This is a genomic window from Clostridium omnivorum (genome assembly GCF_026012015.1).
GTDB classification, from domain to species: Bacteria; Bacillota; Clostridia; order Clostridiales; family Clostridiaceae; genus Clostridium_AX; species Clostridium_AX omnivorum.
The window spans coordinates 4,210,762-4,441,447 of record NZ_BRXR01000001.1; the positions used below are offsets into that span (position 1 = coordinate 4,210,762).

The 230,686-nt window shown below is 31.5% G+C and carries 231 protein-coding genes, 2 pseudogenes, 3 riboswitches and 1 other annotated feature (2 of these 237 running past the window's edge); of the genes and pseudogenes, 165 read left to right on the forward strand and 68 right to left on the reverse strand.

The window, feature by feature from the left end:
* From bsdE14_RS19955 to bsdE14_RS19980, 6 genes are all read left to right on the forward strand, one after another.
* Positions 1–1,033, forward strand: partial view of an FAD-dependent oxidoreductase gene (locus bsdE14_RS19955; RefSeq protein WP_264851761.1) — the 3' portion only. Its footprint begins 245 nt before the window's first position; the window shows 1,033 of its 1,278 coding nt (coding positions 246–1,278); its start codon lies beyond the left edge, outside the window; the stop codon is at positions 1,031–1,033.
* Between the two features lie 918 nt (positions 1,034–1,951).
* Positions 1,952–3,895, forward strand: a complete 1,944-nt coding sequence (locus tag bsdE14_RS19960; protein ID WP_264851762.1) for a BglG family transcription antiterminator — start codon at positions 1,952–1,954, stop codon at positions 3,893–3,895.
* A 1-nt stretch (position 3,896) separates the two neighbouring features.
* A complete protein-coding gene (locus bsdE14_RS19965; protein WP_264851763.1) occupies positions 3,897–4,331 on the forward strand; it encodes a PTS sugar transporter subunit IIA in 435 nt (144 codons plus the stop codon).
* Between the two features lie 52 nt (positions 4,332–4,383).
* Entirely contained in the window at positions 4,384–4,674 is a 291-nt protein-coding gene (locus tag bsdE14_RS19970) for a PTS sugar transporter subunit IIB (protein ID WP_264851764.1), read from the forward strand.
* Positions 4,675–4,688: 14 nt separating this feature from the next.
* A complete protein-coding gene (gene ulaA, locus bsdE14_RS19975) occupies positions 4,689–5,963 on the forward strand; it encodes a PTS ascorbate transporter subunit IIC (RefSeq protein WP_264851765.1) in 1,275 nt (424 codons plus the stop codon).
* Between the two features lie 65 nt (positions 5,964–6,028).
* Positions 6,029–6,772, forward strand: a complete 744-nt coding sequence (locus bsdE14_RS19980; protein WP_264851766.1) for an SIS domain-containing protein — start codon at positions 6,029–6,031, stop codon at positions 6,770–6,772.
* A 156-nt stretch (positions 6,773–6,928) separates the two neighbouring features.
* Here bsdE14_RS19980 and bsdE14_RS19985 read toward each other — a convergent pair whose 3' ends face one another.
* From bsdE14_RS19985 to bsdE14_RS19995, 3 genes are all read right to left on the reverse strand, one after another.
* On the reverse strand, positions 6,929–7,549 hold the full coding sequence (locus bsdE14_RS19985) for a DUF2238 domain-containing protein (RefSeq protein ID WP_264851767.1): 621 nt from the start codon (positions 7,547–7,549) through the stop codon (positions 6,929–6,931).
* Positions 7,550–7,669: 120 nt separating this feature from the next.
* Entirely contained in the window at positions 7,670–8,563 is an 894-nt protein-coding gene (locus bsdE14_RS19990; protein WP_264851768.1) for a YidC/Oxa1 family membrane protein insertase, read from the reverse strand.
* A gap of 271 nt (positions 8,564–8,834) precedes the next feature.
* On the reverse strand, positions 8,835–9,371 hold the full coding sequence (locus bsdE14_RS19995; RefSeq protein ID WP_264851769.1) for a TetR/AcrR family transcriptional regulator: 537 nt from the start codon (positions 9,369–9,371) through the stop codon (positions 8,835–8,837).
* Between the two features lie 306 nt (positions 9,372–9,677).
* Between bsdE14_RS19995 and cls the strand changes: the two genes are divergently transcribed.
* From cls to bsdE14_RS20100, 21 genes are all read left to right on the forward strand, one after another.
* Positions 9,678–11,207, forward strand: coding sequence for a cardiolipin synthase (gene cls, locus bsdE14_RS20000; RefSeq protein ID WP_264851771.1), 1,530 nt, complete (start codon positions 9,678–9,680; stop codon positions 11,205–11,207).
* Positions 11,208–11,362: 155 nt separating this feature from the next.
* Positions 11,363–11,533: riboswitch (cobalamin riboswitch) on the forward strand.
* 218 nt (positions 11,534–11,751) lie between these two features.
* Positions 11,752–12,948: a glutamyl-tRNA reductase gene (gene hemA, locus bsdE14_RS20005; protein ID WP_264851772.1), complete on the forward strand. Its 1,197-nt coding sequence runs from the start codon at positions 11,752–11,754 to the stop codon at positions 12,946–12,948.
* The gene (locus bsdE14_RS20010) at positions 12,906–13,550 is read left to right on the forward strand and encodes an NAD(P)-dependent oxidoreductase (RefSeq protein ID WP_264851773.1); all 645 of its coding nucleotides are present in this window, start codon (positions 12,906–12,908) and stop codon (positions 13,548–13,550) included. Before hemA ends, bsdE14_RS20010 begins: the two co-directional genes overlap by 43 nt.
* A 20-nt stretch (positions 13,551–13,570) precedes the next feature.
* The gene (gene hemC / locus bsdE14_RS20015; protein WP_264851774.1) at positions 13,571–14,446 is read left to right on the forward strand and encodes a hydroxymethylbilane synthase; all 876 of its coding nucleotides are present in this window, start codon (positions 13,571–13,573) and stop codon (positions 14,444–14,446) included.
* A 17-nt stretch (positions 14,447–14,463) separates the two neighbouring features.
* Positions 14,464–15,939: a uroporphyrinogen-III C-methyltransferase gene (gene cobA, locus bsdE14_RS20020; protein WP_264851775.1), complete on the forward strand. Its 1,476-nt coding sequence runs from the start codon at positions 14,464–14,466 to the stop codon at positions 15,937–15,939.
* A gap of 23 nt (positions 15,940–15,962) precedes the next feature.
* Positions 15,963–16,934 (forward strand): porphobilinogen synthase, encoded by a 972-nt coding sequence (hemB, locus tag bsdE14_RS20025; protein WP_264851776.1) that lies wholly within the window; start codon positions 15,963–15,965, stop codon positions 16,932–16,934.
* Positions 16,931–18,205 carry a glutamate-1-semialdehyde 2,1-aminomutase gene (gene hemL / locus bsdE14_RS20030; RefSeq protein ID WP_264852309.1) on the forward strand — a complete coding sequence of 425 codons (1,275 nt, stop codon included), beginning with the start codon at positions 16,931–16,933 and terminating at the stop codon, positions 18,203–18,205. The genes hemB and hemL overlap by 4 nt, the downstream gene beginning before the upstream one ends.
* Before the next feature lie 98 nt (positions 18,206–18,303).
* The gene (locus tag bsdE14_RS20035; RefSeq protein WP_264851777.1) at positions 18,304–19,143 is read left to right on the forward strand and encodes a sirohydrochlorin cobaltochelatase; all 840 of its coding nucleotides are present in this window, start codon (positions 18,304–18,306) and stop codon (positions 19,141–19,143) included.
* 11 nt (positions 19,144–19,154) lie between these two features.
* Entirely contained in the window at positions 19,155–19,781 is a 627-nt protein-coding gene (locus bsdE14_RS20040) for a precorrin-8X methylmutase (protein ID WP_264851778.1), read from the forward strand.
* Positions 19,782–19,888: 107 nt separating this feature from the next.
* Positions 19,889–20,968, forward strand: coding sequence for a cobalt-precorrin-5B (C(1))-methyltransferase CbiD (cbiD, locus tag bsdE14_RS20045; RefSeq protein WP_264851779.1), 1,080 nt, complete (start codon positions 19,889–19,891; stop codon positions 20,966–20,968).
* A gap of 31 nt (positions 20,969–20,999) precedes the next feature.
* Positions 21,000–21,614 (forward strand): precorrin-6y C5,15-methyltransferase (decarboxylating) subunit CbiE, encoded by a 615-nt coding sequence (gene cbiE, locus bsdE14_RS20050; RefSeq protein WP_264851780.1) that lies wholly within the window; start codon positions 21,000–21,002, stop codon positions 21,612–21,614.
* Between the two features lie 11 nt (positions 21,615–21,625).
* Positions 21,626–22,189, forward strand: coding sequence for a precorrin-6Y C5,15-methyltransferase (decarboxylating) subunit CbiT (cbiT, locus tag bsdE14_RS20055; protein ID WP_264851781.1), 564 nt, complete (start codon positions 21,626–21,628; stop codon positions 22,187–22,189).
* 16 nt (positions 22,190–22,205) lie between these two features.
* Entirely contained in the window at positions 22,206–22,868 is a 663-nt protein-coding gene (locus bsdE14_RS20060; protein WP_264851782.1) for a cobalt-factor II C(20)-methyltransferase, read from the forward strand.
* Between the two features lie 43 nt (positions 22,869–22,911).
* A complete protein-coding gene (gene cobM, locus bsdE14_RS20065; protein ID WP_264851783.1) occupies positions 22,912–23,661 on the forward strand; it encodes a precorrin-4 C(11)-methyltransferase in 750 nt (249 codons plus the stop codon).
* Positions 23,662–23,686: 25 nt separating this feature from the next.
* Positions 23,687–24,688, forward strand: coding sequence for a cobalt-precorrin 5A hydrolase (cbiG, locus tag bsdE14_RS20070; RefSeq protein WP_264851785.1), 1,002 nt, complete (start codon positions 23,687–23,689; stop codon positions 24,686–24,688).
* Positions 24,688–25,410, forward strand: coding sequence for a precorrin-3B C(17)-methyltransferase (gene cobJ, locus bsdE14_RS20075; protein WP_264851786.1), 723 nt, complete (start codon positions 24,688–24,690; stop codon positions 25,408–25,410). The genes cbiG and cobJ overlap by 1 nt, the downstream gene beginning before the upstream one ends.
* Positions 25,411–25,432: 22 nt before the next feature.
* Positions 25,433–26,200 carry a cobalt-precorrin-6A reductase gene (locus bsdE14_RS20080; RefSeq protein ID WP_264851787.1) on the forward strand — a complete coding sequence of 256 codons (768 nt, stop codon included), beginning with the start codon at positions 25,433–25,435 and terminating at the stop codon, positions 26,198–26,200.
* A 197-nt stretch (positions 26,201–26,397) separates the two neighbouring features.
* Positions 26,398–27,186: a cobalt ECF transporter T component CbiQ gene (gene cbiQ, locus bsdE14_RS20085; RefSeq protein ID WP_264851788.1), complete on the forward strand. Its 789-nt coding sequence runs from the start codon at positions 26,398–26,400 to the stop codon at positions 27,184–27,186.
* Positions 27,187–27,198: 12 nt separating this feature from the next.
* Positions 27,199–28,053: an energy-coupling factor ABC transporter ATP-binding protein gene (locus bsdE14_RS20090; protein WP_264851789.1), complete on the forward strand. Its 855-nt coding sequence runs from the start codon at positions 27,199–27,201 to the stop codon at positions 28,051–28,053.
* Positions 28,054–28,088: 35 nt separating this feature from the next.
* A complete protein-coding gene (locus bsdE14_RS20095; protein WP_264851790.1) occupies positions 28,089–28,841 on the forward strand; it encodes an energy-coupling factor ABC transporter permease in 753 nt (250 codons plus the stop codon).
* Positions 28,841–29,179 (forward strand): energy-coupling factor ABC transporter substrate-binding protein, encoded by a 339-nt coding sequence (locus bsdE14_RS20100; protein ID WP_264851791.1) that lies wholly within the window; start codon positions 28,841–28,843, stop codon positions 29,177–29,179. The genes bsdE14_RS20095 and bsdE14_RS20100 overlap by 1 nt, the downstream gene beginning before the upstream one ends.
* Positions 29,180–29,482: 303 nt before the next feature.
* On the opposite strand, the gene bsdE14_RS20105 is transcribed toward bsdE14_RS20100, so the two are convergent.
* A complete protein-coding gene (locus bsdE14_RS20105) occupies positions 29,483–30,358 on the reverse strand; it encodes a polysaccharide deacetylase family protein (protein ID WP_264851792.1) in 876 nt (291 codons plus the stop codon).
* A gap of 285 nt (positions 30,359–30,643) precedes the next feature.
* On the opposite strand from bsdE14_RS20105, the gene bsdE14_RS20110 reads away from it, so the two are divergent.
* Positions 30,644–31,108, forward strand: a complete 465-nt coding sequence (locus bsdE14_RS20110) for a low molecular weight protein-tyrosine-phosphatase (RefSeq protein WP_264851793.1) — start codon at positions 30,644–30,646, stop codon at positions 31,106–31,108.
* 164 nt (positions 31,109–31,272) lie between these two features.
* The gene (locus bsdE14_RS20115) at positions 31,273–32,232 is read left to right on the forward strand and encodes a DUF5667 domain-containing protein (RefSeq protein WP_264851794.1); all 960 of its coding nucleotides are present in this window, start codon (positions 31,273–31,275) and stop codon (positions 32,230–32,232) included.
* Positions 32,233–32,331: 99 nt separating this feature from the next.
* On the opposite strand, the gene bsdE14_RS20120 is transcribed toward bsdE14_RS20115, so the two are convergent.
* The gene (locus bsdE14_RS20120; RefSeq protein ID WP_264851795.1) at positions 32,332–33,453 is read right to left on the reverse strand and encodes a 4Fe-4S binding protein; all 1,122 of its coding nucleotides are present in this window, start codon (positions 33,451–33,453) and stop codon (positions 32,332–32,334) included.
* A gap of 80 nt (positions 33,454–33,533) precedes the next feature.
* Positions 33,534–34,037: a YckD family protein gene (locus bsdE14_RS20125; RefSeq protein ID WP_264851796.1), complete on the reverse strand. Its 504-nt coding sequence runs from the start codon at positions 34,035–34,037 to the stop codon at positions 33,534–33,536.
* Between the two features lie 257 nt (positions 34,038–34,294).
* Between bsdE14_RS20125 and bsdE14_RS20130 the strand changes: the two genes are divergently transcribed.
* The 9 genes from bsdE14_RS20130 (at position 34,295) to bsdE14_RS20170 (ending at position 42,832) form a co-directional block, all read left to right on the forward strand.
* The gene (locus bsdE14_RS20130; protein ID WP_264851797.1) at positions 34,295–34,957 is read left to right on the forward strand and encodes a response regulator transcription factor; all 663 of its coding nucleotides are present in this window, start codon (positions 34,295–34,297) and stop codon (positions 34,955–34,957) included.
* 33 nt (positions 34,958–34,990) lie between these two features.
* Entirely contained in the window at positions 34,991–36,313 is a 1,323-nt protein-coding gene (locus tag bsdE14_RS20135; protein WP_264851799.1) for a sensor histidine kinase, read from the forward strand.
* 13 nt (positions 36,314–36,326) lie between these two features.
* A complete protein-coding gene (gene mltG, locus bsdE14_RS20140) occupies positions 36,327–37,352 on the forward strand; it encodes an endolytic transglycosylase MltG (RefSeq protein ID WP_264851800.1) in 1,026 nt (341 codons plus the stop codon).
* Positions 37,353–37,425: 73 nt separating this feature from the next.
* Entirely contained in the window at positions 37,426–38,127 is a 702-nt protein-coding gene (locus tag bsdE14_RS20145; protein ID WP_264851801.1) for an FTR1 family iron permease, read from the forward strand.
* A gap of 434 nt (positions 38,128–38,561) precedes the next feature.
* On the forward strand, positions 38,562–38,996 hold the full coding sequence (locus bsdE14_RS20150; RefSeq protein WP_264851802.1) for a MarR family winged helix-turn-helix transcriptional regulator: 435 nt from the start codon (positions 38,562–38,564) through the stop codon (positions 38,994–38,996).
* 63 nt (positions 38,997–39,059) lie between these two features.
* Positions 39,060–39,620, forward strand: a complete 561-nt coding sequence (locus bsdE14_RS20155) for a nitroreductase family protein (RefSeq protein ID WP_264851803.1) — start codon at positions 39,060–39,062, stop codon at positions 39,618–39,620.
* A 166-nt stretch (positions 39,621–39,786) separates the two neighbouring features.
* Positions 39,787–40,245, forward strand: a complete 459-nt coding sequence (locus bsdE14_RS20160; RefSeq protein ID WP_264851804.1) for a YbaK/EbsC family protein — start codon at positions 39,787–39,789, stop codon at positions 40,243–40,245.
* Positions 40,246–40,599: 354 nt separating this feature from the next.
* On the forward strand, positions 40,600–41,808 hold the full coding sequence (locus bsdE14_RS20165; protein WP_264851805.1) for an AI-2E family transporter: 1,209 nt from the start codon (positions 40,600–40,602) through the stop codon (positions 41,806–41,808).
* Positions 41,809–41,989: 181 nt separating this feature from the next.
* On the forward strand, positions 41,990–42,832 hold the full coding sequence (locus bsdE14_RS20170; protein ID WP_264851806.1) for a hypothetical protein: 843 nt from the start codon (positions 41,990–41,992) through the stop codon (positions 42,830–42,832).
* Between the two features lie 151 nt (positions 42,833–42,983).
* Here bsdE14_RS20170 and bsdE14_RS20175 read toward each other — a convergent pair whose 3' ends face one another.
* Both bsdE14_RS20175 and bsdE14_RS20180 read right to left on the reverse strand, forming a co-directional pair.
* Positions 42,984–43,877, reverse strand: a complete 894-nt coding sequence (locus tag bsdE14_RS20175) for a PHP domain-containing protein (RefSeq protein WP_264851807.1) — start codon at positions 43,875–43,877, stop codon at positions 42,984–42,986.
* Positions 43,858–45,027: an MFS transporter gene (locus bsdE14_RS20180; RefSeq protein WP_264851808.1), complete on the reverse strand. Its 1,170-nt coding sequence runs from the start codon at positions 45,025–45,027 to the stop codon at positions 43,858–43,860. The genes bsdE14_RS20175 and bsdE14_RS20180 overlap by 20 nt, the downstream gene beginning before the upstream one ends.
* Positions 45,028–45,168: 141 nt before the next feature.
* Between bsdE14_RS20180 and bsdE14_RS20185 the strand changes: the two genes are divergently transcribed.
* Together bsdE14_RS20185 and bsdE14_RS20190 are read left to right on the forward strand one after the other, a co-directional pair.
* Complete coding sequence (locus bsdE14_RS20185) at positions 45,169–46,071, forward strand: AraC family transcriptional regulator (RefSeq protein ID WP_264851809.1); 903 nt, start codon at positions 45,169–45,171, stop codon at positions 46,069–46,071.
* A gap of 39 nt (positions 46,072–46,110) precedes the next feature.
* Entirely contained in the window at positions 46,111–46,752 is a 642-nt protein-coding gene (locus bsdE14_RS20190; protein ID WP_264851810.1) for a lactate utilization protein, read from the forward strand.
* 19 nt (positions 46,753–46,771) lie between these two features.
* Here the strand turns inward: bsdE14_RS20190 and bsdE14_RS20195 are convergent, their stop codons facing one another.
* A complete protein-coding gene (locus bsdE14_RS20195) occupies positions 46,772–47,695 on the reverse strand; it encodes an AEC family transporter (protein ID WP_264851811.1) in 924 nt (307 codons plus the stop codon).
* 270 nt (positions 47,696–47,965) lie between these two features.
* Here bsdE14_RS20195 and bsdE14_RS20200 point away from each other — a divergent pair, with 270 nt between their 5' ends.
* From bsdE14_RS20200 to bsdE14_RS20215, 4 genes are all read left to right on the forward strand, one after another.
* The gene (locus bsdE14_RS20200; RefSeq protein ID WP_264851812.1) at positions 47,966–48,088 is read left to right on the forward strand and encodes a hypothetical protein; all 123 of its coding nucleotides are present in this window, start codon (positions 47,966–47,968) and stop codon (positions 48,086–48,088) included.
* 96 nt (positions 48,089–48,184) lie between these two features.
* The gene (locus bsdE14_RS20205) at positions 48,185–49,069 is read left to right on the forward strand and encodes a class I SAM-dependent methyltransferase (protein WP_264851813.1); all 885 of its coding nucleotides are present in this window, start codon (positions 48,185–48,187) and stop codon (positions 49,067–49,069) included.
* 77 nt (positions 49,070–49,146) lie between these two features.
* Positions 49,147–49,764 carry an HAD family hydrolase gene (locus bsdE14_RS20210; protein ID WP_264851814.1) on the forward strand — a complete coding sequence of 206 codons (618 nt, stop codon included), beginning with the start codon at positions 49,147–49,149 and terminating at the stop codon, positions 49,762–49,764.
* 158 nt (positions 49,765–49,922) lie between these two features.
* Complete coding sequence (locus bsdE14_RS20215) at positions 49,923–50,867, forward strand: amidohydrolase family protein (RefSeq protein ID WP_264851815.1); 945 nt, start codon at positions 49,923–49,925, stop codon at positions 50,865–50,867.
* Positions 50,868–51,000: 133 nt separating this feature from the next.
* Here bsdE14_RS20215 and bsdE14_RS20220 read toward each other — a convergent pair whose 3' ends face one another.
* Positions 51,001–51,549, reverse strand: coding sequence for a biotin transporter BioY (locus tag bsdE14_RS20220; RefSeq protein WP_264851816.1), 549 nt, complete (start codon positions 51,547–51,549; stop codon positions 51,001–51,003).
* Positions 51,550–51,586: 37 nt separating this feature from the next.
* Complete coding sequence (gene bioB, locus bsdE14_RS20225; RefSeq protein WP_264851817.1) at positions 51,587–52,543, reverse strand: biotin synthase BioB; 957 nt, start codon at positions 52,541–52,543, stop codon at positions 51,587–51,589.
* Between the two features lie 357 nt (positions 52,544–52,900).
* Here bioB and bsdE14_RS20230 point away from each other — a divergent pair, with 357 nt between their 5' ends.
* Positions 52,901–53,137: a hypothetical protein gene (locus bsdE14_RS20230; protein ID WP_264851818.1), complete on the forward strand. Its 237-nt coding sequence runs from the start codon at positions 52,901–52,903 to the stop codon at positions 53,135–53,137.
* 84 nt (positions 53,138–53,221) lie between these two features.
* On the opposite strand, the gene bsdE14_RS20235 is transcribed toward bsdE14_RS20230, so the two are convergent.
* Entirely contained in the window at positions 53,222–53,998 is a 777-nt protein-coding gene (locus bsdE14_RS20235) for a hypothetical protein (protein WP_264851819.1), read from the reverse strand.
* Between the two features lie 70 nt (positions 53,999–54,068).
* Between bsdE14_RS20235 and bsdE14_RS20240 the strand changes: the two genes are divergently transcribed.
* Complete coding sequence (locus bsdE14_RS20240; RefSeq protein WP_264851820.1) at positions 54,069–55,247, forward strand: hypothetical protein; 1,179 nt, start codon at positions 54,069–54,071, stop codon at positions 55,245–55,247.
* 108 nt (positions 55,248–55,355) lie between these two features.
* Here bsdE14_RS20240 and bsdE14_RS20245 read toward each other — a convergent pair whose 3' ends face one another.
* The 3 genes from bsdE14_RS20245 to bsdE14_RS20255 form a co-directional block, all read right to left on the reverse strand.
* Positions 55,356–56,015: an HAD family hydrolase gene (locus bsdE14_RS20245; RefSeq protein WP_264851821.1), complete on the reverse strand. Its 660-nt coding sequence runs from the start codon at positions 56,013–56,015 to the stop codon at positions 55,356–55,358.
* Positions 56,016–56,134: 119 nt separating this feature from the next.
* Entirely contained in the window at positions 56,135–56,410 is a 276-nt protein-coding gene (locus bsdE14_RS20250; protein WP_264851822.1) for a hypothetical protein, read from the reverse strand.
* 123 nt (positions 56,411–56,533) lie between these two features.
* The gene (locus bsdE14_RS20255) at positions 56,534–57,649 is read right to left on the reverse strand and encodes an Ldh family oxidoreductase (RefSeq protein WP_264851823.1); all 1,116 of its coding nucleotides are present in this window, start codon (positions 57,647–57,649) and stop codon (positions 56,534–56,536) included.
* Positions 57,650–57,835: 186 nt separating this feature from the next.
* Between bsdE14_RS20255 and bsdE14_RS20260 the strand changes: the two genes are divergently transcribed.
* Positions 57,836–58,354: a GNAT family N-acetyltransferase gene (locus bsdE14_RS20260; protein ID WP_264851825.1), complete on the forward strand. Its 519-nt coding sequence runs from the start codon at positions 57,836–57,838 to the stop codon at positions 58,352–58,354.
* 180 nt (positions 58,355–58,534) lie between these two features.
* On the opposite strand, the gene bsdE14_RS20265 is transcribed toward bsdE14_RS20260, so the two are convergent.
* Entirely contained in the window at positions 58,535–59,650 is a 1,116-nt protein-coding gene (locus bsdE14_RS20265) for an NAD(P)/FAD-dependent oxidoreductase (RefSeq protein WP_264851826.1), read from the reverse strand.
* Positions 59,651–59,746: 96 nt separating this feature from the next.
* Positions 59,747–61,180 (reverse strand): MFS transporter, encoded by a 1,434-nt coding sequence (locus bsdE14_RS20270; RefSeq protein WP_264852310.1) that lies wholly within the window; start codon positions 61,178–61,180, stop codon positions 59,747–59,749.
* A 295-nt stretch (positions 61,181–61,475) separates the two neighbouring features.
* On the opposite strand from bsdE14_RS20270, the gene bsdE14_RS20275 reads away from it, so the two are divergent.
* A complete protein-coding gene (locus bsdE14_RS20275; RefSeq protein ID WP_264851827.1) occupies positions 61,476–62,288 on the forward strand; it encodes an alpha/beta fold hydrolase in 813 nt (270 codons plus the stop codon).
* A gap of 446 nt (positions 62,289–62,734) precedes the next feature.
* On the opposite strand, the gene bsdE14_RS20280 is transcribed toward bsdE14_RS20275, so the two are convergent.
* From bsdE14_RS20280 to yeiL, 4 genes are all read right to left on the reverse strand, one after another.
* A complete protein-coding gene (locus bsdE14_RS20280) occupies positions 62,735–63,268 on the reverse strand; it encodes a PadR family transcriptional regulator (RefSeq protein ID WP_264851828.1) in 534 nt (177 codons plus the stop codon).
* 10 nt (positions 63,269–63,278) lie between these two features.
* Positions 63,279–63,560 (reverse strand): 4Fe-4S binding protein, encoded by a 282-nt coding sequence (locus tag bsdE14_RS20285; RefSeq protein WP_264851829.1) that lies wholly within the window; start codon positions 63,558–63,560, stop codon positions 63,279–63,281.
* A gap of 41 nt (positions 63,561–63,601) precedes the next feature.
* The gene (locus tag bsdE14_RS20290) at positions 63,602–63,991 is read right to left on the reverse strand and encodes a 4Fe-4S binding protein (protein ID WP_264851830.1); all 390 of its coding nucleotides are present in this window, start codon (positions 63,989–63,991) and stop codon (positions 63,602–63,604) included.
* A 124-nt stretch (positions 63,992–64,115) separates the two neighbouring features.
* The gene (gene yeiL, locus bsdE14_RS20295; protein ID WP_264851831.1) at positions 64,116–64,781 is read right to left on the reverse strand and encodes a transcriptional regulator YeiL; all 666 of its coding nucleotides are present in this window, start codon (positions 64,779–64,781) and stop codon (positions 64,116–64,118) included.
* An 89-nt stretch (positions 64,782–64,870) separates the two neighbouring features.
* Here yeiL and bsdE14_RS20300 point away from each other — a divergent pair, with 89 nt between their 5' ends.
* Entirely contained in the window at positions 64,871–66,058 is a 1,188-nt protein-coding gene (locus bsdE14_RS20300) for an MFS transporter (RefSeq protein WP_264851832.1), read from the forward strand.
* 37 nt (positions 66,059–66,095) lie between these two features.
* Here bsdE14_RS20300 and bsdE14_RS20305 read toward each other — a convergent pair whose 3' ends face one another.
* Together bsdE14_RS20305 and bsdE14_RS20310 are read right to left on the reverse strand one after the other, a co-directional pair.
* Positions 66,096–67,349 (reverse strand): serine hydrolase domain-containing protein, encoded by a 1,254-nt coding sequence (locus bsdE14_RS20305; RefSeq protein ID WP_264851834.1) that lies wholly within the window; start codon positions 67,347–67,349, stop codon positions 66,096–66,098.
* 299 nt (positions 67,350–67,648) lie between these two features.
* Positions 67,649–68,764 (reverse strand): M20 metallopeptidase family protein, encoded by a 1,116-nt coding sequence (locus bsdE14_RS20310; RefSeq protein ID WP_264851835.1) that lies wholly within the window; start codon positions 68,762–68,764, stop codon positions 67,649–67,651.
* Between the two features lie 452 nt (positions 68,765–69,216).
* On the opposite strand from bsdE14_RS20310, the gene bsdE14_RS20315 reads away from it, so the two are divergent.
* From bsdE14_RS20315 to helD, 8 genes are all read left to right on the forward strand, one after another.
* A complete protein-coding gene (locus bsdE14_RS20315; protein WP_264851837.1) occupies positions 69,217–69,474 on the forward strand; it encodes a TM1266 family iron-only hydrogenase system putative regulator in 258 nt (85 codons plus the stop codon).
* Between the two features lie 22 nt (positions 69,475–69,496).
* Positions 69,497–70,915: a [FeFe] hydrogenase H-cluster radical SAM maturase HydG gene (gene hydG, locus bsdE14_RS20320; protein WP_264851838.1), complete on the forward strand. Its 1,419-nt coding sequence runs from the start codon at positions 69,497–69,499 to the stop codon at positions 70,913–70,915.
* Positions 70,916–71,149: 234 nt separating this feature from the next.
* The gene (locus bsdE14_RS20325; protein WP_264851839.1) at positions 71,150–71,737 is read left to right on the forward strand and encodes a hypothetical protein; all 588 of its coding nucleotides are present in this window, start codon (positions 71,150–71,152) and stop codon (positions 71,735–71,737) included.
* Positions 71,738–71,798: 61 nt separating this feature from the next.
* Positions 71,799–72,278 (forward strand): NUDIX domain-containing protein, encoded by a 480-nt coding sequence (locus bsdE14_RS20330; protein WP_264851840.1) that lies wholly within the window; start codon positions 71,799–71,801, stop codon positions 72,276–72,278.
* Between the two features lie 12 nt (positions 72,279–72,290).
* A complete protein-coding gene (locus bsdE14_RS20335; protein ID WP_264851841.1) occupies positions 72,291–72,854 on the forward strand; it encodes a DUF6652 family protein in 564 nt (187 codons plus the stop codon).
* Between the two features lie 160 nt (positions 72,855–73,014).
* On the forward strand, positions 73,015–73,662 hold the full coding sequence (locus bsdE14_RS20340; RefSeq protein ID WP_264852311.1) for a chloramphenicol acetyltransferase: 648 nt from the start codon (positions 73,015–73,017) through the stop codon (positions 73,660–73,662).
* 117 nt (positions 73,663–73,779) lie between these two features.
* Complete coding sequence (locus bsdE14_RS22360) at positions 73,780–74,556, forward strand: GNAT family N-acetyltransferase (protein WP_309298129.1); 777 nt, start codon at positions 73,780–73,782, stop codon at positions 74,554–74,556.
* Positions 74,557–74,788: 232 nt separating this feature from the next.
* Positions 74,789–77,053 (forward strand): RNA polymerase recycling motor HelD, encoded by a 2,265-nt coding sequence (gene helD / locus bsdE14_RS20355; RefSeq protein ID WP_264851842.1) that lies wholly within the window; start codon positions 74,789–74,791, stop codon positions 77,051–77,053.
* A gap of 103 nt (positions 77,054–77,156) precedes the next feature.
* Here helD and bsdE14_RS20360 read toward each other — a convergent pair whose 3' ends face one another.
* Positions 77,157–77,666, reverse strand: coding sequence for a GNAT family N-acetyltransferase (locus bsdE14_RS20360; RefSeq protein ID WP_264851843.1), 510 nt, complete (start codon positions 77,664–77,666; stop codon positions 77,157–77,159).
* Positions 77,667–77,693: 27 nt separating this feature from the next.
* Positions 77,694–78,050, reverse strand: a complete 357-nt coding sequence (locus bsdE14_RS20365) for a DUF1801 domain-containing protein (protein ID WP_264851844.1) — start codon at positions 78,048–78,050, stop codon at positions 77,694–77,696.
* 442 nt (positions 78,051–78,492) lie between these two features.
* Between bsdE14_RS20365 and bsdE14_RS20370 the strand changes: the two genes are divergently transcribed.
* From bsdE14_RS20370 to bsdE14_RS20390, 5 genes are all read left to right on the forward strand, one after another.
* On the forward strand, positions 78,493–79,281 hold the full coding sequence (locus bsdE14_RS20370) for an electron transfer flavoprotein subunit beta/FixA family protein (RefSeq protein WP_264851845.1): 789 nt from the start codon (positions 78,493–78,495) through the stop codon (positions 79,279–79,281).
* A gap of 16 nt (positions 79,282–79,297) precedes the next feature.
* Positions 79,298–80,497, forward strand: coding sequence for an electron transfer flavoprotein subunit alpha (locus bsdE14_RS20375; RefSeq protein ID WP_264851846.1), 1,200 nt, complete (start codon positions 79,298–79,300; stop codon positions 80,495–80,497).
* A 31-nt stretch (positions 80,498–80,528) separates the two neighbouring features.
* Entirely contained in the window at positions 80,529–81,926 is a 1,398-nt protein-coding gene (locus bsdE14_RS20380) for an FAD-binding oxidoreductase (RefSeq protein WP_264851847.1), read from the forward strand.
* A 223-nt stretch (positions 81,927–82,149) separates the two neighbouring features.
* A complete protein-coding gene (locus tag bsdE14_RS20385) occupies positions 82,150–82,842 on the forward strand; it encodes a FadR/GntR family transcriptional regulator (protein ID WP_264851848.1) in 693 nt (230 codons plus the stop codon).
* Positions 82,843–82,965: 123 nt separating this feature from the next.
* Positions 82,966–83,907, forward strand: coding sequence for a tRNA dihydrouridine synthase (locus bsdE14_RS20390; protein ID WP_264851849.1), 942 nt, complete (start codon positions 82,966–82,968; stop codon positions 83,905–83,907).
* Positions 83,908–83,958: 51 nt separating this feature from the next.
* On the opposite strand, the gene bsdE14_RS20395 is transcribed toward bsdE14_RS20390, so the two are convergent.
* The 7 genes from bsdE14_RS20395 to bsdE14_RS20425 all read right to left on the reverse strand — a co-directional run bounded on the left by bsdE14_RS20395 (position 83,959) and on the right by bsdE14_RS20425 (position 91,099).
* Positions 83,959–85,365: an MATE family efflux transporter gene (locus tag bsdE14_RS20395; protein WP_264851850.1), complete on the reverse strand. Its 1,407-nt coding sequence runs from the start codon at positions 85,363–85,365 to the stop codon at positions 83,959–83,961.
* Positions 85,366–85,716: 351 nt separating this feature from the next.
* Entirely contained in the window at positions 85,717–86,469 is a 753-nt protein-coding gene (locus tag bsdE14_RS20400) for an ABC transporter permease (protein WP_264851851.1), read from the reverse strand.
* Complete coding sequence (locus tag bsdE14_RS20405) at positions 86,457–87,212, reverse strand: ABC transporter ATP-binding protein (protein ID WP_264851852.1); 756 nt, start codon at positions 87,210–87,212, stop codon at positions 86,457–86,459. The genes bsdE14_RS20400 and bsdE14_RS20405 overlap by 13 nt, the downstream gene beginning before the upstream one ends.
* A gap of 15 nt (positions 87,213–87,227) precedes the next feature.
* Positions 87,228–88,184, reverse strand: a complete 957-nt coding sequence (locus tag bsdE14_RS20410) for an ABC transporter substrate-binding protein (RefSeq protein WP_264851853.1) — start codon at positions 88,182–88,184, stop codon at positions 87,228–87,230.
* Positions 88,177–88,761 (reverse strand): UbiX family flavin prenyltransferase, encoded by a 585-nt coding sequence (locus bsdE14_RS20415; protein WP_264851854.1) that lies wholly within the window; start codon positions 88,759–88,761, stop codon positions 88,177–88,179. Before bsdE14_RS20415 ends, bsdE14_RS20410 begins: the two co-directional genes overlap by 8 nt.
* Before the next feature lie 33 nt (positions 88,762–88,794).
* Positions 88,795–89,664, reverse strand: a complete 870-nt coding sequence (locus bsdE14_RS20420; protein ID WP_264851855.1) for a UbiA-like polyprenyltransferase — start codon at positions 89,662–89,664, stop codon at positions 88,795–88,797.
* The gene (locus tag bsdE14_RS20425) at positions 89,651–91,099 is read right to left on the reverse strand and encodes a menaquinone biosynthesis decarboxylase (RefSeq protein ID WP_264851856.1); all 1,449 of its coding nucleotides are present in this window, start codon (positions 91,097–91,099) and stop codon (positions 89,651–89,653) included. The genes bsdE14_RS20420 and bsdE14_RS20425 overlap by 14 nt, the downstream gene beginning before the upstream one ends.
* Positions 91,100–91,334: 235 nt before the next feature.
* On the opposite strand from bsdE14_RS20425, the gene bsdE14_RS20430 reads away from it, so the two are divergent.
* Both bsdE14_RS20430 and bsdE14_RS20435 read left to right on the forward strand, forming a co-directional pair.
* A complete protein-coding gene (locus bsdE14_RS20430; protein WP_264851857.1) occupies positions 91,335–91,865 on the forward strand; it encodes a membrane lipoprotein lipid attachment site-containing protein in 531 nt (176 codons plus the stop codon).
* A gap of 108 nt (positions 91,866–91,973) precedes the next feature.
* Entirely contained in the window at positions 91,974–92,237 is a 264-nt protein-coding gene (locus tag bsdE14_RS20435) for a hypothetical protein (protein ID WP_264851858.1), read from the forward strand.
* A 134-nt stretch (positions 92,238–92,371) separates the two neighbouring features.
* Here the strand turns inward: bsdE14_RS20435 and bsdE14_RS20440 are convergent, their stop codons facing one another.
* From bsdE14_RS20440 to bsdE14_RS20450, 3 genes are read right to left on the reverse strand one after another with little or no spacing between them, the layout of a single operon-like run.
* Positions 92,372–93,088 (reverse strand): ABC transporter permease, encoded by a 717-nt coding sequence (locus tag bsdE14_RS20440; protein ID WP_264851859.1) that lies wholly within the window; start codon positions 93,086–93,088, stop codon positions 92,372–92,374.
* Positions 93,088–93,951 carry an ABC transporter ATP-binding protein gene (locus bsdE14_RS20445; protein WP_264851860.1) on the reverse strand — a complete coding sequence of 288 codons (864 nt, stop codon included), beginning with the start codon at positions 93,949–93,951 and terminating at the stop codon, positions 93,088–93,090. The genes bsdE14_RS20440 and bsdE14_RS20445 overlap by 1 nt, the downstream gene beginning before the upstream one ends.
* Positions 93,929–94,747, reverse strand: a complete 819-nt coding sequence (locus tag bsdE14_RS20450) for a MerR family transcriptional regulator (protein ID WP_264851861.1) — start codon at positions 94,745–94,747, stop codon at positions 93,929–93,931. The genes bsdE14_RS20445 and bsdE14_RS20450 overlap by 23 nt, the downstream gene beginning before the upstream one ends.
* A 370-nt stretch (positions 94,748–95,117) precedes the next feature.
* On the opposite strand from bsdE14_RS20450, the gene bsdE14_RS20455 reads away from it, so the two are divergent.
* The 14 genes and pseudogenes from bsdE14_RS20455 (at position 95,118) to bsdE14_RS20520 (ending at position 105,927) form a co-directional block, all read left to right on the forward strand.
* Positions 95,118–95,702, forward strand: coding sequence for a DJ-1/PfpI family protein (locus bsdE14_RS20455; RefSeq protein ID WP_264851862.1), 585 nt, complete (start codon positions 95,118–95,120; stop codon positions 95,700–95,702).
* Between the two features lie 95 nt (positions 95,703–95,797).
* Positions 95,798–96,688, forward strand: a complete 891-nt coding sequence (locus bsdE14_RS20460; RefSeq protein WP_264851863.1) for an AraC family transcriptional regulator — start codon at positions 95,798–95,800, stop codon at positions 96,686–96,688.
* 451 nt (positions 96,689–97,139) lie between these two features.
* Positions 97,140–97,565, forward strand: coding sequence for a DUF3806 domain-containing protein (locus tag bsdE14_RS20465; RefSeq protein WP_264851864.1), 426 nt, complete (start codon positions 97,140–97,142; stop codon positions 97,563–97,565).
* Between the two features lie 75 nt (positions 97,566–97,640).
* Positions 97,641–98,150: a GNAT family N-acetyltransferase gene (locus bsdE14_RS20470; RefSeq protein WP_264851865.1), complete on the forward strand. Its 510-nt coding sequence runs from the start codon at positions 97,641–97,643 to the stop codon at positions 98,148–98,150.
* Between the two features lie 72 nt (positions 98,151–98,222).
* Positions 98,223–98,513, forward strand: a pseudogene (locus tag bsdE14_RS20475) (SAM-dependent methyltransferase); the annotation flags it as partial.
* A 162-nt stretch (positions 98,514–98,675) separates the two neighbouring features.
* The gene (locus bsdE14_RS20480) at positions 98,676–99,404 is read left to right on the forward strand and encodes a peptidase MA family metallohydrolase (RefSeq protein ID WP_264851868.1); all 729 of its coding nucleotides are present in this window, start codon (positions 98,676–98,678) and stop codon (positions 99,402–99,404) included.
* 89 nt (positions 99,405–99,493) lie between these two features.
* The gene (locus bsdE14_RS20485; RefSeq protein ID WP_264851869.1) at positions 99,494–100,264 is read left to right on the forward strand and encodes a class I SAM-dependent methyltransferase; all 771 of its coding nucleotides are present in this window, start codon (positions 99,494–99,496) and stop codon (positions 100,262–100,264) included.
* A gap of 337 nt (positions 100,265–100,601) precedes the next feature.
* Positions 100,602–101,108 (forward strand): YfbM family protein, encoded by a 507-nt coding sequence (locus tag bsdE14_RS20490; RefSeq protein WP_264851870.1) that lies wholly within the window; start codon positions 100,602–100,604, stop codon positions 101,106–101,108.
* 53 nt (positions 101,109–101,161) lie between these two features.
* A complete protein-coding gene (locus tag bsdE14_RS20495; protein ID WP_264851871.1) occupies positions 101,162–101,383 on the forward strand; it encodes a hypothetical protein in 222 nt (73 codons plus the stop codon).
* Between the two features lie 196 nt (positions 101,384–101,579).
* Positions 101,580–101,828: a serine hydrolase gene (locus bsdE14_RS20500; RefSeq protein ID WP_264852313.1), complete on the forward strand. Its 249-nt coding sequence runs from the start codon at positions 101,580–101,582 to the stop codon at positions 101,826–101,828.
* 523 nt (positions 101,829–102,351) lie between these two features.
* Positions 102,352–102,531, forward strand: a complete 180-nt coding sequence (locus tag bsdE14_RS20505; RefSeq protein ID WP_264851872.1) for a hypothetical protein — start codon at positions 102,352–102,354, stop codon at positions 102,529–102,531.
* A gap of 227 nt (positions 102,532–102,758) precedes the next feature.
* Positions 102,759–103,106 carry a hypothetical protein gene (locus bsdE14_RS20510; RefSeq protein ID WP_264851873.1) on the forward strand — a complete coding sequence of 116 codons (348 nt, stop codon included), beginning with the start codon at positions 102,759–102,761 and terminating at the stop codon, positions 103,104–103,106.
* A gap of 700 nt (positions 103,107–103,806) precedes the next feature.
* Positions 103,807–105,114, forward strand: a complete 1,308-nt coding sequence (locus tag bsdE14_RS20515; protein ID WP_264851874.1) for a helix-turn-helix domain-containing protein — start codon at positions 103,807–103,809, stop codon at positions 105,112–105,114.
* A 39-nt stretch (positions 105,115–105,153) separates the two neighbouring features.
* Positions 105,154–105,927: an alpha/beta fold hydrolase gene (locus tag bsdE14_RS20520; RefSeq protein WP_264851875.1), complete on the forward strand. Its 774-nt coding sequence runs from the start codon at positions 105,154–105,156 to the stop codon at positions 105,925–105,927.
* Between the two features lie 413 nt (positions 105,928–106,340).
* On the opposite strand, the gene rsmH is transcribed toward bsdE14_RS20520, so the two are convergent.
* Complete coding sequence (gene rsmH / locus bsdE14_RS20525) at positions 106,341–107,405, reverse strand: 16S rRNA (cytosine(1402)-N(4))-methyltransferase RsmH (protein ID WP_264851876.1); 1,065 nt, start codon at positions 107,403–107,405, stop codon at positions 106,341–106,343.
* A 306-nt stretch (positions 107,406–107,711) separates the two neighbouring features.
* Between rsmH and bsdE14_RS20530 the strand changes: the two genes are divergently transcribed.
* Both bsdE14_RS20530 and bsdE14_RS20535 read left to right on the forward strand, forming a co-directional pair.
* A complete protein-coding gene (locus bsdE14_RS20530; protein ID WP_264851877.1) occupies positions 107,712–108,059 on the forward strand; it encodes a hypothetical protein in 348 nt (115 codons plus the stop codon).
* Positions 108,060–108,165: 106 nt separating this feature from the next.
* On the forward strand, positions 108,166–108,918 hold the full coding sequence (locus tag bsdE14_RS20535) for an NYN domain-containing protein (RefSeq protein ID WP_264851878.1): 753 nt from the start codon (positions 108,166–108,168) through the stop codon (positions 108,916–108,918).
* A gap of 77 nt (positions 108,919–108,995) precedes the next feature.
* Here the strand turns inward: bsdE14_RS20535 and bsdE14_RS20540 are convergent, their stop codons facing one another.
* On the reverse strand, positions 108,996–109,178 hold the full coding sequence (locus bsdE14_RS20540) for an H-type small acid-soluble spore protein (protein ID WP_264851879.1): 183 nt from the start codon (positions 109,176–109,178) through the stop codon (positions 108,996–108,998).
* A gap of 319 nt (positions 109,179–109,497) precedes the next feature.
* Here bsdE14_RS20540 and bsdE14_RS20545 point away from each other — a divergent pair, with 319 nt between their 5' ends.
* The gene (locus tag bsdE14_RS20545; RefSeq protein ID WP_264851880.1) at positions 109,498–110,394 is read left to right on the forward strand and encodes a hypothetical protein; all 897 of its coding nucleotides are present in this window, start codon (positions 109,498–109,500) and stop codon (positions 110,392–110,394) included.
* Positions 110,395–110,482: 88 nt separating this feature from the next.
* Here the strand turns inward: bsdE14_RS20545 and bsdE14_RS20550 are convergent, their stop codons facing one another.
* The 3 genes from bsdE14_RS20550 to bsdE14_RS20560 all read right to left on the reverse strand — a co-directional run bounded on the left by bsdE14_RS20550 (position 110,483) and on the right by bsdE14_RS20560 (position 113,201).
* Positions 110,483–111,277 carry an ABC transporter permease gene (locus bsdE14_RS20550; protein ID WP_264851881.1) on the reverse strand — a complete coding sequence of 265 codons (795 nt, stop codon included), beginning with the start codon at positions 111,275–111,277 and terminating at the stop codon, positions 110,483–110,485.
* Positions 111,261–112,043, reverse strand: coding sequence for an ABC transporter ATP-binding protein (locus bsdE14_RS20555; protein WP_264851882.1), 783 nt, complete (start codon positions 112,041–112,043; stop codon positions 111,261–111,263). The genes bsdE14_RS20550 and bsdE14_RS20555 overlap by 17 nt, the downstream gene beginning before the upstream one ends.
* Before the next feature lie 117 nt (positions 112,044–112,160).
* Positions 112,161–113,201 (reverse strand): ABC transporter substrate-binding protein, encoded by a 1,041-nt coding sequence (locus tag bsdE14_RS20560; protein ID WP_264851884.1) that lies wholly within the window; start codon positions 113,199–113,201, stop codon positions 112,161–112,163.
* 341 nt (positions 113,202–113,542) lie between these two features.
* On the opposite strand from bsdE14_RS20560, the gene bsdE14_RS20565 reads away from it, so the two are divergent.
* A complete protein-coding gene (locus tag bsdE14_RS20565) occupies positions 113,543–114,961 on the forward strand; it encodes a sensor histidine kinase (RefSeq protein ID WP_264851885.1) in 1,419 nt (472 codons plus the stop codon).
* 42 nt (positions 114,962–115,003) lie between these two features.
* A complete protein-coding gene (locus bsdE14_RS20570; RefSeq protein WP_264851887.1) occupies positions 115,004–115,585 on the forward strand; it encodes a flavodoxin family protein in 582 nt (193 codons plus the stop codon).
* Between the two features lie 70 nt (positions 115,586–115,655).
* On the opposite strand, the gene bsdE14_RS20575 is transcribed toward bsdE14_RS20570, so the two are convergent.
* The gene (locus bsdE14_RS20575; RefSeq protein WP_264851888.1) at positions 115,656–116,531 is read right to left on the reverse strand and encodes a PHP domain-containing protein; all 876 of its coding nucleotides are present in this window, start codon (positions 116,529–116,531) and stop codon (positions 115,656–115,658) included.
* 148 nt (positions 116,532–116,679) lie between these two features.
* Here bsdE14_RS20575 and amrA point away from each other — a divergent pair, with 148 nt between their 5' ends.
* The 3 genes from amrA to bsdE14_RS20590 all read left to right on the forward strand — a co-directional run bounded on the left by amrA (position 116,680) and on the right by bsdE14_RS20590 (position 119,890).
* Positions 116,680–118,089 (forward strand): AmmeMemoRadiSam system protein A, encoded by a 1,410-nt coding sequence (gene amrA / locus bsdE14_RS20580; protein ID WP_264851889.1) that lies wholly within the window; start codon positions 116,680–116,682, stop codon positions 118,087–118,089.
* A 3-nt stretch (positions 118,090–118,092) separates the two neighbouring features.
* Positions 118,093–119,079: an AmmeMemoRadiSam system radical SAM enzyme gene (gene amrS, locus bsdE14_RS20585; protein ID WP_264851890.1), complete on the forward strand. Its 987-nt coding sequence runs from the start codon at positions 118,093–118,095 to the stop codon at positions 119,077–119,079.
* Between the two features lie 84 nt (positions 119,080–119,163).
* Positions 119,164–119,263, forward strand: a riboswitch (NiCo riboswitch).
* A 75-nt stretch (positions 119,264–119,338) separates the two neighbouring features.
* Positions 119,339–119,890, forward strand: coding sequence for a TetR/AcrR family transcriptional regulator C-terminal domain-containing protein (locus bsdE14_RS20590; RefSeq protein ID WP_264851891.1), 552 nt, complete (start codon positions 119,339–119,341; stop codon positions 119,888–119,890).
* A 14-nt stretch (positions 119,891–119,904) separates the two neighbouring features.
* Here the strand turns inward: bsdE14_RS20590 and bsdE14_RS20595 are convergent, their stop codons facing one another.
* Positions 119,905–120,945, reverse strand: a complete 1,041-nt coding sequence (locus bsdE14_RS20595) for a hypothetical protein (RefSeq protein ID WP_264851892.1) — start codon at positions 120,943–120,945, stop codon at positions 119,905–119,907.
* A 206-nt stretch (positions 120,946–121,151) separates the two neighbouring features.
* On the opposite strand from bsdE14_RS20595, the gene bsdE14_RS20600 reads away from it, so the two are divergent.
* The 5 genes from bsdE14_RS20600 (at position 121,152) to bsdE14_RS20620 (ending at position 130,217) form a co-directional block, all read left to right on the forward strand.
* The gene (locus bsdE14_RS20600; protein WP_264851893.1) at positions 121,152–122,522 is read left to right on the forward strand and encodes a radical SAM/SPASM domain-containing protein; all 1,371 of its coding nucleotides are present in this window, start codon (positions 121,152–121,154) and stop codon (positions 122,520–122,522) included.
* A gap of 250 nt (positions 122,523–122,772) precedes the next feature.
* Positions 122,773–123,240, forward strand: coding sequence for a MarR family winged helix-turn-helix transcriptional regulator (locus tag bsdE14_RS20605; RefSeq protein WP_264851894.1), 468 nt, complete (start codon positions 122,773–122,775; stop codon positions 123,238–123,240).
* Positions 123,241–123,284: 44 nt separating this feature from the next.
* The gene (locus bsdE14_RS20610) at positions 123,285–125,012 is read left to right on the forward strand and encodes an ABC transporter ATP-binding protein (protein WP_264851895.1); all 1,728 of its coding nucleotides are present in this window, start codon (positions 123,285–123,287) and stop codon (positions 125,010–125,012) included.
* Between the two features lie 1,442 nt (positions 125,013–126,454).
* Positions 126,455–128,317 (forward strand): ABC transporter ATP-binding protein, encoded by a 1,863-nt coding sequence (locus bsdE14_RS22365; protein ID WP_309298141.1) that lies wholly within the window; start codon positions 126,455–126,457, stop codon positions 128,315–128,317.
* Positions 128,318–128,531: 214 nt separating this feature from the next.
* Complete coding sequence (locus tag bsdE14_RS20620; RefSeq protein WP_264851897.1) at positions 128,532–130,217, forward strand: flavin monoamine oxidase family protein; 1,686 nt, start codon at positions 128,532–128,534, stop codon at positions 130,215–130,217.
* A 186-nt stretch (positions 130,218–130,403) separates the two neighbouring features.
* Here the strand turns inward: bsdE14_RS20620 and bsdE14_RS20625 are convergent, their stop codons facing one another.
* Genes bsdE14_RS20625 through bsdE14_RS20635 form a run of 3 tightly spaced genes read right to left on the reverse strand, consistent with a single transcriptional unit; the run spans position 130,404 to position 134,305 of the window.
* Entirely contained in the window at positions 130,404–131,666 is a 1,263-nt protein-coding gene (locus bsdE14_RS20625; RefSeq protein WP_264851898.1) for a Ger(x)C family spore germination protein, read from the reverse strand.
* Positions 131,656–132,771, reverse strand: coding sequence for a GerAB/ArcD/ProY family transporter (locus tag bsdE14_RS20630; protein WP_264851899.1), 1,116 nt, complete (start codon positions 132,769–132,771; stop codon positions 131,656–131,658). Before bsdE14_RS20630 ends, bsdE14_RS20625 begins: the two co-directional genes overlap by 11 nt.
* On the reverse strand, positions 132,761–134,305 hold the full coding sequence (locus tag bsdE14_RS20635) for a spore germination protein (RefSeq protein WP_264851900.1): 1,545 nt from the start codon (positions 134,303–134,305) through the stop codon (positions 132,761–132,763). The genes bsdE14_RS20630 and bsdE14_RS20635 overlap by 11 nt, the downstream gene beginning before the upstream one ends.
* A gap of 190 nt (positions 134,306–134,495) precedes the next feature.
* On the opposite strand from bsdE14_RS20635, the gene bsdE14_RS20640 reads away from it, so the two are divergent.
* The 3 genes and pseudogenes from bsdE14_RS20640 to bsdE14_RS20650 all read left to right on the forward strand — a co-directional run.
* The gene (locus tag bsdE14_RS20640; protein ID WP_264851901.1) at positions 134,496–134,939 is read left to right on the forward strand and encodes a TerB family tellurite resistance protein; all 444 of its coding nucleotides are present in this window, start codon (positions 134,496–134,498) and stop codon (positions 134,937–134,939) included.
* A 329-nt stretch (positions 134,940–135,268) separates the two neighbouring features.
* Complete coding sequence (locus bsdE14_RS20645; RefSeq protein WP_264851902.1) at positions 135,269–136,771, forward strand: WD40/YVTN/BNR-like repeat-containing protein; 1,503 nt, start codon at positions 135,269–135,271, stop codon at positions 136,769–136,771.
* A 66-nt stretch (positions 136,772–136,837) separates the two neighbouring features.
* Positions 136,838–136,989 (forward strand): annotated as a pseudogene (locus bsdE14_RS20650) (family 1 glycosylhydrolase); the annotation flags it as partial.
* A gap of 9 nt (positions 136,990–136,998) precedes the next feature.
* Here bsdE14_RS20650 and bsdE14_RS20655 read toward each other — a convergent pair.
* Positions 136,999–137,355: a winged helix-turn-helix transcriptional regulator gene (locus bsdE14_RS20655; protein ID WP_264851903.1), complete on the reverse strand. Its 357-nt coding sequence runs from the start codon at positions 137,353–137,355 to the stop codon at positions 136,999–137,001.
* A gap of 164 nt (positions 137,356–137,519) precedes the next feature.
* Here bsdE14_RS20655 and bsdE14_RS20660 point away from each other — a divergent pair, with 164 nt between their 5' ends.
* The gene (locus bsdE14_RS20660) at positions 137,520–138,425 is read left to right on the forward strand and encodes a PhzF family isomerase (protein ID WP_264851904.1); all 906 of its coding nucleotides are present in this window, start codon (positions 137,520–137,522) and stop codon (positions 138,423–138,425) included.
* Between the two features lie 155 nt (positions 138,426–138,580).
* Here the strand turns inward: bsdE14_RS20660 and bsdE14_RS20665 are convergent, their stop codons facing one another.
* The 3 genes from bsdE14_RS20665 to bsdE14_RS20675 all read right to left on the reverse strand — a co-directional run bounded on the left by bsdE14_RS20665 (position 138,581) and on the right by bsdE14_RS20675 (position 141,053).
* Positions 138,581–139,318: an alpha-ribazole kinase gene (locus tag bsdE14_RS20665; RefSeq protein ID WP_264851905.1), complete on the reverse strand. Its 738-nt coding sequence runs from the start codon at positions 139,316–139,318 to the stop codon at positions 138,581–138,583.
* Positions 139,308–139,829, reverse strand: coding sequence for an ECF transporter S component (locus tag bsdE14_RS20670; RefSeq protein WP_264851906.1), 522 nt, complete (start codon positions 139,827–139,829; stop codon positions 139,308–139,310). Before bsdE14_RS20670 ends, bsdE14_RS20665 begins: the two co-directional genes overlap by 11 nt.
* 107 nt (positions 139,830–139,936) lie before the next feature.
* Positions 139,937–140,112, reverse strand: a riboswitch (cobalamin riboswitch).
* Between the two features lie 71 nt (positions 140,113–140,183).
* A complete protein-coding gene (locus bsdE14_RS20675) occupies positions 140,184–141,053 on the reverse strand; it encodes a PhzF family phenazine biosynthesis protein (RefSeq protein WP_264852314.1) in 870 nt (289 codons plus the stop codon).
* 165 nt (positions 141,054–141,218) lie between these two features.
* On the opposite strand from bsdE14_RS20675, the gene bsdE14_RS20680 reads away from it, so the two are divergent.
* Positions 141,219–142,145, forward strand: coding sequence for a helix-turn-helix transcriptional regulator (locus bsdE14_RS20680; RefSeq protein ID WP_264852315.1), 927 nt, complete (start codon positions 141,219–141,221; stop codon positions 142,143–142,145).
* Between the two features lie 53 nt (positions 142,146–142,198).
* Here bsdE14_RS20680 and modB read toward each other — a convergent pair whose 3' ends face one another.
* Both modB and modA read right to left on the reverse strand, forming a co-directional pair.
* The gene (gene modB, locus bsdE14_RS20685) at positions 142,199–142,885 is read right to left on the reverse strand and encodes a molybdate ABC transporter permease subunit (protein WP_264851907.1); all 687 of its coding nucleotides are present in this window, start codon (positions 142,883–142,885) and stop codon (positions 142,199–142,201) included.
* Positions 142,886–142,904: 19 nt separating this feature from the next.
* The gene (modA, locus tag bsdE14_RS20690) at positions 142,905–143,687 is read right to left on the reverse strand and encodes a molybdate ABC transporter substrate-binding protein (protein ID WP_264851908.1); all 783 of its coding nucleotides are present in this window, start codon (positions 143,685–143,687) and stop codon (positions 142,905–142,907) included.
* 334 nt (positions 143,688–144,021) lie between these two features.
* Between modA and bsdE14_RS20695 the strand changes: the two genes are divergently transcribed.
* Positions 144,022–144,957 (forward strand): DUF5692 family protein, encoded by a 936-nt coding sequence (locus tag bsdE14_RS20695; protein ID WP_264851910.1) that lies wholly within the window; start codon positions 144,022–144,024, stop codon positions 144,955–144,957.
* 42 nt (positions 144,958–144,999) lie between these two features.
* Here bsdE14_RS20695 and bsdE14_RS20700 read toward each other — a convergent pair whose 3' ends face one another.
* Positions 145,000–146,121, reverse strand: coding sequence for an AI-2E family transporter (locus bsdE14_RS20700; protein WP_264851911.1), 1,122 nt, complete (start codon positions 146,119–146,121; stop codon positions 145,000–145,002).
* A gap of 351 nt (positions 146,122–146,472) precedes the next feature.
* Here bsdE14_RS20700 and bsdE14_RS20705 point away from each other — a divergent pair, with 351 nt between their 5' ends.
* The 11 genes from bsdE14_RS20705 (at position 146,473) to bsdE14_RS20755 (ending at position 156,105) form a co-directional block, all read left to right on the forward strand.
* Positions 146,473–146,967, forward strand: a complete 495-nt coding sequence (locus bsdE14_RS20705) for a GNAT family N-acetyltransferase (RefSeq protein ID WP_264851912.1) — start codon at positions 146,473–146,475, stop codon at positions 146,965–146,967.
* Between the two features lie 151 nt (positions 146,968–147,118).
* Positions 147,119–148,168 carry an ArsR/SmtB family transcription factor gene (locus bsdE14_RS20710; protein WP_264851913.1) on the forward strand — a complete coding sequence of 350 codons (1,050 nt, stop codon included), beginning with the start codon at positions 147,119–147,121 and terminating at the stop codon, positions 148,166–148,168.
* A 72-nt stretch (positions 148,169–148,240) separates the two neighbouring features.
* The gene (locus tag bsdE14_RS20715) at positions 148,241–149,452 is read left to right on the forward strand and encodes an MFS transporter (RefSeq protein ID WP_264851914.1); all 1,212 of its coding nucleotides are present in this window, start codon (positions 148,241–148,243) and stop codon (positions 149,450–149,452) included.
* A gap of 104 nt (positions 149,453–149,556) precedes the next feature.
* Positions 149,557–150,699, forward strand: coding sequence for a beta strand repeat-containing protein (locus bsdE14_RS20720; protein WP_264851915.1), 1,143 nt, complete (start codon positions 149,557–149,559; stop codon positions 150,697–150,699).
* A gap of 259 nt (positions 150,700–150,958) precedes the next feature.
* Positions 150,959–151,312 carry a VOC family protein gene (locus bsdE14_RS20725; protein WP_264851916.1) on the forward strand — a complete coding sequence of 118 codons (354 nt, stop codon included), beginning with the start codon at positions 150,959–150,961 and terminating at the stop codon, positions 151,310–151,312.
* 321 nt (positions 151,313–151,633) lie between these two features.
* Positions 151,634–152,524: a methyltransferase domain-containing protein gene (locus bsdE14_RS20730; RefSeq protein WP_264851917.1), complete on the forward strand. Its 891-nt coding sequence runs from the start codon at positions 151,634–151,636 to the stop codon at positions 152,522–152,524.
* Positions 152,525–152,753: 229 nt separating this feature from the next.
* Complete coding sequence (locus tag bsdE14_RS20735) at positions 152,754–152,987, forward strand: hypothetical protein (RefSeq protein ID WP_264851918.1); 234 nt, start codon at positions 152,754–152,756, stop codon at positions 152,985–152,987.
* Positions 152,988–153,062: 75 nt separating this feature from the next.
* Positions 153,063–153,317 (forward strand): TfoX/Sxy family protein, encoded by a 255-nt coding sequence (locus tag bsdE14_RS20740; RefSeq protein WP_264851919.1) that lies wholly within the window; start codon positions 153,063–153,065, stop codon positions 153,315–153,317.
* Between the two features lie 94 nt (positions 153,318–153,411).
* Positions 153,412–154,293, forward strand: coding sequence for an aminoglycoside 6-adenylyltransferase (locus bsdE14_RS20745; protein WP_264851921.1), 882 nt, complete (start codon positions 153,412–153,414; stop codon positions 154,291–154,293).
* A gap of 173 nt (positions 154,294–154,466) precedes the next feature.
* Complete coding sequence (locus tag bsdE14_RS20750; protein WP_264851922.1) at positions 154,467–155,132, forward strand: class I SAM-dependent methyltransferase; 666 nt, start codon at positions 154,467–154,469, stop codon at positions 155,130–155,132.
* Between the two features lie 103 nt (positions 155,133–155,235).
* Entirely contained in the window at positions 155,236–156,105 is an 870-nt protein-coding gene (locus bsdE14_RS20755; RefSeq protein ID WP_264851923.1) for an NAD-dependent epimerase/dehydratase family protein, read from the forward strand.
* Positions 156,106–156,444: 339 nt separating this feature from the next.
* Here bsdE14_RS20755 and bsdE14_RS20760 read toward each other — a convergent pair whose 3' ends face one another.
* Positions 156,445–157,617 (reverse strand): alpha/beta hydrolase family protein, encoded by a 1,173-nt coding sequence (locus bsdE14_RS20760; protein WP_264851924.1) that lies wholly within the window; start codon positions 157,615–157,617, stop codon positions 156,445–156,447.
* 241 nt (positions 157,618–157,858) lie between these two features.
* On the opposite strand from bsdE14_RS20760, the gene bsdE14_RS20765 reads away from it, so the two are divergent.
* The 28 genes from bsdE14_RS20765 (at position 157,859) to citF (ending at position 183,398) form a co-directional block, all read left to right on the forward strand.
* The gene (locus tag bsdE14_RS20765) at positions 157,859–158,185 is read left to right on the forward strand and encodes a YjcN family protein (protein WP_264851925.1); all 327 of its coding nucleotides are present in this window, start codon (positions 157,859–157,861) and stop codon (positions 158,183–158,185) included.
* Positions 158,186–158,378: 193 nt separating this feature from the next.
* The gene (locus bsdE14_RS20770; RefSeq protein WP_264851926.1) at positions 158,379–159,032 is read left to right on the forward strand and encodes a (Fe-S)-binding protein; all 654 of its coding nucleotides are present in this window, start codon (positions 158,379–158,381) and stop codon (positions 159,030–159,032) included.
* Between the two features lie 323 nt (positions 159,033–159,355).
* Positions 159,356–160,351, forward strand: a complete 996-nt coding sequence (locus bsdE14_RS20775; RefSeq protein ID WP_264851927.1) for a S66 family peptidase — start codon at positions 159,356–159,358, stop codon at positions 160,349–160,351.
* Positions 160,352–160,438: 87 nt separating this feature from the next.
* The gene (locus tag bsdE14_RS20780; protein WP_264851928.1) at positions 160,439–161,227 is read left to right on the forward strand and encodes a sugar phosphate isomerase/epimerase family protein; all 789 of its coding nucleotides are present in this window, start codon (positions 160,439–160,441) and stop codon (positions 161,225–161,227) included.
* A 63-nt stretch (positions 161,228–161,290) separates the two neighbouring features.
* Entirely contained in the window at positions 161,291–161,917 is a 627-nt protein-coding gene (locus bsdE14_RS20785) for a histidine phosphatase family protein (RefSeq protein WP_264851930.1), read from the forward strand.
* Positions 161,889–162,731 (forward strand): DUF2268 domain-containing protein, encoded by an 843-nt coding sequence (locus bsdE14_RS20790; protein ID WP_264851931.1) that lies wholly within the window; start codon positions 161,889–161,891, stop codon positions 162,729–162,731. The genes bsdE14_RS20785 and bsdE14_RS20790 overlap by 29 nt, the downstream gene beginning before the upstream one ends.
* A gap of 12 nt (positions 162,732–162,743) precedes the next feature.
* The gene (locus bsdE14_RS20795; protein WP_264851932.1) at positions 162,744–163,271 is read left to right on the forward strand and encodes a GNAT family N-acetyltransferase; all 528 of its coding nucleotides are present in this window, start codon (positions 162,744–162,746) and stop codon (positions 163,269–163,271) included.
* A 119-nt stretch (positions 163,272–163,390) separates the two neighbouring features.
* The gene (locus tag bsdE14_RS20800) at positions 163,391–164,356 is read left to right on the forward strand and encodes an alpha/beta fold hydrolase (RefSeq protein ID WP_264851933.1); all 966 of its coding nucleotides are present in this window, start codon (positions 163,391–163,393) and stop codon (positions 164,354–164,356) included.
* 130 nt (positions 164,357–164,486) lie between these two features.
* The gene (locus bsdE14_RS20805; RefSeq protein ID WP_264851934.1) at positions 164,487–165,044 is read left to right on the forward strand and encodes a hypothetical protein; all 558 of its coding nucleotides are present in this window, start codon (positions 164,487–164,489) and stop codon (positions 165,042–165,044) included.
* 155 nt (positions 165,045–165,199) lie between these two features.
* On the forward strand, positions 165,200–165,691 hold the full coding sequence (locus bsdE14_RS20810) for a GNAT family N-acetyltransferase (protein WP_264851935.1): 492 nt from the start codon (positions 165,200–165,202) through the stop codon (positions 165,689–165,691).
* On the forward strand, positions 165,682–166,176 hold the full coding sequence (locus bsdE14_RS20815; protein ID WP_264851936.1) for a GNAT family N-acetyltransferase: 495 nt from the start codon (positions 165,682–165,684) through the stop codon (positions 166,174–166,176). Before bsdE14_RS20810 ends, bsdE14_RS20815 begins: the two co-directional genes overlap by 10 nt.
* A gap of 39 nt (positions 166,177–166,215) precedes the next feature.
* Positions 166,216–167,040, forward strand: a complete 825-nt coding sequence (locus bsdE14_RS20820) for a DUF4037 domain-containing protein (RefSeq protein ID WP_264851937.1) — start codon at positions 166,216–166,218, stop codon at positions 167,038–167,040.
* Positions 167,041–167,315: 275 nt separating this feature from the next.
* The gene (gene dcd, locus bsdE14_RS20825; protein ID WP_264851938.1) at positions 167,316–167,837 is read left to right on the forward strand and encodes a dCTP deaminase; all 522 of its coding nucleotides are present in this window, start codon (positions 167,316–167,318) and stop codon (positions 167,835–167,837) included.
* A gap of 266 nt (positions 167,838–168,103) precedes the next feature.
* Positions 168,104–168,715, forward strand: a complete 612-nt coding sequence (locus bsdE14_RS20830; protein WP_264851939.1) for a cadmium resistance transporter — start codon at positions 168,104–168,106, stop codon at positions 168,713–168,715.
* Between the two features lie 352 nt (positions 168,716–169,067).
* Positions 169,068–169,748, forward strand: a complete 681-nt coding sequence (locus bsdE14_RS20835) for a response regulator transcription factor (RefSeq protein ID WP_264851940.1) — start codon at positions 169,068–169,070, stop codon at positions 169,746–169,748.
* Positions 169,729–171,132 (forward strand): sensor histidine kinase, encoded by a 1,404-nt coding sequence (locus bsdE14_RS20840; RefSeq protein ID WP_264851941.1) that lies wholly within the window; start codon positions 169,729–169,731, stop codon positions 171,130–171,132. The genes bsdE14_RS20835 and bsdE14_RS20840 overlap by 20 nt, the downstream gene beginning before the upstream one ends.
* 149 nt (positions 171,133–171,281) lie before the next feature.
* Positions 171,282–171,869, forward strand: coding sequence for an undecaprenyl-diphosphatase (locus tag bsdE14_RS20845; RefSeq protein WP_264851942.1), 588 nt, complete (start codon positions 171,282–171,284; stop codon positions 171,867–171,869).
* Positions 171,870–171,929: 60 nt separating this feature from the next.
* A complete protein-coding gene (locus bsdE14_RS20850; protein WP_264851943.1) occupies positions 171,930–173,222 on the forward strand; it encodes a bifunctional DedA family/phosphatase PAP2 family protein in 1,293 nt (430 codons plus the stop codon).
* A gap of 560 nt (positions 173,223–173,782) precedes the next feature.
* Positions 173,783–174,187 carry a GNAT family N-acetyltransferase gene (locus bsdE14_RS20855; RefSeq protein ID WP_264851944.1) on the forward strand — a complete coding sequence of 135 codons (405 nt, stop codon included), beginning with the start codon at positions 173,783–173,785 and terminating at the stop codon, positions 174,185–174,187.
* Between the two features lie 100 nt (positions 174,188–174,287).
* Positions 174,288–174,473, forward strand: a complete 186-nt coding sequence (locus tag bsdE14_RS20860) for a hypothetical protein (protein WP_264851945.1) — start codon at positions 174,288–174,290, stop codon at positions 174,471–174,473.
* A 43-nt stretch (positions 174,474–174,516) separates the two neighbouring features.
* Entirely contained in the window at positions 174,517–175,008 is a 492-nt protein-coding gene (locus tag bsdE14_RS20865) for a flavodoxin family protein (protein ID WP_264851946.1), read from the forward strand.
* A 103-nt stretch (positions 175,009–175,111) separates the two neighbouring features.
* Complete coding sequence (locus tag bsdE14_RS20870; RefSeq protein ID WP_264851948.1) at positions 175,112–175,975, forward strand: pentapeptide repeat-containing protein; 864 nt, start codon at positions 175,112–175,114, stop codon at positions 175,973–175,975.
* A 382-nt stretch (positions 175,976–176,357) separates the two neighbouring features.
* On the forward strand, positions 176,358–178,283 hold the full coding sequence (locus tag bsdE14_RS20875) for an aconitate hydratase (protein WP_264851949.1): 1,926 nt from the start codon (positions 176,358–176,360) through the stop codon (positions 178,281–178,283).
* A 26-nt stretch (positions 178,284–178,309) separates the two neighbouring features.
* Positions 178,310–179,542, forward strand: a complete 1,233-nt coding sequence (locus bsdE14_RS20880; RefSeq protein ID WP_264851950.1) for an NADP-dependent isocitrate dehydrogenase — start codon at positions 178,310–178,312, stop codon at positions 179,540–179,542.
* A 29-nt stretch (positions 179,543–179,571) separates the two neighbouring features.
* Positions 179,572–180,600 (forward strand): homoserine dehydrogenase, encoded by a 1,029-nt coding sequence (locus bsdE14_RS20885; RefSeq protein WP_264851951.1) that lies wholly within the window; start codon positions 179,572–179,574, stop codon positions 180,598–180,600.
* 77 nt (positions 180,601–180,677) lie between these two features.
* Complete coding sequence (citD, locus tag bsdE14_RS20890; RefSeq protein WP_264851952.1) at positions 180,678–180,977, forward strand: citrate lyase acyl carrier protein; 300 nt, start codon at positions 180,678–180,680, stop codon at positions 180,975–180,977.
* The gene (gene citE / locus bsdE14_RS20895; RefSeq protein WP_264851954.1) at positions 180,977–181,876 is read left to right on the forward strand and encodes a citrate (pro-3S)-lyase subunit beta; all 900 of its coding nucleotides are present in this window, start codon (positions 180,977–180,979) and stop codon (positions 181,874–181,876) included. The genes citD and citE overlap by 1 nt, the downstream gene beginning before the upstream one ends.
* Positions 181,866–183,398 (forward strand): citrate lyase subunit alpha, encoded by a 1,533-nt coding sequence (gene citF / locus bsdE14_RS20900; RefSeq protein ID WP_264851955.1) that lies wholly within the window; start codon positions 181,866–181,868, stop codon positions 183,396–183,398. The genes citE and citF overlap by 11 nt, the downstream gene beginning before the upstream one ends.
* Positions 183,399–183,521: 123 nt before the next feature.
* Here the strand turns inward: citF and bsdE14_RS20905 are convergent, their stop codons facing one another.
* On the reverse strand, positions 183,522–183,824 hold the full coding sequence (locus bsdE14_RS20905; RefSeq protein WP_264851956.1) for a hypothetical protein: 303 nt from the start codon (positions 183,822–183,824) through the stop codon (positions 183,522–183,524).
* 234 nt (positions 183,825–184,058) lie between these two features.
* Here bsdE14_RS20905 and bsdE14_RS20910 point away from each other — a divergent pair, with 234 nt between their 5' ends.
* From bsdE14_RS20910 to gltX, 10 genes are all read left to right on the forward strand, one after another.
* Complete coding sequence (locus tag bsdE14_RS20910) at positions 184,059–184,412, forward strand: hypothetical protein (protein WP_264851957.1); 354 nt, start codon at positions 184,059–184,061, stop codon at positions 184,410–184,412.
* A 208-nt stretch (positions 184,413–184,620) separates the two neighbouring features.
* Entirely contained in the window at positions 184,621–185,148 is a 528-nt protein-coding gene (locus bsdE14_RS20915) for a flavodoxin domain-containing protein (protein WP_264851959.1), read from the forward strand.
* Positions 185,149–185,237: 89 nt separating this feature from the next.
* Entirely contained in the window at positions 185,238–185,987 is a 750-nt protein-coding gene (locus bsdE14_RS20920; protein WP_264851960.1) for a DUF5694 domain-containing protein, read from the forward strand.
* A gap of 37 nt (positions 185,988–186,024) precedes the next feature.
* Positions 186,025–186,885 (forward strand): phosphotransferase family protein, encoded by an 861-nt coding sequence (locus tag bsdE14_RS20925; protein WP_264851961.1) that lies wholly within the window; start codon positions 186,025–186,027, stop codon positions 186,883–186,885.
* A 171-nt stretch (positions 186,886–187,056) separates the two neighbouring features.
* Positions 187,057–188,022, forward strand: coding sequence for an FAD:protein FMN transferase (locus bsdE14_RS20930; RefSeq protein ID WP_264851962.1), 966 nt, complete (start codon positions 187,057–187,059; stop codon positions 188,020–188,022).
* A complete protein-coding gene (locus bsdE14_RS20935) occupies positions 188,022–189,686 on the forward strand; it encodes an FMN-binding protein (protein ID WP_264851963.1) in 1,665 nt (554 codons plus the stop codon). The genes bsdE14_RS20930 and bsdE14_RS20935 overlap by 1 nt, the downstream gene beginning before the upstream one ends.
* A gap of 202 nt (positions 189,687–189,888) precedes the next feature.
* Positions 189,889–190,686, forward strand: coding sequence for an HAD-IIA family hydrolase (locus bsdE14_RS20940; protein WP_264851964.1), 798 nt, complete (start codon positions 189,889–189,891; stop codon positions 190,684–190,686).
* 182 nt (positions 190,687–190,868) lie between these two features.
* Positions 190,869–191,609 (forward strand): S41 family peptidase, encoded by a 741-nt coding sequence (locus bsdE14_RS20945; RefSeq protein ID WP_264851965.1) that lies wholly within the window; start codon positions 190,869–190,871, stop codon positions 191,607–191,609.
* A 34-nt stretch (positions 191,610–191,643) separates the two neighbouring features.
* Positions 191,644–192,357, forward strand: coding sequence for a GNAT family N-acetyltransferase (locus bsdE14_RS20950; RefSeq protein WP_264851966.1), 714 nt, complete (start codon positions 191,644–191,646; stop codon positions 192,355–192,357).
* 115 nt (positions 192,358–192,472) lie between these two features.
* Positions 192,473–192,697, forward strand: a binding site (T-box leader).
* A 47-nt stretch (positions 192,698–192,744) separates the two neighbouring features.
* On the forward strand, positions 192,745–194,403 hold the full coding sequence (gltX, locus tag bsdE14_RS20955; RefSeq protein WP_264851967.1) for a glutamate--tRNA ligase: 1,659 nt from the start codon (positions 192,745–192,747) through the stop codon (positions 194,401–194,403).
* Between the two features lie 99 nt (positions 194,404–194,502).
* Here the strand turns inward: gltX and bsdE14_RS20960 are convergent, their stop codons facing one another.
* Positions 194,503–195,126, reverse strand: coding sequence for a flavodoxin family protein (locus tag bsdE14_RS20960; RefSeq protein ID WP_264851968.1), 624 nt, complete (start codon positions 195,124–195,126; stop codon positions 194,503–194,505).
* A 255-nt stretch (positions 195,127–195,381) separates the two neighbouring features.
* Between bsdE14_RS20960 and bsdE14_RS20965 the strand changes: the two genes are divergently transcribed.
* The 11 genes from bsdE14_RS20965 to bsdE14_RS21015 all read left to right on the forward strand — a co-directional run bounded on the left by bsdE14_RS20965 (position 195,382) and on the right by bsdE14_RS21015 (position 207,940).
* Complete coding sequence (locus bsdE14_RS20965; protein ID WP_264851969.1) at positions 195,382–196,380, forward strand: tyrosine-type recombinase/integrase; 999 nt, start codon at positions 195,382–195,384, stop codon at positions 196,378–196,380.
* A 594-nt stretch (positions 196,381–196,974) separates the two neighbouring features.
* Positions 196,975–197,247 carry a hypothetical protein gene (locus tag bsdE14_RS20970; RefSeq protein WP_264851970.1) on the forward strand — a complete coding sequence of 91 codons (273 nt, stop codon included), beginning with the start codon at positions 196,975–196,977 and terminating at the stop codon, positions 197,245–197,247.
* A gap of 542 nt (positions 197,248–197,789) precedes the next feature.
* Complete coding sequence (locus bsdE14_RS20975) at positions 197,790–198,500, forward strand: pseudouridine synthase (protein WP_264851971.1); 711 nt, start codon at positions 197,790–197,792, stop codon at positions 198,498–198,500.
* 37 nt (positions 198,501–198,537) lie between these two features.
* Entirely contained in the window at positions 198,538–199,095 is a 558-nt protein-coding gene (mnmM, locus tag bsdE14_RS20980) for a tRNA 5-(aminomethyl)-2-thiouridylate-methyltransferase MnmM (protein ID WP_264851972.1), read from the forward strand.
* 99 nt (positions 199,096–199,194) lie between these two features.
* On the forward strand, positions 199,195–200,076 hold the full coding sequence (locus bsdE14_RS20985; protein ID WP_264851973.1) for a MurR/RpiR family transcriptional regulator: 882 nt from the start codon (positions 199,195–199,197) through the stop codon (positions 200,074–200,076).
* Positions 200,077–200,291: 215 nt separating this feature from the next.
* On the forward strand, positions 200,292–201,656 hold the full coding sequence (gene gdhA / locus bsdE14_RS20990) for an NADP-specific glutamate dehydrogenase (protein WP_264851974.1): 1,365 nt from the start codon (positions 200,292–200,294) through the stop codon (positions 201,654–201,656).
* Positions 201,657–201,811: 155 nt separating this feature from the next.
* Complete coding sequence (locus bsdE14_RS20995; RefSeq protein WP_264851975.1) at positions 201,812–203,041, forward strand: BaiN/RdsA family NAD(P)/FAD-dependent oxidoreductase; 1,230 nt, start codon at positions 201,812–201,814, stop codon at positions 203,039–203,041.
* Positions 203,042–203,160: 119 nt separating this feature from the next.
* A complete protein-coding gene (gene cmk / locus bsdE14_RS21000; protein ID WP_264852316.1) occupies positions 203,161–203,838 on the forward strand; it encodes a (d)CMP kinase in 678 nt (225 codons plus the stop codon).
* Between the two features lie 29 nt (positions 203,839–203,867).
* Positions 203,868–205,778 carry a bifunctional 4-hydroxy-3-methylbut-2-enyl diphosphate reductase/30S ribosomal protein S1 gene (locus bsdE14_RS21005; protein WP_264851976.1) on the forward strand — a complete coding sequence of 637 codons (1,911 nt, stop codon included), beginning with the start codon at positions 203,868–203,870 and terminating at the stop codon, positions 205,776–205,778.
* Positions 205,779–205,937: 159 nt separating this feature from the next.
* Entirely contained in the window at positions 205,938–207,002 is a 1,065-nt protein-coding gene (locus tag bsdE14_RS21010; protein ID WP_264851978.1) for a CotS family spore coat protein, read from the forward strand.
* A gap of 53 nt (positions 207,003–207,055) precedes the next feature.
* On the forward strand, positions 207,056–207,940 hold the full coding sequence (locus bsdE14_RS21015; protein ID WP_264851979.1) for a GNAT family N-acetyltransferase: 885 nt from the start codon (positions 207,056–207,058) through the stop codon (positions 207,938–207,940).
* A 26-nt stretch (positions 207,941–207,966) separates the two neighbouring features.
* Here the strand turns inward: bsdE14_RS21015 and bsdE14_RS21020 are convergent, their stop codons facing one another.
* On the reverse strand, positions 207,967–209,166 hold the full coding sequence (locus bsdE14_RS21020) for a pyridoxal phosphate-dependent aminotransferase (protein ID WP_264851980.1): 1,200 nt from the start codon (positions 209,164–209,166) through the stop codon (positions 207,967–207,969).
* A 398-nt stretch (positions 209,167–209,564) separates the two neighbouring features.
* On the opposite strand from bsdE14_RS21020, the gene miaB reads away from it, so the two are divergent.
* The 6 genes from miaB to bsdE14_RS21050 all read left to right on the forward strand — a co-directional run bounded on the left by miaB (position 209,565) and on the right by bsdE14_RS21050 (position 218,219).
* On the forward strand, positions 209,565–210,896 hold the full coding sequence (gene miaB / locus bsdE14_RS21025; RefSeq protein WP_264851981.1) for a tRNA (N6-isopentenyl adenosine(37)-C2)-methylthiotransferase MiaB: 1,332 nt from the start codon (positions 209,565–209,567) through the stop codon (positions 210,894–210,896).
* Between the two features lie 47 nt (positions 210,897–210,943).
* Positions 210,944–213,625 carry a DNA mismatch repair protein MutS gene (mutS, locus tag bsdE14_RS21030; protein ID WP_264851982.1) on the forward strand — a complete coding sequence of 894 codons (2,682 nt, stop codon included), beginning with the start codon at positions 210,944–210,946 and terminating at the stop codon, positions 213,623–213,625.
* A gap of 15 nt (positions 213,626–213,640) precedes the next feature.
* Positions 213,641–215,539, forward strand: a complete 1,899-nt coding sequence (gene mutL, locus bsdE14_RS21035) for a DNA mismatch repair endonuclease MutL (RefSeq protein WP_264851983.1) — start codon at positions 213,641–213,643, stop codon at positions 215,537–215,539.
* 18 nt (positions 215,540–215,557) lie between these two features.
* The gene (miaA, locus tag bsdE14_RS21040; protein WP_264851984.1) at positions 215,558–216,508 is read left to right on the forward strand and encodes a tRNA (adenosine(37)-N6)-dimethylallyltransferase MiaA; all 951 of its coding nucleotides are present in this window, start codon (positions 215,558–215,560) and stop codon (positions 216,506–216,508) included.
* A 65-nt stretch (positions 216,509–216,573) separates the two neighbouring features.
* Positions 216,574–216,822: an RNA chaperone Hfq gene (hfq, locus tag bsdE14_RS21045; protein ID WP_264851985.1), complete on the forward strand. Its 249-nt coding sequence runs from the start codon at positions 216,574–216,576 to the stop codon at positions 216,820–216,822.
* Between the two features lie 113 nt (positions 216,823–216,935).
* Positions 216,936–218,219, forward strand: a complete 1,284-nt coding sequence (locus bsdE14_RS21050) for a methionine gamma-lyase family protein (RefSeq protein ID WP_264851986.1) — start codon at positions 216,936–216,938, stop codon at positions 218,217–218,219.
* Between the two features lie 71 nt (positions 218,220–218,290).
* Here the strand turns inward: bsdE14_RS21050 and lexA are convergent, their stop codons facing one another.
* On the reverse strand, positions 218,291–218,902 hold the full coding sequence (lexA, locus tag bsdE14_RS21055; protein WP_264851987.1) for a transcriptional repressor LexA: 612 nt from the start codon (positions 218,900–218,902) through the stop codon (positions 218,291–218,293).
* A 145-nt stretch (positions 218,903–219,047) separates the two neighbouring features.
* Between lexA and bsdE14_RS21060 the strand changes: the two genes are divergently transcribed.
* On the forward strand, positions 219,048–219,452 hold the full coding sequence (locus tag bsdE14_RS21060; RefSeq protein WP_264851988.1) for a hypothetical protein: 405 nt from the start codon (positions 219,048–219,050) through the stop codon (positions 219,450–219,452).
* A 30-nt stretch (positions 219,453–219,482) separates the two neighbouring features.
* Here the strand turns inward: bsdE14_RS21060 and bsdE14_RS21065 are convergent, their stop codons facing one another.
* A complete protein-coding gene (locus bsdE14_RS21065) occupies positions 219,483–220,469 on the reverse strand; it encodes a tyrosine recombinase XerC (protein ID WP_264851989.1) in 987 nt (328 codons plus the stop codon).
* A gap of 359 nt (positions 220,470–220,828) precedes the next feature.
* Positions 220,829–222,259: an adenylosuccinate lyase gene (gene purB, locus bsdE14_RS21070; RefSeq protein WP_264851990.1), complete on the reverse strand. Its 1,431-nt coding sequence runs from the start codon at positions 222,257–222,259 to the stop codon at positions 220,829–220,831.
* A 117-nt stretch (positions 222,260–222,376) separates the two neighbouring features.
* Between purB and bsdE14_RS21075 the strand changes: the two genes are divergently transcribed.
* A complete protein-coding gene (locus tag bsdE14_RS21075; protein WP_264851991.1) occupies positions 222,377–222,589 on the forward strand; it encodes a DUF378 domain-containing protein in 213 nt (70 codons plus the stop codon).
* 31 nt (positions 222,590–222,620) lie between these two features.
* Here bsdE14_RS21075 and bsdE14_RS21080 read toward each other — a convergent pair whose 3' ends face one another.
* The 9 genes from bsdE14_RS21080 to recA all read right to left on the reverse strand — a co-directional run.
* Positions 222,621–222,881, reverse strand: a complete 261-nt coding sequence (locus bsdE14_RS21080) for an HPr family phosphocarrier protein (protein WP_264851992.1) — start codon at positions 222,879–222,881, stop codon at positions 222,621–222,623.
* 111 nt (positions 222,882–222,992) lie between these two features.
* Positions 222,993–223,451: a PTS sugar transporter subunit IIA gene (locus tag bsdE14_RS21085; RefSeq protein ID WP_264851993.1), complete on the reverse strand. Its 459-nt coding sequence runs from the start codon at positions 223,449–223,451 to the stop codon at positions 222,993–222,995.
* Positions 223,452–223,574: 123 nt separating this feature from the next.
* Complete coding sequence (locus tag bsdE14_RS21090) at positions 223,575–224,765, reverse strand: pyridoxal phosphate-dependent aminotransferase (protein WP_264851994.1); 1,191 nt, start codon at positions 224,763–224,765, stop codon at positions 223,575–223,577.
* A gap of 16 nt (positions 224,766–224,781) precedes the next feature.
* On the reverse strand, positions 224,782–225,606 hold the full coding sequence (locus bsdE14_RS21095; RefSeq protein ID WP_264851995.1) for a PHP domain-containing protein: 825 nt from the start codon (positions 225,604–225,606) through the stop codon (positions 224,782–224,784).
* A 117-nt stretch (positions 225,607–225,723) separates the two neighbouring features.
* Complete coding sequence (locus bsdE14_RS21100; RefSeq protein ID WP_264851996.1) at positions 225,724–226,992, reverse strand: hypothetical protein; 1,269 nt, start codon at positions 226,990–226,992, stop codon at positions 225,724–225,726.
* A 16-nt stretch (positions 226,993–227,008) separates the two neighbouring features.
* Positions 227,009–227,872, reverse strand: a complete 864-nt coding sequence (locus bsdE14_RS21105) for a decaprenyl-phosphate phosphoribosyltransferase (RefSeq protein ID WP_264852317.1) — start codon at positions 227,870–227,872, stop codon at positions 227,009–227,011.
* 128 nt (positions 227,873–228,000) lie between these two features.
* On the reverse strand, positions 228,001–228,261 hold the full coding sequence (locus bsdE14_RS21110; RefSeq protein WP_264851997.1) for a stage V sporulation protein S: 261 nt from the start codon (positions 228,259–228,261) through the stop codon (positions 228,001–228,003).
* 219 nt (positions 228,262–228,480) lie between these two features.
* A complete protein-coding gene (gene rny / locus bsdE14_RS21115; RefSeq protein ID WP_264851998.1) occupies positions 228,481–230,028 on the reverse strand; it encodes a ribonuclease Y in 1,548 nt (515 codons plus the stop codon).
* 269 nt (positions 230,029–230,297) lie between these two features.
* Positions 230,298–230,686, reverse strand: partial view of a recombinase RecA gene (gene recA, locus bsdE14_RS21120; protein ID WP_264851999.1) — the end only. The gene runs 679 nt beyond the window's last position; 389 of the gene's 1,068 nt are visible here — the last part of the coding sequence; its start codon lies beyond the right edge, outside the window; the stop codon is at positions 230,298–230,300.

Consider the following 230,686-nt stretch of genomic DNA (forward strand, 5'->3'; position numbering starts at 1 on the left):
GCATAAGCATGCATGGTTATATGACGTAAACCTAGTTGAGCCGGAAGTAAAGAGCTACCTAAAGAACATAGGAGTAGAAATTAACACTTTAAGTAGAGTTATAGATGTTGAAAAAGAAGGAAATAAAATAAAAGGAATATTCCTTTCAGATGGTTCTTATACTGATGGAGATGTGTTTATTGAAACTACAGGTTCTACAGGACCTATGGGAAACTGCTTGAGGTATGGTAATGGCTGCTCAATGTGTATACTGCGCTGTCCAGCTTTTGGACCTAGAGTAAGTATAAGCAGCAGAGCAGGAGTAGAAGACCTGCAGGGAGAAAGAGAAGATGACGTTTTTGGTGCCTTCAGCGGCTCCTGTAAGCTGTGTAAGGAAAGCCTTTCAGAAGAAATAGTAAAGGAACTGGATGAAAAAGGAGTAGTAGTATTAAAGGTACCGCCTGAAGATGTAAATATTGATAAATTAAAATTAAAAGTATGTCAGCAATATGCTCTTAAAGAATTTGCAGAGAATATCGTCCTTCTTGATACAGGTCATGCAAAATTAATGACTTCTTATTATCCGCTGGATAAACTTAGAAAGATACACGGTCTTGAGAATGTAAGGTATTTAGACCCTTATGCAGGTGGAAAAGGAAACTCCATAAGATATCTATCTGTAGCTCCTAGAACAGATGACATGAAGGTTAAAGGCATTGATAATCTGTTCTGTGCAGGAGAAAAAGGAGGATTATTCGTAGGTCATACTGAAGCTATCTGTACTGGTTCCCTTGCAGGACATAATGCAGTTAAATATGCACTTGGAATACCTCTTCTTATACTGCCAAAGAACACAGCAATTGGAGATCTTATAGCTTATGCAAACTACAAGATGATGACCAAGGAAGGAAGGCGTAACAGATATACCTTCGCAGGTGCTGAATACTTTGAACACATGAAAGAAGTTGGATTATATACCACAGACACTATTGAAATAAGGAGTAGAATAGCAAAGCTAAATCTCTCAGATATAATGAACGCAAAGTTGATTTGATGTATAATACAGGTTTGAAACGAAATAGTAGAGTTTCAAACCTGTATTTTTTAACTGCCTGTTAAAAATACGATTATGTATAAACTATAAGTAAAAGGAGAAAGGAAAGCTTGTTTGCAATATTTTAAAATAAATGAGCAAAAGAAGTAAAAAGATAAGTTCTTAAATTCTTAAGTTCAAACCTTCTAAAATTCTTAAGAAGGTTTGATTGGCAGCTTATTATCCAGTGCTAAAGGAAAAATTTACACATCATTTATAAAATTAAAGCTGTCGCCTACGAGATGGATTTTTGGCTTGATTTAGTCTTACTTTATTTAATTTCAAATTTTAGAAGTGGTTTATCTTCAGGAGAGAATTGAAGTTGTAATCCATAATCTCCTTTTGGCTGTTAATAAAACATAGTTCCTTTAACCTCTCCAACTGATGAAAAGTCTCCTGAGCTAAATGCTGTGTCCTTATCAAAAGAGCTACTTACAATACTGTATTATAGGTTCCCATATACTAATTTAGCAACTTTTTCTTGTTCTACGTTGCCAAATTTTACAGTACTGCTCCCACTTTGTAAATAAGTTTGCGCTGTTGCATAATCAACCTTAAATTAAATATCCATTTACAATTGTACCGTGATGTTCAACAAGTGTAAAATTAAGGCATAGTACATGTTTCTAATACGTATTTCCTATGACACTGAGGTCATTGCAAAAACAACTAACGATAGTAAGAAGATTTCTAGTTGCTAAATGCTATGCATAAAGTGACTATTTGGTTAATAAAGAATGATTAGAGGACAAAGCTCAAAAAAAACTTTTGCTATAAAAATATATTTTTAATAATATAATTGTTGCTATAATGGTTGCAAGCTATTAGTATTGAGCGAATGTTTTGAACTGTGTATTATTTAATTGAGGGGATAAAAATATGGTGTTAACAAAAAGGCAAAATGATATTCTAATTTATTTATGTTGTCAAAGGCAATATGTAACAATCAAGCAGTTAGCAGTGAAGTTTTGTGTAAGCCCAAGAACTATACAAAATGACCTTACCTTTATTGATTCATTTTTATCAGATTCAAAAATTATTATTGATAGAAAAACAAGCAAAGGTATAAAGATTAGTGCTCACGAATCAGAAATTTCTAATTTGCGAAGAGAACTTAACTCACTTAGCTTTAGAACATTGGATAATAGTGAACGTTCATCGATTATTTCACTGCTGCTACTATGCAACCCTATTAATACCTTTGATAAGCTGGCTAATGCCTGCTGCGTCAGTAGACAAACAGTAGTTTCTGCCTTCCAGCAGGTTGAGGAAGAGTTTGCCGGAGAAGGTATTGAAATTTATAAGATTCAAGGTAAAGGTATTACAGTATCAGGAGATGAAAATAGGATTCGTAAATACTTTGAAAATAAATTGTTCTCATTGATTTCAGATGAATTAATAATGAATGTTGTTATGGAAAATTCAGAGTTAATGAAATTTGATAAAACTGCAAATGAGATAATGATGCTTGTTGAAAATAAACTTAATGTAAGGTTTGCAGAAGCAGAGAAGATAAGGCTGTTGCTTGATTATACACTACTTAGAATAGATAGCTGCAAAGTTGTATCTCCATGTGGAGTAGATTCTAGGTATGAAAATTTAATCGATGCCTTAAGTTCATATACATATTCAATTGGTGATAAAGCCTACATCTGTAGCTTGCTTATGAATGCGAAAATAACAGAACAAAATTCTAATAACTTAAAAGTCTATCAAGACGACATGGATGAAGCAAATATAATATCGATGTATCTGTTTGATGAGCTGCAGGAAATTCAACCGTTGGACAATAACAGTAAGGAATACTTTATTCATGGTCTGACACTTCACTTAAGAGTTGCTATGTATCGCATAAGAAATAAAATAGTAATTCAAAACGAACTCCTGTCTCAAATAAAAGTAAGTATTCCTCTCATATATGAATTTACTAAGAAGCAATTATTAAAATGCGAAAAGAGATTTAACTTAGAGTTTGACGAAAACGAGATTGCTTTTATAGCAATGTATATAGCCTCAGCTTATGAAGGCAGCTTTAAAATAAAGTCAAAGCTCACTGTGCTCTTGGTTTGCTCTTTCGGCATAGCTACATCTTCAATATTAAAGACAAGGATACTACAGGCTATTCCGGAGTGTACTATTGTTGGACCGCTTCCGGAAAGGGATGCAAAGGATTATCTTAACAAAAATGAAGTCAATTTAATTATTTCTACTAATGACTATCAGGTAAGTGATATTCCAGCTATTGTAGTTAATCCACTATTATATCAAGAAGATGTTGATTTCATTAAAAATCGTCTATTTCAGCTTTCCTATGCAATGATGTGCAATCATTTTATCAAGTCCTATGTTAATTGTGAAAAGGAAGAAATAAAGCAGACATATATGAGGAATTACGTAGCAAGAGAAGACATTCAGATTGTTGAGTCCTGCAGGAAATGGGAGGATGCAATTAGACTGGCAGCAAGGCCTTTGATTGATAAAGGCAAATTGGAGCAGAGATATGTAAATAGAATGATTGAGGCAGTAGAGCAGTTTGGTACTTATATGGTCTTAGTACCTGAAACAGCATTTATCCATGCAGGTACTGAAGATGGTATAAATGAAAACTGTACAGCAATCTTAGTACTTAAAAATCCTATAGTATTTGGAAATAAAAATAGCAAGACGGTGAGGAACCTAGTTGTTCTTGGAGTTAAGAACAAAAATGAAGATTCGCTGTTAAAGCTTATATATATTTTTGAAAATGAGTTGAATTTATTGAGTCTGAAATCCAAAACAATAACTAAAGATATTATTCTCAATATGCACGGTTTGGAGGGATAGCATGAAGGAACTAATTAAATTTGAGAATATAAAAGTTAAGGTAGAAGCAAAAGATTGGAAGGAAGCTATAGAAATAGTAGGAAATCTGTTGTTAGTAAGTGGAAAGATAAAAGAAGGATATATAGAAAGCATGATTAAGGCCGTTATTGATATGGGACCATATATAGTTATAACTCCAGGGCTTGCACTGGCACATGCACAGCCATCATCAGATGTAATTGAAAATGGGGTGTCCATTATAAACTTAAAAAGCCCAGTAAACTTTGGAAGCGCAAATGATCCGGTAAATGTAGTATTATGTTTGGCATGTACTGATACTGACTCACATATAAATGTACTGCAGTCAGTGGCTGAGAAGCTTATGATAGAAGGAATGATTGAAAGGCTTGCTTCCTGTGATAATGAACAACAAATTTACTCGCTGATAAATGAATAGGACTTGGAAGTTTATTCATTTAATATAAAGTAATTTAAAAAGGAGGGATAATGTGGATAGGGTAGTTATTCAAACAGTTTGCGGATTTGGATGCGGGTCTTCACTAATGCTCAGAATGAAGATAGAGAGTATTCTAAAAAAGCATAAGCTGGAGGCAGAGGTATTTTGCGGCGATGTTGGCACTTGCTTGTCTAATAACTGCGATGTAATATTTATTTCAACTGAACTTGCCGAAAGAATTATGGAAAGAGCAAAAGTAACCGTTTTTAGTATTGACAACTTCATGAATCAAGCTGAAGTTGAGGGTAAGGTTTTAGCTTATTTTGAAACACTGAAAAAATAAGAGGGGGTTAATTTATGGCAGTGTTAAATTTCATAATTAACGAGATTTTTGGTCAAGGCGCAATTTTCTTAGCTCTTATAGCATTAATAGGTTTAATTTTACAAAAAAAATCATTTACTGAAGTTGTTCGTGGAACAATGATGACTGCTATTGGATTCTTTGTTCTATCTGCTGGTACTGGCATAGTTACCGGAAATTCTATTGATGGTTTGGCAAAAGCATTTAATACAATGCTTCCACAGGCTAATGCAGCTACATCAGTAGATATCGGTGCACAATACGGCACCCAAATAGGAATTGTAATGGTAGTTGCATTCCTTATTAATATTTTATTTGCACGTTTTTCAAGATGGAAATCCGTATTCTTAACAGGACATATGTTATATTGGTTCCCATTCGTATTTATTGCAGCAGGAGTTGATGCAGGACTTACTGGAGCTAAATTGATTATACTGGCTACAATATTCACAGCAACATACATGATAGTTTCTCCAAACTTAATGCGTCCATTTGTAAGAGAAGTTACCGGTGATGATTCCTTTACTATAGGACATCCAACAACAATATTATCTGTAATATCCGGAACTCTAGGGAAGCTCATAGGCGATAAGTCAAAATCAACAGAAAGCCTGAAATTCCCTAAATCATTAGGCTTTTTAAGAGAAGTTTCAATTACTGGTTCAATTACTATATGCATAACTTATATTGTTATGGCAATTATACTAACAGCTAACGGCTTTAGTCCAGCTAAGGTTTGGGGTTATGCCGGCGGAAAAACTGGAATGTTCACTTATATTTTTACACATGCAATTTATTTTGGTGTAGGTGTTACCGTATTGCTTCAAGGTGTTCGTATGTTGATTTCTGAAATAGTCCCCGCATTTAAAGGTATAGCTGACAAGGTTGTTCCCGGTGCTATTCCTGCACTTGACTGCCCAATCGTATTCCCGTATGCACCAAATGCTTTAATTCTTGGATTCATAGTAGCTATGATTACCTCAGTTGTTACAATTGTTTTGACAGCAGGAGTATTCCCAACAGTTATAATTCCTTTAACATTTACTTGTTTCTTTGAAATAGGAACTGCTTCCATCATAGGTAATGCAACAGGTGGAGTAAGAGGCAGCATTGTGGGTGCAGCAGTTTCTGGTGTTATAATGGTATTCCTGGTTGGCTTTGGTTCATATTTCTTCAGCCACACTATTAACTCATGGATGCTTGTATACGGTGGTCAGGACTTCTCATTATGGGGTATAATAGAAGGCTTAATTGCTAGACTAATATCTTAAATTAAAATAATAATTTTAAATAAGGCATTTCAGTTTGAAGTGCCTTCGTTCTTCGGAGGGTAAATATGAATTTCGATTATATTGATAGAGTTTTTCAGCTTATTAAAGTTATACAAATTAAAGAAAAAGAAAATATGGAAAAGTGTGTTGAGCTGCTAACAAAGGCAATACTGGATAAAAAGTCTATATATACCTTTGGGGCAAGCCATGCAGGCATATTAAGCGAAGAAATGTATTACAGGGCAGGCGGCCTTATGATGATGAATCCTATATTCGGAAGAGAAATCATGCTTGATACCTCTCCAATTACAATAACAAGCAAGATGGAAAGATGTGTTGGCTACGGAACAATACTTGCTAGCAAGGTCCATTTTAAAAAGGATGATGTGCTTATAATTCACTCTGTTTCAGGCAGGAATCCCGTTTCCATTGAAATGGCCATTGCTGCAAAGGAAAAGGGCGTAAAAATAATTGGACTTACGAACTTGGCATACTCCAAGTCTGTTTCCTCAAGGCATCCGTCAGGTAAGAATCTTTATGAATTTTGTGATATAGTTCTTGACAATCATGGTGATATTGGTGATGCCTGTGTTTCTGTAGAAGGCTTAGATCAGAAGGTAGCCCCGACTTCTACTGTCATTGGTGCAACAATTTTGAACTCAATAGTGGCAGCTACAGCTCAAAACCTGGTTAAGAAGGGCATGAGAAGACCGCCTATATTCTATAGTGCAAATATTGATGGCGGCGATGAGCTAAATGAAAAATTGTATGAGGAATACAAGGATTCAATCCACTATGATTTTATATAAATTTTAAAGGTCTCTCCGGAGACTTTTTTCTATAGCTCTGATTGTAATAATTGATATCATGAATGCAAAGTTGATTTGATGTATAAGAAAAATAAAAGGATTCTAATTTTCAGTTAGAATCCTTTTATTTTAAGAAGAAACCTGCTGAAATTGATATTACAATGAATCAGTCTTATGAGTGGCTTTAAAAATTGAAATGCATGAATTTGCTGTAGCATTTTTTACTATCGGTACACAGGCAACTACAGCACCTATAGTTCCACATATGATATCACCCATTGTGTCATCTAAGCTAGCGTTTTGACTTCTTAATCCGAAAAGTTTATCTGTTGTAAATTCATGAATTTCCCAAATACCAGCCATAGCAATAGAAAAGAACAGACTGAAAAGTACCATAGTTTTTAAATTTAAATTATCTATTTTATTATTATTTAAATGATTATATATTGATAACCCTAAAAAGCATAGGATAAAACCTGAGAAAAAATGTTCAATTTTATCAAGATGCGGAATTATTGTATAGCCTCCGAACTCATTAGCTAGGAACATGGTAACAAAAATGAATGCTAAAATTGAAAATCTTAGAGCAGGAAAAATATCTATTTTAGTTATTTTAATTATTTCCTTCATAACACACAATACTGCTGAAATTAACAATGGCTGTATAGTTTTAGCTTTATTTCCTCTAACAAAAAAATAGATAAAACAAATTAAAGCAAGAATGTATAAAAATATTTCAAAGTAATCATTAAATACATATTTTCTTTTGCTTTTCATTTATTATTCCCCCATAAAAATTTATTTATAGCAATTAATATTTACTAGATCCATTTAGTTAAGGGATTTTAAAGACTTTACAATAATAGACCTAAGTTAATAGCTTGGATACATTTTTTATTAATTTGACTTTTGTACTAAAGCCTCTCTTGGTTGTTTATTAATTATAAATTTATTCATAAAGATCTGCTGAGCGATTTGAAGGATATTTGAAATAATCCAATAAAGTCCTAGTCCAGTTGGAACACTAAAAGATATAAAACCAGTCATAATTGGTGAAACTAGTGACATACTTTTTTGCATAGAATTTTGAGCAAGGTTGTTATCTTGTTGAGGAGTTTGATTCATGGAGTATTTCATTGAAATATAAGTAGTAGCCACAGCAAGTATAGGTACTATAAGTAGAATCCAAGCTTGTATGTCCGGCGAACTTCCAAAAAGTTTACCAGAATCAAGAGAAGGTATTGCTCCAAGGTTGATACCAAAAAAATTCATATTTAATAATTGGTCTTTTGATATAAGGCCGTTTATACTATATAGCTTGTCAGTATTTTGCGAAAAATAATTAATTATGCTTAAGTCATGTATAGAAGAAGCTTTTACAGCACCAGTAGGGATCAGGCTAAATAACTTGCTAATTGTTTCTGCAGGTACTCTGAACATGTACTTTAGCGGTTGTGAAATTACATAGTATAAGGAAAAAAGAATTGGCATCTGTATTAAAAGAGGCAAACATCCACTTGCAGGATTTATATTATTTTCTTGATATAGCTTCATTGTTTCTTGGTTAAGTCTTTCGGGATCATTTTTATATTTTTCTTGAATTTTCTGTAATTGCGGTTGAACTTCGCCTATCTTTGCTGTGGAACGGTACTGCTTAATTGTTAAGGGAAGTACTAAGGTCTTTATGAGAACAGTAAGAAGAATTATGGATATTCCATAGTTTTTAAAGGCTAAAGTATTATATATTATTCTTAATAGTGTACCTATAGGGTAGGAAATAAAGTCTAGCATTTTAACAGCACTCCTTTGTCATATAGAATTTTAATTTGAAGTTTGAGACTTTTGCCGAATATTTATATATATATTAAATACAATGTTACTGTACCGGTTGGACGGTATATTAATATTATCAAATTAAAAATAGGCTGTCAATTAAATAGTTTATAATAAATAATATAGATACAAATGAGGCAATAATACTTCTTATAAGATGTTTTTTTGCCATAAATAAAAGGAACTCATATTGAGTTCCTAAAAAACTTAATTATAGTAATAAAATTATTTAACACTCTTTTGCTAAGTTCATAAGCCTCTCCATAATCGCTTTTTTTGTATCTTCAGGATATACATCTATGCCAAGAAGAAAAGAAGATGCTATTCCATCGCAGGCTAGGCTTATTATAATACCTAAAATAGGATCATTTAATCCATTCATTTTCTCAAACCATTGTTTACGATTTTCTAAAACTGGCTGAAGGAGCTCTTGATTTAAGGCAAATGCGGCTATAATTCCACTCATTGTATTGTAATCAATCTTAGCAGTATTAAATTGTTCTCGTATATAGCTTATAAACCAGCTATTAGGAAAATCAGAAATTGTAGTATTCTCTCCTGCCGCAACTTTTGACTCAAATAATGCTAGATTATTCTCAATAAGCCCTTTCATTAGCGCATCCTTGCTGGGAAAATGGTATAGAAGTCCTCCCTTACTAATCCCGGCTTCTTTTGCTACTTCCTCTAAGGTGAAAGAATTTAGGCCTTCTTCCATAATCAATCTATTGGATACCTCAAGAATCTTTTGTTTTACTGGATTAGTCATAATATCAACCTTTCTATATAAAAATTAAATTTACAAATTAATATCTATCATTAAATTAATGGTTATGTTATATTAAATACAATATTACTATACTGGTTGAACGGTACAATAATGTTAACAAATTATATAAAAGCTGTCAATTAAGTTGATTGAAATAAGTAAAAGGCTATATGTAAAATATTATTGCTATATTTAACACTACTTATATAGTATCACTTAGGACCATATTAAATCACTAGTTATTTATAATGGCAATGAAAAATTTAACGCTATGGATGAGGCAAATTAGTTTGGAGGGGTACTAAAATGAAATTTTTTAGGATAATGAACAGTAGAATATTTATTACTTCAACTTTGCTCCTAATACAGCTTATTTGGTTTATTCTTTTTCTAATTAGACTAACAAACTATTATGCTTGGATAAATGCTGCATTTTCAATATTAAGTATTTTGATTGTCTTATATATTATTGGAAATGATGAAAATGCTTCCTATAAGATTGCTTGGATTATTCTAATAATGGTACTGCCTTTGTTCGGAGGCCTTTTTTATCTATTCTTTGGTAACAAAAGGCCCTCTAAAGTAATGCAGCTGCGCCTAAGTAGAGAACATAAAAAATCAATTGATTTGATGAAGAAAGAAAGTAGTATTCTTAAAGAAATAGGTGATTTAGATCAGCGTGTTCAAGGAACTTGCAGATATCTGCAAGAAAAAAGCTTTTATCCGGCTTATAAGAATTTAGAAACTACCTACTATCCTTTAGGAGACATCATGTACAAAGATATGCTTTTAGAATTAGAAAAGGCTAAATATTTTATATTCCTTGAGTATTTTATCATTGAAGAAGGAATCATGTGGAATAGTATACTTGAAATACTCACTAGAAAAGCAACCGAAGGTGTAGATGTGCGAATGATATATGATGATGTAGGGTCTCTTTTCTTGCTTCCAGGTGATTTTGAAAGAAAGATGGAAAAAAGGGGAATTAAATGCATGGCATTTAATAAGTTTAGACCAATTCTTTCTATGGTAATGAATAATCGAGATCATAGAAAGATTTTAGTTATTGATGGAAACATAGCTTTCAATGGAGGTATCAATCTAGCAGATGAATATATTAACGAAAAGAAAAAATATGGTCATTGGAAGGATACAGGTGTAAAAATAAAGGGAGATGCAGTTTGGAGTTTTACATTGATGTTTTTAGAAATGTGGAATACGTTTAGGAAAAGTACGGATATTCTAGAAAACTATAAATCTGATCATAGTTATGAGGAAAGTCTAGAATATGATGGCTATGTGCAGCCATTTTCAGATTCACCTTTTGATGATGAAACAATTGGACAAAACATTTATATAGAATTATTATCACAAGCAAAAAGGTATATTTATATTTTTACTCCTTATCTCATTATTGATAATGAAATGAAATCTGCTCTTTGTATGGCAGCTAAAAGGGGAGTAGATGTTAGAATTGTTACACCAGGTATTCCAGATAAAAAAATTGTTTATAGGCTTACCCGATCCAATTATGCACCTCTTCTAAAGGCTGGAGTTAAAATATATGAGTATTCTCCAGGATTTCTTCATGCTAAAAGTTATGTTTGCGATGATGAATTTGCAGTAGTAGGGACTATCAACATGGATTTTAGAAGTTTATATTTGCACTTTGAATGTGGAACCTTTATGTATAGAACTAAAGCTATAATGGATTTAAAGAAGGACTTTGTAGAAACAATTATAAAAAGTAAGGGGATAAATATAAATGACTGCAGGCATGGATTTTTTGGCACACTATTTGATGCCGTGCTTAGGATGTTTGCTCCACTTTGTTAATTAATTTATAAATACTACAATGCAAAAAAGTAACCAACTAGAAATGACTATAATTTTGAGATAGGTCCGCTTTCATTCTGTATTAAGTAGCAATATTTGTAATCAGAATTTATGTCTATTGAATAATATATAAACATAGTATATAATCAAAGTAGAATTTAATATTTGTTTTAGGTACATTAAGTTTAATAGGGAAAGTGGTGAAAATCCACTACAGCCCCCGCTACTGTATACGGAGACGAATTTCGACCACTGGCTTTTATGCTGGGAAGGTGAAAGGAGGGAGACCCGTGAGTCAGGAGACCTGCCTAAAATCAAAAGCTAATCCTTCGGTGGGAAGGGAAATGGCATAGCATTTTAGACACATGATTAAGCTGATTTTAGCATTTTCAGTATGTGGGAAATTTGTGATTGTTAGACCTCTACCTCAAAAGGGTAGGGGTTTTTTATTTTGTAAAAAATTGTAGAATTTTTCTGCAAGCATGGCAAAAGACCATTATATTAATATCAGAAAAAGGATAAATTAAGTTTTGGAGTTGATAGAATGTTACAGCTTATCGGTATTAAAAGTAATTGCACCGTTGAAATCAGAGAAAAGCTTTCAATAATACCTAAGCATAGTGAAAGAACAATTAATGAGCTTCTAGGATTATGTAAAGAAGTAGTGGTACTAAGTACATGTAATAGAACGGAGATATATTTTGATTGTGAAATAAGCGATGAAGGTGTAGTAGAAGAGATTTTCATTAGATTAGGATGGAATAAAAAATTTATTAACTATATATTTCGAAAAAAAGAGGAAGAAGTAACTAAGCATTTAATGGAGCTTTCCTGTGGCTTTTATTCAAAAATTTTAGGTGAGGATCAAATACTAGGTCAGGTAAAAATAGCTTATGAAGAGTCCTTGAAGCTTAAGGCAGTAAGCAGAGATCTTCAACGTCTTTTTCAACTAGCCATAACTTGTGGAAAGGAATTTAGAGATAAGGCAGAACTTTATAAAATTCCAGTATCTTCCTCATCCATAGTTGTAAAGGAAGCATTAGCTAAAGGTGCAAAGAAGTTTATGGTTTTAGGTTATGGAGAAGTTGGGCAATTAACTTGTAAATATATTTTAGGCATCAATTTTGAAAGTTTGTATATAGTTGTTAGAAATGGAAGCTGCATTGATATTAATGATCATAGGATTAGAGTCATACCTTTTGAACAAAGAAAGTATCATTATAAGGATGTGGACTGTATTATAAGCTGCACATCGGCACCTCATACTGTAGTGTCAAAAAATGATATTCCTGATAAAAAATTAATTATATATGATTTAGCAGTGCCGAGAGACGTTGATAATGAGGTAGCCTCACTAGAACAGGTTGAAGTATATGATATTGATAAAATAAGCCTTATAGATGATGAAAATAAAAAAATAAGAGAACTAAAAATGAGCGAGTTTAAATACATAGTTGATAAATATATTAAGGAGTATAAAGATTGGCAGTGTATAAAGGAAATAACGCCTCAAATTACAAAGATAAAGATTACTGGAGAAAAAATATATAGCAAAAGATACAATACTTTTGTTAATAAAAAACATACTAAGGATAATGAAGTTTTGGCAAGAACTTTATTGAAGAGCACCTCTGATGCATATGTAAATAAAGCTATAGAGGTTTTAAAAGAAGAGTATTTGAAGGGTAGGGGTGAGGAATGCTTGAAAATAATACAGAGGATTTTTTGTCAACCGAGTTAGAGTATACTCATATTTCCTTGCTATCGTGTAAAACTAAAGTTCTCATTATAGGTGGAGGAAGAGCAGGGTATATAAAAGCTATGAGTCTTGCTAGTAAAGGCTGCAAAGTTTTTGTGCTTTCTGAAGAGTTTATATGTGATTTTGATAATTTATTAAATATGTCAAATGTGAGCATAATCAAAGGAAAATATGAATCAAGATTTATTCATGACAAACATTTGGTTGTAATAGCTGTAAATGATAAAAAGGTTAGAGAAAAGATTAAAGAAGATTGTGAAAAACTTTATAAGCTTTATTTAGACTGTACAGATTTTAAAGAAGGACAATTTGTTATGCCAGTACAAAGAAAAACAGAAAATGTTATCTTTAGTTTGAATACTAAGGGTGGAAACCCTAAAGCAGCTATATTTTTAGCGAATGTAATAGATAAAACTCTGAGTGAATATGATGAGTTTATTGAGTACATCTGCACTGTTCGTGAAGAGGCAAAGACTTTAAAATATAAGGATGAAATACTAAATTTTATTGTATCAGAGGATTTTAGATTCTTTTACGATAAGAATAAGCATAAAGAGGTATTAAGAATGTTTTTTAACAATTAATATTATGGAGGTAAATTATTTTGAGTTTAAAAATTGCTACAAGAAAAAGCAAGCTAGCTTTGGTACAAACTGAATCAGTTATTGATATGGTTAAAAATAAGTACGGCTTAGAGTGTGAAAAGCTTCTTGTTCAAACTGATGGGGATATAAGATTAGATATATCACTAGATAAGATAGGTGGTAAAGGTCTCTTTGTTAAGGAAATAGAACTAGCTCTTATGGAAGGAAAGGCAGATGCAGCAGTACACAGTATGAAGGACGTACCTTATGAGTTAAGCAGCATTTTTGAAATTGCTGCTATACCAGTTAGAGAGGACGTAAGAGATGTATTTGTGTCAATTAATGGAATTAGCTTTTTAGATCTTCCTAAGGCAGCTAGAATTGGAACCAGCAGTGTAAGAAGAGAGGCCCAGCTTAAGGCAATGAGGCCAGATATAGAAGTTGTACCTATAAGGGGTAATGTGCCCACTAGAATAGATAAGATGCAGAAAGAGAACCTAGACGGAATAATACTAGCAGCAGCAGGTCTTAAAAGACTTGATATGGAGTGTAAAATAACTAATTACTTTGATCCATATGAGTTTTTGCCTGCAGTAGGGCAGGGAGCTTTAGGAATTGAAATTGTAAGCAGCAGTGAACAAGGTGATATTTTTAGGGGACTAAATTGTCAAGAGATAGAAATGTGTGTAGCTGCTGAAAGAAGCTTTATGAGAAGACTAAACGGAGGCTGCCATATATCAATAGGTGCGTATGCAGTAATAGAAGGTAATCTAATGCGTATAGCAGGCATGTTCCAAGTGGGAGATAGGTTAATAAAGAAGGATATTGAAGGCAATCCAGAAGATTATATTGAGCTGGGTGAAGCCTTGGCAGAAAAAATAATAAGCAGCAGCTAGAGGAAAAGGAGTTACATATGAGTAAGGTTTATCTTATTGGTACAGGGCCAGGAGACGAAGAATTGATGACACTTAAAGCAGTGAGAGTGCTTAAAAAGTGTACAGCAGTAATGTATGACAGGCTGGCTGGAGGAAATGTTTTAAAGTATTTAAAGGATGACTGTAAAGTGTTCTATTGCGGCAAGGAACCAGGCTGTCATTATAAAACTCAGGATGAAATAAATGAGATGCTTGTTTTTCTTGCTAAGAGTGGACATGTTGTTGGAAGGGTAAAGGGTGGAGATCCTTATGTTTTTGGAAGAGGTGGGGAAGAAGCCTTAAGACTACGAGAAGAAAATATAGATTTTGAGGTTATACCTGGTGTTACCTCTGCAATATCTGTATTAAGCTATGCTGGCATTCCAGCTACCCATAGAGGATTATCTCAAAGCTTTCATGTTATAACTGGTATGAGTGCCTCAAAGCTTAAAATAGATTGGAGCAGTATTGCAACAGTAGAAGGAACATTAATGTTTTTAATGGGACTTGAAAATATAGAATTTATAACTAAAAGGCTAATAGAATGTGGTAAAACTGAAAGTACTCCCTGTGGAGTAATTATGAGGGGAACAACTTCTAAGCAGAGAAAAGTAATAGGCACTTTAAAAGATATTGCTGTAAAGAGCAGAGAAGTTGGACTAAAATCTCCCTGCATAATTGTAGTTGGAGAAGTAGTAAACTTAAGTGAGAGCTTAAACTGGTATGAGAAAATGCCTCTATTTGGAATAAATGTATGTGTTACTAGACCAAAGGAGCAAGCTGGTGGAATGGCGGAAAGCTTAAAGGACCTTGGTGCACAGGTTACTGAGATAAATTCAATTAAAATAGAGAACAGTTCTGAAAATCTAAATGATTATATAGAAAAGCTTAGTACCTATGAATATGTAGTGTTTACCAGCGTTAATGCTGTAAATGTATTCTTTGATTATTTAATGGATATTAGTTTTGATATAAGAAAAATTAAGGCATCCTTTGCAGTTATAGGCCATGCTACAGAAAAAGCCTTGAAGGACAGAGGCTTAATAGCAGATATAGAGGCTAAAGAATTTGTTGGAGAAGGACTTCTAGAAAAGCTAAAGACAGTAGTTAAAGCGGGGGACAATATTCTTATTCCATGTTCTAATGGTGCAAGAAGTTATTTGTCAGATGAATTAAGAAATTTAAATTGCATCGTAGATGTGGCACATATTTATAAACCAGTTAAGGGAGAGATAAAAAGCGAAAAAGCCTTTGAGGACGTAGATGTAGTTATATTTACTAGTCCATCTACAGTGAGAAATATGATTGAAATAGTTGGGCTTGAAGGTATAAAAGAAAAACTTTCTTTAGCTATAGGACCTATAACCTATAAGGAATTAAAAAATCATGGAATTGAAGCTTATATAAGTGAAGAACACTGTGAGCAGGGAATAATAAATAAGTTAATTGAGTTAAAGAAAAAAGAAATCTTATAGAATATAAATATGGAGGATTAATTATGTTTGCAAGACACAGAAGATTAAGAGAGAGCAATAATATTAGGGCATTAGTAAGAGAAACTGTATTAAGACCAGAGGATTTTATTTTTCCTATATTTGTAGTAGAAGGTGAAAATATAAAAGAAGAAATATCTTCTCTTCCAGGGAATTATCATTGGTCATTGGATAGACTAAATGAGATTATTAAAGAAGTTGAAGAGCGTGGGATAAAAGGAGTTATACTCTTTGGATTACCTGAGCATAAAGATGAAATAGCTACTTCAGCTTTTGAGGAAAATGGAATTGTTCAAAAAGCTGTGAGAAAAATAAAGGAATTAGTGCCAGAACTATGGGTAATTACAGATGTATGTATGTGTCAATACACCAGTCACGGTCACTGTGGAATTATATGTGATAACAAAGTAGACAATGACAGTACTTTAGAATATATAGCTAAAATAGCATTATCTCACGCTAAAGCTGGAGCAGATATGGTTGCGCCTTCAGATATGATGGACGGAAGGGTAATGGCTATTAGAAATGTATTAGATGAAAATGGATATGCTCATGTATCAATAATGGCTTACAGTGCAAAATATTCATCTGCTTTCTACGGACCATTTAGAGAGGCAGCTCATTCAGCGCCACAGTTTGGAGACAGAAAGACCTATCAAATGGACCCAGCAAATATTAGAGAAGCAATGAGAGAAATTGAGGAAGACATAGCAGAAGGTGCAGATATAGTAATGGTTAAGCCTGCTCTATCCTACTTAGATGTTATTAGATGGGCAAGGGACAGATTTGATGTACCAATTGCTGCTTACAGCGTAAGCGGTGAGTTCGCCATGATTAAAGCAGGAGCAAAAATGGGATTGATCAATGAGAAAGCTATAGCTATGGAAATGCTACTTTCAATAAAGAGAGCAGGCGCAGATATGATAATCACTTATCATGCACTAGATGCAGCAAGATGGATTAGGAAGGATGAATAGAAATGTTATCAATATTTGAAGAATCAAAAAAGTATATGCCTGGTGGAGTAAACAGTCCAGTAAGAGCATTTAAGGATGTAAATGTAGAGCCTCCAGTAATTAAAAGAGGTGAAGGTGCTTACATATTTGATGAAGATGGGAATAAATATATAGACTTTGTTGGTGCTTGGGGACCAATGATATTAGGTCATTGTGATGAAGATGTGGTGAAGGCTATAAAGGAAAACTGCGAATCAGCCATAGCTTTTGGTGCACCTACAGAGCTAGAACTAAAGTTAGCAAAGCATATGTGCAGCACTTTAGATAATATCGAGATGATAAGGATGGTAAACTCTGGAACAGAAGCCACTATGAGTGCAGTAAGGCTGGCAAGAGGATATACAGGAAAGAGCAAGATAATTAAGTTTGCTGGTTGTTATCATGGTCACTTTGATGGCTTTTTAGTAAGTGCAGGGTCAGGAGTTATGACAGAGGGGATTCCAGGATCAGCAGGAGTTCCAAAGGAGAGCATTCAAAATACACTAATTGCTAACTACAATGACATAGAAAATATTAGAGAAGTATTTAAAAAGTATGGCAGTGATGTTGCAGGGGTAATAATTGAGCCAGTAGCAGGTAACATGGGTGTAATTCCAGCAGAAGAAGAATTTTTAGAAGTGTTAAGTAGGCTTTGCAAGCAATATGGAAGTCTTTTAATATTTGACGAGGTTATGAGCGGATTTAGAGTGGCATATAAAGGTGCTCAATCATTATACAAGGTTAAACCAGACTTAGTAACCTATGCAAAGATTATGGGTGGTGGACTTCCTTGTGGGGCTTATGGCGGAAGAAGAGAAATAATGGAGATGCTTTCACCTTTAGGACCAGTATATCAAGCTGGAACTATGTCGGGAAATCCAGTGGTTATGGCAGCAGGGCTGGCTACATTAACAAAGCTTTACAACAATCCTAAATATTATGAACATCTAGAAGTTCTTGGTGAAAAGCTTGAAAAGGGAGTGCTCCATATATCTAAGGAAAAAGGAATTCCTATAACTGTTAATAGAAGAGGAGCAATGCTTACTATTTTCTTTACTGAACTTGAAAAGGTAAGAAATTATGAGGATGCGAAGACTTGCAATACTAAGCTGTTTGCAAGGTTCTTTGAACATATGCTTAAGGGCGGAATTAACATTGCACCATCACAATTTGAAGCATTGTTTATAAATGTGAAGCACAGTGAAGAGGATATTGAAAGCTTTCTTCAGGTTATGAGAGAATTCCAAATTTAACGTAGTAAAAGGTTTAAGTGACCTTTTACGGGTAATCTGACGATGGAAATTGGAGCCAATAGATTACCCAGTGTTTTCTACTGAGAGGAGAAAATTATATGAAGAAAGCTATATTAGTAGTTAGCTTTGGTACAACGCACAAGGATACTTTAAAGCTTACAATTGAAAAAATTGAAGACAGAATTAAAAGAACTTTTCCTGAATATGAAATGAGAAGAGCATTTACTGCACATATGATTATTAAAATTTTAAAGGATAGAGATGGAATAGTTACAGACACTCCTGAGGAGGCTTTAGAGAAGTTAAAGCTTGAGGGCTTTGAAGAAGTTATAGTTCAGCCACTTCATATAATACCTGGAGCTGAGTTTGATTATATAAAGCTTGTTGTAGATGAATATAAAAGGAAAGGTGTTTTTAAGAAAATAAGCCTTGGCAGACCGGCACTGTACTTCCAAGCGGTGGAAGAAGAACTTCCAGATGATTATAAAATATTTGTAGAAGCTATTGATGAAGTAATACCAAAGGATAAAGCAGCTGTTTTCATGGGACATGGAAGTTCCCACCCTGCTAATGCTTGCTATGGATGTCTTCAAAGTGTGCTTTCAGATTTAGATAAAGAAAAGATATATATAGGTACAGTAGAGGGATATCCTACCATAGAAACCATAATTAGAAGACTTAAAAAAGATAATGTGAAAGAAGTGGTGTTAGTGCCTCTTATGCTAGTAGCAGGAGATCATGCTAAAAACGATATGGCTTCTGATGAAGAAGATTCCTGGAAGAGCATATTAGAAGTTGAAGGTATTAATAGTGAAGTATATCTTCATGGCTTAGGGGAAATTGAAAAGTTCCAAGATATATACTTAAAGCATATAAAGGATGTTATTGAGGGTAAATATATAAATTTTGGTGAGACAAGAAAAGGTCGTAGATATTAAGGAGAAGAGTTATGAAGGATTATATTAAAATACCCATGGACATAGAAAAAAGAAGCTTTCAGATCATAGGCGATGAAATGGGAACTCATAAATTTAATGAGGAAGAACTTAAGATAATTAAAAGAGTAATACATACAACAGCAGACTTCGAATATAAGGACTTAGTTTATATTAGAGAGGGTGCAATAGCAGAGGCTCAAAATATATTAAAAAAGGGTACAAGCATATATACGGATACTAATATGGCACTGTCCGGCATTAATAAAAAAGCCCTAAATGATTTAGGCTGCAGGGTTATTTGCTACGTTTCAGAGCCAGAAGTAGCTAAGATAGCTGTGGAAAGAGGAATAACTCGTTCTATGGCCGCAGTAGAAAAAGCAGTAGAGGATGGGGTGGAGTTTTTTGTGTTTGGAAATGCACCTACTGCATTGTTTAAACTTAAGGAACTTATTTTAGAAGGAAAATCTAAAGCTAAATTTATAGTTGGTACGCCTATAGGCTTTGTCGGAGCGGCAGAATCAAAGGAAGAAATAGAAAAACTTGATATGCCTATGATAACTGTAAGAGGGAGAAAGGGCGGAAGTACAGTTGCAGCAGCTATAGTTAATGCATTAATGTATATGCTGGTAGAAAGATAATGTTATTGTAATTTCAAAGAAGAAAAAATCCTAAATGGATTTTTTCGGGTAACTTGCGAATTGTAGTGAGCAAGGGCAAGTTACCCTGTTTTCCGAGGAGGAATACAATGCTGAATTTATATATAAATAGTGATGGAAAAAGATTACGCTGCGGCTACACAACAGGCTCCTGTGCTGCTGCGGCAGCTAAGGCAGCAACTTATATGCTTTTTTCCGAGGTAGACTTAACAGAAGTTAAAATAGATACACCAAAGGGTATTCAGTTAAAGCTTAATGTTGAAAAAATAAATAGAGGCAGTGATTATGTTGAATGCTGCATCATAAAGGATGGCGGAGATGATCCTGATATTACCAATGGACTAGAAATATGGGCCAGAGCAGATAAAATGGAAAGCGGCTACAGATTAAAAGGCGGAAAAGGTGTTGGCAGAGTAATGGGAGAAGGCTTATATGTTAGTAAAGGAGAAGCCGCCATAAACCCAGTACCTAGAAGGATGATTGAAAAGGAAGTAAGAGAGGTACTTCCAAAAGGTAGAGGAGTAGAAATTACAATCTTTGTTCCTAGAGGTGAGGAAATAGCTAAAAAAACCTTCAATCCTAGACTTAACATACTAGGAGGCATATCAATCCTTGGAACAACAGGAATAGTAACACCCATGTCAGAGGAAGCTTTAAAAGAATCTATTCATCTTGAAATATGCCAAAAGGCTGTTAAGGGCCAAAAGGAACTTGTTTTAGTTTTTGGTAATATGGGAGAAAAGGCAGCAATTGAGCAGGGGTATCACAGTGATAAGATGGTTATAATGTCTAACTATGTTGGCTTTGCTTTAAATAGCTGCGTTGAAAATGGCATAGAAAAAGTAACTATTGTAGGTCATATTGGAAAACTATGCAAGATAGCTGCAGGGTGCTTCAATACTCACAGCAGAGTTTGCGATGTAAGGCTGGAAGTAATTGCTTTAGAGCTGGCACTGATAGGAGTTCAAAGTGAATTAGTTAATGAAATATACAGAGAAAAAACCACAGAGGGAGCTGTAAAACTTTTAGGAAATAGATATAACCAAATTTATGACAGCATAGTAAGAAAGGTAAAATCTAGAGTTGAGCAGTATACGTATGGTGCTATTAATGCGGAAATAATAATGTATTCTGGTGCTGTTGAAACAAATATATTAAGCAGATGTTAATTGTAATATTTAAAATAGATTGGAGATTTATATGGTTTATATTGTGGGGCTTGGGCCTGGAAGCAAGGAGTATATACTACCTAAAGCACTGTCCACTTTAGAAAAATCAAAGGTTATTATAGGTTTTGTAAGGGCTATAGAGAGCTTGAATTTTATAGAAGGGAGAAAACTTTCAGTAAGCACTTTAAAGGATATATTAAATTACATAAATAGTTATGAAAATGAAGACATCGCTATAGTTGCTTCTGGAGACCCTTGCTTTTATGGGGTTACAGAGTATATTAAAAGAAACTATAACAGGGATATTGAAGTGATACCAGGTATAAGCTCCTTTCAATATTTAGCTGCAAGGCTTAATAAATGCTGGCAGGGGAGTTATCTAGGAAGTCTTCACGGAAGAGAAGAAGAATTTGTGGAAAAGGTAAAGGAAAATACACTTTCTATATGGCTTACCGATAAAAAAAATTCTCCTTCTTTAATGTGCAGAAAACTATTAGTAGAAAAAATAGAAGCAAAGGTGTATGTAGGTGAAAATCTTTCCTATGGGGATGAAAAGATAACAGAGGGAACAGCAGAAGAAATAGTAAACATGAATTTTAGTGAACTATCAGTGGTTATAATTGAGAATTTGTGGAAGAGTAAGTGAGGTATAGAAGTATGATTTTCATAAGAGATGAAGAATTTATTAGAGGAAATTGTCCCATGACAAAAGAAGAGGTTAGAATTTTAAGTATAGCTAAATTAGAGCTTCAGCAAGATTTTAATGTTATGGAAATTGGGGCAGGCAGCGGTTCTGTAACAGTACAGATGAGCAAAATCTGTACAATGGGAAAAGTAACCGCAGTGGAAATGGATAGTGAAGCCTTAGATGTTTTATATAAAAATATAGAAAAATTTAATTGTAAAAATGTGACTGTTGTAGAAGGTGAAGCCTTACAAGTAGAGCCTGAAATTAACGGCAGCTTTCATGCAATATTTGTTGGAGGTAGTGGAGGAAATATTGAAGATATAATTAGAAAGTACAGTTTAAAGCTGAAGGATAAGGGGAAAATGGTTTTAAACTTTATAACTATAGATAATCTTTACAAGGCAATGAAGGTACTAAAGGAATTGAATTTTCAGGTTCAGTGCACCCAGATAGCTGTAAGTAAGACTAAGGGAAAGAGCTCCATGCTCTTTGCTAATAACCCTATCTTTATTGTTGCAGCTGAAAAAGTTTAGAGAAGGTGGAAAATAAATGGCTAAGTTATATGGAATAGGTGTTGGTCCAGGAGATAGTGAATTATTAACTTTAAAGGCAGTGAGGATAATAGATTCTTGTGAGGTGGTTGTGGCTCCAAGTGCTATGGAAGGGGGAAAGAGTATAGCTTTAGAAACTGCAGGCGAATTTATAAATAAGGATGCAGAGGTTTTAATAAAGCATTTTCCTATGGGTGGTGAAGAGCAGCAAAAGAAAATCTATGAAGCTTTTGAGAGTATTAAAGAAAAACTTTTACTGGGAAAAGATGTTGCTTTTTTAACTATAGGAGACCCTTTTGTATATAGCACATATGTTTATCTTTTAAAGTACATTGAAGAGCAAGGCTTTGAAACGGAGACAGTACCAGGGATAACTTCTTTCTGTGCTTGCGCAAGTCTTGCTAAAAGACCTTTAGTTATTGGTGATGAGCCTCTGCTTATTTTACCAGCCTCGAGAGTTACTGAAATAAAAGACGAAAAGTTTGTAGTGATCATGAAGGTGTATAAGCTAGAGGAAAAGGTTATAAGCTATTTAGAGAATAAAGGTTTTGAATATGTTTATGTTAAAAAGGCTGGAAGAGATGGACAAGACATATTAAAAGATAAAAGTGAAATAAATAAAAATAGAGAATACATGTCGTTAATTATTGCCAGCAGGTAAGTGCTAGATATTTGACAAGTGACAAATTGTAGGAGGAAGTAGTATGGTTTATTTTATAGGTGCAGGTCCGGGAAATGTAGACTTAATAACTGTTAAAGGTAGGGATATTTTAACTAAGGCAGATGTAGTTATATTTGCAGGTTCATTAGTCAGTAAGGAACATTTAAGCTTCTGTAAGGAAGGAGCTGAAGTACATAATTCAGCGTCCATGACACTGGAACAGGTTATTGCTGAAATAAAAATGGCAGAAAAGGAAAATAAAATAACAGTAAGACTTCATACTGGAGATCCAGCTATATATGGTGCTATTAAAGAGCAGATGGATGAGCTAGATAAGCTGAATATAAGCTATGAGGTTGTCCCAGGGGTAAGTTCTTTTACTGCAGCAGCCTCTGTTATTAAAAAAGAGTTTACCCTTCCAGATGTATCGCAAACTGTAATTTTAACGAGAATTGAAGGTAGAACTCCAGTACCAGAGACAGAAAATTTAGAAAGACTAGCATCCATAGGTGCATCTATGGCTATTTTCCTATCTATAAGCATGATAGATAAGGTTGTTGAAAATCTTAAAAAAGGCTATAGAAGAAATGTGCCCATAGCAGTGATAGAAAGAGCTACTTGGGAGGATGAAAGAGCAATAATAGGCACTCTTGATGACATAGGGGAAAAGGTTAAAAAAGCTAACATAACTAAATGTGCACAAATATTAGTTGGAGACTTTATAAATTGTGAATATAAAAAGAGTCTTTTATATGATAAAAGCTTTACCCATATGTTTAGACAGGGAGAATAGGCTGTAGTGGAGGATATTCATCATTATGAATATTGGAGTTATAAGTGTTACAAAACAAGGAGATAAAATTGCAGATAAAGTTATAGACTTTATGGCTGCAACTCTTTACTCAAAATCAACTATATCTAACTTTAATTTAATGAATATAACAAAAGAGCTAATGGAAAAGTGTGATGCCATAATATTTATAGCATCCACAGGAATTGCTGTAAGGGCAGTGGCGCCTTATTTAAAAAATAAAGCTGTGGATCCTGCGGTTTTAGTAGTTGATTGCAGCGGAAACTTTGTTATAAGTCTTTTGAGTGGACACCTTGGAGGAGCTAATGAGTTGGCATTAAGGGTGGCTGACTTAATAAAAGCTCAGCCAGTAATAACCACAGCTACAGATAACCTTGGATTAACTGCACCAGATATGATTGCTAAGGATAATAATTTGATTATTGAGGATTTAAAAAAGGCAAAGATTATTGCAGCTAAGATGGTAGAAGGACAAACTGTTGCATTTATAGATGAGAAAAAATTGTTAGCCGTTCCTAAAGGCTATGTGGATGGTGAAAAGTTGTTAACCGTCCCCAATATTGTTTATGTAACTAACAAGCTTAATTTGCCAGAGAAATTTATAGACAGCAGCATTGAAGCACTTAAGCTTATCAGAAGGGATATAATTCTCGGCATAGGATGCAGAAAAGATTACAATTCTGATAAGATGAGAAAAACAATAATTGAAGCTTTGGTAAAAGAAAATATCGACAGAAGATCAGTAAAGGCTATTGCCACTGTTGAGATTAAAAAAGAAGAAAGGGCAATTATTGAATTAGCAGAGTTTTTAAATTGTCCTATAAGTATATTTACTGTTGATGAGATAAAAAAAGTACAGCATAAGTATGAGGGCAGTGATTTCGTGGAGAAAACCATAGGAGTGAGAGCAGTTTGTGAGCCAGCTGTAGAACTAAGCAAAGGCAGGCTTTTAACTGGCAAGCTGTCTCTAGGTGGAATGACCTTATGCATAGGAGAGGAGATACTATAATGGGAAAGCTATATGTAATTGGAATTGGCCCAGGCGGATTAGAACATATGACCGTAAAAGCTTTAAAGGCTATAGAAGAAAGTGAAGTAATTGTTGGGTACAGCAAGTATATAGAATTCATAAAACCACTAGTTGTGGATAAGGAGCTCTATTCTACAGGAATGAAGGGTGAAGAGAAAAGATGCAGAGAGGCATTAGCCATTAGCAGGGATAAGATAGTTTCAATAATAAGTACTGGTGATTCTGGAATATATGGAATGGCTGGTCTTATTTTAGAGATGAGAAAAGACGAAGAAGTTGAAGTCATACCAGGAGTTACCGCTTCTTCTGCTGCAGCTTCGGTAGTAGGAGCACCTCTTATGCATGATAATTGCAATATTAGCTTAAGTGATTTAATGACACCTTACGAGGATATAAAAAATAGGGTGGAACTTGCGGCAAAAGGAGATTTTATAATTTCTCTTTACAACCCTAAGAGCATGGGAAGACCTCATTATTTAAGTGAGTGTATGGATATAATAGGAAAGCATAGAAGGGGTAATACGCCTGTGGCAGTTGTGAAAAATGCACTAAGGGAAGGCCAAAAGAAAACCTTATTTACCATAGATGACTTTGATGACAGTATAGTGGATATGTTCAGCATCGTAATTGTAGGCAATAGCAAAAGCTATATAAAGGATGGAAAATTTATAACTCCAAGAGGATATAAACTGGAAAAATAAAAATTATGGAGTGTGTTAAACAATGATAGCACTAATACTTGGAACCTCAGAAGGAAAAAATATTCTTTCCATGTTAAATAAATTTACTGAAGATATATTTGTTTCTACTGCTACTGCTTATGGTGGAGAAATTCTAAAGAATTATAAGTATAAGATTTTAAATACAAAACCCTTAGATAAAGCTCAATTATTTGAAAGTTTTAAAGAAAACAAAGTGCACACCGTAGTAGATGCATCCCATCCCTATGCCTTTGAAATAACTAAGAACGCAATGGAAATCTGTGAAGAGTTAGGAATTGATTATTTAAGATATGAAAGACCTTCTGTTTTAGAAAAATATAAAGATGAAAAGCTTATAATTGAAGTTGAAAGCTATGAGGCACTTAGGGAAAGCCTAAAGCATATTGAAGGAAATATATTAAATACAACAGGCAGTAGAAATATTGAGAAGCTTATAGATTTAAAGCTCAATAATAGAATAATTCATAGGGTACTACCTTCTGTTAAGGTAATGGAAGAATGTTTAAATTTAGGATTAGCAGTGGAAGATATAATAGCTATTAAGGGACCGGTTAGTTATGAGCTAAATTATGCCTTTATAAAAGAATATAAAGTTAAGGCTGTCCTTATGAAGGATAGTGGGGTTCAAGGTGGTACGGAAGAAAAACTGAAAGCTGCCGTAGATTTAGGAATACCAGCTTTTGTAATTGGCAGGAAAGCCGTGAACTATAAGAAAGTATTTTATAGTGAGAAGGATATTGTTGATTATATTTATATAAATTGCTCTTAATACCTTTGAGGGAGTTCTTTCATTTAAATTGCTTTTTAATGTAAGCAATATTATACTGAAATCCTTTTAACACTTGAGTTAAAAGGATTTTTTTATGGACAAACTATATTTAGAATTAAAATGGAACTAACACATCATTAAACAATTATTCCAAAATGATGGTATGTGATAATAACTGAAGGGGGAATCATCATAGAATGGGACACAAACACGGCGAGGGAGCTTCAATTGATTATTATGCTTATATATCAAAAATAAAGCACTGGAATCCAACTTTTAAAGTCTTTCTTTCAATAATGACACTAGTTCTTTGTATTGTGCTTAATAATCCATATGTATCTGTGGTAGTTATTATTGCCATGTCCTATCTGACAATTATAAAGGGTGAGCTGCCAATACGTAAATATATGCCAATACTTCTGATTCAAATTGGATTTATCCTTATTGGAACATTTACCATTTCCGTTGATTTCTCAAAGCAGCCTATTGGACAGTATAAATTATATCTTGGCTTTTGTTATGTTTTTACTTCTCAGGCAAAGCTTAAAGAAGCGTTTTTTTTAATATTGAAGGTATTTGCAGCTATCAGTGCTACACAGATGATGTCATTATCAACTCCATACTCGGAGATTATTTATGTGCTTAGAAAGGTTCATGTACCAAAGCTTATTATAGAATTGATGAATATGATTTATCGCTATATTTTCATCTTAATGGATGTATATACTAAAATGAAAAATTCTGCAGAATCCCGTCAAGGATATTGTGATATTAAAACTTCCTATTTAAGCTTCGGAAATATTGCAAGCAATATGCTGGTAATTTCATTGAAAAAGGCAAATGCATATTATGATGCAATGGAGGCTAGATGTTTTGATGGAGAGCTTATGTTTTTGGAAGAAGATAAAGAAGTTGAAACAATACAGATTGTCTCAGCAGTAGTATTTATATTATTTTTGATTTTGCTCTGGGGCTTTACAAGGTAGAAAGGAGCTATTATGCGAGAACCAATATTAAAAATCGATGACCTCTATTATGTGTATGAAAATGGAAACTCTGCATTGAACGGTGTAGGTGTTAAAATATATGAAGGTGAGAAAATAGCTGTACTCGGTTCCAATGGTTCAGGAAAATCAACATTTTTCTTGAATATAAACGGTGTCTATACACCGGAGGCAGGAAAAGTTTTTTACCGCGGTATATTAATCAATAAAAAGAATTTGAACGAGCTTAGAAAAAATATAGGAATTGTATTTCAAGATGCGGATAATCAAATAATCGCATCCACTGTTAGGGCAGAAGTTGCATTCGGCCCCATGAATTTAAAGCTTCCTAAAGAAGAAGTAGTTAGGCGTGTTGAGGAAGCTCTGGAATATATGAATATAATTGATTTCAAGGACCGTCCACCTCACTATTTGAGTGGTGGTGAAAAAAAGCGTGTTACTATTGCAGACATTATTGCTATGAAACCAGAAATTATTATATTTGATGAACCGATGGCAGCACTGGATCCTTTAAATGCACAGTTGCTAGAAGAAGTTTTAGAAAAGCTTGGCTCAGAGGGTAAGACAATGATGATTTCAACCCATGATGTGGATTTCGCATATAGATGGGCTGATAGAGTCCTTGTATTTAGTCAGGGAAAAATTATCGCAGATGGAGCACCTCTTGAAATTTTTCAGAATACAAAAGTCTTAAAACAGGCAAATCTAAAGCAACCAACCATATTTGAGATATACAACATACTTATACAAAAAAATCTTCTTGAGGATACAAAATACTATCCCAAAAGTGTAAAAGAATTCAAGGAAATGCTTGAAAAACAAGTACTTTTTCTAGGTGATTTAGCTTAGATAAATATAAATTAAAAGAAAAGGAGAGAAATAAAATGGATCAAAAAGAAAAGAAAATTATCTCTTTTTTATCAGCTTTTGCATTAATTTTTGCAGTTGCTCCTACAGCAAATGCAATGCACATTATGGAAGGATATCTTCCACCTAAATTCTGTATTTTTTGGGGAGTAATCTGCATACCATTTCTAGCTGCAGGATACCAATCAATTAAGAGAACTTTGGCAATGAGTCGTAAATCTATTACTATTCTTGCTATAGCAGGTGCATTTGTTTTTGTAATATCATCCTTGAAGATTCCATCAATAACAGGAAGCTGTTCACATATGACTGGTACTGGACTTGGGGCAATTTTATTTGGACCTAGTGCTGTGAGCATTTTGGGTATTATTGTACTAGTTTTTCAAGCAATACTGCTTGCTCACGGTGGAATAACTACACTAGGTGCTAATACATTTTCCATGGCTATTGCTGGTCCATTATTTTCCTATGGTATCTACAAATTATGCCAGAAGCTTAAAGTAAATAAGAATGTTGGAATTTTTCTTGCAGCATCAATAGGTGACTTATTTACCTATTGCATAACAAGTGTTCAGCTCGCACTTGCGTATCCATCTGCGAATGGGGGTGTATTAGCTTCTGCAGTAAAGTTCCTTGGGGTGTTTGCGCCTACACAGCTTCCACTGGCAATTATTGAAGGTATTCTGACGGTTGTTATTCTTATTGGACTTGAAACCTATGCAAAATCTGAAATGAAAGATATTGGATTTCTATATGGAGGTGAAAATTAATGTCAAAGAATAAGAAAAAAGTTATTATTTTATTAGTTATTGCAGCATTAATTGCCATTATACCACTATTTGCATTAAGGGGCGCTGAATTTGGAGGATCCGACGATGCAGGGAGCAAAGTAGTTTCTCAGGTAGCAGGTACCGAGTATAAACCTTGGTTTAAACCTGTTATGGAAACATGGATAGGTGGTAAAGTGTCAGGGGAAATGGAGATTTTGCTTTTTTGTATGCAAACTGGTATAGGAGCTGGTATTCTTGGCTTCTTCTTTGGAAGATTCGTAGAAAGAGCTAAGCAAAAAAATAAAAATATTAAAACTGAATTGCCATATCATAAATAAGATTGTAGAAGAGAATAAAAAGATAAGAAAAATTGAATAGAGGTTTCAGATAAAAAAGTTACTATAAATATACTGAATAAAAGGGATTCTAATTTTGAGTTAGAATCCTTTTTTACTAATGAGTATTTTCGCCAAGAGTTGTTAAACAATATAAAGCAAAATATATTAGCATCAGAAACAATCCAAATGAAATTTTAATTCAAATGAGTTATGCTTTGAATTTTCTAAAATACTATTAATTATTACCTTAGGTTTGAAGACTATATCCCAACTATTCTAGTAATGAATCTTACTGATTTTTAATTAACTTAAAGTTTTAAAAATATATCCTTCAGATTTTAAAAAATCTATTATTTGGGGTAGAGCTTGTACAGTAGTTTGCTTTGCTGGAGCGTCATGCATAAGTATAACTAAAGTTTTTTTGCCTTTACTTGTTCGCTTTAAGTTCTCTACAAGCTTGCCAGGGGCAATGTTATTTCCTTCTGCATCTCCATTTAGACTGTTCCAATCGATAAAGCTGTATCCTGCTTTTAATACAGCTTCCCTAAAAGGTTTCCTATCTGAACCGAATGATCCACCAGGAAATCTTACATACTTTACCTTATAGTTTGGACCTAATATAGAATCCAAAGTATTTTCACATTTTCTAAAGTCATCTACTAAATTTTTAGGATTCTCATATACGTATTTATAATCATGTGTAAAAGTATGATCACCAATTGTATTACCTTCTGTTTGCTCTCTAATCAGAATTCCTTTATTGGCATTAGCCTGCTTACCAATAACAAAAAATGTTGCTTTAATATTATATTTATCTAATATATCGAGTATCCTAGGAGTTACATTAGATGATGGTCCATCATCAAAAGTTAGATATGCAGTTTTCTGGTTGTTGCTTCCCAGATGATTTATATTATTATCCATATTAATACCAATATGTGAGTCGTTTTCTCGAATATCCATATTATTATCAGATAGGTTAGAATCCGATTTCTGATTCTGGGCATTTTTATCTATAGTTTTATTTCGAGCATGAAAATTACCATTTAATTTATTAGGACTAAAAAATATACTTTTAATAGCAAAAACCATACTACAAGCTACAATTGTAGCAGTTATTACAAAAAATATTCTTTTTCTAAATATTTTACTTTTTTTAATGCGCTTTCCATATTTCATGTTAATACCTCTAATCTACAATTATCATTTTTTGTCGAATTTACATGATATAATATTACATCTTACATAGATTAATTACAATATCTACTTTTGTATTCTTATTTAATTTAAGTGAAGTAGCTGAACATGCATTTTTACTTTTATGTTTATTTAAAAATTGGTACTAAACTTATTTAAAACTTGCGAGAGCTTAAAAAAACAATTATAATTTAAATTATTTTGGTACGAGCACTACAGATAAAATTATATGGTTTCAAATATTTATAATAAGGAGTTATAGAAAAAATGATAAAGATAATGTTTGTATGTCATGGCAATATCTGCCGAAGCCCAATGGCCGAATTTGTATTTCTCCATATGGTGAAAGAGAAACATCTTTCACATAGGTTTTGTATAGCTTCATCTGCAACCAGCAGAGAAGAAATAGGTAATTCTGTACACTTTGGTACAAAGACTAAGCTCAGAGAAGTTGGAATTTCCTGCGATGGAAAGAGAGCAATTCAGCTTACAAAGCAAGATTATGAGATGTATGATTATATTATTTGCATGGATAGCTACAATATAAAAAATGTTATGCGAATTGTTGGACAGGACAAAGATGGTAAAATCTTTAGATTGCTTGATTTTACTCCTTGTCCTAGAGATATTGCTGATCCTTGGTATACGGGAAATTTTGATGAAACCTACAATGATATTATAGAGGGGTGTACAGCATTGCTTGATAGTATTTTAAAAGTCAGATGTTCTTAATATGAAGAAGCTGATACTGGCATTTAATTTATATTAGTTTCGAACTTTCTGGATATAATTATAGATTAATTAGATATTAAAGAATTTTATTGCTACCCTTTCAAATTTTATTTTTGCCTTCGTATATATAGACGTAAAAAATAAAAAATTATGGAGGCAGTAAAATGAAAATAAAAAAGTTAGCGGTTATAATTGCATTAGCAGTTTCAATAAGTGGTGGTGGAATTAAGGCTTTCGCTGAGGACACAGTATCTTTATCTGGGGAGGCAGGAATAACTCCAGACAGCATATTTTATCCAATTGACAAAGCTATAGATAATTTGAAAGTTATTTTCACAAAAGGTGATGCAGATAAAGCTGAGGCATTAGAAAAGATAGCTGAGGAAAGACTTGGTGAAAGTGAAGTAATGACTCAAAAAGGAAAGACAAAAGATGCTAAAGAGGCTTTAGATAGTTATGTAGAAACTATTGGAGAGGTTCAAGACAAATTAGAGGCAGCAGAGAAAAATGGACAACAGGAAACAGATAAAGGCTATTTAGAAGAACTTCAAAAGGTTGAGGAATCAGTAGCAGAAAAGCAACAAAAATCTATAGAGGTTCTTACAGCATTACTAGATAAGGCTCCAGAAAATGCAAAGGAAAACCTTACAAAGGTTATTGAAATGCAAACAGCAAAGAAAGAGGCTGTTGATAATATGGTAAAAGAAAGACAAGAGTATAACGCTGCTAAAAAGCAATACAATACGTTGAAGGAACAGCTTGAAGCTGCAAAGAAGTCTGGAGATGCAGAGACTACAGCAAAATTAGAGGAAGAATTAAAGACTCAAGGACAAGTCCTTGCTGCAAGTAAAGATGATTTACAAAAGGCAATAGAAGTTAAAAAGGCTGTAAATAAAGATGTTAAGGTTGGAGAGTCAAAGAAAGAGGAAAAAAAGAGTATTGATAAAAAAGAAGAGACCGAATCTACTAATGTAGGACAAATCGATGAGAAGGATAACAATAAAGCTGTAGAAACTAAGAAATCCGAAGAGACTAACAAAAATGTACAAGTTCAAAAAACTCAGAACCCGGGTCAAGGTAACAGTAACGGAAATGGTAATAACAATGGCAAAGGTAAAAAATAAATAAAGAGTTACTAGGAGCGTAACTAGATTTTGAAATTTAAATCTAGTTACTCTCTCTTAAATTAGACTAATTCTATAATCACAAACAGGTGGTAATATTTATTTTCCCTCAAGCTTTTCCTTTGCAGTTTCAACTTCAAAACCTGTTACATAGTTTTTAACATCTTTTAATTTTGTATCTGCTGGAACTGAATCAGGAATCTCTAGTTTTTTATATAATTCTTTTATTTCTATACCTGTGCCTGTTGAAACATCTTTTAGAGACATATAACCTTTTATTTCTTCAACATTAAGCTTTGTATCAGCAGTTACTGGTTTAGGCAGTACATCAAATAGTCCTGTAGACTTGCTTATAAATAAACCTCCAAAGAAAATCACAACAACAAGTATTATAACTGTAATAGGTTTAAGGGCTTTTCCTAGAGTTTTATATTCAAGAGCATCTTTTTTAGGACAGGATAGTACACAGATTTGACATCCCAGACATTCTGAAGAGGTTACTTTATCTAAGTGGGCTACATCAATATTAACTGGACAGCTCTTACTGCAGAGGTTGCAATTAATACACTTATCCTTGTTTCTTGTAATCTTTGAAGGACTGAAGTTAGATATTATTCCATATACTGCTCCCATAGGACAAAGATATTTACAGAAGAATCTATCATAAAGCATAGAGCCTATAAGCACAACAATTAATAGTATAAGTGATACTAAATATTCACTAGTTAATGAGGAAAATCCTGCTGATATGTGTCCATATGCTGCCCAGGGGTCATATGGGTCTACCCATAGGCCTGCGGTTTTCCAAGCAAAAATTATAGTTAATAATAGTACTATATATTTTAAATATCTTAAAGGCTTGTCTATTTTGTTTGGTATAGTAAATCTTTTTCTAAATATTTTCTTTCCAAGTAAACCAAAGAATTCTTGAAGTGCTCCAAATGGACATATTGTTCCACAGAAGCTTCGTCTGAAGATAAATGATAATAGCAGTGTTAATATAAGCAAAGTCATTGTTCCAATAAATATCTTTTGAATGAAGGTGCCGCTGAAAATTACAGTGTATAAAGACTCAAGTCCGCCATAAGGGCATAGAGCATGGATTGATGGGGAAGTTCCACCTCCAAGCACTTGATGTAAATATGTCTGTATTGTTATTAGGATAAGGAAGGTAGCTAGAATTATCCACCGTATATACTTAATAAAACTATTATTATTCAATATAATCATCTCCTTTAATTGTGGATTTAAGAAAATACGAAATATGATGTATACTCCGTATTTTCTATAATATTACGAAGCTATTTGGTTACACTAGAATTATATAAGCATCCATTTCCATTCATGCCTCTGCCACCGCCGTTGCCTCTGCTGGCGCCACCATTTCTACCGTTCATTTGTCCAGGTGTAGTACAGTTTGCAATATTTTCAGTTATTCTAGCCTTTGAAGCATCTCCTTGTTCTTTAGTTATAGTACCTTTAGCTACAGCATCATCAATAATTTTAATTCTTTCATCCAATAAGGATTTCTTTAACTCATCATTAGTTATACCTTTTTCTTCTGCTAAGCTGTTTAAGGTTTTGCCAGAGTTTAGTGCGTTAGTTACATCAGTATCAGTTACACCCTTATCTTTAAGTAAATTTGTTATAATTTCATAGCCTCTGAACCCTGAAATTCGTCCTAAACCCATACCGTCACCTTGGTGGTAAGAAAGTGATGTGGAATTGGTAGCTGCATATGCTGTAACTCCAAAACCAACAACTAAAGTAATAGCAAGTGTTGTTATTAAACTCTTGTTTTTCATAATTTACATCTCCTCTATTTTATTAATTGATTAAAAGTTGTTTTATTGTTTTTAATCAATCTATGGTTTTATAATAACTTTGATTTTTGATAAAACTTTGTGGTATTTGTGATAGATTTGTGAAAACTTTATATAATACTTTTTTTAAATATTTCACAAATTTATCACAATTGCGTCAAGATTAAATTGCAAATATGTAGTATTATGAAATGGAACATATTATACAGATGTATTTTAAATAGATTAGGTGGTGTCTTATGAAAGGAAAAATATTAATAGTAGAAGATGAAAAAAAGCTTTCTGAAGTTATGTGCTTATACTTGAAAAAGGAAGGGTATGAGGTGCAGTGTGCCTTTGATGGAGAAGCTGCTGAGCAATTAATTGAAAATAATGAATTTGATTTGATAATACTTGATATAATGATGCCTAAAAAGGATGGATGGTCACTTCTTAGAAAAATCAAAAGCAAGGGCAATACTCCTGTAATTCTGACTACCGCTAGAGGTGAGGAGGAGGATAGAGTTTTTGGACTTGAGCTTGGGGCTGATGATTATATGGTTAAGCCTATAAGTATGAGAGAATTAATTCTCAGGGTTGGTTTAAGAATTAATAGTAGAAGTGAAAAGTCAAAGGAGCTCCGCTTTGAAAATATGCTTATATTAGAAGAAAAAAGAACAGTAATTGAAAATGAACGGATCATTAGCTTAACGCCTAAAGAGTTTGATTTGCTAGTATTTTTGTGTAAAAGCCCGAATCAAGTTTTTAAAAGAGAACAGCTACTAGATAAAGTCTGGTCTTATGATTTTATAGGTGATACAAGAACAGTAGATACCCACATAAAGAATCTTAGAGAAAAAATAGATTTCTGTAATAAAAATTTAAAAACTGTGTGGGGCGTAGGATACAAAATTGAAAGTTAAAGACCAAGTTCTACAAGAGAAGGGAGGATACTTATGGGGAAACTTACGAGAAGATTGATAAAATACTATATTTCCATAATTACAGCGGTAATTCTAATTTGCTTTATAGCCAGCAGTTTATTTTTATCTTTAGTTTATACAAAAATGGAGTATACTTCTTTAAACAATGCTGCTCATGAATTTTATAATTATGTAAAAGCTGGGAGCAATAATATTGATATTACTAATAATTATCAGATTTCCAGTGCATTTTTAGTAAAGGATGGATCTGTACAGCCATTAACCTCTTCAAGAATGGGAATTATGCAGTTTGTAAAAAATATGGATTTTAGCAGTTTGCAGGAAAAAGGAAAGTATAAAAATCCTATGAATGAGGAATTTCTCTACTATAGATATTCTACAGAGGTAGGAGATATAGTAGTTCTTCAAAACAATAAATTTTCAGCCTCTTTTTTGAGAACAACCTATTTAATTCTGCTGCTAATATTTATCTTAGCTATTCTTATTTCTATACCTGTAGTTGCATTTGTTGGCAAAAGGCTTACTAAACCAATACTTAAGCTCCAGAAGGTAGCTTCTGATATAACAAATGGTGATTATAAAATTGATATTGATGTAAACACTGATGATGAGATTGAGGAACTTTCCACTAGTATTAAATATATGGCTGATACCTTGGAAAGAAAGAATACTCTTCAAAGGGAATTTATTGCTAATGTATCCCATGATTTTAAGACTCCTCTAAGTGTTATAAGAAATTATAGTGAAGCAATATATGATGATATACTTGATGAGGTTCAACAGAAAGATTATGCAAAAGAAATTATAAGTGAAGTTGATAGACTCAACCTTCTAGTTATGGATATTCTCCAGCTATCTAAGCTGCAGGGAGGACTGAACATGCTAGAAAAAGGTTATTTCAATTTATGCGAATTCTTATCAAGCTTTGAGAATGCATTTAAGATTTTTGCTGAAAGTAAAGGAATAGAGTTATCTATTTCGGTTCCAAATGTTTATATTTATGGTGATGCAAAATATTTATATAGAGTAGTCTATAATTTTATTGATAACGCAATAAAATTCAGCAATGAAAATTCTACTATAAGGGTGGCAGCTTCATTAGGTGAGGATGGCATCAAAGTATCAATAAAAAATTTTGGTGAAGGAATAGACGAAAAAAGTGTTAAAGACATATGGAATAGGTATTATAAAAGCAGTGAAAGCGGAGGAATGGGACTTGGACTTGCAATAAGCAGTGAAATTTTAAAATTGCATGATTTTAAATATGGTGTAGTTAGTACACCTGGAGCAGAAACTGAATTTTATTTTATTGTTCCTAAGAGTATGATTAGATAGAAGGATAAGGATTATGAAAATATTTAAAAATTTACTATGCAATAAAAAACGAATTACAATTCTTGCTATTTTAATAGCTTCAATCCTAATTGTAATATCAGTTTTCTACTTTCAGAGATTATATACCACAAATACAGAGAGTTCATATATAATTATAAAAAGTGGATCTTCTTCAGAAGATATTTCAAAACTTCTTCTGGATAAAGCTATTATTAAATCTAAAGAAAAGTTTAAAATATATGCAAAACTAAATGGACTTACTAAAAATACAAAGGACATAAATTTAATAATAAAACCTAATACAAGTTATAAAGAATTGATTCTGAAATTAAAAAATCAGCAATCAGATTTTTACGTTGTTACTATCCCTGAAGGCTTTACACTTTATCAAATAGCTGAAAGGTTAGAAAAATATACCCCATTAAAAAAGGAAAAATTTTTACAAGTTAGTACTATGGATTTAAGTTCAAATGGTATATTTTCAAAAGGAGCTGCAGCCAATTATGACTTAGAAGGCGTAATGTATCCAGATACTTATTATATCCAAGTAGGATCCACTGAAAAAGATGTTGCTAATTTAATGTTTAAGAGATTTAGAAGTATTTTTTCTGATGAAGATATAAAGCGTGCAAAAGAATTAAATTTAAGTGTCAATCAGGTTATTACAGTTGCATCTTTAGTTGAAAAAGAAGCTGCAAATGATAGTGATCGAAGTAAAATAGCGGGAGTAATTTATAATAGATTAAAAAAAGGTATGCCTCTTCAAATTGATGCTTCTGTTATATATGCAATTACTAAAGGGCAATATGTTATAAATAGGCTCTCATATGAGGACTTAAAGGTGAAGGATGCGTATAATACTTATTTATATAAAGGACTTCCTCCTGGTCCAATTGCTTCTCCGGGTAGACCGTCAATTGAAGCTGCCCTTTATCCTGAAAAAAGCGACTATTTGTATTATGTTGCAAACGGAAAAGGACATGTGTTTAGTAAAACCTATGAAGAGCATTTAAGCAACGTTAAAAAATATATAAAGTAAATCTTCAATTGACGGATATTGAAATCAGTGCTATACTTTAGCTGAAAATAACTATCAGTTGGGAGTGATATTCATGATATCTAGTTTAGTGCTTTCATTTAGAGAAGGCCTTGAGGCGGTTTTAGTAATAGGTATTATTTTAACATATCTTACACAAAACAATAAGCAAAAGTTGGTAAAGTATGTATACTGGGGAACAATACTTGGAGTATTGACAGGTGTTATTGGAGGATATATCGGATTTAAGGAAGCTAAGGAGCTTGAAGAAAAGGGAGCAGACCTTTTCGAAGCAATTATGATGCTAGTGTCAGCGGGGCTTATTGGATATTTTGTAGTATGGATGTCTAAACAGAACAAAAACATCTCTCAAAGTGTTAGAAATAGCGTGGATAAGGCTTCTACTGGTTTTGGATTACTTGTTTTAGCATTTCTTTCTGTTGTTAGGGAAGGTATTGAACTAATAGCCTTTATATTAACAAAGGTAAGTGCAAATGCATCAAATGTAGCTTTAGGAGCAGCTTTAGGGATTATCCTAGCCGTTATTATAGGGTATTTAATTTTTAAAACTTCTTTGGAGTTAAATCTTAAAATTATATTTAAGATTCTGGGCATTATACTAATCTTTATTGGTGCTGAATTATTTGGAGAGGGCATGGCAAAGCTTATTCCTTCTGCAGGAGAACTTCTTGAAGAAGGCGGTTCAATATTATTCGGTGCAATTGCTATGATTTACTTTTTAAAAGATGATATAAAGAAATTGTTAAAAAGGGATTAATCATTCTTTAAATCATATAACTAGATGGAAGAATGCTATAGCATACTATGCTAAATAAATAGAGAGTTAGGAAAAGGATTCTAATTTTAAATTAGAGTCCTTTTTTATTGCTTCAGTAAGTTAAAATCGGCCGATGTGCTATAGAATGCATGACGATTAGTATAAAAAAGTGCATTATTAGAAAGAGGAAGATGTGCTGGATTAACACTTTATACTTGTCAGGGGTAATGAGAAAAAAATATATTACTGAAATTAAGGTATTTCAAAGGAAGATAATCTAATAGATATAGCTGTAAACGAGAGCTTGATTAGAGAAAAGCACAAGTTACCTTTAATAAAAGCAGACATAAAAGAAGAGTTATAATAAAAAAGTATTGACAAATAAATGTATTAGGATTATTATTTATTCGTATCCGAACGAATGAGGTGAGGAAATGAAACATAAATGTATAATTGGTAAGATAAATCAAATTAGTACTTATTCCAATAAATTTATTGCTAAAAGATTAAAGGAAGAGGGCTTGCCAATATTACAGAATCATATTCCATTATTTTATATTCTTCCTGAAGATGGAAGTGCACTGCTTTTTAATGAAGTAGCTAATATATGGGGAATATCTAAGTCTTCTCTATCTGATATTATAAATAAGTACGAAAGTCAATTGCTAATAAAAAAATGCATGTGCTCTGAAGATAAGAGAAGTGTATATATCAGTTTGACTCCAGAGGCATTTTATATAAAGCAAAGGCTTGAAAGCATCGAAGCTGAGTTCTTAGATATATTATTATATGGCTTTGATAAAGCTCAAAGAAAAATCTTTGATGATAATATTGATAAAGCCATAAAAAATGTTGAAAAAATGCTGTAAAAGCATTTTTTTATAAATATATCATCCGTTCGCGTACGAAATAAATTTGAAGGAGTCATTTATATGAACGAAACTTTAAAGGTAATAAAAGAAAGAAGAACTACAAGAAAGTTCAAAGCAGAACAAATAAAAGAAGAAGAATTACAAGCAATTATTGAAGCTGGCTTATATGCTCCTAGTGCTAACAATCAACAGTCTTGGAATTTTACAGTTATACAAAATGCTGAATTATTGGAAGAATTAAACATAGAAGCTAAAGCTGCTGCAAAGAATATTCCCAATGAATTTATGCAAAAGATGGCTAACAATGATAAATTTAATGCTTTTTACGGAGCTCCAACAATTATAATAGTTTCAGGAAATGAAGAGGGAATGATGTCTCATGTGGATTGTGCAGCGGCATCAGAAAATATGCTAATTGCGGCTGAGTCTTTAGATATAGGAGCGTGCTGGAACGGATTTATAGGAATTTTGTTCAGTAGTGAGAAGGGAAAAGAATATAAGAAAAAGCTAAATATCCCAGAAGATTTTGTGCCATATTATGCAATAGTGCTTGGTTATAAAGGTGTTAGAGTGACAAGTGCACCAGAAAGAAAGGCTAATTCAGTACAGTATATTAGATAGGTATAATTCTAAATGGACTTTTACGGGCAATTTGTAGATGGAAACAAGTGGTAAAATTATTGGAGTGTAGAACATAAATTATTATATATTATATTGGCTTATTTTGATAAAATGGTAGATATAGATTTTATAAATTATATGATTATCATAAAAGGAGGCCAATATAGTGAGTGTAGAAAGTGTAAAACAAGAATTTATAGAGAAGAATTTAGCATTAGAGATAATTGAGCTTAAGGAAAGCACAGCTACTGTAGAATTAGCTGCTAAGGCTATAGGAGTAGAACCTGGACAAATAGCTAAAACTATGGCCTTTGCAATTAAGGATGAAAACATACTAGTAGTGTCTAAAGGTGATGCAAAAGTAGACAATAAAAAATTTAAGGAGTTCTTTAATGCAAAAGCTAAAATGTTGTCTTTAGAAGATGTTCCAAATATAACTGGACATCCAGTTGGAGGCGTATGCCCTTTTGGATTAAAAAGTTATATGAAAATATATTTAGATAATTCTCTTAAACAATATGATTATGTATATCCTGCTGCAGGCTCAGCTAATACTGCCGTAAAAATAGATTTAGAAAGCTTACAGCAGGTAACTGAAGGCAAATGGGTTGATGTATGCAAGTAATTATAAGAAGGATTCTAATTTAATTAGAGTCCTTTTTATTTGCTAAGATTGTTCCAGCTGTATGGATAAGTTTATTATTAATGGTAATTTCACAGGCAATTATATAGAATATATTTTAAAAAGCATGCAAATTAATTGTCTATTATGTAATTCCTACTAGAATTCTAGTAATGATACAAGATAATAAATAAAAAGTAAGGATGAGTAAAACATAGGTAAGGCCTTTCAAATTAATAAATTTTATTTCTGAAAAGAACTTAAGCTTAGTTTCAAATTGGCATCTTTATTTATTAACAAATATGTGTCATTATTAGAGTAATAATATTATCATACTTGAAGCATTGGAGGGGTACGATGATTGATAAAATTAAGTCTAAAGTAAATAAAAAGTATACTACTATATGCGCTTATATAATAATTACTTCATTAATAATTTTTATATTGGCAAGAGCAACCTTTGAAATTGGTAGTATTTTAAAAGCGGTAACTTCAGCTTTGAAATACATAGGGAGGCTGCTAACACCTGTATTTGTAGGAATTATAATAGCATACATTATTAATCCTCTAGTTGTTCTTATTGAAAGATTGCTTAGAAAAGTCAAGTTTTTAAAGTTTAAAAATGATAAGAAATATAGAAATATTGCCGTTTTTGTTTGCATGGTTCTTATAATTTTAGTGGTATTTTTGCTAATTGGTACTTTTATATTTAGTATTACAAAGCAATTTTCAAATATGAAATTTGATAAAGTAATAAGTGTTATAACTAGTTATATTAATGGCTTTTCAGACTCTTTAATCAATATTGAAGCAAAACTAAAGAGCATGAATATTGAATCAAGGGCAGCGGAGCAGTATGTTGCACAAATTTCTAAAACACTTATTAATTGGTTAAATAATTTTGCGGATAATCTAGCGGCAAATACAATGAATATTTCTGGTTATATTTCTAATTTTGTTTTTGGATTAATCATAGCAATTTATTTATTACTAGACAAAGATGAATTTATTCAATATGGAAATAAATTCTCAAAGGCTATGTTTTCAGAAAGAACAGAGAAGAAGGTAAAGAAGTGGCTGGAGGATTTAGATCAAATTTTTTCAGGTTATATTAGGGGCACACTATTAGATGCGTTATTCATTTGTGTGACATTAAGTATAACCTTGGGCATTATTGGTATTAAGTTTGGAGTGCTAATAGGTATCATTGCTGGTTTTTGTCATCTAGTACCTTACTTTGGACCAATTGTGGCTTTTATTGGTACAGTAATTTTTGGATTGCTAAATGGTCAATACACTCAAGTTATAGTAGCAATTATTGTTTTATTCATTATTATACAAATTGATGCTAATATAATAGCACCAAAGCTTCTTGGAAGCAGTGTTTCACTAAAACCAGTATTTATTTTGATATCAATAATTATTGGAGCAGAATTAGCTGGTGTTTTAGGAATGGTACTGGCAGTACCTGTTACAGCTTTAATTAGGTTAATTTTAAAGAAAGTTTTGGAAGAGCGAATAAAGAAAAAAGAATTTCGGGAGGATGAAAACAAAATTAAGATATAGAAAAATTACAAGCATAGTTACAAAAGATGATAAGCAATTAATTCTCTACTTTTTACATCTAATGTAGAATTATTACAAGTTTTTTACCCCTTAATATGTGTTATTTTATTATAGAAAGATGAGAGAGTCGAAGTTAAATAGTCAGTGAATAAATCTATACCATGAGGGGGAAGGATGTATTATGATTCCATTAGACCAATATGATAAATGGTCAGTATTACTTGAAGAGAATGCTGGGCTCTTTTTAAGCAAAAAAGAATTAGAAGAGTTTGCTACAATATCAGAAATTGAGAGAAACAACCAATTGAAAGAAATACTTGAGAAGCCTATTGCCAATTTTACCATGGTTAATGAAGTTTATTTCAGAGCAAGATGGGCAGAAGTATTAAAAATGCTATATTCTCAAAGCAACTTAAATCTTTTGGAAATTGCAACTGGTGATGCCGATATGATTCCGCAGGTTTTGGACCGCACACATCCTAATAGTCACTACATTACGGTTAATATGAATAAAATTTTAAATGTAAGTTTACTGAATAAAACAAAGAATCTACATATTATAATGGATTTAGTCAATGATGATGCGGCAAATATAGTTAAGCACTTAGGCGAAGAAAAAGTTGATATAATTGCCTTTCAACATGCTGTTAATGACGTTATACAAGCAATATTATGCAGTAGAGAGGGGATAGATACAACTGATTCTGATTGGATGGAAGTCTTACCTAAGATGATAAAAATTCTTCAAAAAGAAACTTCGGAAAATACTTTAGAACAACATGCTAAAATTCCATTTTTATCACTCCTAACGGAGTTGTTAAAAGTTTTGAAAAAAGACGGTATGATAGTAATGAATCACTATATGTTCCAGCTTGATCTTGATTGGGGCTATCCACCAGAGCTATTTGAAAAAATGGTACCAATTATACGAGAATGGATTAAGGAGTTAAAAGGCTGTACAGAGGTGTTTTTTCAAGGATTTGATACAAATTGGTGGATATACTTAAAAAAAACCGAAAGCTAGCAATTAAATGGTTTTCTGTTTTTTTCCATATCGTTAATAGTTAATTCAAGTGTTTCACCTCATAGTATGCTATACTTATCTAAAAACCTAAACTTAGTTGCTCTTTTATCTTATGCAAAAGTTAACAAAGAGGTTTAGGTTTTTTAATATATCATATCAATCCTCTTTTTACTAAGTCATTTTGAATTTCGCACTCATCTATCATGCACATGGTCTCTCCAAGTTTTATAGCTGGTTTTGTTTTTCCGTGGAAATCGCTGCCGCAGGTCACAAGCAAGTTATTTTCTCTGCTTTTCTGAAGGAAGTATTCCACAGTATTTTCATCATGATAATTACTGAAAGCTTCCACACCCTGTAAACCAGAAGCTATCATTTCATCTAATAATTCAAATTTGCCTTTAAGATTATTTCCAGGATGTGCAAGTACAGAAACACCACCATTTTCAGTTATCAGATTAACCGCTTTTTCTAGTGAAGGATAAATGATTTCTGTATAGTTCGGCTTTCCTTGAGCATAAAAGTCCCAGTAAAAGTTCACATATGGATTATCACTACGATTACCGCCAGACCTGTATGGCCTTAACAACTCATGTTTTTTATATCGAGAATCATTTAATAGAATTTCTGCAAACATTTCTCCTGTATAGATACCACTTCTGCTTAATCCATCCAGTTGCTCCTTTTGAATATCAAATCCAAGATTGTTTGTTAACTCTAATTTCTTAGTTGAACATGATCTTTCTTGACGAAGAATGTTTTCTTCCAAATCATAGAACACATTCTTTCTATAATCTATTCCATATCCGAGAACATGCAGATTTATGCCTCTATATGTGCAGTCTACTTCAATTGCATTAATGTATTGAATATGATATTTATAAGCTTCTTTTCTTGCTTCATCCACTGCTTTTATACTGTTGTGATCTGCAATTGCCATGGTGGTAATTCCTCTGTCATGGCACATTCTCACCAGGTCAGCTGGGGAGAATTCTCCATCATCACTGTAATAACTATGAATATGTAAATCAATGAACTTTGCTATCATGAATTTTATTCGTCCTTTCTATCATTAAAAACATAAGAATAACAAAAAACATTAAATAAACTGGATACAAACGAATAGCAACATGTTCAGCTAAAACACCAAATATCGAAGGCATAAATGTACTTCCAACATAAGCACATGCCATTTGCATTCCCATAATGGATTGTGATTTATCAGCACCAAAATTATTAGGTGTTTCGTGAAGCATACTAGGATAAATTGGTGCACATCCAAGTCCTACAAGAATCAGACCCGTTAGTGTTATTACATCTTTCATAGGAAGCAACAATAACAGTGTCCCAAGTGCTGCGATGCACTGTCCTATGCGCACCATTTTTTTGTCTCCTAATTTATCAGTAATAAATCCGCAAATAAATCGCCCGGACGTAATTCCAAGATAAAACAAAGAGGCCCATTTAGCTGCCGTTTTTGCATCGATACCTTTATAAAGCACCAAATAACTGCTTGACCACAGTCCTGCAGTAGCTTCCAAAGCACAATAACAGAAAAATGCTGTCAATATTGCCTTTGCACCGGGAAGTCTTATGGTTTCCTTTAAACTGATACTTTTTACTTCATGTGTGGTCCCTCCGCTTGTTTCCTGTTTAGCTTTCCATAAAGGCAATGATATAATCAGACTAACAACAAGGATAATTTGTATAATACTAATTGTTTGATATCCAGAATTCCATTTCAGACCATTTGTCAAGCACAATCCCATAATATAAGGGCCTGCTGATGCACCAACTCCCCAAAAGCAATGCAGCCAACTCATGTGTCGTGATTTGTAGTGCAGCGCCACAAAGTTATTAAGAGCAGCATCCACACTACCAGCTCCAAGACCATATGGGATTCCCCACAAGCATAACTGCCAAAATGAATGTGAAAATGAAAATCCTAATAAAGCTACAGCTGTCATTGCTACACTAATAGTTGTTACCGCACCAGTGCCTAATTTCCGGATTAATTTGTCGCTAAATAAACTAGATATAATTGTTCCTCCTGCAATGATCATACTAACGATTCCTGCATAAGATATAGGCACATTTAATCCTCCATACATAGATGGCCATGCAGAACCAAGAATCGAATCCGGTAAACCCAGGCTTATAAATGCAATATAAATAATTACTAATAGTATTGATGTCATGTTTACTTCTCCTTTCTAGTAATATGCTATAATAATATTACAAATCGGTTGAAGTATATATCAAAATACGAGCTTTTTATTATAACAATCGTATATTTTTAACATGGGAAATAATAATGACACAATACGAAAGGAACTGATATGGTCGAAATGAAACTCTTAAAGGACAACTCAGAAATCGTGCCTTATACCTTTCCGAATTTTCGGGTTCATGCTAGAAAATACTTGCTTTCTTATTATCCAAACATGGCAGCTGTCAGCCATTGGCATGCTGATTTAGAATTTATCGTAATGCTGCGGGGAAAGATGTTATATTCAGTAAATGGAAAAGACTATTTGCTTAAAGAAGGACAAAGCATATTTGTCAATACAAAACAGCTGCACTATGGTCATTCTTTTGGAAAATCAGACTGTGAATTTCTATGTTTGCTTTTCCATCCTTCACTTTTATGTTCTACAGAAAATATAAAAGAAACTTTTGTAGAAGCCATTTGCCAGAATGATGCACTTCCTTTTCTTATATTTACGTCATCTGATGAATGGCAGAACAACACAATTGCCGAATTAAAGCAGATATTTAACATATGTCATGAAGAATCCCTTGGATTTGAATTAGAAGTTTTAAGCCACTTTTATTCGCTGTGGCTTAATATTTATCAAAATGTAATGAATATAGAAAATAAAGAAGAACCTATTTCTGATAAAAGACTGGAAACTCTTCACTCTATGATTGGATATATCCAGAAGCATTATTGTGAAAAGCTTGTATTAAGTGATATTGCTGCATCAGGTAGTGTGTGTAGAAGCAGTTGCTGCGACATTTTTTCTAGTTTACTGCACATGACACCAATTCAATACCTTACCAATTATAGGCTGGAAAAGAGCATTGAATATTTGCATCATACCTCGCAGTCTATAACTGACATTGCATTACTCTGTGGGTTTAACAGTTCTAGTTATTTTACTGAGGTTTTTCACAGAGAATTAGGTTGTACACCGTCTCAATATAAAGACAAAATTAAGAATTCAATAATTAATGGATAGATAGTTTCAATTTTATTTAAAGAAAGGATACACATATATATGGATAATAATGCTTTATGCAATTTAGAAAAACAAATTGAAAGAACCATTGACAATTTAAGAAAACGCAATATGGGCGGTTTTTTTGTTAAGGATGAAATTGAATTAAAAGAAATATTGAAAGAACTTATAGAAAAAAATTCAGTAGTTGGTGTTGGTGATTCAATGACACTATTTGAAGCAGGTGTTATAGATTTTCTACGTATGGGAAACTACACTTTTTTAGATAAGTTCAGAGAAGGCATTAAGAGTGAAGAGAAAAAGCAAATTTATATACAAAACTTTTCTGCGGATACTTTTATATGCAGTACAAATGCCTTAACAGAAGAGGGTGAACTTTACAATATTGATGGTAATGGAAGCAGAGTTGCGCCAATGATCTATGGACCTAAACAGGTTATTTTAGTAACAGGTATAAATAAGCTAGTAAAGAATATAGAGGAAGCAGAAAAAAGAGTTAGAAATCATTCTGCCCCACTTGATGCAAAAAGATTAGGTAAAAAAACTCCTTGTACTACTCTAGGTTATTGCGTAGATTGTAAAAGTTCTGATAGAATATGTAATGATTTTACAATCATTAGAGGTCAATTTATCAGAGATAGGATTAAAGTAATTATTGTTGGAAAGAGGTTAGGGTATTAATGGAGTACTTTTGAATACCTTATAACTGATACAACCAAACCATTATTGGCATTGTTACAATACAAACAATGGTTGTAATTACATTTATTATACTTGCATATTCTGCATTTTTTCCATAGATTTGAGTCATTTGCGTAACTGTCGATGCAGATGGTGTAATTGTTGCAAGCAAACTAATAAGCAGAATAGTCTTCCCATTGGATAATACATTGGTCATTCCAGAGTATTTAAGTAGAAGCAGAACAACAGTTGGGCATACTATCATCTTAAGAAAAGTAACTAAGTAAATTCTTTTATAAGCAAATATCTGTTTGAAATTCATATTCCCTATAAGCATTCCAGTAACAATCATGCTAGCAGGACCTACCATTACACTCACTGATTCCATAGTTTCTGTCAGTATACCCGGCAGTTGGACTCTAGTAACAAATAATAAAATTCCAAAGAAGATTGTAATCATATTGATATTTAAAATAATCTTTTTCAGGTCTATTTTTCTTTCCTCACAGAGCAGCATTCTGCAATGAGTCCAGAGGAGAATTATCTGTACAGATAAGAAAGCACTAGAATAAATAACCCATTCCTTTCCCAAGATAGAAGTTACAATGGGAATAATCAGATTTCCTGCATTTGAATACATTATAGATGCTTTTTCAATTGCATCCAAATGAAATATATTTTCTAGAACCTTTGCTAAAATTATAAGTACAATATGAATCAGCACTGCTGCTACAAAAGCTAGGATCAATCCATTCCGTATACTTTCTGTGTATTTTACTTGAAAAGCATTTATAATTACACAAGGCATTATTATGTAAATAACAATCATTGAAAGACTTTTGCTTTCTTCAACTTTCATTAATCGGGTTTTCACCAATATGAATCCCATAGCCATAATTAAAAAAAGCTTGGCTATTTGCTCTATTAATAATAAACTAATCAAAATTTCACCTCCGTGATTTAGAGAAACAATAACTGCTATGGTGCAATTTAGACTGCTTCCTTTGTGTGAGAATCAAAATAAACTTTAATCTTACCAAGATTTGATTAATTCTTTACCTTTATATTGATTATACCATATATTAAAATCCGTACTAATTATGTATAAATCACGACAAGGTAATAGTATCTAAATAATTTGCTATTTTTTTACACATCGTTAATAGTTATTTCAATTATGCCACCTTATAATATGATATTTTATAATAGAGAGGTGAGAATATTGAAGTGTGGTAAAAAATTTGCAAGAGTAGTTTGGGGGATAGTTATAGTATCAATGTTAGGTCCATTTGTATTAACCTTTATAATAAATGGAATAAGGTGGTTTATAAAATAAATATGTATATATTTATTTGAAGTTTCCATATATAGTTATTATAATCAAATAAAGGGCAAGATTAATGCAGTTGCATAAATTGAAAAGGGGAACGGTATGGAATCAAATATTTGGAACACAGCAGTAGATTATTTGGAGAAATCAAGAAAAACGTGGTGGAATGATGATTATATGGAATTCTTAGTAGAAAAGGTTTGGAAGATTACTAAGCCAGTATCAATCATTGATTTTGGCTGCGGAATTGGATTTTTAGGAGAACTGTTACTTCCCATTTTACCAAAGGGAAGTACATATACGGGCGTAGATATAGGTGATAAATTATTGGATTATGCAAAAAAGAGGTTTCAGACCGCAGAATACGAAACATCTTTTGAAGTTTGTGACTTAAAGGAGTATGCACCAGAGAAAAAATATGATATTGCAATTTGTCAAACAGTGCTGCAGCATATTCAAGATCCAATTAGTATACTAGAGAAAATGAAGGCGTCTGTAAAACCACAGGGTATGGTTATCTGTATAGAACTTAGCAGGGATGTGTCAAGTGCTTCATTATATATAGATGGTTTGGACTACAGTAGGATGAATTTACTTGGAATTGAGCAAAAGCTTCGCAGGAATGATTTAGATAGAATAGGAAAAGACTTTGAGGTTGCACTAAAACTGCCAATCTACATGGAAAAAGTAGGGCTTCAAAATATTGACACTAGAGTGAATGATTTTATGCAGTATATAAATCCCTCAAATCCAGAATATGAAACTCAGTTGGAAGCATTTATGGCTGGATCTTATGATGAAAGAATGACACTAGAACAAAAGGATAATTTTGTAGCTAATTTAGTTAATAGAGGACTTACACAAGCTGAAGCAAATAATGAATTTGAAAGCAGGAAAAGAATTATAGATTATTTACATGATAATAAGGATAATTTAAGTATAGTATGGAGTAATTGTATGTTTATTTCTTATGGCTATAATTCATAATGCACTGAGAAAAAAGAAACTTATACAACTTTGAAGGTAAAGTTGTGTAAATGTTAATTTTACATGGGAGGGCAACAATGTATAAAAATATTATATTTGATATAGATGGCACAATTTTAGATACAGAAAGTGCAGTACTTAAATCACTTCAAAGAGTAGTAGATGAAGAACTTAATAAAAATATGAGTTTTGAGGAATTAAGATTTGCCTTAGGTATTCCTGGGGAGGTAACTATAACTAAGCTTGGAATTAAAAATACTTCTTCTTGCCTTGACAAATGGGATAAATATTTAAAAGAGTATTTTCATAGTGTGAAGGTTTTTGATGGTATTAAGAATACTTTAATTAGATTAAAAGAGATGGAAATTTCAATGGGTATTGTTACTTCAAAAACTAATGAAGAGTTTCAAAGTGATTTTGTACCTTTTGGGTTAATGAGCTATTTTAAAATTGTAGTTTGTGCGGATGATACAGAAAAGCATAAGCCATGTCCTGAGCCAATTTTAAAGTTTATTGAGCTGTCTGGTGCAGATAAATCAAAGACTATATACGTAGGAGATACTAAGTATGATATGGAATGTGCACATGGTGCAGGTATAGATTTTGCATTAGCATTATGGGGGGCTAAATCCTCAGAAGGAATTAAAGCAAATTATATTTTAGAAAACCCGGAACAAATTGTGGATTTGATATAAGATTAATTCCTGGAGCATAAGTATGCAGCAAGAATAGATGGAAAGGTAACTTTTTATTTCCCAATTTGAGGTTAAGTGTAAGTAATGGGCTTGAAATTCATAAAGAGATACAGAAAATACTCTCAGATTATAAGGTTTTAATTTCAAGGGGGATTTAAATGGATGATTCACTTAAATTTATTGAAGGACTTAAAACAAGGAATATTAATCTATTAAAGAGCGTTCCTAAAGCAGATTTACATAATCACTTTACAATGGGAGGAAATAAAGATTTCATATATAAAAAAACCGGAAAGCTGATAAGAACCTTAAGTTATAAATTGAAAAGCATGGGTGAAATGGGTAGATGGGTAAATGAAAATGTAGGAGACATATTTAAAGATAAGGAAGGAAGAAAAATTGCGATAGATAGCTGTTTTCAGCAGGCTAATGAGGATAACATTACTGTTTTGGATATAGGAGAAAATGTTTGGGCTTTAGATGGGATTTATGGTGGAGATATTAATGAATTAGTAAATGCTTTTTACAGCAGCAGAGAGAAATATGCTCCATATACAAGGTTGAGTTTTCAAATTGGTTTATCTAGGTATTGTAGTGTTGAATCACTTCTAGAGTGGTCTGAAGCATTTTTTGAGCAAGATTGCTTTGATTCTATAGATTTATACGCAGATGAATTTGCTCAGCCAATAGAAAATTTCAAGCCTTTGTATAGAAAGGCTAGAGAAAAGAAACTTATATTAAGAGCTCATGTTGGAGAATTTGGTTCTGCAGACGATGTTATGAGAGCAGTTGAGGAGCTTGAACTTGACGAGGTACAGCATGGGATAGCGGCAGCTAAATCTCAAAAGGTAATGAATTTTCTATCAGATAACAAGATAAGACTCAATATTTGTCCTACTAGCAACATTAAATTATCAAGAGTTTATTCTTATAAGGATCACTGTATAAGAAAACTATTTGATAATGGAGTTATAGTAACCATAAATTCAGACGATGTTTTAGTGTTTGGAAATAGTGTGTCCCAAGAGTTTTTAAATGTATACATTAGTGGCTTGTTTACAGCTGAAGAGCTTAATGAGATAAGACTTAATGGATTAAAATAGTTTAGTTATAAGGAGTGGAATAATTAATCGAGGAATACACAAATAAGTATAGTGTTAAAATGAACGAAAAATGAATTTATTAGAAATATTATAATGCCTAGGAGAATTAATTCTCCTAGGCATTATATGCTAATTATACAAAAAATAAATTAGCTTTAATCAGTCTCTTTCGAATTTGAGGACCTATAATAGAAGCAATTAAAATTTTTGCAAGGTCTCCAGGTACAAAAGGAATCACTCCTATTGCAAAGGCTTTGCTTGCGGTCAAATGAGCCTGATAGGATAGCCAGAAAGATCCAAAAACATAGCATACTATAGTTCCCAATATCATGCCTATCATACATAAATACCATTTATCAATGTAATTATCAATAAAGAAACCAGCAATTAGTGACATAAAGAAAAAGCCTATTATATATCCGCCTGTGGGTCCAAATAACTTAGAGGGGCCACCGCTAAAATTTGAAAACACAGGAAGTCCAACAAATCCAATTAACATATATATTATGTAGCTTGCAGAGCCTTTTTTCATACCAAGAGCATAAAGTACAATATATATTGCTAGGTTTGTAAAGGAAATTGGTACAACACCAATAGGAATTGATAAAGGTCCTAAAATACAGATTACAGCTGCCATGAGGCCGATATTTGCCATTTGATAGATATTAGATTTCTTTTCCATGATTATTTCTCCATTTCAATTTTATTAATACTTAAACTTATTTTGATATATCAAAACCTAATTTAGTCAGCATTTTTTTATCCTGTGAAATATTATTACCTACAGTGGTTAACATGTTACCAGTGATTGTAGCATTGGCACCTGAAAGAAATATTCTTGTACCTCCATCTTTAAAGTAGTTTCTACCAGCTGCCATGCGAATATAGGCAGTAGGATTAATAAAACGGAAGATAGCCACTGTTCTTAAAATATCATCTTCTGAAAGAGGATCTAAATGTCCATAGCAGGTTCCTTTAATAGGCATAAGTGCATTGATAGGAATAGATTCTATTTCTAATTCAGATAAGCTCAATGCCATATCAATACGATCCTCCCATGTCTCTCCCATACCGATGATGCCGCCAGAGCAGACTCTAAGCCCTACTTTTTTAGCTAGCATAATTTCATTAACCTTATCCTCATAGGAATGAGTAGTACAAACATTAGGAAAGTTGCGCTTAGAGGTTTCTAAGTTTGCATGATACATTGAAACGCCGGCTTTCTTTAGCCTAACTAATTGTTTTTCAGTTAAAAGCCCATGAGAGGCACAAAGCTTAATAGAACACTGCTTGTACATTTCTGAGTAAGCCTCAACAGCTTTATCAAAATCCATGCCTTCTAATGACCTGCCAGCTGTAACTATTGAATATCTATGTACTCCGCTATCTTCATTTTTCTTACAATCTTCCAAAATAAATTCAGAATCTAAAAACTCATATTCTTTAATTCCAGTGCTATGATGAGCAGATTGAGCACAGAATTTACAGTTTTCACTACAGCGTCCGCTACGGGCATTTATAATGGTGCAGAGATCAACCTTATTTCCGCATATAGCTTTTCGTATCATATTTGCACCTTCAAGCAGTTCTTCTGTATTTGCATTTAAAAAGAAGCTTAAGTCCTCTGATCTTTTTAAACGCCTACCTTCAATAATTTCTTTTGCTAAAGCTTTCATATAAATTCCTCCATATAAATACTTAAACCAAGTAAAGCATTCTAAGATTATTAAAAAATATGTATAACATATTAGGAATTATATATGAAAAAAACAGCATTGTCAACTCAATATTAAAATGTGGTTAACAATAAAAATTGAGTGAAGCAGAAGTGAAGCTATTGCCCAAGATATAACAATTGTTCCTGTTCTTACAAGTGTAATTAGAGTTACTGAGGTATCCGTGTTAGCGGACTGAAAGATAGCCTATGATGTAAAAATAGAACATGGATATAGATTAAATAGGCTGGCATTTGATATAGACAAGGATGACAATTTTTACATAACTTCTAAACAACCAGTTATCAAGACAAAGAAGTGAGTACTATACCAGGCTTTAGAGATATGTATTATGCCATTGGAGATTTTTTAAAGAAAGTATATTATGATAAATACGGTAGTAACGCAGAGATTAAAGCACTGTATTTTGTGACTCCAAATGATAAAATATTAATATGGAAAAAAGCAAGCTTTAATCTAGCTGATGCCAAGGTTGTAGAGCTCGCTTTAATAAAAGAAAAAAAGGATTGTGAGGGGATATTTCCTTGGAAATAATTGGATATAATGTTTAATTTTCTCCCATTACAATCTTCCATTAACTATTAGAAAATGTTCTATTTACATTTTTATTAATCAAAGTTAAGCATTTTTCTCAGCTGCATATACTTCTAATACTGCTTTATTTGTACAAGCTCCAACAAAGGCACAAATTATGATATCTATAATTATACCTATACTGCCTAAGTTGGCTAATGGGAATACTATTAGACTAATGAAGGAAAATATGATGCCAAAATAAAGTGCCATTTTTATTGAAATTCCTAAATTGTTAAACAAAAATGCCATTCCGAGTCCAAAGTTTTTCAAAATACTAACTTCGTCCGTAACGAAAGAATACTTAACATATACAAATATTATATTTACAAAAGAAAGAAATATAAAATTTTTATCATAAATGGTCAGTATAATCGGAAGCCCAGTTATTAAGTTCAGTATTAAAAACTTTGCCCACCTTTTATTACCTTTAATAAAAAAGTCTTTTATAGAAGCCTCTTTCTCAAAGCTAGTACCAACAATGCTTAAATATCCGCTGCTAAGGAAACTTGTAATAAGCAGTACAGTTATAAATAGCGCAGCATTAAATATGCTAATCTTATTTATTATACCTGTAAAGCTACCGCTATCATATTTAAATAAAGTCATTGGGAAATCTTCCAATAAGAAATTCACACTTGGAGGAGCACCTATAAAGCCTAATTTTAGCATAAACATCTTTTGAGTAGGATTATAAGTAGTATGATAAACTTTTTCCCAGCTAAGTAGATTAGCCAGATCAAGTATAATAGGAATAAAAATAATCCATAATCTTTTAGTTATAAACTTAAAGCTCTCGCTAAATCTTTCCGAAATACTCATAATTTATCTCCTTTAAAACTATATGAATATGTAATATAATTAATATTATACCATATATTGGAGGTGTGTTATGAGGAAATATTTCATGACTATAGTGACATTATTTATGATTATGCTTACCATCATAGCTTATAAAATTGAAAACAGTGTTCAAGTTCCACAATTTAAACAGCCTTCAATTTCAATTGATTCTCGAAGATTTGGAATAATAAAAAAAATACTATGGACGAACAAATACATGAATGATTCAAAATCCTTAGTAATTCTATCTACGAAAAAAACTGAATATGGGGATATATCCTACTTATATAATCTAAATGTTGATACTGGTAAATCAGGGTTATTGGCCGAATTTGCTGCACATAAAAATCTGAATAATATAGTGATATTTGATTCTCCAATGGGGCTGAATAACATTATAGTAGCCTATGACAAAGGTATAATAATAGTTAATTATCGTACTGGAGAACCGGGGTCTGCAACTCAGCAAAGGGTTGAAATAGCAGGGTTTGATACTGCAACCAGCATGGATTATAAAGGTAAACTTATTTATACTAGGGAAAATGATAATCTTCTCTACGTTAAAGAGATTCAAAATGGTAATTTTAATGCTTTTTTTACTAATAATAGAATAAAAGATGTAACTACCTATTATACAAAGCCACTTTATATAGCTAATCTAGACTCTTTAGATAATATTATTACGTATACCTCTGTAAGTAGAAATAGGATAGATCTCTTTGCTATGAAGGGTGGAGCCCCAATAAATTCTTTAAATACGCCTATTATAAAGGATGTAGTAAGTGCTAGAGGTATAGAAAATAGTTTTGGCTTTACTGGAATGAACATTTTAAATGAACATGGAAATAACAAGAAACTAAATCTGTTTATGATAAGGCAGACAATAGATAAATATAATAATGATGACTATTATAGTTTGGACATGATTCCCTATAATACTGATCCCTTTGGGGCAGTTCCTTCATTGGATTCAATCACTTATAATAAAGAATTTTATTTAGTCTACATAAGCTATGACGAAAATCATAAAGGGAACTTGAAGATATGTGGGCTTGAACAAAATCCAAAAGTTATAGTTAGTGGTGAGAATATATTTGGCCCAATAAGCATGAATGAATCTTATATTCTTTACTTCACCTTAGAAAACAACAATGTAAAAATAAAAATTTGTGATCACAAGGGTAACTTGACTAAGGATATCACAGATATGATCGTTAAAAGTGAATAACAGCACAGTCTTTAGAGCGATTTTTTTAGATTGTATTTCATGGATGTAAGTGACATAGTATAAAAAAGAGCATACAATGCTCTTTTATACATTCTAAAAGAAAAGGTTTTAGGTAGACAATATAAACTCCTTAAATGCATCCACAGTTGAAAAATAAAAGTCGGAGTTTTTTCTCATATAATTTTCAATTTCAGGAACTATATGCGACCAACCTGCTGCAGCAAAAGACACATTGCAGCTTCTTGCCATATCTAGTCCTGGTTTTAAATCATCTAATACTAAGATTTCATTATTACTTAAATTAAAGTTTTTCATAATTTCAATAATTGGATAAGGATTGGGCTTTCTCTGATGTTCTTCTAGCTCCCAGCCAAATATTAAATCAGGAGTCAAATTACAGTGTATTATATAATCTCGCATAATCTGCACACTTTCTGAATGAGAGACAACACATATTATTCCACCTAATTTTTTATATTCTGCTACTAATTCAGAAAAACCTGGATAAAAGTCAGGATGTTTTTTTTCAGTGAAGTTTTTCCATACTTTATACTGATACTCTTGCTCATCTTTATTGAATTTTAATACATCTTTGCACAGTTCTGAAAATCCAGGATTAAAACAATATGAAACAAATTCCTCAAGGCTTAAGGACTGAATTTCCGGTCGTAGTGTTTTTAAAGCTTCTAAAAAAGAAGGGTAATGGATCTCTGGTGTACTTTTAACAACAGTATCATCATGATCTAAAATTAAGCATCTATATCTCAAATCAAAACCCCCATTTGATTGAATTAATTATTGCTTTTGATTTTTTATAACAATTATCTGAATATAAGCTTATTAACGGAAGATAGTGGTATTGGTTGAATATAATCGTATTTTAAGTCTTATAGTGAAGACAAAAACATTTCATAGGCATCATCAAAAAAGTCGTAAGGGTAGGGATTGCCTCCGTTTGTGCTTTTGCATTGATTATCGCTATACTCTTGTCCAACGGAAAAAAGTTCCCCAACAGTCATAGGATGCCCAACTTCACAAGCTATTTTACAAAAGGAATCCATTGGATCATTAGAAATACGTGTTTCCAGCAACCTCTTTTTTAATAAAGGATCCTTTTTTGCAGATTTATAAAGTAGTGCTAATTCGGTAGTTATGTTGCTCATATTTTCAGCTCCTTCTTTTAAACTAATATTATTATAACATGTTAGGTAAGAGTTTGCTCCAAAGCTGTAAAATTAGAAGGATTTTATAAACTAAAAGAGGCACCCGAGGGTACCTCTTTAAAGCTATTTTTCAAAAGGGAATGTAAATTGTGTTAAACTAAGTTCTTTTTTTAGCTGAAGCATTTGCTTTTGCAGCACTTCATTTACCGGAACTCCTTTATCTTTTCTGAATAACCAAGCCTCGTATTCCTTTTCACCAGCAGTATATATTCTATTTTGGCCAGGAGCCTTCTTAGAATTCCTAAGGTCTCTTAAGATCTCTCCAGTAGTCTTTTTAAAGCTTTCTAAATCAGTAAAGCTTTCAATATTGATAGCAATAAAGAAATGTCCAAGATGATAAGGAACCTTCTTACCATTTTCAAAGCCTAGAAGCCCCTTTAAGAAGGTACCACCTTGAAGGGCAGCTGATAATATTTCAACGACGGCTGCATAACCATAGCCTTTGTACCCAGCAGTTTCCTCTCCAATTCCTCCAAGAGGAGTTAAGGCAGCGGTTCCTTTAACTAAATCTTCAAGTATTTTATGAGTATCTGTTCGTGTATTACCCTTTTCATCGATTACCCATCCAGGAGGAAGCTCTTTATTTTCTCTATCGTAAACTTCAATTTTCCCTCTTTGACTAATAGAAGTAGCACAATCTAAAACAAATGGAAAATCTTCATCTGTAGGCATACCAAATGTTAGAGGATTTGTTCCAAGCATATTTTCAACACCAAAAGTAGGTGCTATAGATGGACGAGCATTTGTACCAGTAATTCCTATCATACCATTTTCTATTGCCATCAATGGATAGTAGCCTGCAATTCCATAGTGAGTCGAGTTTCTTACTACTGTCATTCCAAGACCATAGACTTTAGCTTTATCAATAGCTATTTGCATAGCTTTTTTAGCTATAACATGTCCCATTCCATCGTGACCATCTATTACGGCAGTGGTAGGGGTTTCTTTAATTATCTCAAAATTTGTAATAACATTTTGTATGCCTTCTTTGATTCTATCGTAATATATAGGCTTCAATCTTCCTACTCCATGAGAGTCTATTCCTCTTTTGTCAGCTGTAATTAATACATCTGCGCATATCTTAGCATCTTCTTCAGGAACTCCTACTCCCTTAAAAACTTCCACCATAAAGCTTTCCATAACATCAAATGGAATCCAGCAAACATTTTCAGCATGCATAAACATCGCCCCTTTGTATTTGAATATTCTAAATATTAGTTTAATTATATGCCTGTTATAATAAGCAGTCAACTTTGAAAAATAGTGGAAGGGGTATTTCCTGACATCAAGAATTAAGTATCGGTGATAGGGAAATTGTGGTATAATTTGCTTATCGTTTTATTAATTTTGATAAGGAGGTAGTTTATGTCAGATTTATTTTTAGCTGAGCCTAGCAGTGAATATAAAAGGAGCTTTGAAAATTACGTTTTAGCATACAAAAGAATAAATGATAACTATTATTTTAATAAATATAAAAGCGCATTAGAAAATTATGAGGGCTATTTAAACAATGTTTACTATTATTCCAAGGAAAATAACTTACCTGAAGGGGAGGTAGCTACTTCAACTTTTTGGTTAATCGATGAAAAAGAAGTTGTAGGAGTAGTAAGAGTTAGACACCAAGAGGTAGAATGTGCAGGTCATATTGGTTATGATATATCACCAGACTATAGGAATAGAGGTTATGGAGCTCAAATTTTAAAACTGGCATTAATAAAGGCTAGAGAGTTAGGAATAGAAGAGGCTATTGTAACCTGCAATATAGACAATATAGCCTCAAAGAAGATTATTGAAAAGAGCAATGGAAAACTATTAGGAACTATCTTTGATGAAGAAGAAAATGAATGGCTATACAAGTATAGTATTGCAGTAACATACTATTAACAAGGATATATTATTTTTTATTATATTTTAGTTTGTAAATTATATAAGGTGAAGCCCTAACAGGAAAGTTATTTTGAGAGTTATATATTGAAAGAATAACTTTAATTTAATTCTCATAGCAATATTTTTAAAACAACAAAGGGAACTGTGGAGAGCTCCCTTTAGGTTTGACTCTTAATATTAAGCTTTTGAATTTTTATAATTATTCCAGATAGTCATTGAAGGGGTCAAGACTTTAAGTACTTCAAGCTGGCTTTCATTACTGCATACTTTATCAATTATCCCATTAAACAATTTATTATCTAAGTTTTTTATTATTAAATCTATATTGTTATCATTCAGATTTTCCAAAAATCTTCTTAGTATAATTGATTTATTATAGTTTTCAAATAATGGTTTTACTAGTTCCTCATATTTACCCAAATTGCACAAATCATAAGCTGAATAAATACCTGTTAGCATTGAAGCAAACTGCCCAAAGCCAAGCCCTGGTGATATTGTCCCAAAACAATTTCCTACGAAATATGTATTATCAATTATTGGCTTATCACATATACCCATCATATATCTTGTAATCTCGAATCTATCAGTAATCCTGAAATTTTGATCTAAATCTTTACAAGCCGTGCTATAAAAGGATTCCCATATAGTGCTTATATCAAGTTTTATATTGTTTGGATAATCTGGATAAGCTATAACCAAATTAGCTTCACTTTCAGAAAAAGGTATCAGCCATGCATATCCCTTTGGAATTATATCATAGTTAAACCATACATGAGCAATACTTGTAAGAAATTCACCCTCAACTGTTGCACCTTTTATGGTGCAGGTTAGGTCACATCTGTAATTTCCAAGTTTAGCAGCATATTCACCATCTCCAGGTGCTAATATTATATATTCAAATTCCTTGCATAATTGTTCATATTCATAAGTGGAATTAAAGTTAATTTTAGTTTTAACCTGCTTTTCTAATTGACATTCATAAGAATTTTGATGCCTGCCTCTAATATTCACATAACCTATAGTACCATCAATGCTTCCCACTTCATTTTTAGAATGTACCACTAATTTTTTAACCGTATCTGTAGGCACTAAATTTATATGGAAATTTTCTTTAAGATGCAGCAAATCATCTTTAATTGGCCTATTTAGAATGCTAAAGGTAGCTTCTCCATTCACAAATCTATCTCCAACACGATTTCTTTTTTCAAAAATAGCTGGTTTAATACCATGTCTTTCTAAGGTTATAGCACAAGATAATCCAGACATTCCTGCTCCCATAATAGCAACTTCCATAGTAAACACCTCCATGCATGAATAGTTTTTATCATAATAAACTTTGTATACATTAAAATGAAATTTTGTTATTGTATTGTGCAAAATGAAATGTCCCTATGGCATGTGGTTCACTATTTTTTTCTTTTTTAACCTTATAGCTGTAAGCACAACTCCTAGAAGGCATATGAGAGCATCCATAATATACACATATCTCATTCCAAAAATGAATACGCCATTTCTACCTTCTACGTAACCAAATACTTTAGTGCCCATTTTTATACTCATTAAGGAATAGAGAAGTAAGGTTGACAGTGCAACACCAGACGATTGTCCTAAATTTCTAATAAAAGCATTTACACTTCCAGCAATGCCAAGCTTATCCCTTGGAGCTGAGGACATTACTAAGGAGTTATTAGGAGGTAAAAACAAACCGTTTCCTATAGCCATTATTGATATATATATGCACATGAGCCAAATTGGAGTATCTTGGCTTAAAGTTGCCATTAGCAGCATTGATGTACCTATAAGTAATAGTCCTATGAAAGTTAAAAACTCTGATCCAATTTTATCAGACAGATAGCCGCTGAAAGGGGAAATCATGGTTAGGATTACAGGGTAGGTCATCATAATAATACCCGTAGTGCTTGGAGCAATTTTCAAAACATTTTCAAGATAAAAAGGTTGGACTATGTTATTGCTGTTGATAGACATATAGGAGATAAAGGTACATAATATTCCAACAGAAAAAAGAGAATTTTTAAATATAGAAAGATCTAAAAGTGGATACTTTGATTTCTCTTCTATAAATATAAATATAATAAATAGAAAGATAGCAACAGCAAAGGAAGCAAGGATTACAGTATTTCCATAACCAATAGTTTGACCTCTTACTAGAGAATAAAACATTAGGATAACGCTTATACCAAAAAGTACAGCTCCAAGAAAATCAATATTCTCAGTTTTATTTTTTATGCTGCAAGGCAAAATTTTAAAGCCAACTGCAGTAGCTATGATGCCTATAGGTATATTTATAAGAAAAATATAATTCCAACTGAAGTAGGAGACAATAAAACCTCCTAAAGGCGGTCCAATCATTGTGCCCAATGCTAAAAAGGTTCCAGATATACCAAGGGCTCTTCCTCTTTCGTTTGAAGGGAACACTTGAGTAATTATTCCTTGATTATTTGCCATAGCAGCGGAGGCACCTAAAGCTTGAACAATCCTTGCAAGCACTAGAAAGGTAAGATTTTCTGATAATCCACAAAGCAATGATCCAGCAGTAAATACAAGTAATCCAATATTAAAAACTATAGATTTTCCCTTTATATCACCTAATCTGCCAAAGAATAATATTGTGCTAACTATTGAAATGAGATAACAAATTACTATTAGCTGTATAGAGGACATAGTAACTGAAAATATATTAACCATCACTGGCAGTGCTACGTTTACAATGGTGCTGTCCAGGGTTGCCATAAATGGAAGTAGAACTACAACCGATAATATCATCCATCGATTTTTATAGACACTCTTATTGTATGCTTCCATTGCAAAAAAACACATCCTTTCTTTCACTCTATTTAACTAATTCAGTATTATTATATTAGAATCATTGAGAAATGGTACTATAGAAACAAGAATAATCACAAATCCGCTGAACTCAAATGCTTGTTCTATTCAGATTTGAGCAGATGATAACTGATGACTATTGCAGTTTTAAATTCGAGCCCAATACACTATAAAAAATTTAATAAAAACATGGAGTATAGGTGTTAAACAATGCGCAACATTATACTTAAATGAATAACCTAAATATGTAATAACTATTTTTTGGAGGTTGTGAATGGGCTACTATATTAAGGCAGAAGCTGATGTGAAAATTTACGTGGAGGATCTTAACCCAAAAGGCAATAAGACAATCTTATTTTTACACGGGTGGCCTGGAAGTCATAAACTGTTTGAATATCAGTTTGACAGTCTTCCTAAGATGGGGTTTAGATGCATAGGTATTGATACCAGGGGATTTGGATATTCGGATAAGCCTTGGAACGGCTATAATTACGACAGGTTGTCAGATGATGTTAGAGTTGTAATAGATTCATTAAAGCTAAAGGATATTACTCTGGCAGGACATTCAACTGGAGGAGCAATTGCCATAAGATATATGGCTCGCCATAAAGGCTATGGAGTATCAAAACTGGCTCTTTTTGCGGCAGCGGCACCTAGTCTTATTAAGCGTCCTAATTTTCCTTATGGTCTGAACAAAGAAACTGTCTTGCAAATAATTGATGGAACATACAGTGACCGTCCTAAAATGCTTCAGGGCTTTGGTGATAACTTTTTCTATAAGCATATATCTGAAGCTTTTTCAGAATGGTTCTTCCAATTAGGATTACAAGCATCAGGTTGGGCCACAGCAGCTATAGCAAAAACTTGGATAAATGAAGTGCTTTTTTCGGATCTGAAAGCAATAAATGTTCCTACTTTAATCATCCATGGGATTCATGATGAAGTAGTACCTTTTGAATTAGGGGAAATACAAAAGCAAACTATTAGAAATTCAAAACTTATACCTTTTAATTACAGCGGACATGGGGCATTTTATGATGAACGCGATAAATTTAATAAAGAATTAGTGAAGTTTATAGAAGAATAGTTAATAACGAGTTGAATACGATATTGTTACTAAAGAATTTACTGTATTCAACTCGTCTATTTTTATCTATAACTTTAAATTACAGTTCGAATATAGAAAAGCAATATTAATGAAAGAACTGCTAAAATTATCTTTAGTATTCGATATTCCTTATTTCTAACTGATTCTATAAATAATATTAAAGCTAGCAAAAGCCAGACCTTCTCAATTAGAAAAAGCCCTAAAAGTGTTAATAGTGAGAAACCCAATAAGGGTGATACTAAAATTAATGATATTAAAAAAACTACAGCTAATGTGATAAGTCTTGCTTTGAGAGAATATTGCTTATAGTAGGAAAATGCTAAAAAGCATACAATAAATAATAAAACTATCCAATGAATAATCATTTCTTTATAACCCCCATACCTATTTGTAAAATTGGTATTCACATAAAGATTTCCCTTATATCACTTCAAAATTTTCTTTGCTTCATCACACCAATCCAAATATGCTTCATAGGCTTTTACTCCAAATAGGGCAGTGAGAAAGTAATATTTATGGGCATCATCTTGAAGAATGCCTTCTAAAGACATTACTGCTCCCTTCAAAACGATAAGTTCGTTTTTTATCTTTTCCTCAAAATTCTCAATATGCTCTAGTGAAATCTTTGTACCAGCAACACTGCCGAAAAATAGTTTTAAAAGAGTCTCATAGCGAAGTTCGTCCTTTGTTACAGGAATAGCAAGCCATTCCTGTAAATGATATCGTCCAGTATTTGTAATAGTATAAATGATTTTATCTCTGCCATTTTCCACAGTCTCATTTTTCGTAACAAAGCCATCCGCCACTAATGAACTGAGGGTTGGATAAATACTTCCATAGCTGCCGCTCCAGAAGTATTTTAACATTGTGTCAATACGTTTTTTTATTTCATATCCTGTCAAGGATTCATGGCTTAACAGCCCCAAAATCACTTGATCCATTTTCTTGTCATTTGCCATTATAATTTCCTCATTTCTTCATACTATATCTTAGTACTTTTTTTGGACATATATCTATACATTCACCACATAATATACATTCCGTATTACTTAATTGTCCTTTAGACACCATTCCTACCACATCTAAGCTCATAGGACATTTTTTATTGCACTGCTTGCATGAGATACATTTTTCATGATTTACTTTGATATGCAGCTGCGGAACATGCATCAGTTTGCCTAGTTTTACTCCAATAACCATGAATGGTGCCATCCAGCAAAAGTAATGGCAGAAAGTTCTTTTGCCAAACAAAATTGCGGGAATGAAAATCAATAATATAACGCCATAATAGATTATAAAGCAATAAATATTCCATGATCAGTCATATAAAAAGGATCTATAGTCACATTGTTTTTACCTAAAATAAAGCTTGCTATAACTGCAGCTATCCAAACACACCAGATAACATATTTAATATTATTTCTCCAGCTTTGTTTTGGTGATTTATCATTTATGGAGAAAGCACATTCTTGCAGACCGCCTGCAGGGCATAAATATCCGCAAAAGAATCTCCCTAAAAATATTGAACCAAACAACATAATGGAAAATACAATAAAACTTCCATTAATAATTCTTTCCATAGCACCTTGAATAATAATGTATGGTGAAAGATACCACATAGTAATAGGAAATAATAAAAATGCTGTAACCAGAAGAAGTTTTCTAACCTTTTGTCTTTTCAAAGTCCATCCCTCCATATATCAATCTGATATATAAATAATATATCAAGTTGATATATTAGTCAACACTATAGAGTATAACTACTTTTTTATTTATGATAATTATAGCGTTGCTTGCAATGAACTATTAGTCTATATTAGCAAGATGATTTAAGGCATCATGATCAAGGATTTTGTATCCATTTGTGATCTTCTTAAGGATTCCTTTTTTTATAAAGTTAGCTATCACAAATAATAGGTGTCTATAAGTTACAGCAAGATATTCTGCAGTCTCGGTATGTTTTTCTGAGTAAATACTTCCGTGGGCAGTGAGTTGAATACACCTGGCAAGTCGATTTTCAAGCGGGTAGGACATGTTGTGTGTATAGGTGCGTGAATTATTAGTAGCCTTTTTTCCTAGATATATGCAGAGTTCTCTAAGAAATACTGAATCGCTTAATAAAGTATTACGGAATTGCTGCATGGGTATGGCAATACAAGTAACTGTAGTCATAGCTTGTACTCCAATGGCATCCCTTTGAGCGTTAAGAAGCTCCATTTCACCTATAAAGCAGGGTGCATACAGAAAATTAACCAGCGAAGTTTTACCATTGCTGTGGGTAATATAAACCTTTGCCTTACCATCTACTACAAAGTAAAGATATTCTGGTGTCTGACCTTCACATAATATAAATTCATCAGCTTCAAAGCGATGTATTTGAGTAAAAGTAAGTATGTGATCAGAAAAATAATGGAAAAATTCCGAGCTCTCTGCAGCTATTTTAATTTGTTCAGGTGATGTGACACGTTCCATGGTTACCTCCTATAATGTGAGATTTCTCATATAATTGTACAGCCCACTTTGTTATAATGCAACTAACAGATACAATTGGGGGGATAGACATGGGAAAAAAGAAGGCAGCTAAAAATGCAACACTTCCTTACGCCATTCTGCAGTCAATGGTATGGGGGAATTTTGGCGTGTTAATCTGCTATGCAGGCAAATTCAGCCTTGCTCAGGGACTTTCCAATACTCAATATGGTATTATTTTTGGAATAGTGTCGGGAAGTGCATTTATACTTCAGTTGATGCTGGCACAAATCGTTGGGAAAAGCACCAAAAGAGAAGCACTTAGCTTCGCAATACTTGTTCAATCTGGGGTTACAGTAATCTGTGGTGCTGTGTTGTATTTCGCTGGGCTTCAGAGATATCCAGCTGTAGTTCTTCTCGCAGTTATGTGTATATTGCTGCAGACTTTTCCGGCTACGGTCGATTCTTATGGCATGTTGAAGATACAGGTAGGTATGCATATAAATCTTGGAATTTCTCGAGGCTTCGGTTCATTAGCTTATAGTGTCATTACTTATTTATGCGGATGGAGTATTGCAGAATTTGGCATAAAGGTAGTTCCTTTTATGGGAACTCTTCTGGCTCTTGCACTATTTGGTGGTGTATTGGCATTCCCAAAGGAAATAGCTACAACAAAGCAAGAACACAGCGATAATTTAGTTAAGCAAAAGTTATGGGATAAAAGCTTTACCATGGCTCTTGCAGGCTTCTTTTTTCTTTATGCAAGTCATAATTTTCTATGCAATTATATGTATCAGATAGTGGTAGCACGTGGCGGAAGCGAGTCTACAATGGGTCTAGCCACTTCCATTGGAGCAATGCTTGAACTCCCAGCTATGTTTCTAGTAGTTAAGCTTATGAAAATTAAACGTTGTGATTTTTGGCTGAAAGCTTCAGGCGTTTTTATGACAATGAAAGCACTGCTTTATTTTATGTCGGGATCTATGATGGGTATATTTGCAGCACAGTTAATGCAACTAGGCGGGTTTTCACTGTTTTCAATCACCTCTGTTTATTATATAGGTTCAACGGTATCAATTGAAAATTCTGTACGTGGACAGACTTATCGTGCCGCAACTTGTACGTTCAGCAATTTGCTAGCTTATTTTCTTGGAGGCGTGGTTTGCGATTATACTAGCCCTCAGGGGGTTATAGCATTATCAATTGCATGTGGACTGATTGGAACTATAATACTACTTTTTTCCTGCCATAAAGTTGAAAAAGCAGTAGGGGTAAGTTAAAGTTTTATAAAAAAGCATGTTTCTCAACATGCTTTTTTTATTTATTTACATACCCAAAAAATTCAAAGTTGCCATCTTCACATTCTGTAAGCATATAAGGGGTGGTTTGTGCATACCACTTTTTTGCAAATACATTTTTTCCTACTGGATATAGAAGATGATGCACATCACCGTTGAAACGCACAAATTCTAATCCTTCTTCACCTAATTCTAAAACTATCTTATCCTTAAAATATACTCCTTCATATTTCGAAAGGTTAGATTTGTCCAATTTTAATTCGGGTATTTTTTTAGGTTCCTCAGTTTGTCCAGTAAAAAGAAGTTCAGTAATAGCATTACCAATGTGGTAATTGTTGCCGCATTCAAGATTAGATAGTACTACAATACATATATCCTCATTATAAAAATCCTGCCTGTAGGTCATCACTCCTAAATGATCTCCTCCGTGATAGAATCTTGTTCGCCCATATACATTGTCCTTGTTTAATCCATAGCAATAACCATTTTTATTTTCATTGAAAAAACGAGTATAGGTATTTTCTGATAAGTATACTCTATTTTTGAGGCTGTAATACCATTTGCACAAATCAGCGAAATTTGAAAATACGGCTCCAGCGCCAACGCTGAATTTTTCATTATAGTATTGGCACCTTACTATTTCATTTCTATCCATCTGATATGGAAAAGCCTTGTTTCTTATAATATTATGTCCATCGTCCAAAACAGTATTTTCCATGCCAAGAGGCTGAAAAATATACTTTTTTAAAGCATCGCAAAAATCCATTCCAACTATATTTTCAATTGCCCATGCAAGAATATTGTAATTAGCATTATTGTATTCAAACTGGCTCCCAGGTTCAAAACTTAGCGGTCTTTTTATAAATTTATCGAAGAATTCCTGACGATTAAAAGTGTTTCTGTCATAGATTTGAAAAAAATCATCCTCCCAGTTATAAAACTGATGAAGTCCTGAAGTATGGGATAATAAATGATGAGCTGTAATTCTATTATCAATGTATAATTCCTTTGGCAGATACATGTTTATGGGATTATCAATATCTAGCTTTTTCTGTTCATATAATAGCATTATTAAAAATGCAGTAAACTGTTTAGACATTGATCCAAGAGAATAACATGTATCTATATTATTTGGAATAGAATATTCATGGCAGGCCATACCAAAGGATTTGCTAAATACAATTTTACCTTTGCTTAAAACACCTATAGTGCCTGAAAATGGCCAGATTTTTATATATTTATTCATATAACTTTCTATCGTTTTCAATTTCATAAGATCAACACCTTTTATAATTTATTCATATAAATTAATACTTAACTGCAAACTATATAACTTGACCAAATTGATAATGCTGATTAACATAAAGAATTTCCAGCAACATCACTTAATATTATACCATATTTTATAATATTATTATAAGGATGTGTAATTATGGTATAGTTTGAATAATTGTATTAGCATGCAATATAATTGAGTTAACAGTTAAGTATTGTAAAGTAGGAGTCATCATATGAAGCCTTTTTAAAGAACAAAATTAAGCCTATAATTCAAAGATATAATAAAATAGATAATTATAAGTCTATCAGTCCTTTGAAAAGTTCAACTGTTGTTTTAATAAGTTCATCTCTATAATCAAAATCTGATGTGTGAATATGAGGGTAGTCATATCCGTTTCCAATAAAACACATTGAGCCTTTTGTCAATTTAGTATAATGTCCAAAGTCTTCCGAAGGTCTAATGGCTTCTTTTAACTCATTTATTTGTATGCCCTTATTGCGGCAAACCATACGAATTTTATTATTGCTTTCTATATGGTTTTTAGTTTCTGGAAAGTAATCCTGATATGAGAAGGTTACTTTCAAGCCATACTTATCTGCCTCTGATTTAGCAAGTTCTTCAATACTTTTCTGAAGAGCCTCCATTTCATCTTCATAAAGAGCACGTATAGTCAGCAGCAGGTTACCTCTGCTAGCTGACATGCCAAAAGCTCTTTCACCCACATCAATTTGAACAACAGTACATAGAACCATACCTTTGTTTTTAGCACAGGAAATTACATTTGGAATAGAGACAACTATTTGAGCAATAGCAAATGCGGGATTTTTTCCTAGCTCAGGTTGACTAGCATGGGTTGGTGAACCTTCAAAGTGAATTATCATTCCTTTAGATGCACATTGAATTGTGCCATCAATAACGTTAATTGAATTGTACTCAAGGCCGCTCATACTATGTATTGCAAAAATTTCTTCAATATTATTTAAAGAAATAAAGGATTTACATTGAGCAGCGCCATCACCAGTTTCTTCTGCATGCTGAAATAAGAAAAACACGTTTTTATCTGCACCATTTTGATCAACTTCCATTGCTAGTGCACATAGTCCAGCTGCATGTCCGTCATGACCGCATTTATGAGCTATGCCGGGCACCTTAGAAGCATATGGAATAGAATCATTTTCTTGAAAAGGTAGAGCATCGATATCGGCACGAAAGGCAATGTTTGGTTTATCTTTACCAGCTCTATATATGGCATAGAACCAATTCTCATTATCAACAATTTCAAGTTTTGTGTACCTTTTAAGAAATTCTAGCAAGTGTTTTTTTGTCCAAACCTCATGATTTGAAAGTTCGGGGTGTTTATGTAATTCGTGACGTAATTTTTTTGCTAGTTCAAAATTCATTTCATTCATTTTTTTACTCCTTCACACCTAAAGTATTTAAAACAATTATATACCAAAAGCACTGCTGTTCCAATATTTACAATTTTAGAACAAGTATATGTAGATAAACTTTATTAGAAATAGTATTTGACAGTTTAGTTATAAGGTCTAAATAATTAGCTAATGGTTTATGTAATAAAAAATGTGTTTATTTTCACAAAGTATTGTAGTATAATAAAAAACAGTGAGAAGACACCTGAGATTTAGCATTCACTGCTGTTTCAAAGGGCTTTCCATATAATAAATATATCGTAAAAAAGTATCGTTCTGAATGAATGAGGGTCAGTCCCAAATTAGAAGGCGAGAGAATAGTTATTTAAAATTCGGGGAATCCGTTTATTTGTGATTGCTTACGATTTTTGCTATCCTTGTTCCTTATTTGGTTCAGGGATTTTATTATTTGTAAAGAAGGGGATTTAGGTATGCAAACAAGGATTGCTATTATTGGGATTATTGTTGAAAACAAAAACTCTGTAGAAAAGTTAAATAGTATCTTACATGAATACAGCGAATATATAATAGGCAGAATGGGAATCCCCTACCCAAAACACCACATTAGCATTATTAGCGTGGCTATAGATGCACCAAGTGATGTTATTAGTGCTCTCTCCGGAAAATTAGGTATGCTGCCAGACGTGAACATCAAAACAGTTTATTCAAAGATGTCTATCGGTGAGTAAATTAATATTTGGAGGGTTTTAAATGTATAATGTTAAATCTAAAATTGCAACAGAATTTATTGATGATCAAGAAATAAGGGAAACACTTGCTTATGCTAAGGAAAATAAAAACAATCGTGAGTTAATAAGTAGTCTTATTGAAAGAGCAAAGGACTGCAAAGGACTAACACATAGAGAAGCAGCAGTATTATTAGAATGTGACTTAGAAGATGAAAATGAAAAGATGTATAAGCTTGCAAAGGAAATCAAACAGAAGTTTTATGGAAATCGTATCGTAATGTTTGCTCCGCTTTATCTTTCAAATTACTGCGTAAACGGGTGCGTTTATTGTCCATACCATTATAAAAATAAACATATAGCTAGAAAGAAGTTAACACAGGAAGAGATCAGAAAAGAAACAATTGCTCTACAAGATATGGGACACAAGCGTTTAGCCTTGGAAGCAGGGGAGGATCCTGTTAACAATCCTATTGAATACATTCTTGAAAGCATCAAGACTATATACAGTATAAAGCATAAAAATGGCGAAATAAGACGTGTTAATGTAAATATAGCTGCTACTACTGTAGAGAACTATAAAAAGTTAAAGGATGCAGGAATAGGAACCTATATACTTTTCCAAGAAACATATAATAAAAAGAGCTATGAAGAGCTTCACCCAACAGGTCCAAAACATGACTATGCGTATCATACTGAAGCAATGGACCGTGCGATGGAAGCAGGTATTGATGATGTAGGCATAGGAGTTTTATTCGGACTAAATATGTATAAGTATGACTTTGTAGGTTTGTTAATGCATGCTGAACACTTAGAAGCTGCAATGGGAGTTGGTCCACATACAATAAGTGTACCTCGTATCCGCCCAGCAGATGATATTGATCCTGATAACTTTTCTAATGCAATATCAGAAGAAATTTTTGAAAAAATAGTAGCGGTTCTTCGTATTGCTGTACCATATACAGGTATGATTGTATCTACTCGTGAATCTCAAAAGACTCGTGAACGCATACTAGAATTAGGTGTATCCCAAATAAGTGGTGGTTCAAGCACAAGTGTTGGGGGTTATGTTGAAAAGGAAACTGATGAAGATAACTCAGCTCAATTTGAGGTTAATGATAACCGTACCCTAGATGAAATAGTTAACTGGTTGCTTAAACTTGGTTATATTCCAAGCTTTTGTACAGCTTGTTATCGTGAAGGAAGAACTGGAGACCGTTTCATGAGCCTTGTTAAATCAGGACAGATAGCTAACTGCTGTCAGCCAAATGCTTTGATGACACTTAAGGAATATCTAGAGGATTATGCTTCAGGGGAAACAAAGGAAAATGGCGAAACAGTGATTGCTAAAGAAGTTGAAAAGATACCTAATGAGAAAGTTAAAACTATAGTAAAAGAGCATCTTGTTGATATGAAGAAAGGTAAAAGAGATTTTAGATTCTAACATATGATCTTAGGAATAATTATATATAAAAAGGAACCTTAAGGTTCCTTTTTATATGCTCCTGATTCTATTTTTTCACAGATTTTAAAATCTCATCAATTTTAACTTTACCAACTTTTAGACTATTTTATGCAGTGGTAAAGGAATTTTATTGGAAGCTATGGTATAATATGGACATAAACTTTTGCATTTAGGTGATATAAATAGGGGGTGTCTTTATTGGCCTCACGGCTAATGCACTATATTATAGGAAATCAAATATTAAAGGGGAAATCAATTGATAGTGATTTATTCATTTTAGGTAATCTTGCTCCTGATGCTGAAGATGGAAAGCTATGTTCACATTTTAGAAAAATAATAGGCAATGATTATGATAAATATCCCAATATAGACTTAAATCGTTTTAGAGAGAAATATATTAATTGTAGTTATAATGCATTTGTTATGCGATATTACTGTCATTTGGTTTCGGACTATATTTGGGTACAATCAATATATCCAAAATACTTACAGTTTACAACTGATAAGGAAAAAGATAAAAGACAAAGAGAACTGCTTTTTAGAGATTTATCAATTCTTAATGAAATATTATCTAAGTACTTTAATTTGTATTATGATAATAATATTGTCATTCCCCAAAAATTAAGTATTACAGAATGCTCTTACGAAGGAATTAGTGAATTGCTTGATAATCTTTGTGAAGATTTCAGTGAAAAACATGATGATACAAATTTAAAAATATTTAATACTGACTTCATTTTATACTATATACTTGAGGCTAAAAATCAATGCATTAAAGAATTAGAGATTTTCAATATATAAGCTATAATGTCATATTCTTTTGATAAATTAGTGGACAAATATGTTATTGAGGGTGATTAAAATGAGTTATCATATTAGAGTGAGTGGGCGCGGGATTGTTATAAATAATGATAAAATTTTATTAAATGAATTTGGCGGTGGTAAATATTATAATATACCGGGTGGTGGAGTTGAACCAGGAGAAACCGTTAAACAAGCAGTGGTTAGAGAAATATTTGAAGAATCTGGTTTAAATGTTAATGTAGGTGAGTTAATATACGTACTTGAATATGAGCCAAACAATTGTAATTTTATGTACGGGAATAAACCACAAATAAGCCTTGTATTTCGCTGCTTTTTGAATGGAGATGATAAGATTAAGGATCCATCAGTACCTGATATAGACCCTGACAATCCTGAAATTTCAAGCGAAGCAAAGTGGATACAAATATCTGAGTTAAAAAACATTCACTACGTACCATACATTCATAATGAATTAATGGAATATATAAAAACAAATAGTTTTTCACCAGTATTTATTGAAGAACCATTAAATCTGTAAGGAGATAGTTATATGAAGATTATTAGGGAAACTCTACTAGGATTATATATCAATTTTTTAATGATTATATTGTTGCTTGCAAGTGTATTTAGGGGACTGCTTATAAACAATATGGGAAATTGGATTCAATGGTTATTGTTAGCTGCGGTTGTAGTCTCCGGTATATTTAATATTGCATTTGGAATAAAAAATATATTTAATACATGGAGGCTCTACAAAAATAATGAATACAATTCTTTGCGTAAATATATGAAAAGGTTGAAATTAGGGGCAGTTCCGTATTTCATTTTAAATTTTGCTTTATACTTCTTTTTGTTTACAATTTTCTTTGCTGCTTCTCGAGGAATTTTCATTGTCACACCAATACCACTATTTTTTTTAATTCCTATTTTTTTTACGTATCTTACTGTGCTATTTACTTCATGTTATGGAATAGGCTTTGCAGCAATTCTTAACAAAGAAAAGAATTTAGGAAGCGGGAAAATGTTGATTCATGTTTTGCTGCAGATTTGTTTTGTTTTAGATATATTAAGTACCATAATTTTAATCATAAAATATAAATATGAATCTATATAAGCCTATAGAAACAAGCAAATCTGACAAAACTCCTCGTAATCGATAAGTGGAAATGCTATAAAAGAGTGCTACTGTAAAATTAGTGATATTAATTATAGCAAAGATATTATTTGTAGTTACTAAATACAAAAGTACTAATTTAATGGAGAGTGATACACTTATGAAATATGTAAACATTGAAAACTGGAAGAGAAAAGACCATTTTAATTATTTTAAGCAGCTTGATTATCCTCACTTTAATATTTGCGGAAATGTTGATATTACAAGTTTTTATAAATACATTAAAGAAAATGAATTGCCATTTTTTATTACTGTTCTATATGCTTCAACAAAAGCAGCGAATAGCGTTAAGGAATTCAGATTTAGGATAAGAGGAGAAAAGGTGGTAGAACACGAAAATGTTAATCCTTCTTTTACAGTGCTGACAGAAGAAGAAGTGTTTAGTTTTTGTGCAGTTCATTATATAGATAATTTTAAGAACTTTAAGTATAATACATCAAGGGAAATAGAGAAGGTTAGGAATAACATTAGTTTAGAAGATCAGCCAGGACGTGACGATTTGATATATATTACTAGTATACCTTGGATTTCATTTACAAATGTAACACACCCAATCCAGATGAATCCAGTAGATAGCATACCAAGGATAGCGTGGGGAAAGTACTTTGAAGAAAATGGTAGAATTAAGTTACCATTATCAGTACAAGCACATCACGCATTAGTGGATGGATTACATGTTGGTCAGTTCTTCAACATTTTTCAAGAAATTTTAGATAATCCTGCAAAGTATCTATCATTTGGATATTAATTTTTTATTTAGCAAATTTGTGTGGTGAATTTGAACGAAAAATGCTACTCATGTGAGATTGAATACAATGTAGGCAGATTCTGTTTTATTGTTAAATAAGAAAAGGAGTTAATTATAATGTACCATTATTTAAATAGAAAAGTTAAAGTTATTATTGATAGACCATTAGCTTCAAAACATCCAGAACATGAAATATACTATCCAATAAATTATGGATATATACCTGATACTATGGCTGGTGATGGTGAAGAAATTGATGCTTACATTATAGGAGAATTTATACCGTTAAAAGAATTTGATGGAATAGTAACAGCAATAATACATAGAAAAAATGATGTTGAAGATAAGTTAGTAGTATCAAAAGATTCACATAAATATAGCAAAGAGCAAATACAAGCTCTCGTAGAATTTCAAGAAAGATTCTTTGATTCTGAAATTATAATGAAGCTAGATAGTATTAAAATAATAAAGTACAATCAAGCATATGCTGAAGATACTGTACATATGTGGAGAAATAGTAAGGAAAGGGCCATTGGGCATAAGGAAATACATTCTTTTGAAGACCATGTTTTTTTCCTGAATAATATTCTACTTAAAGATAATGAAATATACATTGCTGTTGATAATAATAAAGTTGCTGGTGTAATAGCATTTAATGAAAATGAAATAAATCAATTATATATTCATAATGATTATCAAGGAATGGGACTAGGAAAAAAGTTACTTGATATGGCTAAAATTAATTCTAAAGGTAGATTAATATTATATACATTTGAAGTAAATCGTAAAGCTCAACGGTTTTATGAAAGAAATGGATTTAAGGTTATTGGTAGAGGATATGAGAATGAAGAGAAGCTGGACGATATTAAGTATGAATGGGTTAAAGAGGACTAAGATTATGAAGAACAGAAATAAAAGGTGAAACATATAAAGAAAGACATTTGTCTACTGACAAATGTCTTTTTAATTGACACAACAAAATAACAGTGATAAAATAAAAATAATGTCGCAATTATCCTAAGTATAATATAACTCTACAATTATATTATACTCCTTCACAATCACAATGTCAACAGGGTTTTGAAAAAAATCTTGCTTATTTTTTCACAAAAAGGAGTGTGGATTTATGAATATCAACGATGTTGAATGGAAGCTCGAAAATGAATGGCTGAAGGAGGTGCTTAAAGAGGTTCAAAAGCAGATTAATGAGAAACGTGATTTTAAAGAAAGATTTAAAAAGGATGCAATTGAAACGCAAAGGGAACTTTGGCAGAACGTAGGATCTGTTTCTGTAATCAATGGACTTGAACAAATTGTAGACTTTATGGAATTTATCGATACCATGAAAATACAAAAGAGAAGTCATGAGTTTACCAGAAAGCTTGAAGAAAAATATGAGAGAATGCTTTTAATACCTTATTTTGGTAGGATAGATTTTCTAGAAAGTGGAGAAGACAAGGCTGAAAAGTGCTATATTGGAATTTCAAATCTTACTAACGACAATTACGATTTTCTAGTATACGACTGGAGAGCTCCAGTTTCTAGCATGTTTTATGACTATGAAATTGGCAGCGCAAATTATAAATGCCCTGAAGGAACTATTGATGGAAAGATACTGCTTAAAAGGCAGTACAAAATCAGTAATGGTGAAATTGAATATATGTTTGACAGTAATCTGAAGATAGATGATGAAGTGCTGCAAGATATATTGAGTAAAAGCACCGATAATAAGATGAAAGCAATTATAACAACTATTCAAAGGGAGCAGAATAAAGTAATTCGAAATGAGGAGTACAAAAACTTGATTGTCCAAGGTCCAGCAGGAAGCGGAAAAACCTCTGTTGCTCTTCATAGAATTGCCTATCTCTTATATAAGCATAGGGATAAAATAACTGCCCAAAATATAGTAATATTTTCTCCAAATGATATCTTTAATGATTATATTTCAAGTGTATTACCGCAGCTTGGAGAAGACAATATGTATCAGACTACCTTTAAGGAATATATGCATAATGCCTTGGGTAATGAGCTTGTAAAAGAAAATTATTGTGACATGATGGAATATATACTTGTTTCTAGTAAAAATAATAATTATGAAAAAAGGATTAAAAGTATAAAATTTAAAGCTTCTACGAAATTTGTAGATATACTAAAACGATATGTATCCTACTATGAAAAAATGGATAGAAATTTTACAGATATAATTTTTAGGGGTAATTTGATAATTTCCTCCAAAGATTTGCATGAATTATTTTTTAAAGATTATAAGCAAATTCCTCTAAAAAGAAGGCTTCATAAGATAAGAGAAAGATTTATCTATCTTATAAAGCCTTATGAAAAAAAGAGGATAAGAGAAGTGGCTGCGGAACTCGAGAAAACTGGCTTTTATATAGATAATGTGGAAATTGTAGAGCGCAGTATTGATATTGTAAGGAATGAAACAAAGGATATTTATCATGAAATAGATAGAATGACAGAATTTAATCTACTGGGTATTTATAGAGGGCTATTTGATAATTTAGAGCTTTTCTTAAATAAATCAGATACCCAGTATGATGAGGAAAAGATTGATGAAACCAAAAGTTATACTTTAGAAAGTCTGAATACAGGAATACTTAATTATGAGGATCAGCCACCACTATTGTATCTAAAAGGTGCGCTGGGAGATCTCCCAAAAACCTCAGAAATAAAATATGTTATTATTGATGAAGCACAGGATTATACACCTCTACAGTATGAAATTTTTAATCAACTTTTTGAGAATGCAAATATGACCATACTGGGGGACTTACATCAATCTATCAACCCATTTATGAACCTGGGGGATTATAGTAATATATCAAGCATATTTCCCAAAGACGATACATGTATAATAAATCTAACTAAAAGCTACAGATCCACAATGGAAATAACTAAGTTTTCAAGGAGCTTACTTGATAATAAAATAACAGATGGATGCGTAGAAAGAAATGGAGATAAACCTCTGCTGCTTGGTTTTCCAGATGAAAAGTCTATTAAAGAAAGGCTTCTTAAGGATATAAAAGTATATAAGGACAAAGACTATAAATCAATTGGCATAATAACAAGAACAGCTAAGGAAGCACAGGAGGTATTCAGTTTTCTAAAAGACAAGGTCCATGTTAAAGCTATAATTAAAGATGATAGTGAATATGATAATGATACTTTAGTAATACCGGCTTATCTTGCTAAAGGATTAGAATTTGATGTGGTATTTATATATAATGCTGGAGATGAAAATTACAGCTGTGAGGAGGAAAGGCTGCTGCTTTATACAGCCTGTACCAGGGCGCTCCATGTTTTATGTGTATACTATTCAGGTAAGTGTACACCATTGCTGAATGGAAGTTACAACTTTATTGTTTCAAAATAGTGAGTTGAATATTAAATACAAAATAACCTTTTTATCCCAAATATATTAAGGGGAGTCTATAAAGACTTCCCTTAATATATAATGTATAAGCACTAGTTCAATATTATAACTCAATCCAATATCGCTGAACTAATACATCCTCTTCTTGTACTTCGTTTTCTAATATTCCACCGCAATATTTTATTGTCTTAGCTGAAGCAATATTATCAGCATCACAAGTAAGTAAAACTTTGCTTATTCCAAGGTTTGTACATTTTTCTAAAGCCATTTTTAGCATTTCCTTTGCGTAACCTTTTCTGCGTTCGTCTTTTCTTACACTATAGCCAATATGTCCTCCATAATTAAATAAATAGTTATTTAATGCATGTCTGATGTTTATTATGCCAACTAATTTATTATCTTCTTCTCTTACTGCCAAGAAAACACTAGCTGTTACTTGGGTATGTTTTGTATTCTCATTTTCATTATCTAATACAAATTTAAGCCATTCTTCGTAATTTTCATATCTTTCCAAATATGAGGAACCGGCTAAAGTATCACCATTCTCTAAAAACTCTTTCTTGTATTCTAAAACTTGTTGGCTATAATCCATAGATGGTCTTAATAATATCATATATTTTTCTCCTTCACAGTTTAATAATTAAATTTTACTATTCAAATACTCACTTACATTTTGTTTTACAATATTAATAGCAGCTTCATCACCATACTTAACATTAATACATCTTTTTCCGAAAGTACAATTTGGCAGCTCCTGTTTTAGCTTTACAATATAATTTTCATCATGAAAATGAATAGAATAGTGTTTTTTAGTAGCGGAAATTGCTACATAACCTTCATACATTTTAGAACCAATCCACCACATAGGCATTGAAAAACTAATTTTAGGAGAAAGATTAGAAAATGCCTCCTTCATAAAATTTACAAAGTCTGAAACATGATTTTTACCTTTTTCATCTAAAGTACTGATATATTCACCAATTGAAACAAAACTCATCATTATACCTCCATATATAGCTTATAGACTAATTAGTCTTTATAGTGGAATAAAACATAGCTCTTATATTATTTATGCTATCAGTATATTAAATAATTTTCAATGTTAATTATTTATGCTTGTTAAAAAAGTATCTAGCAAAGTAATTTGAAAGCATAAAATAGGCTTGTAAAAACATTTTTTCATAGAGAAATTTTGTAAAAACATAAATATAATAAGACTTTCAGTAAGACCCTTGAATGAAATATTAGTGTTATAAGAATATCAATTGTTTTAATATATTTAAAAATGTGATAGTATTTAGAAAAGTGGTCATACCATAATACCAAAATAAGCACTGACTAACATCAATCTATACTTATTATTTTGAGACTTATGGCTTATTTTGTGAGACCAATATTTGGATTTCAAAGAAATTTACATAATAATTGGAGGTAAGAACATGGACATTCTAGTATGCATTAAACAAGTGCCAGGAACTTCAAAAGTAGAAGTTGACCCTGTGACGGGGGTATTAAAAAGAGATGGTGTAGATTCTAAAATGAACCCCTATGATCTATATGCTCTGGAGACAGCTTTAAGAATAAGAGATAAAGTAGGTGGCAATGTAAAAGTTATAAGCATGGGACCACTGCAAGCATTAGAGGTAATAAAAGAAGCATATATGATGGGAGCGGATGAGGGGGTACTTCTTTCAGATAGAAAATTTGGAGGAGCAGATGTTTTAGCAACCGCTTATACAATATCCCAGGGCGTTAAACAAATGGGGAATGTAGATTTAATTCTGTGTGGAAAACAAACAACAGATGGAGATACAGCCCAAGTAGGACCAGAAATGGCTGAGTATTTAGGTATGCCGCATATAGCAAATGTTATAAAGATCGAAGAAATAAAAAATAACTCTATGATCGTTGAAATGGATATGCCAAACACCATAGAAGTTGCAGAAATAAAATTCCCCTGTTTGTTAACTGTAGAAAAGGATATATTTCAGCCAAGACTTCCATCCTACAGAAAGAAATTGGAGACTAAAAATAAAGAAATTAAGGTATTAACCTTTAAGGAGCTTGAAGATCAAAATGAAAACAGATACGGACTTAATGGATCACCAACAAAGGTTGAAAGAATATTTCCACCCGCAGTTAACACAGACAAGGAAATATGGAATGGTACAGGAGAAGAACTTGTAGATAGGTTAGCTGTTAAGCTTAAAGAACTTAAATTTATATAGCAGGGAGGAAATTATTGTGGGTAAATTAATTGTTAATCAAGAAAAGTTAACTCCTTCAATTATTGAAGAATTAGTTAATATATGTCCTTTTGGTGCAATAGAAGATAAGGATGGAAGAATTGAGGTAAATGCAGGCTGTAAAGTATGCAAGCTATGTGTGAATAAAGGGCCAACCGGTGTTATGGAATTTATTGAAGAGGAAGTTCCTAAAATAGATAAAAGTTTATGGAAGGGTATAGCAGTATATGTAGATCATGTAGAAGGGGACATACATCCTGTAACCTATGAACTTATTGGAAAAGCAAAAGAATTAAGTGCCAAAATAAATCATCCAGTATATGCAGTATTCCTAGGACATAATATAAAGGATAAAGCGCAGGAGATACTTCATTATGGAGTAGACGAGGTATTCATATATGATTATGAAGAATTGAAGCACTTTACAATAGAACCATATACTAAGGCCATGGAAGACTTTATAAATAAAGTAATGCCATCAACACTATTAGTAGGAGCCACAACTGTAGGAAGGTCGCTTGCACCAAGGGTTGCTGCTAGATTTAGAACTGGACTTACAGCAGACTGCACAATACTTGATATGAAGGAAAATACAGATTTAGTACAAATAAGGCCAGCTTTTGGTGGCAATATAATGGCTCAAATTTTAAATCCAAACAATAGACCACAGCTAGCAACAGTAAGATATAAAGTTATGAATGCTCCAAAAAGAACAGCTGAACCTTCTGGAAAGCTTACAGCTGTAGAAATGAATAAGTCAAATTTAATTTCAAATATCAATGTAATAAAGATTACTAAGAAAGTTATAGAAGCTAGCATATCAGACGCAGAAATAATAGTGGCAGCAGGAAGAGGTATAAAATCAGAAAAAGATTTAACTATGATAAATGAATTAGCAGATTTGCTTGGAGCCCAAGTAGCTGCCACAAGGCCACTAATCGAAGCAGGATGGATAGATGCTAAGAAACAAATAGGTCTTAGCGGTAGAACAGTTAAACCAAAACTTATCATAACCTGTGGAATATCTGGCGCAGTGCAGTTTGCAGCAGGAATGAACAATTCAGAGTGTATAATTTCAATAAATAATGATCCTAAGGCTTCAATATTTAACGTAGCTCATTATGGTATTGTAGGAGATATATACGAGGTAGTACCACAGCTTATAAAAAGTATAAAAGATGGGAAAGCAATAGCGTAAATTACTTGAATTATATTTGGAGGTGGAGGGAATGGAGTATAAAAAGCTGCATGAAAAGGATATCAATTTTCTAATTGAATTACTAGGTGAAGATAGAGTATTTACAGGTAAAAATATAAATGAAGATTATAGTCATGACGAATTAGGTGGAATAAGCAAGCTGCCAGAAGCTTTAGTAGAGGTTCTTAGTACAGAAGAAGTGTCAAAGATAATGACTTATGCTTATGAGAATAACATTCCAGTAGTAGCAAGAGGATCTGGAACTGGACTAGTTGGAGCGTCAGTTCCAATAAAAGGCGGAATAATGATAAGCTTGGCTAAGATGAACAGAATTCTTGAATTAGATGAAGAAAATCTTACATTGACTTTAGAGCCAGGGGTTCTGCTAATGGAAATATCTAAATTTGTTGAGGCTCATGATCTTTTCTATCCACCAGATCCAGGAGAAAAATCAGCTACAATTGGCGGAAATATAAATACAAATGCTGGTGGAATGAGAGCCGTTAAGTATGGAGTTACAAGAGACTATGTGAGAGGTCTTACTGTTGTACTTCCAACAGGAAAGGTTTTGGAAGTTGGAGGAAAGGTAGTTAAAAACAGCTCCGGCTACAGCATAAAGGATTTAATATGCGGCTCCGAAGGAACTTTAGGAATAATAACTAAGGCTGTGCTTAAATTAGTTCCGCTGCCAAAGAAATCAATAAGCTTACTTATACCTTTTCCAAATTTGGAGATGGCTATAAATACTGTGCCAAAGATTATAAAATCAAAAGCAACTCCTACAGCAATAGAATTTATGCAGAGGGAAGTAATACTTGCCGCAGAAGAGTTTTTAGGTAAAAAGTTTCCTGATAATTCCTCAAATGCCTATTTGCTTTTAACTTTTGATGGTAACAGTAAAGAGGAGATTGAAAAAAACTATGAAAATGTGGCTAATATTTGCCTAGAGGAAGGGGCAATTGACGTATATATTACTGATACTGATGAACGGAAAGAAGCAGTATGGTCAGCTAGAGGTGCTTTCCTTGAAGCAGTTAAGGCTACAACAACAGAAATGGATGAATGTGACGTTGTAGTTCCAAGAAATAAAGTTGCAGAATTCGTTAAATATACTGATGAGCTTCAAGAGCAATTTAATATTAGAATAAGAAGCTTTGGACATGCAGGTGATGGAAACTTACATGTATATGTATTAAGAGATGAATTAGGACAAGAAGAGTGGGAAAAGAAACTAAGTGAAGTATTTAAATGTATGTATAAAAAATCCGTTGAATTAAAGGGCTTAGTATCAGGAGAACATGGAATAGGATATGCAAAGAAAACATTTTTATTTAATCAATATGGGGATGACTATATTGAATTGATGAGAAACATTAAGTTAGCCTTTGACCCTAAGAATATATTAAATCCAGATAAGGTATGTCAATAATATTGAATAAGAAACTCAAATCTTCTTGTGAATTGAGATTTGAGTTTCTTATTTATTTGGAATTATATATATGAAAGTATAATTTAGGAGTCATTTTAAAAACTTTAAAAATGTGATATTATTGAAATTAATAATTAAAATTGACTTAAGTTACTACTATAGAATACAGATGTTTAAAAATAATAAGGATAGTTTAAATAAATAGACAAAGGAGAAAATTTCTATGTTGAGCCCTATAAAAAATACCAAAGTGTACGAACAAGTAATGGAGCAGATAAAAGCTATGATAGCGGATGGTACCTTAAAAAAAGGTGATAAACTTCCAACAGAGAGAGAGCTTGTTGAAATGCTTCAAGTAAGCAGGACTTCCGTAAGAGAAGCTATGAGAGCTATGGAAATTATGGGCCTGATAGAGTGCAAGCAAGGTGGGGGAAATTTTGTTCGTGATAACTTTGAAAATAATTTATTTGAGCCATTATCAATAATGTTTATGCTTGAAAAAGGTGATACAAAGGAAATAATAGAATTAAGAAAAATATTAGAAGTTGAGACTGTAGCACTAGCTGCAGCCAGGATAACTGAAGAAGAACTTTTAAGTATAGGGAATATCATTGAAGACTTGAAACATAGTATAAATGAAGAGACTGCAGTAAAAATAGACAAGAGGTTTCACTACGAAATTGCAAAGGCTTCAAAAAACAGTTTGATTATATCAATTCTCAATGCAATTTCCTCACTTATTGATGCGTATATAAAAAATGCTAGAACGAAAATACTTGCAGAGGGAGATAACAAGGTTTTGCTTTCTAGTCAACACGAAAAGGTATATATTGCACTTAAAAAACATGATGCAGCTGAGGCTGCTGAAGCAATGAGACAGCATCTGGATTTTGCAAATAAATATATGTCTAAATAAAATATAGATAGCAATACAAATAGTGCCGTTTTCAATATCTATACTAATGAAGCAGTAGCGCCATCTATATAGCTGGATTTCTAAAATAATATAATATACGTAGATAAAGGAGATTTTACACCTATGAATTTTTATTTTGCACCTATGGAAGGCTTGACTGGATACATTTATAGAAATGCTCATAAAGCTTTTTTTAATAATATAGATAAATATTTTTCGCCTTTTATTTTTCCAAATCAAAGTGATAGATTTACAACCCGAGAATTGAAGGATATATTGCCGGAAAACAATGAAGGTATAGTATTAATTCCTCAACTGCTTACAAATAATGCAAAAGACTTTATACATACTTCTAAGAAGATAAAACAAATGGGATATAATGAAATCAATTTAAATTTGGGATGTCCTTCTGGAACTGTAGTATCGAAAAATAGAGGATCAGGATTTCTTTCAAAAAAAGAAGAACTTAATACATTTTTAGAGGAGATTTTTTCTGAAGCAGTAACAAAAATCTCAATAAAGACTAGAATAGGAAAAGACCAGCCGGAAGAATTTTATGACTTAATCGAAATATATAACAAATATCCTATGGAAGAACTTATCATTCATCCTAGGATTCAAAAGGATTTTTATAAAAATAAACCTAACTTAAAAGTTTTTAAGGATGCATTGAATTTAAGTAAAAATCCTGTCTGTTATAATGGCGACATTGTTACTGTGGAGGATTACAAGAAATTTATCAATGAATTTCAAAGTGTTAAAACTGTAATGATTGGTAGGGGACTATTAGCAAATCCAGGGCTGATTAGCGATATTGAAAACAATATTAAGCTGGATAAAAAATTGTTAAAAGATTTTCATGATAAAGTTTATGAGGGCTATAAAAGTGTGCTTTACGGAGATAGAAATGTACTATTTAAAATGAAGGAATTATGGTTTTATATTATACCTATGTTTACTAATAATACGAAATATGCTAAGAAAATTAAAAAATCGGAAAAATTATATGATTATGATGAAGCAGTCTCAAGTTTGTTCAGAGAACAGGATATCATAGAAAGTTAAAAAATTTTACGTTTTAAATGCCGCCAACTAGTTAAGATGGCGGCATTATTTTTAACCTATTTTAGATGTAAGTTCTTTTAAAGAATTATTACTTTTATCTTCCTTTTGAGCTATAGAAGAAACCCATTTTATTCTCATAATTAAAACTGTAGTAATTATGGCTGCCATGTAGTTGGAGAACAAATTACCCCAAAATACAGAATAAAATCCAAGTATATGCTCAGTTGTCAAAATAAATATATATCTTAAAAGCCATATTCTAAGGAAGCCCATAATAAGGGGGATTCCTGTACGGCCTAAGCCAATGAAAGCACCTTGTTGTACCATGCATATGCCAAAGCCTATTACCGAATAAGTATATATATGTAGGGACTTGTTTGCAATTTCAAGAACATTAGGTTCGCTAGTGAATAACACAGTAAGATGAGAAGACAGCGGTACAACTATAGCAATTAACAGTGCTGCAGTAATAGCACTGACTATACATCCCTGCATACAAGATTTACGAGCTTTATCACCTTGTCCAGCCCCAACATTCATGCTTACCATAGTAGTCACAGAAGAACCAAAGGCAGAAGGAAGTATGAAGCAAACAGAAGTTATGCTGCCGGCAATACCTTGACCAGTTAATACAATAGGGCCATATTTTTCAATTTCATTATTTATAAGAAAGAAGCCCAGGCTGAGCATTAAGCTTGATATTATTGAAGGTATTCCTATTTTAATCAATTTGCTCAAAATTTTAAAATCAAACTTGAAACCCTTTAATATAAGCTTGTCTTCTCCTTTCATAACAAACAGCTCATAGAACATCCAAATACAAATAAGCAGGTTTGAAGCAAAAGAGGACATAACCGAACCAATAAGGCCAAAGTGAAAAACAACAATAAATAGCACATTAAATATTAATTTTAAAATAAGCATAAGCACCATTCTTATAAAGGTGGCTTCAGGTTTTCCATTGGCGTTTTTTATAGAGTTATATATGGATTCAAGAAATAAAAAAGGCAGAACAAAGGAATTTAAAGAAAGGTATAAAAAAACGTCATGAGATATTTGTGAGTCAACTCGGCTAGATATAGGGAATGCTAATAAGTAAAGCAAAGGTGCCATTATTATTCCTAAAAGGAATGCAAAGACCACAACTTGAGTTGAAACATGCTTTGCTTTCTTAAAATCCCCTTTACCATTCATTTGACCAATCATAGCCATTGCAGCAACGCTAAGACCTTGAGAAATAGCAATTGCCATGTTAATAATAGGCCCAGAGTAGGTAATAGCGCCTGCACCTATGGTTCCAACAATATTATTAATAAAGATTCCATCCATTACAGGCATTATGGATTGGACTAGTCCCATCATTAGTGTGGGTACTGAAAGTAGGAAAAGGGTAGGAAGTATTGGACCATTTAATATTAATTCACGTCTTTCTTCAGTATTTTGCCGTAAGAAACTCATATTCATATTTATGTACACCAGCTTTCAGTTAAATAATGCTCATTTAAAAATAAGTTATTTGCTATTAAAATAATCCATTATCTATTATAGACCTAATAATTAATAGCTTCAAATAGACAGAATAGATGAAATTTAGACATATTTAAGGAAAATAGCTACATATAAGCTCTCAATGCTTCAAATTATACAAGAAGAAGTTTAGAAGTATAAATGTACAATATTTGCTGATGTTAAAAAATCCACTCCAAGTTCATTCCCATTTGGAGTGGATTCTCATAGTTATGAGACTGTGTATATTTGATTAACTTGCACTTTTAGGCTTTCCTTACTATAAATTTCATAACTGGGTGGTCAAGACTTCCAGCTACATACTAGTTCCTCAAGAATATCAATCAAAATAAATAAAGTAAAGCCTAGAAGGCTTAATATCACTATTCCTGCATACATTTCAATATAGTCAATTCTGCTCCAAGCATCTAGTATATAATAGCCTATACCATACTGAGTTCCGTATCCTTCAGTGAAAAATAGTATAGAAAGAGCAGTTCCTATTGATAGTCTTAAGCTAGTAAGTAATTCTGGTAAAATAGAAGGTAATGTTATATGTGCGAATATCTGAAGCTTTGAAGCACCCAGACTTCTTAAAGGATTGTAGGTTTCTGATGAAATGTTCATTACCGAATCTCTTACAGCCACTATAATTTGAAACACAAGTATTAACACAATAACTATAATTTTTGATGTATCTCCTAGTCCAAATAACAGCATTACCACTGGCAGCAGTGCCGTCTTTGGAATAGGATAAGTAAAATAAACCAGCGGATTTAAAATTTTATTCCAAGTGTTAGAATAGGCCATAATAAGGCCAATAAATATTCCTATAATTAGAGATATACTAAGTCCAGCTGCTACTCTGTATAGGCTAACTAACACATGGATGTAAATTTTCTCACTAAATATATTTCCCATATTTAAATATATGTCTGTTGGCTTTGGTAGTACACGCATGTTAATTGTTATTGCCAATAGGTACCATAAAATATTGAATATTACAAAGCCCTGAATAAATATCTTGATTTTCTTTAATGCCTTCATATTTTCCATCCCTTTTTTATAATAGTTCTAAGCAGTGAAGATAATTTCAAGTATTCTTCATTTTCTCTTAAATTTTCAGTGTTGAACAAAGGGTTATCAATTATTTTAATTATGTTTCCAGGACAGTGTGACATTATAGCAATTTTTTTTCCTATATATATAGCTTCTTCAATGCTATGAGTAACAAATAATGTAGTAGTTTTATATTGATTCCACATATTCATAAAAAGCTCTTGAGCTTCTTCTCTTGTAATAGCATCTAAAGCAGAAAAAGGCTCGTCCATTAAAAGTAAATCAGAATTCATTATAAAGGCTCTGGCTATAGCGACTCTTTGCTTTTGTCCGCCGCTTAACTCATTAGGAAATCTATCCTTTAATGAATAAATATCTAATTTTTTTTGAATATAATCAATTCTTTCACTAGTTGAACTATCTATAACTTTTCCTTTTATTTTAAGTGAGAGTGTACAGTTTTTTTGAACATTTTTCCACGGAAGCAATCCAAAGTTTTGAGGTATTAATCCGATATTGTGCGTTTTGGGGTTTAAGTCTTCATTATTAAGCTTTACATCACCGCCGTAATCTTTTATTATGCCGCTTAGTACATTAAGTAAAGTAGATTTGCCGCATCCAGAGGGACCTATAACTGCATATATATCCCCAGTGGCAATTTTCATACTTATAGGTCCAAGGGCATTTACCAACTTCTTATCAGATTTATAACTTACTGTAAGATTATTTATATCCAGCATATGATGCCTCCAACGTTACTTAATTCCTATATCATTCATTAAAGTATTAGTGTTAAGAGTCTTTTTAATGAGTCCATTTTTTGTTGTCCAATCTACAACAGACTTAACGTCAGTTTCTTGTGGAAGAGCATTTTTTCTAAACTTGGGTAAATTAAGTTTGCCCTTCATATCAGCAGGATAACCAACGGTTTTTATAATGATATCCTCATATTCTGAGATTGGTGTATTGTTTATGTAATCTACAGCTTCATTGTAGGCTTTATAAAATGCTTTTATTTCAGTGCTCTTTGAATCTATTGCTTTTTGAGTAAAAGCTGTTACTGAAGAATATATATTAAGATTGCCTGCACTTCCTAGAAGTACTCCTCCATCCTTTATAGCAAGGGATGCAAAGGGTTCAGGAAGCAGTGCTGCATCTACATTATTATTTCTTAACATTTCAAGTCTAGTAGGTATAGCAGGAACTATAGATTTTTTTACATCTTTAGGATTAAGAGAATTTTTCTCTAATATTTTATCAAGAGAGTATTCAATAGAAGTCTTTTCTGAAATTGCTACACTCTTACCCTTAATATCATTTACTGATTTTATTCCTGATTTTGAATTTGCTATAAGCATAAAATCCCCATCAGTGATTCCAGTTATTTTTACATCAAAATCCGCATTTTGATAAAGAGAAATAGCTATTTCATCACAAATAACTCCATCTAGATTTCCAGTTTGAAAAGCTGCGTCTCTATCTTTTGAATTTTTAAATGGTTGAAAATTAACATCTATACCTTGTTTTTTAAAGAATCCTTTCTCGTTTGCAATTACAATTGGTATTGCATCTACAGAAGATATTGCTCCAAAATTCAATTTTTGTTTTGCTGCGGTGGTAGAAGCCGTTTCTTTCACAGGTGAGCATGCAGATAATGTTAGAATTAGTGTACAAGTAGTTACAATAGATAATATTTTTTTAAGTTTAATCATTTTGGTCCTCCCATTTTTTAAATAATATGTTTTCTATAGAAAGAGAATCTAATATCTTTCCTACTACAAAGTTAATTAAATCTTCCATACTTTCTGGTTTATGATAAAATCCAGGCATAGCAGGAAGTATACTTACACCAAGCTTTGAAAGCTTTAGCATATTTTCAAGATGAATTGCATTCAGAGGTGTTTCTCTAGGAACGAGGATTAGTTTCCTATTTTCTTTTAAGGCAACATCAGCCGCTCTACATAATAAATTTTTTGCTAAGCCATTACTTATTTCAGCTAGAGTTCCCATAGAGCAAGGAACTACAACCATAGCATCAAATTTATAGGAACCACTGGCAACTCCCGAAAATAGATCATTTATATCTTCGAGCTTGACATGATTATAAGTTTCTTTTAAAATTCTTACCCACTCATCAATGTTTACATTAGTTTCAAATTTCATTACTTTTTTACCGTTGTCAGTACATACAATATGTACGAAAATATCTTTTTTTAAAAGTTCTTGAATTAATCTTATTGCATAAATACTTCCGCTGGCTCCAGTAATTCCAATAATTATTTTTTTCATATTTAATCTCCTTTGGATTATAAATGTAGCTTTTTATATTAGTGCATCAATAACTCCACATACTAAAAATACTATACTAATAATTTGATTAATACCATAGGAGGCTATTTTTACATTGGTTAAATTATGTGGCGAAACCATCTTATGTTCAGCAACGAATAAAATGGATATGATTGAAAGTCCAATGTAATAGATAATTCCTAACTGGCTGCTTAAAATTCCTACTATAATTAATAATATTAGAGTTATGCCATGAAATAGAGTAGAAATATACAGGGCATTTCTCACTCCGAATCTTGCTGGTATTGAGTGTATTCCATTAGCTGTATCAAAGTCATAATCCTGTGCGCCGTATATTATATCGAAGCCTGCAACCCAAAGGGTGTTAGCAGCCCCAATAAAAAGAGGCAGCCAAGTTATCTTCCCAGTAACTGCTAGCCAAGCTCCTACTGGAGCTGCAGCTGAAGTTATACCTAAAACCAGATGGCAGGCCCAGGTAAATCTTTTGGTATAGGAATAAATAACCATTAAGAATAATGCTATAGGTGATAAAATTAAGCATAATGGATTCAGCATTGCTGCAGCAACAACCATTATTAAAAAGCATATTATTACAAATGCTAATACTTCTTTCTTTTTTAGCAAACCTTGAGGTAGCTGCCTTGAAGCAGTTCGCGGATTTTTAGCATCTATTTCAGCATCGATAACTCTATTGATGGCATTTGCTCCAGTTCTTGCCCCCAAAAAGGCAATTAATATCCAAAATATCGTATAAGGAGAAGGAAGTCCATTACTGGCAAGAAGCATTGAAATAAGTGCAAAGGATAAGGAGAAAATAGTATGCGAAAACATAACTAATACTCCATAATCATGAAGCTTTTCTATTGCTTTATTCAATATCATATTCAGCCCATCTCCTTGAAACAAGATCTTTAATATCCTCTGTCATTTCAATATCATCAGGCCATTCTCTTGTATGACCCTCACTAATCCACTTTTTAGTAGCATCTATACCCATTCTATATCCGTAATGTGGAAGGTCAGATGCATGATCAAGAGCGTCTAAAGGTCCTTCAGAAATAACTATATCTTTTTTAGCATCTATATTATTAAAGACCTTCCATGCTACAGTAGATATATCTTTAGGATCTATATTTTCATCAACAACAATTATCATTTTTGTATACATCATCTGTCCGATTCCCCATAGGGAGTTCATTATTTTCTTGGCATGTCCAGGATAACGCTTTTTTATAGAAACAATAACGCAGTTATGAAAAACTCCTTCAAGTGGAAAATTAAAATCAACTATTTCTGGATATTGCATTTTAAGTAATGGTAAGAAAATTCTTTCTGTGGCCTTACCCATATAACAGTCCTCCATAGGTGGCTTACCTACTACAGTGGCTGGGTACACAGGATTCTTTTTATGAGTAATACAGGTTACATGAAATACTGGATAATAATCTGCAAGAGAATAATATCCAGTGTGGTCTCCAAATGGACCTTCAAGCCTTAAATCTTCATTAACATCTACATAGCCTTCTATAATAAATTCCGCATCGGCAGGTACGTATATGTCATTAGTTATAGACTTAACAAGCTTCACTGGAGCCTTTCTTAAAAATCCTGCGAACATCATTTCATCGATATTTTTTGGCAGTGGAGCGGTAGCAGAATATGTAATTGCAGGATCACAGCCAAGAGCTACTGATACAGGCATCTTACCGCCTAAGGTTTTATATTTTTCATAAATCTCTCGACCATCTTTATGTAAATGCCAATGCATGCCGGTTGAATTTTTATCATATACTTGAAGTCTATACATACCCATGTTCTGAATTCCACTTTCAGGGTCTTTAGTTATAACAAGAGGTAGTGTTATAAAGCGTCCACCATCTCCAGGCCAGCACTTCAATATGGGAAGCTTTGATAAATCAGGATTATCCTCAATGATCTCTTGGCAAGCACCTTTAGTTGGTAACTTTATGGGGAATATAGTTGCCATTCTTGTAAGTCTTGGAAGAGATTTAATTTTCTTCATCAGCCCAAGATAATTTGACATATCTATAAATTCTTCTATGTCATTACCAATGTCATCTAGGTTTTCAACACCTAAGGACATGCTCATTCTCTCATAAGTCCCCATAGCGTTTATAAGTACTGGGTATGGGGAATTTTTTACATTTTCAAATAAAAGGGCGGGGCCATATTGCTTTGAGACTCTATCAGTTATTTCAGTAATTTCTAATTCAGAATCTACTTCTGTGTGCACCCTCTTGAGTAGGCCTTTTTCGTCTAAATGCTTAATGAAATCTTGTAAATCTTTATAAGCCATATATTTTCTCCTTTTGTAAAATATTAATTGCTACATTTTAATTTTTATAAATAATCTATCCCATATAATACTACAATAAAATAAGAGAATACTACAAGTAGAATGGAAAAGTTTGTAGTATTCAGAAGATTAATTGTAATCATATTTTAAGCAATTTGTAATGTATTTGTCACAACTTACCATTAACTGGGGATTATAATGAAAATAAATAAACTGTTATGGGCAGGGATGATCAATGAAAAAAATTATATTTATTTTTCTTTCCTTAATATTTATGAGCGGATGTAGTGCTAAAGATTTAACGGATGCTTCCACCGTAAACGTTATAGCGGACTCGCAGCAGGAGGCTGTGTCCTTTGAAAGGGGGATTGTCTATAGCAATACCACCTATGGTTTTACATTTGAGCTTCCGGAGAGCTGGAAAGGTTATTCAATAGTAACTGATAGGTGGGAGGGGAGAGCAATAACAGATAGCGGTCAGGCTGTGGTAGAGACAGGGCCTCAACTTTCCATAAGGCATCCACTATGGTCTTCTAAGCAGAAGAGACAAGATATACCTATTATGATATTTACCAGCAAACAATGGAAGGAACTTCAGGATGAAAAGTTTACTGTTTCGGCTGCACCAATAGGCCCAAGATTATTAGGCAGAAATGATAAATACTTTTTTGCACTTCCACCACGGTATAATTTTACCTTTCTAAAAGGCTATGAAGAGGTGGGAGATATATTAAATAGCAATCCACTTAACACTTTGAAAAGCTAACAATAAGAGGTCTTTACTTTCATTTTACCTATATTTCTATTCCATATTGACACACAAACGTGTGTTCGTATATAATTAACCTATATAAAATTCATGGAAGGTGGAATAATGAAAGTGCTAGCAATGCCAATAGATATGGTATGTTGGTTTGAAAAAACAGGTATACCTCATCCAGTAAGATTTAAAGTTACAAGAGAAGATGAAAGTGAGGTTGTAATAAAGGTAGATAAAGTAATTGCTGTTGATAAGGAAAGGTTGGCAGGCAACGATATGCTGATATTTAGATGCCAAAGCGCAATAAACAATACAAGCAAAGCATTTGAGCTTAAGTATGAGCTCAGAACTTGTAAGTGGATTTTATATAAGATGTGATTTAAATGTTTATTCAACCCACGAAAATTCACAAAATGAACTTTCATGGGTTGTTTTAATGAAGCTGTTTTTTCTAAGTCTCCAATAATAGTAGGGCTTATTCTAATTTATATAGCTACTGCATTTGTGTAAAATCAATCAATCCTAAGCTTCTTAATGCGCAAAGCACTTGCACAGCCACAAATGATGATAATAACCAAAAGAGGCAGTAGAAGATTAAAATTCATGTTAGCTTCTTTCATCATTTCAAAGCCCCATGTTGCTGGGAATATTTTACCAAAAGCTGCAAGTTGCTTTGGCAGAATTTTAGTAGGAAACATTATGCCAGAAAGCATAAGCGACGGTAGAAATATGAACTGTGACACCATTGTAAGTTTTGATGTAGCTTTAATTGTAAGCCCCAAAATGGCTCCAATGCTTAAACTGGTAACAATAAAAATAGCTAACATGATAAAATACATAGCTGAGTTTTTGGGAACAGCTGCATGAAAGGCAGCAGGTGCAACAAAATATATTATAGTACTCATTATAAAGAGATGTACAAAAGCAGAAATAAAATTGTTTATAATTGGGATGCTCAAAGGAATGCGGCCAACTTGATATGACTTTTTTAGTTCACTTCCGTAAGTCTCTGATATAGGAATTGGCGATCCTAAAATTGCCCCCATTGTAACACCAAAAATAGACATAGATTGTATTAGTGTACTCTTGGTGTCAGGTGTTATTGATGTAAATATTCCACCCATAAAACCGAAGAATATAAGCGGCACCACGTAGTAAGTGAGCAGAATACCTTTATTTCTTAAATCAAGCTTCCATTGAAGCAATATACCATATAGAAATGCTTCCATTATTTAACCCCCTTTGCAATACCCAAAAAGCTTTCTTCTAAAGATTGATGTAAAATAATGATATCAATTACAGGATTGGATGAACCTTTAAGGAAGTCTAATATTTCCATTAAACCATCACTGACATTAGTAGTTACATAGGTGTAATAATTATTTTCAGTTTCAACATATGTGGAATGGAAAAAATCAGCCTTTATCAAGGGATTACAGGTTTTGATTTGCAGTTTGATAAGTGGTTGTATCTGTTTAGTAAGCTCTTCTACAGTGCCGATAAAAGCTATTTTACCGTCCTTTAATATAGCTAACCTGTCGCATAAGCTTTCTATTTCAGCCATATCATGACTTGATAGAACGATTGTTTTGCCGTTGTTTTTAAATCTTCTGATTTGCTCATGGAGTGCTGCACGACCCTCTACGTCAAGCCCAGCGGTGGGTTCATCAAGAAAGATAATATCAGGGTCACCTATTAGTCCAAGCGCAAGATGCAACCGTCTTTTTTGACCTGTAGACAATTGACAATACTGCTTGTTTTTTATTTCCGATAATCCAAGACTTTCAAAAAGGGATAGGTCTATAGTTGACTTATTCCATTTAGAAAATAGCGTAAATGCTTCAATTACTTTTATATTAGCAGGCAGGGAAGATGACTGAAGTTGTACACCAAAATCTCCATTAATTGAAATTTCACCTCCATCATATTTCCTAATACCCTCGATACATTCCAATGTAGTGGTTTTACCCGCACCATTTGTACCTAAAAGTGCAAAAACTTCACCTTTTTTTACATCAAAAGATATTCCTTTAATAGCTGTATTCTGTCCATAGCTTTTAATTAAATTTTCAATCTTTATAGCTAATGTCATTATACTTTTCCTCCCTAAATGGATTTTGTATATTATTAGTTTTCCAATATATATTCAGTGCTTTTCCAATAAACTCATCTACTATTTGTTGCTTTTTCTGCATTTCCTCACTCCATTCCTGTTGAGTTTTATTAAACTTCATAAGCTCTGGAAGTATACTCATATCCCCACCTGTGAAATCCATTATGAACGACCACCATTGTTTTGCAAGTTCTTGTCCTTTGTTACTTTCGGGAGTTATCTTTTGTTCATTAAACATTACTATATCATCACTCATGCTTTTCCATTTTTCAAAAAGTGCAACACCTAAGTTAGGCTGCTCTGAGAACCTTTGTTTAATATGAGTCATAAGAGTGTCATCAAAAAATTTCACAACCCAATAGCCTTCGTTTTTTTGTCTAATTAGTGTAACAATATCAGCATATTTATTAAAATCTACTTCATGAATAAGTGATACCTCGTCTCTCAAGGATTGCACTGCAGCTACAGCTTCTTTTAATTTTTCAATTTGAGATTTCAATGCCTGTTCCTGAGAATTCAGTGTTTTTACAACATCATCAGGGTTATCTAGAGAAATTAGCTTATGCTTGATATCTTCCAAAGAAAAGCCTAAATATTTAAAAGATAATATTTGATGAAGCTTTACCATATCTTTTTTCGTATAAAGACGCCTTCCTCCCTCGCTTTTGAAAGATGGTGTAAGTAAGCCTTCTTTGTCATAATATTGCAGGGTACGTACGGATACGTTCATTAGCTTTGCTAGCTCGCCTACTGTTAATAAATCTTTGTTTTTCATTTTCTTTGCCTCCATACTCACATTATATAATATGACGTAACGTCACAAGCAAGGGTAAAAACAACTTATTTCGTTTTAGTAACATAAAATTATCTGAATAATTTAAAGAGGCTGCTGCACAATTATATTAAGTGTAGTAGCCTCATCTAGTGTAATTTTTATAATACTTTTTTTAAAATTTAAACTTATTTTCTCCTAAGATATATATAATTTGTTTTGAACAAATATTCCATGATAATATATACATTACCAATTATTGAAATATGTTGCAATAAACATTAAGATATTTATAGAAATATTAAAAAATTATAGTATGATAAAATGATAGTGGAAGCAGTAGTGCCAAAATACTAATTTATGGAGGTAAATTATGAAGACTTTATTATTTTTAGCTAAAGGTGTTGAAACTATGGAGCTTAGTGTGTTTGTAGATGTATTAGGATGGGCTAGAAATGACTATGGATATAATACGGAAGTTGTGACCTGTGGATTTAATAAAGAGGTCGTTAGTACATTTAACATACCTATTAGAGTAGATAAAGTAATAGATGAAATTAATGTAGATGATTATGATGCTCTTGCTATACCAGGTGGCTTTGAGGAGTTTGGATTTTATGAAGAAGCCTATGATGAAAAATTCTTAAAATTAATAAGACAATTTGATTCTAAAAGTAAAATAATAGCATCTATTTGTGTAGGTGCATTGCCAGTAGGTAAAAGCGGAGTTCTAAAAAATAGAAAAGCTACAACTTACCATTTGAAAGATGGATGCAGGCAAAAGCAATTAAATACCTTTGGTGTTAATGTGATAAATGAACCTATAGTAGTTGATAGAAATATTATTACATCCTATTGTCCAGAAACAGCTCCAGAGGTTGCATTTAAGCTTTTAGAAATGTTAACTTCAAAAGAAAAAATGGAAGCAGTTAAAGTTGCTATGGGTTTTAAATTATAAAAATTGAGTTTAAAAAACAAACATTTTCTGTACAGGAATAGTTGCGACATGAATTTGAATATCAGATATACTCTTTGTAGAAAGGAGGATTTCATATGGATTGGCTAAAAAGAATGAACAGTGCGCTAGATTATGTTGAGAGCAATCTAGCAAATGAAATTGATATGAAAGTGGTAGCTCAAAAAGCCTGCTGCTCATCTTACAATTTTCAAAAGATGTTTTCATTTATAACTGAAATATCTATTGCTGAATATGTAAGGCGAAGAAGGCTAACTCTAGCTGCATTTGAAATTCAAAATAGTGATATTAAGATAATAGATGTTGCACTGAAATATGGTTATGAGTCACCTGTTTCATTTACTAGAGCATTTCAAGCATTGCATGGTATAGTACCATCCTTAGCGCGCGAGGGTGGTGTTGTGCTTAAGGCCTATCCACGAATATCCTTTCAAATTTCTATAAAAGGAGAAAGTGAGATGGAATACAGAATCGAAACAAAACAAGCATTTGATATCTTTGGAATTGAGATCATTGGGTCTTTAATAGGAGATGAAAGTTATAAAAATCCTGGCCAACTTTGGCGAGAATGTCAGAAAGATGGAATGTATGATGAGCTATTTGAAAACTCAGGTGATTTACCATCCTTTATCTCACAGGATTTATGCAAGATCCATGGTGCAGCAAACTATAGAAAAACAGAAGAGAATACCTTCCCCTATATTCTTTGCTCTTTTGTAAGTAAAAATAGTAATACGGAAGGCTATAAAATTGTTCATATACCAGAACAAACCTATGCTATCTTTCCTTCAAAATCATTTAAATGGGATGAAATCAGTACAGTTCGATGTTCTTTGGAAAAAAGATTTTATAGTGAATGGCTGCCAACTTCAAACTATGAAAAGGTCGATGGTGCGGAATTTGAAATCTATGGTGGAAATACTGAATATGGATATATTGAATTGTGGTATCCAGTAGTGAAAAAATAATGTAGTCATGGCCGCCCTGAAAAAGGGTGGTTATGGCTTTTTGATTTTTATAAGTTACTTCTGCTGTTTATGTAAGACAAAGATATGATGTTGTGCAAAAGTTTGTAAATTGTAAGAGGAAATTATTGGTGTTTATAGAATTATTGTATTGTTAATGATAAAGCCTTAGGGTAAAAGATATAATACTGTTTATTGTAAGCAATGTTAAAAAAGCTTGCTTTTTAACAAAGATAAATAAGAAGGCAACAGTACATTCTTTTGGAACCCATCTTCTTGAGGGGGGCACTGATTTAAGATTTATATAGGAACTATTAGGCCATTTCAGTTCTAAAATAACTGAAGCATGGAGGAATTACAGTGGATGAAATTGAAATAAAAAAGCTAAACAATAACGAAGAAACTAAGAAATATAAAATTAACATAAATAATAAAAAGAAAGGGCTGAGAATCTATGGGGATATTTGATATATTTAAAAAAAAGAAGCCAAGTTTAAAAAGTGATATCGTGAGGGCATACGAATGGATTTCCACAGCATTAAAAAGTTCTGGTTATAATGCTGACTTTTCAATTGAAAGTTTAAGAGAGATTGATAGATTTTTTGATGAACATACTGAGAATGGGCAAGCAAAGGTTGGAGGGTTATTAGCTGAAAGCCTTGGAATGAGATTATTTGCATTAGGTTCTTATGTTGGAGAAGTTTTAAGACGTCAATACGGAGGAGAATGGAAAACTGATGATAATGATCCCAAAGGTGAAATTAACATTGCAGTGAATCTTGGAAATGGCACCGTAGTTTGGCCTGTTCAGAGAGTAATGAAGAGATTCGAAAATGGTAGCGAAGATGGAATTTATGTATATGGGATAGCATGTAAATAAATTGTTAGTATTATAAATAAAATAAGATATTTTTGTAGGTCGATATAAATAGAAATAAATTGAGGGGGATTTGTTTTGAGCAGATTAATTCGTTATGCTAATTTGGAAGATTCAGAGGTTTTAGGTAAAATTCACTCTGAATCACTACAATCAGCGTTTAAAAATGTTATTCCAGATTATGTTTTAAATGTTGATTTTAGTGTTGAAAGAAGGGTAGCACGTTTTAAAAGGGAATTATTAGAGGGTTCGCCTAGGACCGCTGTTATTTTTGAAGGAAACGAACCAGTAGGTTTAATATCATTTGGAAAATGTAGATATGGTGATAATGATAAATCATGGATAGAGATTTGGAGAGTTTATTTTATACCAAAATTCTGGGGAAGTGGAATTGCTAAAGAATTGATGGAGTGGGGAATAAATGAAATACTAAAAGAAAACTTCACCAATATAGAACTTTGGGTATTAGAAGAAAATATACGTGCTAGAAAGTTTTATGAGAAGATGGGTTTTACGCATGACAATACTGTACAAATAATTGATATGGGTAAAGAGCTAAGAGAACTGCGTTATATTAAGCTATGGTAGCAATATAGCTAATTCACACTCTTCTTATACGACATAACTAATTTAAAGTAAATTAGAATAGACTTTATTTAGAGAGATAAGTTTATTAAAGATTGCTATAATCAGTTAAAGCCAAATGGATATATGATTTTTACTAATATTTCAAAAGAAGCTCCAATGTTTGGAAAGGGTAAACAACTGGATAAAGACTATTTTGAGGTAATGGAAGGATTAAAAATGTTTTTTTATGATTCTGATTCGATAAAACAAGAATTTGGCAAGTATGGATTGATAGAAATTTCTGAAGTTATTGAGTCACATAAGAATAATGAAAATAAACCTCCATTTAAATTTTTAATGGTAAAATGTCATAAAGAACTATAATTACAATTAAATGAAAAATCAAAAATAATAAATTATTAATTGATAAGGCTTATGTGTATTCATAAAGATTTTCAATTGCGTGCTTTAATTATAAATAACAAGTAGATATTGGTAACGAATTAATACATCTGGACAAAATTAAGAAAAGTGGGAGAAAGACATATGATAAAAGAAGTAAATAAAGAAGAGTTATATCGACCTAATCTAAAAATAGAAACTCAGCATTTTATAATTATTTACGGCGAAATGGATAAAGCTTGTATAGATAAGGTGTCAGCTGTTCTCGAAGGTAATTACAGTGAAGTTACAAATAAATTAAAGCAACAGCTTGAAGAAAAGTTAACTGTTGAGATATATACAGATCTTAACCAATTACATATTGCATTAGGTTTTCCAGATGCACCAGATTGGGTAAGAGGAGGGCTAGGGGTTGGTAAAATTGTTATTGCATCACCACTAAATCCACCTCCAGGGTCAGGATTTGACAACGTGGTAAATACTGCTGTTCATGAATTTGTACATATTATAATAAAGAAAATAAATTCGAATATTCCTAGGTGGTTGGATGAGGGCGTCGCTTCTTATGAAGCAAAAGACAATAATGAAATGTGGATAGCAAATACAATTGTAAAAGGTTTGGAAAATAATACACTACCAACATTTGATGACCTAGATACAAGAGAGGATTTTCAAGCATTTTTTAGGAAAGACGGTTATCAATACTCATATACTATAGTAGAATCAATAGTTAATGTATTTGGCTATGATAAGTTATACAGCTTAATAAAGTCACCTAAAAATATTGTAGACATTTTTGGAATAACAGAAAATGAATTACAAAATAAGTGGATTGAATATATTAAGGATAACTACATGGTAAATAAATTATAAATTTCTGTCTTTCGCTTAATGCTTTTAATATGGCATTTAACTTTTAACTTTTCATTTAGTTTACAGGTTTAGCTGGGGGGGATACACTCATGAATATTAAAAAACTTATTCCAAATTCTAATATCAGGAATTGGGTAGGACCTTTTAACGATGACGAGTATTATTATGATTTAGGAAAATCCCAAGCAGAAAAAATCATTCAATGGCTATCAGTAAAGCCTGAGCATAAGATTTTAGATATTGGATGCGGTTGTGGAAGAATAGCAATACACTTCTTAAATTATTTGAATGAAGAAGGCAGCTACATTGGAATTGATAGCAACAAGGAGTTGCTTTCTTATTGTAAGGATAATATAACAGTACTAAGGCGGAATTTTCAATTTCAATATGTAGATGTATATAATAGAGCATATTCACCACAAGGAAAAATAAATACTCAAGATTTTGTTTTTCCCATAGAGGATGAATCTATGGACATTGTAATTCTGTGGTCAGTATTTACACATATGTACTTAACTGATATAGATTCATATTTAAAAGAGATACATAGAGTATTAAAAAAAGGTGGACTTGTTTTGGCTTCCTTGAATTTAAATAATTCATTTACTAAACAGCAAATAGAGACAAAAAAATCTCATTTAGATATAAAATATTTTATTGCTGATGGATTATTTAGTTTGGATACTGATACTCCAGAAAGTGGATTTGCTCATGATGAAGATAAAGTAAAAGAGCTTTATTGGAAGTATGGATTTTTAATAAAAGAAATAAAGTATGGTATTTGGTCTTCGAAAGAATTAACAGGAGAGTTTCATGATACAATAATTGCACAAAAGTTGACAACAAAATCATGCGATTAATTAAACGTAGTAGTGATAAACGAACTTCTAATTCTTAATAACCATACATTATAAAATAAATTTAAGATAAATATATTAGAGTTTGTTTAATGTGTAGGAGCAAAAAATTAATATAACATAATGTTACTGTCCGCCTTGTCTGGTGGACTTTTCTTATATAGCATTGTGTAAATATATGGTTTATAATCAATATAAAGGCTAGACTTGGCTTAGAGTCAAAGCTCATTTTAAAATCTAAGATAAAAGCTATCTAAGATTTTAAAATATTAGGGGAAATTCAATTGTTAGTTAAGCAAATTTTAAGATGTTTTATTAATAATAAACGGGGGTAGATTTTATGGGATTAATAGGACAATATATGATGATCAATGATCAAACATTTGGGAGTTTAGTCAATATAGAAAATGATGATTTGATTGAGATAATTGAAGAACTTAGTGAAGATGAGGAAAATGAAGTGTATGATATAGATAAACTTTGGGACGGACTTCACTTTTTCCTTACAGGAATATCAGCATGTCAACCAATAGCAGGAAACAAACTAAGCGAAGCTATTGTTGGGGTTAAGGTATTTAATAACGCTGAAGATGCCGACTTTATAGCCTATACTATGACTGAGGATTTGCATGGAATTGTAGAAGCTTTAATTAATGTAGATGTTGAAAATTTAAGACTAAACTTTGATTTGTCAAAGTTTAGAAAGTCAAAAATTTATCCTAATATTTGGAGAGATAATGAAAAGGAAAGTTTAATTGATGAACTTATGCAAGCATATAAAAATATACTTAATTTCTACACAAGAGCATTAGAAAGAAAAGCTCATGTTGTTATAAGTATATATTAAGTATTTAGAGGGATTGGGGTATTAATAAAAGTATTTGTTGGCATGAATAAAGATTGTTTGACAGGGAGGGTATTCTTGAAGGAGATAATCAAGTGCCCAAACGTTTTTTTAATGCCTATACTGATGAAAATATAAAGAAAGCAGTTTCACAACATTTTGAAATTATCAAATATGAAAATATTGATGTTAAAAAAAGTGCAGTTCATTTGCAATGTATGATACTTAAAAAAAAAGGAGTATATAGCTATTATATATTAGATAAAATCATAAAATAAAGAATGGTAATCTTGTTAAAGATATAGGCTTTAATGGATATTCAACCAAAGAGAAACATGCCATTTATTCATGTTCTAAAAGTATTACTTCAATATTAATTGGAAGGTCTATTCAGCAGGGGTTTATTAAAGATGTTAATCAAAAGGTATTGGACTTTTTTCCTGAGATAACAGTTAAAAAAGAGAACAGAGAACTATACAGTCAGGGACTAGATTTTCTTATTGCAACGGTGTACCACATATACTTCAATTTATTCTAGAAAAAGTTACAGGAGAAGATGTGTTTTCGTATTGTAAGAAAGTAATATTTGATCCTTTAGATATATCAGAAGTTTCATGGGACAAGGATGACAATGGGCTATTAGGGAGTATAGAAATGACACCATTAGATATGGCCAAGATTGGCTATATGTACTTAAATAAAGGTGTGTGGAAATGTGAATAACTCATTCCTGAAAATTGGGTAGCAATATCCACATCTAAACATATAGATACTCCAAACAACTTATACCAAGTAACAAATTTTGGAGCAGGTTATGGATATTTGTGGTGGATTAACTATTTCGGAGGATATCATGCAAATGGATTTGGGGGACAATATATGTTTGTAGTGCCCGAATCAAATTTAATAGTAGTATTTACTGGAGAAGTTTTTGGTGAGGACTTTTTTATGCCACAGTTAGCTATGGAAAGGTATATTATATAGCAATATAGAACCTTGAATATTATGAAATACGAGCAGTTAAAACTAAGAATGGAAAGTTAACTATAAGCATAAAAGATTAAAATATCATATAACAATAAATTATCATACAGCTTGGCTTGAAAATAGAGCCAAGCTATACCTGAGAAGCTAAGAAAGAGTCTTCAAAGCTTCTAGGAGTCGGGAATTAGGAACGTTGTGCGAAATTTTATATATTTTTATTTGATTTTAAGAAGGCTATGTAAAAATTTTTTGAGGTGATGAGATGAAAAATAATGAATACTTATCAAACCAGTGGAAAAAGACATTGTCTTTTATTTTAGCATTAGTTCTATTTATGATTATGGGAGTAATAATCAATCCTTCAATTAGAATACCTGTTATATTTGGTGTTGCATTTGCAGCAGCTATGACATTTTCAGTCAGAAAAAAGGCAAAAATCTAATAGAAAAGTATTTTAAAAATGAGTCCCCTGATAAACTTTTAAATTACTTCGAAAATAGTTTAAATAGAAGCAAGAAACTCCAAGACAAAGAAGTTTGGATTTGCTACAATAAGTCACTTGTTTGTTGCTTCTATGGGGAATTTGATAGGGCAATTGAATTTCTTGGTGAGATAGACTGGAATGATAAAGTTCCATATCTGCAGTCATTAGAAATATCAATTAAAGCTTTGATTTACTATTTAAAAGGGGATAACTATAAGGAGGGATTAAGGTTATCAATTATTGCTCAGAGACTAGGGGAAGTGTCTGGACATTATCCTGGAGTATCTAAGAGTAGGAATTTCTTTGATACTTATATTCAAATAGGAGAATTATTATCAGGAAATTATAGTAGTAAAGTGATTGATAACTTAGAAGAAAAATTTAAAAAAGTGCCTTTGTTTTTAAAGATTTTAATTGCATGGTGTCTATCAAACGTTTATACAAAGATGAATATGGAAGAAAAAGCTATAATTATGAGAGATTATTGTGAAAAAATAGTACCCCACTGTAAACCGTTATTAAGTATTAATTAAAATCAAAACGGTAATATAAAAAACATTGAAGTTGGCTTTAGGTTTAAAATCCTTTCGCTAAGCTAGGTTTGGCTAATATTTAGGTACGTCTTGATTGTGAGATGGTCTATGAAATTTTGTATAATTGAGTTATAACTTAAAGACTTTTAAATTATTTTTTCGTATATGATAGCACAATTAATAAAATCACTAAAGAACTTTTAATCATTATTATAGGAGGGAATTACATGGTAGATAACTCTAATGTTATTAGAAGGAGCAATTAAGATAATGAATTGAGCCTATAACCTCAAGTAACGGTTGGATAGTAGATTATTTTGGAGTCTTATTTTTAAATGCAAGAATAGATTTAGCGTTTGACCCGCAAGAATTTGTGGACAAATCAGAGACATCTGATATTGGTTTATATGCAAAGAACAATCTTGAAAAGGTTAACTGAAATGATAATATCATCAAAGTTCCATCCTTAGAATTTCAAATACAAGTTAATAGAAGAAAAATATATGATAGATTAAAAATGATAGAAGATTATTTAAATAAATGATTTTTTGGTAAATATTAATCATTATAAATACATACTAAGTAGAAGTTTAGGCCTACGGATATAATTTTATTAATAAAATCAAACTCCGCAACAGAGGAAACTTTTTAAATGTCTTTTAATGCTAGAATTTAATTACGGTACAGGGGAGTGATGTATTTGGAAAATATAGATATTCTGCAGAAAACAATTGATTACATTGAAGAAAACCTGAAAGCTGAATTAAATTACGAGGAAATAGCAGGTATGGCTGGTTATTCTACTTACCACTTTTTACATGTTTTTAGCGATGTTGTTGGAATGCCTTTATCTGCATATATTACAAGACGCAGAATCAAACACGCAATATATGATATTTATATGGGGAAAAAGCTAGTTGAAACTGCATTGCTCTATGGATTTGATACACATTCCGGATTTTTTAAAGCTTTTAAGCGTGAGTATGGTTGTTCACCTTCAAAATACATAAAAACCTCAAAGGTTATAAAGCCAGTACCAGTAGATTTAAAACAGGAGGCAAAAATAATGCTTACTCAAATTCAAATAAAACAAATCCTTTCAAATTGGGATGTAGATTCAAAACTAAAAGTGGATAAGGTGTACTTTTACTCAGGGGATGTTAAGGCTTGGAATATAGGGGAGAAGTATGTCTTGACTACTGGAACAAATATCGTAGGCTTTCGAATGCATAGTTTACTGGCTGAATTACTTTCGAAGAAAGGTATCAATATTTCCTGTCCGATGAAAACAAAGGATGGACAGGATTTTTTCCAAAATGAAGATCGTTTTTATGCTTTGCTGAATCGAGTGGAGGGAAGATACTTAGCTCCTGAGGAAAGATATGCTGATGATAGAGAACTAGTTGGTGAAAAGTATGGCAAGGCAATCGGTAAACTTCATTGTGCTCTTAAAGAATTAGATGATAAACTGGAAGTGAATGATAGTAATTTATATGATACAGTAATTAAGTGGGCAATGCCGGAAACAAAGAGAATAATGGAACAGTGGAATTGTCCTTTGCCTGATAGTTTTTTTGAGGAGTATAAAAAAAGTTTTGGGGAAGTGCACCACATGTTACCAAAACAAGTAATACACCGTAATCCTAATCCGACTAATGTATTATTTAATGAGAGAGAGGTAACCGGATTCATTGATTTTAATCTAAGCGAAAAAAATGTGAGAATTTTTGATCCATGCTACTGCGCAACAGGCATATTATCTGAATCTGGCAAAGTATCTGGAGGTTATGAAAAATGGCCTGAGATTCTCAAAGGTATTATCAATGGATACAATAGTATTTGCCCTTTAACTAGTTATGAGAAAGCATCAATACTAAATGTGATTTATTCTATCCAAATGATTTTTATTGCTTGGCTGAATGGCAGGGACGAAGAAAAAGATATTGCAATGGAAAACAGAAAAATGCTAATTTGGATATGGGAGAATTCAGATAAAATAATATTATAAATTGAATTTTAGAAGTGAAAAAAGAGGGGAGAAGTTTGTATGGACACAAAGTATATTATTTCAAATGATGGGGCGAAGATTGCTTATAGTATGATTGGAAAAGGTCCTGCACTATTATTAGTACATGGTGGAGCTGGACGTTATGATAAAAGCTTATGGAATAATACAGGTTGGGTTGAAAGGCTTAAAGATAAATTTCTAATTATAACACCTGATATAAGAGGCTATGGGGAAAGTGATAAATCAGAAGATTCTAACTTTTATTCTATAACTAATATATTAGAGGATTTAAATATTATATTAAAAGAGTGCAAGATAAAAGACTTTTATTATATAGGGTGGTCTTATGGAGCCAATATTGGACTTCAAATGTGTAAAAATAATAAGAATATCAAGAGTGCAATATGTGCTGGTGGGTGTATGGGCGATTATTTTTATAAATATGTTGCTCCAAGATTAAGAAGTACTTATGAAGAATTAAATGAGAGAAAGTCAAGTAATTCATTAGATAAAATTAATCTAGATGGGGATTTCAAGGAGTGGGTACAAACCACAAACCTAGATATACTAATTGCACAGTATAAGGCATGGGAGAATTGGACAGGCGTAAATACAGCTGATATTAATACAAAGCTCGCTATTTACTCAGGAACAAATGATAATAAAGAGCTATTAGAACAATTGCACTACCAGGAGAAGGAATTAATAGAACACAATATTAGAATGAAAATTTTTGAAGAGCTTGACCACTTTGGATTAGTCGGTGAGGTAGATACAGTTATGCCTTGGATATTAGATTTTTTATCAGAATAAATAATATGTAAATATTTCAAGGGTATGGAAAGTGGATTGGTCATAACGGAGGAATGCCGGGAATTGCTACCTACGAAAGGATTCACTTGGAGAGTAAAAGCGCCTTAATTTTAATGTGCAATTTAACTGGCTGCAGTCGAAGTGAAAATAGTAAAGGTTGGAGCAATTTAGTCGATGAATTGATGGAAAAATTAAATTTTAGTGAAAGAAAATAATATGATGAGAATAAGGTTTATGGTAAATTAAGATATTATTTCTATCAATTGCTCGAAAAAACTGATAAAAAACTGGATTCCGTACTTGGCGAAATCCAGTTAAAGAATTTTATCTTTTCCCTGTAGGCAGGAAAAAGTTCATTACTATGAATGCTAGAATTTTGTGTTTTTAGGCAGATCTAGTGTCCCAAATTACACCTATGATTTTATTGCCCAACGTAATTTAGCAGAACGTGCACGGCTATTGACATGACATTCTTCTGCTGATGGACGAATTGGTTCAGGTGCTATTTCGGAATAGACACCTTCACGAAAAAAGTATTGAAAAGATTTTTTAACGCGACGATCTTCTCCTGAGTGAAATGTAAGTATGGCAACACGACCACCCTTAGCAAGGACACTAGGAAGTTTTTCTAAAAATTCATCTAACACTTCAAACTCATTATTCACATCAATGCGCAATGCTTGAAAGGTTCTCTGACAGGATTTTTTAATATCATCCTCTTTGATTTTGGGAACATATTTCAGAGCATCTTTAATGATATTTCTTAGTTGTGTTGTTGTGGTTATATCAATTCCTTTGTTTATGCTAGACAAAATGGCACGAGCGATTACTGCTGCATGAGGCTCATCAGCATTTTCTATCAACATATCCTCTATTTCAAATAGTGTCATTTCTTTTAAAAGATCAGCCGCAGAGATACCCATTTTGGGATTAAGTCTTAAGTCTAATGGTCCTTCTGCCTTAAATGTAAATCCTCTTTCAGGATTGTCTATTTGCATAGAAGAAACACCTAAATCTGCCAATACAAAATTAAATGGCTCTGATTTTGATGTGATTTGATCTATTTGAGAAAAATTCATTTGCTTAATCTCTATAATTTCGGAACCATAACCCAAACGTTCTAAACGATCTTTGGTGCGTGGTAACTCAATAGGATCTACATCAATTGCATACAAACGCCCCTTTTTATCTAAGCATTTAAGCATCTCTAAAGAATGGCCACCATAACCAAGTGTTGCATCTAAACCGATTTGACCTGGAGTAATTTGTAAGAAATCTAGTATTTCTTTAACGCAAATTGAAATATGCATACCTGCAGGGGTATTGCCCTTCTGAATAATCTTTGCAACATCATCAGCATATTTTTCTGGATTCAGTTCCTTGTATTTTTCTTTATAATTTTTAGGGTGAGTGCCTTTATATCGAATACGTCGTTTATGTTTGGGCTCTTTCTCATCTAATATGTTATCTTGGCTCATTCTCTTCCCTCATTTTTGTAATATATTTTTGTATTTTTGTTACAAATTATATATTAGCAGATATAATTTGCTAAAGCAACACCAACAGCCGGCTTCTAATTTTTCAGATATATAGTCACATTGAATAACACATTAAATTGTATTAAAATCATATTGTTTAGGCAGTAACTATTTCGATTATATAATTTGAATTATTAAAGTTTTTAAAATTACGCTATGCTAAAAAATATACTAAATTGTGGGCATACTATATAATGAAATAGGATAAAGAAAACCCCTGCAATTATTAATTAGGAGGCTATTATAATGGCTAAAACCGGGAGTAAGTATAAACTCCAAGAAATTATACCTTTACAAACTATAATAGATAGTATAAATTCTAGTACAAACAATATTCTTTTAGAGATTGGTAGAGCAGTTGCTCCGAGGGAATATGCAGTTAGATTTTATAATGACAAAGAGCAACCTATATTTTATATGAATGAAGAAAGACTTCGATATGCAGTTGAAAAGGCAATCTTTCTAAGTTCATTCAACCACTGGGAACAAGTAATAGATATTCTTTATAAAAATAATGCACTAGAATTAGATGAGGAACAATGTATTCATCTTAATGAAAGGTTATATGGTACTACTAGTAAGGTTATTGACTAAGATAGGGAATATGTTAATAGATTGTATAAATAATAAAGGGGAATTTCATTTTTTGTAGAATCTATTAAAATAAATGGTTAAGATTGGTATGATAAAGGGGGTAAAAATGGAAATGGATAAGAGAATCGCAGTATTGATTGATGCTGACAATGTATCTGATAAATATATTAAGTATATAATTGACGAAATTTCAAATCATGGAACACCTACATATAAAAGAATATATGGGGATTGGACCAAGCCTCAATTAGCTTCGTGGAAGAATGTATTGCTTAATTATTCTATCAGTCCAATCCAGCAATATAGTTATACAACTGGTAAAAATTCAACTGACTCAGCATTGATAATTGATGCCATGGACATACTTTATTCAAATAATGTAGATGGGTTTTGTATTGTGTCTAGTGATAGCGATTTTACTAAATTAGCAGCTAGGCTAAGAGAAGCTGGTATGTATGTTATTGGTATGGGAGAAAAGAAAACTCCTACACCTTTTATATCAGCATGTGAGAAGTTTAAATACCTTGAAGTATTAGCGTCAATGTCCCCAAAACAAACTGAAATTACTGGTGGAAAGGGAGCACAAATACACGAGGAATCAAAAGAAGGAATAGTAAGTTCAAATAAATTAATAGATGCCATTAAAACAATTATAACTGAGATTTCAGATGAAGATGGTTGGGCATTTTTAGGCGAAGTAGGAAGTACTCTTAATAAACGATATCCTGATTTTGATACTAGAAACTATGGTTATACAAAGCTTACACCTTTTGTTGCATCTTTAAAAAATTTTGAGATTAGATCAACAAAAACTAGTAATCCAAGTATAAGTCTTAAATACATTAGAAATAAAGAATAATATCAACTTATAATGAAAAAAGCTCGGCAAATGCCAGGCTTTTTAAAATTTAAAAATTCTTTCACCAATTATCTTAGTTAATGTTGCTCTAATAAGCTTGATATATGAACTTTAATTTGATCCTTCGGTTCACTTAGCAAGTGGATATATGCTGTTTGATTGATTTCATTAACTTTTTCTATATATATTGGGGAGCCATTATAGGTTACATTAACCATCTCTGGAGAAGAAGCGATCTCGCTGGCACGTTCTGTTTTCATAAAAACACCTCCATTTGTTATTTAAACAATTATATTATTTTCATCTAATGATTTTATTATTCTTTAAATATATGTTGTAGTATCTTTTCGATATTATGCTTAAACAGACTTGACCACTTTTAAGTTTCTAATTGTGATATGAACTTTAGAGTTGATAAAAATTGGTATATTAAATAATGTGATAAACTTGGTTAATTATGCGGTGGTTTAATTGTGTATTACAGGTATATAAAGGTATATGTCGTTTTTTGTTGAAAATGCTTGTACAATAACTTAAAATTAAATATATATTTTCATTAACCCATAAGGAGACATGCATATGCTTTCTAAAACTAGATTAACTAAGTATAGTGTAGTAATAAGTGCTCTTATAGCAGGGATTTTCTTTTTATCAGTGGGACAAGTTCCCTCAAAAGTTACGTCAGATTCAAAATCTGATAGCACTGCATCAGATAAGGTTAATATCCCTGTTCCAAAAGCTTTGCCAGCTGATAATTCTAATGAGAATGCTTCTACTGTTCAAGTTAATGCTGATATTTCAAAAGATAAATCACAAGTTGTAGCAGTAAAATCAGAATTAAACAATTATGTACTGAAGGTTATTCATTCCTATGAGGGAAGAAAATACCCTTATCTTTTAAATAGCGATTATAGCCATTATAACGGGGTAACTGAAAATATTATTTATAAAGGTTCTCTTATTGCAAAAGCTAACCCGGATGGGAGTAAATCAAGTCACTGTGTAGGATTGACTTATGAAGTTTTTTTTAAGGCAATGGAAGAGAGAAACAAGGAAGCAGGAATAGCACCAGACAATTTTAATAACATGACTATAAATAATATGAATGATTTTATGTTGACCTGGTATAATGCAAAAGGAACCCCTAAGTCAACTGGGGACCAACTTGCTGGTGCAATTTCTAAATATGGTCTTGGATCTCAAATCAATAGATTGGAAGATGCCAAAGCAGGAGACTTTATTGATTTTAGCAGAACAAAATCAGGACATGCTGCCGTATTTATCAATTGGTTAAAGAATGATAATGGCGATATAGTAGGCTTTAGGTACTGGTCAACTCAAGAGTCCACAAACGGAATTGCCTATAAGGAGGAATACTTTAGTGATAATCCACAAGGAACCTTCAAAGGCACTGTAAATAGAAATCAGCTATATATTGGGAGGGTTGGGCCAATCGCAAATTATAAATCCTTCTAAGTATAAGTTATATATTTTAATTCATAAAAATTCCTCTCATTATATATATAGTTTATTGTCTATATATAATGAGAGGAATTATTTAATATCACCATGTCTTAAAGCGTTTTTCCAGTAGAGCTACTCCTTTATACATAAGAAAAGCAATTGCAGCCAGAATTACAATACTTAGCATAACCATATCTAACTGAGCTATTTGGCCACCAAAAATGATTAAGAATCCAAGTCCTTCCTTTGCAACTAAAAATTCACCCATTATTACTCCCACCCAGGAAAGTCCTACATTTATTTTTAATGTAGATATTATAGTTGGGAGTGATGCAGGTATGATTAGATGATTTAATGTTTGAAGCTTTGAGGCTCCAAAGGTCTTTAGGAGTTTAATCTTGTCTTCATCTACAGATTTAAAACCGTTAAGAATATCTATTATTGTTACAACTATTGAAATTAACAAAGCAACTATGATAATTGCCTTCAGGCCATTACCTACCCAGAATATGATTATTGGAGCAAGAGCAACTTTAGGCAGTGCATTTAAAACAACAAGGTAAGGATCTGATACCTTAGAAGCAAAATCTGACCACCACAGGAGAATAGCAATAAATGTACCTAATATTGTACCTGTGATAAAGCCTACAATGGTTTCAAAACAAGTTATAAATATATTATTAAATAAATTACCTTCAGCATGCAGCATGACAAGTGATTTCCACATTCTTGAGGGGGTACTAGTTAAAAATGGATCAATCCATTTAAAATCTCCAGCTACTTCCCAGAGCACAAAGAATGCAACTAATATAAAAATACGTACAAAGGTAATTTCATGATTTTTCTTTTTTACACTTTTTAAATATCTTCTCTGTTCTTCACTTTCCTTCATCATTCAAATCAAGCTCCTTCCATATTTTATTGAAATAACATCTAAAATTCTCATCATCTCTTCTTTTTAGTGGGGTATTGCTTTCAGCTTTGAAATTTACATCAATGATATTTTTTATTCCAGCAGGTCTTTTAGAAAGAATAATGACTCTATCACTCATTGAAATAGCTTCTGATATATCATGAGTAACCATAATCACCGTTTTTCTTTGACTTTTAATTATTCCGGATATTTCATCACTAACATTAAGCCTGGTTTGATAATCCAATGCAGAAAAGGGTTCGTCCAAAAGTAAAAGCTCAGGTTTTAACGCCAATGTCCTGATTAGAGCAACTCTTTGCCTCATGCCTCCTGAAAGTTCACTGGGGTGGTGGTTTCTAAAATTCCATAGATTATATCTTTTTAATAATTCTTCAATAAGCTCTAAGGAATCTGCATTCATTTTATGCTGAATTTTTAAACCTAGTTTCACATTTTCAAGTACATTGAGCCATTCAAAAAGTTGATCTCTTTGAAACATATAACCTATTTTAGTAGACATATCTTCCATCTTTTCACCATCTAGGTATATTTCACCGCTGGAAGGTTTTAATAAGCCGCAGATAATATTTAATAGAGTTGATTTGCCACAACCTGATGGACCAACTATACTTACAAATTCTCCTTCATATAAAGAAAAGTTTATATCTTTAAGCGCTTCGGTTTCTCCCTTTAAGGAGTGATAATTCATATATATATGTTTAATTTCAACTTTATTGCTATTATTCATAAAATCATCTCCTTTAAATGTAATAACTATATTTCAGTATATGTAAAGAGGCTAATAATGTTAAAAAGTCACAGCCGGTTATACCCAGAAAATTATGGCATAGCCGGCTGAACTTAATTATTTCTTAGTTTCATTAACCACTTTTGTAGCAATACTTGTATTTACAATCTTACTAAAAGCTGGCCTTTCAGGAATTAAAGTCTTGTTATAACCTTCTATAAGGTTCTCAAGTATATTCAAATTTTCTTCTTTTAATATTGGATCATGTGCAAATGCATTAATTGCTCTGTAGTTTTTAGTTACGTTTGTTAAAATGTCAACATCGGTTCCAGGAAAGAAGGATTTGATTTGTCCAGCTACTTCAGCATCACTATGGCTGTCTACCCAAAGCTGCCCTTTGTATATGGCTCTTGTAAATTTTTCAATAACATCTGAATGCTTATCTAAGTATGATTTAGTCGTAAAGTAACAGGTATAAGGCATAGTTCCAACTTCCTTACCTACAGAAGCAACAATATAGCCAGATTTATCCTTTTCAAGCATACTTCCAGATGGCTCAAACAAAGCTGCATAGTCACCTGTTCCTCCCTTAAAGGCTCCTGGAGCTGCTGCAAAAGCAACATTAGTTATTATTTTGATGTTCTTTTCATTGACCAGACCATGCTTTTTTAGAGCATATTCAAGTGCCATTTCTGGTACTCCACCAGGTCTTCCTCCGAGGATAGTTTTACCTTCAAGACTTTCCCAGCTAAAGTTTGTTTCTGACTTTCTTGATACAAGGAATGATCCATCGGTTTGAGTTAATTGAGCAAACAAAATAGGATAGTCATCTCTCTTTTGCACATTAATATAGATTGTCTGTTCAGGACCGCAAAATCCTATATCGGCATTGCCACTCATAACTTCCTGCATAGTTTTATCTGCACCCTGCCCAGTAGTTAGGTCGATTTCAAGACCTTCTTCCTTAAAAAAACCTTGATTCATTGCGGCGTAGAAAGGAGCGTAGAATACTGAACGAGTAACTTCGTTTAACCTTACCTTTGTAGTAGTAGTTTTACTTTGAGAAGAAGGGGTTTTGTTTCCACAGCCAGCTAGAGTAGTAGAAATAAGTAAGAAAACAAGGAATAAAATTGAGACAACTGAAAATTTTCTTTTCATATGAACCTCCATAATTAATTAATATTAATTCATATTATGATGTTCATACTAAAAGTGCCACGGGGCATTTTGTTTACGCATATCAATAAGGCAATAATTAATTATAATCTGAGAACATCTAATTGGATGGAAGAAAAATAATTCTAAACTACTATACAAGATATTATGAATAAATAGAAAAAATAATGTTATTAATAGAATGTGATCTGTTTAATGTGGATTCTACAAGCAAATTGTAAATTCGACCATTTTACCAAATAATTAGTAAAACATGAAGGGTTTTGTTTAGCATATGTCGAATAGTTAGTAAAAAAATATGATTCTTGAGAGGTGCAAATTCTATGATAGTTAGAAATTGTGATATAGACATAGAATCACTGAATATGAAGGACGTTATAAACATTAATTTGCTTCAGACCTTCCAGGACAATTTTGCAGAAAGCATGGATATAGCAAGCATTACAGTAGATAGAAATGGAAGTCCTTTAACTAGCCCAAGTTCTTATACAAGTTTTTGCATTGATTATGTTCATTCAACTCCTATTGGAGATAGCAGATGTGCTGAGTGCCATAAAAAGGCTGGGGAAATAGCTGTTCAAACGGGGAAACCATATATATATACTTGTCATGCGGGATTAATTGATTTTGCTGCACCAATTTTAATAAATGGGCATCAGATTGGTACTATATTAGGTGGACAAGTATTAACAAAAATACCTGATGAAGCAACTTATAGAAAAGTAGCAAGAGAAATACAGGTGAATGAGGATAAGCTTGTTGATTCTGTAAAAAAAATTAAAATAACCACAGAAAAAAATATTAGAGCTGCGGCAGAACTTTTATATATATATGCAAATTCACTTTCTAAAATAGGCTACGAAGAATTAAAGCTCAAAAATAGTTCTAAATTACTAGAGAATGAAGTATCAAGAACAAATCTATTACTAGAGGAATCAAAAAGGGCTAACGAATTAATGACTCAACAATTTTCAATATTATCTCATGAATTAAAAACTCCACTTAATATTATTTTTAGTTCCTTACAGCTATTAGAAAGCTGTTATAAAGCAAGTTCCTTAGTTCCTGAAACTGGAATGTTTTTAAAATACTCCAATATAATGAAGCAGAACTGCTACAGATTGACTAGACTCATAAATAACATAGTAGATATGAACAAAATTGAACTTGGGTTTTCAAGTTTAAATTTAAAAAATAGTAATATAATCGAGGTAATTGAAAATATAACTTTGTCAGTTGTTGAACATGCAAGCTTAAAAAATATTAGTATAGTTTTTGATACTGATGTTGAAGAAAAAATAATCTCCTGTGATTCAGAGAAAATTGAAAGAATTATGCTGAATTTATTATCAAATGCAATTAAGTTTACCGAAGCAGGAGGAAGTGTAATTGTAAGTATATGTGATAAAAATGATTATATACTTATTTCAGTAAAGGATAGCGGCATTGGAATTCCAGAGGATATGCTTGAAAAAATATTTGATACTTTTACACAAGTTGATGGTTCATTAACAAGAAATACTGAAGGCAGCGGGATAGGTTTGTCTATTGTAAAATCCTTTACTGAAATGCATGGCGGTGAAGTTACTGCAAAAAGTCAATTGGGTAAGGGCAGTGATTTCATAATCAAAATGCCAGTTAATAATATTGAGAATGAATCCAATACGGATAATCAAGAAGATAGCAGCTTAAATGATAATGAGGAAAAAGTTAATATGGAATTTTCTGATGTATATTTATAATTAGATGAATTATGAGAATGATTTTGAGAGGGGATAATACAATTGAAATTTTGTGTTTTGATGGGAAGTCCTAGGTTAAAAGGAAATACAGCTGAATTATTAAAGCCTTTTATAGCTGAGCTTGAAGATAAAAAAGCTGAGATTACTTACATATCTTTAGCTACAAAAAACATTTTACCCTGTAAGGGCTGCTATGCTTGCCAGGATGTTAGTGGTGAATATGGTTGTGTACAGCAAGATGATACAGCAGAAATAATAGAAAAAATAGTTGACTGTGATTGCGTTGTTTTGGCAACTCCTATATATTCATGGTATTGCACAGCACCTATGAAGGCTTTACTTGATAGACATTATGGGCTCAATAAGTTTTATGGCAGTGCTAAAGGTTCGCTATGGAAAGGTAAAAAGATAGCAATAGTAGCTACACATGGATATGATGCAGAATATGGTGCGGGTCCTTTTGAAACTGGTATTAGGAGATTATGCCAACATTCTAATTTAGAATATATGGGTATGTATTCTGTTCGAGATGAGGAAAATATAGCATCATTTCAAACTGAGAAGGCAATGAATGGAGCAAGAGTTTTTGCCAGAAAGTTACTTGAAAACGATACTGATGCTTAAAAGAGCTGTAATGACTTAACTAAACTAGAACCCCTCGGAAAAACCGAGGGGTTAATATTAAACATTTATCCTAATTACTAATACTTGGAAACCAAGTTAATAATATATCGTTAGGTATTTTCGTGCCATGCACACTTTCTCCCATTTTAACATTTGGCTTAAGCTTTCCATGATAATCACTTCCACCTGAGGAGTATAGATTGTGCTCACAACAATAGTTAAGCAGATACTTTGTTTTGTCAATGGAATGGAGAGAATGATAGCATTCGATACCATCTAGTGCATTTAGTGAAATTATTGAACTTAGAAATTCATCATGATCATCTACTATATATCCATAAAGATGTGCTAGAAAGGATTTACCACCTGCTTTTTTTATGAGAGCAGCAGCTTCCTGTACTGTTAGATAATCCTTCATCTGATCAAGGAAAAATGGGCTTTCTTTATTATTCACGCAGGTTCTGTAAAATGCATTTAGACTTTCCCATATTTCTTTAGTAAAATATTTTTCATTCTCAGGATATTTTCTAAGATCAGCATGCATTATCTGTGTAGCAAAGTACTTACCATCAATTGATAAATTTTCAGTATATTTTAAGTTAAGATTTCGGCATACTTCCTTCATTTTTCTAAGATAATTATTTTCTCTTTCATAAAACCTTTCATCTGAAACTAACCCCGTTGAACTAATAACCTCAAAATCCAAGCCATAGCCTAAAATTTCTATTGGCTTTCCATTGTGAACAGCAGAAAATTCACAGCCATGAATAAGTTTTCCTTTAAAATAGTTATCAATATTAATATCATTTAGCTTTTTATAAGCACTTATGGAATCATGGTCTGTAATAGAAATATACTCTAATCCTAATTGTTGAGCCTTTATAAGAATATCCATTGGTTCATCTGAACCATCTGAGGTAGTGGTATGTATATGTAAATCTATCATAATAATACAGCTCCTTTTTGTTGTTACATATTTTATTGTAGCTAAATTTATAAAGTCTAGCAATAGGATTTCCTGGAGGCTACATAATAACTATAGTAAAATCCAATAATACTATTGAAAATAAAGATATATATAAGGAGATTATAGAATGAAAAATATTTTAGGTTATTATCTAATGCCCCATCCACCAATAGTAATTCCTGAGGTAGGAAAAGGTGAAGAAAAAAAGATAGATAGAACTTTCAATGCATGTAATGAGATTGGGTTAGAAATAGCTAACCTTAAACCAGAGACTATAGTAATTATAACGCCTCATGGAGCCATGTTCTCAGATGCAATAGCAATTTCAGATGAAGAGAGAATTACTGGAGATTTAAGAAATTTTGGAGTTAGCAGTGTAAAAATGGACTTTGCTATGGACAGGGAGTTTAATGAAAATTTAAATCATATTTGTCAATTAGATGGAATATCCACGGCTACAGTAGGTTCAGCTTTGTTAAAGAAATACGATTACAAATTTCAATTAGATCACGGAGCTATTGTTCCACTATATTTTGTAAATAGGCACTACAATGAATATAAAATAGTTCATATAACCTATTCCTTACTTGGAGAGATGAATTTATATAGATTTGGAATGAATTTAAGGAAGACTGCTGAGAAGCTAGGTAGAAAGATAGTAATAATAGCAAGTGGAGATCTTTCTCACAAGTTAAAGGAGGAAGGACCATATTCCTATTCACCTTATGGAGAAAAATTTGATGCACAGTTCTTAGAATTTCTCCATAATGGAGATGTAAGTTCATTATTTAATATGAATAAAACTATGGTAGAAGAAGCTGCACAGTGTGGGTTAAATTCAGTTTACATTCTCATAGGGGCTATGGAAGGAAAAAATTTTAAAGGGGACCTTTTGTCCTATGAAGGAACTTTTGGTGTGGGCTATGGAGTAATGAAGTTTAAAAGAGGAGAAGAAGACAGTAGTGCTTTAAATTTATTAATAAAATTAAAGAAAGAAAAAACTAAGAAAAAGCTTGATTCTGGGAATCCTTATACAAAACTTGCTAGGGAAAGTTTATATTTCTATTTTAGTCATGGCGGAAGAATGAAAGATATAACTAATTTACCTAATGAGCTTCTAAAAGAAAAGCATGGGGTTTTTGTATCCTTAAAAAAGTTTGGTTCACTTAGAGGATGTATAGGAACCATTGCACCAACTACTAATTCAGTGGGTGAAGAGATAATAAAAAATGCCATAGAAGCAGCTTTAAATGATCCAAGATTCGAAACTGTGAAGGAAGATGAATTAGAGGATATAGACATATCTGTAGATGTTCTTATGGATGCAGTCAAAGCTAGCAGAGAAGAATTAAACCCAAAGATATACGGTGTTATAGTTACAAAGGGTTATAGGAGAGGGCTTTTATTGCCAGATATTGAAGGAGTAAATACTGTGGAGGAACAGTTAAGTATTGCCTGCAGCAAGGCTGGAATTGATGACAATGAGGATTATGAAATAGAAAAGTTTGAAGTTGTAAGGTATAAAGAAGGTGAATAGAATTTGGATTCAAAAATTTTATTTTATGAAAGATTAGAGGATACGGTTAGGTGTAGAGTTTGTCCACATAATTGTTTAATAGATGAAGGAAAGTATGGAATATGTAGAGTTCGAACAGTTAAAAACGGAGAACCTGTTGCTATTAATTATGGGGAAGTTACATCTTTAGCAGTAGATCCTTTAGAGAAAAAGCCTTTATATCACTTTAAACCTTCAAAAGATATATTATCTCTTGGAAGCTTTGGCTGCAATATGACCTGCAGCTTTTGTCAAAACTATGAGATATCTCAGGGTAGACCAACAACTCAGTTTACAAGTATAGAAGAATTAACAAATATAATTCCTAACATAGAAAATAATGTAGGGATTGCTTTCACTTATAATGAGCCAATGATGTGGTATGAATATATGTATGAGGCGGCTAAGAAAATTAAAGAGCACAATAAAGATACATCAATAGTCGTTGTGACTAACGGTTATATAAATGAAGAACCTCTTATGAAGCTTCTGCCTTATGTTGATGCTATGAACATTGATTTGAAAGGTTATACCAATAAGTATTATAAAAAGGTATGCGGTGCTAAGTTAGAGCCAGTACTAGAAACAATAAAAAGATGTAATGATCACTGTCATGTTGAAATAACAACTTTGCTTGTAAGTGATGAAAATGATTCTTTGGAGGAAGTTCATGAAATAGCACAATTTATTGCCAGTGTTAATAAGGATATGCCTCTGCATTTAAGCAGGTATTTTCCTAGATACATGATGAAAAATGAGGAAACAAAAGTAGAAAAAATGCTTTTAGCAAAGGAAGCGGCTAAGAAATACTTAAACTATGTATATATTGGTAACGTTGGCGGGATAGAAAACAATACTTACTGTCCAAATTGTAATGCTACACTTATAAAGAGAACTGGCTACAATACAGAAGTTAATATTAAAGATAATAGATGTTATTCCTGTGGGGAAAAGATTAATATAATAATATGATGAAAAAAGTAGTTTATGGACAAATGGAATATCTTGACATGAATTGAAAGCAGATATTATAATTATAATAATTGATTTTAAATTACTTTTTAAACTGAGCAGGCAATGAACCTAGTTGTAGGTCATAGGGCTGGGTCGTTACAGAACGACAACAGATGAGGTTTAACACATCTGTGGGACAGTGATTTGTTCCACAGATATTTTTTTATAGAATTTAATAATAATAGTTTTTGAAAGTAATATTGAGGGAGGGGAGTGTATGCCTGAATCACATCTAACTAAAAATGCACTGTCTGCAGCTATGAAAAAACTTATGGACAAGTATCCAATGGAAAAAATTAAAATTAGTGATATCGTTGAACAATGTGGTATGAATAGGCAGAGCTTCTACTACCATTTTAAGGACAAGTATGATTTAGTGAATTGGATTTTTTATACTGAATTCATTGAAAGTATCAAAAGCTCTTTGGATAAGCCACCAGGAGAATTAACAGAAGAAATATGCGTTTTTTTTTATGAAAACCGTAACTTTTATAGTAATGCTTTAAAAGTAACAGGACAAAACTCCTTTTCCGATTATTTTGTTGAGGTTTTGCACCCAATAATACATTCACAGCTTGAGGAAATTATTAAAGATGATCCTAACCATGACTTTTATGCAACTTTCTTTGCTGATGCTATTCGGGTTTCAATAACTAGATGGCTGCTTGAAGGTGCTAAAATGCCACCCAAAAAGTTTGCAGAACTATTGAAGATTGCATCCACTGATGTTATCTATAAGTTGGTTAAAGATTCTGAGAAAGCAGAATAATAGTTTAGGAGTAATTAATCCTTGGTATAGTTTTTCAAAATGCTATTTAGTGATTGTGTTCTGAGGTTTATACCTTTATCTAATGTATCTTCTAATGAAAATTCTATGGATCCATTACTTTTAATTGCCATGAAACCTTCTTTTGTTGAGATCATTCGAGAAATAGCCGCATAATCTTCATAAAAATCGAAAATAAAAAATGGGTATTTAATTGCGCTTTTTGATGTTTGTATAAACTTTGAAAAGCGCTCTTTATTTTCAGTTTCATTTAGACCATGTTTAATATAAAAAGCAAAAGCACAATGTAGAAATTCAACTTGTTTTAGATATTCGTCGCTAATTAAATATTCAAAATTGAAGTCGCTACACATATTGTAAATACCATATAGGCATTTGTTCTTAATTAAGATATCTGCTGCATTTCTACAAATTATATAGTTTTGGATATCCATAGCTAACATAGGTACAATATTTCCAGCATTAATCAGTACCTTTGCAATTCCATCCGTAAGCAAGTCAGGTTTAAAAAAAATAAAATAGCTGCTGTTCTTATGAAGTTTAAGCATATTGAGCAGTGAATTTAACTGTTCTTTATTTATATTTACAAAAAACATACCGCAATAAATGCCCATAAGTTCTCCGCTTATTAAAATGGTTTCTATTTCTTTTATAGAAAGAATATCCTTAGTATTATGTATAAAATCAAAAATTAAAGCCCAAGGGACATTATATCCATTATTCTTCTTGGATTTTTTTATTTTTTCTGCACCATAAATCCAACTGTTATAACCTAGATTGATACCAAAACGCTTAAGAATACAAGAATCTGTATTTTGAAATATTTGATTTACAAGTTTATAATAAGGACTGTTGTCATTATTCAACATCTGTTGTGCCATGATAAAAAATTCTTTTTGAAATGGACCTGTAGAAAAATGAGTACCTAAGTCAACCAAGTTACGAATTCCACGGTTTGAATTATCTTTTATATCTCGTATACCTTTGTCTATGGCGGTTTCAATCATGGTATATGTTATTTTATTTTTTCTTTCCATCAGATGTTTTCTCCTTCCATTATTATACACTTATAATATTCCCTAATAGATAATAAGAAAATAGACAAATCTATGAAATGTTGAAATTTTAGACAACTTTTGTAATTGTCGTGATTTTTGACATGTTTTAATTTTGTCTAATGAAGTTTGGAAATAAATTGTATACAATTGAGGAAACAGAAATATTAGGTGTTAGGGGGATTATAATGAATACTAAGAATATAACTGATAATCTTCAGAGTTTTGGACTTAAAAAAGTTTTGGCATTTTTAGATTCGGATCCAGATAATAATATTCCAAAAGTTATGGATTGGGTAGAGCGATTTGATACTGATGATGTTGTAGAAAGTCAACTAAATACTATTAAGAGCGTTCTTTCTGATAAAGATAGCAATTGGTATAAGCTCACAAAAAGCCTTTGGACAGATGTAGAAGATAATGTGCGTAAAAAATTATTTGAAAATTTTATTATAAATGCAACAATATTGGGAGGCAAAAGACAGAAAAAAGCTAGAGAGGAGAATAACTGTAATGTACCTTGGGCAATACTTATGGACCCAACCTCTGCTTGTAATCTAAAATGCACCGGATGCTGGGCTGCAGAGTATGGTAATAAGTTAAACTTGAGTATTGAAACACTTGATAATATAATAGAACAGGGCAAGAAACTAGGTACCTATATGTATATTTACTCAGGTGGTGAACCACTAGTTCGCAAGAAGGATATAATAAAGCTTTGCGAAAAGCACAATGATTGTGCATTTCTTGCTTTTACAAATGCAACTTTAATTGATGAAGATTTTGCAAACGAAATGCTAAGAGTAAAAAATTTTGTTCCAGCTATCAGTGTAGAAGGCTTTGAAAATGAAACAGATTATCGTCGTGGTAATGGAACTTATGAAGCAGTTATGAAGGCAATGGAAATCCTAAAAAATAAAAAATTGCCATTTGGTATATCCTGCTGCTATACTAGTAAAAATGTTGAAATAATTGGCAGTGAAAAATACTTTGATGATATGATTGACAAGGGTGCAAAATTTGCATGGTTCTTTACTTATATGCCAGTAGGAAAAGATGCTGTTCCAGAACTTATGGCAACTGCTCAGCAACGTGAATTTATGTACCATCAAATTCGTGAATTTAGGGCTACCAAGCCAATATTTACAATGGATTTCTGGAATGATGGAGAATATATAGATGGCTGTATTGCAGGGGGACGATGCTATCTGCATATAAATGCTAACGGAGACATTGAGCCTTGTGCCTTTATACATTATTCTGATTCAAATATTCATAACAAGACATTACTTGAAGCCTACAAATCACCATTATTTATGCAGTATCATGACAATCAACCATTTAATGAAAATCACCTTCGTCCATGTCCATTATTAGATAACCCTGGACGACTCACTGATATGGTTGAAAAATCAGGAGCAAAATCTACTGATATGCAAAATCCAGAAGATGTACGTGAGTTATCAAAAAAATGCAAAGGTGCCGCAGAAAACTGGCAGCCAGTTGCTGATAAACTATGGGAGTGTTCACATCAATGTGAAAAATGTAATTGTCAATAATATAAGAGATAATTTAATAATAGTAGAAACCTCGACTGAAGTGTCGAGGTTTTTTGTTTGTGAAATAGCTTTGCATAAGTTTTTGTATGAAATTACCATGAAAAATATTAGATGTAAGTTTATATATAGGATGAATAAAAATATTTCAAATGTAAACGTTATATGTTTAGAAAGTATGTTGACATAATAAAAAGAATTCTGTAATATATTTCGTGTACGAAATATATGTATGCGAAATACTTTGTTATTAATGATTTTAGAAGAAGGTGAAAATTCTGTGGAAGAAGTAAATAAAGTAGTTGCCATAGTTCAATTAATGAAAAAAGTGACGGCCAATATAAAACATGAAATAGGGTGTCACTTTAAAGAAATGAATCTTACAGGTCCTCAAGGAATGCTTATAGGAACTTTGTTTCATCATGGTGAAATGAAGGTTAGTGATTTAAGTGAGAAACTTGGATTGTCAAATAGTACGGTTTCTGGAATTTTGGATAGGCTTGAAAAACAAGGCCTAGTTGAAAGAATGAGAAGTAAGGAAGATAGGCGAGTTGTTTATGTTAACATCACTGAAGATTTTAAGGCACAATCTAAAAAGCAGTTTGTAGAAATTAATAAAATGATTGAGCAAATGATAAATAAGGCTACCCCAGAAGAACTGGATAAAATACTTGAAGGTATGGAAGCTTTAAGAAATGTAGTAGAAAGACAGAGAGAATAAGTAATCAGGCACAATTAAAATAATAGGCAAGGAGACGATTATTTGTGATTAAATTATTTAGATTTTTGAAGCCGTATACAGCTGCAGTAATAGGCGTATTTGTTTTTGTGGCTCTGCAGTCACTTGGAGATCTTTATCTTCCAACTTTGATGTCACGTATAATAAATGAGGGCGTTATGAATGGGGATACCAGCAAGATACTCCACATTGGAGGAATAATGCTTTTAGTTGCTGGAGGAGGCGTTATTTGTTCAGTAATAGCCAGTTTTTTATCAGCCAACACTTCAGTAGGACTTGGGACAATTATAAGAAGTAAGGTTTTTAAAAGAGTTGAAAGTTACTCATTACATGAGTTTGATAAGTTAGGAACAGCAACACTTATTACAAGAACAACAAATGATATTAATCAGATTCAAATGGTTACTGTAATGATAATGCGTATGATGATAAGTGCACCAATCATGGCAGCTGGTGGAATTTACATGGCAATGAGAGAGGATAAACCGCTTACCTGGGTATTGGCAGTAGCAATTCCTTTACTAGCTGGTGTTGTAGCATTTATAGCATCAAAAATGATGCCTCTTTTCAAATTAGTACAGGTAAAAATAGATAGGATTAATCTTGTTCTTCGTGAAAAACTTACAGGAATTAGAGTTATACGTGCCTTTAATACTGTAGAAAAGGAAAAAAAGCGTTTTGATGAGGCAAATGTTGACCTTACTGGAAACTATATTAAAGTTAATAGAATTATGGCATTTATGATGCCTTCTATAATGCTTATAATGAATTTTACTTCATTATCTATTTTATGGTTTGGTGGAATACGTATAAGTGAAGGAAGTATGGATTTAGGTGCTCTGGCTGCATTTACTCAGTATGCTATGCAGATTATGTTCTCAATGCTGATGCTTGCAATGATGTTCATTATGGTTCCTCGTGCTCAAGCTGCAGCAGTGAGAATAAATGAAGTTTTAGATACAATACCTGAAATAAGAGATACTGAAGAAACAAAGGACTCATTTACAGGAAAAGGTTATGTAGAATTTAAAGATGTAACATTTAGTTACCATGGAGCAGAAGAACCGGCGTTAAGAAATATAACTTTTGCAGCCAAACCTGGTGAGGTAACTGCAATAATAGGGAGTACCGGTTCTGGTAAGTCTACACTAGTAAACTTAATTCCTAGATTTTATGACATAGATAGTGGAAGTATCCTAATCGACGGTATTGATGTTAGAGATATGACTCAAGAAGAACTTAGAGGCAAAATTGGTTTTGTGCCACAAAAGGCTATTTTATTCTCAGGAACCATAGCAGAGAATATCAAATTTGGCAGCAAGGAAGCTACTGATGAAGAAATAAGGCACGCTGCTGAGATTGCTCAAGCGGCTGACTTTATAGAAAGCATGGATGGAAGCTATGGCCATGAAATCGCTCAAGGTGGTACTAATGTATCTGGTGGTCAAAAGCAGCGCCTTTCCATTGCTCGTGCACTAGTTAGAAAACCTGAGATTTATGTTTTTGATGATAGTTTCTCAGCACTTGATTTTAAAACTGATTCTAAGCTTAGAGCTGCACTTAAAGATGAAACTCAAGAATCAACCGTAATTATAGTTGCTCAAAGAGTTGGTACAGTAATGGATGCTAACAGAATTATAGTTTTAGATGAAGGAAAGGTTGTTGGAATAGGAACCCATAAGGAATTGCTTCAGACCTGTGATGTATACCGTGAAATTGTATCTTCACAGCTTTCAGAGGAGGAGATAGCATGAGTGAAAACAGACAAAATAGAGGCAGAAGAGGCGGACCTATGGGTGGCGGATTTGGAAGACCTGTAGAAAAAGCTAAGGATTTTAAGGGTACATTTAGAAGACTTATTCGTTATTTAAAGCCTCATAGAACTAATTTGATTGTTGTTTTAATATTTGCAATTGCAAGTACTTCATTTACAATAGCAGCTCCTAAAATAACAAGTAAGGCAATGAATAAATTACAGAATGCTTACATGGCCCGTAAGATGCTATCGGAAATGGCAAAGGGTCAAAATCAAGCAGTCGATCAAATGAAAGATAAAATGGGAGATGTTCAAAAGGAAGCCGTTGATAAAATTAATGATAACATGGCTGATGCCCAAAAGAAGGCTGTTGAACAGATAACTAATAGCATGTCTGATGCACAAGTTAAAGCGGTAGATTCAATCTACAAGGCGATGGCTGTTCAAATATACCAAGGTGTTGCAGGTGGACAAAAGACTGCAATTGATAAAATAACTGCACAAATGGCAGGAGTTCAAAAGGGGTTAGTTGCTCAGATGCAGCAACAAATGCAGCAGATGCAGCAAGCTAAACAGGCTGGAATTCAAACACCTCCTATGGATTCTAAAACACTTGAGGCTATACAAAACTTGATGAAACTACCAATGATTGATTCAGTAAGTGGAAGACAAGATAAAGTTAATATAACTCTTCAATTTATAGATATTCTTCAAGTTCTTCCTACTAACGGTCAAACAGATGCTAAATCATTAAATACAGCTAAAGATTTGTTAAAGCTTCCTATGCTTGAGTCCGTTAAAAGTCCAGACCAAAAGGTCAGCATAATAAGAAAATTTATGGATATTTCAAAGAGTATGCCAGGAGCTAGCTCTCAAAGTTCATCAATGCAATTAGATGCGCAAACATTGGATAAGGCGCTTGCGAAAATACCTGAAATAACTGACTTTAACTCAACAAGTAAAACATCTACCAGCAAAATGGATAAAAAGGCTCAAGATGCTGTTAATAAATTATTAAAACTTCCTGTGCTGAAGGATATAAAAGATCCTAAGCAAAAGAATGATACTTTAATTGAGCTTATAGACATATTTAATGATATGCCTGATATGTCTGATAGCAGTTCATCAGCTTCTGGTAATCAGATAAATAAAGCTAATTTACAAACTTTAAAAGAGCTGCTAACTTTACCGGATATTAGTAGTATTAAAGATTCAAAGGAAAAGACAGCAGCTGTAAGCAAATTAGTTGATATATTTAGCAAAATGCCAGATATGAACAATACCAGCACTGGTGATCAAGCAAATAAAACAATGGATCCTGAGCAGCTTAAGAGTGTTCAGGAGCTTCTAAAGCTTCCGATGATAAATACTATAAGCGATCCTGCTGAAAAGACTAAGGTTCTAAGTCAAATGCTTGATATATTCAGCAAAATGCCGGATATGAGCAGTAATGATTCATCAAGCTCAGGAACTAAGATAGATACTGAAGGGATAAAATCACTTCAAGAGTTTCTTGCGCTTCCAAAACTAGATTCTTTGACAGATGCTAATCAAAAGGCTGATGTTTCAAGAAAAATTATGGATTTAGGCAAAAAAATGCAAGGGACAATGACTAATGCACCTAAAAACCCATCTGATAATGTAAAATTTACTAATGATCAGATAAATTCAGTTATTAACGCAATAAGAGAAACTAATGGAGAATATGATTTCCATTACATTGGGATTATTGCTCTTATACTAATAGGAATGTATATTATTAGTGCATTATTCAGTTTAGTTATGGGGCTTGTTATGTCAGGAGTGGCACAAAAGACTGTTCGTGACCTAAGAAGAGAAGTTGATGAAAAGCTTGCAAGATTGCCATTAAAGTATTTTGATATGCATGCACATGGAGATATACTTAGCCGTGTAACTAATGACGTTGATACAATAGCTACTACATTACAGCAAAGTTTAACACAAATAATTACTTCTGTTATTACTATAATTGGTTATATTATTATGATGCTTACTATAAGTCCTGTGCTTACGTTAATTGTTATTGCAACATTGCCGCTATATATACTTGCAACAACACTTACAGCTAAGAAGTCTCAAAAGTTTTTTGCACTTCAACAAAAGGAGCTTGGTGCACTAAGTGGGCATGTTGAAGAAATGTATACTGGACATAAGATTGTTAAGGCATTTGGCAAAGAAAAGGATTCTATAGCTGAGTTTGAAGATATTAATGGAAGACTTAAAGCAGCAGGCTGGAGAGCACAATTTGTTTCAGGTATCATGTTCCCGTTAATGAATTTCATAAGTAATTTAGGATATGTTGGTATCAGTATTGTTGGTGGAATTTGGATTACCAAGAGCTTGCTTGGTCTGGGAGATATTCTTGCATTTATACAATATTCAAGATCCTTCACAATGCCTATAGTACAAACAGCTAATATAGCAAATGTTATTCAATCAACAGTTGCTTGCGCTGAGCGTGTATTCCAGATACTAGATGAGGAAGAAGAAATTCCAGACAGCAGCGATTCAGTGGTACTAGAAAATCCAAGAGGCGATGTTAAATTTGAACATGTAGACTTCAGATATGTTGAGGATGTGCCTCTAATTGAAAACATGAATTTAGATGTAAAACAAGGTGAAACTATTGCTATTGTTGGACCTACAGGTGCTGGTAAAACAACCCTTGTTAACCTCTTAATGAGATTTTATGAAATAAACTCAGGTAATATAAGCGTTGATGGTGTTAATATAAATGACATTAAACGTAGTGAACTACGTAAGATGTTTGGTATGGTACTACAAGACACATGGTTATATAATGGAACAATTAAAGACAATATAGCCTATGGAAAAGAAGGAGCATCAATGGAGGAGATTGTTAGTGCAGCAAAGGCAGCACACGCTGACCATTTTATAAGAACACTGCCACTGGGCTATGATACTGTTCTTAATGAAGAAGGAACTAATATTTCTCAAGGACAAAAACAACTTCTTACTATTGCACGTGCTATTCTCGCGGACCCTACAATTTTAATTCTTGATGAGGCTACAAGCAGTGTGGATACAAGAACTGAAGTATTAATACAAAAGGCAATGGCTAATCTTATGAAAGGTAGAACAAGCTTTGTAATTGCTCACAGACTTTCCACTATTAGAGATGCAGAACTTATTTTAGTTATGAATAAGGGAAGTATAATTGAAATGGGTAATCATAAGGAATTGATTAGTAAAGGCGGTTTCTATGCTGATCTTTATAATAGTCAGTTTGCAGGTGTTGATACTGATAATGAAGCCGTATAATATTAAAAGCATCTGCTGATTTAGCAACAAGATTACTCTAATTATGTAAACTTAAAATTGTATTAGTTTAACAATGATAAAACCACTATATTTTTCAGAATATAGTGGTTTTTTTATGGGAATAAATCAAAAGTGACAATAACATAGCCTTAGTAATATAAATGATAATCCATGAATATAGTTTTATGAAATATGTTTTAGGAGTATTGCGGTTATGGAAAGTGTCAGTGGAAATAAGCAGGTGCCTGTTCCTAATCCATCTGATGAAGTAAGGCATTCAATTTTGATGAATTCTTTGATAAAATCCGGAAGATTGCAGGATTATAACAATATACTAAAGTTATTAAGTCCACCACCTGATATTTTAAATTATGCTAGCCCTGGCGAGTTTAAGAATCTTAAAGTTGGCATCATTGGTGGAGGACTTGCTGGTATGGCATCAGCTTTTGAACTTAGAAAACTTGGATTTGATATTACAGTCTTTGATGCGCTAGAAAGCAGAGTAGGTGGAAGAGTAAACACTTATTACTTTGATAAAGAAAAAAAGCACTATGCTGAGCTTGGGCCTATGAGAATACCTATTTCCCATGAGACTATTTGGCATTATATTAATACTTTTAGTATTGGAACAGAACCATTTGTTCAGAGCAATCCTAATGCATTTATTTATGTTAATAATGCCAGAGCTAGGAACAACGCTAAGAGTATTGAAGAAAATATTTACCCTAAATATAATTTAACGTTGCAGGAGAAAAGTACACCTTGGGATGCTCTATATGATTATGCAGTAAATTATAATATGTATAGACTAGATCCGAAAGTAAGAAGCGAAATATTAAAAGTACTTCCTAAGTATCATCCTGCCTATAATGTATTATTAAATATAAGTATAAGACAAAACTTTGAAATGTTGGGTCTTAGTTATGATGCTATTAATATGGTTGCTAGTATTGATGCTCTAATTGGGGCTGTTATGGATATTTCCTATAATGAAGTTCTATCTGAGGATTATGCTGAAACTTTTTCAAGCTTGTATAGAATTAGTGGCGGTAATGTACATTTACCTTTAGCTTTTTACAAATCCTTAACCTCAAAAACTCCTAAGGAATATTCTCAAATATGTGAAGGAGACTTAGGCAGAGTAACCTGGAAGAGTGGAAACTATGTAACAGGTATATATAAAACAGATAAAAATAAAGTTACAATAAAGTACAAAAATAAGTCTAAACCTAAAGGTGACTTTTTATCATTTGACTATATAATTTGTGCTATTCCATTTTCTACGCTGTCAACCGTAGAAATTAATCCCTTATTTAGCAATAAAAAAATGCAGGCAATAAGGGAACTTAATTATATAAATGGTCAAAAAACTCTCTTATACTGCAATAAACGATTTTGGGAAGAAAAAAAGAATTATGGTAATATCAATGGAGGAGTGTCTAGTACAGATTTATTAGTAGGAAATATAGTATATCCTTCAGATCATTTACTTACTGGTGAAAACCCAGCTGAACCAGGTGTATTAGTAGGTTCCTATAATCTGAATAAATATGCCACTCATTTAGCTGAAATGAAAGGTGAACAAGTTCCTGAATTTGTAAAAAGAGTGGTAGAAAAGGTTCACGGGCTTCCTAAAAATTATTTAGACTCTATTGTTATGGATTATAAATATATTAACTGGAATAATGAGCCTTGGTTTAGAGGAGCTGTAGCATATCTTACTCCAGAACAAAAAAGAATTTTTGCTCATGAAATAATAAGGCCAGAGTATGATAGCAGAATTTTTTTTGCTGGAGAACATACCTCTACAACTCATGGATGGATGCAGGGTGCACTTTTAAGTGGCATGATTGCTGCTAATAATCTGGCTTATTATGCTAAAATATCTAGAAAGTATTAATTTATTTAGAAACTTTAATAAACACCCAATAGGAAAGTACTAAAATTAATAAAGCAAGGAAATCAATGAATATACCTCCAAACTTTTTTTTCTGTTTCCAAACGGAGCCTCCTAATTTAAAGGTATAATAAGAACAATATATGAAAATTAATATAAAAATAAACTTCATAATATAAATCACCTTTCCTATTGGGTTTCACTTTCTTTATTCGGCGGCTTTAATGCTTTACCAAACCCTCTTATGGTAACTTTATAATGAATTTTCACATTAGCCTCAGGGTATTTTGCAGACCAGGAATAGTTTTTATAGGCGTTATAAGTTAAAAAATTTTTTCTAGCTTCATTTTCCCATAAAAATGGATCACCTTTAAATTCTTTTTGAGTCTTTTCTACAAGATTTAGCGAACTAGTCTCAAATTCATTTTCTATTGCATTTTTAAGAATAGTTTGTTTTTCTGTATCCTCAGGGTAATTTACAAAACTAGGAATACTAAGGACTTCAATAGTAATTGGCACCGTGACATCTATTAAAGGGACATCTTTGTTTGTATCAATATATATCTTAGTTTTTTTATCCTTCTTGAGTCTCATTCCAATCATATATTTTGGGTCTAGAGGATCTACTTGAGAATAAAGAATACTTTGAAATTCTGGTGTACTTCTTAGCATAGATACTAATCGGGTTTCATCTCCGTTTAATCTTCCTACCATTTTCCCATCTTTTAGCACTGCTGAACCTATTATCTCAGTTGAAGTTTTTGATGTCATTCCAATTTCGCCAGGTAGATAATCAGATTCATTTTTTCCACCCTTTACAGAAAATATTTTTGTAGTTCCGTAGTTAGCTATGAAAATACTTTCTCCTTGTTCAGTACGCTGTATAAATCTATTGATGTTGGAGCGTGGCGGTACATATCCAATTTGTTTCCACCTTTGAGTCATTAGCTGATAAAACTTTGTAGGACTGCTTTCTAATATCATCTTATTATTATTTATGAATTCCTCGGCTGTCTCTCTTGTAATCATTAATCCCATAGATCTCCTCATTTCCTCATCTCTTAGGCTAGCCTCTAAAATTGGATAGAACTTATAGCTTTTAGCAAAGTCTTCTCCAACAATTAAAACTCTTGAATGAGAAAGAGTTATTTTTCTCGTTATTGCAATACCAACTAAGTCTCTTGCAGAAAAAAAATCTGGTGAATTTATTGTTATAATTTCAGAGGTTGCTTTCTCACTGCTTCCCATAGCGCTTCCGGTTGCACTAGGTCCTGATTGAGACACAGTTTTAACAATTTGAAAAGTTACTCTTATTGAATTTTTGGGGCCATTATCTATTCCAATAGCTCCAACATATCCTTGCTCTTCAAATTCAACCTTATCCCAGCAGCCAGTAAATAATATTGAACTAGAGATAAATAAGCAAACAAGTATCTTATTTTTATTTTTCATTTATATAATCCCCCTTAAACTGTGAGATTATTAAAAGAATAAAAGGCAGTGAAAAAAGCGTAACTAAAGTTAATCTATCTAAAATTGTCCTTATTATTTGTACATATTGAATATAATTATCTAAAAGAAGTCCAATCAATAGGCTTAAACTAGCACATGGAAGCAAAAGAGCTTTAAGCTTATTAAGCTTAAGTGTAGAGTTAATTAATGCAGCATCCATATAAAGATATATAGAAAAACGAGTAACAGAGGTAATTACCCATATTATTAAAAACACAGCTTCAGTATTGCCAACAAATCTGCCTATATAAATAAGCCTAGCTAGTGTTTGATAAGGATAGCTTATAATTGTAACTGACGGATAGTCAAATGCCATAATATATACAGCACCAAATAATGAAAGAATTATTGCCACTATAGAAAGTCCTAGAATGCTTGCTTTTTTATAGCTGCTATAACTTTTTACTTCCGGGAAAAACACAGAAAAAAATATAATTTCTCCATAAATAGTACTATACATAAAACCATTTTTAGCAATATCCTTTATTCCAGGACCTAATAGTGGAAATAGATACCCAGGATTTAGATCCTTAAAGATTAAAGCTATATAAACCACTATGGATATTATCATTAGTGGTAATGTTAGCCATGCGATTCTTCCAATTGCATTAAGTCCTAGAAGTGCAACTATCAAGCATGTGCCAACCAGAGTAAAATATAAAACCAGAATAGGCGTTCTGTTATAAAACATTGCAGTTAATATACCAACATAGCTTCGCGTATTAAATGCTGAAAAACATAAAAGTTCTATAAATAGGGTCATTCCTAATATTAGTCCTATATATTTTCCTGTTAATTTATAGGTAATATCAATAATATTCAGATTCTTATACCGTTTTAATAATTTTAAAAGAGCTAACAATGATATAAATGGAATAATAACAGAAATCAGAGTCATAATCCAGGAGGCATCCATTGCAACTTTAAAAATATAAGTTGGTGTAGCATCAGTTACTTCAATAGCTATAGAAGAAAATATTACTGCAAAGAATTCTCGCACTCCAAGTTTTCTTTTACTATCATCTAACACGGTATCAATCTCCATTTCGCTTTCTGCTTCTAATTTTATCTAAAGGATGCATATTTAATGGTCTAATGCTCTGTTTTCTTATAGCTGGTTTCATAATTGTATCCTTTGATGATTTATAAAATGGTGTCGTTGGAGATAAAAATGGAACACCAAAGGATTCCACTGTACTTATATAGGCAAGTAATATAGTAAAACACGCTGATACACCAAAAAAACCTAAAAAACTTCCGGCAAAAAGCAGTATATAACTAGACAATCTAATTAAAAAATATAAGCTAGAATCAGTTATACCAAAAGATGCAAGCCCTGTTACAGAAACAACAATAACGTTTATAGGGCTTACTATATTTGCTTCGACAGCAGCCTGACCAAGTATAAGAGCACCAACAATACCTATAGTGTTTCCTAACAGTGATGGAGCTGCAATACCTGCCTCTCTCATGAGATCAAAGGCCAATTGCATAACTAGTACTTCTAGCGTGGAGGGCAATGGGAGCTTTTCTCTGCTAGCAGCTATAGCTAAGGTTAAATCTGTGGGAAGCATATCAATGTGATAACTGCTGATAGCTAGATATAAACCGGGGGTTAAAAGTGCTAAAAAAGTTGCCAATGCGCGAAATATTCTAGAAAAATTCCCATATGGCCATCTATAATATTGATCTATAGGAACATGAAACAAGTTCCAAAAAGTTATAGGCGCTATGAGGCAGTATGGAGACCCCTGCATAGCTATTGCTATGTGTCCCTCCTGAAGAAATGCTGCTACTCTATCTGGCCTTTCTGTGAATAACATGGTAGGGACAATTGAATAGGTTTTGTCTTCTATGTATTGTTCTAAATAGGACAAACTCTGAATATTATCTGATTTAATTTTGTAAATTCTTTTTTTTATATCGGAAATTAATTCTGGAGACGCTATGTCCTTTATATATAATATAAAAACTTCATTGTAAACTGAGCCTTCCATAACAAGGCTTTCACAAACAAGTTTTGGGTCTTTTAAATACTTTCTAATGAGGGATTTATTAACCGTACAAGACTCTGTAAATGATTCTTTAGGACCTCTAATTGAATTTTCAACTGTTGGCTTTTCAACTGACCTGCTTTCAAATTCTGTAGATGATATTGAAATAGCCCTTGTATACCCATATACAAGTAGTATAGTATTTCCATTAACAATTTCATCTACAATTTGCTTGTAAGTATCAACCATTTTAACATTTCTACTTGATATTACATTTCTTATTAAATATGTACCTACATCTATTTCAGTATTAATAAAACTAGGAGTAACTTTCCTCTGCAAAGGTTTAATGATATCAGTTTGAATTAAATCTGTGCTAGCAGTTCCCAATAGATAAATCAGCTTTCCATCACAATCCAATGAACTGATGTTAACATCCCTCACGATAAAGTCTTTATTTTCTGGATAGACAAAAATAGCTCCTAACTTATTAAGATTATAGTTCATATCATCACTTATAGGGATGTCCTTTCCTCTGTCACTAAATTTATCTGTTGCTAAATTACTAGTTTTAGAAGAATACATTGAGATCACCACCTTTGTTATTACAATTTAGTGTTTGTGATTTTAGTAAATATATTCATGTTTTATGTAATGTATAAAAGATTGATAGATCAAGCATAAATAAACAAAAATTTAACATCTCATATATTTACAACAAACACCAGAAGCTGTAAGATACTATTAATACTATTTAATTTTAGGGGGATTGTATATGTTTTTAAAGGAACTAAATAAAAAAGAAGCAGCTGCTTTTGTTAGTCTTATCGAAAATTTGGCTAAGGCAGATAATGTTTATGCTGAATGTGAGAAAGCTTTAATTGATAGTTATGTTGAAGAACTTTCTTTAGCTTCTGAGAATCGCATAACTTTAACTTTCGAAGCTTCAGTTAAAGAGTTAAAAGAAGCCTCTTCTAAAATAAAAAACATAATTTATTTTGAGCTCGTTGGGGTTGCATTATTAGATGGTGCTTATGAGGAAAATGAAATAGAGTTTTTGAATAATCTTGCTGGAAGCTTCAATATAAGCAGTGATAAGCAAACTGCTTATGTAGATTACTTTAAAAAAGTAAAAACTGCTTATGATAATGATATAGTTGATGCCGAAACAAAGATTGCAGTATTAGAAGCCTCAGCTTTGAAACTTATAGAAGAATAGTAAAAAACATGGTGTCTTGTAAGAAAATAAGACACCATGTTTTTTTATAACCGTAGTATATAATTATAAATATATTAGTATATGAACTTAGAAATGTATTTATTTTTTGTTGCGCATTTAAGTAAAAGAAATCTTGCTAATTTTAACAGTTTTATTAACTATTCAATTTAAAATATAAATAAATTCATGAATGTTATATAATTTAAAAGACAATAGTTTTTAAACTTTAATATAGTGCCGTATTGTATGATTAAAAAATGTTAATTTTTTATAATGAATATAAGTATATTAAGTTTAGTACTAAAAAATTATGGGGAGTAAGTGGAAATATGAATAATAACGAACATATAACAAAAAAAGGATTAATTACGTCAATTGCAGGTTATTTAATTTTTATATTAGTTTATTGGGTTGCATTTTATGAACTAAATAATTTATGTAGGTTTGGAAGACTGCATAATAATTTAACGGTGTTTTTTGGGTGTATGATATTCTTTTTGGCATGGTTCATAATTTTATTAATTAACAGAATAAAAAAACGTGCAAATGAACCACAAAAGAGTGAAGATAGCAATGAGCTTTACTCACATTATAAAGCTATATCAACAATTATAACAATTATAGCTATTAGCCTTATAACAATTTTTTATGGAGTAAAAATATATCATAGCGCAATAAATTATAATGGAAAGCTTTCATGGATCTTAGGTGATTTAAAAAATAAAAAAACTGTAAAGCTTGAGCAAGATAATATATATGAGAATGGCATAGAAGGGATTTTTACAGATATCAATAAAAAAGTAGCAATGCCAGAAAAATTATATATTTCAAATAGTTTTAGTATTAATTTTGATTCTAATGGAAAAATTACGTCTTTTGATACATATCTTTATGGAAAAACTTCTAAGAATGTACTAGAAAGCTTTTTAATTAGTTATGACAGTAAAAAATCGAGAAATATAATTATATATTTAAATGGTCATGTGAATGCAGATTATAGTGATGATAAGCTTTTAGAACCACTTCTAAAGACAATGAAGGTAATCCCACTTAAAAAGACAGTTAGTAATTGGCCTGAAAAACAATTTGGTATTATTTATTATGGTAAACGAAGCTTTGGGTATAATTCATCAGGTATAGTTAATATTGATTCAAAGGGAAATACAAATTCTGATGTTAAGGCTATTTCTGAAATAATTGGATATACCGTTTCAGTGTTTGTGCCTGGAAAAGAAAATAAGTATACTCCTGTAAGATATAACTTGATTGACGGGTTAGATAATCTAAATCTTTCTGAGCCCCCAAAAGAAAATAGTGATAAAAAGATTTCTAAAAAAACAAATAATTCTACAGATGAATTTTATTTATCTGAGTTAATTGGCTATCGCCTAGAAGTAACTGGAGCAGCTGCAGGAAGTAGAGCATATTCATTAAACCTCACTTCAGATGGTGGAGTTACATGGAAGACAATTAATGAGGATCCTTTCTCCGGAAACATTGGAACTGCAGCAGGTGTAGTTTTTTTGAATGATAAACTTGGTTTTTTATGCTTATCTCACAGTGGCGGCAGCAATGGACAACTGTATCGCACAGATGATGGTGGAGTGTCATTTAAAAAGGTAGACTTTCCAAGTTTAAACGTAACACTAGCTAATGGAAAAACCTATAATCCTTTCGATTTACCAGGAATGCCTTTTGAAAAAGATGGTGTATTTAGTGTATTGATTGGTCAAGGAGCGGATGGAGATTATAATGGAGGTAGCAAAGCCCTATATCAATCACAGGATCAAGGAAAGACCTGGAACTTTATAAAGGAAGCTTCGCAAAATTAAATTAAAAGAATAGAGTATGAATATGATAGTGAGCCACAGCATGCCAATTATAATAAAACTTTGTATAAACCGTTTTTAGATGATTATAGAATTTCCTATCCAAGAGATCACTTAATAGAGGCAGCAGAAGCAATTGAGGATGGAGTAGAATTAATTGGCTATACAGCTTGGGGATGTATAGCCTTAGTAAGCTTGCAACTGTTCAATTAAAGAAAAGGAATGTCTTGCTATTTTTCCATATATTTTCTTCCCCAAATGCATAGCTCAGTTAATACATGTTCTAAAGACTTTCCTCTATCAGTAGATATATACTCTACTCTAGGAGGAATAGTTGCATATGCAATTCTTTCAATTAGTCCATCACTTTCTAAGTATTTCAATTCTTGAGCCAGTATTTTATGGCTTATACTAGGAATAGATTTTTTTAGCTGACCATATCGTATTGGCTGACCTTTTAATATGTGCCACAGTACAATAGCTCTCCACTTACTTCCAATTACCGTCATGGCAAAACCTAAAGAACATTTAAAATCCTTCTGCCTTTTTTTCTGATTCGGGAATTTTTCAATTATATCCTTAACCACGCTGCAACCTTCTTTCCAAATGGTAAGTAGCTGACTAATAAGTGCGTACTTGTATGAGTATTCAAGTAAAACTATAATTAATTATATAATATCTAGATATTAATTACCACAAGCTAAGATAAGGAATTCAAGTTATATACTAAAATATATTTGGAGGTCAAATCATGTCTAGAAAATACAATTTATATCAAATTGACTCATTTACAAAGGAAAAATTTACAGGAAATCCAGCAGGGGTAATTACAAATGCAGATGGATTAACTGACAATGAAATGCAGCAAATTGCAAGGGAGCTAAATAATTCTGAGACTGCCTTTATATTTTCTTCTAGTAGTAATGAATATGATGCTAATGTGCGCTTTTTTACTCCAACTAGCGAAGTACCAATATGTGGCCATGCTACAATAGCTTCCCATTATGCACGTGCAGTTGAGAAGGGGCTTGATTCTTCAAGGGTTTATCATAGGACAGGTGCTGGTATTTTGCCAGTTGATGTAATAAAAGAAAAAGATGATTACAAAATTGTTATGACTCAAGGTAAAATTGAGTTTGGCCAATTTATTGATGGTACAAATAAAGAGGAGCTTATTTCTGCCCTTAATATAACAAGCAGTGATTTGCTAGAAAACTGCAAGATTCAGATTGTGTCTACAGGTCACTCTAAGGTTATGATAGGTATAAAAAATATTGAAACTTTAAATTCATTGCAGCCCAATTTTGATGCGCTTTCTAAGTTAAGCAAGAATATAAAATGTAACGGTTATTATGTTTTCACTGTTGATTCTATAGATAGTGATATTTTAATTCATGGCAGAATGTTTGCTCCAGCAATAGGAATCAATGAGGATCCCGTAACAGGAAATGCAAATGGTCCTTTAGGAGCGTATCTTGTTCATCATAATCTAATTAAGCACGACAACTCAATATTTAAATTCAAAGCAAAGCAGGGAGAAGCTATAAAACGCGCAGGAGTTATTGAAGTTGAAGTAAAAATAGAAGATAACGAGCCTGTAGAAGTTAAAGTATCAGGAAGTGCCGTGATCATATTTAAATCTGAACTACTATTATAGGATAAAAATAAGGGAATTAAACTTAAGCTGAACAATGCAGATAAATTATAAAAGAAGAAAATATTGATATACCAAAACAAACTGAATTTCAAAACCAAGAAACTATTATAAAAAAAGCAGCATCAATTTAACAAAAATAAATTGATGCCGTTCTTTTATAAATTCATAAGTCTGCCTAGCTTAATAGGATTTTGGGTTAAAGAAGATAAATTAATATGCTCAGTGCATGTAAATACAAGACAGGTTGATGGACCTGCAGATTTATATATGTCTACATATCCTTCTGGTTCATATATGAATTTACAATTAACATTTTTGCATAACATTTCGATTTCTTCAAAAATTCCTTTAGAACCAATTGGAACTATATCATTAATTTCATTTAATTTTATAAGTTCCTTAATGTAATTAAGCTGAACTATCTCATTATCATATAATCCATTTATCTCATTTCCCACCTTGGGAATTCCAAGACAATAAATAAAATCTCCTGATCTAGATTTAGCAGCTCTAATTTTATCATTTTCACATATTCCCACAACAGTAATTCCAAGAGCAGTCTGGCTTGTTTCTATGTTTTTCTCTGTACTTATAGCCATAGGTATAGATCCCAGATTAGCAGCTTTGAGCTCTTCTAAAACTCCATTAATAATTTCATCACCAGTAGGACTTGGCTCGTTTGAAATAGCAATGCTAATAGTTTTTGGAATGGCATTAACTGAAAGCACCTCCATAAGTACCACTCTAACAGTAAACCTTCCTGTGATATAGGGTGATACTTTTACAACATCATTTTGCTTAAGACCAATTCCTCCGCAGGAATCACAGGCGGTTACTATTGAGTAATTGCTATCTATTTGAACAACTTCAACATCTCTCCCTTTATAGCCCACCTTTAAAAATACCTACCATTTCTTTAGGAATAGCTCTTTTTATTGGCTTGAGCACTAAAACTCCAAGGATTATATTGAGAACACTTGCAGCTGTTAAAGGCACCAACGCACCTAAAAAAACGGGCATTCCCATACCGGGAATTAAAATAAGTGTTGCAGGACATACTACTCCATTTAATATAATACCTATAACAATTGCTATAATAATATTTGTTTTTTTAGCACAGAAGTTAAATATGAGCATTATTATTGCCATTTCAATTCCTATTAAAATATGAATAGGTAGGCTAAGAGGAAAACCACCTAGACCAGCTGAGGCCATGTGACCTAAAAAGCCTACTATTGCTCCTGGAATACCACCAAGCAATAGAGCTGCTAAATAAGCAGGTAGAGAATCAAAGGCTATGCTGCTTGTTATAGGATTAGGCAGTTTTATGTATCCCCCCACAACACTCATTGCTATAAATAGAGCAAGTAGAACTATTTGTCTTGTTTTAATTTGATTTTTCATAAAATCACTCTCCTTAAAAAATTTAATTTAATAAAAATAAAAAAGTTCTTGAATACACTTATTGCGTATTCAAGAACTTTACCATCATTCTCTTACAGATTTCCTAAAAAATTCTACTCATAAAAGGCAGGTCTCCTGGCTAACGGATTAGCAAGTTTTTCACCTTCCCAGTGAAAACCAGTGGTATAATAAAAACTCTACCGTATACAGTGGCGGGTCCGCTGAGGATTTTCACCCCATTTCCTATTCTCCCATAAAGGGCACCTTTTTAAGTAAATATGTATAATTTCACTAATAATATAGCATATTTAATTAGCCATGACAAGCATATTACAGATGCAAATAAAAAAATAATTATATCTTAATTTCAATTTCAGATAAATTTAAAGCTTTTCCTCCAACCTTAACTTCAATAATATTTTTCTCATGAATCTTTAGGAATACAATTATTTCTGATGGTTTTTTCATTGTATAACCTTGTTCAAAAACAATATGTTCTTCGTCCTTTGAATTGATTTTATCATGTTTAAACAGGTAACTGGCAAGAGCACCACTGGATGTACCAGTTGCAGATTCTTCGGATATTCCATAAAGCGGAGCAAAATTTCTGCAGTGAGCATCTGAGCCATTAACTGTGTCAAAAGTGAATAAATGATAACCAGTTGAATTATATTTTTTGCTAACTGCTGATACTTTATCAAAATCGGGTCTTATGCTTTTTAATATTTCTATATTTTTTATAGGAACAATGATGTCCCTAAGTCCAGTGGATACAACTTGTACTGGCAAGTCTTCTTGTATTCCTGCTGTAGTAATATTCAATGAATCTGCAATTTCGCTTTTTGAAATTATTTCATAAAAGCTTGGAATTGTCTGATTCATTATAATAGACATGTCTTTATTTGCCTCTACTTTTAAAATACCTGCTCCAGTCTCCTGCGTGTACACACCAGGCTTTATTTCACCTAGGCTAAGCAGCAGGGAAAAGACTCCTACAGTTGCATGTCCGCATAGCTCTACTTCTTCAGTAGGTGTAAAAAATCTCACCTTGAAATCAGCTTTGTTTGACTTCATAATAAAGGCGGTTTCACTGAAACCAATGATACCTGCAATCTTTTTCATATCATTTTCTGAGAGAGCATCAGCATTTAATACAACTGCCGCAGGATTTCCTCCTTCAATTGATTTTGCAAAGGAGTTTAGAGTATATGCTTTTATTTTCATCATAAATTCCCCCTTTACATAAATATATCATTTCAATTAGTTTAAATAAACAGAAAATAAGTTAGATCAATTATAAATAGCATAACTTAAAGATATTTTACATAATTATTATTAAATATGAGACTTATATTTTTACATAAGTGAATACTTAAAGGAGATTAAAAAATAATGAATGATTATGCATTAACTCCGCTAGAGGTAGCTGAAATACTGAAAATATCAAAAAATACCGTTTATGAGCTAATAAAAAAAGGGGAACTTAATGCTTATAAGGTAGGCAAAAAGATCAGAATTGATATGGTAGATGTAGATGAATACAAGAATAGCACCAAAAGCAATATAGCTAAGAGAAATTATATTTCTCAAAGTAATAATGAAATTGACAATAGCACTTTCATTATTTCTGGACAAGATATAATGCTAGATATTTTGACAAGACATTTAGAATTAAATTGCAAAGGCTTTCATGCCTTTAAATCTTATGAAGGTAGCTATAATGGTCTTTATGAACTATATCAAGGTAAAGTAAGTGCAGCCACTGCACATCTATGGGATGGAGATACTGGTCAGTACAATATTCCTTATGTAAAAAGAATGCTGCCGGGGGTCCAAGCTGTAATTATTCACTTAGCTAAAAGAATGCAGGGTTTTTATGTAGCAAAAGGGAATCCAAAAAAAATCAAATGCTGGGAGGATTTAATCCGTTCTGACATTACTATTATTAATAGGGAGAAGGGCAGCGGTACTAGAGTGCTGCTAGATGAACATTTGAGAAAGCTTGGTATAAGTCCTTCAAAGATAAATGGATATAAAAGTGAATGTGCTTCACATTTAGCTATAGCTAGTGCAGTAGCTCGAGGTGAGGCAGATGTAGGTATTGGAAACGAAAAAAGTGGACTACAGGTAAAGAACATTGAGTTTATACCTATTCAACAGGAAAGTTACGAACTAATAATAAAAAAAGAAGATTGTAATAAGCCTAATTATCAAGCTGTTCTTAATGTTATAAATTCAGATGAATTTAAGACGGAGCTTCAAGGGATTGGCGGTTATGATATAACTGATACTGGCAAAGTGGCAGGGGAGACTTGATTTAAAAGCACAATGGAGTCATATTTATATGACTCCATTTTTTACACGCTCTTTTATCTTTTATTTACTAGATTTACTTTTCTCGATCCACTATTTGCCCAATAATTTGAAAGTGTTATAACCACTAAAGATATAATGAAAATGATGAAAACCCAACAAAATGCGGATGTCATATCTCCACCTTCCACAGCAAAGAATATTGCTATTGGAATAGTCTGAGTTTTGCCTGGAATATTTCCTGCCAGCATTAGTGTAGCACCGAACTCTCCAAGTGCTCTTGCAAAAGCTAATACAGTTCCTGCAGCTATTCCTGGCCACCCAAGAGGAACAGCGATAGTCCAAAATATCCTAAATTCAGATACCCCTAGAGTTCTTGCAGCGTTCAATATATTTTCATCAATAAGTTCAAAGGCTCCCGAGGTGGCTTTATACATCAATGGAAAGGCAACTACAGTTGCTGCAATTACTGTGGCAGGCCATGAAAATATAAGCTTTATACCTAGAGAAAATAAAATACTTCCAATAGCACCGTTTTTTCCAAATAAAAGTAAAAGAAAAAAACCCAGCACAGTTGGTGGAAGCACCATTGGTAGTGTAAATAGAGCATCAAAAAACACCTTGAATTTACCTTTCTTATTTCTCATGAACCATGCAGCTAAAATACCTATAAAAAAAGTGATTAAAGTTGAAGCAACTGCAGTTTTAGAGGAAATCCATAAAGGTGAGAAATCGAAATTCAAGATATTTCACTCCTAACGTTTATTTTATACCTGTCTTGAAGCCACATTTTTCAAAGACAGACTTAGCTTTATCCGAAGTCAAAAACTTCATGAATTTATTAGCAGCGCCATTATTTTTGCTAGATTTTATTACTGCGGTTGGATAAACTACTGGATCATGGGAATCAGCAGGTGCAGTTGCAACAACTTGTATCTTAGTAGATACCTTAGCATCAGTAGAATATACTATGCCTGCATCTGCATTTCCTGTCTCTACCCAAGTTAGCACTTCCTTTACATCCTTGCCATATACAGCTTTAGCCTTTATTTTATCTACCACGCCTAATTTAGTAAAAACTTGTTCTGCATATTGCCCAGCTGGTACACTCTTAGGTTCACCAAGTGCTATTTTTTTTGCTTTATCAGTTGTTAAATCATCAAAGCATTTTATTGTGGCATTATCTTTTGGAACTACTAAAACTATATCATTTAGCAAAAGGTTAATTTTTGATTCTTTATTTATTAAATCTTTGCTTTGAAGTACATCCATCTGTTTTGTAGCTGCAGATATAAATATATCAACATCGGCTCCTTGCTCAATTTGCTGCTGAAGTGTGCCTGAAGAGCCATAGTTAATTGTTAGCTTAACATTTGTGTTTTCATCAGTATATATTTTCTTAACTTCATCAAGAGATTCCTTTAAACTGGCTGCAGCTGATATGCTTAAAGTTTCAGGTTTAGCTTGTTGTTTTGTACATCCTAGGAACATGGAGAATGATGCTGTAACTAAAAATAAAGAAGTAAGTTTAAATAATCTTTTCATTATAATTGCCTCCTTATATTTATCTTAAAACAACAAAATATTACATAAATGATTAAAACATAATAAATTAAATTGAGTTTGCTATGTTTAGTAACGTTTCATACTACTATAATATGCATAGACAAGCATGAAAAGAATTATTTTGTATTATCATCAAATAAAGTAATTATAACTAAAGCAGCTGTAAAAGTTTGACACTATAAATCGCGTATAATATAATCATTTGTATATACAAAAAATTACATTAATCTCTAATACTCACAAATTTAATACTTTGTTACTGTGAGGAATATTAGAGATATAGTAAATAATATTTAAATAGGGGGCTTATATCATGGGGATTTTATACCAAGCAACAAGTTTAATTGACTGGGGAATTTGGCTTTTTGTCCTTTTTGCTTTAATGGCTTTCAATGAATTCGGCCGTTCAACAAAATGGGGAGGAATTATATTATTTTTTATTGTACCTTTAATATTAACTATTTTTGTTTGGCCAACAACAGCAGCACCAGGAAATGAATATGGTACAGGAACTTGGTTTAACTGGGTTAAAACATACTCTGCTTTGGCAGGCTGTTTGGGATTCATGGCTCTTCGTTATATTCCATCATTATCAAAGAAAAAGTGGGCATTATGTTTTCCACCACTTATATTGGCACTTAATATTTTTGAAGCAGCTATTCGTGACTTCCAGTGCTTTTCCTTTGGTGCTTGGAACGGGGCTAGAGTGGACAATCTTTGGTTAATGTCAGGACCATGGAATATCATGAATGGCTTAGCTGGACTATTAAATATCATAACTATATGTGGTTGGCTTGGAATTTTTATTTCTAAAGACAGAACAAAGGATATGATTTGGCCAGATATGATCTGGGCTTGGATAATAGCTTATGACTTATGGAATTTTGCATATACCTACAATTGTATTGCAGACCATTCCTTCTATTGTGGTTTAGCATTGCTACTCTCCTGCACTATACCTACCTTTTTTATAAAAAAAGGAGCATGGTTGCAGCATCGAGCACAAACACTTGGATTATGGATTATGTTTGTTATGACTGTACCATCTTTTGCAGACCGTATAGCACCTATACCTACTACGCATAATGCAACTGCATTTTTTGTAGTAAGCTTAATATCATTACTAGCTAATCTTTCATTAGCTGTTTACCAGTTTAATAAAATCTTCAAGAACAAGCTAAACCCATTTAAAGATGAAATCTATGCAGGAACAAAAGTATATAAAGAAGTGGTTCAAGATAACATATAGTAAAAATGAGAAATCCATGGATAATCCATGGATTTCTCATTTTTATTCTTCTTTCTTCTCTAAATGCTTATCTACTGACTCCCTAAGTATTCCATATATAACGGCAACCACTGGAACACCAATTATTAATCCAACAATACCAAAGAGGCCACTTCCAACTACTATTGCTAATAATACCCAGATTCCTGGCAGCCCAATGGTATTTCCAACTATACGTGGCTGAATGATATTACCGTCGATTTGCTGGAGCACAATGATAAAAATAACAAAAACAAGCGCTTTAACAGGGTTTATCATTAAAATAATAAATGTACTTGGTACAGCACCAATGATTGGCCCAAAAACTGGAATTAAATTAGTAAGAGTTTGAATTACACTTACAAGCATTGCATAAGGTATTCCTAATATATTCATACCAAGGAAGCATAGAATGCCAACTACAATAGAATCGTTCAAGCTGCCTCTTATAAACCCATTGAAGATATAGTTAGTACGTCCGGATACATCCATTATAATATCTACCCATTTCTTTGGAAGAAATGCATTCATAACTCTTTTTAATTGGCGGAGTAGAGTTTCTTTTCCAATGAGCATGTAGATAGAAAAAATTATGCCGATAAGCCAGTTGTATATACTGCTTGTTAGTCCAAGAACATAATTTAAAACACCTTGTAAAATGGAACTAAGCATAGTAGCTGATTTTTGTAAAATATCGGTCCAGGTGTTATTAGTTTGGGCTCCAAGAAGGCTGGTTAGGTTTAAATCAGTCATAAGTTTGTTTACCAAAGTTTCAAGTGATGCCAGATAAGAAGGTATATTTTGAATTAATAAATTAACGCTGCTTCCTAGCTGAGGAATAATGAACCAGATAATAAGAGCAAATGCAATTAAAACTGAAACATAAGTACAAACTAATGAAAGAGGATTAAGTCCTTTTATAGGCTTTTTAGTCCTTTTCTCTATAGTATAAAAAACCTTGTTTCTAAAAAACTCGTAAGGAATATTCAACACATAAGCTATGGCAAGTCCATAAATAAACGGAATAACTATTTTAAACAAAGCACCTAGGGAGCCAGTTATTGCTCCAAAATGGTTAAGTGCCATATATAAAACAACTGTATAAGTTATAATTATTAGTATATTTTTTAGTTTTATTCTTTCCATCAAGTAATCTCCTCCATTTTAGCCATTTAATTCTGAAAAATTATCGTCTTAAATAGCTGAGTAATAGATAGATTATACCAAAATAGAGCCATTATTGCCACAAAATGTTTATATTCATTGACAATGCTTTTTGTTTCATATCTTCAATTTTATTAATATAGCCTAAAATATATAAAACACTAATTAAAAAATTTATGATGTTGATTATAGGTACTTGGATCTTATGGTACAATTAAATAGTTAATTAATAAAATATTAATTATAGGTGTTTTAATTATGATAAAAGCTGTCAATTTAAATACAAGACATTTAGGTATTAAAATAAATTATGGATAGGATGGGAACCAAGTTATGGAGATTAGAAAAGCTGAACTAAATGATTTAGATGAAATAATAGAGATTTATAAGAACGTAATTATTACAATGGAGAAAAATAATATACATCAGTGGGATGAAATTTACCCCAGCAGCTCAATTCTTAAGGAGGATATTTTAAATGACGAAATGTATGTTGGTGTAATAAATAACATAATTGTTTCTGTGGTTGTATTAAATAGTGAATTTGATGAGCAGTATATAAATGGCAAATGGCAATATAATAATAAAAACTTTGCTATAGTACACAGGCTGTGTGTAAATCCACTCTATCAAAATAAAAAAATAGGAAATAAAACTATGTTAATAATTGAAGATTTGTTGAGAAATGAGAGAGTGGAGTCAATAAGATTAGATGCTTTTTCAGAGAATCCATATGCACTTAAAATGTATAAAAAGCTTGGATATAAAAAGGTTGGAGAAGTAACTTGGCGAAAAGGCTTGTTTTATCTATTTGAGAAAAAAATCTAAAATGCATAAAATACTGCTATTTACCAGGTTAAGATGACTATTAATTTATAACATTCGACTAGTATAGAATAACACAATTGACAATCATGAAAATATAAATATAATTAATTATATAGACAATATATAAATATTTTTTTAAGGTGGTTACACTATGAAGATGTTAACTGATAAAATCCAAATTGGAAGCTCCATAGTTTATGAACTACTTGCTTCTTTGTTTAGGCTGGAATGCCATGAAAGACTAATTCCCGAGGAACACCAGAAGTTCAAGTATGTACCAGAGGAATTAAACAAGTGGGTACTAAATACTAGAGCTAAAATTAGTGAACACATAAAGCAAGAGATAAATATATTCTTTAATTACGAAAGCTTCTTAGGTATGTCATTAGTTCAACCTATCTGGGAAAATAGCTGTTATGAGAATATAGATAGCTTTTTTGATTTTCTTGAGCAGTACCCAGCAAAAGACTTAATTAAAAGCTTTTTTAATACAGGTTTTGTTCCAGATATGAGGATTGAAAATATTGATGATCCTATCGAAGTTAAGAACTTTTTAGTTAGTTCTTCATTACCAGAGGTTGAAAAATGGAAACTAACATATTTTTGCTCAGCACCCGAGGAAACTAAAAGAAGATTTATAACACTATTAAAAGATTTTTACAACACAATTTTTGAGGAAAACTTGGATATGGTGCTGAAATTCCAACTTAAAAGTATCAGCTATATGGAAGAAAATTTAAGAAATAAGCCTTATGAGGTACTTAGTAAGCTAATGCAATTAAATTTTGAAGGTACTAATGATAAAGACAAAATAATACTTATTCCGTCCTACTATTACAATATAGCTTCACTAACCTCTTATTCTGAAGAGAATCAAAGGTTAATATATGTTTATGGAATTGCTCAACCCGAATTAGAAAATACAGATGATATTGCAGCAGAAAAAGTTCTTGCTGCAATAAAAGTTTTAAGTGATGAAAACCGTGTAAAAACTGTAGGAATTTTAAATTCTTCTCCATGCTATGGGTATGAACTATCTCAAAAACTAGGAATATCAAGTTCAACTATTTCCCATCATTTATCACTTCTTAGTGATATTGGTGTTATAGTCCCTATGAGAGAGGAAAATAAGGTTTACTACCAGGTTAATAAAGACAACATAAGAAAATTATTAAAAAAGTTTGAAAATATGCTAACTTAATGTTAGCAATTTTTTTAAACCTATGTTTGATGTTTGTCAAATCACTAATACTATTATTATAGGAGGTTTGTAATGAGGATATTTAAAAATAGAGATTTTATACTTTTATGGTTAGGTCAAAGTATTTCAAAGTTAGGAACAAGCCTTTACGACATTGCATTAATGTGGTATATATACAAAAAAACAGGGTCATCAATTGCCCTTGGCTTAAGTGTTTTGTGTTTTACTGTTCCAAGAGTATTAATAGCACCTTTATCTGGTGTTTTTGCAGATAGACTTAATAAGAAAAAAATTATCATTAACATGGATATATTAAACGGGATTATAATGCTAATTTTTTGCTGGTTTATTTTTGCAGACACATATCCAATATATATATATTATATTTTCATGATACTTTCCTCCATTATTACTGAGATATTTAACCCAGCTATATCCTCAGCCATTCCAATTATAGTGGAAGAAAAAGACTTAAAGGATGCAAATACGTTAAATCAAATGACCTCTCAAATAATAAATATATGTGGACCTGCATTGTCAGGTATTCTAATAGCTTTTATAAACATGTCAATGATATTTTTCTTAAATGGATTATCTTTTTTAATATGTGCCGTTTTCGAAAGTTTTATAAAAATACCTAAAATTGATACTACAAAAATCGAGAAGGGAATTGGATTGCAGTTTAAGGAAGGTTTGATATTTATATTAGGAGATAAGCTATTATTATACATTGTAATAGCAGGAGGAGTTATTATCAACTTTTTTCTAGCTCCACTAACAATTTTTGAGACCTTACTATCAACTAAAATTCTTAATGTGGGTTCTACCGGATTTGGAATGATGAATTCAGCTATATCTATTGGAGCATTGATAGGTGCCTTGCTTATAATGTCAAATATTTTTATAAACAAGTACAAAATGGTAATTATAGGATTATGTTTAGAAGGGGTAGCAGTGATGCTTTCTGGAATAGTTCCAAATTTCTATGTTGTACTTGCTGCTATGTCAATATTAGGATTAGGTTTATCAATGGCTGGCATTGGCATTAGTACTCTATATCAAACTTTAATACCTAAAGAAAAAATGGGAAGGGTCATGGCGTTAGCGAGTACTTTATGCGGTGTCACTGTTCCTTTGGGAACGCTTTTTGGTTCAACTATAATTACATATATACCATTGAATATAGTTTTAATTGTATCTGGTGTATTTATACTAATAACAGGTGTCCTATTAATACCCGTAATTGGAACTAAAGTAAGAAATATAAAACAATATTCAGCTTAAGAATTAAATTACTAAATTTCTTATAAGATTGTCACAATTAACTCCACACTGCATAGTATAAAATCAGGACAAGCCACAGAATAAGAAAAAAAGGGGAGGATAATATGATCTCAAATTTAGCTCAAGTTCCAACAATTACAGTTACTAATACAAATAACAGTGGTTCAGGTTCTCTTCGTAATGCTATTGATACAGCTAATGCAGGTGACACTATTGTGTTTAGTAGTGCAATTTTATCTGGAACTATTCTTTTAAACACTCAAATTGTTATTAATAAAACTTTAACTATAAGCGGTCCTGGTCCAACAATCAGTGGAAATGGACAAACTAGAATATTAGATATTACTGGCGCAACAACTGTAGTAACAATCAGAGATTTAACCTTCATAAATGGTAATAGTTCAGGTGCAGGTGGTGCCATCCTTAACGAAGGAGCTACTTTGAATGTGGTAAACTCTACCTTCTCAAACAATAAAGCTCCAACTTCATCCGGAGGTGCAATTGCAAATACTGATTCTGGTACTATTAATATTACTAATAGTACCTTCTCTAACAACTCTGCCAATTTTGGTGGAGCCATAGGAAATTTTCCTTCTGGTACAATCAATATAACAAACAGTACCTTCTTTGGAAACACTTCTACTAGTAATGGTGGTGCAATTGCAAATGACGGTACAATTACTATTACAAGAAGTATTTTCGTTAACAACACTGCCACTGGCAATGGTGGCGCTATTGCAAACGATGGAAGAGCTACAATTACCAACAGCCTGTTCTTTAACAATAAATCCTCTGCTTCAGGTGGAGCTATAGCTAATTTTGATTCAGGCATAGTTGATATTACAAACACTTCATTTTCTAATAATAACGCTAATTTTGGAGGGGCTATAGGTAATTTTTCTTCTGGTACAATCAATATTACAAATAGTATCTTTTCAAACAACAGAGCTACTGAAAATGGAGGAGCAATCGCAAATGACGGCACGATGACTATTGTAAGAAGTACGTTTACTAACAACACTGCTACTAATAATGGAGGAGCTATTGCAAATGATGGCACAGTTACCATCGTAAATAGCCTATTCGCTAACAACAGTGCTAGAAATGGCGGTGCTATTGCAAATCTTGATTCTGGCACAGTTAATATTAGAAATAGTACCTTCATCAACAATACTCCTACTGATATATCCAATACTCCAAGTGGCACAGTAAATTCTACAAATAGTACGTTTACTAGCACCCCATAGAAGGTTATGATTAAATCAACTAGTATAGGAAATAAAAAATAAAATTTATTAGTAAAATATAAGTGTTCATTTTATTAAGACGATCAGTTTGATCGTCTTTTTTATAATTAAAAGAGCATGACAAACCTGATGTGCTATTTATAAAGAATTATTTATATTCATAAAACTTGTTAGTTTACAAAGATATACAATATTAAATATACATAAAATAGGTTTAAGTGATATAATTGAATATTATTGAATATAAAGGAGGATTATTATGATTTGTCACGTTACAATTAAAACTGAAAATATTCAGGAGTCTATAGACTTTTATCAATGGCTTTTAGAGCTACCTGTAGTAAGCAGGTATGAAATTCAAAGCGGAGAACTTGCTTTTTTAGGTAAAGAAGAAACAAAGTTAGAATTTATTTGTGAAAGAAATTATAAAAAGCATGGTAATATTGAAGGTATTACTGTAGGTTTTAGAGTAGATAATCTTGATGACAAAATAGAAATGCTGAAAGGCAGAAATATTGGAGTAAGCCCAATTATGATGCCTTCAGCTAATGTTCGCTTTTGCTTTTTTACTGATTTTAACGGTATGAATGTTCAACTTTTTGAAGAAAAATAACATGTATTAATTTATACTTCTTTGCTTAATTAATAATTTCCTTTGAAATTCATTATAATATGCTGCAAGAAAATGTCACATCTGTATAGAAACATACTTTAATATGCTTACTAACATAAAAACAGGCAAAGTGCTTAAATTATTTGAGTTACTGCCTGTTTTTAATTTATAACATAATTTATATGTAATTATAAAATGTTATTATTAAATAAAAAAATTTTATAATGATAATCCAACTGTAGTAACATATTTACAAAGCTGTTTTAAATTACTACAATGTATGTACAAGTATATAATAATTAATTGTGTAGAGGTAGATTTATGAGTGAACCATTTTGGAATGATAAATTAGAATTTTTAAAGGCAATAAGAACCGGCTGGTGTAACAACGATTATATTGAATTTCTGGTCGAAAAAGTTTGGAAAATTGATAAAGCAGTAAATATAGTTGATTACGGATGTGGTTTTGGATATATTGGATTATTGCTGATGCCTATATTGCCGAAAGGCAGTACGTATACTGGTGTTGATATTAGTGAGTCACTTTTAAGTGAAGCAGAAAACATATTTGCAAATTCCAGATACTCCACGAAATTTATTAAGAAAGATATAAAAGAGTTTGAAGCAAATGAAATCTATGATATTGCTATATCACAGGCGGTTTTAAGACATATACCTAATGCTGAAAATATCCTTAAAAAAATGATACAAGCCGTTGTTCCTAATGGTTTGGTTATTTGTATGGAAGGAGATTTAGAGTTAGAAAAAGCAGGACGTTATTTTAACGGTTTAGATTATATTGGCCTAGGATTGACAGAACTACATAGAAAAATGTATAGAAGTGAACTAGAACAGGGTGGAAGAGACTACAGGTTTGGAATTAAGCTTCCTGTACTTATGCAAGAACTGGGTTTACACAATGTTGGAGTAAGAATGAATGATAGTGTTAAATTCATTAATCCAAACGCAGATATAAAAGAGTATGTTGATCAATTTAATGCAATGACATCAACCTGGGGATGGGACAAACAATTGTCAGAAGCTGAAAAGGAAATAAAAATAGAAGCTCTTATGAAAAAAGGATTAAATAGAGGTGAAGCTGAAAAGTTTGTGAACTGTGACTCAGAAATAGCAGAATATTTAACGAAAAATAAGGATTATACTTATATAATTCAAACACCTTGTACACTTATATCCTATGGCACAAAATAAGTTAAGTATTGTAAATCACAATCAATTTTTATTTTTTTATGTTGTAATAGTAATTAAGAAATAGCAGCGGTATTTAGATAAGCTTCAATAATGTGATATTGCCAGTCTTACCAATTACTGGCAAGAATGATATACAAAATTTGGATAAATATGTTATAATTGTAGTTACCACCTTAAAAAGTAATGTTGATTTATTTTAAAACACGTATAATAGGGAGTTGATATGATTATGACACCTGTTGAAGGAGAAGAATATTTAATATTATATCCTGCACTGAGAAAATGGATAAATGAATGTGCTATATGTCATTCATTAGGATACAAGCCTGATATGCCAGAAGAAATATATACTTTTGGTCCTGTTGCAGCTAAAAATTTACGTCATTACTTCAAGCCGCTAGCATTAAACAAAGATGGCATATGTGAAGCCTGTAGTAAGCTGGTAGAAAAAAATAATATATAATGTAAATTTAATTCTTTTTAAAAGTATATATATGACTGAATAATGAAATTGATAATCAAAAGGAGAAATACTACTATGGGAGAATTGTCCACATTACCCAACATTGGAAAAGTAGTCGAATTACAACTAAATGAAGTAGGAATTGAAACAATTGAACAATTAATTGAGGTTGGAAGTAAGCAAGCTTGGTTGAGAATAAAGAGTATTGATGAATCTGCATGTATAAATAGGTTATATGCTTTAGAAGGTGCAGTAGAAGGAATGCGCTGGCATAATCTATCAATAGAAGTAAAAGACGAGTTAAAAAAGTTTTATGATACTATAGAATAATTTTGATTTTCGTGAGGATTTAGTAAAATATAGGATTGCTATATATCCAAAGGACTTAGTTATTAATATTGCAAGGTATAAAAGGAGTTTTATTATGAGAACAGAGAAGGAAATGTTTAATTTAATATTAGGTGTGGCTAATAGCGATGTTAGAATTAGAGCTGTTTATATGAATGGTTCCCGTGCAAACCCTAATGCGAAAAAGGATATATTTCAGGATTATGACATTGTTTATGTAGTTACGGAAACAGCATCTTTTATTAAGGATGAAGGTTGGATAAATGTTTATGGTGTTCCAATTATTATACAAGAACCTGATAAGTTGGACAAAATCCAGGGAAGAGATGTTGATTTTGAAAATGGTTATACTTATTTGATGCAGTTTACTGATGGTAATAGAATTGATTTGCATCTTCAGACTAAAGAAGCTCTTGTAAAAGAATATGGAGCTGATAAGCTGACTGTTCCTCTCTTAGATAAGGATAATTGTTTACCACAAATTCCAGCTTCAACGGATGAAGATTATTGGGTTCAAAAACCTACTTACGGCCAGTACATTAGCCGCTGCAATAATTTTTGGTGGGTAGCACCATATTGTGCAAAAGGACTTTGGAGAGAAGAAATACTTTTCACCATAGAAGTGATGAATAGCTATGTACGACAGGAGTTGCTTACTATGCTTAACTGGTACGTAGGCACTGAGACAGAATTTAAAATAAGTACTGGAAAATCAAAAAAATATTTAAAAAAATATGTAGATCCAGAAATATGGGCAAGACTTATGAAAACCTTTAATTTGAGTGATTATGAGTCTTCTTGGGATGCATTAATTACAACTTGCGAATTGTTTTCAGAAATTGCACCTAAAGTAGGAAATATACTCGGTTATGAATATAACTATACTGAAGCTGAAAGGAGCTTTTCGTTTATAAAACATATCAAAGAATTACCTAAGAATGCTGCGGAAATTTATTAAAAATTATATAGATATATATCATTGTCAATTATTGAAATCACTAAAGAATATAATAAAAACTACAAATTTGCTTAGTTATCTCATTTTTATTTCTGAATTGTCTTTAAGGTTGTTATCTAATTATTAGAAATAATATAATTTATACAAAAGCAATAGTAGAAGGAGATGTTAAAATGAATTTAGAAGAAATGAGCAGCTTTTTTAATAATAGAGTTAATGACTATGAAGAACATATGTTGAAAAATGTTGATGGAGCAGATAAGTATTATATTAAAACAGCAAAATTAATTCCAAGTGGCAGTGAATTGAAATTACTTGATTTGGGGTGTGGGACAGGCTTAGAATTGGACGAAATATTCAAAAATAATCCAACAATAAAGGTTACTGGGGTTGATATGGCTAAAGATATGCTAGAGAAATTAAGACAAAAACACAGTGATAAACTGGACCAAATAAACCTTATAAATGATAATTATTTTAATTATGATATGGGGGAGGGTATATACGATGTTGCTCTTTCTGTAGAAACTCTTCATCATTTCACGCATAAGGAAAAGATTGATTTATATATAAAAATACTGAAAAGCTTAAAGGAAACTGGTTTTTATATAGAAACTGACTATGTAGCCTCAAATCAAGAAGAGGAAGACTACTATTTTAATGAAAATAAAAGAATTCGCTCTGAACTGGGAATTACAAAGGGCTTCTATCACTATGACACTCCATGTACTGCGGATAACCAAATACAGATGCTCTATAATGCTGGATTTAAAAGTGTTGAAAAGGTCTGGCAACATGAAAATACAGTTATACTATTAGCCAAGAAAACTAAAGTGTAATATTAGAAGTGTGGTTATAGCTATATTTTGCACATTTTTAATTATTTTTTGATTAGTAGTTTAATTATCTTAAAGTAAAACAATGAGTATAAAGGAGAAAACTATGAAGGTATTAGTATTAGGCGGAACCCGCTTTTTTGGAGTACATATGGTTAATTCGTTATTGCGAAAAGGGCACCACGTGACAATTGCAACAAGAGGAAAGGCATTAGATATATTCGGAGATACAGTTGGGAGAATTATCATTGAACGAACAAATCCAGATGACTTATCTAAAGCTTTTGCAAAGAAATATTTTGATGTTGTATGCGATAATCTAGCATATTGTTCGAATGATGTAAAATACTTATTGGATTCATTGAATTGCGGAAGATATGTTATGACCTCATCTGCTTCTGTATATGCAAATCAGCATTTAAATACTAATGAAAGCGAGTATGACCCTTATTCGCACAGTCTTAAGTGGTGCACAAGACAGGACTATCCCTATGATGAGATAAAAAGACAAGCTGAATGTGCATTATTTAAAGCATACTCTAAATTCCAAGCAGTGGCTATTCGCTTTCCTTATGTTATAGGTGAAGATGATTATACTCAAAGACTTTATTTTTATGTTGAACAAATTATAAAAGGTAATCCAATGAGAATTGACAATCTAGATGAGCAAATAGGATTTATAGGTTCTGCCGAAGCCGGTAATTTCTTATCATGGATAGCAGAACAAGAATTTGTCGGTTCAATTAACAGTAGTACTATTGGTACAATTTCTATACATGAAATAGTTAATTACATAGAACAGAAAACAGGAAAGAGGGCAATATATTCGGGAGAAGGACTTGAAGGAAAATATAACGGACAAAAATCCTTTAGTCTTGATGTTAGCAGGGCAACTAATCTAGGATATGATTTTTCAGAACTAAAAGTCTGGATATATGATTTGCTAGATAAATATATTGATAAAGCTATCAATTAGGGGCGGTTATTATTTTAGAATTTTTTATTGTGTTGAATGTTATCTTGGTGATTTCATCAATAATATTCGTAATAAAACCATAAAAAATGTGGCTATGGTTGTTTGCCTAATAGTAGCTTTACTTTCATAATTATTTGCATGTGTAAAAAGAGCTGAAATCTTATTCTTAAGATTTCAGCTCTTTTTAGTTAATGATCAATTTATATGGTGATGTAGTACTGGATGCACTATTATAGCCTATAAACTCAATGTAATAGGTACCTATAGTTTTTGGAGTAGTACCAGATTTAACTACAAATTTTACTTATCTACTTGAATCAACCTGTACAGTACCTATTATTATAATTTTGTACCTTTTATAGATTTACCATCTTCGTCAATTAATGTTATATATTCATCATTCTTGATGAAACTACTATACCGTTTTCCATTTCCACATAAAAACTCGTCCATAAATCTTACTGCTAAATCATTAATTACTTCATGTGCCTTTTTGGCAGTTAGTATTTTACTTTCCATCTTTTCACCCTTTACTATCGAATAATCTGTGAAAGCCATATGTTCTGAGGTATTAAGCTTTATGAAAGACTTATAACCACATAAATAATGAAAAAGGTTCTTTTGTTCTTCAGCCGAGTCTCTTAACACATTATCATAAATAAGAATACCTTCTTTAAACTTATCTGCATCGAGGCTATTTTTCATGTAATCTATATACTTCTTCATGGAAGTTTCATAATCAAAAGTACCTCTTCTAAAATTTAAAACAGGTTTATTTAGTGTTTGTTTATTCTTTACAACATTAGATAAGCTAAAAAATTGTAAAGAAGCATCAAAAAGTACTGCAGCTTTTATTCTTATATCACATTGAGAAGCTTTAAAAACAGCTGCTCCACCTAAAGAATGTCCTATCATTCCAATACGACTTAAATCAAGCTTGTTTTTTATAATGTCATCATCTAAATTTAATTTTTCTAAATTATTTAACACAAATATGATGTCATCTTTCCTAATATCTATAAGTTCTTTCTTTTCATCCTGAGTTAATTCATCCTTTGCCATTTCAATCAATTTTCCATCAGGCATTATAGTGAGCATGCTGTCATAGAGATGACCAATTGTAAATACAACATATCCTTTTCTTACTAATTCTTCAATATTGAAAGTCAAATAATCCCTTGGAGAACCAAGTCCTGAGCATTGAATAATAACTGGACAGTTAACTGCTTTTTTACTTATTGGAGCATCATTGTATATATTAGTCTTTATGCTTTTAAGATAGTTTTCCTTTTCAGCATTCTCCTTATAAGGCAGCATATTCTTAAATATACTAATAAATTCATCTTCTCTTGGGCTATATAAATCTACATAAAGTGCTTGTCTGCTTTCTTTCCAGTTTTCATCAGCAGGATAATAAAAGCTAATAATTACCTTTCTATTCTCATCGCTTTTTATTATTGTTTCTTTTCTCTCCTTGTCCTCTAAAACTCTAACTATTCTTCCTATTTTCATATATATATCACCTTAAAATTAAATTCACCATAAAAGAACATAAATATAACTTTAATTCAAATATATGGTATATACCTTATTATATATTTAGATGATGAATTTGTAAAATGTTATTAACATGGTTAATCTTTACCATAAGCTTAAAAATTATTGAACCTATTTTCCATTAGCTAAGTCTATTACTATATAAAAAAATGAATTGCTCGTTATAAAGTTATAAAAAGCAGAAAAGGGTGAGTTTATGAAAAGCAATTATAAAGTGAATTGGCAAAAAGTACCATTAATACCATTAGCTGCATTATTAATTATATTACTAGTCTTTGTGTGGTGGTTAAATTCATCATCACCAACTCCTAAAGATGCAATATTAAAATACTGCAGAAAAAATGAGTTAAAATATTACCGCCAAAATTTTAAAATAAGTCAAACTAAAATAATTGATAAGGATTATGGTAAACAATTTATAGTTGACGGAGTAAAAGGCGAATTAGGGGATAATATTATATTCTTTTACCTTAAAGATGATAAAAAAGGATGGAAAGTAATATGTGCTGGAACAGGTCCTTAAATGAAATCCTCAATTTATTAAAATGTATATTATAAATTAGGTATTATAAAGTTGTTGGAAAAGATAATAGATTACTTTCTAATTTGTTATTAAAGTTATATCAAGAGTATGTATTTTGGATTTTAAATTATATTGAATTGTGATATTCTTAATTATATTAATATAATATAAAGCTTTTATTGGGGGTTATGTAATGAAACAGGTTTATGCACCTGGTTGTGCCTTTATGATTTACAAGCCGGAGCTTGCTAAAAAAGTATTAGAGTTTTTAAATAAGGACTTAGGCCCTATGGATGAACACCTTGTTTGCTGTAGACATGAGCCAAACCTAGAAATCGGTACACAAGTAATAAACACCTGTGCAGGTTGTGATAGGCGATGCAGGCAACTTTATGATGGTATTTCAACTATATCCCTTTGGGAGATATTAGCTGATAGTGAAACATTTCCATTTCCTGACTATAAAGGTATGGAAATGACCATACATGATGCCTGCCCTACGAGTACTGAGTATAGAGTGCATGATGCAATTAGAAAAATACTTAAAAGAATGAATATAAAAATTGTTGAACCGGAAAAAACTCGTACGAAAGCAAACTGCTGTGGTGACAGTTTTTATGGAACACTGCCAGTTGAGGCTGTTAAAGAGCAGATGAAAAAACGTGCAAATGAAATGCCCTGTGAAAACGTAGTTGTTTACTGTATTTCATGTATAAAATCAATGCATATTGGAGGGAAAAAACCAAGGTATATTATTGACTTATTGTTTGAAGAGCAAACAAATATTGGTACCACTGAGCCTGAGGATTGGCATAAAGAATTACAAGAATTTATAGATGAGCATTGAATTAATAAAGCATAAAGAGCAGATTTCACAAAAAACATTGTTCTAAAAGAAGTTTCTGAGTTATTGCCACTGAAACTTCTTTTAAAAGCATTCTTTACTTATCATTCTTGATGGAAGCGAATATAAAAAATAGTCATGTAATTAAATAGATAACTTATATATTCTCAAAAGAGGTGTGCTAAATTAGCATACCTTTTTTGACTGAAGATATAAAACATGCAATATACACCTTAAGTAAAATTATGGTATAATTAGACAACAATGTTCAGGATTGGATTTGCTAAGTAAATTAAAAAATAATATTTTAAGGTAGGTGGATACATATGAGTAACATGTTAAAACTTGAGGCTGGAGATACTATAGGTATTTTTTCACCATCTTCGCCTATAACCTATTATTGTCCTAAAAGATTTGAAAGAGCAAAAAAATATTTGCATGATAAAGGATTTAAAATATTAGATGGAAGTTTAACAACAAAACATGATTTTTATAGATCGGGAAGCATTAAGGAAAGGGCAGAGGAGTTAAATCAATTAATAAGAAATCCAGAAGTAAAATGTATCATGTCAACTATTGGAGGAATGAACTCAAACTCAATTGTTCCATATATTGATTATGAGGCTTTTAAAAGAAATCCTAAAATAATAATTGGTTATTCTGATGTTACAGCAATCTTACTTGCTATATATTCACAAACAGGAATAAGTACCTATTATGGTCCTGCATTAGTAGCCTCTTTTGGAGAATTTCCACCCTTTGTCGATTTAACATATGATTATTTTAAAGATGTTATTATTGATAGTACAATAATACCTTATATATTTGAAGCACCTACCTTTTGGACTGATGAATATATTGATTGGGAAACACAGGACAGGAGTAAAGAAAAAAGAAAAAATCAGATGATAACAGTATATGATGGTATTGTCAGAGGTAGAGTAATAGGTGGAAATTTGGATACCATACAAGGAATTTGGGGCAGTAAGTATATGCCTGAAATCAAGGATGGTGACATACTTTTTATTGAGGATGCTTTAAAAGATGCCGCAACAATAGAAAGAAGTTTTTCATTGCTAAAAGTTAATGGTGTCTTCGATAGAATTTCAGGAATAATCTTAGGTAAACATCAAGTATTCGATGACTCAGGTACAGGTAGAAAACCATATGAAATATTATTAGAAGTTCTAGGAGATAAAAAGATACCTTTCCTTGCAGACTTTGATTGCTGCCATACTCATCCAATGATGACGCTACCTATTGGCTGTTATATAGAACTTGATGCTACAAAAAAGAAAGTAAAAATACTAGAGGATTGGTAAAATAGATAAGTTTTAAATTATCAAATAATGTTATAAAGATAGAATAGCTTATGATGACAAATAAAAAAAGATGGAGGAAAAGATATTATGGAAATTTCAGTATCAACAGGCTTATACTACACTAAAGGCTATAAGGAGATTTTAGATATTATTGCAAGTACATCTTGTAGAAATATAGAGCTATTTCTTAATCAGGCATTTATAGACATTGATGTTCTAGAGCTACAAAATGAAGTTTCAAAAAGAAATCTTAATGTATTAAGTATACATACTCCACTAGAATTTATTGCTTTCCCTAGAAGAGAGAGTGAGCAATATTGGATTAACAAAAGCATTGAAATATCAAAAATTTTGGGTTCAAAACTTATTATTTCACACATGGTTTTAGGTGAATATTTTGATGAAAGAATAAGCAGTTTAGATGATCTTCATAAAGAAAACATGATTAATTACTGCAGCATTGAAGATATTCATATAACTAGCGAAAACTTACCTAAATTTAATGGAGGAAGTTTTTTAGGACGAGTTGATGAATTGTTTGAATTTGTAACAGAAAATAATATAGACTTAACCTTTGACACAACTCACTGTGCTTTTAGCGGCTATCCGATTCTAGAAACCTTTATGAAGTTTAAAAGCCATGTGAAAAATATACATATTAGTGACTTTGATAATGGAAATGAACATAAAGTCTTAGGCGAAGGAAATTTACCTTTAAAAGACTTTATTACACATTTAAAAAAGGAAATGTATGATGGCATAATGACTATAGAATTGGATCTTGATAATAAGAAAAGAAATAATATAACAAGCACTAAACAAGCTATAGCAGCAATACAAAAAAGCATAGATTATATAGAAAATAATATTAGATAATTTCATTAATAATAATAAGTTCTATCTATGGATAAAGAAACTAATTTACTAAGGAGCACAATTATGAAACTATATTTAATAAGACATGGACAAACTGATTGGAATGTACTGGGGAAAATACAGGGTAGCTATGATTGCTGTCTTAATGATACTGGTATAACACAAGCAAAGCAGTTGAGTGAAAAAATAATAGAAGCAAATTATAAGTTTTCTAAAATTTATTCAAGTCAACAAAAAAGAGCCCTTAAAACAGCGCAAATATTAAGTGAAGCTATAAAAGTAGAATTTGTTCCTATGCATGGACTGGAGGAAGTAAAATTTGGCGAATGGGAAGGATTAACTTGGAAGGAAATTCAGGAACAATTTCCAATAGAATATGACGAATGGTTTAATAACCGTAGATATACAAGACCTCCAAAAGGTGAATCCTATGAAGATATGCTGCAGCGTGTTTTAGCTGCTATACATAAAATTGTAAATATGGAAGTTAGTGATACAGCAGTTGTAACACATGGGGCAGTTATTATGTGCATATTATGCTGTATAACCAATACACCTTTCGCTGAGATGATGAAGTTTAAAGCTGACAATACCACAATTATAGAAATTGACAGTGAGAAATTTAACTTCAAAAAAAATAATAGTTTTAAAGGAGAAGAAAATGGAATTAGATATAATAAAGGTTTATGAAAATTTAGATGGCTACATCTCTGAGATGGAAAACGATCCTCAAAATTACGAAAGCTTGTGGGATAAATATGCTATAAAACCTTATTGGAATCGAATTAGTCATTGGGCACCAGTTGATATGTCAGATCGAAAACCAAAACCAATAAAGGACATATCTAAATTGAAAAATCAAATAGAGCTAATGAAAAAAATAAATATTGATGAGATTAAGAGTAAATTTATGAAAGTGGTGAATGCTCTACCTAATTATGATGATGATCCAATAACTATTGCTATCTATCCATTGGATGACGAAAATTCAGTAGTAAAATATCGTCAGAATGGGGTATGTGGAGTTAGTGTATTTGGAAATATTATAATAAATATTAACCCATTTGCTGAGGATTATTTGGAATGGATTTCATATGTATTTGCACATGAATATCATCATACTGTGTGGGGAAATTATTGGCATGTTATTCATGGAGGTCGTACTGGAAGCTTTATAGAGGCAATGCTAATTGATGGTCAAGCAGATGCTTTTGCAAAAAGTCTAAACCCAACTTTAAATCCTTTGTGGATTTCTCAAATATCTAAAGAACAAGAAAGTGAAGTGTGGAATAAATATTACTCTAAAATGTTAAATGATAGGGATTTCGATTATGTTAAATATATGTTTGGTGATGATAAGGTTGAAATTCCTTGGTGTGCTGGTTACTATTTTGGACATAAAATTATTGATTGCTTTAAAAAACACTATCCTCAAATTAGCGTAAAGCATATGATTGAAATGAGTTCAGAAGAAATTTTCGCTATGAGTGGATACCCCTTATAATGAGGTGATGAAATGGATGCTTATAAATTAGTTTATCCTACAAAAGAGTATGAAAAACAAGCAAAGGAATATATACAAGAATTTTACGAATACAAATCCGAAATCAATGGAACCGGTGGACTTCAAAGATACAATATTTACAACGAATGGCTCTTAAAAGTTGAAAAGGATATGGATTTACCTAATATAACTAAAGATAAAGTATCTGCAAATACTTACTTCTTTGTAAGATCATCAGATAGTAAAATTTTAGGAATGATTAATATTAGACATAGGTTAAATGATTTTCTTTTAAATGAAGGTGGACATATAGGTTATTCCATTAGACCTACTGAAAGAAGAAATGGATATGCCACTATTATGTTAAAATTTGGTCTTGAAAAGTGCAGAGAGTTAAAGCTTGAAAAAGTTTTAGTGACCTGCGATAAAATAAATATAGCTTCAGCTAAAGTTATTCAAAATAACAATGGAATATTAGAAAATGAAATTTATAGCGAAACTTTCTCTGAAGTCATTCAGCGTTATTGGATTAGTCTATAAATAAGAAAATCATTCTTTATTATATGGTGCTTATATAAACATAATTATAATTATTTCAAGTCTTATGAATATGTATATTATAACAACTATATTTTTTGGGGAAATGGGGTATATAGTTTATGAGAAATAGACAAAATAGAGAAATTTTCATTGAGGAATATGTATCAATTAATGGTATTGATCAATATTTATTTCATTCTGGTACTAATTATGATAATCCAGTGATGCTATTCCTACACGGAGGACCAGGATTTGCTGAATCACTATTTGCACATGCATTTCAAGAAAAATGGGAAGAAATTTTTACAGTAGTCCACTGGGACCAACGCGGTGCAGGGAAGACGCTTACTAGAAATCCGAATATATATCCAACAATTGATTCCATGTTAGAGGATTTATACGATACTGTTCAATATCTGAAGAAAAAATATAATAAACAAAAGGTTATTATACTTGGTCATTCTTGGGGAAGTGTTTTGGGAACTATATTCACAAAAAAGTATCCTGAAGAGGTTGCTTATTATATTGGTGTAGGACAAGTGATTAGCCTAATTGATAATGAGCGTGTTGGGTATGAAAAAGTAAAGGAATTAGCTATAAAGGCTAATGATAAGAAAACTCTAAAAAGATTAGAGGCTATTGGTAATTATCCAGGAGAAAAATTTGATAGCAGCTTTATGACCAAATGTTCAAAAGTGCGTAGGATTCAAGGAAAATATAACTTAGCTATTACTATGACTTTGCCTTTAATAAAAAATATATTTAAGAGTCCAATATTTAAACTTTCAGATATTTCTGCTCTGTCTAAAGCAGCTAAAGCTAACAAAAAAGTACTGGAGTTTTTATATTACTTTAATTTAAATGCAGAGTCAACAGAATATATGGTGCCAATCTATTATATTTTAGGGGAAAATGATTGGCAAACCCCATATGTTATAGCACAGAATTATTTTAATAAAATTAATGCACCTTCTAAGGGGTTATATTTAATACCTAATGCAGGACACGGAACAATGGTAGATCAGCCTCAATTATTTTTTGAAGCCTTGCTGGATGTCAATAACAAAGAGTCGAAGAATAGTTAGTTTAAGTAAATTATAAACAGAAATAATTAAACTAAAGTAATACTGTAAAAGAAGAAAAAATGCTATGAGAAGTTATAAATTAGATTGTAAGAGAGTATATGAGTAATTATTAATAAGAGGTTTTAAAGTTATGAAGAGAAGAAAATCTACATTAAATATTGATTCTTTATTTACAAAGTTCATTTTTCTAGCCATCACAATTATAGCAGCACCTATCCATGAACTTGGGCATTTAATAGGATGGCGATTAGACGGAATACCGGCAAAATTACATTTTAATTATACCGATGCTCCTTCGAATTCTACAAGCTTGTTAGGATTTCTAGGAGGACCATTAATAAGCTTAATTTTAGCACTGGCAGGCTACATTTTAGTATATGCTTTTAAGAAAAAAAGAACTATATTTATAGGAGTTTATTTTACCATAACTATGTGTTTAACTAGATTAATTCCGTATTTATACTCTATAATACTTGGTGCTAAGGATATGCTTCCAATCAATGACGAGGGAGTACTAGCAAAAATATTAAATATGCCCATTTGGCAAACCTATAGTATATTTACAATTTTATTTGTTTCAATACTATTATTATTAAAATATATACATAAGGATATTTTTAATAAATGTTTTAAATATGCATTTGTATTTTATTTAATAGTGGCAATATTTCAAATAAAAATTATTTAACAATGAATATGTGGGAAATAAGTTAATTAGATATGTTTAGGTTGATTCCAGCATATCTTTTTTCTTTTCAAGCATAAGCATTATGTGACTTAAACTAAATTATGGTATAATTAGATCGATATGTAAGAAAGCATGCATAATAAGGGGGATTAATGATGTTAAATAAATTTAGAAATTATGAATTTAGAAAAGTTACAAATAATGATGTAGTGGACATGCTTACTTGGAAATACGAAGGGATATATTCATTTTTTGATAATGATGCTTCACAAGGCAAAATAGATTATGTTAAAAGTTTTCCAAGTGATGCTAATGTTTATTCAATCTATAATGAGAACAATGAATTAGTTGGTAATTGTGCCTTTTATCTAAATGATAAGGTAACTTTTTCTATCCAAATGAAGCCAAGCTTAACAAGTCAAGGCAAAGGAAGAGAGTTTTTACTAGCCATATTGGATTTTGCTAAGGAACGGTACAATCTAAAGAGCATTGGACTTTCAGTACTTAAATTTAATGAAAGAGCTATAAGACTTTATAAGAGCCTAGGTTTTTTAATTATAGGCGAATTCATTGGCAAAACAGTTAAAGGTGATATGGAATTCTTAACTATGGAAAAGGAACTTAAAGAAGCAGCATCATGCCAATAGAAAATATTAGTCAGCCTAAGATTATTATTATTGACAATGAATTGAGATTAAGAAAATTTGATAATAATTATTCATTTGCCTTTGATTGGTATCAAGATGAAAATACTGTGAAATTAGTTGATGGCCCAGATGCAAAGCTATATGATTTTAGTAAATTAAAAAGGATGTACGAATACTTAAATAATATTGGTGAATTATATTTTATTGAAATTATAGATAATAACATTTTCAAGCCAGTTGGTGATGTTACTTTTTGGAAAGATGATATGCCTATAGTTATTGGAGACAAAAACTGCAGAGGTAAAGGAATTGGGAAAAAAGTAATTAAGGCATTAATAGAAAGAGCAAAAGAATTAGAATTCGAAGAATTAAAAGTCCGAGAAATATATAGTTACAATGCTGCTTCTCAAAGACTATTTGAGGGTATGGGATTTATGAAATCTTCAAATACAAAAAATGGATTCTCTTATTCAATTAAGATTTAACTTTTTAATACTAGTTTTTATTTTTAGGGGTAAAAAAATATGACTATGAAATCTGAAATAATTTTAAAACATCTAATAAACAATATTTCTAATATTGAGGAAATACAGTCAATTGGTATAAGTGGAATAATAGAACCAATCCCAAAAGCTGGAGAAGGTGATATTGATATTTTTATTTATTGTGATGAAATTCCTAAATTAGATGTAAGAAAAACTATAGTGAATCAAATGGGTGATTTATTACAAGAAGTAAGAATAAACGTTTTTGAAGGTGGTCACTGGGGCAGTGGGGATTTTGCGCTTATAAACGGTGTTGAAACCTGGTTAATGTATTTTACTGTAGGGGGTACTTTAAACGATATACAATCTATACTTAATGGAAATTGTCCAGACAGGCTGGATAATTACTATTATCCTGTTGGCCGCTGTGCTATGCTTAAAGATATTAATGTATTATATGATAAAAATGATTTTTTATGTTCACTTAAAAAAAGGTTAGCAGACTATCCAGATGAATTATCAAATCAACTAGCCAAACATCATTTGGCTGAGCTTGAAGATATAGAAGACTTAGAACGTGCTGTAGCTCGCAAAGATGTGCTATTCTATCATTTTGCTTTAGATTTAGCTATGGATCATTACTTTCAAGCTCTATTTGCTATTAATAAAAGATACTTTCCAAGCCGCAAGAGAACCCTTCAGTTTATAGGAAGCTTTCATACTAAGCCTAGAGATTGTGAAGAACATTTGTTGGAGGTTATAAGGCTGGGGGCTTCTTCAGAAAGCATAAATGCATCTTATGAGCTATGGAGTAAACTGATTACTGAGCTTAGGTATTTATATCAACGTAAAATTGATATATAACGTTTAATTACTACTTGCGTAATTCACATTTATTTGGTTTATTTATATACAAGGGACAATAATATTCTTTCTTCAACAGTGGCTCATATATTAATAGATTTTATCCCATCCATCATTATTTAAATAATTGGAAAGGTTTGTTGAATTTTTTATTATAATAAACTTATATAGTTTTCAGTAAAGAGGTGAGCAAAGACTTAGCAAGAAATAATGATTATAGTTAATTGATTAAAAGTAACATACTACACAGTTTTTATTTTAGGAGGAATAAACTAATGATATTATCAGGAAAGCAAATTAAAGAAAGATTAGGAAAAGATATAGTAATAGAACCATTTAATGAAGGGCAGCTAAACCCCAACAGCTATAACTTAAAATTACACAACGAATTACTTGTATATGAAGATAATATTTTGGATATGAAAAAAGAAAATAAATGCAAAAGCATTATAATACCTGAAGAGGGATTAATATTAGAGCCCAATAAACTCTACCTTGGTAGAACAAAAGAATATACAGAGACTGATAACTTTGTACCAATGCTTGAAGGTAGATCTTCTGTTGGAAGACTAGGTTTATTTATACATGTAACCGCAGGATTTGGAGATGTTGGTTTTCGAGGATATTGGACATTAGAAATCCATTGCATACAACCAATAAGAATATATGCTGATATTGAATTATGCCAAATATACTATCATTCTATAGAAGGTGATTATGACAAATATTCAAGTGGTAAGTATCAGAATAATAAAGGAATACAACCAAGCTTATTATATAAAGATTTCGAAAAATAATAAAGGCATAGTATTTATGGTCTTTAAATAAATACGTCTTTATATATTTACACAATTAGTACCTTGGCTGAGGAATTTTTTTCTCCAAAGGCAGAATAAAAAAAGATTGAGATAAAAGCTACTGCTCATAATGGGTAGTAGCTTTTGTATAAAAAGAAATATGGATTGACGGTTGTGCTTATTATTGCTAAACTGTAACCAGTATTACATTTTTTTAATATAATATTTACTAGAACTATTAAATATCATATTAGGAGGGTTCCAAAATGTTTAAGGTTATAATTACAGCATTAGTAACTTACTTAGCTACAAGTATTGATGAGATACCAATATTATTCATGTTATATGCAAAGCAGAGTAATAAAGGCAGAGCAAAAACCATTACAATTTCATATTTTTTAGGAACGTTCATATTAATTGGCATTGGATTATTAGGCGCTTTAGGGCTAGGTGTTATACCACAACAATGGGTAATGGGGTTATTTGGCCTAGTTCCTGTTTTTTTAGGAATAAAAATATTAATTAAAGGTGAAGATGAAGAGGAAGAGGAGGAAGGGATAAAAAAAGCACTCCAAAGATACAAATCACTATGGATTCAGGTTTTGGCGATAACTATTGGATTAGGTGCAGATGATTTAAGTGTTTATATCCCATTGTTTACAACCATTAAAGGTGGAGAAATATTGTTAATGGTACTTATTTTCGCTTTGTGTACGGCAGTTCTTTGCGTAATCAGCTATAAACTTACTTCAATTAACATACTCGATAAATTTATCGAAAAATATGAACGTTTCATAACTGGTAATATATTTACTGCAATAGGTATATTCATAATGTATAATAATGGAACCTTTGCTCACTTCTTAACAGAATTGTAACATTAATAAAATGCTTTAATTTCTTAGATGATAAGATCTATTATTTTGTGTCTTTAAAAGAAAACCTTTTATATATAGAAGCATTTAAAAAGTTACCAATCTAATTTGTATCTTATATACTAAAAATCATCAGTAAGTACAATAATATGACTATAAAAAAAGGTCTGGAGTAAATTACCAGACTTTTTTTATTAATTACTATTCAAAATTTATTTAATTTTCTAATGTAATTTTAATCCAAGTAATTTATAATATTCATAATATCACGCATAAGATATGAATAACAATTTTATACAAGAACTTAGTGCTTTTTATTATCAGTTAGCATTGAGATAAAAATTGAGGTGTAAAAATGAATGACTTTAAAATACTGGTAGTGGAAGATGAACCACAAATGGCAATGTTTATTGAAATGGAACTTACACATGAAGGTTACATAGTTGATATAGTATACGATGGGAAGGAAGGATTAAAAAATATTGAGAATAAAGAATATGATTTGATACTTCTTGATATTATGCTACCGGGATTAAATGGCCTCGAAGTATGCAAAAGAATTAGGCTTTCTTCTTATGTACCGATCATAATGTTAACTGCTAAAAGCGATATACCTGATAAAGTTATTGGGCTTGATGTGGGAGCTAATGATTACCTAACAAAGCCATTCGCTATAGAAGAATTATTGGCTAGAATAAGGGTTTATACAAGAGAAAAAATAAAGAAAATTAAATATGATGAAATAAAAGTGAATGATATAGTTATGAATAAAAGTACACATCAAGTATGGAGAGCTGGAAAAGAAATTGAATTAACAAAGAAGGAATATGATCTTCTCGAAATGCTATTACTTAATAAGAATATAGTACTTACAAGAGAGCAATTAATTCAAAAAGTTTGGGGCTATAATTATATAGGGGATACCAATGTAGTAGATGTATTTATAAGATATTTACGCAGTAAGATTGATGATGGATTTGAAGATAAATTAATTACAACCATAAGAGGTGTAGGTTATGTTATCAAGGCTGATTAAGTACTTTTTAAAAAATATTAAAGGTGCGAAAATTTCCATAAAGATTACTGCAATGTATGCTTTAATGTTTTCTTTAGTTTTGCTTATTTTGAATGCATCAATTTTATATGGAATTAAATTTTACTTGTATAGTCAAGCAAACAAGCAAGTTGATGATGTGAAATCTATAATTTTAAATAATCTTGCTTCTCAAAAAGAAAACATTAATTTATCTACAAATGAACTAACATTTGATATTCCTTCTAAAGAAAATATATCAGTTAAAATTTTTAATGAAAATGGAAATATACTAAATGAAACAAATAAATTTAATTATAACATTCAAATAAAGCAGCATTATAACAGAATTAATCATATAGAAGAAGAAGGTAAACATTTAATATATCAAAATACTAAAATTAATAATAATATCTTTGGTACTTTATATGTTCAAATATTAAAAGACATGGAAAATGAATATGATTTTTTGAAAATATTATTTGTAGTTATGGCTGTAGCAGATTTTATTGGAATTGTTGCTTCTATTATTTTAGGGTACATAGTAAGTAAAAGAATGTTGAAACCAATTGATGATATAACTAAAGCAGCTGAAAGCATTAGCAGTACAAACTTAAAGGAAAGAATAGAAGTAAGCAATGGTCCAGATGATGAACTCAAGAGGCTTGGCAGCACTTTTAATAAAATGATAGATAGACTTCAAGCAGCATTTGATAGGCAAGTACAGTTTGTATCAGACGCATCTCATGAACTTAAAACTCCAATAGCAGTTATTCAAGGCTATGCCAACCTACTTGATAGATGGGGAAAAGATGATCAAGAAGCTTTAGCAAAATCAATCTATGCCATTAAATTAGAATCTGCTAATATGGCCAACTTAGTTGAAAGACTGTTATTTATTGCTAAGGGTGATAGTGGAATTCAAAAAATAGAAAAAAAGGAATTTCTATTAAATGAACTTATTTTAGAGTTAGTAAGAGAAAGTGTATTATTAGCTCCTAAGCATATAATAACAAACAATAAAAATGATACTATAAGTATTTTTGCAGATTATAAAATGCTAAAGGAAATGTTAAGGATATTTATTGATAACAGCATTAAATATTCACCAGAGCAGAGCATAATAGATATAAATTCGGAAATTGAAGATAATAAAGCAAAAATAACTATCAGCGACAGGGGGATCGGTATTCCTAAAGGTGAAATAGGTAAAATATTTGATAGGTTTTACACTGTAGATAAATCAAGGTCTAAGGAAAAGTCAGGAACAGGACTTGGACTATCTATAGCAAAGTGGATTGCAGATATGCATGGTGGAACTATAGAAATTGAAAGTGAAGAAGGAAAATATACAAGAATAGTAGTTTTTCTAAGCTTAGGTAAATAAATCATTCAAGGTGAAAGATAGTTTCTTTCACCTTATTTCTTTCAAAGTTAATTATTAATGCAAATCTAAGAATTTTTTAATCTAATTTTAATCTCGAATGATGATAATATACTAATAACAGACTTTTAGTAGAGAAGGAGAAAATTAGAATGAATATGGAACTTTTTAGATTAATTAATAATTTAGCCAATAGAAATATAGTTCTAGATAAGATAATGGTGTTTTTTTCAAAAGATGTACCCTATATTTTTATGGCAATTCTTGCATTTATTTTTATTTTAGGTATTATAAAAGATAAAGAAGATTATAGAAAAGCTTCTATAAATGCCTTTGTTATTACAGTAATAAACTTAGCCTTAAGTTTTATTATCGGAAGTATATATTATGTTGATAGGCCATTTGTCCATAGTAAGGTAAATTTATTGATTTCTCATACAGCGGATGCTTCTTTTCCTAGTGATCATGCTACTGGAACTATGAGTATAGCTTTAGGACTTGGAAAATATAGTAGAATACTTGGAATAATTATGACTATACTATCATTAATTGTTGGTTTCTCAAGAGTTTATGTTGGAAATCATTATCCATTAGATGTAATAGGTGCCTATATTATAGTGTCTATTACAAGTTACCTTTATAATCTACTATTGAAAAGTAAAATTGAAGAAATCTATAGCAGAATAGAAAAATGGCTGATTGGTAAATTCAGTTCTAAAGAGGATATATTAAATAATTAAATGAATAACTCCTTTTATTATATATAAATCTACAAAACAGAAAATTGGAGGATTTTTAAATTGCATTCTATAACAGTACTTCTTAATCATTACGGATATATAGTTTTATTGGCAGCATTAATGCTGGAGCTAATTGCTTTCCCTTTACCAGGAGAAGTACTAATGACCTATTGCGGTTTTCTTATTAATCAGCAAAAATTAAATTGGTTTACTAGTATTATAGTAGCAGCTGCTGGTGCCATTATTGGTATAACAATATCTTATTTTATAGGAGGCAAACTAGGGGTTACTTTTTTTAAGAGATATGGGCACTATGTTCATCTAGGTCCTGATAAACTTGATAAAACCTCGGCATGGTTTAATAAGTATGGCAATAAATTATTAGTCATTGCATATTTTATCCCTGGCGTTAGACATATAACAGGATATTTTTCTGGTATAACTAAAATCACCTATAAAAAGTTTGCTATAAATGCTTATATTGGTGCTTTCTTATGGACAGCAACCTTTATATCTCTAGGTAAAGTTTTGGGCAACAATTGGGAGAAGTACCACAGTATGATAACCAGATATTTAGTTATAGGTGGACTAATAGTATCTTTATTTATAGTTCTTATATATTTATTCAAGAAGTTCAAGCAACAAATTATTGAGAGTACTATTGAAATGCTTGAAAATGCTTTTAAAACCTTCAATTCCTTCGGTAAGGTAAAGGTACTAGTAGCAGGAGCTGCTTTTGCTTTTTTAGGATTTTTTGCACTTGTAATAGGCGTTATTCAAGACTTTTTAGCACATGAATTTGGACAATTTGATATTATTGTAACTTTTCTAATAAAAGCTATCTTTTCTGATAATTGGCGATATGCCATGGATTTATTTGAAGATATAACATCATTAAAAGTGTTAATACCATTAACTATTTGTATAATTATATTTATTCTGAGAAGAGAAATTGATAAATTTATTGAAATAAAATTCACACTACTAACCATTCTTGGTGGAGAAATACTACAAACCTTGCTAAGCTTTATTTTCAGACGTGTAGGACCATCTGGACAATCACTAATGGAAACAAATAAATATACTTTTCCAAGTAATGAAGCTTTTATGGCTGTTGCTGCATATGGATTCTTATGTTTTATTATATTACGCCACACTAAGAAAAATTGGCTTCGAACGGCATCAGCAGCATTAACTATAACTATTTGTTTCCTTGCAGGCTTAAGTACAGTATTTTATCAATTTCAATATCCCAGTGATGTATATGCTGGATATGTTTTTGGTGGAGTATGGTTAACTTTAAATATAGTCTTATTGGAGATTTATAGAATGATGCATAAAATGGAAAAATAATTATTAGTATGTTAATATTAGTTTAGAAAATCACTTTAATTTTACTATGGTTTATTATGTTTAAACTAAAAAGTTGGGTGTCTATGAAATTAAAGAAGATTACTAACTTAATAATCATTATCTTGAGTTTCTGTTTTATCATAGGTATTGGAGCGTTCATTTATAATTCTGTAATTACTTACAAAATTAATAAAGACTTTAAGAGTATACCATTGCAGTTTAATGCTGATGATTCCTCTTCTACATATCATACTCAAAATTCTCAGATTACCATTTATGGTGGTTTTGTGAAGGGGATACAAAAGGATAAAAACAATATTCAAAAAACAATCTATTGATACCATATGGATATGGATTAGTGATATTTGTAAATATGCAGTTAAACGCTTTAAAGAGTTATTTATCGGTAGGGATAAAGATAATATATAAAAACTTAGAAACAATCAGCCTTTTGTGTGATATTTGTTATTATGTTGTATAGTAATTGTATGTAATAAATACTTCTATATAATTTTAATTAGGGAGCTTAATAATAACATTAATAGGAGATGAAAATATATATGGATATAAAGTACACTGTCCCTTCAGCTAATGAATATATTTCTTTAAGATTGAGAACAGGAATGGGAACAAAGCATATGTTAAAAACAGAAACAGCCCTAAAAAATTCACTGTTTATTGTTACTCTATGGGATGAGGACAAGTTAATTGGATTTGGGAGAATTGTGGGGGACCAAGGGATAACCTATGTGGTTTCTGATATAATGGTGGATCCAGACTATCAGGGCAAAGGATATGCAAAAATAATTATGCAGGAAATTGATAATTATTTAGATCAGAATACTGATGAGCATGCATATGTATGTTTAATTGCCAATAAACCGGCTGATAAGCTATATTCTCAATTTAGTTTTGAATACGTAGAACCTAAGAGCTGCGGGATGAAAAGAAAGCAAAAAAGATAAAGTGATATTTGAATTATACTAGGAATATACTAGCAATTAATAAGTAAACTGTTATAACTTTAATTTATGTCTAGAAAGGTTAGAAAGGGTGGAATAGGAAGTGCTACATAAGGTAAAGCAGTGGCCTCAGATGATGACCTTTACAATAGGACTTGGCTTAGTTTTAATAGGAAGTGCATTTACATCTGACTATTTAATTAGATTAATTGGTGGTATTCTTATAAGTTTAGGATTTCTTTTTATTTTTATTGCATCTGATAGAATTCACATAAAATCAGAGAAGTAAGATCTTAAAATTAATCCAACACAAAAGTTATTTGGAGGTTATTATGAAAAATTTAATTGTTTACTATTCACTTGAAGGTGATACTGATATGATTGCGCAAGAATTAGCAAAGAAAATACATGCAGATATTATTAGATTAATTCCCAAAAAGCAAATTCCTACAGGAAAATTCACAAAGTTTTTTTGGGGAGGCAAAAGTGTAATTTTTAATGAAAAGCCAAAATTGACTAATGGTAAAATTGCAGTAGAGAATTATGATACTATTATTATTGGAACACCTATTTGGGCTGGATCTTTTGCTGCCCCTATCATGTCATTTATATCTGAAAATAATATTCAAGGTAAGGAAATATATTTGTTTGCCTGCCATGCCGGTGGTGGTGCAGAAAAATGTTTTGAGAAATTACAAAATAAATTAGCTGGTAACACAATAAAAGGAACTGTTGACTTTATCGAACCAATTAAAGGTATGGATGCCACTTCAAATGAAAAATTTCAGCATTTTTATGAAGAAATAATAAGAAATAAAAAATAAGTATATAAAGGACTTACTCTTTTAGATAAGTCCCATTTTATTTATTATGATATAATTAAAGAGATGAAATTATTTACTATTTAGCGTTATGAGGAGAAAGGATATGACTTATAAAAACATAATTGTACGTGATAAAAAACTATACGAAGTTTTGAGAATAAATTGTAAAAGATGCTTTGGCTTTTGCTGTGTTGCATTGTATTTTTCTGCTTCAGAAGGTTTTCCAACTGATAAAGATGCTGGCATACCCTGCATAAACCTACAAGAGGGTTTTACTTGTGCTATACATAAAAACCTTAGAGAGAATGGACTTAAAGGTTGTATAGCTTATGACTGTTTTGGTGCAGGGCAAAAGGTAGCACAAGTTACATACAGAGGAGAACACTGGCTGAAAAAACCTGAATTAGAAAAAGAAATGTTTCAGGTATTTTTAATTATGAGGCAACTTCACGAAATGCTGTGGTATTTAACAGAAGCACTTATGCTGCAAGGTAATAGTATAACGAAAAATACACTAAGCCAATTAATAAAAGAAACAGAAGGGCTTACTAACCTAGACGCAGGCTCACTCTTAGAAATAAACTTAGAGGCGCATAGACAAAAGGTTAATTCCCTACTTCAACAGACTAGCGAACATATCAGATTCATAGTGACAAGTGGACAAAAAAATACTTTGAAATCTAAAAAAAGAATTGCCGGAAGACTAGATTTAATTGGTGCAGACCTTAGAAGAACTAATCTTAGAGGAGCTGATTTAAGAGGAGCATTGCTTATTGCGGCAAATCTAAGTGGAAATGACTTAAGTGGGGCTGATCTTATTGGAGCAGATTTGCGTGACGCAGATATAAGAGATGCTAACCTTTCAGATAGCTTATTTATTACTCAATCTCAGATTAATTCTGCTAGGGGAAACTCAAATACAAGGCTTCCTGTATCATTAACACCACCAGAATATTGGGACAGATAGCATACTTTTTACTAAACTAATTTTAATGAATATTAAGTAAAAAAGTATTATATACTAAAATGGAGTCTTATTAATAGGCTCTATTTTTATAACTAAAGCATGTTTTATTTATAATATAATTTACAAAATATGGTTTTGATGATATAATATAACATATATCCGATATAATGTATCATATATTTATCATTATGCAATATATATTTATAGTGATATATAATAAAAAGCATGAAATTATAATATTTTATATTAAAGGGAACTAGGTGAAACTCCTAAACCCTCCAGCTGAAGTAAAATGTTTATTTGTTTTGTCATGCCCTTTAACAGAAATGCTAAGGGGTATTATTTTTTGTGACGAAAAATAATAATATTAGGGGGAATAAAGATGGCAGGGACAATTACTGAAAAAATCTTGAAGAAGCATATTGCTGAAGGTATACCAAAAGCTGGTGAGGAAGTGGCAATTATAATTGACCATACATTAACTCAGGATGCAACAGGAACAATGGCATATTTACAATTTGAAGTTATTGGCATAAATAGGATTAAAACTGAGCTCAGCGTAAGCTTTGTAGATCACAATACGCTGCAGACAGATTTTAAAAATCCTGATGATCACCGTTATTTACAAACTGTTGCAGCTAAATATGGTCTCTATTTTTCAAGGCCAGGAAATGGTATATGTCATCAAGTATTTTTAGAAAGATTTGCTTGCCCAGGAAAGACATTAATCGGTTCAGATAGTCATACACCAACTGCAGGTGGAATTGGCTCCTTTGCAATAGGTGCAGGAGGTCTTGATGTAGCAGTTTCAATGGCTGGAGAAACCTTTAAACTTAAATATCCTAAAGTAGTTGGTGTCAAGCTTTCAGGAAAGCTTCAAGAATGGGTTTCCGCAAAAGACGTAATTCTAGAGGTGCTAAGGCGTATAAATGTTAATGGAGGAGTAGGAAAAGTTCTTGAATATTGTGGTGATGGGGTTAAGAATTTAAGTGTTCCTGACAGGGCTACTATAACAAATATGGGAACTGAAACTGGATGCACAACAAGTATTTTCCCTAGTGATGAAATTACGAGAGAATTTCTAAAGGGGCAAGGTAGAGAAAATCAATGGGTAGAAATAATACCTGATGAAAATGCTGACTATGATGAAATTATAGAAATCAATTTGAATGAAGTTGAACCTATGGTAGCTCTTCCTCACAGCCCAGGAAATGTGAAAAAAGTAGCTGAGATTGCTGGATTAAAGGTTGATCAGGTATCAATTGGTTCTTGTACAAATTCATCCTTAAGAGACCTTATAATTGTAGCCAAAGCTATAAAAGGAAAGACAGTTTCAGAGAATCTGCATATGACTATAAGTGCTGGCTCAAGACAGGTTGTGGAACACCTTATTGAAAGCGGAGATATGAAACATCTTGTTAATGCTGGTGCAAGGATGCTTGAAAACACCTGTGGTCCTTGTATTGGAATGGGATCAGCACCTTGTTCTAAGGGGATTTCTGTAAGAACTTTTAATAGAAATTTTGAAGGAAGAAGTGGTACTAAAGATGCTAAAACTTACTTAGTAAGTCCTGAAACAGCTGTTGCTACTGCAATTACAGGAGTTTTGACTGACCCTAGAACTCTTGGAAAGTATCCTGAATTCGAAATGCCTCATAAATTTATAGTTAATGACAATATGATAATTAAACCTCTTCCACTTGAGAAGGCTAAGAAAGTTCAAGTGCAATTTGGTCCTAATATAGCACCTTTACCTGATTTCTTTCCACTTGAAGATGAACTTTCTGGTGAAGCATTGATTAAACTCCAAGATAATATTACTACAGATCATATAATGCCAGCAGGTGCTAAAATACTCCCTCTACGCAGCAATGTGCCTGAAATATCTAAGCATATTTTTGAGGCTGTTGATAGTAATTTCTATGAGCGAGCAAAAGAAAAAAATGGTGGATTTATTGTAGCTGGTGACAATTATGGCCAGGGTTCAAGCCGTGAACATGCAGCACTTGCACCAAAATACCTAGGAGTTAAAGCAGTTATAGTAAAATCCTTTGCTAGAATTCACCTTGCAAATCTTATTAATTTTGGAATTGTACCATTGACCTTTAAAAATCCGGAAGACTATGAAAAAATTGATGTAGGCGATGAATTAATAATTACAATTGGTGACTTAATGGGTAAAATTATATTAAAAAATGTTACAAAGAATATAGAAATCCAGGTTACACATGCACTTTCAGAATCAGATGCGGAAATATTAAAGATGGGTGGAAAGTTATCCTGGATTAAGAGTAAAATCAAATATTAATTTTAAATAATCAGGGGGGATGAAATATGAAAATCAAGATGACAGTTCCATTAGTAGAAATGGACGGTGACGAGATGACACGTATTCTATGGGGAATGATTAAAAATACATTACTTTTACCATATATTGATTTAAAAACTGAATATTATGACCTAGGGGTTAAGGAAAGAGATAATACGGATGATCAAATTACACATGATGCAGCAGAAGCAATAAAAAAGTATGGTGTTGGTGTAAAATGTGCCACTATTACACCTAATGCAGATAGAGTTGCTGAATATAATTTAAAGAAGATGTGGAAAAGTCCTAATGGGACTATAAGATCTATACTTGATGGTACAGTTTTTCGTGAACCCATAGTAGTAAGTACAATAAAGCCTTATGTAAAAACCTGGAGAAGACCAATAATAATTGCAAGACATGCATATGGTGATGTTTATAAAGATGTAGAGTTTAAAGCAATGGAAGCAGGCAAGGCTGAACTGGTATTCACAAACACTGAGGGCAAGGAGATTTCCAGGCAGTGCATACATGAATTTAAGGGCAAGGGTGTAGTAATGGCAATGCATAACCTAGATAAATCAATTGAAAGCTTTGCAAAATCCTGTTTTAACTATGCACTGGACAAGAAAATTGATCTTTGGTTCTCTTCTAAGGACACTATTTCCAAAACCTATGATGCAAATTTCAGAGAGATATTTAATGAAGTGTATCACAGAAAATATGAGGGCATATCTTTTGAAAAAAAATTTAAGGAAGCAGGTATAACATACTTTTATACATTAATTGATGACGTTGTTGCTCGTATCATAAAATCAGAAGGTGGAATGCTTTGGGCATGCAAAAACTATGATGGTGATGTAATGTCTGATTTAGTTGCTTCTGCTTTTGGAAGTCTTGCTATGATGACATCAGTACTTGTTTCTCCAAATGGATATTTTGAATACGAGGCTTCGCATGGCACTGTTCAAAAGCATTACTACAAACATCTAAAAGGAGAGAAAACTTCAACTAATCCTATGGCTACTATCTTTGCTTGGACTGGTGCTCTTAGAAAGAGAGGAGAACTTGATGGAAATTCAGAACTTGTAAATTTTGCAAACAAGCTTGAAACTGCATGTATAGAGACCATAGATAGAGGAATTATTACAAGGGATTTAGAAATTCTATCTGAGGCTTCAAATAAGCGTATAGTAACTTCAGAAGAATGGCTCAATCTTACTGCAGAACACCTTGAAGCATTACTTAAACAAATGTAAAAATTATATTATTAAAAGGAGATAAATTAATGAGGGTTGCTATTATAGGTTATGGTGGAGTTGGAAGAGCTTTTGTACAGCTCCTATACGATAAGAAGGATTATTTAAATAGAGAAGGTCTACAAATTCAGGTGAATTATATAATTGGTAAAAATGGTGGGATTTTCAATTCAAAAGGAATAGACCTTAAAGATTTGATAGAGTATGGAGCAAGTGAAAGAGATATCACAAAATATCCTTCTGGAGGAAGTAATTATGTTTCTTTTGAAAAAATGCTTCAAAACAGGGATGTAGATGTAGTTATAGAATTGACCCCTACTAATAAAGAGACAGGGGAGCCTGCAATGACTCATATTAAGAAATCCCTTGAATGCGGTATAAATGTAGTTACTGCAAATAAGGGCCCAATTCTCTTGGCATATAAAGAGTTAAAAACCATAGCTATAAAAAATAGTGCAATTCTAGGAATCGGTTGTACTACTGGAGGTGCCCTCCCATCCATAAATGGAGGAATAATAGATCTTGCTGGTGCGGATATTCTCTCTATTGAAGGAGTTTTAAATGGAACCAGTAATTTCATTATTAATGAAATGGAGAACAGTGGATGTACTTATTTAGATGCTTTGAAAAAAGCACAACAATTAGGAATTGCAGAAACTGATCCGTCCTTGGACGTTGAAGGATGGGATACTGCAACGAAGTTAGTAATTCTTACAAATGTTTTAATGAACGAGCAAAAATCTCTAGAAGATTTATCTGTAGAGGGAATCACAAAAATTACTGCAGAAGATGTTAAAAAATGCTTACACGAAGGAAAAAAATATAAATTGCTTGGCAAAGCAGTAAAAGAAAATGGAGAAACTCATTTAACTGTTGGGCTCGAAAAATTAGATAGAACCCATCCTCTTTATGGAGTAGATGGGAAAAATAAAGCAGTACGATATATATCTGATGTTCTAGGTGATTTAACCATCATTGGCGGCGCCTCTGGAGTAATTCCTGCTGGGGCATCTATTTTAAGAGATTTGATTAATATTTATAGGGGATATAGGTTTTAAGTTAGTGCTCTATAGTTTATGTAAAGCTATAGGGCACTTATCATGAGTTATTATCAAATAATTTTGGGGGCGAAGGTATGAAATTTGTAAAAAATGCAGTAGCTGGAACTATAGAATCTAACGACATTAAGATAATAATTTCAGCTAATGAAAATGCTGGCATAGAAATTGAACTTGAAAGTGTTGTTGAAAAGCAGTTTGGTAAGCAAATTAGAAAGGTTATTAAGGAAACCTTAGAAAAACTTGAAATAGATAATGTTAAAATAGTTGCTATGGATAAAGGAGCATTGGACTATACAATCAGGTCAAGAGTTGCTTGTGCAGTTTATAGAGCTTGCGAAATTGAAGGAGACTTTAATTGGGAGGTATTTGATTAATGGAACGTTTAAGAAGAACAATGATGTTTGTTCCTGGTAACAATCCTAGTATGCTAAAGGATGCAGGAATTTATGGGGCAGACTCTCTAATGTTTGACCTTGAAGATGCAGTTGCAGTTTCCGAGAAAGACTCCGCTAGATTTTTAGTTTTTAATGCTATAAAGACAATTGATTATGGGAATACAGAGGTAGTAGTTAGAATTAATGGACTTGATAGTCCTTTTGGAAGAACAGACATTGAAGCTGTTGTAAGAGCAGGTGTACATGTAATTAGACTGCCAAAAACAGAAACAAAAGCAGATATACTTGATGTAGAACAGGTTATTGAAGAGGTAGAAAGAAAAATAGGAATAGAAGTAGGAAGCACAAAAATGATGGCAGCTATTGAAGGAGCTACAGGAGTAGTAAATGCTTATTCTATTGCGACATCAAGTAAAAGGCTTATTGGAATTGCCCTAGGGGCAGAAGATTACGTTACAAGTCTTAAAACAAAGAGATATCCTGATGGAATGGAATTATTGGGAGCTAGAAGTCATATAGTCATTGCAGCAAGAGCTGCAGGGATTTATGCATTAGATACAGTTTATTCGGATGTAGAAAATGAAGAAGGCTTTAGGAAAGAAGTTCAGCTAGTAAAACAGCTCGGTTTTGATGGCAAATCAGTTATTAATCCAAAACAAATTAAGCCAGTTCATGAAATCTTTGCTCCTACAGAGCAGGAAATAATAAAATCTATGAATATTTGCAAAGCCGCTAGAGATGCACAAAAGCATGGAATTGGAGTTATATCTTTAAATGGAAAGATGATTGATAAACCAATCATTGAGAGGGCAGAACGTGTATTGCAGCTAGCTATGGCGGTAGGTTTATATAAGGAGGGCATGGAAGATGAAGAATAGTATAGGAAGAGATATTCCTGAAAATATTGCTAAAGATAAAAGGCTATATGAAGGCGAGTTTTCCATGGATTCTACTATAGCAAAAGCTTCACCTGTGATTAAATCAGTTCATCCTGGTCAAGGCAAACTTGTTGACAATTTAGAAGAGGCCATTGTTAAATGTGGATTAAAGGATGGAATGACCATTTCTTTTCATCATCATTTTAGAGAAGGCGATTACATTTTAAATATGGTAATAGAAGTTATTGCAAAACTAGGCATAAGAAATTTGACTCTAGCATCTAGTTCGCTTAGCGTTGTACATAAACCTCTAATTAAATTTATAAAAGACGGAGTGATATCAAAGATTACTACTAGTGGCCTAAGAGGGACATTGGCTGAAGAAATTTCAAAGGGACTTATGGATGATCCGGTAATAATAAGATCTCATGGCGGGCGTGCAAGGGCAATTGAAGCTGGTGATATTAAGATCGATGTAGCGTTTTTAGGTGCAGCCTCATCTGATGAATATGGTAATGCAAGTGGCTCTAGAGGATCAGCCAATTGTGGCTCTCTTGGCTATGGAAAAATCGATGCCTTATATGCAGATAAAGTAGTTATTATTACTGATTGTCTAGTTGATTTTCCTAATGCTCCTGCAAGTATATTGCAAACTAATGTAGATTATGTAGTAAAGGTAGATAAAATTGGAGATCCAGCAGGTATTGCTTCTGGAGCTACTAGGTATACTAAAAATCCTAAAGAATTATTAATGGCTGAATATGCAAATAAAGTCATAGTAGGATCTGGATATTTTAAAGATGGATTTTCCTTTCAAACAGGAACCGGCGGGGCAACACTTGCTGTAAGTAGATTTTTAAGAAATGAAATGATAAAATCAAATATTAAAGCAAACTTCGCACTGGGAGGAATAACTAAGCAAATAGTAGAAATGCATGAAGAAGGATTAATAAAGCATATTTTTGATGTACAGGGTTTTGATTTGGCTGCTGTAGAATCTATAGATAAAAATCCCATGCATCATGAAATAGATTCATCCTTTTATGCAAACCCTCATAATAAAGGTTGCATAGCTAATAAGCTGGATGTTGTTGTATTATCAGCATTAGAGATAGATACTGATTTTAATGTGAATGTAATGACTGGATCAGACGGTGTTTTAAGAGGAGCATCTGGCGGGCACTGTGATACTGCAGCTTGCGCTAAATTGACGATAATTATATCTCCACTCATTCGCGGTAGAATACCATGCATAGTTGATTCTGTAAATACAGTTATTACACCTGGCGACAGCGTTGATGTCCTTGTAACAGAAATAGGTATAGCAATAAATCCTAAGAGAGAAGATTTAATCCAAAGATTTAGTAAAGTAGATATACCTATATTCACAATCCAAGAGTTAAAGGATAAAATTGAAAGAATAGTTGGAATTCCTGATAAGATTGAATATGATGATAAAGTTGTTGCAATAGTCGAATATAGGGATGGAAGCATCATTGATGTGGTAAGAAAGATTAAATAAAGTATGTACCATAGGTGTTTTGCTTAACAACTTTAGCACATACGGTATCTTATAGCTCAAAAATAAACCTAAAGTTTGAATTAATTACTTTAGGTTTATTTTTTATTATCCATTTTTCAATCATTATTTGAATTTTAGCTTAACCACTTGATTTTGCAAATAAACATAAATTGTATCCTCAGTAGTTGAAATTTTAGCAATATCTTTTAAACTAATATAAACTCCATTATAGTCATAGTAATCTCTCATACCATTTTTACTAAATAGTCTCAGTATTTTTCCATAACACTCATTAATTAGTTCATACTGAAGTTCATCAATGCAGTAAACTGTATCAAGCTCATATGCATTCACTATAGCCACTAAATTAGTATTTTTAAGACCATCTAATTCTTTAAAAAATTCATCCATAGTAATTAGTTTCATAATTTTATCCCCTTTAAATATAATTCTAGTTATTATAAAGTTATATAAGAATTTTATATCACTTTATAATAATATTACCTTATAACATTTAATTTGAAAAGGATATCAAAACTATAAGATACAATTAGATTACTAAATTCTCCCTAATGTATGTTTAATGCACTGTTTATAGCTTGTATCATATTATATATTAGGTAGATTATTACTTTAATAATATGAAAAGGAGGAATAAATGTGTGGTATGTATTTGTATATTTCCTCATGTTCCTAGTACCAGGATTATTTGCAGTAGCAGTGTACAACCTTATATGTTACAATCGTATAAACTGCTGTAAAACAATTCTATTAGCGCTTATATATGATCTGTTTATTGTAGGTATTAATTTTGCAGGGTTGCGTTTTATAAAAGGTATAGGAGATTTTAGTGCTCTTGATAGTTATTTACACTGCTTAAGCTTTACTCCAAAATATATTCTTTTAAGCCTTATTGTAGGTGCGATACTAGCTATTCTAACCTGTTTATTAACACGCCTTTTCGGTTGGTGCAAAGAACGTATTCATGGTAACAAAGAGTGCTGCAAAAAATAAAACTTTATATTAATAACTTATACAGTACTATATTTATCTATATATTTTAAGTAAATAGTTATTAAAAGATGACTCAGAATCTAAATTTGTTAGATTCTGAGTTTTTTATTTTCATTGAAAAATCTGTTAAAGAAATTATAATGTACATCATATAGGAATAATATGGTATAATTATAGTATTAATTGAAAAGATGGATTGGAGAATTTTATGAAAACCGTAATTATTTATAAATCTAAAACTGGTTTTACAAAAAAATATGCTCAATGGATTGCAGAGGCTCTATCAGCAGATGTTTTTGATGCAACTAAGGTTGATATAGACATGATAAAGCAATATGATAACATAATTTATGGCGGAAGTTTATATGCAGCAGGAATCACTGGACTTAAATTTATTACGAAAAACTTTGATAAGCTAAAAGACAAAAAATTAGTTATATTTGCGACTGGTGCCTCTCCATCAAGTCAGCGTGTAATAGATGAAGTCGTAAGCAAAAATTTCACCTCAGAGCAGCAAAAATATATTAAATTTTTTTATTTTAGAGGCGGATTTGATTATAAAAAATTAAATTTCTTTGATAAATTTCTAATGAACTTATTGAAATTGAAAATAAAAAGTAAAGCTAAAGATAAATTAACAAAGGATGAAATAGGTATGCTGTCCATATATGATAGACCTACGGATTTTTCATTAAGGAAAAATATAGATGTAATAGTTAGTTACCTACAAGGATAGATAATATAAGGTTTAATTTTATGTAAAGTAAGTTGAAAGGTTGCCTTTGAACGTAACCTCAGATTAAATATGTGGGGGATGGGGAATTTATGGAGAAAAAAACAAAAGTACTTATATTAGGTACTTATCACTTTGGTAATGGGGGCGAACATTTAATAAATATTGATGCAGGAGAAATTGCTTCTGATAAAATACAAAGTGAAATTTTAGAAGTAGTAGAGAAATTGCTAAAGTTTAAACCAACTAAAATTGCTGTTGAAGCAAGGGAGTCAAAAGCTAAAGAATTAAATGAAGTGTATTCAGAATACTGCTTAAACAAAACTTATGTAGAAAATAAATTAATAAGTCATAGAAATGAAATAGTACAATTAGCCTTTAGACTAGGACAAAAGTTAAATCATGATAAAATTTACCCAGTAGATTATCCAGTAGATCTTCCTGATAATCATTTTGAATATGCTAAAAATATTTGTCCAGAATTGTATAATGAATTTATGAATGAGATTAGTGAATATGGCACATACGTTAGTAACTACATGGATAGTCATACAGTTTGTGAAAACTTGAGATATTTAAATAATCCTGATCGTATTTCAAAAGAGCATAGCAGCCTATATCTGCATTTAGCTCAAGTAGGAGCTGGTGATACTTACTATGGAGTAGATATGCTTACAGAATGGTATAGAAGAAACCTATATATTTTGGGAAATCTACAGAGAATAGCAAAGCCTAGTGATAAAATACTAGTAATTTATGGTGCTGGTCATTGCAAGATCCTTCAAGATTTTGTTAAAGAGTACAATAAATTTGAATTTATAGATGCTTTAGATTATTTATAAAACTTTTCCTAAGGGTAATTGTTAACAGGTGAGATAAATGAATAAATATATTAAAATAATAAAAGAAAAAAATCCAAGCTTAATAATAGAAAAATATCGGTTTAATACTGAAGGACAAAATAACGATATTGTTATTGTGAATGATAATACTGTTTTCAAATTTCCAAAGTATTTAGAAGGTATTAAAAAAATGAAGATAGAGATTGATATTCTAAATATATTAAAGAAACACAGTACCTTAGATATTCCAGAATATAATTACAAAAACTTAGATTCTTTTCATACTGGACATGTATATGGTGGATATAGGATGATTAAAGGGGTTAGTCTTAGACAGAATGTATATCATAATGTTGTTCGAAAAGAAATTATCTCTAAACAGTTAGCTACATTTTTAAGAGAATTGCATAGTATACCAATCGAAGAATTTTATGATCATGAAATAAAATTTACGGATACTTATAGTGAGTGGACAAATTTTTATGATAAGATAGAAACAAAATTATTTAAATTTATGAGAAAAGAAGCAAAAGACACAATTAGCAAAAACTTCGATAGCTTTTTAAACCATGATTTAGATTTTGATGAAACTATAATACATGGAGATTTTGGACCAACTAATATTATATTTGATCCTAATTTACAAACCATAAGTGGTATTATTGATTTCAATGATGTATCTATTGGAGATCCTGCAACTGATATTGCTTCTCTAATAGGACCATTTGGGTATGGAGAAGATTTTGTTAAATCCTTTGAACCTTTTTATCCAAAAGTAGATGATTTATTGGATCGAGCTAGATTTTATGCAAGTACATTTGCCTTACAGGAAGCAATGTTTGGACTAGAAGTAGGTGATGAGGCAGCATTTAACTCAGGTATAAAACAATATATATAAAAAATAACTCTAACTTTAAGAAGTTAGAGTTATTTTTTACCCTTTTAGTAGCAAAACACATAATGTTCACATAAAGTTTTGATATTATCATTGAATTCTTATGCTATTATCTTACATGTAGAGAAAAACAATATTGTTTTAATAGTAAAGATAATTCTACATGAGGAGTAGGTGATTATTATATTATTTAAAAAAGATGCTATTAATACTAGTAATGAAAAAAGCTTTTATTCCCTTGGAACTATTAATAGAATAGTCGCTTATGGCAAAGATAGTGAAGGAGCGCTATATAAAGCATATAAAAGAGTGTTAGAAATTGATGATAGAGTGTCAGCTTTTAAAGATGATAGTGATATTGCAAAAATAAACAGATGTGCAGGACAAGAAGTTCAAAAGGTAAATGCAGACACCTTTAATTTGCTTAAATGTTCATTAGAATTCTCAAGCCTTTCAAATGGGGCTTTTGATATAACTATTCGTCCATTAACTAAACTTTGGGATATAGGAAAAAAACAGAATTACATACCTCCAAAGGAAGAAATTGAACAAGTATTACCTCTAATTAATTACAGGGACTTAGTTCTTGATGAAAAAAACTGTACAGCTTACTTAAATAAAAAAGGGCAAGCTATTGATTTAGGTGGTATAGCTAAAGGATATGCTGCAGATGAAGTTAAACGAATTTTATTAGAGAATAAAATAGACAGTGCTTTGATTAATCTTGGAGGAAATATTGTTACTGTTGGTAATAACCAAGGTAATACCCCTTGGAGAATAGGAATTCAAAATCCATTAGCAGTCAGAGGACAATATATTGGATCAATACTTTCAACTAATCAAACAATTGTGACTTCAGGAAGTAATGAACAGTTTTTTATCAAGGATGGTATTCGCTACCATCATATTTTAAGTCCACTTACAGGATATCCTGTTAATAAAGGAGTTTTAAGTATAACTGCAATATGTGAATGTTCAAGGGATGCAGATGCATTAACAACTGCATTATTTGTAACGGGTATAGATAATGTTAAATCTCTTTTATCAAAGGCAAACGCTCAAGCAATATTTATTATGAATAATGGTGATATATTTATGACAGAAGGACTTAGGAATACTTTCGAGAGGAGTTTTAAATAATGAAGAAATCTAAAATATCTATAATTCAAATAACAAGGTTAATCATACAAATACTGTTTTTTATAGTTTTACCTTCACTATACATTGATACCTTCGCTGGTATAAAGCAGCTTTATATTGCAATAATAAGCAAAAGTTTTAGTGCTACTACACTTCTACCTCAATTACTTTCAGCTATAATAATAATTCCATTTACATTAATAATGGGTCGTTTCTTCTGTGGATGGATGTGTGCATATGGGGCCTTTGGAGATTTTATCTATGGCATATCCAAGAAAGTATTTAAAGTGAAATTTGTGATGGATGAAAGTATAGATAAAGTTTTAAAATATATAAAATATGTAGTTCTAGCATTTTCTGTGTTTGCTATATGGACTATAAATTCTAATGTATATAGTACCTTCAGTCCATGGGATGCTTTCGGCATGTTAGTAGCCGTAGGAAAACTTCCTGATTTATCCTATGTTATAGCTAACTTAACTTTTGGATTTAGTTTATTTTTATTAATAACTATTGCTTCAGCTTTTATAGAAAGATTTTTCTGTAGATACCTTTGCCCGCTTGGAGCAATATTTACAGTTGTCTCAAGATTAAAGATTGCTAGAATTCATAAAGATAGAACAAACTGTGGTAAGTGTCGTATTTGTACAAATAATTGTGCTATGGGAATACCTCTTTATAAAACAGATGTAGTAAACAGTGGTGAGTGTATTGATTGTATGAAATGTGTTACTGCATGTCCTCGTAGAAATGTTACTTTTAAAGTATCAGAAAAAGATGTAAGGCCTTTAGTAACAAGTGCTGCAGTAGTTACAGCCATGACAGGTTTATATTATGCAGGTAATATTGGAATGAATACTTTAGGAATTGAAAACGTCCAAGTAACCTCATCACAAAGTACTCAAACTAATTCCGAAAGCTTATATAAGGATGGGACTTATGAAGGTTCTGGAACTGGTTTTAGAGGAGCTACAACCACTGTTTCGGTTACTGTTAAGAATGGTAAAATTTCTGATATATCAGCTATTTCTTACAGAGACGATAGACCATATTTCAGTAGAGCATTTTCAAAAGTAAGTGAAGAAATCATTGATAATCAGTCCACAGACGTAAATGCTGTTTCTGGAGCTACCTTCAGCAGCAGGGGAATCATGGCTGCTGTAGAAGATGCATTAAGTAGTGCTAATATTACAAGTTCTTCTTCTGAAACATCAACAAATAAAACTACAAATGAACAAACACAAAGTACTAATAATGAAGCAAACAATTCAGAACAAAATGTTCCAAGCAATCAAACGCAGCCATCAAACAATGAAGTTAATGCTCCAAGCAATAATTCTCAGACTACAGTTTCACAAGCACCATCGACATCTAACTCAACTAGCAGCACTAATTTTCAATATAAAGATGGAACTTACGAAGGCTCTGGTAGAGGATTTAAAGGAACCACAACAGTTTCAGTTGTTGTAAAAAACGGAAAAATCACAGAAGTTTCAACAATATCATCTAGAGATGATAGAAGATTTTATGAAAGAGCATATTCAGTTATTTCTGACGAAATTATAACTAGCCAATCAACTGAAGTAAATGCAGTTTCAGGTGCGACCTTCAGCAGCAACGGTATAATGCAGGCAGTAGCTGATGCTCTAAGCAATGCAAAATAAAAACTAGCTTATAGAATAACTAATCCTGTGTTTTCATTACACAGGATTTTTTTAATATAAAAGAATACCCTATAATATTGGAGCTTAACCTATAAAATAAATAAAATTACAAAATATGATAAATAGTAAAATTATGGTATAATTAACTTGTTTCCCAAAATCACATTGATAAAGCTGTACTAGACTTAAAGGAGGAATAAATATGAGAGATTTAATTATGAACAATGTAGTTGATACTATATTATTTGATTTAGATGGCACTCTATATGCAAATAGAAGGCCTATAAAATCAGCCGTTAATGTAATAGAAACGCTAAGAAAAAACAATATGAAAATGGGGTTTATAACTAATACTGATGGAAGACCAGTTGAAGAAATACATAAAAGAATTACTGATATGGGGTTTGATATTTCGCTTAAAGAAGTATTTACTCCTGTAGCTGCTGTAAAGCAATTCTTTATTAATAATCCTAATAAGTCTTGCTACTGCTTAGTTCATGATTCAGTATACAATAGCTTAAAAGAATTAAACATGGATGATATTAATCCTGATTATGTAGTTATTGGAGACTTTAGTGATAAAATAAGTTATGATGAAATAAATAAGGTTTTCAGATTTATAAAAAATGGCTCCTCTATGCTTGCGCTTTCTAAAACTAACTTTTATTTTCAGGATAATAAAATAAATATCAATACTGGTGCATTTGTTAGCATGTTTGAAGTTGCTTGTGAAAAAAAAGCTATTCTGCTTGGAAAGCCATCAAAGGACTTTTATAATTTAGCACTCACTAAATTAGGCAGTATACCAAGCAAAACATTGGTGGTTGGAGACGATATAACTGTTGATGTTGCTGGAGCCAAAGCTATTAACGCTACAAGCGTGCTAGTAAAAACAGGTCATTATAACGAAGAGTTGGTATGTAAATTTAATTTAAAGCCTGATTATATTATTGAGGATATAACAAAATTGCCTGATTTACTATATGAAAATAGTTTATAGATAGCAAGTAATGCTTTGTGCTCAAAAAATGAAATTGTACAACATATATTTCCTTGGAAATATATGTAAATTTAAGTTAATATTTATTTATCTTCAAAACTTGTTAGCCTACAAACAGGTTTTATTTTCATTAATTGTACTGTAGTTATTAATATAAAACATCAAAAGATCAAAATAAAGCTTTGATAGATCAACTTAATAATCCTAAGGCATTAGAAAGATATTCAACTATGACTGATAAAGAAAAAAAATTTGAAATGCCAGCTGAAAACATAATTGATGACAATATAAAAACAAAATTATTTGAAAAAGAAAAGGCTGCATATTTATCTATCCATACGTTTAACATGTTTAATATAGATAGTGATTTGAAAATTATTGAACCTTTTTTTAAAAGTATAAAAGACTATAAAGCTTTAATTATAGATATTAGAGGTAATGGGGGAGGAAGCACAGCTTATTGGTCAGAAAATATAGTACCAATGCTGATAACTAAACCTTTAAAAGATAATAATTATATAGCTTACAGAGGTGGCAGCTTTACAGAACAGTTTATTAAGTGCAGAAGTGAAGAAGGCAGCGGATATGAGAGATTGGAGCCAATCAATAATCTGGTTAATGAAAATTTAGTAAATTTACCTCCGGAAATAAAAAAAGATTTTAAATACTATGAAAAAAGTACAGATTTTGCAACCTTAATTGGAGAAAGAACTGGAGGAGATGGAATTGGAAGCGATCCTGCACTATGTGTTTTACCTAATAGTGGTTTTGTATTTCGTTTTACAAAAGAAATGGGAATGACTTCTGATGGAACTTGCAATTTTGAACACAAAACAGAGCCGGATATTAAGGTATCCTCAAAAGTTAATAACAATTTATCTAAGGATGAGGTAGTAAAAGCAATTCTAAAGCTTATAAATTAGTATAAGATATGATCAACATAGTGGAGGAATAAAAATGAATCAAAAGAATAAAATAATTGAACTTTTAAAAGAAAATACAATTGATAATTTAAATATTATAAACTTCATAGAAAATTATCCTATACATCATTTAGAGAAAATAGGTAATTCAGTACTAATAAAAGGAACAAGTGATCGAGAATGGGTTTATATAAGCTCAAAATCAGAAGAAGAGCTAAAAATTATAAAAAATAGATTAAACAATAAAGATAAAAATTTTGCAATAATAGAAGAATGGATGATTCCTATACTAACTAAAGGAAATATCATTAAGTGGAATTTATCAACCATGAGATTAATATTACCTAATGAAATAATACTATCAAATCCTAAAAACAATTTAGAGGACCTAAAAATAAATGATGCTGAGTTTATTTATGAAAATTCCCACTATAAAGATTTTATATCGATTCCATATATTATTGACAGAATAACTAACGGAGAAAGTTCATGTATTCGCTGTGGAGATATACCTATAGCTTGGGGAATTACTCAGGATGACGGAGCTCTGGGTTTTTTACATGTTATGCCTGAATACAGAAGAAAAGGATATGCTCAAGATATAACTATAGATTTAATTAAAAAAGTTCGTAATAAGAATAAAATTCCATTTGTACAAATTGAAGAAAACAATGAAAAATCTATGAATTTAGCTCTAGGATTAGGATTTAAAAAAGATAGATTAGTAAGTTGGTTTGAAATAGAGTAATACTTATGAATGAAAGCATAAAAAATTGATAAAAATATAATAAAGTGGCTTAAACACCTTTACAATTATAATTCTAAAATATATAATTTAATATATTACTATTACAAATATAATATCATATGCAATGAAAAAGAAGAGTACATAGATAGTTTATTTAAAGAGATCTAAGGATGGTGGAAACTTAGAATTAAACTCTATAGAAAGAAGCTTTGGAGCAATAAGTAGAAAATCGAAAGTGATATAGTACATTTATGGGGTAATTCCCTTAAAGATAATTAAGTGGGTTAAGGGAACTTAACCAATTTAGGTGGTAACGCGAAAATGGCCTTTCGTCCTATAATTATGGGATGAAAGGCTTTTAAATTTATAATAGAAAGGAAGTTAAAAATGAGTTGTGAAAAATTAGCTAAAATAATATACCCTAATATTGAAAAAACACCAGAGTATTACGCCGAGAAATACCCTAAGAGAAATTTAAAGGAAAGAGCTAAAGTAACTAGATATGCACCAAGTCCAACTGGTTTTCAGCATATAGGTGGAATATTTTCCGCATTAATTGATGAAAGAATAGCAAGCCAAAGTGATGGTGTTTTTTACCTTAGAGTAGAAGATACAGATCAAAAGAGAGAAGTAGCAGGTGCAATAGAAGATACAGTAGCTGCTATGCAATATTTTGGTCTTAATTTTACTGAGGGTATGATATCCAGTGACAAATCTATAGGTAATTATGGACCATATAGACAAAGTGAAAGAAAAGAAATATATGAGGCTTTTGCATATGATTTAATAAAAAAAGGTTTAGCTTATCCATGCTTTTGCAGCCCTGAGGAACTAGATAAAATTCGCGAGAGTCAAGTAGAACAAAAGATAACTCCAGGATATTATGGAGAATATGCAAAGTGTAGGAATCTTTCAGCCGAACAAGCAATTGAAAAAATTAAAAATGGTGAAAGCTATATAATTAGATTAAAATCTCCAGGAAATCCAGAAAACAGAGTAGTAGTAAATGATTTAATAAAAGGCGAGGTTTCCTTCCCTGAGAATAATCAAGATATTGTGCTTATAAAAGGTGATGGTCTGCCTACTTATCATTTTGCACATGCAGTTGATGACCATCTTATGGGTACTACTCATGTAATCAGAGGTGAAGAATGGTTATCTTCAATTCCTACCCATATTCAACTTTTTAAAATGTTAGGTTTTGAAGCACCAAAATATGCACATATTCCTACTATAATGAAGATTGATGGAAGTTCTAAAAGAAAATTGTCAAAAAGAAAAGATCCCGAAGCTGCTGTTTCATATTACAATGAAGTTGGATATCCAACTCAATCAGTAATTGAATACTTATTAAATATTATTAACTCTGGCTTTGAAGATTGGAGAGCTGAAAATCCATATGAGGACAACACTAAATTTGAGGTATCCTTAGATAAAATGAGTAAAAGCGGTGCACTATTTGATTTAGTTAAGCTAAGTGATGTATCTAAAGATGTTATAGCTAGGATGAAAGCAGATTTAGTATATGATAACTATGCAAAATGGTCAAAAGTATTTGATAAAGATATGTATGAACTAATAACCACTAATGAGGAAATGTCTAGAAAAATATTTAATATTGATAAGGAAGGTGCAAATCCAAGAAAAGATTTTGCTAAATGGGCAGATGTAAAAGAAAAGGTGTTTTACTTCTTTGATGAATTATTCGAAGATGACAAAGTAGTAGAAAATGAGCTTCCAAAGAAAATGGACTTAAGTGAAGCTAAGCATATAATTGAAGCTTATTCAAAGGAATATAATTTTGATACAGATAAAGATACTTGGTTCGAAGAATTAAAAGCTATAGGATCAAAATTAGGCTACACAGCTAATAGAAAAGATTTTAAAGCTAATCCTGAGAATTTTAAGGGCATGGTTGCAGATGTTGCCGCTGCTGTGAGAATAGCATTAACTCATAGAAGTAATACTCCAGACCTTTATACAATAATGCAAATATTGGGCAAAGAAAAAGTTTATAATAGATTTAATAGGTTTATAAATGAATAAGTTAAAATTTGATATTTATAGCTTTAATAAAAGGATTCTAATTTTTATTAGAATCCTTTTATTTTAACTATTATTTTATGTGACATTCATTAATTCAAATTATCGAATAAAATTAGTAGCTACTCTTTGCTCTTTTTCTGGAAGTTCAATTCCAGCCTCTTTGCCTGTATTGATACATTTTAAAAGCCATGCCATATTCCTTCCTAATGTTCTCATTGTTTGCATACCTTCTAAATCCTGTCTAACTTCATCAGGTGTATTTCCATGAACCATATTCCAATATTGAGAAGAAACAATAGGCATATTTGAAATTGTAAAATACTTATTTAATTGCTCAAAAGCAGCTGTAGAACCTCCACGACGACAGCTTACTATTGCAGCTCCAGGTTTATATTGAAAACTACTTCCTGCATAAAAAAATCTATCCAAGAAAGAAGTAATCTGACCAGATGCTCCTGCATAATGTACTGGTGAACCAAATATAAACCCATCTGCTTCTTTAGCCTTCTCTAAAGCTATATTTACAGTGTCGTCATTAAACACGCATTTTCCTGATGTGCTATTACAGCCTCCACAAGCCATACAACCTCTGATAGGTTGGTTACCAACATGAAAAATTTCTGTTTCAATATTTTCTTTTTCTAATTCTTTTGCTATTTCACATAAAGCTGTATAAGTACATCCCTTAGCTTTGGGACTTCCGTTAATAAGTAATACTTTCATTTTTATACCACCCATTCCAATGTAATTTTAAAAAACTTATAATAATATTATACAATAATATTGTTATAAAAAGAAATTTAAAAAACAAAATTTAAAATCTATGGAGTGTTATAATATAAAAAGAATATTGATTTAACTTTATAAGAATAATATACTAATTCAAAGAAAGCAAAAATTCTAGTATCAAATTTAGATGTTATTAGCACTAATGAAAATATATAGAATAATGAATATAAGATAAGAGGATGATTTTACATGGAAGATAGTTCACTTATAAAAATTGAGCCTAAACGAAAATTAAGCACTTTTGTGATCCCGGATAATACTCATTTTATAAGACATTTTTTGAATAACAAGTATAAAAAGAATGAGCATACAGCTAAAAGCTATGAAATTGACATAAAGGAATTTTTTAAAGTTAATATGGTAGAGGATATAACATTAAATGATATAAAAGCTGTAACAGTTTTTGATGTGGAGGATTATATAATAGGTTTAATTGATCTAGGAAGAGCTAGCAGCACTATTCATAGGAAGGTTTCCTCTTTAAGTTCACTTTATAAGTGGCTTCTAAAATACCAAGATAATTCAAGGAACATTTCCTTAATTCAATTCAATCCTTTTAATAATATGAGTGATGTGAAGCCAACACTTACGCATGATGATACAGAATTTCTCAGTAGGGACGAAGCAGCACTATTACTAAATTCAATAGGGACTGAAAGCATTACTGACCTTAGAAACAAAGCTATCATTGGACTAGCATTAATAACTGGAGCTAGAAAATCAGAAATTTTAAATATCAAGTTAAAACATATAACAAACATCCTTGGTTATGATGTTATAAGGGTTACAAGAAAAAGAGGAAAAAAGGACTTAATTAAAATAAACACTCATGTTAAAGATTTAATCATGGAATATATAAATAGAACAGGCAGGAGCATTGAAACAAATCAAGAGGATTATCTTTTTATAGGACATTCTTCAAATAAACAAAATGGAGAAAAGCTTAATCCTGCGACATTAAATAAAATAATAAGTAACTATTGCTGCAAATTTAATATAAATAAAAAAATAAAGGTTCACTCACTTAGGCATACCGCAATAACTATTGCAATACAGAAGGGAGCAAGCCTAGAAAAAGTCCAAGCATTTGCTGGTCATGAATCTGCCTATACAACTGCAAGGTATGTTCACTCAATAAATAAACTTCAAGACAATGCAGGGGACTTAATTGATGTGTTTGAGGATTAATAAATAATAAAAAGAGAAACTAAAGAATGTTCATTCATTAGTTTCTCTTTTTTTAGATTATTTTCTAAAATAATAAGTTTAATATCTCAAATTATTAAAATTAAACTTATTCCTACTAACTTACATATAAATACCATGTCTTTAACCTAATAGGTAAATTTATTTTTATTTGCATCCTCTTTTGCATTTTTACTATCTGTTCATCATTAAAAGAATAAATTCTAAAACAAGTATATCCATAATTATCCACCCACCCTCTTTTTGAATAGAAAACTATTGTATAAAATAGGCAATACTTTTGTACAAAATTTTTATTTTTAAAAATCTTATTTTCTACTATATACACATTTATTATCTATTAAAATTTAAAAATTTATATAATTTCATCTACAAACTCAGGCAATATAATAAGAATTATATTGCCTGAGTTTGTAGATATATCACTTTGTGATTTTTATATACTCATTAAAAATTCATATTGTAGTTTTTTTATACTCTGAAATATATTTTTATTAAATATATTGAAAACTAATTATAAGTTTAATATAATAATTACATATGATTTCATATTAGATTATTTAGGAGGATATAAAAATGGCTAAGAGAAGTTCAATAACAATTCCAAGTCAGCATACTAAAGGAATTACTGTAAGATTAGGAATTGATGTTATTAATGATATTGATAAGGTTGTAGATAACATCAATAGTTTACTAAGCAGCAATTTAAGTAGAAATCAGCTTATAGAACTGATGTTTAACAATGCAAGAGCAGAAGCTAAATTCGATATAGACGGTGTAAAAATGAGTTTTGATGAATTACTTTATTTCGGAGAAAACAATAAAGAGAATAAGGATAGCGAAAAGTAATTTTTACAATTGAGCTATTATAATTTTGTAGAAGATGTATAGTTTTATTATAAACTTCTATATTTTTTATGCTTTTAAAATCTATATTTTAAATAGCAATATTACTGATAAGTATATTGTTTATTTATGAATATTTATACTAAAGGTTATTATTTATGTTGTTGTAAAAAGGTTCGAGTTTATTGTGTTTATATTTTATTACTTTTATAATATTTAATGCATGTTTTCTTTAAAAGAATAAAATAATGTTAAATGGAGCTTAAATATAGAAAATGTAGTTACTAATTGGTTTAGTAAAAATCATATTATTATTAATACAAAAAGAGGTAGAAAGAAAATATTAGATCATTATGTTTTTTTAGCAATAAAAACCACAACTAGACTACTATATATGAAGGTTATTAGTATTTATTCATAAGAGATCTATTATATAGAGGAAAATTACTTGTTTTTTATAGGCATATTGTGCAATATATTATTGTTGGTTATAATTAGAATTCGTTGAAAAGATGATTAAGTAAAATAACTTAAAGGGTGATACTATGATTGAAAGATTACAAAAATATATGGCAAAATGCGGGGTAGCATCAAGAAGAAAATGTGAAGAGATTATAGGAAGCGGGAGAGTGCAAGTTAATGATATAGTAATAACAGAGTTTGGATATAAAGTTGATTTAGAAAAAGATACTGTTTATGTGGATGGCAAAAAGATAAATTTAGAGGAAAACAAGATATATATAGCATTGAATAAGCCAGTAGGATATTTATCTGCAGTAAAAGATGATAGAGGAAAGAAAACAATTATTGAATTAGTGGATGTAAAAGAAAGAATATATCCTATTGGTAGATTAGATTATGATACTTCAGGACTAATTTTACTTACTAATGATGGTGAAATATATAATAGAGTAATTCATCCAAGACAGGAAGTGAATAAGGTATATATAGCAGCAGTAAAAGGTATTCCTTCAAAAGAAGAAATGAAGAGATTTTCTTATGGAATTGACATTGGAGATTACGTTACAGCTCCTGCCACTATAAAAATTCTTGAAGAAAATTCAAAGGGCTGTAATTTAAAAATTACTATTCACGAAGGTAAAAATAGACAAGTTAGAAGAATGTGTGCCGCAATAAATCATCCTGTTATAACCCTACAAAGAATATCAATTGGAAATATAAAGCTAGGTGATTTAAATGTTGGTAGCTATAGATATTTAACAGAAAGTGAAATGAATTATTTATTCAGTTTATAGACTAAACAAATCATACTGTAAAAGGAGGGGGATGTATATGTACAAATATGTGGGTGATATAAGCGTACTCTCTCATAATATTATTTTGAAGTATAGCAACAATTTTATATGTGCCGTAGATTGCACTCTTGGAAATGGTCATGATACAGATTTCTTGGCTAAACATTTTAAGCATGTTTATGCTTTTGATATTCAAGAAATTGCAACAGAAAATTATTTAAAAAATTCCAATAAAAATACAGTAGTAATTAATGATTCCCATGATAAAATTCTTCAATATATAAACGAACCTGTAGATTGTTTCATTTATAATCTTGGCTTTCTTCCTGGAGGCGATAAAAATATTACTACTAAAGCAGTGAGTACTATAAATAGTATAAATGCAGCATTGGAACTACTAACAAATGGCGGAATTATTGCTATTTCGATTTATTGCGGTCATGCAGAAGGTAAAATTGAAAGAGAAGTTTTACTTGATTTTGCGTCAAATTTGAATAAACATGAGTATGGAGTTATGCTTCATTCATTTTTGAACAGGTCAAAAGATGCTCCTATGCTACTAATAATAGAGAAAAATAAAGATGAAAGAAATTAACAAAAAATGAAAGCAGTATTGATATATTTTTCAATAGATGATAAAATGAAATAAATAATTCATATTTTTAGTGTTAATGGGGAAAGGATTGAATTTAATATGGAAGAAAACAAGCAGGACCTGATGAGAACAATACAAATGAAATTTCCACGCTTAAGTAAAGGTCAAAAATTAATTGCTGAATACATACTTAAGCATTATGATAAAGCTGCATTTATGACTGCTGCAAAGCTTGGAACCAGTGTAGGTGTAAGTGAATCCACCGTTGTTAGATTTGCAAACGAATTAGGTTTTAGTGGATATCCTAAACTACAAAAAGCTCTTCAGGAACTTATAAAAAATAAATTGACTACAGTTCAAAGAATTGAACTTTCAAATGACTATATAAGTGAAGAAACTGCATTAAAAGGTGTTTTGAAATCTGATATGGAAAATATTAGAGCTACACTAGAGAAAATAAATCATAAAACTTTTGAAGAAGTAGTTAATAGTTTTTTCGGTGCCAAAAAGATTTATATTATAGGTTTAAGAAGTTCAACTGCACTTGCTGAGTTTCTAGGTTTTTATCTTAATTTAATATTGGACAACGTAAAAATAGTAACATACGGAATAAGTGATATATTCGAGCAAATGATAAATGTTTCTGAAGATGATGTGGTTATAGGTATCGGTTTTCCACGTTATGCTGCAAGAACTATAGAATCCTTAAGTTTTGCTCAAAGTAGGGGTGCAAAAGTTGTTGCAATTACTGACAGCTTACTTTCACCACTTGCATCAAAAGCAGATTATACATTAATAGCACAAAGTAATATGGCGTCCTTTGTAGACTCCCTAGTTGCTCCAATGAGTGTAATAAATGCATTGATAATAGCTGTAGGACTTAGAGAAAAAGAAAAAATATCAAATACATTTAATACTTTGGAGGAAATTTGGGAAGAATATCAAGTGTACTCCTACAAAGATAAAGAGGATGACAAATAACTACATCCTCTTCTTTTTTTTAAATTTACTTGTTCTTCGATAAAAAAATACCTCCTTCTTTTTTAAAATAGTTAGAAAAATAAATTTTTTTAAAAAAATTTAAAAAAAAGAAGGAATATTGCAATTTGCATAGAATATATTATACTGTAAAAGAAACTTAAGCTTCATTGCTTTTAAGTAAATGAAATTATTAATTCATTTGGGAGGTAAGAACAATGACAAAAGAAAATTTAAATGCTAAGGCTTATATTGATGGCGTAATTGAAAACGTTAAGAAAAGAAATTCACACGAACCAGAATTCTTACAAACAGTAGAAGAAGTTTTAAGCTCTTTAGGACCTGTACTAGAAAAACACCCAGAATATATAGAAGAAAATCTATTAGAGAGATTCTGTGAACCAGAAAGACAAATCATGTTCAGAGTTCCATGGGTAGATGATGCTGGAAAAGTACAAGTAAACAGAGGTTACAGAGTACAGTTCAACGGTTGTATAGGACCTTACAAGGGAGGACTTAGATTCCATCCATCAGTTTACATAGGAATTATCAAATTCTTAGGATTTGAGCAAATTCTTAAAAACTCATTAACTGGACTTCCAATAGGCGGAGGTAAAGGAGGATCTGACTTTGATCCAAGAGGAAAGTCAGATGCTGAAATAATGAGATTCTGTCAAAGCTTTATGACTGAGCTTTATAGACATATAGGACCAGACGTTGACGTTCCAGCTGGAGACATTGGTGTTGGTGGAAGAGAAATCGGTTATTTATATGGACAATATAGAAGAATTAAAGGATGCTTTGAAAACGGTGTCTTAACTGGAAAAGGATTATCCTACGGTGGAAGTTTAATAAGACCTGAAGCTACAGGATTTGGAGCAACATACTATTGTGAAGAAATGCTTAAACATGATGGAACAGATTTTAATGGTAAAACTGTTGCAATATCAGGTTTTGGTAATGTATCATGGGGTGTATGCTTAAAGGTTTCTCAATTAGGTGGTAAGGTTGTAACACTTTCAGGTCCAGATGGATACATCTATGATCCAAATGGAGTAGTTGGTGAAAAAATTGATTACTTACTTGAAATGCGTGCATCAGGAAGAGATAGAGTTCAAGATTATGCTGACAAATTTGGTGTTCAATTCTTCAAGGGAGAAAAGCCATGGGGAGTTAAGGCTGATATCGTAATGCCATCAGCTACTCAAAATGATATCCATATAGAACATGCTAAGCAAATAGTTGAAAATGGAACTAAATTTGTTTGTGAAGTTGCTAATATGCCTTGTACAAATGAAGCTATTGAATACTTCCAAAACCATGGTGTTGTAGTTGGACCTGCTAAAGCTGCAAATGCAGGTGGAGTTGCAACTTCAGCTCTTGAAATGTCACAAAACAGCATGAGATTATCATGGACTGCAGAAGAAGTAGATGAAAAACTTCATCAAATAATGGTTAACATATACAACAACTGTAAGAAAGCATCAGAAGAATATGGTTTCGGATATAACCTAGTTGCTGGAGCTAACATTGCAGGTTTCGTAAAAGTTGCTGATGCAATGCATTCACAAGGTCTATATTAATTAGTATTTATAAGAGAACCCAAATAGGGTTCTCTTTTTTAGTTTATAAATAATTTTAAAAATGACATATATATTTCAATTTAGTATAATTAATAGTTGAATAAATTAGTCTATTATATTAAATTATAATAGTAAGAATTAAAGGTGGTGAAAATGTGGCAACAGTAGTTGTTATTGGTGGTGGACCTGCAGGCATTATGGCTGCAATTGCAGCATCAGATAAAAATAAAGTTATTCTACTCGAGAGAAATGAAAAAATTGGTAAAAAATTATTTATTACAGGGAAAGGCCGTTGTAATATAACTAATTCAAAGGACATTGGAGACTTTTTTGAGTATATTCCTGGAAATCCGCATTTTTTATATAGTTCACTATATACTTTTACAAATGAGGACGCTATGAATATGCTAAGTAAGTTAGGGGTAAAACTAAAAGTGGAAAGAGGGGGAAGGGTATTTCCTGAATCAGACAAGTCTTCTGATATAATTTCTGCTTTTAAAGATGAGCTGTGTAATAGAAAAGTAGATATACGACTAAATTCAAGAGTAAAAAAAATAATACATAGTAATAAACATATTGAATCTGTAGTTCTTGAAGACAATTCTAAAGTCGAAGGTGACTATTTTATTCTTTGTACAGGAGGTGTATCTTACCCAAGAACAGGTTCTACTGGTGATGGGCTTAAATTTGCAAAAGAATTAGGCCATAACATTGTACCTGTAAAACCTTCTTTAGTCCCAATTGAAATTGATGACGACTGGCTTTTAGACCTTCAAGGGTTATCTTTAAAAAACGTTGAACTTAAAATTAAAACTGAAGAGAATAAAGTACTTTTTTCAGACTTTGGTGAAATGCTTTTTACTCACTTTGGTATTTCCGGCCCTATTGTTTTAAGTGCAAGTAGGGTTGTGCAACATAAACAAGATTTATTTGCAGTAATAAATTTAAAACCAGCAATTACTACAGAAGAACTAGATAAAAGAATTCAAGATGAATTTAGCAAAAACATAAATAGAGATTTTAAAAACTCTTTAGATGATTTGTTGCCTAGAAAAATAATTAATACCGTAGTTAAACTTTCAAATATTGATGGCGACAAAAAGGTTAACTTAATTACTAGGGATGAGAGAAAAAACCTCGTAAATCTTCTTCAGAATCTTACGCTGCATATAAAAGGACTTAGACCAGTGGAAGAAGCAATTGTTACGGCTGGAGGAATTAATGTAAAAGAAATAAATCCATCTACTATGTGTTCTAAAATAGTAGATAATTTATACTTTGCTGGTGAAGTGATTGATGTAGATGCATATACTGGAGGCTATAATATACAAATAGCTATGTCAACTGGATATCTAGCAGGAAAAAAGATTAGTGAGCAGGAGTAGTTTTACATATACTTGTAAAACCTTAGTCAGTAAATAGAGGATTTTAAAGGTTTTTATAGAATATAACAGTATATTGTTCATAATCATTTTAATGTTTATTTGACAATCAGAAAGGCGGAATAAAATTGAAAATCAATGTTGCAATAGATGGACCTGCAGGGGCTGGTAAGAGCACAATAGCAAAAATACTTGCTGCTAGATTTAACTTAATGTACATAAATACAGGTTCTATGTATAGAGCTGTTACTTTATATGCACTAGAAAATAAGATCGTTCCAGAAAATATATCTGAAATATGCAGTCTACTACATAATCTTGATATGCACTTTCAAGGTGATAATCTAATTGTTAATGCAGAAGACATAACAGATAAATTAACAATACCATATATAAGTCAAAATGTATCAAGTTATGCAGCAATACCAGAAGTAAGGGAAAGATTAGTTGAATTACAAAGAAATATTGCAAAAAAATATGATGTTGTAATGGATGGAAGAGATATAGGTACTGTAGTTCTTAAAGATGCTTCATTTAAGTTTTTTTTAACAGCTGCTCCAGAAGAAAGAGCAAAGAGACGTTATGAAGAGCTATTAAATAAAGGTATTGAAGTTAATTATCAAGATATATTAAATGACATTATTAAAAGGGACTATATGGATTCTCACAGAGAAGTTGATCCTCTAAGAAAAGCTGAGGATGCAATAGAGATAGATTCTTCATTTCTATCAATAGAAGAAGTGGTGGATGAGATGTCTAAGATAATTAATAGAGCAATAAGTGAAGGAAGTGAAATGTAAGACTTTGGGTAACCAAAGTTAGCTATATTATGGAAGTAATTTTGGCAGAAAAAGCTGGATTTTGTTTTGGTGTAAAAAGAGCTGTAGATGAGGCTGTAAAAGTAAAAGAAAAATATAATAAAAAAATATATACACTTGGACCACTAATTCATAACAAAGATGTAGTTGAGTATTTAAAAGAGAAGGAGATCTTTCCAATAGAAATTAATGACATAAATGCTTTAACAGAAGGTGACGTTGTTATAATTAGATCTCATGGGGTAACTCCTGAGACTTTTAAATTGCTAGAGGACAAAAATATTATAGTAGTTAATGCTACATGTCCCTATGTTTCAAATATACAGCAAAAGGTAAAAAAATACTATGATTTAGGGTACAGTGTTATTATTATAGGTGACTCAAATCATCCGGAGGTAATAGGTATCAATGGATGGTGTGAAAATAAGGCAATAATTGCGAAGTCTGGAGAGGAACTTAAAGAAATACCTAAAAAAGTTTGCGTAGTATCTCAAACTACAGAAAAACAACAAAATTGGGAAAGTGTTCTTAGCGAAATAACAAAAACTGCAAAAGAAATAATTGCATTTAATACGATATGTAGTGCCACTGAGACTCGTCAGAAGTCAGCAGAAGAATTGTCTAAAGTTGTTGATGTTATGATAGTAATAGGTGGATATAATAGTTCAAATACTACAAAATTGTTTGAAATATGCAAGTCAAATTGCAGTAAAACTATCCATGTAGAAAATGTAAGTCAAATACCAAAAACTTTACTTCACAGTAAAGTAAATTTAAAAATTGGTGTTACTGCTGGAGCATCAACACCTGATTGGATAATAAAGGAGGCTATTTTAGAAATGAGTGATCAAGAACTAAATTTCAATGAACAACAAGCTTTTATGGATCAAAATGATGTATCAATTTCTGTTGGCAAAATTATTAAAGGCGAGGTTATATCAGTTAACGAAAAAGAAGCTTTCGTTAATATAGGATATAAAGCTGATGGTTATCTACCAAAAAATGAAGTGACAAAAGATGAAAACGTGAAGTTAACCGATATTTTAAATAAAGGTGATGTAATTGAAGTAAAAGTTATTAGTAGAAAGAATGAAGATGGCTATGTAGTGCTTTCAAGAGTTGAACTTGAAAGAATGCATACATTTGAATTTTTAAAAGATTGTTTTGAAAACAAAAAAACTATAAATGTAGTTATAAAGGAATCTCTTAAAGGTGGAGTTATAGCATCATATAAAGGAATAAGAGTGTTTATTCCTGCTTCACATTTAGAACTTCATCATGTAAATGACTTAAGTAAATACATTGGAAAAGAAGTTGAAATACAAATTATTGAGTTCAGTGAACAAACAAGAAATACAAGAATTGTTGGTTCTAGAAGAGAAATGCTTACTGCAGCTCAACTTGATAAAGAGGAAGCAGCATGGAGCACAATAAATAAAGGTGATGTTGTAGAGGGTGAAGTTAAAAGACTTACAGCCTTTGGAGCTTTTGTGGATGTTAAAGGAATAGATGGTCTTCTCCATGTATCAGAAATATCCTGGGGAAGAATTAATAAACCTTCTGACGTACTAAAGCCAGGAGATATAATTAAAGTTATGATTCTAGATTTAGATAAGGAAACAAAAAAACTATCACTAAGTATTAAAAAGTTAGCAGAAAACCCATGGATAGATGTTGATGCTAAATATCCAGTAGGAAGTATAGTACTTGGAAAAGTTGTTAGATTTGCTGATTTTGGAGCATTTGTTGAATTAGAACCAGGTGTTGATGCTTTAGTTCATATATCACAAATTAGTAATGAGAAAATTAAACATCCAAGCGATGTATTACAAGTAGGTCAATCAGTTAAAGCTAAAATAACTGATGTAAATAAGGAAGGAAAAAAGATAGGCTTAAGTATTAGAGCAGTTGATGAAATTTAATTTGGACCTAAAAGGAAATGCAAAGCATTTCCTTCTTTTTATATTTTGCACATTAATTTATATCTCCATATTATAGGTTTTATCCATAGCTATAGCTAAAAGAGTAATAAATATCAAAATATTTAATATAATTTAATAGCTAAGTTTATGGAGGGTACTATGGATAGCTTAAGTAGTATATTACGCAGCAATGAATTAGACGAAAAAGAATATATAATTTTACAAGAGATACTTAAAAACTACGATTTTATAGTAATTGAAATTCAAAAAGTTAGAAGTGCCTATAAAGTGGTTACTACTTCAGGATGCTACTGTCTAAAAAAAATGAAACACGGTAAGTATAAGGTCAAGAATGGATATATACTAGTGCAGCAATTAAATAAAAATAATTTTATGAATGTTGCTAAATATATTAAAGATAAAAACGGAAATTTATACGTAAACTACAATAGATATATTTTTTATGTTACTGAATGGATAGATGGAGACGAATGTGATTTAAAGAGTATGAAAGAGGCTTTGAATTGTGTAAAGCTTCTTGCTAAATTTCATATTGCATCGCAAAAAGTAGATGTTGAAAAGCTAAAAATAAGAAACAATTTAAAAAATTGGCCTAAAATATTTACTGACAGCTTAAATGAAATGGCGAATTATAAAAAGCTTATTGAAAAAAAGGTTCTTAAAACAGACTTTGACATTAAATACGGAGAATATATTGATAAATTCTATAACAGGGGAATAGTATCTATAAATATACTAAATAAATCTGACTACTATAAAATATCAAGGGACGCAAACATAAATAAAACTATATGCCACGATAGTTTTTATTATCAAAATATATTATGTAAAGATGGTAACTATTTTTTGGTGGATCTTGATAGTATTATAATTGATTTACAAATAAATGATTTAGGGAAACTCCTTAGAAGGTTAATGACAAAAAAAGAATACTTATGGGATTTTCAGTCAGCTAGGGAGATAATCAACGCATATTCCAATATAAATCCACTGAGTGCAGGGGAACTTACAGCAATGTTAGCACTTATTATTTTCCCTCATAAGTTTTGGAAGCTTGGTAAAAAAAGATACATAAAACACAAGAATTGGAGTGAATTTAAATATTCAAGCAAGTTAGATAAAATAATTGAACATTGTGAACTACAAGATTTATTTATTGATGATTATCTTACTTATATATATGAATTAAAAGCTAAAGAATAAATTATTTAAGTTATTTGAAGATTTTAGTTAATATGATTAAATGGTGATTAATGATGATGGAGTTAGTAAAGTTAAACAAAAAATATTTTCCTGAATTAGAGAAATTAAATGAGGATAGACTTCAATTTAATCAGGTTAATGAGGATTTTTTTTCAGTATATCACAGCTGCAGCTTTGCGCAACAATTTTTACTAAGGAATAAAGTAAGACTGCTAAAAAGTAACACAGATATAATAGGATATTTATGGTATACAGTATTTGATAAAAATGTTTGCTTTATAAATTCAATGTATATTGATAATAGTAAATTCAATGGCGTTCCATTAAAAGACTTGTACGGAAAATTTATTAATTTTCTAAAGCCAAAGTATGACGTCAGATATTATTATGAATGCAATAATACAAATTTTAGTATACTTAATGAGTTAGGTTTTAATAAGTGCGAAGGTGTTATTGATATGAAATGCAATATCAGTGATATTATTGGTTGCTCAGATTTTAGTAATGTAGATTTTGAAGTTTTTAAAAAAGGTACTCATGAAGCATTAAGGTGCAAAATTCAAAATGAAGTGTTTAAAAATGACTCAAGAATGCCTTTAGAAGTAGAAGATATCTATTTTGATGAATTGCAAAATTATTATTTTGATGAAGGTGCTATTTTCATCAAGCAAGAAAACAAGTACATTGGATATGGTCAAATAATAATTGATAATAATCACGCCATAATAGTAAATGTAGGTATATTGAATCCATATAGAGGAAAGGGCTACGGAAAAGAACTATTATATTACCTCATAGGTATTATAAAAAGTAAAGGCTATGAAGAGGTATCAATAAAGGTTGCATCAAATAATTTTGTTGCTTTAAATCTTTATAAAAGTATGGGATTTATCTCTTACAAAGAAACATATAATATGATATTAAAAAGAAGCAGATAATCTATTAGTTATCTGCTTCTTTTATATTAACCTCTATTTAATTCTTTATATTTGCTTAATGCTATAGCGAATATTTTCATAGCATCTGATAAATCATCAGTGTTTAAGCAGTAGGATAATCTTATTTCATCTTTTCCTATACCTTCAGTTGCATAGAATCCTTCAGCTGGTGCAAACATAACGGTCTTATTATCATAGGAGAAGTCAGTGAGCATCCATTTTGCAAAATCATCTGCATTTTTAATTGGTAGTTTTGCAGTAATATAAAATGCACCTGTTGGCTTTTCACATATTACACCTGGAATTTTTGATAATCCTTCATGTAGTATATTTCTTCTCTTTTCATACTCAACTTTAACTTCATCGAAGTATTTCTTAGGAGTATTAATTAAATTAGCAGCTGCTACTTGCTCTATAGTTGGAACGCAAAGTCTTGATTGACATAATTTTAATATTTGGTGAATTAATTCTTTATTCTTTGAAGCTACAAGGCCTATTCTTGCTCCACAAGCACTGTAACGCTTTGAAATACTGTCTATTAATATAACTCTATCTAAAATATCTTCCATATATAGAGCAGAAGTAAACTTTAATCCATCATAAACAAACTCTCTATATACTTCATCGGCTATAATATAAATGTCATGTTCCTTAGCAATATCAGCAAGCATTCTTATTTCTTCATAAGTATAAACAACACCTGTTGGATTACCTGGATTTGATATAAGAATAGCTCTAGTCTTATTTGATATTTTGCTTACTATTTCTTCTTTTTTAGGAAGATGGAAGCCTTCTTCAGCTTTAGTCAAAAATGGTACAACTTTTACTCCAGCTGCTTCAGAAAAACCATTATAGTTTGTATAGAATGGTTCAGGTATTATTATCTCATCACCAACATCGCAAATACCCATTAATGCAAATAGTATAGCTTCACTACCACCATTAGTTATCATTATTTCATCTTTGTCAAAATTAATATTCCACTCTTTATAATATTTTATAAAGCTGTCTATTAATGGATTTATGCCTTGTGAATCAGTATACTTTAGAACTGCTTCATCAAAGCTTGTTAGTGCATCAAAAAAAGTATCTGGTGTAGCTATATCAGGTTGGCCTATATTTAAGTGGTAAACCTTTACACCTTTTATTCTAGCAGCATCTGCAAATGGAGCAAGCTTTCTTATAGGTGAGAATTGCATGTCGGATATTCTCTTTGAAATATTCATTTTGGTCCTCCTTATGGTTATAAATTTCTATACTTATTTTTAATATTATTTTTTCCACTAGGGATTTGAATTATTTATTCTTACAATATTAAGATATTCTACAAAAATGGCCAAAGTCCTTCTTGAATATCGGAAAAAGTGAAATAATTATTTCACAAATAACATATTTTGTATAATACTATTCATTTGATAAAAGATTAACAAATTTTATGCAATTAATAAATTACTATTAATACTTATTAATTCGATACAGTTGTCTAAATAGGAATTATTATTTATAAAACACTTTAAAAATTGCACCGTATACATTATAATAGTAATGATATTCAAGTAAAATTATCTTTATTTTTACAATAGATAGTATATCATTCATAGTGTATTGAAAGGATGAAATTTTGATGAAGGATTTAGAACAATTAAAGTATTATATAGAGACTTGGGGATGTCAGATGAATGAAGAAGATTCAGAAAAATTATCTGGCATGTTAAAAAATCTAGGGTATTCAAGAACAGAAAAAAAAGATGACGCTTCAATAATTATATTTAACACCTGCTGCGTAAGAGAAAATGCCGAATTAAAGGTTTATGGAAATCTTGGTGCTTTAAAAAAGATGAAAAAAACAAACCCTGATTTAATAATAGCTGTATGTGGCTGTATGATGCAGCAAGAAGGAATGGCAGAAAATATAATAAAAAAGTATCCATTTGTTGATATAATCTTTGGGACTCATAATTCCTATAAGTTTCCTGAGTATTTAAATAGAGTTAAGCAAGAGAATAAATCTATTATTGAAATAATTAATAAAGAAGAGGGAATTGTTGAAGGCATACCTGTTGATAGAGCAAGCAGCATTAAAGCCTTTGTTACTATAATGTATGGGTGCAACAACTTTTGTACTTACTGCATAGTTCCTTATGTAAGAGGTAGAGAGAGAAGCAGAACTCCTGAAGATATAGAAAATGAAATTAAAGATTTAGTAACTCAAGGTTATAAAGAAATAACTCTTCTTGGCCAAAACGTAAATTCCTACGGTAAGGGTTTAGAGCCAGATATTACTTTTTCAGATTTACTTCGTAGATTAAATAAGATTGAAGGATTAGAAAGAATTAAATTTATGACTTCACATCCAAAAGATTTATCTGAAGACTTAATAAAGGCAATTACCGAATGTGATAAAGTTTGCGAACAGGTTCATCTTCCAGTACAATCAGGTTCAACAAATATTTTAAGGAAGATGAATAGAGGTTATACACGAGAAAAATATTTACAGCAAATTACTGCTATAAAGGCTGCTATGCCTAATGTGGCTTTGACAACAGATATAATCGTAGGTTTTCCAGGAGAAACTGAAGAGGACTTCCTAGATACATTAAGTTTAATAAAAGAAGTTGAATTTGACTCAGCCTTTACCTTTATCTACTCAAAGAGAAAGGGTACTCCTGCTGACGAAATGATAGAGCAAATCGACGATAATGTTAAACATGATAGATTTAACAGACTTGTTGAAGTAGTAAATGAAATAAGCGAAAAGAAAAATAAGGAATACCAAGACAAAATTGTTGAAGTGCTTGTAGAAGGTCTAAGTAAAAATGATAGCAGCAAACTAATGGGAAGAACGCGTACTGGAAAGCTTGTTAATTTTGCTGGAAAAGAAGAAAGTATAGGAAAATTAGTTAACGTTAAAATAACAAATGCTCAAACTTTTTCATTAATAGGTGAAGAAATATAAAAGCTCTTTTAAGAGCTTTTTTTCTAACTCACTAAGGAGGTATTAAAGTGGGACTAACTCCAATGATGCAGCAGTACTTGCAAGTTAAAGAAAACTATAAAGATTGTATTTTGTTTTTTAGATTAGGTGACTTCTATGAAATGTTTTTTGAAGATGCTAAAACTGCTTCTAAAGAATTAGAGCTTGTTTTAACTGGACGTGATTGTGGACTTGATGAAAGAGCACCAATGTGCGGCATTCCTTATCATGCAGCAAATAATTATATTGGAAGACTTATTAATAAAGGTTATAAAATAGCAATTTGTGAACAGCTAGAAGACCCAAGTCTAGCTAAAGGCATAGTTAAAAGAGATGTAATTAAAATATATACCCCAGGTACCTTTACAGATTCCGGATTTCTTGAAGAAACTAAGAATAATTATATAATGAGTTTGTATGTCAGCAGTACGGATAATTATATGGGAATTAGCTTTGCTGATATTTCTACTGGGGATTTTACCTCTACTTACTCAAGATTAGACAACAGTGTCATAATAGACGAAATATCAAAATTTAATCCAAAAGAATTAATTCTTCAAGATAATATTGACGTTGAAATTTTAGATTCTATAAGAGATAGATTTCAACCATTAATAACTTTTAAAGATGATAGCTTTTTTGTAGCTGATGCAATAGATAATTTAAAAACTCAATTTAAAAATTTCAATGCTGAACAATATCATAAGTCATTACATTTTTCAGTAAACGCATTATCAAAATATATATTGGAAACACAAAAATTTGTACTTTCTAATATAGATAGGCTTGATTATTATAATGCTACTAACTATGTAAGTATTGATATAAATTCCAGAAGAAATTTAGAACTTACAGAGACATTAAGGGAGAAAAATAAAAAAGGTTCTCTTCTATGGGTATTAGATAAGACGAATACAGCAATGGGTGGAAGAGAATTAAGAAAATGGGTTGAGCAGCCTTTGATAAATATGGAATTAATTAATAGTAGACTTGATGCTGTTGAGGAGCTTATAGATAAAACTCCTTTGCATCAGGACTTAATTGACTCTTTAAAGCAAATTTACGATATAGAAAGAATTACTGGAAAGATTTCAACTAAGAGCGTAACTGCAAAGGAGCTTCTTGCATTAAAGAATTCTGTTGCTAAAATACCTGAGGTAAAAAACCTTTTATCTAAATTTAGCAGCAAACTTTTAACTAACATGTGTGATAACATAGATGAACTTCAAGATATTTATGACTTACTAGAGCAGTCTATAAATGAAAACCCTCCAATATCGGTAAAAGAAGGTAATTTAATAAAGGATGGCTTTAATGAAACTATTGATGAGCTAAGAAGTGCTAAGGCTCACGGTAAAGACTGGATTGCCTCTCTTGAAAGCAGAGAAAGAGAAGTTACTGGTATTAAGTCTCTAAAGGTAGGATATAACAAAGTATTTGGCTATTATATTGAGATTTCAAATGCAAATAAATCTTTAGTACCTGATGGAAGGTATATAAGAAAGCAAACTCTATCAAACTGCGAAAGGTATATAACTCCAGAGCTTAAAGAAATGGAAGACAAAATTCTTGGTTCTGAAGAAAAACTTATAAATATTGAATACGAGCTTTTTGTTTCTATTAGAGATCAAGTTGAGTCACATATCGATAGAGTTAAGAACACAGCAAGAATACTGGCGGAACTTGATTGCTTAAGTTCTCTAGCACTGATTGCATTAGAAAATAATTTTTGCAAGCCTGAGATGTCCGAGTTTGGAGAAATTGATATAAAAGGTGGAAAACACCCTGTAATCGATAAGATACTTCCAACAGGTGCATTTGTTTCTAATGATACACTACTAGACAACAAAGAAGAGCAGCTTATATTAATTACAGGTCCTAATATGGCCGGTAAATCTACCTATATGAGACAGGTTGCACTAATAGTATTAATGGCCCAAATAGGTAGCTTTGTTCCAGCAGAGAGCGCTAAAATAGCTATATGCGACAAGATATTTACTAGAATAGGAGCTTCTGATGATTTATCTGCGGGTAAAAGTACTTTCATGGTTGAGATGTGGGAAGTTGCTAATATATTAAAAAATGCTACAAATAGGAGTCTTATTTTATTAGATGAGGTTGGAAGAGGAACAAGTACTTATGATGGCTTAAGTATAGCTTGGTCAGTAATTGAATACATATGTAATACTGAGGGATTAAAAAGTAAGACTCTTTTTGCTACTCATTATCACGAACTAACAAAATTAGAAGGAATGATAAGCGGCGTTAAGAACTATTCCGTTTCTGTAAAAGAGATTAAAAGTGAAATAGTATTTTTAAGAAAAATAGTACCCGGTGGAATTGATCAATCCTATGGTATTGAAGTTGCAAAGCTTGCAGGATTACCTGAACCTGTGATTGAAAGAGCTAAAGAACTACTTCTTCATTTAGAACAAACTGAAAGCAGTGAAAATAAAGATATAGTCATATTTAATAATGATGAAGAATCAAAAACAAATGTAGAAGCAGTTAAGAAAAATGATATTGAAAATATCTCATTAAAAGAAACTGCAGTTACCCATGCTAAAGATATTGTACAACTAAGTTTCACAGATATTGAAAAGGATAATTTAATTAAAGAATTAATATCAACAGATATTTTGAATTTAACTCCTATGGAAGGCTTTAACAAACTATATGAGCTCATTAGAAAGGCTAAAACACTAAAGTAGTACGAAGGTGATAAATTGGGAAGAATTAATGTACTTGATGAAAATACATCAAATAAGATTGCTGCTGGAGAGGTAGTTGAGAGACCAAGTTCAGTAGTAAAAGAATTAGTTGAAAATAGTATCGATGCAGGAGCCAAAAACATAAGCATAGAAATACTGGAGGGTGGTCAAAAAAGTATAAAAATAATAGATGATGGATATGGTATTCACCCTGATGATATAGAAAAGGCTTTTATGTCCCATGCCACAAGTAAAATAAGTAACATAGAGGATATATACTCTATAAACACCTTAGGATTTAGGGGAGAAGCTTTGGCTAGTATAGCTGCCGTATCTAACACAACCTTAATTACTAGAACTCAAGAATTTGATTTTGGTAAGGAAATAAGTATAAGCGGTGGAAATTTAGTGAACCTTAAAGAAGTGGGAGCAAATGTAGGTACCACTATTACAGTAAATGATATATTTTTTAATGTACCTGCTAGACAGAAGTTTCTTAAATCTCCACAAAGAGAGGGTGCATTAATTAGTGATATCATAGAGAGACTATCACTAGCTAATTCCAAAGTATCCTTCAAAATGTTGAATAATGAAAAAAAAGTTATTTCAACCTATTGTACTGAAGATATTACTGAAACTATTCGTGCTATTTATGGTAAAAGCACTTATGAAAATATTTTTGCTTTTGAAGGTCATAGTGATATTGCTTCTGTTTATGGATATCTCGGTAATGCAGAAATAAGCAGAGGAAGTAGAAATAATCAAAGTATTTTTGTTAATAAGAGGTTTATAAAAAATAAATTAATTACCACTGCAGTTGAAACAGCTTTTAAATCCTTTTTAACTATTAATAAATATCCATTTTTCGTATTGTTTTTAGATATATATCCGGAGTTTATTGATGTAAATGTTCACCCTACTAAATCTGAAATTAAATTTAGAGATGAAAGAATGATCTTCAAATTAGTTTTTGATACTGTACACGAAGCTATTAAAAGAAATTTTATTAAAAGTTTTGATACTGTTGGAATGAGTATAGATGAAAATGCAGCACCTGTAAATTTAGCAAATAATAATAATGAAATGTTATTTAAAAAAGAAGAGCATTTAGTTCAAATTCCAATAGATTTGAGCGTGAATAATTTAAAAAGTGATTCAAAAGGTGATTCAATTAATTTTATGAATTCAGATAGTAAAAATATGTTTGAATATAGTAAGTTAAAAAGTACTATTCCTGATGACTTTGATGGGCCAATTGATTTTAAAAGAGAAAAATCAGACTCTACACTAAGGGAAAAATCAACCATAGAGGTTGAAGCAAAAAAAATTCCGAAGTTTAATGAACTAAATGTAATTGGACAGTTTAATTCAACTTATATTTTGGCTGAAAATAATAGTGAGCTTTATATAATAGATCAACATGCAGCACATGAAAAAATATTGTTTGAGAAGTATATGAAGCAGCTAAAAAATTCAAATATTGCAGTTCAAGCTTTAATAACGCCAGTAGTTATTGAATTAAATTCTGAAGATTATAGTTATTATGCTGAAAATGAAGATATTTTTACTAATACAGGTTTTAATATTGAAGTTTTTGGCGAGAATACTATTAGTATAAGGGAAGTTCCTATAATATTAGGAGAGGTTAATCTAAAAAGTTTTTTCTTAAGTTTGCTAGACAATTTAAAAAACATGGGAAGTGGAGAAACAACTGAAATTAAATATAACAAAATTGCAACTATGGCATGTAAATCTGCTATTAAAGCAAATGATGCTCTTTCCTATATTGAAATGAAAGCTCTAATAGAAGAGTTAAGATTTATTGAAGACCCTTTTACTTGTCCTCATGGTAGACCAACAATAATTAAGATGACGCTAAATGAGCTAGAAAAAAGATTTAAAAGAATTCAGTAATTTATGAGGGGGGATGAGATGAAAGAATTACTTATAATTGCTGGTCCAACTGCGGTTGGAAAAACGAGAATTTCTATCGAATTAGCCAAAACCTTAAATGGAGAAATAATATCGGCTGATTCTATGCAAATTTATAAGTACATGGATATTGGTTCAGCTAAGGTTACAGAATCTGAAATGTGCAATATTCCTCATTATCTAATTGATATTATTGATCCAGATGAAAACTTTAGTGTTGCACAATTTAAGCAGCAAGCTGATATGGCTATTGAGGGTATTACAAATAGAGGGAATTTGCCAATCTTGGCTGGTGGAACAGGGCTCTATATTAATTCTTTAATATGTAATTATGACTTTACTGATGCAAACAAGGATGAAGATTATAGGTTTTTTTTACAATCTTTAGCAGATGAAAAAGGCAAGGAGTATGTACATGAGCTTCTAAAGGAAATAGATCCAGTTTCCTACGATAAATTGTTCCCTAATGATTTAAAGAGGGTAATAAGAGCTCTTGAAGTTCATAAGATAACTGGGAAAACAATTTCTATGTATAACGAAGAAAATAGTAAATATCTCTATGATATTCCTTATAATCTATACTACTATGTGCTTACAATGGATAGGACTAAATTATATAATAGGATAAATTTAAGAGTAGATGAAATGTTAAAAAATGGCCTATTAGAAGAAGTAATAGATTTAAAAGAAAAAGGATATAATTCAGAAATGCAATCCATGAAGGGGATAGGATATAAAGAATTACTTTATTACCTAGATGGAAAGGTATCTTTAGAAGAAGCAATCGAAATGATAAAACAGGGTAGCAGAAACTATGCCAAAAGACAACTTACATGGTTCCGTAAAGACCCAAGGGTTACCTGGATTGACAAAGATAATTTTATGGATGATATGCAAATTGTAAATTATATTATAAATGACATTGATAAAAGGAAAAGTTTAAAAAAATAGAGGATTTTTGAGAATGACATAGAATTATAAAACTCATATGATAATCTATAAACGGAGGTATTAAAATGAATAAGACAGCTAATAATCTACAAGATATATTTTTGAATAGTGCGAGAAAAAACAAAATTCCAGTTACAATATATTTAACAAGTGGATTTCAAATAAGAGGTTTTGTAAAGGGTTTTGATAGTTTTACAGTAGTATTGGATAGTGATGGAAAGCAGATGATGATTTACAAGCATGCTGTTTCCACAATAACACCAGGAAAACCAATATTATTTAATAACACCCAGAATGAAGATGACGTAGAGTAATCGTACATAAAGAATAGGCTTAAGTTTGCCTATTCTTTTTTTATATGATAATATATTTAAGGACAAATTATGTCAATAATCGTGCAATTAATTAAGGAGGCCATCTATAAAATATGTTTGATATTACAAAAGAACAACTTAAAGGCATTTATCATATAAATGATGAAACTTTACATTTATATGAGCAAGCTATTGAAGATTCAAATGCAGAATTTAGAGTATATGATGAAATTAGAGAATATAACCAACTAAAAGTTTTAGCTGCATTCCAAGCCGAAAGGATAAGTGACTCTCATTTTACAAATTCAAGTGGTTATGGATATGGTGATATAGGAAGAGATGCTCTTGATAGAGTGTATGCAAGAGTATTTAACTGTGAAAGTGCATTGGTAAGACCTCATTTTGTAAATGGAACTCACGCTATTGGAGCAGCATTATTTGGTAATCTTAGACCTGGAGATACAATGCTGTCAATTTGTGGTACACCTTATGACACATTACATAACATCATAGGGATAGGTGGTAATAAAAATATTGGCTCACTTTCTGAATATGGTGTTAAATATAAACAAATAGATTTAAATAAGAACTTAAAAATAGACTTACCATCTGTAAAAGAACAATTAGAAAATGATAAAACTATAAAACTTGTACATATTCAAAGATCTACTGGATATGGATGGAGGAAATCTCTTCTAGTTAGTGAAATAGGAGAAATTATAGCGTATGTAAAAGAATTAAGACCTGATGTTATATGTTTTGTAGATAATTGCTATGGGGAATTTATTGATACTATTGAACCAACTGATGTAGGAGCAGATCTAATAGCCGGATCACTAATAAAAAATATTGGTGGAGGAATAGCTCCAGCTGGAGGATATATAGCTGGTAAAAAGAGTTGTGTTGAGCAAGCGGCGTATAGACTAACAATTCCAGGTATAGGCGGTGAATGTGGCTCAACCTTCGGAGTTATGAGACTTTTATTCCAAGGTTTGTTCTTGGCTCCACATGTTGCAATAGAAGCAGTTAAAGGTGCAATATTTTGCGCTAGAATTATGGAGTTAGCTGGTTTTGAAGTATTACCAAAATATACTGACAAGAGAAGTGATATAATTCAAGCAATAAAATTTAATAACAAGGAAAATTTAATTCAATTTTGTAAGGGAATACAAGCAGGTTCACCAATTGATTCTTTTGTTGAATGCGAACCATGGGATATGCCAGGATATAACGATCAGGTAATAATGGCAGCTGGTGCCTTTGTACAAGGGTCTTCAATAGAACTATCTGCAGATGCTCCAATTAGAGAACCTTATATAGCATATCTTCAAGGAGGACTTACTTTTGACCATGCAAAAATTGGTACTCTAATAAGTTTAGCAAAAATAATAAAATAAGAAAAATTGAGGGAATATATAAAGCATAAAGACTGAAGAATTAAGCAATTAAGCTTTAATTCTTCAGTCTTTTAATAACTTCTATAAATTCCAACTAGTATGCCAAGGATTTGACAATCCTTTACTATAATAGGCTTCATGCTGCTGTTTTCAGGTTGTAATCTTATATAATCCTTTTCTTTAAAAAATCTCTTTAGAGTTGCTTCATTATCAATAAGTGCTACAACTATTTCACCATTTTCAGCTGTACTAGCTTTTTCTATTATTGCTAAATCCCCATCTAATATACCTGCTTCGATCATGCTTTCTCCAGATACATTAAGCATAAAAAGATCATTTTTATTTCTAACATAATTTAAAGGAAGGGAGAAAGTATCTTCAATATTCTCTACTGCAAGAATTGGAAGGCCAGCAGTAATCTTTCCAACTATAGGAATATCAACAATTTCCTTTTTAGTTAAATTATCTTTAATTAATTCAATAGCCCTTGGTTTTGTAGGGTCTCTTCTTATAAGACCTTTTTTAGCCAATCTAGAAAGGTGACCATGAACTGTAGATGTAGATCTTAAATCAACAGCTTCACATATTTCTCTTACAGTAGGAGGATATCCTTTGTCTAATATATATCTTTTTAAAAATTCATATATTTCCGTTTGCTTATCACGTTTACCTTCAATCACCATACGCACCTCACAATCTTAATTGGATTATAACATATTAAAGTAGAAATATCAAACTTATGTTCTGCTGATTTATTAATTGCTTAATACAATCAATTCTGGTATAATTTTTTAGTTAGATAGATTTTATTAAAGAAAGGTAGATATTATGGAAAAGAAGTGCATTTTTAATAAAGAAATCATGTGCTCAGATTGTGGAGAGTGTGATATATGTGATTTAGATAAAAACAAAATCTGTGACAATTGTGGAAGGTGCTTGGAGAATACAGATAATAAAGATTACAGAACTTTAGATGTTGATACTATAATAGATGAGGATTATTCTCAAGAGGAAGATTTTGATGTTTATTTAGAAAAAATTGATTCTCAAAATGAAAATATGGAAAGGGTAGTCGGCAAATCATCAAGTGAATTTATAGACAACGAAATACAGGATGAATGGATTCTTATAGATGATATTCCTGGACTTAAGGAAATGCTTGAAGAAAATGAAATACCAAAAGGGTATGCAGAAGAATTTCCTGGATTAATGGTATTTAATAAAAAAGGTTAGGTGACAGCTATACTGCACCTTAACCTTTTTTTACTCATTTAATTCATTTAACGGATTCAAGCTAACTGCTTTTCTTAGTTTTTCATCATCAACATGTGTATATATTTGAGTAGTAGAAAGATTCTCATGTCCAAGAATTTTTTGCAGGCTTCTTATGTCCACATTGCCATGCTTATACATTAATGTTGCTGCAGTATGCCTTAATTTATGAGGGGAATATTTTTCATTGGTTAAACCAGCTTTATTTACATACTTTTTCACCAAAAGTTCAACAGTTCGCTTATTAATCCTTCTATTATTTCTACTTATAAAAAGAGCATCTTTGTCTTCATATTCTACTTTAAGTAAATTTCTCACAGAGAGATAGTTATCAATTACTTTAATGCAGCTCTTATTTAAATACACAGTTCTTTCTTTATTACCTTTACCAATTACAGTTAAAGTATCATCCTTAATTTTAGATATATTAATACCCACCAATTCTGAGAGCCTTAATCCACAGTTAAGAAATAGAGTTATTATGCAAAGATCTCTTTCTTTATTTTTGCCTTCAATAATACTTAAAAGAGACTTACTTTCATCTAGAGTAAGATATACTGGATTCCTTTTACTTATTTTAGGGGATTCTAGTTCTATAGCTGGATTATCATCAAGAATTTTAGCTTTCCCACACAAATACTTGAAAAACGATCTTACTGCTGCAACTTTTCTAGCTCTAGCATAGCTGCCATTACTTCTTTGATTTTCAGCAAAGGAGAGAAAAGCATATATGTCAGCTAGTTTTATACTTATTAAAAAGGGTTCATCTATATCAGAAATATCAATTTCTTCAAAGGGGGCTTTACTGTCCACAAAGCCTTTGTAAAGCTTCAAAAATCTAAAGAACATTGTTAAATCAATTCTATATCCAGAGATTGTATTCGAAGATTTTCCTTTAATAGTACCTAAGTAATTTAAAAAGTCATTTAAATATTTGGGTATAGTAGGATCTACAATTTCATCTATTTCGTAATTCATAAATACCTCCCATAAAATTCAAAATTTGGTTCCAATTTCGCTAAATAGATATTTAGCGAATATAATATTCGACGAAAATAGTTAGAAATCCTTCTTAATTTTTATATTTTTATAAATAATATTAGATTCAGATATTTATTAAATAAAACATATCTTAAATTTTAACTTTAACTTAGTAAATATTATGAAAGACATTCTCATTTATACAATCAATAGGAATCCCCTTTTATGGTAATTTTATTACTATCTAGTAAAATGGACCTGATCAAATCTCACCACAACATTTAATTTCACCTGTAAGCTGCCTCCTTGTTTGAATCACATAAAAAGAAGGCCTATAACAGCCTTCTTTTAAATAATTATAACTTAATTTCTACATTTAGACCAAGTAAATCCTTATTTCCATCTAATAATGGCTTTATTTTATTCTCAATCAAATCTATAACCTGACCAGGTGCTCTACCTATGAATTTTTGAGGATCTAAAGTATTTAAAATTTCTTCTTTTGTCATATTGAATGTGCTATCATTGATAATTCTTTCTATTAAATCGTTGTTTAAGCCTTGTTCTTTAACTCTCTTTCCTGCCTCCATTGAGTGTAATCTTATTTTTTCATGTAACTCCTGTCTGTCTCCACCACGTTTTACAGCTTCCATTAGTATATTCTCTGTAGCCATAAAAGGAAGTTCATTTTGGACATGAGCTGCAATTACCTTATCGTAAACAACAAGATTTTCACTTATATTTAAATATAAGTTTAATACTCCGTCTAAGGCTAAAAAAGCTTCAGCAACAGCAATTCTTTTATTAGCAGAGTCATCAAGAGTTCTCTCAAACCATTGTGTACCTGCTGTTATAGCTGGATTTAAAGAATTAACTATTACATGTCTGCTTAGCGCACTGATTCTTTCACTTCTCATAGGATTTCTCTTATAGGCCATAGCAGAAGACCCTATTTGATTCTTTTCGAATGGCTCTTCGATTTCTTTCATATTCTGCAGTATTCTAATGTCATTACTAAACTTATAAGCACTTTGAGCAACCTCAGATAAAGTATTTAATACTATAGAATCGACTTTTCTCGGATATGTTTGACCTGTAACATCAAAGCTTTCTTTAAAACCCATTTTTTTGGTTACCATTTTATCTAACTTTTTTACCAACTCTTCATCTTCATTAAACAACTCCATAAAGCTAGCTTGTGTTCCAGTTGTACCTTTAACCCCTCTAAACTTCATGCTATCAATAACAAAATTTAAGTTTTCTAAATCTATAAGTAGATCTTGAATCCAAAGGGTAGCTCTCTTTCCGACTGTAGTTAGTTGTGCTGGCTGTAAATGAGTAAATCCTAAAGTTGGCATATCCTTATATTTCATTGAGAACTTTGATAATGCATATATTATATTTATAATCTTCTTTCTTATAATATTTAGAGCATCTCTCATTATGATTAGATCAGTGTTATCGCCTACATAACAGCTTGTAGCTCCCAAATGTATTATCCCTTTAGCATCAGGGCATTGTACACCGTATGCATAAACATGGCTCATTACATCATGTCTAGTTTCTCGTTCTCTTTTTTCTGCAACATCATAATTTATATCTTCTATGTGTTCCTTTAGTTGATTAATTTGCAGTTCTGTAATATTAAGTCCTAACTCTTTCTCGCATTCTGCTAAAGTAACCCAAAGCTTTCTCCACGTTGTGAATTTCATATCCTCTGAAAACAAATAGGACATTTCCTTTGATGCATATCTAGTATTTAATGGGTTGTTGTAATAATCTCTCATGTTAGTCCTCCTTATATTTTAAAATATAATTGTTCTAAATTTATTTAAAACTAATATAATCTAGTATAACTTATTGAATTTATTAATAAAAAATAAGCAAAAAAAGGGGGAAGCATTGTGTACAAACTAAACATACTGGACAAAATTTCATTCATACTTGTTATTATAGGAGCTATAAATTGGGCGCTTGTTGGATTATTCAACTTAGACTTAGTATCTGTGATTTTTGGATCACCAATACCGATGATTGGTAGAATTGTTTATATAATTATCGGAGCTGCAGGAATAAATATGATTTATTTTATTGTTAAAACAAGAAGAAACAAATAGCAAATAAATAAAAGGCCACCGAGCCTTTTATTTATTCTTGTATAGATTCTATTAATTTTACAACTTCTTCTAGTGCCAAGTTTTCGTCATCACCTGAAGCCATTACCTTTATATTTGAGTTTTTAGTTACACCTAAAGATAGTACTCCTATCAAACTTTTAACATTAGCCTTTTTGCCATTAAATTCTATGCTAATGTCTGATTTAAAAGAAGATGCTTTTTTTACTAATAAAGTAGCAGGTCTTGCATGTAAACCTGTTGAATTTTTTACTAATACTTCTCTTGAAACCACGATATCACCTCTATTATTTATTTTAACAATTAAATCTTATTTTATTATATCATTTTTTTTGCATAATACAACATTTTATTTCATAGTTTTCTAATAAACTATAAATGAAAACTATTTCAAAAGTACATTTATAAAATTATCCCCTGCTTTTGATGCTTTATAGTTAATATCAATTGATTCAACTAGTTCCATATTTGTTATTACTACTGGTGAAATAATAGAAGCTTTAGAATCAACATACTCTCTATCAAAGAAAATTATCTTGTCTCCTGCTTTTACCCTCTCACCTACTTTTACGTAAGTGGCAAAGCCTTTACCTTCTAATTTAACAGAATCAATTCCAATATGAATTAAAACTTGTATTCCTGTCTCTCCTTTAATTGCTATAGCATGTTTTGCCTCATATACTAAAACAACCTCGCCATCTAATGGTGAGTATACAAAGTTATCATTAGGTCCTATTGCAGCACCATCTCCAATGATCTTTTTACCGAATAAATAGTCATTAACTTCTGAAAGTGCTAATACTTTTCCATCAATCGGTAGTCTTAAATTTACACTGTTGCTCAAAATATCACCTCTTTAAATGATTATAAAGCATCTCTTTATTACTAATATATCATAAAATATAAGCATTTAGAATAATAAACTCACAGAAGTATAATATAAAAAGCGGCTATATACCGCTTTTTATTAAAACATCTTTACAAAATCTTCTATTCTATCTAAACCTTTTTGGATATTTTCCATAGAAGTTGCATATGATAGCCTTATAAAATTATCTACACCAAAAGCACTTCCTGGTATTACTGCAACTTTTTCTTTTTCAAGAAGTACTCTTGAAAAATCTAATGAATTACTAATTACTTCTCCATCTACTGTTTTTCCAAGTAATTTTGATATGTTAACCATAACATAAAATGCTCCACTTGGTTTCACACAAGATAGATTATTTATGTTATTAATTCGTTCTACCATATAATTTCTTCTATTCTTAAATTCTAATATCATTTCCTTTATAGTACTTTGATCCCCTCTTAGCGCTTCAACTGCAGCATATTGTGATATGGATGTTGGATTTGATGTAGTATGGCTTTGAATATTAGACATAAGCTTAGTAATCTCTTCGCTGCTAGCTGCATAACCCATTCTCCATCCTGTCATAGCGTATGATTTAGACAAGCCATTAATTACGATTGTTCTTTCATATGTATCTTGAGATAAACTTGCAATACTTACATGTTCTATATTATCATATATTAACTTTTCGTATATTTCATCAGAAATAATAATTAAATCATGCTTTTTAGCAAATTCAGCAATAAATTTTAGCTCATCTTTGCTATAAACTGTACCAGTTGGATTATTGGGACTATTTAATATTATTGCCTTTGTGTTTAAAGTTACTGCGTTCTCAAGTAATTCAGGAGTGTATTTAAAGAAGTTCTCTTCTTTAGTCTCAACAAAAACTGGTGTACCATCTGCTAATTTAACCAGTTCAGGATAACTTACCCAATAAGGTATTGGAATTATTACTTCATCCCCTGGATTTAAAATTGCTTGTAACGCATTAGCTAAACATTGCTTTGCACCAGTAGAAACAATTATTTGTGATTGCTTATATGTAAGGTTATTTTCATTTTTTAGTTTATCTACAATGGCGCTTTTAAGTTCAGCTATACCTGAAGCAGCTGTATAACGAGTCATCCCATTTTGAATTGCATTAATAGCTGCTTGTTGAATGTTAACAGGTGTATTAAAATCTGGTTCCCCAGCTCCAAATCCTATAACATCAATTCCTTCTTCTTTCATTTTTTTAGCTTTTGCTGTAATAGCTAACGTTATTGAAGCTGATATTTGTTGAGCTTTCTTTGATAAAATCATATCCATGCCTCCAAATTTATTTTATTTTTGTACGTAAAAACTTATTAGTCAAGTTTTCATCAATTCCTACAGTGCCTATCAGCAAATCTTCTCTTACATATACTCCATGACAGTCGCTTCCACCAGTGATAGCTAATGAATACTTTTTTGCTAAATTATAGTAATCATTGGCTTCTCTACTTGAATGAGATGGATGAAATACTTCCAATCCTTTTAGTCCATAGACCTTAAACTCTTTCACTAACTCTTCCAATGAAATACCTTTATATATCTCCCCTGGATGTGCAAGCACTGGTATACCATTTGCATTTGATATAAGCTTTAGAGCTTGTTTATAATGAATTTTATATCTATCAACGTATGCAGGCTTACCTTTAATTAAATAATGCTGGAAGGCTTCCTTAACACTTTTAGCGTACCCCTTCTCAACTAATAATTTTGCAATATGAGGTCTACCTATTGATGTGGTCTCGGTAGATATTTCATCAAAACTCACATTAAGTCCTAGCTCATTTAATTTATTTATTATTTGTACTGCTCTATCTCTCCTGCTGAGTTTTACTTGATCAAATGCTTGATTCAATTCTTTATTATCTATTTCAATAAAATAGCCTAGAATGTGTATTTCTTTTTCCTCATATTCAGTACTTAATTCTACACCTGGTATAATTCGAATGGAATTGCTTTCTAATTCTTGCAGAGCATATTGTGATTCTATGGTATCATGATCAGTAATTGAAATACACTTTACACCCTTCTTAGAAGCAATACTAACTATCTCTTCAGGCCACAGAGTACCATCTGAATATCTGGAATGAATATGTAAATCCGAATATTGCATATTTAACACCTTTTTTCTAACAAATGAAGGATAACATTCATCATCAATATAAATATACCATTTTCAATGTCTATTGTAAATAAAATTTAATCAAATATGGGCTTATAATAATATTTACTAGCTATATTTTACCTTTTTAGATCCAACTTTAATATTTAATCTATCAAATATAGTTAACATTAATTCTACAAAAAAGTAAATTAATATAAATATTACCGGAAAAGCATAACGTCCTTGACCTTCTGTTATAAAATACACACATGTAAACATATAATATAAAACTAGCATATATACCTTAAATAAATTCAATGTGTTTTTATATAATAAATCTTTTATTAGTATAACTGAACAAATTAATATATAAATTGTAGCTGGTATAAATACTAGATTTCTTGTAAAATTAGTAAAGTTGAATATTTTATGCTTTACTTCATCAGAAAAGTTAGTATCATACAGGCTATAGCCCACATCATCACCTAAATAGTAAGTATTATACAACCTTTTAAAACCTAAGTTGAGAAACTCCTTTGGGTGGCTTACTATCCACTTCTTTGCTTCTTTACTAAACATTTTGTTCTTTTCAGTCATATTGGCATTTTTAAACTCTGGTAAATTGATTATGCTATTTTCTACGTCAGCAACAGGCATCCATCTTCCATTGTGATTTTGTGAATTATTGTTAATATATAATACAATGCCTCCATTGTTAGACACATAAGTCATTTGTCCCACTAGCTTTGTATTTCTGTAAACCCATGGAGAGATAAAGACAAAAGCTACTACAAGCACAATTAATGAATTTTTAATAGAATTTATAAGTTTTTTATCTACAATCCAGTTAACAATAAAAATCAAAAATACGAAGAGAATAAAAAATGGCTTTATCATAGTATTTAAAGCAACTAAAAATCCTATAATGAAATACTTATATTTTAAGTGTGAAAAAAACACTAAAGTACTAATAAGCATTATGTTCGTGAACAGTATTTCTGTTCCTAAAACGCTATTAAAATAAATGTTAGCTGGAAAAAAAACAAATAGTAGAAATATTATCATTTTGTCTCTTTCTTTCAGCTTTACTTTATCCAAAATTATTAGTACGAGTATATTATTTACCATTGATAATATCAAATTAAAAATTTTTGCTATAAAAATATTAGCACCAAAAATCTTGTAAATAAATCCAAGTATTATTGGGTATCCAACAGTAGTATAGGTATCTCCCCACTGTCCTCCATTTGCAATACTAATTGCTAGGTCATTATAATAACTGAAATCTGAAAATGGTTGTGTATTTACAGTAACAATCCAAATTAAGCTTATTATAAATACTAAAGCAATTAAACTTAAATAATATTTTTTTGTTTTAAAATACTCAGTAAACATGTTACACCACCTAAAATTATTTAGTTAAGTATATAATACTCAAAATCGATAGTCCCCAAAGAACAATATTAATTAAAAATGGTTTGTCTTTAAAGAAAATGTCTTCAGGTTTACCTCCTGCATTATTTTTAGTCATTAGATATTCGTACCTAAATATACCATAGATAATAAAAGGTATTGTTAGCATCATACTCCTGCTTTGAACAGAACTAAATGTATATAGACAATATGATATTAAAATAGATGGTGTTACCAAATTAAGCATTCTATCTATTAAATCTACTGAATATTCCTCTAGTATTTTCCTGTGAGAAGCACTTTTGGAATCCAATTCAATTATTTCGCTCTTTCTTTTGTTCAATGCCAAAAATAATGACAATAATATGGTACATAAAATTAGCCAAGGTGAAAGAGATACATCAGTAACAACACTTCCGCATTCTATTCTTAAAACAAAGCCTAATGTTATTACCATAACATCTATAATTATTATGTGTTTTAATTTAAATGAATATAAAATATTTAAAATCAAGTATGCTACAATTATTACAAGCGCTATTGGGTTTATTTTATAAGTTCCAATTATCACAATAACCATTAAACTAATACCCAAAATTACTGCTAAAGTAACACTTACATCACCACTAGCGATGGGCCTGAATTTCTTTTTAGGATGGCATCTATCTTTTTCTACATCGATGATATCATTTAAAATATATACACATGATGAAGCAATGCAGAACATAAGCATAACAGCTATATTTTTTGCAAAAACACCAGTCTTTGTAAAGTTTCCTGAGAAAATAATAGCCGCTAGTACAAAGCTATTTTTTATCCATTGCTTTGGTCTTAATAATTTTATTATCGCTTTAATATTAATTTTACTCTTCATTTTTACCCCCTGATAAAATCAAAATGCACATTAATAAATATTAACATATTTCAGGAATAATTAAAAGGACTTGAGTTAAATTCAAGTCCTTCTCATATTTGTTTATATAGTAATATTTATCTTGGTTGAACAATCAATTTGATAGCTGTTCTTTCTTCACCTTCAATTTGAATGTCTGTGAATGCAGGAATACAAACTAAATCAATGCCGCTTGGTGCAACAAAACCTCTAGCAATAGCAACAGCTTTAATAGCCTGATTCAACGCACCAGCACCAATTGCTTGTATTTCAGCGCCCCCTCTTTCTCTTAAAACACCTGCTAAAGCGCCTGCTACAGAATTTGGACTTGATTTTGCTGAAACTTTTAATACTTCCATAATTAAATAACCTCCTAAAATGATTAAACATAATGTTATTATTGCATATATATAATTCTATAGAAATTAAAAAAATCCTTTTAAATTTAGTAAATTTTCTATCATTTACAAAATTTAAAAGGATATATTGTAAATTTCTATAATTTCTATAATTTCTATAAAATGAGAACAAATTAAAAGCTACCAGCACATTTACTGTACCGGTAGCCAGCATATTTTCTATTTAGCGTATTCAATGGCGCGAGTTTCTCTTATTACATTAACCTTTATTTGGCCAGGATATTCAAGTTCGCTTTCAATTTTCTTTACTATATTCCTAGCTAATTCTATGGAACCTGCGTCATCAATATCTTCTGGTTTAACCATAATTCTAATTTCTCTTCCAGCCTGAATGGCATATGACTTTTCTACGCCTTCAAATAAGTTTGCTATTTCTTCCAACTTTTCTAATCTCTTAATGTAAGCTTCTAATGTTTCTCTTCTTGCTCCAGGTCTAGCAGCTGAAATTGCATCCGCTGCTTGAACTAAAATTGCCTCAAGTGATTGAGGTTCAACATCACCATGATGTGCCGCTATAGCGTTTACAACAATTGAAGACTCATGATATTTCTTTGCTGCTTCAGCACCAATTAATGCATGAGGGCCTTCAACTTCATGGTCTACTGCTTTACCTATATCATGTAGTAAACCAGCTCTCTTTGCTAAAGTAGGATCTATACCTAGCTCAGATGCCATTAAGCCTGCCAAGTAAGCAACTTCAATCGAATGTTTTAAAACATTCTGACCATAACTTGTTCTGTACTTTAATCTTCCTAGTAGCTTGATTAATTCAGTATGAAGTCCATGAATACCAGTTTCAAAAGTTGCTTGTTCGCCTTCTTCTTTTATGTGTGCTTCAACTTCTTTTTTAGCTTTTTCAACCATTTCTTCAATTCTGGCAGGGTGAATTCTTCCATCAACTATTAGTTTTTCCAATGCTATTCTTGCCACTTCTCTTCTAATAGGATCAAAACCAGATAAAATTACTGCTTCTGGCGTATCATCTATAATAAGATCAATTCCAGTTAAGGTTTCTAAAGTACGAATATTTCTTCCTTCTCTACCTATAATTCTTCCTTTCATTTCATCATTAGGAAGAGCAACTACATGAACTGTAGTTTCTGCAACGTGATCAGCAGCACATCTTTGAATTGCATAAGTGATAATTTCCCTTGCCTTCTTATCTGCTTCTTCTTTTGCTTTAGTTTCCACATCCTTAATCATTATAGCAGCTTCATGTTTGATTTCCTTGCTTATTTCATTGAGTAGAACCTGCTTTGCATCTTCAGAAGTTAATCCTGATAGTCTTTCAAGTTCTTCTCTTTCCTTAGCATATAAAGCCTGGATTTCACTTTCAGTTACTTCAATTTCTTGCTGCTTTTTGTTAAGGTTTTCTTCTCGCTTTTCAAGCATTTCACTTTTCTTATCCAATAATTCTTCTCTTTGAATGACTCTTCTCTCTAATCTCTGAATTTCATTTCTTCTATCCCTTGATTCTTTTTCAAAATCATTACGGAGTTTATGAACTTCCTCTTTTGCTTCTAAAATAGCCTCTTTCTTTAAAGACTCAGCTTCTTTTGCAGATTCATCAAGAATTCTACGAGATTCTTCTTGAGCCTTAGCAATGTTTGCTTGTGACCTATTCTTTCTAATATAAATAATTGCTGCAATTAATACAGCTAATAATGCTAATATTATTAAAACTGTATATACCGCACTTGTTGGCATATTAACACCTCCTTTGCTTATTTATGCATCTATACTGAGCAATAGTGAAAGCATAGAAAAGGTGTCATATTTTATTCATTTGGTAATAATTCGAATATGCTAAACCAGTATTTGTATTTATTTTATATTACTTTTGATATAATGTCAAGTTAATAAAAAAGTTACAAAATATTAATATGTACTAAATTGGCTACTCTTATAATTTTATAAGAGAAATATTATAATTATTTATTAATTAATTATAAAAAAATTGCAAGAAATTCTTGCAATTATTTTTCGCTTTTTTCTTTTACTGTTTTTTCTTTTACTGTATTAGCTTCTTCACTGGACAAATTATCCACTTTAGCTAAAGGTAGCTCGTATTTTTCTCTAATCTTATTTTCAACCTCTAACATGACATTAGCATTTTCTCTAAAATATTGTTTAGCATTTTCTCTACCTTGGCCTAATCTAATATCATTATAAGAGAACCATGCGCCACTCTTTTGTACAATTTCTTCCCTTACACCAACATCAAGTACATTACCTTCTCTTGATATTCCAGCACCATACATTATATCAAATTCTGCTTGTTTAAATGGTGGAGCCACTTTATTTTTGATTACCTTAACTTTTGTTCTATTACCTATTACATCATCACCTTGTTTGATTGAATCAA

Coding starts and splice junctions, on each gene's coding strand:
- bsdE14_RS19960 (WP_264851762.1), top strand. CDS start 1,952: ATGGTGTTAACAAAAAGGCAAAATGATATTCTAATTTATTTATGTTGT.
- bsdE14_RS19965 (WP_264851763.1), top strand. CDS start 3,897: ATGAAGGAACTAATTAAATTTGAGAATATAAAAGTTAAGGTAGAAGCA.
- ulaA (WP_264851765.1), top strand. CDS start 4,689: ATGGCAGTGTTAAATTTCATAATTAACGAGATTTTTGGTCAAGGCGCA.
- bsdE14_RS19980 (WP_264851766.1), top strand. CDS start 6,029: ATGAATTTCGATTATATTGATAGAGTTTTTCAGCTTATTAAAGTTATA.
- bsdE14_RS19985 (WP_264851767.1), bottom strand. CDS start 7,549: ATGAAAAGCAAAAGAAAATATGTATTTAATGATTACTTTGAAATATTT.
- bsdE14_RS19990 (WP_264851768.1), bottom strand. CDS start 8,563: ATGCTAGACTTTATTTCCTACCCTATAGGTACACTATTAAGAATAATA.
- bsdE14_RS19995 (WP_264851769.1), bottom strand. CDS start 9,371: ATGACTAATCCAGTAAAACAAAAGATTCTTGAGGTATCCAATAGATTG.
- cls (WP_264851771.1), top strand. CDS start 9,678: ATGAAATTTTTTAGGATAATGAACAGTAGAATATTTATTACTTCAACT.
- hemA (WP_264851772.1), top strand. CDS start 11,752: ATGTTACAGCTTATCGGTATTAAAAGTAATTGCACCGTTGAAATCAGA.
- bsdE14_RS20010 (WP_264851773.1), top strand. CDS start 12,906: ATGCTTGAAAATAATACAGAGGATTTTTTGTCAACCGAGTTAGAGTAT.
- cobA (WP_264851775.1), top strand. CDS start 14,464: ATGAGTAAGGTTTATCTTATTGGTACAGGGCCAGGAGACGAAGAATTG.
- hemB (WP_264851776.1), top strand. CDS start 15,963: ATGTTTGCAAGACACAGAAGATTAAGAGAGAGCAATAATATTAGGGCA.
- bsdE14_RS20035 (WP_264851777.1), top strand. CDS start 18,304: ATGAAGAAAGCTATATTAGTAGTTAGCTTTGGTACAACGCACAAGGAT.
- bsdE14_RS20040 (WP_264851778.1), top strand. CDS start 19,155: ATGAAGGATTATATTAAAATACCCATGGACATAGAAAAAAGAAGCTTT.
- cbiD (WP_264851779.1), top strand. CDS start 19,889: ATGCTGAATTTATATATAAATAGTGATGGAAAAAGATTACGCTGCGGC.
- cbiE (WP_264851780.1), top strand. CDS start 21,000: ATGGTTTATATTGTGGGGCTTGGGCCTGGAAGCAAGGAGTATATACTA.
- cbiT (WP_264851781.1), top strand. CDS start 21,626: ATGATTTTCATAAGAGATGAAGAATTTATTAGAGGAAATTGTCCCATG.
- bsdE14_RS20060 (WP_264851782.1), top strand. CDS start 22,206: ATGGCTAAGTTATATGGAATAGGTGTTGGTCCAGGAGATAGTGAATTA.
- cobM (WP_264851783.1), top strand. CDS start 22,912: ATGGTTTATTTTATAGGTGCAGGTCCGGGAAATGTAGACTTAATAACT.
- cbiG (WP_264851785.1), top strand. CDS start 23,687: ATGAATATTGGAGTTATAAGTGTTACAAAACAAGGAGATAAAATTGCA.
- cobJ (WP_264851786.1), top strand. CDS start 24,688: ATGGGAAAGCTATATGTAATTGGAATTGGCCCAGGCGGATTAGAACAT.
- bsdE14_RS20080 (WP_264851787.1), top strand. CDS start 25,433: ATGATAGCACTAATACTTGGAACCTCAGAAGGAAAAAATATTCTTTCC.
- cbiQ (WP_264851788.1), top strand. CDS start 26,398: ATGGGACACAAACACGGCGAGGGAGCTTCAATTGATTATTATGCTTAT.
- bsdE14_RS20090 (WP_264851789.1), top strand. CDS start 27,199: ATGCGAGAACCAATATTAAAAATCGATGACCTCTATTATGTGTATGAA.
- bsdE14_RS20095 (WP_264851790.1), top strand. CDS start 28,089: ATGGATCAAAAAGAAAAGAAAATTATCTCTTTTTTATCAGCTTTTGCA.
- bsdE14_RS20100 (WP_264851791.1), top strand. CDS start 28,841: ATGTCAAAGAATAAGAAAAAAGTTATTATTTTATTAGTTATTGCAGCA.
- bsdE14_RS20105 (WP_264851792.1), bottom strand. CDS start 30,358: ATGAAATATGGAAAGCGCATTAAAAAAAGTAAAATATTTAGAAAAAGA.
- bsdE14_RS20110 (WP_264851793.1), top strand. CDS start 30,644: ATGATAAAGATAATGTTTGTATGTCATGGCAATATCTGCCGAAGCCCA.
- bsdE14_RS20115 (WP_264851794.1), top strand. CDS start 31,273: ATGAAAATAAAAAAGTTAGCGGTTATAATTGCATTAGCAGTTTCAATA.
- bsdE14_RS20125 (WP_264851796.1), bottom strand. CDS start 34,037: ATGAAAAACAAGAGTTTAATAACAACACTTGCTATTACTTTAGTTGTT.
- bsdE14_RS20130 (WP_264851797.1), top strand. CDS start 34,295: ATGAAAGGAAAAATATTAATAGTAGAAGATGAAAAAAAGCTTTCTGAA.
- bsdE14_RS20135 (WP_264851799.1), top strand. CDS start 34,991: ATGGGGAAACTTACGAGAAGATTGATAAAATACTATATTTCCATAATT.
- mltG (WP_264851800.1), top strand. CDS start 36,327: ATGAAAATATTTAAAAATTTACTATGCAATAAAAAACGAATTACAATT.
- bsdE14_RS20145 (WP_264851801.1), top strand. CDS start 37,426: ATGATATCTAGTTTAGTGCTTTCATTTAGAGAAGGCCTTGAGGCGGTT.
- bsdE14_RS20150 (WP_264851802.1), top strand. CDS start 38,562: ATGAAACATAAATGTATAATTGGTAAGATAAATCAAATTAGTACTTAT.
- bsdE14_RS20155 (WP_264851803.1), top strand. CDS start 39,060: ATGAACGAAACTTTAAAGGTAATAAAAGAAAGAAGAACTACAAGAAAG.
- bsdE14_RS20165 (WP_264851805.1), top strand. CDS start 40,600: ATGATTGATAAAATTAAGTCTAAAGTAAATAAAAAGTATACTACTATA.
- bsdE14_RS20170 (WP_264851806.1), top strand. CDS start 41,990: ATGATTCCATTAGACCAATATGATAAATGGTCAGTATTACTTGAAGAG.
- bsdE14_RS20175 (WP_264851807.1), bottom strand. CDS start 43,877: ATGATAGCAAAGTTCATTGATTTACATATTCATAGTTATTACAGTGAT.
- bsdE14_RS20180 (WP_264851808.1), bottom strand. CDS start 45,027: ATGACATCAATACTATTAGTAATTATTTATATTGCATTTATAAGCCTG.
- bsdE14_RS20185 (WP_264851809.1), top strand. CDS start 45,169: ATGGTCGAAATGAAACTCTTAAAGGACAACTCAGAAATCGTGCCTTAT.
- bsdE14_RS20190 (WP_264851810.1), top strand. CDS start 46,111: ATGGATAATAATGCTTTATGCAATTTAGAAAAACAAATTGAAAGAACC.
- bsdE14_RS20205 (WP_264851813.1), top strand. CDS start 48,185: ATGGAATCAAATATTTGGAACACAGCAGTAGATTATTTGGAGAAATCA.
- bsdE14_RS20210 (WP_264851814.1), top strand. CDS start 49,147: ATGTATAAAAATATTATATTTGATATAGATGGCACAATTTTAGATACA.
- bsdE14_RS20215 (WP_264851815.1), top strand. CDS start 49,923: ATGGATGATTCACTTAAATTTATTGAAGGACTTAAAACAAGGAATATT.
- bsdE14_RS20220 (WP_264851816.1), bottom strand. CDS start 51,549: ATGGAAAAGAAATCTAATATCTATCAAATGGCAAATATCGGCCTCATG.
- bioB (WP_264851817.1), bottom strand. CDS start 52,543: ATGAAAGCTTTAGCAAAAGAAATTATTGAAGGTAGGCGTTTAAAAAGA.
- bsdE14_RS20235 (WP_264851819.1), bottom strand. CDS start 53,998: ATGAGTATTTCGGAAAGATTTAGCGAGAGCTTTAAGTTTATAACTAAA.
- bsdE14_RS20240 (WP_264851820.1), top strand. CDS start 54,069: ATGAGGAAATATTTCATGACTATAGTGACATTATTTATGATTATGCTT.
- bsdE14_RS20250 (WP_264851822.1), bottom strand. CDS start 56,410: ATGAGCAACATAACTACCGAATTAGCACTACTTTATAAATCTGCAAAA.
- bsdE14_RS20255 (WP_264851823.1), bottom strand. CDS start 57,649: ATGCATGCTGAAAATGTTTGCTGGATTCCATTTGATGTTATGGAAAGC.
- bsdE14_RS20260 (WP_264851825.1), top strand. CDS start 57,836: ATGTCAGATTTATTTTTAGCTGAGCCTAGCAGTGAATATAAAAGGAGC.
- bsdE14_RS20265 (WP_264851826.1), bottom strand. CDS start 59,650: ATGGAAGTTGCTATTATGGGAGCAGGAATGTCTGGATTATCTTGTGCT.
- bsdE14_RS20270 (WP_264852310.1), bottom strand. CDS start 61,180: ATGGAAGCATACAATAAGAGTGTCTATAAAAATCGATGGATGATATTA.
- bsdE14_RS20275 (WP_264851827.1), top strand. CDS start 61,476: ATGGGCTACTATATTAAGGCAGAAGCTGATGTGAAAATTTACGTGGAG.
- bsdE14_RS20280 (WP_264851828.1), bottom strand. CDS start 63,268: ATGGCAAATGACAAGAAAATGGATCAAGTGATTTTGGGGCTGTTAAGC.
- yeiL (WP_264851831.1), bottom strand. CDS start 64,781: ATGGAACGTGTCACATCACCTGAACAAATTAAAATAGCTGCAGAGAGC.
- bsdE14_RS20300 (WP_264851832.1), top strand. CDS start 64,871: ATGGGAAAAAAGAAGGCAGCTAAAAATGCAACACTTCCTTACGCCATT.
- bsdE14_RS20305 (WP_264851834.1), bottom strand. CDS start 67,349: ATGAAATTGAAAACGATAGAAAGTTATATGAATAAATATATAAAAATC.
- bsdE14_RS20310 (WP_264851835.1), bottom strand. CDS start 68,764: ATGAATGAAATGAATTTTGAACTAGCAAAAAAATTACGTCACGAATTA.
- bsdE14_RS20315 (WP_264851837.1), top strand. CDS start 69,217: ATGCAAACAAGGATTGCTATTATTGGGATTATTGTTGAAAACAAAAAC.
- hydG (WP_264851838.1), top strand. CDS start 69,497: ATGTATAATGTTAAATCTAAAATTGCAACAGAATTTATTGATGATCAA.
- bsdE14_RS20325 (WP_264851839.1), top strand. CDS start 71,150: ATGCACTATATTATAGGAAATCAAATATTAAAGGGGAAATCAATTGAT.
- bsdE14_RS20330 (WP_264851840.1), top strand. CDS start 71,799: ATGAGTTATCATATTAGAGTGAGTGGGCGCGGGATTGTTATAAATAAT.
- bsdE14_RS20335 (WP_264851841.1), top strand. CDS start 72,291: ATGAAGATTATTAGGGAAACTCTACTAGGATTATATATCAATTTTTTA.
- bsdE14_RS20340 (WP_264852311.1), top strand. CDS start 73,015: ATGAAATATGTAAACATTGAAAACTGGAAGAGAAAAGACCATTTTAAT.
- bsdE14_RS22360 (WP_309298129.1), top strand. CDS start 73,780: ATGTACCATTATTTAAATAGAAAAGTTAAAGTTATTATTGATAGACCA.
- helD (WP_264851842.1), top strand. CDS start 74,789: ATGAATATCAACGATGTTGAATGGAAGCTCGAAAATGAATGGCTGAAG.
- bsdE14_RS20360 (WP_264851843.1), bottom strand. CDS start 77,666: ATGATATTATTAAGACCATCTATGGATTATAGCCAACAAGTTTTAGAA.
- bsdE14_RS20365 (WP_264851844.1), bottom strand. CDS start 78,050: ATGAGTTTTGTTTCAATTGGTGAATATATCAGTACTTTAGATGAAAAA.
- bsdE14_RS20370 (WP_264851845.1), top strand. CDS start 78,493: ATGGACATTCTAGTATGCATTAAACAAGTGCCAGGAACTTCAAAAGTA.
- bsdE14_RS20380 (WP_264851847.1), top strand. CDS start 80,529: ATGGAGTATAAAAAGCTGCATGAAAAGGATATCAATTTTCTAATTGAA.
- bsdE14_RS20385 (WP_264851848.1), top strand. CDS start 82,150: ATGTTGAGCCCTATAAAAAATACCAAAGTGTACGAACAAGTAATGGAG.
- bsdE14_RS20390 (WP_264851849.1), top strand. CDS start 82,966: ATGAATTTTTATTTTGCACCTATGGAAGGCTTGACTGGATACATTTAT.
- bsdE14_RS20395 (WP_264851850.1), bottom strand. CDS start 85,365: ATGAGTTTCTTACGGCAAAATACTGAAGAAAGACGTGAATTAATATTA.
- bsdE14_RS20400 (WP_264851851.1), bottom strand. CDS start 86,469: ATGGAAAATATGAAGGCATTAAAGAAAATCAAGATATTTATTCAGGGC.
- bsdE14_RS20405 (WP_264851852.1), bottom strand. CDS start 87,212: ATGCTGGATATAAATAATCTTACAGTAAGTTATAAATCTGATAAGAAG.
- bsdE14_RS20410 (WP_264851853.1), bottom strand. CDS start 88,184: ATGATTAAACTTAAAAAAATATTATCTATTGTAACTACTTGTACACTA.
- bsdE14_RS20415 (WP_264851854.1), bottom strand. CDS start 88,761: ATGAAAAAAATAATTATTGGAATTACTGGAGCCAGCGGAAGTATTTAT.
- bsdE14_RS20420 (WP_264851855.1), bottom strand. CDS start 89,664: ATGATATTGAATAAAGCAATAGAAAAGCTTCATGATTATGGAGTATTA.
- bsdE14_RS20425 (WP_264851856.1), bottom strand. CDS start 91,099: ATGGCTTATAAAGATTTACAAGATTTCATTAAGCATTTAGACGAAAAA.
- bsdE14_RS20430 (WP_264851857.1), top strand. CDS start 91,335: ATGAAAAAAATTATATTTATTTTTCTTTCCTTAATATTTATGAGCGGA.
- bsdE14_RS20435 (WP_264851858.1), top strand. CDS start 91,974: ATGAAAGTGCTAGCAATGCCAATAGATATGGTATGTTGGTTTGAAAAA.
- bsdE14_RS20440 (WP_264851859.1), bottom strand. CDS start 93,088: ATGGAAGCATTTCTATATGGTATATTGCTTCAATGGAAGCTTGATTTA.
- bsdE14_RS20445 (WP_264851860.1), bottom strand. CDS start 93,951: ATGACATTAGCTATAAAGATTGAAAATTTAATTAAAAGCTATGGACAG.
- bsdE14_RS20450 (WP_264851861.1), bottom strand. CDS start 94,747: ATGAAAAACAAAGATTTATTAACAGTAGGCGAGCTAGCAAAGCTAATG.
- bsdE14_RS20455 (WP_264851862.1), top strand. CDS start 95,118: ATGAAGACTTTATTATTTTTAGCTAAAGGTGTTGAAACTATGGAGCTT.
- bsdE14_RS20460 (WP_264851863.1), top strand. CDS start 95,798: ATGGATTGGCTAAAAAGAATGAACAGTGCGCTAGATTATGTTGAGAGC.
- bsdE14_RS20465 (WP_264851864.1), top strand. CDS start 97,140: ATGGGGATATTTGATATATTTAAAAAAAAGAAGCCAAGTTTAAAAAGT.
- bsdE14_RS20480 (WP_264851868.1), top strand. CDS start 98,676: ATGATAAAAGAAGTAAATAAAGAAGAGTTATATCGACCTAATCTAAAA.
- bsdE14_RS20485 (WP_264851869.1), top strand. CDS start 99,494: ATGAATATTAAAAAACTTATTCCAAATTCTAATATCAGGAATTGGGTA.
- bsdE14_RS20490 (WP_264851870.1), top strand. CDS start 100,602: ATGGGATTAATAGGACAATATATGATGATCAATGATCAAACATTTGGG.
- bsdE14_RS20505 (WP_264851872.1), top strand. CDS start 102,352: ATGAAAAATAATGAATACTTATCAAACCAGTGGAAAAAGACATTGTCT.
- bsdE14_RS20520 (WP_264851875.1), top strand. CDS start 105,154: ATGGACACAAAGTATATTATTTCAAATGATGGGGCGAAGATTGCTTAT.
- rsmH (WP_264851876.1), bottom strand. CDS start 107,405: ATGAGCCAAGATAACATATTAGATGAGAAAGAGCCCAAACATAAACGA.
- bsdE14_RS20530 (WP_264851877.1), top strand. CDS start 107,712: ATGGCTAAAACCGGGAGTAAGTATAAACTCCAAGAAATTATACCTTTA.
- bsdE14_RS20535 (WP_264851878.1), top strand. CDS start 108,166: ATGGAAATGGATAAGAGAATCGCAGTATTGATTGATGCTGACAATGTA.
- bsdE14_RS20540 (WP_264851879.1), bottom strand. CDS start 109,178: ATGAAAACAGAACGTGCCAGCGAGATCGCTTCTTCTCCAGAGATGGTT.
- bsdE14_RS20545 (WP_264851880.1), top strand. CDS start 109,498: ATGCTTTCTAAAACTAGATTAACTAAGTATAGTGTAGTAATAAGTGCT.
- bsdE14_RS20550 (WP_264851881.1), bottom strand. CDS start 111,277: ATGATGAAGGAAAGTGAAGAACAGAGAAGATATTTAAAAAGTGTAAAA.
- bsdE14_RS20555 (WP_264851882.1), bottom strand. CDS start 112,043: ATGAATAATAGCAATAAAGTTGAAATTAAACATATATATATGAATTAT.
- bsdE14_RS20560 (WP_264851884.1), bottom strand. CDS start 113,201: ATGAAAAGAAAATTTTCAGTTGTCTCAATTTTATTCCTTGTTTTCTTA.
- bsdE14_RS20565 (WP_264851885.1), top strand. CDS start 113,543: ATGATAGTTAGAAATTGTGATATAGACATAGAATCACTGAATATGAAG.
- bsdE14_RS20575 (WP_264851888.1), bottom strand. CDS start 116,531: ATGATAGATTTACATATACATACCACTACCTCAGATGGTTCAGATGAA.
- amrA (WP_264851889.1), top strand. CDS start 116,680: ATGAAAAATATTTTAGGTTATTATCTAATGCCCCATCCACCAATAGTA.
- bsdE14_RS20590 (WP_264851891.1), top strand. CDS start 119,339: ATGCCTGAATCACATCTAACTAAAAATGCACTGTCTGCAGCTATGAAA.
- bsdE14_RS20595 (WP_264851892.1), bottom strand. CDS start 120,945: ATGGAAAGAAAAAATAAAATAACATATACCATGATTGAAACCGCCATA.
- bsdE14_RS20600 (WP_264851893.1), top strand. CDS start 121,152: ATGAATACTAAGAATATAACTGATAATCTTCAGAGTTTTGGACTTAAA.
- bsdE14_RS20605 (WP_264851894.1), top strand. CDS start 122,773: ATGATTTTAGAAGAAGGTGAAAATTCTGTGGAAGAAGTAAATAAAGTA.
- bsdE14_RS22365 (WP_309298141.1), top strand. CDS start 126,455: ATGAGCAGTAATGATTCATCAAGCTCAGGAACTAAGATAGATACTGAA.
- bsdE14_RS20620 (WP_264851897.1), top strand. CDS start 128,532: ATGGAAAGTGTCAGTGGAAATAAGCAGGTGCCTGTTCCTAATCCATCT.
- bsdE14_RS20625 (WP_264851898.1), bottom strand. CDS start 131,666: ATGAAAAATAAAAATAAGATACTTGTTTGCTTATTTATCTCTAGTTCA.
- bsdE14_RS20630 (WP_264851899.1), bottom strand. CDS start 132,771: ATGGAGATTGATACCGTGTTAGATGATAGTAAAAGAAAACTTGGAGTG.
- bsdE14_RS20635 (WP_264851900.1), bottom strand. CDS start 134,305: ATGTATTCTTCTAAAACTAGTAATTTAGCAACAGATAAATTTAGTGAC.
- bsdE14_RS20640 (WP_264851901.1), top strand. CDS start 134,496: ATGTTTTTAAAGGAACTAAATAAAAAAGAAGCAGCTGCTTTTGTTAGT.
- bsdE14_RS20645 (WP_264851902.1), top strand. CDS start 135,269: ATGAATAATAACGAACATATAACAAAAAAAGGATTAATTACGTCAATT.
- bsdE14_RS20660 (WP_264851904.1), top strand. CDS start 137,520: ATGTCTAGAAAATACAATTTATATCAAATTGACTCATTTACAAAGGAA.
- bsdE14_RS20670 (WP_264851906.1), bottom strand. CDS start 139,829: ATGAAAAATCAAATTAAAACAAGACAAATAGTTCTACTTGCTCTATTT.
- bsdE14_RS20675 (WP_264852314.1), bottom strand. CDS start 141,053: ATGAAAATAAAAGCATATACTCTAAACTCCTTTGCAAAATCAATTGAA.
- modA (WP_264851908.1), bottom strand. CDS start 143,687: ATGAAAAGATTATTTAAACTTACTTCTTTATTTTTAGTTACAGCATCA.
- bsdE14_RS20695 (WP_264851910.1), top strand. CDS start 144,022: ATGGGGATTTTATACCAAGCAACAAGTTTAATTGACTGGGGAATTTGG.
- bsdE14_RS20700 (WP_264851911.1), bottom strand. CDS start 146,121: ATGGAAAGAATAAAACTAAAAAATATACTAATAATTATAACTTATACA.
- bsdE14_RS20705 (WP_264851912.1), top strand. CDS start 146,473: ATGGAGATTAGAAAAGCTGAACTAAATGATTTAGATGAAATAATAGAG.
- bsdE14_RS20710 (WP_264851913.1), top strand. CDS start 147,119: ATGAAGATGTTAACTGATAAAATCCAAATTGGAAGCTCCATAGTTTAT.
- bsdE14_RS20715 (WP_264851914.1), top strand. CDS start 148,241: ATGAGGATATTTAAAAATAGAGATTTTATACTTTTATGGTTAGGTCAA.
- bsdE14_RS20720 (WP_264851915.1), top strand. CDS start 149,557: ATGATCTCAAATTTAGCTCAAGTTCCAACAATTACAGTTACTAATACA.
- bsdE14_RS20725 (WP_264851916.1), top strand. CDS start 150,959: ATGATTTGTCACGTTACAATTAAAACTGAAAATATTCAGGAGTCTATA.
- bsdE14_RS20730 (WP_264851917.1), top strand. CDS start 151,634: ATGAGTGAACCATTTTGGAATGATAAATTAGAATTTTTAAAGGCAATA.
- bsdE14_RS20735 (WP_264851918.1), top strand. CDS start 152,754: ATGACACCTGTTGAAGGAGAAGAATATTTAATATTATATCCTGCACTG.
- bsdE14_RS20740 (WP_264851919.1), top strand. CDS start 153,063: ATGGGAGAATTGTCCACATTACCCAACATTGGAAAAGTAGTCGAATTA.
- bsdE14_RS20745 (WP_264851921.1), top strand. CDS start 153,412: ATGAGAACAGAGAAGGAAATGTTTAATTTAATATTAGGTGTGGCTAAT.
- bsdE14_RS20750 (WP_264851922.1), top strand. CDS start 154,467: ATGAATTTAGAAGAAATGAGCAGCTTTTTTAATAATAGAGTTAATGAC.
- bsdE14_RS20755 (WP_264851923.1), top strand. CDS start 155,236: ATGAAGGTATTAGTATTAGGCGGAACCCGCTTTTTTGGAGTACATATG.
- bsdE14_RS20760 (WP_264851924.1), bottom strand. CDS start 157,617: ATGAAAATAGGAAGAATAGTTAGAGTTTTAGAGGACAAGGAGAGAAAA.
- bsdE14_RS20765 (WP_264851925.1), top strand. CDS start 157,859: ATGAAAAGCAATTATAAAGTGAATTGGCAAAAAGTACCATTAATACCA.
- bsdE14_RS20770 (WP_264851926.1), top strand. CDS start 158,379: ATGAAACAGGTTTATGCACCTGGTTGTGCCTTTATGATTTACAAGCCG.
- bsdE14_RS20775 (WP_264851927.1), top strand. CDS start 159,356: ATGAGTAACATGTTAAAACTTGAGGCTGGAGATACTATAGGTATTTTT.
- bsdE14_RS20780 (WP_264851928.1), top strand. CDS start 160,439: ATGGAAATTTCAGTATCAACAGGCTTATACTACACTAAAGGCTATAAG.
- bsdE14_RS20785 (WP_264851930.1), top strand. CDS start 161,291: ATGAAACTATATTTAATAAGACATGGACAAACTGATTGGAATGTACTG.
- bsdE14_RS20790 (WP_264851931.1), top strand. CDS start 161,889: ATGGAATTAGATATAATAAAGGTTTATGAAAATTTAGATGGCTACATC.
- bsdE14_RS20795 (WP_264851932.1), top strand. CDS start 162,744: ATGGATGCTTATAAATTAGTTTATCCTACAAAAGAGTATGAAAAACAA.
- bsdE14_RS20800 (WP_264851933.1), top strand. CDS start 163,391: ATGAGAAATAGACAAAATAGAGAAATTTTCATTGAGGAATATGTATCA.
- bsdE14_RS20805 (WP_264851934.1), top strand. CDS start 164,487: ATGAAGAGAAGAAAATCTACATTAAATATTGATTCTTTATTTACAAAG.
- bsdE14_RS20810 (WP_264851935.1), top strand. CDS start 165,200: ATGTTAAATAAATTTAGAAATTATGAATTTAGAAAAGTTACAAATAAT.
- bsdE14_RS20815 (WP_264851936.1), top strand. CDS start 165,682: ATGCCAATAGAAAATATTAGTCAGCCTAAGATTATTATTATTGACAAT.
- bsdE14_RS20820 (WP_264851937.1), top strand. CDS start 166,216: ATGACTATGAAATCTGAAATAATTTTAAAACATCTAATAAACAATATT.
- dcd (WP_264851938.1), top strand. CDS start 167,316: ATGATATTATCAGGAAAGCAAATTAAAGAAAGATTAGGAAAAGATATA.
- bsdE14_RS20830 (WP_264851939.1), top strand. CDS start 168,104: ATGTTTAAGGTTATAATTACAGCATTAGTAACTTACTTAGCTACAAGT.
- bsdE14_RS20835 (WP_264851940.1), top strand. CDS start 169,068: ATGAATGACTTTAAAATACTGGTAGTGGAAGATGAACCACAAATGGCA.
- bsdE14_RS20840 (WP_264851941.1), top strand. CDS start 169,729: ATGTTATCAAGGCTGATTAAGTACTTTTTAAAAAATATTAAAGGTGCG.
- bsdE14_RS20845 (WP_264851942.1), top strand. CDS start 171,282: ATGAATATGGAACTTTTTAGATTAATTAATAATTTAGCCAATAGAAAT.
- bsdE14_RS20855 (WP_264851944.1), top strand. CDS start 173,783: ATGGATATAAAGTACACTGTCCCTTCAGCTAATGAATATATTTCTTTA.
- bsdE14_RS20865 (WP_264851946.1), top strand. CDS start 174,517: ATGAAAAATTTAATTGTTTACTATTCACTTGAAGGTGATACTGATATG.
- bsdE14_RS20870 (WP_264851948.1), top strand. CDS start 175,112: ATGACTTATAAAAACATAATTGTACGTGATAAAAAACTATACGAAGTT.
- bsdE14_RS20875 (WP_264851949.1), top strand. CDS start 176,358: ATGGCAGGGACAATTACTGAAAAAATCTTGAAGAAGCATATTGCTGAA.
- bsdE14_RS20880 (WP_264851950.1), top strand. CDS start 178,310: ATGAAAATCAAGATGACAGTTCCATTAGTAGAAATGGACGGTGACGAG.
- bsdE14_RS20885 (WP_264851951.1), top strand. CDS start 179,572: ATGAGGGTTGCTATTATAGGTTATGGTGGAGTTGGAAGAGCTTTTGTA.
- citD (WP_264851952.1), top strand. CDS start 180,678: ATGAAATTTGTAAAAAATGCAGTAGCTGGAACTATAGAATCTAACGAC.
- citE (WP_264851954.1), top strand. CDS start 180,977: ATGGAACGTTTAAGAAGAACAATGATGTTTGTTCCTGGTAACAATCCT.
- citF (WP_264851955.1), top strand. CDS start 181,866: ATGAAGAATAGTATAGGAAGAGATATTCCTGAAAATATTGCTAAAGAT.
- bsdE14_RS20905 (WP_264851956.1), bottom strand. CDS start 183,824: ATGAAACTAATTACTATGGATGAATTTTTTAAAGAATTAGATGGTCTT.
- bsdE14_RS20915 (WP_264851959.1), top strand. CDS start 184,621: ATGAAAACCGTAATTATTTATAAATCTAAAACTGGTTTTACAAAAAAA.
- bsdE14_RS20920 (WP_264851960.1), top strand. CDS start 185,238: ATGGAGAAAAAAACAAAAGTACTTATATTAGGTACTTATCACTTTGGT.
- bsdE14_RS20925 (WP_264851961.1), top strand. CDS start 186,025: ATGAATAAATATATTAAAATAATAAAAGAAAAAAATCCAAGCTTAATA.
- bsdE14_RS20935 (WP_264851963.1), top strand. CDS start 188,022: ATGAAGAAATCTAAAATATCTATAATTCAAATAACAAGGTTAATCATA.
- bsdE14_RS20940 (WP_264851964.1), top strand. CDS start 189,889: ATGAGAGATTTAATTATGAACAATGTAGTTGATACTATATTATTTGAT.
- bsdE14_RS20950 (WP_264851966.1), top strand. CDS start 191,644: ATGAATCAAAAGAATAAAATAATTGAACTTTTAAAAGAAAATACAATT.
- gltX (WP_264851967.1), top strand. CDS start 192,745: ATGAGTTGTGAAAAATTAGCTAAAATAATATACCCTAATATTGAAAAA.
- bsdE14_RS20960 (WP_264851968.1), bottom strand. CDS start 195,126: ATGAAAGTATTACTTATTAACGGAAGTCCCAAAGCTAAGGGATGTACT.
- bsdE14_RS20965 (WP_264851969.1), top strand. CDS start 195,382: ATGGAAGATAGTTCACTTATAAAAATTGAGCCTAAACGAAAATTAAGC.
- bsdE14_RS20970 (WP_264851970.1), top strand. CDS start 196,975: ATGGCTAAGAGAAGTTCAATAACAATTCCAAGTCAGCATACTAAAGGA.
- bsdE14_RS20975 (WP_264851971.1), top strand. CDS start 197,790: ATGATTGAAAGATTACAAAAATATATGGCAAAATGCGGGGTAGCATCA.
- mnmM (WP_264851972.1), top strand. CDS start 198,538: ATGTACAAATATGTGGGTGATATAAGCGTACTCTCTCATAATATTATT.
- bsdE14_RS20985 (WP_264851973.1), top strand. CDS start 199,195: ATGGAAGAAAACAAGCAGGACCTGATGAGAACAATACAAATGAAATTT.
- gdhA (WP_264851974.1), top strand. CDS start 200,292: ATGACAAAAGAAAATTTAAATGCTAAGGCTTATATTGATGGCGTAATT.
- bsdE14_RS21005 (WP_264851976.1), top strand. CDS start 203,868: ATGGAAGTAATTTTGGCAGAAAAAGCTGGATTTTGTTTTGGTGTAAAA.
- bsdE14_RS21010 (WP_264851978.1), top strand. CDS start 205,938: ATGGATAGCTTAAGTAGTATATTACGCAGCAATGAATTAGACGAAAAA.
- bsdE14_RS21015 (WP_264851979.1), top strand. CDS start 207,056: ATGATGGAGTTAGTAAAGTTAAACAAAAAATATTTTCCTGAATTAGAG.
- bsdE14_RS21020 (WP_264851980.1), bottom strand. CDS start 209,166: ATGAATATTTCAAAGAGAATATCCGACATGCAATTCTCACCTATAAGA.
- miaB (WP_264851981.1), top strand. CDS start 209,565: ATGAAGGATTTAGAACAATTAAAGTATTATATAGAGACTTGGGGATGT.
- miaA (WP_264851984.1), top strand. CDS start 215,558: ATGAAAGAATTACTTATAATTGCTGGTCCAACTGCGGTTGGAAAAACG.
- hfq (WP_264851985.1), top strand. CDS start 216,574: ATGAATAAGACAGCTAATAATCTACAAGATATATTTTTGAATAGTGCG.
- bsdE14_RS21050 (WP_264851986.1), top strand. CDS start 216,936: ATGTTTGATATTACAAAAGAACAACTTAAAGGCATTTATCATATAAAT.
- lexA (WP_264851987.1), bottom strand. CDS start 218,902: ATGGTGATTGAAGGTAAACGTGATAAGCAAACGGAAATATATGAATTT.
- bsdE14_RS21060 (WP_264851988.1), top strand. CDS start 219,048: ATGGAAAAGAAGTGCATTTTTAATAAAGAAATCATGTGCTCAGATTGT.
- bsdE14_RS21065 (WP_264851989.1), bottom strand. CDS start 220,469: ATGAATTACGAAATAGATGAAATTGTAGATCCTACTATACCCAAATAT.
- purB (WP_264851990.1), bottom strand. CDS start 222,259: ATGAGAGATTATTACAACAACCCATTAAATACTAGATATGCATCAAAG.
- bsdE14_RS21090 (WP_264851994.1), bottom strand. CDS start 224,765: ATGATTTTATCAAAGAAAGCTCAACAAATATCAGCTTCAATAACGTTA.
- bsdE14_RS21095 (WP_264851995.1), bottom strand. CDS start 225,606: ATGCAATATTCGGATTTACATATTCATTCCAGATATTCAGATGGTACT.
- bsdE14_RS21100 (WP_264851996.1), bottom strand. CDS start 226,992: ATGTTTACTGAGTATTTTAAAACAAAAAAATATTATTTAAGTTTAATT.
- bsdE14_RS21110 (WP_264851997.1), bottom strand. CDS start 228,261: ATGGAAGTATTAAAAGTTTCAGCAAAATCAAGTCCAAATTCTGTAGCA.
- rny (WP_264851998.1), bottom strand. CDS start 230,028: ATGCCAACAAGTGCGGTATATACAGTTTTAATAATATTAGCATTATTA.